This window comes from Streptococcus sp. S5 (assembly GCF_034134805.1).
Taxonomy (GTDB): Bacteria; Bacillota; Bacilli; order Lactobacillales; family Streptococcaceae; genus Streptococcus; species Streptococcus lingualis.
In genome coordinates this window covers 56,173-286,858 of sequence record NZ_CP139419.1, presented here as the reverse complement: position 1 = coordinate 286,858, position 230,686 = coordinate 56,173, and the positions used below count along the sequence as shown (strand labels likewise).

General features: G+C 41.8%; 198 protein-coding genes, 24 tRNA genes and 3 rRNA genes (2 of these 225 running past the window's edge). 124 read left to right on the top strand and 101 right to left on the bottom strand.

Annotation, left to right across the window (positions count from 1 at the left end; all coding sequences use genetic code 11):
- The 5 genes from SM123_RS01455 to SM123_RS01435 form a co-directional block, all read right to left on the bottom strand.
- On the bottom strand, positions 1-2,051 hold the 5' portion of the coding sequence (locus SM123_RS01455; RefSeq protein WP_049485777.1) for an ATP-dependent Clp protease ATP-binding subunit. The gene continues 379 nt to the left of window position 1, outside the view; 2,051 of the gene's 2,430 nt are visible here — the first part of the coding sequence; its start codon is at positions 2,049-2,051; its stop codon lies off the left edge, out of view.
- Entirely contained in the window at positions 2,052-2,516 is a 465-nt protein-coding gene (locus SM123_RS01450) for a CtsR family transcriptional regulator (RefSeq protein WP_003002068.1), read from the bottom strand.
- 374 nt (positions 2,517-2,890) lie between these two features.
- A complete protein-coding gene (locus SM123_RS01445) occupies positions 2,891-6,601 on the bottom strand; it encodes an alpha-L-fucosidase (RefSeq protein ID WP_320909659.1) in 3,711 nt (1,236 codons plus the stop codon).
- 103 nt (positions 6,602-6,704) lie between these two features.
- Positions 6,705-13,535 (bottom strand): Ig-like domain-containing protein, encoded by a 6,831-nt coding sequence (locus SM123_RS01440; RefSeq protein ID WP_320909658.1) that lies wholly within the window; start codon positions 13,533-13,535, stop codon positions 6,705-6,707.
- 215 nt (positions 13,536-13,750) lie between these two features.
- A complete protein-coding gene (locus SM123_RS01435) occupies positions 13,751-14,272 on the bottom strand; it encodes a Dps family protein (protein WP_003001978.1) in 522 nt (173 codons plus the stop codon).
- Positions 14,273-14,427: 155 nt separating this feature from the next.
- Between SM123_RS01435 and SM123_RS01430 the strand changes: the two genes are divergently transcribed.
- The gene (locus SM123_RS01430; RefSeq protein WP_003002130.1) at positions 14,428-14,898 is read left to right on the top strand and encodes a COG2426 family protein; all 471 of its coding nucleotides are present in this window, start codon (positions 14,428-14,430) and stop codon (positions 14,896-14,898) included.
- A gap of 508 nt (positions 14,899-15,406) precedes the next feature.
- On the opposite strand, the gene tsf is transcribed toward SM123_RS01430, so the two are convergent.
- Together tsf and rpsB are read right to left on the bottom strand one after the other, a co-directional pair.
- Complete coding sequence (tsf, locus tag SM123_RS01425; RefSeq protein ID WP_320909657.1) at positions 15,407-16,447, bottom strand: translation elongation factor Ts; 1,041 nt, start codon at positions 16,445-16,447, stop codon at positions 15,407-15,409.
- Positions 16,448-16,529: 82 nt separating this feature from the next.
- On the bottom strand, positions 16,530-17,312 hold the full coding sequence (rpsB, locus tag SM123_RS01420; protein ID WP_003002189.1) for a 30S ribosomal protein S2: 783 nt from the start codon (positions 17,310-17,312) through the stop codon (positions 16,530-16,532).
- Between the two features lie 253 nt (positions 17,313-17,565).
- Between rpsB and SM123_RS01415 the strand changes: the two genes are divergently transcribed.
- Positions 17,566-17,636: transfer RNA gene (locus SM123_RS01415), tRNA-Cys, on the top strand.
- Between the two features lie 144 nt (positions 17,637-17,780).
- The gene (locus tag SM123_RS01410; protein ID WP_049474190.1) at positions 17,781-18,539 is read left to right on the top strand and encodes a hypothetical protein; all 759 of its coding nucleotides are present in this window, start codon (positions 17,781-17,783) and stop codon (positions 18,537-18,539) included.
- Positions 18,540-18,589: 50 nt separating this feature from the next.
- Here the strand turns inward: SM123_RS01410 and nusG are convergent, their stop codons facing one another.
- The 3 genes from nusG to rpmG all read right to left on the bottom strand — a co-directional run bounded on the left by nusG (position 18,590) and on the right by rpmG (position 19,803).
- Entirely contained in the window at positions 18,590-19,126 is a 537-nt protein-coding gene (nusG, locus tag SM123_RS01405) for a transcription termination/antitermination protein NusG (protein ID WP_003002077.1), read from the bottom strand.
- Positions 19,127-19,464: 338 nt separating this feature from the next.
- Positions 19,465-19,641: a preprotein translocase subunit SecE gene (gene secE, locus SM123_RS01400; RefSeq protein ID WP_003002261.1), complete on the bottom strand. Its 177-nt coding sequence runs from the start codon at positions 19,639-19,641 to the stop codon at positions 19,465-19,467.
- 9 nt (positions 19,642-19,650) lie between these two features.
- The gene (gene rpmG, locus SM123_RS01395; protein WP_003009043.1) at positions 19,651-19,803 is read right to left on the bottom strand and encodes a 50S ribosomal protein L33; all 153 of its coding nucleotides are present in this window, start codon (positions 19,801-19,803) and stop codon (positions 19,651-19,653) included.
- Between the two features lie 144 nt (positions 19,804-19,947).
- Between rpmG and ypfJ the strand changes: the two genes are divergently transcribed.
- Positions 19,948-20,862, top strand: coding sequence for a KPN_02809 family neutral zinc metallopeptidase (ypfJ, locus tag SM123_RS01390; RefSeq protein WP_320909656.1), 915 nt, complete (start codon positions 19,948-19,950; stop codon positions 20,860-20,862).
- A gap of 329 nt (positions 20,863-21,191) precedes the next feature.
- On the opposite strand, the gene pbp2a is transcribed toward ypfJ, so the two are convergent.
- Entirely contained in the window at positions 21,192-23,426 is a 2,235-nt protein-coding gene (pbp2a, locus tag SM123_RS01385; protein WP_320909655.1) for a penicillin-binding protein PBP2A, read from the bottom strand.
- 103 nt (positions 23,427-23,529) lie between these two features.
- On the opposite strand from pbp2a, the gene SM123_RS01380 reads away from it, so the two are divergent.
- Positions 23,530-24,393: an RluA family pseudouridine synthase gene (locus SM123_RS01380; protein ID WP_320909654.1), complete on the top strand. Its 864-nt coding sequence runs from the start codon at positions 23,530-23,532 to the stop codon at positions 24,391-24,393.
- Between the two features lie 195 nt (positions 24,394-24,588).
- Here SM123_RS01380 and SM123_RS01375 read toward each other — a convergent pair whose 3' ends face one another.
- The 32 genes from SM123_RS01375 to SM123_RS01220 form a co-directional block, all read right to left on the bottom strand.
- On the bottom strand, positions 24,589-27,363 hold the full coding sequence (locus tag SM123_RS01375) for a GBS Bsp-like repeat-containing protein (RefSeq protein WP_320909653.1): 2,775 nt from the start codon (positions 27,361-27,363) through the stop codon (positions 24,589-24,591).
- Positions 27,364-27,504: 141 nt separating this feature from the next.
- A complete protein-coding gene (locus SM123_RS01370) occupies positions 27,505-30,975 on the bottom strand; it encodes a GBS Bsp-like repeat-containing protein (RefSeq protein WP_320909652.1) in 3,471 nt (1,156 codons plus the stop codon).
- A 142-nt stretch (positions 30,976-31,117) separates the two neighbouring features.
- Positions 31,118-32,170, bottom strand: a complete 1,053-nt coding sequence (locus SM123_RS01365) for a glycosyltransferase (RefSeq protein WP_320909651.1) — start codon at positions 32,168-32,170, stop codon at positions 31,118-31,120.
- Between the two features lie 15 nt (positions 32,171-32,185).
- Entirely contained in the window at positions 32,186-33,283 is a 1,098-nt protein-coding gene (glf, locus tag SM123_RS01360; RefSeq protein WP_117744805.1) for a UDP-galactopyranose mutase, read from the bottom strand.
- Positions 33,284-33,294: 11 nt separating this feature from the next.
- Positions 33,295-34,707, bottom strand: a complete 1,413-nt coding sequence (locus SM123_RS01355; RefSeq protein WP_320909650.1) for a flippase — start codon at positions 34,705-34,707, stop codon at positions 33,295-33,297.
- Positions 34,704-35,852 carry a polysaccharide polymerase gene (locus tag SM123_RS01350; protein WP_320909649.1) on the bottom strand — a complete coding sequence of 383 codons (1,149 nt, stop codon included), beginning with the start codon at positions 35,850-35,852 and terminating at the stop codon, positions 34,704-34,706. Before SM123_RS01350 ends, SM123_RS01355 begins: the two co-directional genes overlap by 4 nt.
- Position 35,853: 1 nt before the next feature.
- The gene (locus SM123_RS01345) at positions 35,854-36,846 is read right to left on the bottom strand and encodes a glycosyltransferase family 2 protein (RefSeq protein WP_320909648.1); all 993 of its coding nucleotides are present in this window, start codon (positions 36,844-36,846) and stop codon (positions 35,854-35,856) included.
- Positions 36,847-36,855: 9 nt separating this feature from the next.
- The gene (locus tag SM123_RS01340; protein ID WP_320909647.1) at positions 36,856-37,836 is read right to left on the bottom strand and encodes a glycosyltransferase; all 981 of its coding nucleotides are present in this window, start codon (positions 37,834-37,836) and stop codon (positions 36,856-36,858) included.
- A 19-nt stretch (positions 37,837-37,855) separates the two neighbouring features.
- Positions 37,856-38,494, bottom strand: a complete 639-nt coding sequence (locus SM123_RS01335; protein WP_320909646.1) for a DUF1919 domain-containing protein — start codon at positions 38,492-38,494, stop codon at positions 37,856-37,858.
- A 21-nt stretch (positions 38,495-38,515) separates the two neighbouring features.
- Complete coding sequence (locus SM123_RS01330; protein ID WP_320909645.1) at positions 38,516-39,517, bottom strand: Stealth CR1 domain-containing protein; 1,002 nt, start codon at positions 39,515-39,517, stop codon at positions 38,516-38,518.
- Positions 39,518-39,535: 18 nt separating this feature from the next.
- The gene (locus tag SM123_RS01325; RefSeq protein WP_320909644.1) at positions 39,536-40,681 is read right to left on the bottom strand and encodes a glycosyltransferase family 4 protein; all 1,146 of its coding nucleotides are present in this window, start codon (positions 40,679-40,681) and stop codon (positions 39,536-39,538) included.
- A gap of 2 nt (positions 40,682-40,683) precedes the next feature.
- Positions 40,684-41,856: a beta 1-4 rhamnosyltransferase Cps2T gene (gene cps2T / locus SM123_RS01320; RefSeq protein ID WP_320909643.1), complete on the bottom strand. Its 1,173-nt coding sequence runs from the start codon at positions 41,854-41,856 to the stop codon at positions 40,684-40,686.
- Positions 41,857-41,893: 37 nt separating this feature from the next.
- The gene (locus SM123_RS01315; RefSeq protein WP_320909642.1) at positions 41,894-43,270 is read right to left on the bottom strand and encodes a sugar transferase; all 1,377 of its coding nucleotides are present in this window, start codon (positions 43,268-43,270) and stop codon (positions 41,894-41,896) included.
- A 19-nt stretch (positions 43,271-43,289) separates the two neighbouring features.
- Positions 43,290-43,982 (bottom strand): tyrosine-protein kinase, encoded by a 693-nt coding sequence (locus SM123_RS01310; RefSeq protein WP_021154082.1) that lies wholly within the window; start codon positions 43,980-43,982, stop codon positions 43,290-43,292.
- A gap of 12 nt (positions 43,983-43,994) precedes the next feature.
- On the bottom strand, positions 43,995-44,690 hold the full coding sequence (locus SM123_RS01305; protein ID WP_320909641.1) for a Wzz/FepE/Etk N-terminal domain-containing protein: 696 nt from the start codon (positions 44,688-44,690) through the stop codon (positions 43,995-43,997).
- Between the two features lie 44 nt (positions 44,691-44,734).
- Complete coding sequence (gene cps4B, locus SM123_RS01300) at positions 44,735-45,466, bottom strand: capsular polysaccharide biosynthesis protein Cps4B (protein WP_320909640.1); 732 nt, start codon at positions 45,464-45,466, stop codon at positions 44,735-44,737.
- Positions 45,463-46,932: an LCP family glycopolymer transferase CpsA gene (gene cpsA, locus SM123_RS01295; RefSeq protein ID WP_320909639.1), complete on the bottom strand. Its 1,470-nt coding sequence runs from the start codon at positions 46,930-46,932 to the stop codon at positions 45,463-45,465. The genes cps4B and cpsA overlap by 4 nt, the downstream gene beginning before the upstream one ends.
- A gap of 187 nt (positions 46,933-47,119) precedes the next feature.
- Positions 47,120-47,725, bottom strand: coding sequence for an anaerobic ribonucleoside-triphosphate reductase activating protein (gene nrdG, locus SM123_RS01290; RefSeq protein WP_045760018.1), 606 nt, complete (start codon positions 47,723-47,725; stop codon positions 47,120-47,122).
- Between the two features lie 4 nt (positions 47,726-47,729).
- Complete coding sequence (locus tag SM123_RS01285) at positions 47,730-48,230, bottom strand: GNAT family N-acetyltransferase (RefSeq protein ID WP_045760019.1); 501 nt, start codon at positions 48,228-48,230, stop codon at positions 47,730-47,732.
- Between the two features lie 37 nt (positions 48,231-48,267).
- On the bottom strand, positions 48,268-48,408 hold the full coding sequence (locus SM123_RS01280; RefSeq protein ID WP_148130199.1) for a hypothetical protein: 141 nt from the start codon (positions 48,406-48,408) through the stop codon (positions 48,268-48,270).
- A gap of 11 nt (positions 48,409-48,419) precedes the next feature.
- Positions 48,420-50,630, bottom strand: coding sequence for an anaerobic ribonucleoside-triphosphate reductase (gene nrdD, locus SM123_RS01275; protein ID WP_320909988.1), 2,211 nt, complete (start codon positions 50,628-50,630; stop codon positions 48,420-48,422).
- A gap of 122 nt (positions 50,631-50,752) precedes the next feature.
- On the bottom strand, positions 50,753-52,591 hold the full coding sequence (locus SM123_RS01270) for a glycosyltransferase family protein (protein WP_320909638.1): 1,839 nt from the start codon (positions 52,589-52,591) through the stop codon (positions 50,753-50,755).
- A gap of 171 nt (positions 52,592-52,762) precedes the next feature.
- Entirely contained in the window at positions 52,763-54,298 is a 1,536-nt protein-coding gene (cls, locus tag SM123_RS01265) for a cardiolipin synthase (RefSeq protein WP_320909637.1), read from the bottom strand.
- Positions 54,299-54,574: 276 nt separating this feature from the next.
- Positions 54,575-54,985 (bottom strand): SP_0198 family lipoprotein, encoded by a 411-nt coding sequence (locus SM123_RS01260; RefSeq protein WP_320909636.1) that lies wholly within the window; start codon positions 54,983-54,985, stop codon positions 54,575-54,577.
- A 76-nt stretch (positions 54,986-55,061) separates the two neighbouring features.
- Positions 55,062-56,294: a bifunctional folylpolyglutamate synthase/dihydrofolate synthase gene (locus SM123_RS01255; RefSeq protein ID WP_320909635.1), complete on the bottom strand. Its 1,233-nt coding sequence runs from the start codon at positions 56,292-56,294 to the stop codon at positions 55,062-55,064.
- A 258-nt stretch (positions 56,295-56,552) separates the two neighbouring features.
- Positions 56,553-56,858 (bottom strand): DUF1292 domain-containing protein, encoded by a 306-nt coding sequence (locus SM123_RS01250; RefSeq protein WP_003001941.1) that lies wholly within the window; start codon positions 56,856-56,858, stop codon positions 56,553-56,555.
- A gap of 22 nt (positions 56,859-56,880) precedes the next feature.
- Positions 56,881-57,300, bottom strand: coding sequence for a Holliday junction resolvase RuvX (ruvX, locus tag SM123_RS01245; RefSeq protein ID WP_023919889.1), 420 nt, complete (start codon positions 57,298-57,300; stop codon positions 56,881-56,883).
- The gene (locus tag SM123_RS01240) at positions 57,300-57,566 is read right to left on the bottom strand and encodes an IreB family regulatory phosphoprotein (protein ID WP_003002070.1); all 267 of its coding nucleotides are present in this window, start codon (positions 57,564-57,566) and stop codon (positions 57,300-57,302) included. The genes ruvX and SM123_RS01240 overlap by 1 nt, the downstream gene beginning before the upstream one ends.
- 124 nt (positions 57,567-57,690) lie before the next feature.
- Complete coding sequence (locus SM123_RS01235; protein ID WP_201087716.1) at positions 57,691-58,287, bottom strand: SP0191 family lipoprotein; 597 nt, start codon at positions 58,285-58,287, stop codon at positions 57,691-57,693.
- 136 nt (positions 58,288-58,423) lie between these two features.
- Complete coding sequence (spx, locus tag SM123_RS01230) at positions 58,424-58,822, bottom strand: transcriptional regulator Spx (RefSeq protein ID WP_003009108.1); 399 nt, start codon at positions 58,820-58,822, stop codon at positions 58,424-58,426.
- 87 nt (positions 58,823-58,909) lie between these two features.
- Positions 58,910-60,055: a recombinase RecA gene (gene recA / locus SM123_RS01225; protein ID WP_003002082.1), complete on the bottom strand. Its 1,146-nt coding sequence runs from the start codon at positions 60,053-60,055 to the stop codon at positions 58,910-58,912.
- A 120-nt stretch (positions 60,056-60,175) separates the two neighbouring features.
- Entirely contained in the window at positions 60,176-61,444 is a 1,269-nt protein-coding gene (locus SM123_RS01220) for a competence/damage-inducible protein A (RefSeq protein ID WP_320909634.1), read from the bottom strand.
- 375 nt (positions 61,445-61,819) lie between these two features.
- Here SM123_RS01220 and SM123_RS01215 point away from each other — a divergent pair, with 375 nt between their 5' ends.
- On the top strand, positions 61,820-62,851 hold the full coding sequence (locus tag SM123_RS01215) for a S66 family peptidase (RefSeq protein WP_320909633.1): 1,032 nt from the start codon (positions 61,820-61,822) through the stop codon (positions 62,849-62,851).
- Positions 62,852-62,913: 62 nt separating this feature from the next.
- On the opposite strand, the gene SM123_RS01210 is transcribed toward SM123_RS01215, so the two are convergent.
- From SM123_RS01210 to mutL, 3 genes are read right to left on the bottom strand one after another with little or no spacing between them, the layout of a single operon-like run.
- Positions 62,914-63,477: a DNA-3-methyladenine glycosylase I gene (locus tag SM123_RS01210; RefSeq protein ID WP_070594639.1), complete on the bottom strand. Its 564-nt coding sequence runs from the start codon at positions 63,475-63,477 to the stop codon at positions 62,914-62,916.
- Between the two features lie 9 nt (positions 63,478-63,486).
- Entirely contained in the window at positions 63,487-64,080 is a 594-nt protein-coding gene (gene ruvA, locus SM123_RS01205) for a Holliday junction branch migration protein RuvA (protein ID WP_070661626.1), read from the bottom strand.
- Positions 64,081-64,100: 20 nt separating this feature from the next.
- On the bottom strand, positions 64,101-66,044 hold the full coding sequence (mutL, locus tag SM123_RS01200) for a DNA mismatch repair endonuclease MutL (RefSeq protein WP_070594641.1): 1,944 nt from the start codon (positions 66,042-66,044) through the stop codon (positions 64,101-64,103).
- A 248-nt stretch (positions 66,045-66,292) separates the two neighbouring features.
- On the opposite strand from mutL, the gene SM123_RS01195 reads away from it, so the two are divergent.
- Positions 66,293-66,733: a LytTR family DNA-binding domain-containing protein gene (locus SM123_RS01195; protein ID WP_070594642.1), complete on the top strand. Its 441-nt coding sequence runs from the start codon at positions 66,293-66,295 to the stop codon at positions 66,731-66,733.
- Positions 66,727-67,182, top strand: a complete 456-nt coding sequence (locus SM123_RS01190; RefSeq protein ID WP_024054970.1) for a DUF3021 domain-containing protein — start codon at positions 66,727-66,729, stop codon at positions 67,180-67,182. Before SM123_RS01195 ends, SM123_RS01190 begins: the two co-directional genes overlap by 7 nt.
- A gap of 304 nt (positions 67,183-67,486) precedes the next feature.
- Here SM123_RS01190 and mutS read toward each other — a convergent pair whose 3' ends face one another.
- Positions 67,487-70,036 (bottom strand): DNA mismatch repair protein MutS, encoded by a 2,550-nt coding sequence (gene mutS, locus SM123_RS01185; RefSeq protein ID WP_070594643.1) that lies wholly within the window; start codon positions 70,034-70,036, stop codon positions 67,487-67,489.
- 109 nt (positions 70,037-70,145) lie between these two features.
- On the bottom strand, positions 70,146-70,586 hold the full coding sequence (gene argR, locus SM123_RS01180; protein ID WP_023919910.1) for an arginine repressor: 441 nt from the start codon (positions 70,584-70,586) through the stop codon (positions 70,146-70,148).
- A 104-nt stretch (positions 70,587-70,690) separates the two neighbouring features.
- On the opposite strand from argR, the gene argS reads away from it, so the two are divergent.
- Both argS and SM123_RS01170 read left to right on the top strand, forming a co-directional pair.
- A complete protein-coding gene (argS, locus tag SM123_RS01175; protein ID WP_049515225.1) occupies positions 70,691-72,379 on the top strand; it encodes an arginine--tRNA ligase in 1,689 nt (562 codons plus the stop codon).
- Between the two features lie 153 nt (positions 72,380-72,532).
- Positions 72,533-72,778, top strand: a complete 246-nt coding sequence (locus SM123_RS01170; protein WP_023919916.1) for a hypothetical protein — start codon at positions 72,533-72,535, stop codon at positions 72,776-72,778.
- Between the two features lie 240 nt (positions 72,779-73,018).
- Here the strand turns inward: SM123_RS01170 and nrdI are convergent, their stop codons facing one another.
- The 5 genes from nrdI to malQ form a co-directional block, all read right to left on the bottom strand.
- Positions 73,019-73,474 (bottom strand): class Ib ribonucleoside-diphosphate reductase assembly flavoprotein NrdI, encoded by a 456-nt coding sequence (gene nrdI, locus SM123_RS01165; RefSeq protein ID WP_155125189.1) that lies wholly within the window; start codon positions 73,472-73,474, stop codon positions 73,019-73,021.
- A gap of 61 nt (positions 73,475-73,535) precedes the next feature.
- Positions 73,536-74,051, bottom strand: coding sequence for an ABC transporter permease (locus SM123_RS01160; protein ID WP_070587705.1), 516 nt, complete (start codon positions 74,049-74,051; stop codon positions 73,536-73,538).
- A gap of 426 nt (positions 74,052-74,477) precedes the next feature.
- On the bottom strand, positions 74,478-77,306 hold the full coding sequence (locus SM123_RS01155; RefSeq protein WP_320909632.1) for a GbpC/Spa domain-containing protein: 2,829 nt from the start codon (positions 77,304-77,306) through the stop codon (positions 74,478-74,480).
- 485 nt (positions 77,307-77,791) lie between these two features.
- Entirely contained in the window at positions 77,792-80,050 is a 2,259-nt protein-coding gene (gene glgP / locus SM123_RS01150; RefSeq protein ID WP_320909631.1) for a glycogen/starch/alpha-glucan family phosphorylase, read from the bottom strand.
- Between the two features lie 43 nt (positions 80,051-80,093).
- Positions 80,094-81,623 carry a 4-alpha-glucanotransferase gene (gene malQ / locus SM123_RS01145; RefSeq protein ID WP_320909630.1) on the bottom strand — a complete coding sequence of 510 codons (1,530 nt, stop codon included), beginning with the start codon at positions 81,621-81,623 and terminating at the stop codon, positions 80,094-80,096.
- A gap of 447 nt (positions 81,624-82,070) precedes the next feature.
- Between malQ and SM123_RS01140 the strand changes: the two genes are divergently transcribed.
- The 6 genes from SM123_RS01140 (at position 82,071) to pulA (ending at position 89,634) form a co-directional block, all read left to right on the top strand.
- Positions 82,071-83,327, top strand: coding sequence for an extracellular solute-binding protein (locus tag SM123_RS01140; protein ID WP_320909629.1), 1,257 nt, complete (start codon positions 82,071-82,073; stop codon positions 83,325-83,327).
- A gap of 132 nt (positions 83,328-83,459) precedes the next feature.
- On the top strand, positions 83,460-84,755 hold the full coding sequence (locus tag SM123_RS01135) for a sugar ABC transporter permease (protein WP_320909628.1): 1,296 nt from the start codon (positions 83,460-83,462) through the stop codon (positions 84,753-84,755).
- 1 nt (position 84,756) lies between these two features.
- Positions 84,757-85,599, top strand: a complete 843-nt coding sequence (locus SM123_RS01130) for a sugar ABC transporter permease (protein WP_041818389.1) — start codon at positions 84,757-84,759, stop codon at positions 85,597-85,599.
- Between the two features lie 143 nt (positions 85,600-85,742).
- The gene (locus SM123_RS01125) at positions 85,743-86,555 is read left to right on the top strand and encodes a DUF1189 family protein (RefSeq protein WP_049518381.1); all 813 of its coding nucleotides are present in this window, start codon (positions 85,743-85,745) and stop codon (positions 86,553-86,555) included.
- Positions 86,556-86,566: 11 nt separating this feature from the next.
- Entirely contained in the window at positions 86,567-87,550 is a 984-nt protein-coding gene (locus SM123_RS01120) for a LacI family DNA-binding transcriptional regulator (protein ID WP_070661671.1), read from the top strand.
- A gap of 8 nt (positions 87,551-87,558) precedes the next feature.
- Entirely contained in the window at positions 87,559-89,634 is a 2,076-nt protein-coding gene (gene pulA / locus SM123_RS01115) for a type I pullulanase (RefSeq protein ID WP_320909627.1), read from the top strand.
- Between the two features lie 181 nt (positions 89,635-89,815).
- Here pulA and SM123_RS01110 read toward each other — a convergent pair whose 3' ends face one another.
- The 11 genes from SM123_RS01110 to SM123_RS01060 form a co-directional block, all read right to left on the bottom strand.
- A complete protein-coding gene (locus SM123_RS01110) occupies positions 89,816-90,763 on the bottom strand; it encodes a YitT family protein (protein WP_407073127.1) in 948 nt (315 codons plus the stop codon).
- A 68-nt stretch (positions 90,764-90,831) separates the two neighbouring features.
- Positions 90,832-92,586, bottom strand: coding sequence for an aspartate--tRNA ligase (gene aspS / locus SM123_RS01105; protein ID WP_003009154.1), 1,755 nt, complete (start codon positions 92,584-92,586; stop codon positions 90,832-90,834).
- Between the two features lie 97 nt (positions 92,587-92,683).
- Positions 92,684-92,908, bottom strand: coding sequence for a hypothetical protein (locus SM123_RS01100; RefSeq protein ID WP_021154124.1), 225 nt, complete (start codon positions 92,906-92,908; stop codon positions 92,684-92,686).
- Positions 92,909-93,159: 251 nt separating this feature from the next.
- Positions 93,160-94,428, bottom strand: coding sequence for a D-alanyl-lipoteichoic acid biosynthesis protein DltD (gene dltD / locus SM123_RS01095; protein ID WP_049506233.1), 1,269 nt, complete (start codon positions 94,426-94,428; stop codon positions 93,160-93,162).
- Entirely contained in the window at positions 94,421-94,660 is a 240-nt protein-coding gene (dltC, locus tag SM123_RS01090) for a D-alanine--poly(phosphoribitol) ligase subunit DltC (RefSeq protein ID WP_003002265.1), read from the bottom strand. Before dltC ends, dltD begins: the two co-directional genes overlap by 8 nt.
- A 15-nt stretch (positions 94,661-94,675) precedes the next feature.
- Positions 94,676-95,929, bottom strand: coding sequence for a D-alanyl-lipoteichoic acid biosynthesis protein DltB (dltB, locus tag SM123_RS01085; RefSeq protein ID WP_049492700.1), 1,254 nt, complete (start codon positions 95,927-95,929; stop codon positions 94,676-94,678).
- Entirely contained in the window at positions 95,926-97,476 is a 1,551-nt protein-coding gene (gene dltA / locus SM123_RS01080; protein ID WP_021154127.1) for a D-alanine--poly(phosphoribitol) ligase subunit DltA, read from the bottom strand. The genes dltB and dltA overlap by 4 nt, the downstream gene beginning before the upstream one ends.
- 18 nt (positions 97,477-97,494) lie before the next feature.
- A complete protein-coding gene (locus tag SM123_RS01075) occupies positions 97,495-97,623 on the bottom strand; it encodes a teichoic acid D-Ala incorporation-associated protein DltX (RefSeq protein ID WP_003002102.1) in 129 nt (42 codons plus the stop codon).
- A gap of 171 nt (positions 97,624-97,794) precedes the next feature.
- Positions 97,795-99,054: a S41 family peptidase gene (locus tag SM123_RS01070; protein WP_320909626.1), complete on the bottom strand. Its 1,260-nt coding sequence runs from the start codon at positions 99,052-99,054 to the stop codon at positions 97,795-97,797.
- A gap of 92 nt (positions 99,055-99,146) precedes the next feature.
- The gene (locus SM123_RS01065; RefSeq protein ID WP_070587679.1) at positions 99,147-99,830 is read right to left on the bottom strand and encodes a DUF4956 domain-containing protein; all 684 of its coding nucleotides are present in this window, start codon (positions 99,828-99,830) and stop codon (positions 99,147-99,149) included.
- Positions 99,823-100,602: a polyphosphate polymerase domain-containing protein gene (locus SM123_RS01060; protein WP_320909625.1), complete on the bottom strand. Its 780-nt coding sequence runs from the start codon at positions 100,600-100,602 to the stop codon at positions 99,823-99,825. Before SM123_RS01060 ends, SM123_RS01065 begins: the two co-directional genes overlap by 8 nt.
- Positions 100,603-100,816: 214 nt before the next feature.
- On the opposite strand from SM123_RS01060, the gene SM123_RS01055 reads away from it, so the two are divergent.
- Entirely contained in the window at positions 100,817-102,046 is a 1,230-nt protein-coding gene (locus tag SM123_RS01055; RefSeq protein WP_320909624.1) for a carbohydrate-binding domain-containing protein, read from the top strand.
- Between the two features lie 92 nt (positions 102,047-102,138).
- A complete protein-coding gene (locus SM123_RS01050) occupies positions 102,139-102,822 on the top strand; it encodes a DUF4947 domain-containing protein (protein ID WP_320909623.1) in 684 nt (227 codons plus the stop codon).
- 87 nt (positions 102,823-102,909) lie between these two features.
- Here the strand turns inward: SM123_RS01050 and SM123_RS01045 are convergent, their stop codons facing one another.
- Positions 102,910-105,705 (bottom strand): YhgE/Pip domain-containing protein, encoded by a 2,796-nt coding sequence (locus SM123_RS01045; RefSeq protein ID WP_320909622.1) that lies wholly within the window; start codon positions 105,703-105,705, stop codon positions 102,910-102,912.
- Between the two features lie 134 nt (positions 105,706-105,839).
- Between SM123_RS01045 and SM123_RS01040 the strand changes: the two genes are divergently transcribed.
- Positions 105,840-106,373, top strand: a complete 534-nt coding sequence (locus SM123_RS01040; protein ID WP_003001962.1) for a TetR/AcrR family transcriptional regulator — start codon at positions 105,840-105,842, stop codon at positions 106,371-106,373.
- 151 nt (positions 106,374-106,524) lie between these two features.
- Here SM123_RS01040 and rpsD read toward each other — a convergent pair whose 3' ends face one another.
- The 13 genes from rpsD to apf all read right to left on the bottom strand — a co-directional run bounded on the left by rpsD (position 106,525) and on the right by apf (position 119,204).
- Positions 106,525-107,136, bottom strand: a complete 612-nt coding sequence (rpsD, locus tag SM123_RS01035; RefSeq protein WP_003002210.1) for a 30S ribosomal protein S4 — start codon at positions 107,134-107,136, stop codon at positions 106,525-106,527.
- 205 nt (positions 107,137-107,341) lie between these two features.
- On the bottom strand, positions 107,342-108,073 hold the full coding sequence (locus SM123_RS01030) for an ABC transporter ATP-binding protein (RefSeq protein WP_320909621.1): 732 nt from the start codon (positions 108,071-108,073) through the stop codon (positions 107,342-107,344).
- Positions 108,066-109,061: an ABC transporter substrate-binding protein gene (locus SM123_RS01025; RefSeq protein ID WP_320909620.1), complete on the bottom strand. Its 996-nt coding sequence runs from the start codon at positions 109,059-109,061 to the stop codon at positions 108,066-108,068. Before SM123_RS01025 ends, SM123_RS01030 begins: the two co-directional genes overlap by 8 nt.
- A gap of 57 nt (positions 109,062-109,118) precedes the next feature.
- Positions 109,119-109,877 carry an ABC transporter permease gene (locus SM123_RS01020; RefSeq protein ID WP_320909619.1) on the bottom strand — a complete coding sequence of 253 codons (759 nt, stop codon included), beginning with the start codon at positions 109,875-109,877 and terminating at the stop codon, positions 109,119-109,121.
- 209 nt (positions 109,878-110,086) lie between these two features.
- Positions 110,087-110,359: a Veg family protein gene (locus SM123_RS01015; RefSeq protein ID WP_003009183.1), complete on the bottom strand. Its 273-nt coding sequence runs from the start codon at positions 110,357-110,359 to the stop codon at positions 110,087-110,089.
- Between the two features lies 1 nt (position 110,360).
- A complete protein-coding gene (gene dnaB, locus SM123_RS01010) occupies positions 110,361-111,719 on the bottom strand; it encodes a replicative DNA helicase (protein WP_320909618.1) in 1,359 nt (452 codons plus the stop codon).
- A gap of 25 nt (positions 111,720-111,744) precedes the next feature.
- The gene (gene rplI / locus SM123_RS01005) at positions 111,745-112,197 is read right to left on the bottom strand and encodes a 50S ribosomal protein L9 (RefSeq protein WP_003002156.1); all 453 of its coding nucleotides are present in this window, start codon (positions 112,195-112,197) and stop codon (positions 111,745-111,747) included.
- Positions 112,194-114,170: a GGDEF domain-containing protein gene (locus tag SM123_RS01000; protein WP_455431233.1), complete on the bottom strand. Its 1,977-nt coding sequence runs from the start codon at positions 114,168-114,170 to the stop codon at positions 112,194-112,196. The genes rplI and SM123_RS01000 overlap by 4 nt, the downstream gene beginning before the upstream one ends.
- A 198-nt stretch (positions 114,171-114,368) precedes the next feature.
- Positions 114,369-116,279 (bottom strand): tRNA uridine-5-carboxymethylaminomethyl(34) synthesis enzyme MnmG, encoded by a 1,911-nt coding sequence (gene mnmG, locus SM123_RS00995; protein WP_003009189.1) that lies wholly within the window; start codon positions 116,277-116,279, stop codon positions 114,369-114,371.
- 10 nt (positions 116,280-116,289) lie between these two features.
- Entirely contained in the window at positions 116,290-116,745 is a 456-nt protein-coding gene (locus SM123_RS00990) for an NUDIX hydrolase (RefSeq protein WP_049492729.1), read from the bottom strand.
- A gap of 146 nt (positions 116,746-116,891) precedes the next feature.
- Positions 116,892-117,314, bottom strand: coding sequence for an SseB family protein (locus SM123_RS00985; protein WP_049471774.1), 423 nt, complete (start codon positions 117,312-117,314; stop codon positions 116,892-116,894).
- A gap of 21 nt (positions 117,315-117,335) precedes the next feature.
- Positions 117,336-118,457, bottom strand: a complete 1,122-nt coding sequence (gene mnmA / locus SM123_RS00980) for a tRNA 2-thiouridine(34) synthase MnmA (RefSeq protein WP_049492732.1) — start codon at positions 118,455-118,457, stop codon at positions 117,336-117,338.
- Between the two features lie 204 nt (positions 118,458-118,661).
- Positions 118,662-119,204, bottom strand: a complete 543-nt coding sequence (apf, locus tag SM123_RS00975) for an aggregation-promoting factor (RefSeq protein WP_320909616.1) — start codon at positions 119,202-119,204, stop codon at positions 118,662-118,664.
- Positions 119,205-119,432: 228 nt separating this feature from the next.
- Between apf and sdaAB the strand changes: the two genes are divergently transcribed.
- Genes sdaAB through SM123_RS00960 form a run of 3 tightly spaced genes read left to right on the top strand, consistent with a single transcriptional unit; the run spans position 119,433 to position 121,617 of the window.
- Positions 119,433-120,104 carry an L-serine ammonia-lyase, iron-sulfur-dependent subunit beta gene (gene sdaAB / locus SM123_RS00970; protein WP_023919982.1) on the top strand — a complete coding sequence of 224 codons (672 nt, stop codon included), beginning with the start codon at positions 119,433-119,435 and terminating at the stop codon, positions 120,102-120,104.
- A 9-nt stretch (positions 120,105-120,113) separates the two neighbouring features.
- Positions 120,114-120,986: an L-serine ammonia-lyase, iron-sulfur-dependent, subunit alpha gene (sdaAA, locus tag SM123_RS00965; RefSeq protein ID WP_003002222.1), complete on the top strand. Its 873-nt coding sequence runs from the start codon at positions 120,114-120,116 to the stop codon at positions 120,984-120,986.
- A 1-nt stretch (position 120,987) separates the two neighbouring features.
- Positions 120,988-121,617 carry an HAD hydrolase-like protein gene (locus SM123_RS00960; RefSeq protein WP_320909615.1) on the top strand — a complete coding sequence of 210 codons (630 nt, stop codon included), beginning with the start codon at positions 120,988-120,990 and terminating at the stop codon, positions 121,615-121,617.
- A gap of 25 nt (positions 121,618-121,642) precedes the next feature.
- Here SM123_RS00960 and SM123_RS00955 read toward each other — a convergent pair whose 3' ends face one another.
- The 8 genes from SM123_RS00955 to yfmF all read right to left on the bottom strand — a co-directional run bounded on the left by SM123_RS00955 (position 121,643) and on the right by yfmF (position 128,428).
- Complete coding sequence (locus SM123_RS00955; RefSeq protein WP_320909614.1) at positions 121,643-122,293, bottom strand: LysM peptidoglycan-binding domain-containing protein; 651 nt, start codon at positions 122,291-122,293, stop codon at positions 121,643-121,645.
- Positions 122,294-122,450: 157 nt separating this feature from the next.
- Positions 122,451-123,248 (bottom strand): energy-coupling factor transporter transmembrane component T family protein, encoded by a 798-nt coding sequence (locus SM123_RS00950; protein WP_320909613.1) that lies wholly within the window; start codon positions 123,246-123,248, stop codon positions 122,451-122,453.
- Positions 123,241-124,083 (bottom strand): energy-coupling factor transporter ATPase, encoded by an 843-nt coding sequence (locus SM123_RS00945; protein WP_049495781.1) that lies wholly within the window; start codon positions 124,081-124,083, stop codon positions 123,241-123,243. The genes SM123_RS00950 and SM123_RS00945 overlap by 8 nt, the downstream gene beginning before the upstream one ends.
- Complete coding sequence (locus SM123_RS00940; RefSeq protein ID WP_118396216.1) at positions 124,068-124,892, bottom strand: energy-coupling factor ABC transporter ATP-binding protein; 825 nt, start codon at positions 124,890-124,892, stop codon at positions 124,068-124,070. The genes SM123_RS00945 and SM123_RS00940 overlap by 16 nt, the downstream gene beginning before the upstream one ends.
- On the bottom strand, positions 124,893-125,432 hold the full coding sequence (gene pgsA / locus SM123_RS00935; protein WP_003009208.1) for a CDP-diacylglycerol--glycerol-3-phosphate 3-phosphatidyltransferase: 540 nt from the start codon (positions 125,430-125,432) through the stop codon (positions 124,893-124,895). It lies immediately after the preceding gene.
- A gap of 31 nt (positions 125,433-125,463) precedes the next feature.
- A complete protein-coding gene (locus tag SM123_RS00930; protein WP_118396214.1) occupies positions 125,464-125,871 on the bottom strand; it encodes a helix-turn-helix domain-containing protein in 408 nt (135 codons plus the stop codon).
- A gap of 26 nt (positions 125,872-125,897) precedes the next feature.
- Positions 125,898-127,172, bottom strand: coding sequence for an EF-P 5-aminopentanol modification-associated protein YfmH (gene yfmH / locus SM123_RS00925; protein ID WP_320909612.1), 1,275 nt, complete (start codon positions 127,170-127,172; stop codon positions 125,898-125,900).
- An 8-nt stretch (positions 127,173-127,180) separates the two neighbouring features.
- Positions 127,181-128,428: an EF-P 5-aminopentanol modification-associated protein YfmF gene (gene yfmF / locus SM123_RS00920; protein ID WP_118396210.1), complete on the bottom strand. Its 1,248-nt coding sequence runs from the start codon at positions 128,426-128,428 to the stop codon at positions 127,181-127,183.
- Between the two features lie 155 nt (positions 128,429-128,583).
- On the opposite strand from yfmF, the gene yaaA reads away from it, so the two are divergent.
- Together yaaA and recF are read left to right on the top strand one after the other, a co-directional pair.
- Complete coding sequence (gene yaaA, locus SM123_RS00915; protein ID WP_024054765.1) at positions 128,584-128,946, top strand: S4 domain-containing protein YaaA; 363 nt, start codon at positions 128,584-128,586, stop codon at positions 128,944-128,946.
- Entirely contained in the window at positions 128,946-130,040 is a 1,095-nt protein-coding gene (gene recF, locus SM123_RS00910) for a DNA replication/repair protein RecF (RefSeq protein WP_118396208.1), read from the top strand. The genes yaaA and recF overlap by 1 nt, the downstream gene beginning before the upstream one ends.
- A gap of 45 nt (positions 130,041-130,085) precedes the next feature.
- On the opposite strand, the gene guaB is transcribed toward recF, so the two are convergent.
- Positions 130,086-131,567 carry an IMP dehydrogenase gene (gene guaB / locus SM123_RS00905; RefSeq protein WP_003009220.1) on the bottom strand — a complete coding sequence of 494 codons (1,482 nt, stop codon included), beginning with the start codon at positions 131,565-131,567 and terminating at the stop codon, positions 130,086-130,088.
- Between the two features lie 143 nt (positions 131,568-131,710).
- The gene (trpS, locus tag SM123_RS00900) at positions 131,711-132,739 is read right to left on the bottom strand and encodes a tryptophan--tRNA ligase (RefSeq protein ID WP_320909611.1); all 1,029 of its coding nucleotides are present in this window, start codon (positions 132,737-132,739) and stop codon (positions 131,711-131,713) included.
- A 205-nt stretch (positions 132,740-132,944) separates the two neighbouring features.
- Between trpS and SM123_RS00895 the strand changes: the two genes are divergently transcribed.
- Complete coding sequence (locus SM123_RS00895; protein ID WP_320909610.1) at positions 132,945-134,570, top strand: ATP-binding cassette domain-containing protein; 1,626 nt, start codon at positions 132,945-132,947, stop codon at positions 134,568-134,570.
- A 49-nt stretch (positions 134,571-134,619) separates the two neighbouring features.
- Positions 134,620-137,187, top strand: a complete 2,568-nt coding sequence (locus SM123_RS00890) for a YfhO family protein (RefSeq protein ID WP_320909609.1) — start codon at positions 134,620-134,622, stop codon at positions 137,185-137,187.
- Positions 137,188-137,286: 99 nt separating this feature from the next.
- Here SM123_RS00890 and SM123_RS00885 read toward each other — a convergent pair.
- The 6 genes from SM123_RS00885 to rlmH form a co-directional block, all read right to left on the bottom strand.
- Positions 137,287-137,360: transfer RNA gene (locus SM123_RS00885), tRNA-Asn, on the bottom strand.
- An 8-nt stretch (positions 137,361-137,368) separates the two neighbouring features.
- Positions 137,369-137,440: transfer RNA gene (locus SM123_RS00880), tRNA-Glu, on the bottom strand.
- A gap of 50 nt (positions 137,441-137,490) precedes the next feature.
- Complete coding sequence (locus SM123_RS00875) at positions 137,491-138,249, bottom strand: response regulator transcription factor (RefSeq protein ID WP_003009229.1); 759 nt, start codon at positions 138,247-138,249, stop codon at positions 137,491-137,493.
- Positions 138,246-139,586, bottom strand: a complete 1,341-nt coding sequence (locus SM123_RS00870; RefSeq protein ID WP_214259682.1) for a sensor histidine kinase — start codon at positions 139,584-139,586, stop codon at positions 138,246-138,248. Before SM123_RS00870 ends, SM123_RS00875 begins: the two co-directional genes overlap by 4 nt.
- Positions 139,587-139,926: 340 nt before the next feature.
- Positions 139,927-140,000, bottom strand: a tRNA-Arg gene (locus SM123_RS00865).
- A gap of 42 nt (positions 140,001-140,042) precedes the next feature.
- Positions 140,043-140,522 carry a 23S rRNA (pseudouridine(1915)-N(3))-methyltransferase RlmH gene (gene rlmH / locus SM123_RS00860; RefSeq protein WP_003009233.1) on the bottom strand — a complete coding sequence of 160 codons (480 nt, stop codon included), beginning with the start codon at positions 140,520-140,522 and terminating at the stop codon, positions 140,043-140,045.
- 204 nt (positions 140,523-140,726) lie between these two features.
- Here rlmH and SM123_RS00855 point away from each other — a divergent pair, with 204 nt between their 5' ends.
- The 5 genes from SM123_RS00855 to SM123_RS00835 all read left to right on the top strand — a co-directional run bounded on the left by SM123_RS00855 (position 140,727) and on the right by SM123_RS00835 (position 145,867).
- Positions 140,727-141,908 carry a serine protease HtrA gene (locus SM123_RS00855; protein WP_320909608.1) on the top strand — a complete coding sequence of 394 codons (1,182 nt, stop codon included), beginning with the start codon at positions 140,727-140,729 and terminating at the stop codon, positions 141,906-141,908.
- A 71-nt stretch (positions 141,909-141,979) separates the two neighbouring features.
- Positions 141,980-142,741: a ParB/RepB/Spo0J family partition protein gene (locus SM123_RS00850; RefSeq protein WP_049495811.1), complete on the top strand. Its 762-nt coding sequence runs from the start codon at positions 141,980-141,982 to the stop codon at positions 142,739-142,741.
- A 267-nt stretch (positions 142,742-143,008) separates the two neighbouring features.
- Entirely contained in the window at positions 143,009-144,367 is a 1,359-nt protein-coding gene (gene dnaA, locus SM123_RS00845; protein WP_070449645.1) for a chromosomal replication initiator protein DnaA, read from the top strand.
- 159 nt (positions 144,368-144,526) lie between these two features.
- Positions 144,527-145,663 (top strand): DNA polymerase III subunit beta, encoded by a 1,137-nt coding sequence (dnaN, locus tag SM123_RS00840; protein ID WP_070449649.1) that lies wholly within the window; start codon positions 144,527-144,529, stop codon positions 145,661-145,663.
- Positions 145,664-145,675: 12 nt separating this feature from the next.
- Entirely contained in the window at positions 145,676-145,867 is a 192-nt protein-coding gene (locus SM123_RS00835; protein ID WP_003002008.1) for a DUF951 domain-containing protein, read from the top strand.
- A gap of 35 nt (positions 145,868-145,902) precedes the next feature.
- Here the strand turns inward: SM123_RS00835 and SM123_RS00830 are convergent, their stop codons facing one another.
- Entirely contained in the window at positions 145,903-146,400 is a 498-nt protein-coding gene (locus SM123_RS00830; protein WP_320909607.1) for a DUF1307 domain-containing protein, read from the bottom strand.
- A gap of 178 nt (positions 146,401-146,578) precedes the next feature.
- On the opposite strand from SM123_RS00830, the gene ychF reads away from it, so the two are divergent.
- The 52 genes from ychF (at position 146,579) to purH (ending at position 184,598) form a co-directional block, all read left to right on the top strand.
- The gene (ychF, locus tag SM123_RS00825) at positions 146,579-147,694 is read left to right on the top strand and encodes a redox-regulated ATPase YchF (RefSeq protein ID WP_003010773.1); all 1,116 of its coding nucleotides are present in this window, start codon (positions 146,579-146,581) and stop codon (positions 147,692-147,694) included.
- Between the two features lie 68 nt (positions 147,695-147,762).
- The gene (gene pth, locus SM123_RS00820; protein WP_003009246.1) at positions 147,763-148,332 is read left to right on the top strand and encodes an aminoacyl-tRNA hydrolase; all 570 of its coding nucleotides are present in this window, start codon (positions 147,763-147,765) and stop codon (positions 148,330-148,332) included.
- A 4-nt stretch (positions 148,333-148,336) separates the two neighbouring features.
- The gene (gene mfd, locus SM123_RS00815) at positions 148,337-151,831 is read left to right on the top strand and encodes a transcription-repair coupling factor (protein WP_320909606.1); all 3,495 of its coding nucleotides are present in this window, start codon (positions 148,337-148,339) and stop codon (positions 151,829-151,831) included.
- A 68-nt stretch (positions 151,832-151,899) separates the two neighbouring features.
- Positions 151,900-152,166 carry an RNA-binding S4 domain-containing protein gene (locus tag SM123_RS00810; protein ID WP_003002258.1) on the top strand — a complete coding sequence of 89 codons (267 nt, stop codon included), beginning with the start codon at positions 151,900-151,902 and terminating at the stop codon, positions 152,164-152,166.
- Positions 152,159-152,527 carry an FtsB family cell division protein gene (locus tag SM123_RS00805; protein ID WP_003009251.1) on the top strand — a complete coding sequence of 123 codons (369 nt, stop codon included), beginning with the start codon at positions 152,159-152,161 and terminating at the stop codon, positions 152,525-152,527. Before SM123_RS00810 ends, SM123_RS00805 begins: the two co-directional genes overlap by 8 nt.
- Before the next feature lie 3 nt (positions 152,528-152,530).
- Positions 152,531-152,659 carry an SP_0009 family protein gene (locus SM123_RS00800; RefSeq protein WP_003009253.1) on the top strand — a complete coding sequence of 43 codons (129 nt, stop codon included), beginning with the start codon at positions 152,531-152,533 and terminating at the stop codon, positions 152,657-152,659.
- Entirely contained in the window at positions 152,631-153,917 is a 1,287-nt protein-coding gene (locus SM123_RS00795) for a serine hydrolase (RefSeq protein WP_037608183.1), read from the top strand. Before SM123_RS00800 ends, SM123_RS00795 begins: the two co-directional genes overlap by 29 nt.
- Complete coding sequence (tilS, locus tag SM123_RS00790; RefSeq protein ID WP_320909604.1) at positions 153,917-155,191, top strand: tRNA lysidine(34) synthetase TilS; 1,275 nt, start codon at positions 153,917-153,919, stop codon at positions 155,189-155,191. The genes SM123_RS00795 and tilS overlap by 1 nt, the downstream gene beginning before the upstream one ends.
- A 4-nt stretch (positions 155,192-155,195) precedes the next feature.
- Positions 155,196-155,738 (top strand): hypoxanthine phosphoribosyltransferase, encoded by a 543-nt coding sequence (gene hpt / locus SM123_RS00785; RefSeq protein WP_003018402.1) that lies wholly within the window; start codon positions 155,196-155,198, stop codon positions 155,736-155,738.
- A 10-nt stretch (positions 155,739-155,748) separates the two neighbouring features.
- A complete protein-coding gene (gene ftsH, locus SM123_RS00780; protein ID WP_320909603.1) occupies positions 155,749-157,722 on the top strand; it encodes an ATP-dependent zinc metalloprotease FtsH in 1,974 nt (657 codons plus the stop codon).
- Between the two features lie 92 nt (positions 157,723-157,814).
- Positions 157,815-157,886: transfer RNA gene (locus SM123_RS00775), tRNA-Glu, on the top strand.
- A gap of 154 nt (positions 157,887-158,040) precedes the next feature.
- Positions 158,041-158,520, top strand: a complete 480-nt coding sequence (locus SM123_RS00770) for a sigma-70 family RNA polymerase sigma factor (protein WP_003009261.1) — start codon at positions 158,041-158,043, stop codon at positions 158,518-158,520.
- A gap of 243 nt (positions 158,521-158,763) precedes the next feature.
- Positions 158,764-160,311: ribosomal RNA gene (locus tag SM123_RS00765) — 16S ribosomal RNA — on the top strand.
- Positions 160,312-160,364: 53 nt separating this feature from the next.
- A tRNA-Ala gene (locus SM123_RS00760) sits at positions 160,365-160,437 on the top strand.
- Positions 160,438-160,560: 123 nt separating this feature from the next.
- Positions 160,561-163,462: ribosomal RNA gene (locus tag SM123_RS00755) — 23S ribosomal RNA — on the top strand.
- Between the two features lie 79 nt (positions 163,463-163,541).
- Positions 163,542-163,657 (top strand): 5S ribosomal RNA (gene rrf / locus SM123_RS00750).
- The 16S, 23S and 5S rRNA genes sit together here with 19 tRNA genes alongside, the layout of an rRNA operon.
- Before the next feature lie 34 nt (positions 163,658-163,691).
- Positions 163,692-163,764: transfer RNA gene (locus SM123_RS00745), tRNA-Val, on the top strand.
- A 2-nt stretch (positions 163,765-163,766) separates the two neighbouring features.
- Positions 163,767-163,839, top strand: a tRNA-Asp gene (locus SM123_RS00740).
- 24 nt (positions 163,840-163,863) lie between these two features.
- Positions 163,864-163,936: transfer RNA gene (locus SM123_RS00735), tRNA-Lys, on the top strand.
- A 6-nt stretch (positions 163,937-163,942) separates the two neighbouring features.
- Positions 163,943-164,024 (top strand) — tRNA-Leu (locus SM123_RS00730).
- Between the two features lie 17 nt (positions 164,025-164,041).
- A tRNA-Thr gene (locus SM123_RS00725) sits at positions 164,042-164,114 on the top strand.
- A 23-nt stretch (positions 164,115-164,137) separates the two neighbouring features.
- Positions 164,138-164,209: transfer RNA gene (locus SM123_RS00720), tRNA-Gly, on the top strand.
- 7 nt (positions 164,210-164,216) lie between these two features.
- Positions 164,217-164,302, top strand: a tRNA-Leu gene (locus SM123_RS00715).
- A 19-nt stretch (positions 164,303-164,321) separates the two neighbouring features.
- Positions 164,322-164,395, top strand: a tRNA-Arg gene (locus SM123_RS00710).
- Between the two features lie 36 nt (positions 164,396-164,431).
- Positions 164,432-164,505 (top strand) — tRNA-Arg (locus SM123_RS00705).
- 19 nt (positions 164,506-164,524) lie between these two features.
- Positions 164,525-164,598, top strand: a tRNA-Pro gene (locus SM123_RS00700).
- A gap of 6 nt (positions 164,599-164,604) precedes the next feature.
- Positions 164,605-164,678: transfer RNA gene (locus tag SM123_RS00695), tRNA-Met, on the top strand.
- Between the two features lie 16 nt (positions 164,679-164,694).
- Positions 164,695-164,768: transfer RNA gene (locus SM123_RS00690), tRNA-Ile, on the top strand.
- Between the two features lie 10 nt (positions 164,769-164,778).
- Positions 164,779-164,868, top strand: a tRNA-Ser gene (locus SM123_RS00685).
- A gap of 9 nt (positions 164,869-164,877) precedes the next feature.
- Positions 164,878-164,951: transfer RNA gene (locus tag SM123_RS00680), tRNA-Met, on the top strand.
- A gap of 3 nt (positions 164,952-164,954) precedes the next feature.
- Positions 164,955-165,027: transfer RNA gene (locus SM123_RS00675), tRNA-Phe, on the top strand.
- Between the two features lie 16 nt (positions 165,028-165,043).
- A tRNA-Gly gene (locus SM123_RS00670) sits at positions 165,044-165,114 on the top strand.
- 33 nt (positions 165,115-165,147) lie between these two features.
- Positions 165,148-165,221, top strand: a tRNA-Ile gene (locus SM123_RS00665).
- A 4-nt stretch (positions 165,222-165,225) separates the two neighbouring features.
- A tRNA-Ser gene (locus SM123_RS00660) sits at positions 165,226-165,313 on the top strand.
- A gap of 62 nt (positions 165,314-165,375) precedes the next feature.
- Positions 165,376-166,194 carry a rod shape-determining protein MreC gene (gene mreC / locus SM123_RS00655; RefSeq protein WP_320909602.1) on the top strand — a complete coding sequence of 273 codons (819 nt, stop codon included), beginning with the start codon at positions 165,376-165,378 and terminating at the stop codon, positions 166,192-166,194.
- 1 nt (position 166,195) lies between these two features.
- Entirely contained in the window at positions 166,196-166,696 is a 501-nt protein-coding gene (mreD, locus tag SM123_RS00650) for a rod shape-determining protein MreD (protein ID WP_320909601.1), read from the top strand.
- 93 nt (positions 166,697-166,789) lie between these two features.
- A complete protein-coding gene (pcsB, locus tag SM123_RS00645) occupies positions 166,790-168,043 on the top strand; it encodes a peptidoglycan hydrolase PcsB (RefSeq protein ID WP_320909600.1) in 1,254 nt (417 codons plus the stop codon).
- A gap of 180 nt (positions 168,044-168,223) precedes the next feature.
- Positions 168,224-169,198, top strand: a complete 975-nt coding sequence (locus SM123_RS00640) for a ribose-phosphate diphosphokinase (RefSeq protein WP_024054582.1) — start codon at positions 168,224-168,226, stop codon at positions 169,196-169,198.
- A 49-nt stretch (positions 169,199-169,247) separates the two neighbouring features.
- On the top strand, positions 169,248-169,388 hold the full coding sequence (locus SM123_RS00635) for a hypothetical protein (RefSeq protein ID WP_173018797.1): 141 nt from the start codon (positions 169,248-169,250) through the stop codon (positions 169,386-169,388).
- A 222-nt stretch (positions 169,389-169,610) separates the two neighbouring features.
- Positions 169,611-170,231 (top strand): amylase-binding adhesin AbpA, encoded by a 621-nt coding sequence (gene abpA / locus SM123_RS00630; protein ID WP_070594694.1) that lies wholly within the window; start codon positions 169,611-169,613, stop codon positions 170,229-170,231.
- 88 nt (positions 170,232-170,319) lie between these two features.
- Positions 170,320-171,168 (top strand): class B sortase, LPKTxAVK-specific, encoded by an 849-nt coding sequence (gene srtB / locus SM123_RS00625; RefSeq protein WP_320909599.1) that lies wholly within the window; start codon positions 170,320-170,322, stop codon positions 171,166-171,168.
- A 154-nt stretch (positions 171,169-171,322) separates the two neighbouring features.
- The gene (locus SM123_RS00620) at positions 171,323-172,504 is read left to right on the top strand and encodes a pyridoxal phosphate-dependent aminotransferase (protein WP_320909598.1); all 1,182 of its coding nucleotides are present in this window, start codon (positions 171,323-171,325) and stop codon (positions 172,502-172,504) included.
- Positions 172,488-173,267, top strand: a complete 780-nt coding sequence (recO, locus tag SM123_RS00615; protein WP_049486261.1) for a DNA repair protein RecO — start codon at positions 172,488-172,490, stop codon at positions 173,265-173,267. Before SM123_RS00620 ends, recO begins: the two co-directional genes overlap by 17 nt.
- The gene (gene plsX, locus SM123_RS00610; protein WP_320909597.1) at positions 173,264-174,259 is read left to right on the top strand and encodes a phosphate acyltransferase PlsX; all 996 of its coding nucleotides are present in this window, start codon (positions 173,264-173,266) and stop codon (positions 174,257-174,259) included. Before recO ends, plsX begins: the two co-directional genes overlap by 4 nt.
- Before the next feature lie 3 nt (positions 174,260-174,262).
- Positions 174,263-174,511: an acyl carrier protein gene (locus tag SM123_RS00605; RefSeq protein ID WP_021154192.1), complete on the top strand. Its 249-nt coding sequence runs from the start codon at positions 174,263-174,265 to the stop codon at positions 174,509-174,511.
- Positions 174,512-174,661: 150 nt separating this feature from the next.
- Positions 174,662-175,369, top strand: coding sequence for a phosphoribosylaminoimidazolesuccinocarboxamide synthase (purC, locus tag SM123_RS00600; RefSeq protein ID WP_195424205.1), 708 nt, complete (start codon positions 174,662-174,664; stop codon positions 175,367-175,369).
- Positions 175,370-175,577: 208 nt separating this feature from the next.
- Positions 175,578-179,303 carry a phosphoribosylformylglycinamidine synthase gene (locus tag SM123_RS00595; protein WP_320909596.1) on the top strand — a complete coding sequence of 1,242 codons (3,726 nt, stop codon included), beginning with the start codon at positions 175,578-175,580 and terminating at the stop codon, positions 179,301-179,303.
- A gap of 12 nt (positions 179,304-179,315) precedes the next feature.
- Positions 179,316-180,755 (top strand): amidophosphoribosyltransferase, encoded by a 1,440-nt coding sequence (gene purF, locus SM123_RS00590; RefSeq protein WP_320909595.1) that lies wholly within the window; start codon positions 179,316-179,318, stop codon positions 180,753-180,755.
- A gap of 30 nt (positions 180,756-180,785) precedes the next feature.
- Positions 180,786-181,808, top strand: a complete 1,023-nt coding sequence (purM, locus tag SM123_RS00585; RefSeq protein ID WP_031574112.1) for a phosphoribosylformylglycinamidine cyclo-ligase — start codon at positions 180,786-180,788, stop codon at positions 181,806-181,808.
- Between the two features lie 184 nt (positions 181,809-181,992).
- Positions 181,993-182,541 carry a phosphoribosylglycinamide formyltransferase gene (purN, locus tag SM123_RS00580; RefSeq protein ID WP_320909594.1) on the top strand — a complete coding sequence of 183 codons (549 nt, stop codon included), beginning with the start codon at positions 181,993-181,995 and terminating at the stop codon, positions 182,539-182,541.
- A gap of 43 nt (positions 182,542-182,584) precedes the next feature.
- Complete coding sequence (locus SM123_RS00575) at positions 182,585-183,049, top strand: GNAT family N-acetyltransferase (protein ID WP_320909593.1); 465 nt, start codon at positions 182,585-182,587, stop codon at positions 183,047-183,049.
- Position 183,050: 1 nt separating this feature from the next.
- Positions 183,051-184,598: a bifunctional phosphoribosylaminoimidazolecarboxamide formyltransferase/IMP cyclohydrolase gene (purH, locus tag SM123_RS00570; RefSeq protein ID WP_049490653.1), complete on the top strand. Its 1,548-nt coding sequence runs from the start codon at positions 183,051-183,053 to the stop codon at positions 184,596-184,598.
- 197 nt (positions 184,599-184,795) lie between these two features.
- On the opposite strand, the gene SM123_RS00565 is transcribed toward purH, so the two are convergent.
- A complete protein-coding gene (locus tag SM123_RS00565) occupies positions 184,796-185,815 on the bottom strand; it encodes a GBS Bsp-like repeat-containing protein (RefSeq protein WP_320909592.1) in 1,020 nt (339 codons plus the stop codon).
- 182 nt (positions 185,816-185,997) lie between these two features.
- On the opposite strand from SM123_RS00565, the gene purD reads away from it, so the two are divergent.
- From purD to purB, 6 genes are all read left to right on the top strand, one after another.
- On the top strand, positions 185,998-187,260 hold the full coding sequence (purD, locus tag SM123_RS00560) for a phosphoribosylamine--glycine ligase (protein WP_320909591.1): 1,263 nt from the start codon (positions 185,998-186,000) through the stop codon (positions 187,258-187,260).
- 189 nt (positions 187,261-187,449) lie between these two features.
- Positions 187,450-187,938, top strand: coding sequence for a 5-(carboxyamino)imidazole ribonucleotide mutase (purE, locus tag SM123_RS00555; protein WP_070675976.1), 489 nt, complete (start codon positions 187,450-187,452; stop codon positions 187,936-187,938).
- On the top strand, positions 187,925-189,016 hold the full coding sequence (purK, locus tag SM123_RS00550; protein ID WP_320909590.1) for a 5-(carboxyamino)imidazole ribonucleotide synthase: 1,092 nt from the start codon (positions 187,925-187,927) through the stop codon (positions 189,014-189,016). The genes purE and purK overlap by 14 nt, the downstream gene beginning before the upstream one ends.
- Entirely contained in the window at positions 189,017-189,967 is a 951-nt protein-coding gene (locus SM123_RS00545) for a ketopantoate reductase family protein (RefSeq protein ID WP_045760092.1), read from the top strand.
- 8 nt (positions 189,968-189,975) lie between these two features.
- A complete protein-coding gene (locus tag SM123_RS00540) occupies positions 189,976-190,203 on the top strand; it encodes a phosphoribosylaminoimidazole carboxylase (protein WP_195623702.1) in 228 nt (75 codons plus the stop codon).
- A gap of 54 nt (positions 190,204-190,257) precedes the next feature.
- Positions 190,258-191,556 (top strand): adenylosuccinate lyase, encoded by a 1,299-nt coding sequence (purB, locus tag SM123_RS00535; protein ID WP_320909589.1) that lies wholly within the window; start codon positions 190,258-190,260, stop codon positions 191,554-191,556.
- Between the two features lie 334 nt (positions 191,557-191,890).
- Here the strand turns inward: purB and SM123_RS00530 are convergent, their stop codons facing one another.
- Positions 191,891-192,607, bottom strand: coding sequence for a GntR family transcriptional regulator (locus SM123_RS00530; protein ID WP_070594681.1), 717 nt, complete (start codon positions 192,605-192,607; stop codon positions 191,891-191,893).
- Positions 192,608-192,739: 132 nt separating this feature from the next.
- On the opposite strand from SM123_RS00530, the gene SM123_RS00525 reads away from it, so the two are divergent.
- The 7 genes from SM123_RS00525 (at position 192,740) to SM123_RS00495 (ending at position 199,536) form a co-directional block, all read left to right on the top strand.
- Entirely contained in the window at positions 192,740-194,527 is a 1,788-nt protein-coding gene (locus tag SM123_RS00525; protein WP_049483972.1) for a glycoside hydrolase family 35 protein, read from the top strand.
- Complete coding sequence (locus tag SM123_RS00520) at positions 194,524-195,000, top strand: PTS sugar transporter subunit IIB (RefSeq protein WP_003009322.1); 477 nt, start codon at positions 194,524-194,526, stop codon at positions 194,998-195,000. The genes SM123_RS00525 and SM123_RS00520 overlap by 4 nt, the downstream gene beginning before the upstream one ends.
- 26 nt (positions 195,001-195,026) lie before the next feature.
- Positions 195,027-195,941: a PTS mannose/fructose/sorbose/N-acetylgalactosamine transporter subunit IIC gene (locus SM123_RS00515; RefSeq protein WP_201088033.1), complete on the top strand. Its 915-nt coding sequence runs from the start codon at positions 195,027-195,029 to the stop codon at positions 195,939-195,941.
- Positions 195,928-196,746 carry a PTS system mannose/fructose/sorbose family transporter subunit IID gene (locus tag SM123_RS00510; protein WP_023920055.1) on the top strand — a complete coding sequence of 273 codons (819 nt, stop codon included), beginning with the start codon at positions 195,928-195,930 and terminating at the stop codon, positions 196,744-196,746. Before SM123_RS00515 ends, SM123_RS00510 begins: the two co-directional genes overlap by 14 nt.
- Positions 196,747-196,757: 11 nt before the next feature.
- Positions 196,758-197,162 (top strand): PTS sugar transporter subunit IIA, encoded by a 405-nt coding sequence (locus SM123_RS00505; protein ID WP_150905004.1) that lies wholly within the window; start codon positions 196,758-196,760, stop codon positions 197,160-197,162.
- Positions 197,163-197,245: 83 nt separating this feature from the next.
- A complete protein-coding gene (locus SM123_RS00500) occupies positions 197,246-198,415 on the top strand; it encodes an SIS domain-containing protein (RefSeq protein WP_320909588.1) in 1,170 nt (389 codons plus the stop codon).
- Positions 198,416-198,495: 80 nt separating this feature from the next.
- Positions 198,496-199,536 (top strand): aldose epimerase family protein, encoded by a 1,041-nt coding sequence (locus SM123_RS00495; protein ID WP_320909587.1) that lies wholly within the window; start codon positions 198,496-198,498, stop codon positions 199,534-199,536.
- A gap of 479 nt (positions 199,537-200,015) precedes the next feature.
- Here the strand turns inward: SM123_RS00495 and SM123_RS00490 are convergent, their stop codons facing one another.
- The 3 genes from SM123_RS00490 to SM123_RS00480 all read right to left on the bottom strand — a co-directional run bounded on the left by SM123_RS00490 (position 200,016) and on the right by SM123_RS00480 (position 203,178).
- Complete coding sequence (locus SM123_RS00490; protein ID WP_320909586.1) at positions 200,016-201,323, bottom strand: hypothetical protein; 1,308 nt, start codon at positions 201,321-201,323, stop codon at positions 200,016-200,018.
- Positions 201,324-201,714: 391 nt separating this feature from the next.
- Complete coding sequence (locus tag SM123_RS00485; RefSeq protein WP_320909585.1) at positions 201,715-202,440, bottom strand: hypothetical protein; 726 nt, start codon at positions 202,438-202,440, stop codon at positions 201,715-201,717.
- A 15-nt stretch (positions 202,441-202,455) separates the two neighbouring features.
- The gene (locus SM123_RS00480; RefSeq protein WP_251458491.1) at positions 202,456-203,178 is read right to left on the bottom strand and encodes a hypothetical protein; all 723 of its coding nucleotides are present in this window, start codon (positions 203,176-203,178) and stop codon (positions 202,456-202,458) included.
- A 227-nt stretch (positions 203,179-203,405) separates the two neighbouring features.
- Here SM123_RS00480 and ruvB point away from each other — a divergent pair, with 227 nt between their 5' ends.
- From ruvB to SM123_RS00385, 19 genes are all read left to right on the top strand, one after another.
- Positions 203,406-204,404, top strand: coding sequence for a Holliday junction branch migration DNA helicase RuvB (gene ruvB, locus SM123_RS00475; protein ID WP_045760104.1), 999 nt, complete (start codon positions 203,406-203,408; stop codon positions 204,402-204,404).
- A 6-nt stretch (positions 204,405-204,410) separates the two neighbouring features.
- Positions 204,411-204,977: a nucleotidyltransferase family protein gene (locus SM123_RS00470; protein WP_118398176.1), complete on the top strand. Its 567-nt coding sequence runs from the start codon at positions 204,411-204,413 to the stop codon at positions 204,975-204,977.
- Positions 204,978-205,150: 173 nt separating this feature from the next.
- Positions 205,151-205,576 carry a low molecular weight protein-tyrosine-phosphatase gene (locus tag SM123_RS00465; protein ID WP_320909584.1) on the top strand — a complete coding sequence of 142 codons (426 nt, stop codon included), beginning with the start codon at positions 205,151-205,153 and terminating at the stop codon, positions 205,574-205,576.
- 28 nt (positions 205,577-205,604) lie between these two features.
- On the top strand, positions 205,605-206,009 hold the full coding sequence (locus tag SM123_RS00460) for an MORN repeat-containing protein (RefSeq protein ID WP_070586627.1): 405 nt from the start codon (positions 205,605-205,607) through the stop codon (positions 206,007-206,009).
- The gene (locus tag SM123_RS00455) at positions 205,999-207,801 is read left to right on the top strand and encodes an acyltransferase family protein (protein WP_320909583.1); all 1,803 of its coding nucleotides are present in this window, start codon (positions 205,999-206,001) and stop codon (positions 207,799-207,801) included. The genes SM123_RS00460 and SM123_RS00455 overlap by 11 nt, the downstream gene beginning before the upstream one ends.
- 401 nt (positions 207,802-208,202) lie before the next feature.
- Entirely contained in the window at positions 208,203-210,854 is a 2,652-nt protein-coding gene (gene adhE, locus SM123_RS00450; RefSeq protein ID WP_320909582.1) for a bifunctional acetaldehyde-CoA/alcohol dehydrogenase, read from the top strand.
- A 251-nt stretch (positions 210,855-211,105) separates the two neighbouring features.
- On the top strand, positions 211,106-211,663 hold the full coding sequence (locus SM123_RS00445; RefSeq protein ID WP_320909581.1) for a hypothetical protein: 558 nt from the start codon (positions 211,106-211,108) through the stop codon (positions 211,661-211,663).
- A 13-nt stretch (positions 211,664-211,676) separates the two neighbouring features.
- Positions 211,677-211,982 carry a hypothetical protein gene (locus SM123_RS00440; RefSeq protein WP_201037270.1) on the top strand — a complete coding sequence of 102 codons (306 nt, stop codon included), beginning with the start codon at positions 211,677-211,679 and terminating at the stop codon, positions 211,980-211,982.
- Positions 211,982-212,305: a hypothetical protein gene (locus SM123_RS00435; RefSeq protein ID WP_003009394.1), complete on the top strand. Its 324-nt coding sequence runs from the start codon at positions 211,982-211,984 to the stop codon at positions 212,303-212,305. The genes SM123_RS00440 and SM123_RS00435 overlap by 1 nt, the downstream gene beginning before the upstream one ends.
- A gap of 161 nt (positions 212,306-212,466) precedes the next feature.
- The gene (locus SM123_RS00430; RefSeq protein ID WP_003015314.1) at positions 212,467-213,519 is read left to right on the top strand and encodes a zinc-dependent alcohol dehydrogenase family protein; all 1,053 of its coding nucleotides are present in this window, start codon (positions 212,467-212,469) and stop codon (positions 213,517-213,519) included.
- 158 nt (positions 213,520-213,677) lie between these two features.
- Positions 213,678-214,064 carry an ABC transporter permease gene (locus SM123_RS00425; RefSeq protein WP_070675936.1) on the top strand — a complete coding sequence of 129 codons (387 nt, stop codon included), beginning with the start codon at positions 213,678-213,680 and terminating at the stop codon, positions 214,062-214,064.
- 170 nt (positions 214,065-214,234) lie between these two features.
- Complete coding sequence (locus tag SM123_RS00420) at positions 214,235-214,933, top strand: N-acetylmannosamine-6-phosphate 2-epimerase (RefSeq protein ID WP_195529475.1); 699 nt, start codon at positions 214,235-214,237, stop codon at positions 214,931-214,933.
- A gap of 161 nt (positions 214,934-215,094) precedes the next feature.
- On the top strand, positions 215,095-215,547 hold the full coding sequence (locus SM123_RS00415) for a NanQ anomerase/TabA/YiaL family protein (RefSeq protein ID WP_045760113.1): 453 nt from the start codon (positions 215,095-215,097) through the stop codon (positions 215,545-215,547).
- A gap of 113 nt (positions 215,548-215,660) precedes the next feature.
- Positions 215,661-217,010 (top strand): ABC transporter substrate-binding protein, encoded by a 1,350-nt coding sequence (locus SM123_RS00410; RefSeq protein ID WP_023920080.1) that lies wholly within the window; start codon positions 215,661-215,663, stop codon positions 217,008-217,010.
- Between the two features lie 53 nt (positions 217,011-217,063).
- On the top strand, positions 217,064-217,948 hold the full coding sequence (locus SM123_RS00405) for a carbohydrate ABC transporter permease (protein WP_023920083.1): 885 nt from the start codon (positions 217,064-217,066) through the stop codon (positions 217,946-217,948).
- On the top strand, positions 217,948-218,781 hold the full coding sequence (locus SM123_RS00400) for a carbohydrate ABC transporter permease (protein ID WP_201089639.1): 834 nt from the start codon (positions 217,948-217,950) through the stop codon (positions 218,779-218,781). Before SM123_RS00405 ends, SM123_RS00400 begins: the two co-directional genes overlap by 1 nt.
- Before the next feature lie 25 nt (positions 218,782-218,806).
- A complete protein-coding gene (locus SM123_RS00395) occupies positions 218,807-219,913 on the top strand; it encodes a Gfo/Idh/MocA family protein (protein WP_320909580.1) in 1,107 nt (368 codons plus the stop codon).
- Between the two features lie 31 nt (positions 219,914-219,944).
- Positions 219,945-220,862, top strand: a complete 918-nt coding sequence (locus SM123_RS00390) for a dihydrodipicolinate synthase family protein (protein WP_320909579.1) — start codon at positions 219,945-219,947, stop codon at positions 220,860-220,862.
- 15 nt (positions 220,863-220,877) lie between these two features.
- On the top strand, positions 220,878-221,765 hold the full coding sequence (locus SM123_RS00385) for an ROK family protein (RefSeq protein ID WP_070586618.1): 888 nt from the start codon (positions 220,878-220,880) through the stop codon (positions 221,763-221,765).
- Between the two features lie 97 nt (positions 221,766-221,862).
- Here SM123_RS00385 and SM123_RS00380 read toward each other — a convergent pair whose 3' ends face one another.
- Positions 221,863-222,702, bottom strand: a complete 840-nt coding sequence (locus tag SM123_RS00380; RefSeq protein WP_031572764.1) for a MurR/RpiR family transcriptional regulator — start codon at positions 222,700-222,702, stop codon at positions 221,863-221,865.
- A gap of 293 nt (positions 222,703-222,995) precedes the next feature.
- Between SM123_RS00380 and SM123_RS00375 the strand changes: the two genes are divergently transcribed.
- The 9 genes from SM123_RS00375 to SM123_RS00335 all read left to right on the top strand — a co-directional run.
- Positions 222,996-223,319, top strand: coding sequence for a hypothetical protein (locus tag SM123_RS00375; protein ID WP_031572761.1), 324 nt, complete (start codon positions 222,996-222,998; stop codon positions 223,317-223,319).
- On the top strand, positions 223,309-225,270 hold the full coding sequence (locus SM123_RS00370) for a V-type ATP synthase subunit I (protein ID WP_320909578.1): 1,962 nt from the start codon (positions 223,309-223,311) through the stop codon (positions 225,268-225,270). The genes SM123_RS00375 and SM123_RS00370 overlap by 11 nt, the downstream gene beginning before the upstream one ends.
- A gap of 31 nt (positions 225,271-225,301) precedes the next feature.
- Entirely contained in the window at positions 225,302-225,781 is a 480-nt protein-coding gene (locus tag SM123_RS00365) for a V-type ATP synthase subunit K (RefSeq protein ID WP_003009435.1), read from the top strand.
- Between the two features lie 70 nt (positions 225,782-225,851).
- A complete protein-coding gene (locus SM123_RS00360) occupies positions 225,852-226,442 on the top strand; it encodes a hypothetical protein (RefSeq protein WP_320909577.1) in 591 nt (196 codons plus the stop codon).
- A 9-nt stretch (positions 226,443-226,451) separates the two neighbouring features.
- Positions 226,452-227,471, top strand: coding sequence for a V-type ATPase subunit (locus tag SM123_RS00355; protein ID WP_320909576.1), 1,020 nt, complete (start codon positions 226,452-226,454; stop codon positions 227,469-227,471).
- Positions 227,452-227,772: a V-type ATP synthase subunit F gene (locus SM123_RS00350; protein ID WP_003009443.1), complete on the top strand. Its 321-nt coding sequence runs from the start codon at positions 227,452-227,454 to the stop codon at positions 227,770-227,772. The genes SM123_RS00355 and SM123_RS00350 overlap by 20 nt, the downstream gene beginning before the upstream one ends.
- Positions 227,769-228,473, top strand: a complete 705-nt coding sequence (locus SM123_RS00345; RefSeq protein ID WP_320909575.1) for a GNAT family N-acetyltransferase — start codon at positions 227,769-227,771, stop codon at positions 228,471-228,473. Before SM123_RS00350 ends, SM123_RS00345 begins: the two co-directional genes overlap by 4 nt.
- A gap of 33 nt (positions 228,474-228,506) precedes the next feature.
- Complete coding sequence (locus tag SM123_RS00340; RefSeq protein ID WP_041826169.1) at positions 228,507-230,297, top strand: V-type ATP synthase subunit A; 1,791 nt, start codon at positions 228,507-228,509, stop codon at positions 230,295-230,297.
- Positions 230,284-230,686, top strand: the 5' end (the start) of a protein-coding gene (locus SM123_RS00335) for a V-type ATP synthase subunit B (RefSeq protein WP_003002370.1). The gene runs 983 nt beyond the window's last position; only the first 403 of its 1,386 coding nucleotides appear in the window; its start codon is at positions 230,284-230,286; its stop codon lies beyond the right edge, outside the window. The genes SM123_RS00340 and SM123_RS00335 overlap by 14 nt, the downstream gene beginning before the upstream one ends.

Sequence of the window (230,686 nt, the reverse complement as noted above, 5' to 3'; positions counted from 1 at the left end):
TCAAAGCGGATATCTTTGGCACCAAAGCCAACTGTCTTATCATCCCGAAGGGCTGTTGCTCCCAGGTTTGAGGTCATGATGATAATGGTATTGGAGAAGTCAATCTTCCGGCCTTTACTATCGGTTAAGACTCCGTCATCCAAGACTTGCAAAAGGACATTGAAAATATCTGGATGGGCTTTTTCCACCTCATCAAATAAGAGGACCGAATACGGTTTGTTGCGGACTTTCTCGGTCAACTCGCCTCCTTCTTCGTAGCCCACATAGCCTGGAGGGGCACCGTTGAGGCGGCTCGCTGCGAATTTTTCCATATACTCACTCATATCAAAACGGATGAGGGCCGATTCATCATCAAACAGAACTTCCGCCAAAGCTTTGGCTAGCTCTGTTTTTCCGACACCGGTAGGTCCTAAGAACATGAAAGAACCGATCGGACGCTTGTTGCTACGGATCCCCGATTGATTGCGTCGAATAGCCCGACTGATACTCGAAACGGCTTGGTCTTGACCAATCACGCGCTTATGCAATTCTGCTTCTAAGTTTAGGTACTTCTTGGCATCGGTTTGGGTCAGTTTTTGAGTTGGAATACCGGATAATTGGCTCAAGGTCACCAAGACATCTTGGTCAGTGACTTCTTTTTTGTAGACAATGGGAGCGGCCTCTACTTCTAAGAGCTGGGCTGCTTTCTTCCACTTGCCATCCATCAAGGCCCGATCCAAGGCGGTCAACTCTTCTTTTACGTGACCGTTGGAATCGCGGTTTTGTACGGTAGCTGCCGCTTCATCCAAGAGATCAATGGCTGAATCTGGCAATTGACGACTAGTCAAATAGCGGTGGGCATATTTGACAGCTGTTTCGATCGCTTCATCGGTAATGGTCACATGATGGTGGTCCTGATAAGTCTCTTTCAAGCCTTGGAGAATTTGGATGCTATCTGCAACACTTGGCTCTTCAATGGTGACTTTCGCAAAACGCCGAGAGAGGGCTGCATCTTTTTCGATATGCTTTTGGTACTCATCTTGGGTCGTTGCCCCAACTGTACGCAAGGTTCCCCGTGCCAGGGCTGGTTTTAGAATATTGGCTGCGTCTAAGGTCGAATCAATACCGGATCCTGACCCCATAATAGTATGCAGTTCATCGATAAAGAGAATCACGTGACCGTCTTCTTCGATGTCCTGGATGATATTGTTCATCCGTTCTTCGAAGTCCCCACGGAAGCGCGTCCCAGCAACGACATTCATGAGATCCAATTCCAGAACACGCATCTGCGCGATTTCAGCTGGTACATTGCCACTAGCGACACGCTGGGCCAGACCTAAGGCAAGGGCTGTTTTTCCGACCCCTGCTTCTCCCACCAATACAGGATTGTTCTTCGTCTTGCGGCTGAGGATTTGGATCATGCGTGAAATCTCTGCATCCCGACCAATCACAGGCTCAAGCTGGCCTGCACGCGCCATTTCTGTCAAATCACGGGTATAATCTTCAAGACCTCCACTGGTGCTTGGGGGCATGCCCATCATATTTCCCATGGTTTGGCGGTTAGGGTTTTGGGCGCGATAGAGACTCCGAATGGCTTTGATATCATTCTTGTCCCAGCCTGCCTTGTCCTCAAGATTCTTTCGAAGAGAGGCAATAGGAACTCCCTTGTCTTGCTCTGTAAAGGCAAAGCCGGCAAACTCCATGACTTGGCTCGCTAAGGTCCCACGGTCTGCTAGAAGAGAGAGGAGCACATGCTCTGTTCCCAAGGTCTTGGCATGAAGGACCTGGGCAATCTCTCTTGCGTGCTTCATAATGGCTTCCATCCGATAAGAAAATGGGAAGATTTCATACCGATTGTCGCTTTGAAAAGCTTGGCCTGTAATATGCTCCGCCGCATCCTGAAACTCATCGATCTGCATAGGATAATCGTTCAGTACAGAACCTGCCACGCTATAGGGATTATTGGCCATAGCCGTCAGGAGATGCCAAGTATCTAAGGTATGCCCCTGATAGTGGCCTGCTAGTATTTGGGCCGCTTCTATACTTTCTAACAGTGCTGTTGAATAGTTCATCTAGTCGGTATTTCCTTTTCTATCTACTTGTTGAATGATTTTTTTCAGCATCGTTGCTCGTAGGATGAGAGCATCTCGACCTAGGACCTCATCGGAGGTCGTCGCAAGCAAGAGCTGAGCCTCACGTTTTGTCAATAATTTTTCTTCATAGAGCATCTGGAGGATATCATTGAAGACCTGCTGGCTGATGGTCTCTCCAATATTGGCTGCCAAGTCTTGGAGCATCTGATGGTGATCTGAAAACTGGACCTTGCCAATGCGGATATAGCCCCCACCACCGCGCTTGCTCTCTACAATATAGCCTCGGCTCTCGGTAAAGCGGGTCTTAATGACATAGTTAATCTGACTGGGTACGACCTGAAAGACATCGGCTAACTCACTTCTTTTGAGCTCTGCCATGCCAGCTTGAGCCAGCAAGGCCTTGATATAAGCTTCAATGCTATCAGATGTGTTCTTATTTGCCATGATGCTCCTTTCTGGCTTGTTTTTTTCTAGATGGATGCTCTGCTCTTTGGCCCATAAAAAATGGCCTTGGAGTGTTCCTTCTCATCATTGACCTTATTTGACTATTATACAATTTTTACGGCTGTAAATAAAGCAAAGACTCTATGGAAATAGGAATCTCTTAAGGAAAGGAGAAAAACAAAAGAGAGTGGGACAGAAATCGGTAATTCGTTAGAATTCGATTTCGTCGTCCCACCTCCGCACAGTTGAGTAGGGCTGTAAAAGCTGATGAAATCAGCGTAGTAGAGCCCACTCAACCACTGCGTCTTGCTCGACAATCCAAAAATAATTGAGAGGCTAGGACTTTTGTCCCAGCCTCTTATGCGAATAAGGAGCTACTCTTTGCGACGAGCAAATTTCGCGCCTCCGCCCAAGAATCCTAGACCAAGAAGGCCTAACCAAGCAAACAATCCACTTTCTTTTGTACCGGTTTGAGGAAGTTTTCCTTCCGATTGTAGAGAAGGACTTTTAACCACTTCTTTTTCCGGATGGTCTGAAGTCGAAACAGAAACTGCTTCTGGAGTTTTCGGTTGCAAGAGAACATGTCTTCCTTTTTCTTTTTTGTCTTCAGCTTGAGAAAGAGTTGCAACTTCTGGTTGCACCTTACTTGGAGTGACAGGAGTGGTTGGAGTCGGCATATCAGCTATCAACGGACTTTCTTCCGCTTCCTTCGTCCCGACTTCTGTGATCTGGTCCTGGGCCTCCACTTCGACAAAGGCATCGACTTCTGTCCGAATTTCTTTGCCTTCTTCTTGTCGAACCTCGATCAATTTCAATCGGCGTCCGACCTTCCCTGCTTGAAGGATCCGGCTTTCGCCCTTGGCCAAGTCCTTGTTCTCACGTGTTTGACTCTCAAATGGAATCTCCTCCGCTTCGATGAGAAGTTCTGGTTTTTCAAGAATCAAATCCCGAACACCTTCGTCTGGGCGTGTCTGCGTCAGCGGTTCATAATTGCGAGCATCTTCTAAGATGGTTTCAAGGGCTTCGACTTGATTGGCTGCAGCAACCAAATCTGGGCGCTCTTGATCCAACAACTGAGTCAAGTCCGTCAATTGTCCTTGAACCGTCGGTTTGAGGTCTGCTTTCAAGCGCTCGAGAGAAGTAGCCTTGATCTTTTCTACTCCTTCTCTGATGATCTGTTGCAACTCTTCTTGACTGAGCAACTGACTATCTTTCCCTGAGAGGACAAATCGGTCTACCTGGATAGCTCTGGACGACTGAGGATCATTGAGGGCTGGATCCAGATGCAGGCGTAGCTGATGGTAGCCTTTTGCTAGACCTTGCAGATTGACCAAACTCTGGTCGAGCTTGCGTTGGTCTCCGTAGCCACTGAAATAATGATCGCCTTCGATCTCATAATCATGGCCCCGACCTTCTTCGAAGGCCATTTCTTTTCCATCCAGGGTGACGCTGTAGAGCCCATGACTTGGATCAACCACTCCTCGAACCTCCACACCTGTGCCCTTAAAGGTAATGGTCACTTCAATGTGTTTCTTGCCTTCCTCATCGGTCACTTGGTTAAAGCTAGACCAAGATTCTGTGCCATTTGAGAAGTTTGGATTGTCTGTCTCGTGCTGCCAACCCTCACTGTAATGCAGTTTTGGATCTTGGTCATCTACTTCTTTGCGATTTTCTGGAAGCAGGTCCTCGTTCATCACTTGGACTGTCAGTTCTGGAATAAAGCCGACCAGACTTCCTTGATCCGGATGCAACAATTTGACCTTAAAGTCATAGACATCGGTTGCTTTTCCTGCAAAATCAAGAGTTGGAACTTGGACTGTTTTTTCCGTCTCTCCATCCGCGAACTCAAGGGTGACATTGGTATCTTTGTAGACCTTACCATGAACCCCTGTTCCTGGTTCTGTGATCAATTTGAGACTGGCACTTCCTTTAGAGCCACCTTTTCTCTTGACGACGACTTGCGCTGGGTCGCCTTTCTTAACAGCTAGGGTTGGCTGAGCAAACTCAAAGAGACCCTTTTCTTGGTTATTGAGAGCATAAATCCCTTCCGTTGCGATCGCATCTCCCTTGCTATTGACCAAGGTCAAGGTGTGGGATCCTGCTGCCAAGTCCGGTGTTTCATAGACCTTTTGGCTGCGTTTGCGGCTTGGGCTTTGGGTATTGACGGTCGCTAGTTTTTGGCCATCGACATAGACATCCATTTCCCCATGACCAGGGTCGACAGTTGCGACCACATAGGCCTTGGTGCCTTCAAACTGATAGGTCACTGAAGCTCCTTTTTCTTTGGTCCACATAGAGGTGCCTCGGACGCCTTCTCCCTCTTCATTCCATTGGCTATTGGCCCGGTCAGCTGTCCGGTCAGAATGATAAGTCAAACCAAGCGGATAGCCATCGGTTTCTTCGATGCTAGCTGGGGTCTTATAGACAGAGACACCGTTCAAGATTGGAGTGGCTTGGGCATCGGTGATGGACACCCGGATATAGCGACTATCAACTGGTTGCCCTTTGATCAAACGGCGGTATCCTACGGTTGAACCAGCTCCAAAAGGAACCCATTGACCATTTACTGCCACATCGATGGTAAAGCCAGAAATCCGTTGGCCTTTCTCGATGGTTTCCTTGAGCTCGACCACATCAAAGTGTTGCTCTTTTCCAAGATCGAGAACAAAAGATCCGGTCTTGGCATCATCTGCAGGTGCCCAACTGGTCTTTTCATCGCCATCTGTCAAATGGCTGGCCTTGTAGAGCGGATTGCGTCGTGTCGAGTCAGCTTCTACCAAAGCTCCTGCCGCATAGTTCACACTGTAGAGTTGGTCCAAGGTCTGACGGAATTCTTTCAAACGGGCCACATCGGCATCCGCAAATTTTCCGTCTTGGTTGGGTGGAATATTGAGCAAGAGCGGGGTGCCACGGCCGACCGATTTGAAGTATATGTCCATCAATTCGCGCAAGGACTTAGGTTCTTGATTGTCATGGTAGAACCAGCCGGAGCGAATAGAGACATCGGCTTCTCCCACTGAGTATTGCTTCCCTTCCGGATCCCCGTGATTGAGGTAGCTATTCGATGGATTGTTGCGGATCTTATCTGGATTAACCTTTTGCCAAACCGGATCTCCGGCAATCCCCTTTTCATTTCCAATCCAACGAACATTGGTCGGCTCAGCTGAGAAGATGGCAATATCCCCATGGGCCTTGCGAATGGCTTCAAACCACTTGTCGAAGGTATAGGTGACTTTTTGAGCCCCATCGCCACGCGCTCCATCCATCCAGACTTCTACAAACTTGCCCTTGTTCCCATATTTTGGATCTTCAAGGATTTCCTTAAGTTGGTTGAGATAGTATTCATTGTATTGGTCCTCTGTATCCACATGGTAGAGCGGACTGTGAGCATCCCAAGGTGAGAGGTAGACCCCCATGTCCATGTCATACTTGCTGGCAGAAGCAGAAACCTCGGCTAGGACATCACCTTTTCCATCCTTCCAACCACTTTTAGCAATGGTATGGTCGGTGTATTTAGAAGGGTACAAGAGGAAGCCATCGTGGTGCTTGACGACCATGATCGTCCGCTTAAAGCCTGCATCCTTCAGGGTTTTGATCCACTGATCGGTATCCAGATGCTCTGGATAGAAATAATAAGGGTCTTCTTCCCCATCTCCCCACTCACGATCGTAGTAAGTATTCATCCCAAAGTGGATGAAAGCCGCTAGTTCTTCGCGGTGGTATTGCATCTGAGCCTTACTTGGAAGCGGTCCGTAATCTTCAATCTCAGTCTCCTCATCTAGAGAAGTGGCTGGTTGAGTGGCTTCTGTCCCTTGGCTGGCTGTGCGATTTTCTTTCTCGCTAGTAGCTACTGAGGCATGCTCTGATTCTTCTTGGTGCTCGTTCACAGTTTTCTCCTCCTTTCCTTGGTGATCGACATCGCTCGTTTCAACCCGTTCTTCGCGAGTTTCACTCCTCTCAGCTTGTTCCTCTGCGTAACTAGTAGTCACTCCTAAAAAACAAGTCGCTACGACTACCGAGCAGACGCCTACTGAGAGTTTACGAATGCCAAATCGATTTCTCTGATCAACTAATCTTTTTCCCATATTCTATTCCTTTATGTCACCAGGTAAAGAGGGTGGGGTTTCCCCATCCTCCTTCTTTTACCTGTGAACTTTTCACCGTATAGTTACTGGCTTATCCAGCTTTTTACTTGGCCTTATTGGCTCTTTTTTTCTGATCGTCCAGCACAGCACTGGCAAGGCCTGCCGCTAGGATTCCAGCAACGAGGCTTGCGACGCTTTCGTCTGATCCTGTATTTGGTAATTTTCCTTCGGAAACCGGAGCAGCTGAAACTGCTGGTGTTTGAGCCGTTTTTTCGACTTCCTTCTCTACTGCATTTGTCCCTTCCTGACGTACCGCTTTGACCTCAAGCGATGCTTGAGAAGTTGCGGTAGCTACTGGTCCTTCTGAGCCATGAGGATGTTCTGGGTTTGGAAGCGGTTGTGGTTCTGGTTGCGGCTCTGGTTGTGGTTCTGGCTGCGGTTGCGGCTGTGGCTCTGGTTGTGGAGTATCTGGAAGTACTTCTTTCGTGCCCACCTCCGTGATCTCTGCCACTGGATCTAGCTCTACAAAGGCATCTAGTTCCTTCCGGCTTTCCACACCATTTTCTTGAGAGACTTCCACCAAGCGCAATTTGCGGCCTTTTTGACCTTCTTGAACCACACGTTTCTCACCTTTTGGAAGATCCGCATTTGGACGTTCTATGCGTTCAAAGTCCATCTCTTCTGGCTCAATCACCAACTCTGGTTTGGTATGAACCAGATTCTTAACCCCTTCTTCAGGAATGGCTGAGCCTGTAGGTGCTTTTGCGGAGAGAGAAAGTTGATATACTTTTTCGAGCTTGCCATCTTCTGAGACAACCTTGACAAGAACCGGAGCATTGGCACTTTTAGCATCCACGACCGTAACGGCTGTTCCATTCTTGCCTTTTGCTGAAACGATTGGACGTTCTCCCTCATACTCTAGATGATAATCTGTCACATCTGGTTGAAAACCTTCTAGGTCTTTGCCATTGACTTGGATGGTGACATCAGTTATTGCCTGAGCCTCTTCTGTTGGAGCATAGGCGCTCAATTCAACGATTCCAATTCCTTTTAGATTTTCATCACGGACCATTCTTAAACGGATGGCTTTGGTTCTGGTTTCATTGAAGCTGAGGTTAGAGATATAACCAGGCTCAAAGGCATAATCCAAGCTATACGGAATTTCTTCCCAGTTAGAGGCCTGGTTAAATGGATGATCTGGAAGATTCTTCAGATTGCCATAATCATCCGGAACCTCAAAGTCTGAACCAATGTAGCGTTCAAGAACCGTTTTCGTTGGCAGACCTGTTTCCTGATCTGCAAAGAAGTCGACCGCTACTTTATTAACCAATCGCTCTGTTACCTGACCATTTTTCTTGAAGATGAGACCAGCAAACACTTCTGTTTGATCCGGTTCTCTCTTCCAGTTTGTCCAGCGATAGTATTCGTTGTAGCCACCATCGTTGATGTAATCGATATAGTCGATTTGATTTGGATCGAGATCATTGGTTTCACTAGCAAATGCCCTGGTATCTTCTGCATTGTAGTCACGGTTCACAGAGAGGTTTTCTCCTGTCTTTTCTGACACCCGGACGGTCAGCTGAGCAGTCAGATCATAGCCAATGACTTTTCCTTCCAGCGTGAAGCTGCCTTCGTGAGAAAGTGCATCAGCTGGGATAGCCTGCCAGTCCACCGTCAGTTCCTTGCGTTCATAGCCTGTATCCCCTTGGAAGTAAACGCCTACGGTAGATGGTAGAACTAGATCTTGACCGACTTTCACAAAACGGCTGCCTGCTTCTACTGCTACTGGAGTAGCTTGTTTCAGTTTTTCTGCATCGCTTGTGAGATGGAGGCGGTATTCTTGTAAGATGGTACCATCTTCCGCTTGATGGATGACACGGATTGGCTCCCCTTCATGGACACTTGGCACAACCGTTGCAAGACCGTGATGGCTGGCTGTCGCTTCCACTTGTGGATAAGCCCGATCACGCGCATCGATGTAGTAATCGGTCACACTTGGGTTGACACTTGGCAAGACATCGCCATTGACGCGAATGGTCAACTGGCTCTTTTCTTCTGCCGCAACCTTATTGGCAAAGATCTGAATCTCTGAAATAGAGCTTCCACGCTTGCCTTCTGGCGTCTTCATACGGATCCGAACAGCATAGGTGTCGACTTTATCAAAACTGAAATGATTCATCTTACCAGCTGCTACCGGTTCTTCAACGGTTAGGTTGCTGACTTCTTTCCAGTTAGCTGGATTGTTAAATGGATGGTCTGTTTCGTCTTTAACACGATTTGGATTGCTTGGAACTGTTGGGATTTGTTCCCCTGTATAGTACTCAATCACATATTCACTTGGAGCCCCAACACCATGGTCTTCATGGAAACCAACATGGAGGTTGTCCACTGCTCGCTTGGTCAAGATACCAGAATCCCCAAACAAGATCCCAACAGAATCTTCCGCATTGTTACGACCCCAGTTGGTCCAACGGTTAGCCGGAGCATCGGTAAAGGAGATGACTTTATCATTGACCTTAGCAACTGGATCTGCATCGTTAGAGTCACTTGCAAAAGCGAGTGGCAAGACAGATCCTGTCCATTGCTCTGCTACATTGGCCCCCTTGACTGTGTTTGCGGAAACACGAATATGAAGACGGGTTGGAAGATCCGTTCCTTCTACACGACCAGCTAGGACAACTTCTCCTTCTTTGGCCAAGAGTTGCGGATCGACCGCATCCCAGGCCACCTTAGCTGTATAGGTCTTACCATTAGAGTGATAGGTCCGCACGCTTTCTGGAAGGGCTGGTTTTTCACCAACTGGCGTTGTCGTGCTGACTTCTTCTACAGCGATAATGCCTTCAACGGTGACTTGAGCTTGGGCTTCTTTTTCCACACCCTCTACATGACCTGTGACTGTAAAGCTATGGTAATCCTTGACTTGATCTGCGGTCACAGCATCCCAGGTCACGCGTTTTTCTTTAGGGAATCCCTTGTCATACTCGACCAAGACGGTCTCTGGAAGAGCTGGCAAAACGTTTCGATCCGTACTAATCCGTACAGGACGCACCTTCACAACTGTCTTTTCTTCTGGATTTGGCGTGATGGTAAAGGTGACTTCTCCCGTTTGTCCTTGGTAGTTGGCTTCTAAATGAACCAATCCTGCTTCTCGCAATTCCAAACCTTTATTGGTTGCGACGGCTTTTCCTTGGCTACCAGCTCTTGTTTTCACATCGATTTGATCTGCTTTGAGACTTGCCTGGCTACCATCTTGGTAATGGGCAATGACTTCAAGTGGTACCGTTTGGTCTTCCTTGAGTTCCTGTCCTTCTGGCAGACGCAATTCTAAACGCTGGATCTGTGGACTTTCTTCTTGGAATTGGACCACATAGGTCTGTACAGCTCCTGTATCCTTAGCAGTCACAAAGATTTGAGCCTTCAAACCATTTTCGCGATTAGCTTGTAGGACCGTCACTTGAGCATTTTCTGCACTTGCTGTGACTTGACCAGGCTCTTGCCCATAAGCCAGCGGACGGAAAATAGTATGGTTGCCACTACCAAATTTTGGAAGAGCTACTCCATCTAGCTGAACCGTTGGTTTCTTAGCCTTGCCTACATCTCCTCCTGCAACCACTAGTGTCGCTTGGACCGTTTCCCCATTGCCTAGGAGTCCTGTCGCCTTCAAGCGTGCTCCTGGTGTGGACAACTGATCTTCTTGACCAGCTTCCAAGGTCCATTGATCGACCTCATAGTGAGCAGTGGTCCCATCGGTAAAGACTAATTGCACAGCCTTATCCACTGTCGTTAGATCTGCTCCCTGTGGGATTTGTTTGATGACTGGAAGGACTTGTTCCACGCCGATCACATCGACCAGAGCTTCGACCGTGCGTCCTTGAACATGACCTGTCACACGGACTTGTCCAGCACGGCTATAGTCTGCCGCATCCCATTCAACGGCTTCTTCTTGGGCCTTGCCATCACTATAGACCACATTGACCTTACTTGGCAAGGTTGGCTCTTCTCCTAGATAAGCACTTTGTCGAACAGGTTCCACACCTAATACAGTACGTTCTGCTTGGTCCTTCTTACCTGTAAAGAGGCTGACTTGGTCTGATTGCAAGCGGTCTGAGTCTGCATACAGTGTAAAGGCACCCGCCTGCTCAGTTGATTTGACAATCACAACTCCTTTACCGTTGAAGGCTTTGCGTTGCCATGTGCCATCTTCCTGCGCTTTGTAGCGTTCACGGCTGGCTTGTTCCCCATTATCGACACCGACAATTTGGCCTTGTCCATGCAAATGGAAATGCACCAAATTATTGGCAGTTGGGACTACACGACCTGCTTCATCGACGATTTCATAGGTAATATAGGTCAAATCCTTACCGTCCGCTGCAATCGCGTGTTCTTCTTTCAACAAACGGACACCCGCAGGCTTGCCGGCTGTTTCGACTTGATCTTTCGCAATCACTTCACCCACTTCGTTGCGCGCAATAGCTTCCACTTTACCTGGTACATAAGGGACCAACCACTCTAGATAGAGTTCATCCGGATTTGCCCCTTCTTGGTAGGTCCGGCCATCAGCTGTGGTCTTCTTGGTAAAAGTCTTCACTCCTTGTGATTCCCCATTGACAATCAATTCCACACTGTGGGCATTGGAGAAGGTCCGAACAGGAATCCGTCCTTCTTCATCCATGACACGATTGGCTAACTCTGGATTGTCCCAGTTCCAATGTGGTAAGAGATGCACCATCGGATGTTTCTCAGCCGATACCCATTGACTTTGGTAAAGGTAAAAATCATTCTTTGGAAGGCCAGCAGTATCGACAATACCGAAATAAGAACTTTTCACAGGTGTGTCATTTTGGTTGTGCCATGGGGTTGGCTCACCGATATAGTCGGTACCGGTCCAGATAAATTGCCCTGCATAACCGGCATGATCACGGTCAAAGGTCCAAGAGGCGGTTGCTGTCCGACCCCAACCAACCCGGTCATTGCCGTAGTCTGATTGTTCATAGTGGCGGTCTTCTTGGTTGCTACCGACCCATTCTCTTTCAGGATGGTAGTAAGAGCCCCGTGTCCGCGTTGCAGAAGAGGTTTCCGAACCATAAATGAGCCAGTTTGGATGTTTCGCCCGTAAGCTTTCATAGTTGGCTTCTGAATAGTTAAATCCAACCGCATCGAGCTCTGCTGCTACCTTTTCATGGCCTCCTGATCCATCACCAAAGCGGAATTTATCAGCTCCCATAGTGACATAGCGGGTTGCATCCACGTCCTTGATGGTCTTGACCAACCGACGAACAGTTGCGACAGATTTGTCTGAACCATCTGCTTCACCGACTTCATTACCGATTGACCACATGACAATGGCTGGATTGTTCTTGCCCCGCTCTACCATGGTCCGTAGATCGTAATCGGACCAAGTATCGCCTTTCCGAGCTTCTGGGTGAGTGGCATCTTTTTCAAAGAAACGACCATAATCGTATTGTTTCTTACCACCATACCAGGTATCAAAGGCTTCTTCTTGGACCATCAAACCCAACTCAGCAGCAATTTTTAAGGTTTGTTCACTCGCTGGGTTGTGGGTCGTCCGAATCGCATTGACTCCCATGTCCTTCATCTGTTTGAGACGACGGTATTCAGCCTTGTAATTTTCCTCAGCTCCAAGAGCCCCGTGGTCATGGTGAAGAGATACCCCGTGGAATTTTGTCGCCACCCCATTGAGGAAGAAGCCACCTTCTGGCGTCCAGTTGAGATAGCGATAACCAAAGCGTTCCTTTTGAACATCTACTAACTGCGAATCCCGATAAACCCGCGTATACAAGGTATAGAGAGCTGGATGATCCGTTTTCACATCCCAGAGGGTTGGTTTTTCAACATGGAGGGTTTGAGATAGGTTGATCGCTTGACCTGCTAGAACAGCTTGTGCTTCACTGCGCGTTTTTTCGCTCACCACTTGGCCATTTTGATCGACAATTTCATATTCCGCATAAATACTATGAGCTTGATCATCTTGGTTGACAATGCGGCTCTTCACCACTGTATCCACTGCCCCATTTTGCTGTTTTTCCAACTGAGGGGTCGTAATCGTAGTCCCATACTGCGCTAAATGAACCTTGTCCGTTACACTCAGCTTAACATCCCGGTAAATCCCACTACCAGAATACCAACGGCTACTTGGTTGTTGATTGACCACATGAACGGCGATGGTATTCTCGCTTCCATCCGCATTCAAATAAGGAGTAATATCATAAGAAAAGGCATTGTAGCCATTTGGATAATGACCGACGAATTGTCCGTTTACATAGACTTTTGAATCCATATAAACCCCGCCAAATTCCAAGCGGACCTTCTTATCCAGGTCCTTGTCTTCCAAACGGAAGGTCTTGCGATACCAAGCATCCCCACCGTTTAATTGTCCCCCCTCATTTTGAGCCGGAGAATTGTGATCGAAATCAAAGAAAATAGACCAGTCATGAGGAAGATCTAATTTTTTCCAATCCTTGACATCCACTTGACGCCCTTCTGCACCAGGAGCTGCATTTAATTTAAAATACCAATCTTTATTAAAATCACGTTCTCGATCTTGCACAATATCCTCCGCTACACGATTTTGATCTGGAGCAGCTGTTTCTTCCGTTCCTGTAGCACGCTCAGATGAAGCTGAAACGGGCTGGCCTTCGCCTTGAGGCGCCGGCTTTTCCTCAGCTCTGGTAGGGGTGATGACAGCTGGAGCTTCTGAAACCCTTGCACCAGCTCCAGGAACTTCCGCTTCTGAGTTTTCCGTCACAACACTTGGTGTCTCCATCGAAGTCGGTTCACTTTCGAGGGCTGGCTTTTCTTCCGCATGGACCCTTGAAAGACCCAAGGCAGAAATCCCAATCACAACAGAACAAGCTCCAACTGAGAGCTTACGAATACTAAAAACAGGACGCTTTTCAAAAAAAGACTTTCCCATAAAAACCCCCTCTTAGGATTAACAATTAAATTTGTAAGCGCTTTCTTATACCTGCGAACGCTTACAGAAAATCACATATTAACTATACCAAAAAAATAGGAGGAATAGGCCTCGATTTCGCTCCAACTATAGTTAGATTAAGAATTCCTTTAATTAGTGGAAATCTCCTACAAACCAAAAAAATAGAAGCCCACGGCTTCTATTTTTTTATGATCTTATAATCCTGGTTCTTGACCAAGTTCAGCAGCCACCATCCAAATGTTCTTTTCAAGTTCTGCTTTAGCCCCAACAAAGATATCGTTGGTTACATCGTCGCCTTCAGCATCGGTAACATCCAAAGCTTTTTGGTAAAGGCCATCAAGGTAATGGAAGATTTCAAGAACACGTGTCAAGCTTTCTTCTACATTTTTTGTAAATGTTCCACGGCGTTCTTCAATATTGCTGTGTTCCAAAAATTCAGTCATGCTAGAATATGGCGCACCACCAAGAGTGATCAAGCGTTCGCTCACTTCATCCAAGGTTGCATCCAAGCTGTCCATGTATTCGTCCATTTTTGGATGCCAAACCATAAAGCCACGTCCACGCATATACCAGTGTACTTGGTGAAGGGCAATGTGAGCGACGTAGAGATCTGCTACGACTTGGTTCAAGAGAGCTTTTGTTTCTGGAAGAGTTTCTTTATTAGAAGGTGCAAAAGTTGCTACATCAGTAGCTGCTTCATGTTTCATAGTTGTCATATCGTTTCTCCTTTTTTATAATGGTTCTAATTAACTATGTCTTTATTATATGCTTCCTCATTCAGAAAGTCAAGATAAAAGATTTAAAAATATCATAGTTGTCAATTGAGAAAAGATACGATAGAATGAAGAAGACTAATCGAAAGGCTTGACCAATGAAATATATCTTTACCTTCCTGATCTCCATGGTGCCCCTTGTTGAATTGCGCGGGGCCATCCCTTTTGCCATTGCAAATGGTATTCCCTTATGGACAGCACTCCTGATCGGAGTGATCGGAAATCTTCTCCCTGTCCCTCTGATCTTCTTTTTCGCCCGCCATATCCTCACCTGGGGGGCAAAAAAACCGATCATCGGAGGCTTTTTTAGCTGGTGTCTCAATAAAGGGCATAGAGGCGGACAGAAATTAGAAAAAGCCGCAGGAGACAAGGGAATCTTCTGGGCCTTATTGCTCTTTGTGGGAATCCCTCTTCCGGGAACTGGTGCCTGGACCGGTGCCCTTGCAGCCTCTATCCTTGACTGGGACTTCAAACGCAGTAGCCTCGCAGTCATGCTCGGAGTGATCCTAGCCGGCCTCATCATGGGAACCCTGTCCCTGCTTCTAGGAATCGATACCTTCGCACATTAAGCAAAAGACTGAAGCAACGGCTTCAGTTTTTATTTACAAAAAAGAGGTTTCCGTTCTTCAAAGAGTATAGACAAACTGTTTTTTACAAATCTAATAAATTCTATAAAACAAAAAAATTTATTTATTAGAATTACTCAGTCATCTACTAAAACTTTCCGCCGTGAGAAAAGTGCTAGAAACAATCATGTTTCTAGCACTCGGGAGTTTTGGAAGTAAAACAGTTCGGGGAACTGTTTTAGCATGAGCTTAAAATTTGAAAAGCGAATGGGTCCAAAACTAATTGAACACGGGCGGCGGATTGTGTCAAAAAGATAAGTTTTCCTAGAATCTAAAGATTCTTCGTTAAACTTCCTATTTTGACTTTATCCGCAGACGCCCTTTGTATCTTAATTAGTCATGGAACTTCTTCGAAGTTCGCTGACGTCCGTACTCACCTAAGGAAAGTTATTTAGATGAATTTATCTTACAAAAAAAGAGGTTCCCTTCGAAACCTCTTATTTTTTTATTCTTAGTTGTTAAGAGCTGCTGCCATTGTAGCTGCAACTTCTGCTTCAAAGTCATTTGAAGCTTTTTCAATACCTTCACCAACTTCAAAACGAACGAATTCGATAACTGAAGCATTTACTGATTCAAGGTAAGCTTCAACTGTCTTGCTGTCATCCATGATGTAGACTTGTGCAAGAAGAGTGTAGGCTTGGTCAACTTTTGTGTTGTCCAAGAAGAAGCGATCCATTTTACCTGGGATGATTTTATACCAGATTTTTTCTGGTTTACCTTCAGCTGCCAATTCAGCTTTGATATCTTCTTCAGCTTGAGCAACCACTTCGTCAGTCAATTGTGCTTTTGAACCGAATTTCAAGTGTGGAAGAGCTGGTTTACCAACCATTGCACGGCTTTCGTTATCTTGGTCGATGACGTGGTTCAATTGTGCCAATTCATCTTTCACGAATTGTTCATCCAATTCTTTGTATGAAAGAACAGTTGGTTTCATTGCAGCGATGTGCATTGAGATTTGTTTAGCAAGTGCTTCGTCTCCACCTTCGATCACAGAGATAACACCGATACGTCCACCGTTGTGTTGGTAAGCACCGAAGTGTTGTGCATCTGTTTTTTCAAGCAAAGCAAAACGACGGAATGAAATTTTTTCACCGATTGTAGCTGTTGCAGATACGTATGCAGCTTCAAGAGTTTCACCTGAAGGCATTGTCAAAGCAAGAGCTTCTTCGTTGTTAGCTGGTTTACCTTCAGCGATCACTTTCGCTGTTGCGTTTACCAATTCAACGAATTGAGCGTTTTTCGCAACGAAGTCAGTTTCAGCGTTTACTTCAACTACTGCTGCAACGTTACTATTGACATAAACACCAGTCAAACCTTCAGCGGCAACACGGTCAGCTTTCTTAGCTGCTTTAGCCATACCTTTTTCGCGAAGCAATTCGATCGCTTTTTCGATATCACCTTCAACTTCAACCAATGCCTTTTTAGCGTCCATGACACCGGCACCAGATTTTTCACGCAATTCTTTTACAAGCTTAGCTGTAATTTCTGCCATTTTTGTTCTCCTATATTTTTTAATAAAATAAGAGGGTCGGGCTGAGCCCTGCCCTCTTAGGTTCGTTACTTATTGAATGAAATTAAGCGTTGTCGCCTTCTACAACTTCAACGATTTCTTCGATTGAATCAGCTTGACCTTCAGTAGCTGCCAATTCAGCTTCTACTGTAGCAACACTGTCTTCACCTTGACGTCCTTCGATAACAGCGTCAGCCATTTTCGCAGTGATCAATTTAACAGCACGGATAGCGTCATCGTTCGCTGGGATGATAACATCGATATCATCTGGGTCAGTGTTTGTGTCGACCATCGCTACAACTGGGATACCCAATTTCTTAGCTTCTTTAACAGCGATTTGTTCTTTATGTGGATCCACAACGTACATTACGTCTGGGATACGAGGCATGTCTTCGATACCGCCCAAGAATTTTTCAAGACGAGCGCGTTGTTTGTTCAACAATGCAACTTCTTTCTTAGGAAGAACTTCAAAAGTTCCATCTTCTTCCATGCGTTTGATTTCTTTCAAACGAGCGATACGTTTTTGGATTGTTCCCCAGTTAGTAAGAGTTCCACCCAACCAACGGTGGTTGATGAAGTATTGACCTGCACGAACAGCTTCTTCTGCAACAGCATCAGCAGCTTGTTTCTTAGTACCTACGAACAAGATAACTGCATCGTTTGCAGCTGCATCACGCATGAAGTCGTATGCTTGGTCTGCATATTTTACAGTTTGTTGCAAGTCGATCACGTGGATTCCGTTACGTTCTGTGAAGATGTACTTAGCCATCTTAGGGTTCCAGCGACGAGTTTGGTGACCGAAGTGTACACCAGCCTCAAGAAGTTGTTTCATTGAAATTACTGCCATGAGTAGTTTCTCCTTTTTTGTTTTTTTCTCCTCTCTCAGACGTCAACTTGCAGCACGACCACAAGGGCAACGGTGCCACAATGGATCCGAGATGAGTATTTGCTGTCTTAGACAACTCTATAAGTATAGCAGAAATCCCTAGAATTCGCAAGCTATTTGAGAGATTTTTTCAGCATTCCCCATCTGCAATGATTTGAAGCAAAAAGTTTTTCTTGACCTATCTTTATTTTTAGGTTACAATATTATATGTTATGGCGGTATAGCCAAGTGGTAAGGCACGGCTCTGCAAAAGCTTGATCGTCGGTTCAAATCCGTCTACCGCCTTGATAATAAAATTTTTTATCATCTTTTATCTTTTAAAAATTCCCCTAGCAATAGGGGGTTTTTTTGTTGCCATTTGCTCCATTCCTTGATTATTGATATAATAAAACCTCGCCTGATTGGCGAAGCACATTAGAAAGGGTATTTATGAAAAACATTCGTTTCTTTACGATCGGCCTTCTTTCACTAGTGACACTAGCAGCTTGCTCACCTGCCAATTCTGCGCAACCAGCAAAAACAGCTTCTAGCTCTAGAAAACCGATCAAACAATCTTCTACCAAAACATCATCTCGTAAATCGTCGAGCACTTCTTCAGACAGCAGTAGCTCAGATGATTTTTCAGATCGCTTCAGTTTGGATCCAGATGATGGCGCATCTCTCCAATATGTGCCAGGAGCTGCATCCATTCCTGAGATTGAAAAACTAAAGAACCTCCACCCTACCACCGGTTTTGTATTAAGAACCGAAGATGGACAAGAGGTTGGTGGGCCAAAAGAAAGAAGCAGTTACGATGACGTAGTTGCAGCCTTTGGTCAACCCGTAAGTAGTACAGACAGTGCGAATCCTGGCGATGGGGTCAATGTTTGGGCAACAGACAATGGCGATATCATGGCTGTCTTCCACAACAATGTATTAACAGATATCACCTTCCGTTTAAAAGGGGGCGATGCCAACCACCAGTCTACTAGCAGCATTTCCAAATCCGATACACCAAAAACAGCCCTCAAACGTCTTGGAAAACCCTATACCATTATGCGTTCCGAACGTTGGACCAGCTATGTCTATAAAGATAGTAACGGGGACGAATCTAACTTCTCTACACAGGGAGACAAGATCGTTGATGTCACGTCTGCTGCAGAAACCAAGCAGTTAAAAAAGATCACTGGCCTGGATAAAAATCAATAACGATCCATACAAAGAACCCTCCAAGTTTTTCTTGGAGGGTTCTATTTTTCTTACAATTCAGCAATTTGGTTCAAATTCACTTCTGCAACCGTATCGTTACCGAACATAGAAATGACCATTTTCACCTTGTTGTTATCAATTTCAGTGATCTTACCAGTATAGTCTGTGAAGGCACCGTCGATGATACGAACCGTATCGCCCACCTTGACATCCAAATCAAACTCTTGAACGGTTTGACCCATAGAGAGCAAGATGCTGCGGATTTCTTCTTCCAACAATGGAGTTGGTTTTGAACGGTTCCCGTGTGATCCGACGAAACCAGTAACGTTCGGTGTATTCCGAACGACAAACCAAGCTTCATCTGTCATGACCATTTCAACCAAGACATAACCTGGGAAGCGGTTTTCTTCGATTTCTTTGGTTTTACCGTTTTTCTCAACTTGTACGGTTTGAGTTGGAATCTCTACGCGCAAGATGTTTTCTAACATATTGTAAGTTTGCGCACGTTGCAAAAGATTCTCTTTTACCTTGTTTTCATATCCTGAGTAGGTTTGTAGTACAAACCAGCCTTTATCAAAACTGTCCATTTGGGCATCCTTTCTTTCTGTTTAGCCTGCTCGAGCTTTTGTGAACATACTAAAAAAAGCCTCTTGGCTTTCCTTTTCCTAGCTTCATTATACCACATTTTGCAGGAATGCAAAGAGGTTTGCTGATTTATTTTTAAGAAAAGGCAATAAAAAATGGGAGTGGGAAAGAACTCCGACTGGTTAAAAAGAGTTCGTTTTCCCACCCCCGCACAGTTGATTAGGCCATCTTTGAAGCTTAAAAAGCGAACAAAGATGCCAATCAACCACTGCGTCTTGCAGTTAATCCTATCAAAAATCAAAGGCTGGACAGTTGTTGCCCAGCCTTATGGCTTCTTTTCTTAAAAGAAATTGATCATGTGCAATAGGCCACGTGCAATGACTTTGTCGAACAAATAAATCAATGCCACAAAGAAAGCGGTGTACTCAATCACTGAGATAAAGTTTTTCCATCTTTCCTTGCGATTTGGCCAAGTTGTATCTTTTAGTAAGACGAAAATATCTTTAATGAATTTCACAACTCTCTCCTATCGTGTTTCTTTATGGATGGTATACTTGCTGCAATGCTTGCAGAATTTATTGACTTCTAGACGTGTTGGTTTTGGCGTCCCACTCAACTTAATGGAGTAATTGCGTGACCCACAAACCGTACACGCTAGACTTGCTTTTTTTAATGCCATAACGCCTCCGTTCACCCCATTATAGCAAGTTTTCCACATTTTGACAAGAACAGAAAATCTCCTGTCAAGAAAAAAGCAAATCTAAAGCGTTATCACTCTGGTTTTTTCCTCATTTTTGGTAAAATAAAACAAAAGGAGACGAATATGAAAAGTGATAACCTAAAAGAAAGTAGAAATATCGAAGACCGTCGAGGGCAAAGCTACTCTCAGTCTTCAGGCAACAGTAACCTTGGCGGGGGCATTTTACAAATCTTGCTATCTCCTGGAAGCTTCAAGAGTAAGATCATCCTCATCCTTCTTCTGGTTCTTCTAGGAGGTGGTGGCGCTAGTCTTGGTGGACTCTTTGGAAATGGGACTTCTTCTCAACCTTACCAATCCACCCAAATCACGCGCACCAACAAGACCCATGTCGATGATGCAGATGCTGAGTTCGTCAGCAAGGTCCTTGGTACAACAGAAGATCATTGGCACAAGGTCTTTCAAGCTGAAGGACGCACTTACCATGAGCCCAAACTAGTCTTCTATACCGGACGGACACAGACAGGCTGTGGGGTTGGGCAAGCATCGGCTGGTCCCTTCTACTGTCCGACCGACAAAAAGATTTATTTGGATATGAGCTTCTACAAGGAATTGACAACCAAATACAAGGCTAGCGGGGACTTCGCCATGGCCTACGTGATCGCCCACGAAGTCGGCCACCACGTACAAAATGAGCTGGGAATCCTTGGCAAATACCATCGAATGCAACAAGGTCTTTCTGAAAAGGAACGAAATGCCATCAGTGTCCGCATCGAGCTACAAGCCGATTACCTAGCAGGTGTCTGGGCCCGCTCCATTCAAGACCGAAACCTTCTAGATATCGGCGATATCGAAGAAGCCATGAATGCAGCCCATGCAGTAGGTGATGATACTCTCCAGGAGCAAGCCTACGGCTACTCGGTACCAGATAGCTTTACCCATGGGACTTCGGAACAACGCATGCGCTGGTTCAAACGAGGCTACCAGTACGGAGATCTCCAACACGGCGATACCTTTAGCTTGTCAGATAGCGAACTCTAAACAAAGGTCTATTCAGAAATCCTTCTGAATGGATCTTTTTAGAATATAGACAAATTGCATTTTACATAAAACAATCTAAGTAACGTTGAAAAATTAAAATAATTAATACTATTAGGATCATTTCAACAGAAACTTTCCGCCGTGAGAAAAGTGCCAGAAACACTGTTGTTTCTAGCACTCGGGAGTTTTGAGACCTCAGGCTCAAAACTAAGTCATGGAACTTCTTCGAAGTTCGCTGACGTCCGTACTCACTTAAGGAAAGTTTCTAAGAAGACTTTGTCTTCAATCTGCAAAAAACGATTCAGAAATTCTTCTGAATCGTTTTTTGATTAGAAACCAAGCCAGCCTTTGAAGGTATCCCAAGCGTTTTTCGCTTTTCCTGGGATATCGGCCTCGTCGATTGCTTTCTTCGCATTATCGACCATATTCGACGCTTTTTCTTTGACATCCTCAAAGAAACCTTTGTCTTCTTTGCTATCTGTTTCTGTCGTTTCTTCTCCGACTGGTGCAATACCGTTTTCAGCATAAGAGTTCTTCACCGAGTCAAACTGGGTACCGTCTGTATAAGGCAGAACACTGTTGGCAACATTGCGGAAGATCTCGGATGCCGTTCCAGCACTACTGTCCGTCAGGTAGTGATTTTCATCGGTCGTTGGGAAACCAAGCCACTGACTGATGACCACATCTGGCGTGTAGCCGATCACCCATTGGTCTCCAGAGAGGTCCTTGTTAAAGCTGGTCTCTGTCGTACCGGTTTTCCCTGCCATGGTATAGCCATAAGGCGCAGCGTTAACCCCTGTACCATTACTAAAGGTACCAAGCATCATATTGGTCATCTTATCTGTCGTTGAACCACTGAGCACTCGGGTTGATTTCTGGCTGTGGCTCTTGACCACTTGGCCGCTTGCATTTTCAATCTTGGTAATGAGGTGGGCATCATTCATGACACCACCATTGGCAAAGGTTCCATAGGCTTGGGCCATCTGCATCGGATTGGTTGTCACACCAGCTCCCAAGGCAACGGCAAGCGACTTGTCCACCTTGTCCATGTTGAGCCCGAATTTTTTCCCGTACTCAAAGACCGTATCAAGACCCAAATCATTAGCGGTCGCTACGGCTGGAAGGTTAAGGGACTCTGCCAGGGCCTGGTACATCGGTACCGTTGGGCTCGACTGGATTCCCGCGTAGTTATTGACCTCATAGCTTCCATATTGGGTGGTACTATTGTCCAATTCCTTATTGGTCGACCAACCTTCAGCAACAGCTGGGCTATAGACAACCAAAGGTTTGATGGTTGATCCTGGACTTCGAGCAGCCTGGGTAGCGTAGTTGTAGGTACGGAATCCTGGATTTTGATCACTGCCGACACGCCCTACGAGAGCCCGAACCCCTCCGGTCTTAGGATCGAGGGCGACACTACCAGATTCCGCGCGCGTGCCGTCTTCTGCTACTGGGAAGAGGGCCGTATTGTCATAGATCACCTGCATGCTTGCTTGGTAATTTTGATCCAGCTCGGTGTAGATCCGGTAGCCATTTTTGACAATGTCTTCTTCGGTCAGGCCGTATTCATTGACCGCTTCATTGATCACCGCATCAAAATAGGATGGGTAGCGGTAATCCTCCGACTTGCCTTCATAGGCATCGACCAGCTGGCCATGGATATCGACAGCAGCCGACTGATCAGCCGTTTTCTGGTCAATATAGCCAGCCGCCACCATATTTTGGAGGACCGTATTGCGGCGATTGGTCGCATTCTCTACTGAATAGAGCGGGTTATAGATTTCAGGTCCCTTGAGCATACCAGCGAGTACCGCAGACTGATCCAGGCTTAATTGACTGGCTGAAACCCCAAAATACTTCTTGGAAGCATCCTCAATACCCCAAACCCCATTTCCAAAATAGGCATTGTTGAGGTACATGGTGAGGATCTCTTTTTTACTGTATTTCTTATTGATTTCAAGTGCTAGGAAGAATTCCTTGGCCTTGCGCTCTACCGTCTGGTCCTGAGACAGGTAAGCATTCTTGGCTAGCTGCTGGGTGATGGTCGACCCACCACCTGAGCGACCCAGGGTCAAAATCGCTAAAAAGAAGCGACCATAGTTGATCCCGCTATTCTTGTAAAAGCTCCGGTCCTCTGTAGCGACCACGGCATTTTGCAGATTCTCACTAATGGCATCGAGTTCGACATAGGTTCCTTTTTGCCCGGTCAAACTTCCCGCCTGGTCCCCATTCTTATCATAGATAATGGTCGTCGCCTTCAGTGCATTCTGCAAATCTTTGACGTTGGTCGTCTTTGCGAGGTAGAAGAGATAGCCCCCTGTCAAGAGGCTAAAGCCTAGCCCAATGATCAGGAGAATCTTGGTCAAATGGAAGCGGCGCCAAAAACGACGGAAAAGATGCTGAGAGAGAAGCTTGCTTCTGTGCTTGCCTGAGCGACTATAGGTCGGCTCTACTGTCTCTTCCGGTAGTTCCGTGTCTGGCACTTCTTCTGCCACCGCTTTGGGCGGATGATCCTTTCTAAAAAAAGTGATCAGGTTTTCAAATAATTCTTTTATTCTATTCATACCTGTTATTGTAACACCTTATCCTTGTCCTAGCAAGAAAAGATAGCTCATCCCCTTCTCTCATTTAGTTTTCTTTAAGCTTAGATTTTGCTACAATAGGGTCATGAATTATCAATTTACCATTCCACAATCCTTTCCCCAGATGACTGTGAAAGAGTTGCTTGAGGACTACTTCCTCATTCCCCGTAAGATCCGGCATTTTTTACGGGTCAAAAAACACGTCTTGGTGAATGGAGAGACCATCAACTGGCAGAGCCCCGTTCAAAAAGGGGACCAGATCCATCTGATCTTTGACGCAGACGATTACCCTGAAAAAGAGCTCCTAGAAGGAGACCCCAGTCTGGTCGAAGAACTCTATCAGGATGAGCATGTCATCATCGTCAATAAGCCCGAAGGCATGAAAACCCACGCCAATGAGCCGACAGAAATTGCTCTTCTCAACCATGTTTCCAGCTATGTTGGATCCACCTGTTACGTCGTGCACCGGTTAGATAAGGAAACCAGTGGGGCCATTTTATTTGCCAAGAATCCTTTTATCCTCCCCATTCTCAACCGCATTTTGGAAGATAAAAAAATTCAACGCGAGTACTGGGCCTTGATGCAAGGTAGCTTAAGGCAAAAAACGATCGTCTACAAGGATAAAATCGGACGTGATCGCCATGATCGGCGCAAGCGCTTGGTCGATCCACGCAAGGGTCAGTACGCAGAAACCCAGGTAACGCAACTGAAAAAAATCGGGCGAAACAGCCTGGTCAAATGCCAGCTCAAGACGGGGCGCACCCATCAGATCCGGGTGCATCTCTCCCATCATGGGCACCCGATTGTCGGAGACCCTCTCTATAACCCTGCACGCGGAGAGCGACTCATGCTCCATGCTCACCGCTTGACCTTCACCAATCCATTAACCCTTGAAACCATCCAAGTCGAGGCCCCTTCCAAGAGTTTCGAAGAAGGGTTGAGAGACTAAAAAAAGAAGCCACAAAAAGAGGCTGGACAAAAACTGTTCAGCCTTTTTATATTTGATAGAAATAACTGTATGACGCAGTGGTTGATTGGCATCTTTGTTCGCTTTTTAAGCTCCAAAGATGACCTAATCAACTGTGCGGGGGTGGGAAGACGAACTCTTTTTAACTAGTCAGAGTTCTTTCCCACTCCCTTTTTATTATTGATAGCGTGGGGTGGCAAATCCACGGATATTGCCATGTCCGATTCGATAGGTATTGCGACGGACTTGGTTGTTGGAGTTTCCTTCAATGGTATGAATGATCCCATTTGAGACGCTCTCGACAATTCCGATGTGATCCGCAAAGCCATTGTTTTGTTGGGTATTTTGATCCCAGTTAAAGGTGATGATGTCCCCTGCTTTTGGTGTAGTGGTACCATCTTCATTCCAGATGCCCAAGCGTTTGAAAATCTGGATGTGACGTTCGACTCCACATTCACGGCCAATCAAACCGCTCAAACCTTCCCGCTGGAAGACTGTTGTGACAAAGATATCACACCAGTCATCGGTCGTCTTCACTGCATAACCAACCGGAAGTGGTTTAACACTGTTATAATCATTGACCAATTGATGGTGAGCTGCAGTGCCGCCACGAACGCCCACTAGACTAGCTGCAGCCCGTAAGACACGGTCCCGTTGTCCATTCGTTACACGAGGACTAAAAGCAGTTTGATCTACAGTCGCACGGGGATGAAGGGCTGTTTGACCAAGGTTAAAGCCTTCAACGCCACCATCGACATAATCCACATAGACGTGAGTGGTATAGTTGCCTGATTGGTACTGGTGATTTGCTGCAGAAACCTGCACTTCTGTATGCATACCAGAAGGCGCTGTTGAATACCAGTAGAGATTTTCTTGATGAGCTTGAGACCAGGCTGCGACACGGATGTTCTTAATCCGACGTCCCTGAGGCGCTTGATCCACCGTTACCGTATAAGTTCCAGCACCAGAATTGACATTCTTGATCCCTGTTTGTGTCTTAGTCTTTGCATTACGGAATTCAACTTCTGTAGTCGTTGTTCCAACACCCACACGAGAACCATCATTTTGGATATAATAAAGGTGAATATGGTACTTACCAGTAGAGTTTTTGTGGTCGCTCGCTTTGACTGAGACCTTGTAGTCTCCATTTGATTGGCGAGTTGCTTCATACCAGCGGATGTCGTCTTGGCCGTCCTTATCCGACCAAGTAGGGACTTGCACAGTTCGCACACCTTTAGGATTGTAGACATCCCTGATAATGATATCAAAGGTACCTGTATCCTTGTTATTGTTTTGAATTAGGATCGTACCAGAACGACGGGCTTGACGCACTTCTGTCGTGGTTTCTGTGATGTAGTTTCGTTGGTTATTTTGATCTACATAGTAGACATGGACATTGTATTTACCATCTTCATTTTTATGGTCTGAGGCTTTGATGGTTACACGGTAGCTTCCGTCACTTTGACGAACTGCTTTGTGCCATACTAGATCATCTTGCCAGTTCTTGTCTGACCAGGTTGGAATCAAGACTTCTTTCAAGCCATTTGGTGCAACAACATTACGAATAACTGCATCAAACGTACCTGTTACAGTATTGTTGTTCTCAATTGTAACAGTACCACTTGGTTTGACTTGTTGAACTTCTGTAATTGTCTCTGTAATGTAGTTTTTCTTATTATTTTGATCTACGTAGTAAATGTGGACATTAAATTTACCTGTGTCATTCTTATGATCAGATGCTTTGATGGTTGCACGGTAGCTTCCATCACTTTGACGTTCAGCCTTATGCCAAACTAAATCGTCCTGACCGTTTTTGTTAGACCAAGTAGGGACTAGGACCTCTTTCAAGCCATATGGTGCGACTACATTGCGAATAACAGCATCAAACGTACCTTTTTCAGTATTGTTATTCTCAATCGTTACTGTGCCACTTGGTTTGACCTGATGAACCTCAACTACTTTTTCAGTCAGATAAAAACGATTATTTGAATCATCTACAATGTAGGCGTCAGCACGATAATTCCCAGTAGAATTCTTATGATCACTCGCTTTAATAGTCACACGATAAGAACCATCCGCTTGACGTGTTGCCTTGTGCCATACTAGGTCATCCTGTCCATTTTCAAGACTCCATGATGGAACTAATACTTCTTTTAGACCAGTTGGGGCAACAATATTGCTTACAACAGCATCAAAGGTACCTGCTACTGGGTTATTGTTTTCAATCTTCAGAACACCACTTGGTCGAACGTAATCAACCGAAACTACTTGTTCCGCGATATAGTGCCGTTCCCCAGAGTTGTCAACGATGTAGGCATCAGCGCGATAGTTTCCTTTATTGCCTTTATGTTCACTTGCCTTAATGGTTACACGATAGCTCCCATCCGTTTGTTTCGTCGCCTTATGCCAAATAAGGTCGTCTTGACCCTTTTCTAAACTCCACGATGGAACTAAAACTTCCTTAACACCACCTGGAGATGTGATATTACTAACAACTGCATCAAATGCACCTGTAGTTTGATCATTATTTTCAATTGTTAGCGTGCCACTTGGCTTCTCTACTTTCTCAACCGGCAAACTATTATCTTCTGATTCTACCACTCGTGCGCGTGCGCCATATGGTGCGCGACTAGCTACCACAGCTGGTGCTGGTTGCTCTGATACAACCTTGTCGCTAGTGCCCTTGTCAGAAGACTGGTTATTGCTAAGAGTCGGTGTGGCAGGTGCCGCCTCTGTTGCAACGGTATTCTCTGTCTGAATACCTTTCTCAACTCCCACTCCTTCGTTCACAGTATTCTGCGCTTCTGATGAAGTTGTTGTTTTTGAAATGACAGAGGAAGTATTTTCTGATGTTTGATCGGACGCATGTTGCTCATCGGCTTTGACTTGTTGTGTCGAAAAAGCCAACAAAACGGCTGTCCCAGCATAAAAAATAAGATCTTTCTTTTTCATGTATCTTCCCTTACAATTTTTTATACGGATTGTACCCACATAGTAGTATTATAACACAAACCGCCGGATCAAGAAACAATATCATGAGAAGAATCCTATTTTTAAAGAAAAAAAGAAGGCCAGATTGGCCTTCTGTTTAGCTTATGCAAAAATTGAGAAGAAAGGTGCTCCAAGCTTGTTATCCATCGGGTCCTTACTCTTAATAGAGTGAAGATAATTGATAGAGTACCAGCCGTTGTTGCCACTATTATATGGATCGCGAACATAGGTTCTTCCATTGTCATAACCATGCAAGACCAATTCATGAGTATAAGGATCACTAGTAAATTGGCTATTGCCTACCGCAGCAAGTACATGCTTGCCAGCCATGAGAGCTTCTGCAATGCCTCCAGCTCCATTAATCAATTGGCTCTTCAAGCCCCAATTACGAGTGGCAGCTACAATCCCATCAGAATCTGTTCCTGCTTCACCTTTGTTGAATGAATCAGTATTGTTGTAGAGATAATCAGCTACTGTTGTTGGCAAAATAGTTCTGCCAAGGATATCTGTGAAGGTCATGGCAAGAGAGGTTGGCACACAACCTGACTGATCGACATTGCTCACACCGTAATATTTCCCAGCCCAACGAGGATCCCGTTGAGAATAATAGGTTGTTTGTGGGTTCACCTTTTGATTTCGTGGAGACAAGGCTGTTTGACCAAGGTTAAAGCCTTCAACACCACCATCTTTGTAGTCCACATAGATGTGTGTAGTATAGTTACCCACTTCATTACCGTGATTATTGGCAGAGACTGTGATCTCTGTGTGCATACCTGTCGGCGTTGCGGAATACCAGTAAAGATTTTCTTGATGAGCTTTGGACCAGGCAGCAACACGGATGTTCTTAATCTGACGACCTTGAGGAGCTTGATCCACAGCTACTGTATAAGTCCCGTTCGTTGCATTGACATTCTTGATAGCAGCTTGCGTCTTGGTCGTCGCATTTCGGAACTCCACGTCTGTAGTCGTGGTACCAATACCAATCCGAGAACCATCATTTTGAATGTAGTAAAGGTGAACATGGTACTTACCAGTAGAGTTCTTGTGATCGCTCGCTTTGACGGATACCTTGTAGTCCCCGTTCGCTTGGCGAGCCGCTTCATACCAGCGGAGATCATCCTGTCCTTCCTTATCAGACCAAGTTGGGACTTGAACAGCTCGTACCCCTTTAGGGCTGTATACATCCTTGATGATGACATCAAAGGTACCTGTATCTTTGTTGTTATTGACAACCGAAATGATTCCAGTTGGTTTATCATGTTTAACGGTTACAATCGTTTCAGTAACATAATGACGGTTATTATCATTATCAACGACATAAAGGTCTGCACGATAATTCCCTAGTGAATTTTTATGATCACTTGCTTTAATAGTTACTCGATAACTACCATCAGATTGACGATTTGCCTTATGCCATACAAGATCATCCTGCCCATTTTCTAGACTCCATGATGGAACTAGGATTTCCTTTACACCATTTGGGGCCACCACATTACGAATAACTGCATCAAAACTACCAGTTGAAATATTATTGCTTTCGATCGTTAATGAAGCAGTTGGGCGTGATTGACGAACTTCAACCACTTTTTCAGTCAGATAAAAACGATTATTTGAATCATCTACGATGTAAGCATCAGCTCGGTAATTCCCAGTAGAATTCTTATGATCACTCGCTTTAATAGTCACACGATAAGAACCATCTGCTTGACGCGTTGCCTTGTGCCAAATGAGGTCATCTTGGCCACCAACCAAACTCCATGATGGAACTAAAACCTCTTTTAGACCATTTGGGGCAACAATGTTGCTAACAACAGCATCAAAGGTACCTGCTGTAGTATTGTTGTTTTCAATCGTAAGGACACCACTTGGTCGAGCATAATCAACCGAAACTACTCGTTCTGCGATATAGTGGGGTTTACCAGAGTTGTCAACAATATAAGCATCAGCTCGGTAGTTTCCTTTATTTCCTTTATGCTCACTTGCCTTAATGGTTACACGATAACTGCCATCAATCTGCTTAGTTGCCTTGTGCCAGATAAGATCGTCTTGACCATTTTCTAGACTCCAAGATGGGACTAAAACCTCTTTAACACCTAGTGGTGCTGAGATATTAGTGATAACGGCGTCAAAAGTTCCTGACTTAGCATTATTATTCTCAATCGTTAACGTGCCACTTGGTTTTAAAACCTCTGGTCGTTTTCCGATGTAAACATTTGTCGTTGTTCCACCCACACCCGTCATTTGTCCATTGTTCTGAACATAGTAAAGATGGACATTGTAAAGACCGGTTGAGTTTTTATGATCGGACGCTTTTACATTAACAGTATAGGTTCCGTTTGCTTGACGGTTGGCTGTATACCAAACAAGGTCATCTTGACCACCTGTTTCTGACCAGATCGGTACAGAAACGGTTCGAACTCCATTTGGCGCCTTAACATTTGAGATGACAACGTCAAAGCGGCCCGTCATAGTATCGTTATTGACAATGTCAATCTTCCCACTTAAGCTGCCTTCTGTTGGATCCGCTGCAGGTTTTGCGTTCGCGGTGAAGCGACCGGTATAGTCCACACTGTGGTCAAAGAGGTGTTTTCCTGGAAGCAATTCCGCTTGAGAAGTAAACTGCCACGCGCTAGCTTTCCCATTGTAACGCAAGCTTTTCGCATCGTTTACAGACAGTTTTGGAGAAGGATATTGGGCAATCCAGAAATTCTGAAGACCAAATTGAGCGGTGTTGACAGGACCTTTCTTGCGGAGGTTGTTTTCATCCAACCAGCTGGCACTGGTGTAGAACATCAAGTTGGTGTAGCCATTTTTACGCATTTCGTCAGCCCAAGCTTGGGTGTTGCGGTTAATGTTTGGCTGCATCTTGGCATCCTCAAAGTCATTGACCATGAGGGTGTTCTTTGGAAGATTCAAGCGTTGCGCCGCTGCGATATAGAACCGTGCTTCTGCACGCGCTGCTTCTTCAGAAGTATAGCGAGAGAAGTGGTAGGTCGATACTTGTAGACCAGCTGCTTGCGCATTGCGAATTTGATTTTCCGCATTCGGGTTCTTGTACCAAGTATCTTCTGTCAATTTGACAACGACACCGCCCACACCCTTATTGGCTAAGGTGCGGTAGTCGCCAATACTAATATCTCCGTTGTGGCTACTCACATCAACGAATGATTTTGGCTGAACCGCCACATCCGTCGAGCGACCAGCAGGAGCGTGAGCACCTGTGTTAAAGAAGGTCGTCCTTCCTGTATCAGATGGAAGAGGGGTTTCTTCTGTCTTCTCAGTAGGTGCTACTTCTGTAGCTTTCTCTACAGATGGGGTTCCACTTTCTGAAGCCACAACCTTGCTCGCAGGTGCCACAGCTGGTTCAGTCACATTTGCTGGTGCAGCATAATTACTTGAGACAGGCGCTACAGTCTTATCAGCAACCGTTACTTCTGGCACTTTTTCAGCTTGGACTTGGTTGCCTTCAGAAGTAGCTTCTTTTGAAACCACCTCATCTGCGCTGACTCCTTGAGCAGATACAGCCATCAAGACTGCTGCTCCCGCATAGAAAATAAGATCTTTCTTTTTCATATAAACTTCCCTTTATACAAATTTTATACTTTAATCATTTTACCATACGGTTTCAGCGATGAAAAGTTTTATAAGGCAAATTTTTAAAATTAGTGATATTTTTGAAAAACTAAAAAAGAAGTCTGTCTGACTTCTTTTGATCTTATGATAAATGCTTTAAGGCCGTCTTTAAGTAATGACCATCTCGGATTTCCTGACCAACACGCTTGGCATTGTCCACCAAGTCTTGGTAATCGGCATCTGAAAGATTGTCGATTGTCTCCTTCAAGTCATGAAGCGAGTCTACTGCAATCCCACAGCTCTTCTCAAGTACAAAGTGAGACAAGGCTGACTGTTTCCAAACCACAAGCGGGAAGCCTGAGGCCAAGTATAGTGACGCCTTGTGAGAGTTGTTATAGCGAAGGTACTCGCCAAAGACGCCACTACAGGTCTCAGCACTATCCCCATCCCAGACCAGTCCAAAACCACCCTCAAGGGCTGCAGGAAGCTCATCCGGTAAGAAGGAACCAAAGTAGTTCTCATTCTCAAGAGCTCTGCTTTCGTCGAAGCCGACACCATAAAGGTTATATGCAGGTTCTGCAGGAAGTGAGTAAAGATAACCAGCTTTTTCCTGGGCCAAATTACCTGCCACAATGATCGGCTGATCTTTTGTTTGGCCACTCTTTTCTTGAAAATCTGGAATCAAATAGTCAAAAATACCAAGGCTGACAATCTTATCTTCTGCAACCCCTTTATCCACCAAGACAGATTTCATAACTGGGTTGTGGGCGATGATCCCATCAGCTGCAGCAAGAAGACCTGATTCTTGAATCTTCATACGAATTCTATGTTTCAAAGGAACAGCTTGACCATTCATGAAACGAAGAGCATCTAAGTCATGGATAATGAAATAGATCTTCACTCCTCTTTTTCCTGCTTTTTTTACAAGAGAGGTAGTGAAAAAACTATGGTGTAGCATTGGAAATTGAATCAAGAGCTCATCACCTTCATTCAACTGCTTTAGGGAACGACTGAAGGCTTTCGCCTTATGTAATTGAGCTTTTGCTGTACTCATCTCATACCAATTGTCTACTGAAAGGATAAGAGCTTTAAATCCTTGACTTTTTACAATAGATTCAACATCATTACGAGCCTTATTTCCTGCATTTTTAGCGTTATTGTCATGAAGAAATTCTTCTTTTAAGTAGTATTTCATAGATTATGGTTTCTTTCAATCAAACTCATTTGCTACGACTTCTAGAGCACGCTCAATAACCACGTGCATGTCGTAGTATTTATAGTCTGCTAGGCGTCCACAGAAAATGACCTTGTCATTTTTTGCTGCTTCTTCTTGGTACTTGGCAAACATAGCATTGTTCTTTTCATCATTGATTGGGTAGTAGGGTTCATCCCCACGTTTCCAGTCAGCAGGGTATTCACGTGTGATGACTGTCTTAGGTTGTGTACCATACTCGAAGTGCTTATGCTCGATGATCCGAGTATAAGGAATCTCACGCTCTGTATAGTTGACGACCGCATTCCCTTGATGGTTTTCCTCATCCAAGACTTCGTGTTCGAAGCGCAAGCTACGATATTCCAATTCCCCATGTTTGTAGTCAAAGTACTGGTCAATCATTCCTGTAAAGACAACTTTATCCGCTGAAGCTTCAAGTTCTTCACGATTGGCAAAGAAGTCAACGCCAAGTTCTACTTCCACATCACCCAGCATGTTTTCAATGATGACATTGTAACCACCGATTGGAATCCCTTGGTAACGGTCATTAAAGTAGTTATTATCAAAGGTCAAACGAACTGGTAGACGTTTGATGATAAAGGGTGGAAGGTCTGTGGCAGAACGTCCCCATTGTTTTTCAGTGTAGCCCTTAATCAACTTTTCGTAGATATCTGGACCGATCAATTTGATAGCTTGTTCTTCCAGGTTTTTCGGTTCAACATCTTTCATGTCAGCTGTTTGCTCGGCAATCTTGTCCTTGACTTCTTGAGGAGTCTTGGTTCCCCACATAGCGTAGAAGGTATTCATGTTAAAGGGAAGATTGTACAGACTGCCCTTGTAGTTAGCTACTGGTGAGTTGATATAGTTATTGAATTCAGCGAACTGGTTGACATAGTCCCACACTTTTTTGTTGGACGTATGGAAAATGTGGGCACCGTACTTATGGACGTTGATACCTTCAACCTCTTCGCAGTAGATATTTCCACCGATGTGATCTCGCTTGTCAATCACTTTTACTTTTTTGCCACGTTTTGTAGCTTCATGTGCGAAAATGGCTCCAGACAAACCAGCACCAACAATTAGATAATCGTACATAGTAGACTCCATTATTTCTTAAATATTTGTTTTAATTCTTTCACATCTACCACTCTCAGAGATAGGATAGCGATCAGATAAATGATCCCACCAAGCACCGCATACACGAGTACGTTCAGGGTAGGGGTGAAATGTAGGAATGGTTTTACAAGTAGCAAGAGGCCATACATCAGAGCAGATGCAAACATAATTTTTGTCATAGACCCGATAATTGGAACTTCCTTGAGGTAATGACGGGTATAGTACAGTTGAATCAGCCATACCAAGGATTCTGTTAAGACGGATACAATGGCTGCACCAATAAAACCAAAATGAGGTAAGAAGAGCACATTCAACCCGACACTGACGATAGCAGGAATCGTAGTTGACAGCATAAATTCTTTGTTCTTATCATGTGGAATGAGAATTTGAATCCCCATGATATTGGTCCATCCGATAAAGAACATGCGGAAGATCATGATAGCGATGGCATAGCGAGCATCTTGGAAATCCTTCCCTAAGAAGAATCGAACAAAGTCATCGTTGACGATCAGCATACCCGCGATGATTGGGAAGATGACCAAATTATAGATCAAAAAGGACATTTGGTGCATCTTATTAACCGCCTTGTGATCTCCTGAAGCCAAGAGACTCGCCACGCGCGGAAGCATGACACTTCCTAAAGACGTCACAAGGGTCAGCAAAATATTAACCAATTTCAAGGCCTGGTCATAAATCCCTACATCCTTTGTAGAGGCGAGAGCACCCAGCATAGTTCGATCCAAGGTGACATAGAGGGAAATGGCAATCTGCGGTAAAAAGAGCAGAATGACCGGTTTTAAATGCACCCGTGCATAAGCCAAATCAAAATGGGCTTTCCCAATGAACTCACGAGCAGGTAGCCACATACTGAGCTGACCTAAGAGCTCAAAGATGGTGAGCAAGAATACATAGAGATACAGATCATTGGCAGATTTGACAAACAAGAAGATGGAGATGACTCCAACCAATTTGACCGTGATATTTCGAACGGTAATCTTACGAAAATCCTCTAATCCCTGAAAGAGCCAGGAGATATCGAGTCCCTTTGAAACCAAACTGAGCCCTAAGATATAGGCCACAGGGTTTTGCATGGAAGGAAGCGCCAAGCACAGCAAGACATAGAGCAGGATGGACACAAAGGTCGCTCCCAATTGGAGGGTATAAATCCCCCAGAAATTCTTTTGGATGTCTTTGCGGTGTCCTGAAATCTCCTTGGTTCCGTAGTTAGCCACTCCCAAGGTCGCCAAAAGAATAAAATAGGTGACGATAGAGTTGAAATAACCATAGCTTCCTAAGTCATTCGAGCTAAAGACCCGCGTCACATAAGGGGTTGTGATAATCGGCAAGATAATCACCAGCAACTGGTAGGAGAGATTATAGGCGTAATTTTTAAGAACTTTCATTTTTTACTCCTATTTTTACGCTCAACCCCTATTGTAGCTGACGCAAATAAAATATAGAAAAAAATGTTATATGACGGTCTAATCCAAAATGCTTCAATCATACAATTCCATGTGATCAAAGAAAGTAAAGTTAGAATAAGATAATTTCCCTGTCGATAGATAACCCAAGATCTAACAAAATATAGAATTACAAGAAGAACCACTGCTACACTGCCATAATAAAACAGCATTTGAATATATGAGGAATCAACATAGTTATAACTTAAAACTGATTCAGTTTTACCACCATAACCAATAAAATTTGCTTCTGGATTACCAAATAAACGTACAGCATAAGTCTTTAAAGCATCATTGCCTAATTTCAAACGCATACTTACCAAATTATTCATAGCAACATAGAATGAACTAGACCACGTGAAATTCTTTGTTAAGTAATACATAATTCCAGATGATGCTAAAATTGAAGCTGGGAATATACTAAAAATCATACGATGTTTATTTTTAGCAAAGTAGAAAAAAGCAAATATCACAACCGAAATAACGATTGACATTGCATTTAAACGAGCATCACAAAATTTAATAATAAAAGCAGCAAGACCTAACCCTAAAACCGAACGGGTAAACAAGAAACGATTTCTGTTTAAATAAGACAGAGCAACATATAAATAAAAACAATGCGACGCGAAATCCGTTGGATAAATAAAACCAAAGGAATTTCTTGTAACCATACCTGTATTTCTCATTTGTACAAATTGTAAGTTAGGAATGATATGAATTAAAGATAAAAATACTGTTCCTAATAAAAAGGGAATAACTACCGCACAATAAACCTTTAATATAAAATCCATATCCATATCATACAAAAAGACTATCAGAACCATATAGGCAAGGAAACTATAATTCTTCATTTGTAAAGCTACTAAAAAGCCAACAATTAGAAGTACAGGTGCAAAAATCAGGTAGTTGATAGAGAATTTCTTAATGTATCTAAAGCGGATTAGCAAACATAGAGAAACTAGTACAGACATAGAACTTGGTATAGTTGGTATCAATCTACCTAACATAGTTGTACCTAACATATCTACAGCTATAATAAATGATAATACAAAACCAACTAACAATTTTTCTGCTTCAATACGAAACATTTTAACTCCTTTTAACCAATGCTTGAACCATTTTAAGAAACAGAACAGTAGAATACCTTTTTTGTTTTAGTAAATAATTTATGAACGGTTTCAAATCATTTTCTTCTGTATGAATAAATGATTTAATGTCTTTATTTTCACAAATATCTTTTACATATTCCACCTTTGAACTGAATTGAGTATTTTGTTTGGATATATTATAAATATTACTCATTAAGATTCGTGCCTTAATTGTTTGATCAAGATCAAAACTATCCAAATACCAGTCCGAAAGTAGACTATCAACCATCTTCAATTCTTGAAGCTGGTATTGAATACGCTTGGGGTTATAGCTCGACATAGCGGAACCTTTCCTACCAATGACATAAACATAGTAGGAATCTTGAGAAAGAAAAATCCTGTTTACATTACGATAAACATTAAGATTGAAGCGGACATCTTCACCTAACTCATACTGCTCAAAAGAAAGGTTATTTTCGAGAAGAAATTCTCTGCGATATATCTTATTCCAAACTGTGTAAAGCATATCCGATAAGAATAGTTCTTTAAATATCTTGATAAAACCATCCTTGTCGTAATTTCCTTTAAATGGAAGTGACTTTTCAGTACGGCTCTTCTCAGTTAAATCTTCCTCAAAAGAATTGTAATAACAAAAAACAACCAAATCTAAATCTGACACTAGCTTATCAGCAAAATCAGCAAAGAGATTACCAACAAGATAATCATCACTATCAACGAAGTAGATAAACTCTCCCCTGGCTTTGGACAAGCCAAAATTTCGTGCCGAACCAACACCATGGTTTTCAATATGATAGACCGAGATATTTGAGTACTCGCTAGCGTAAGTATCGCAAATAATGCCACTACTATCAGTAGATCCATTGTCTATCACTATAATTTCCAAGTCATCATAATTTTGAGAAATAATACTTTTCAAACAACGGTCAATGTATTTCTCAACGTTATAAACAGGAATAATAACAGAGTATTTCAAACTAGACTCCTACTTTTTCAATAAATGTTGTACTCTGAATGCACCTTGCAATAAACCCAACTTATACAAAATATATTTTGTTCGATGATTCAACTTAGACAACTCCGTAAACGTGAGTTTATTTTTCTTTAACTCGTTCTTTACGTCTTTCGTTAATTCAGGATACGACTTATACAAATTTGATTTATATAGACTAGCTAAACTATGCGTCATACCATCGACAAAAAACATCTTAGCAATTGCTAATTCACTAGAATCAAGTTTCGAACGAACATCATCCGAATAATATATCTCTTTAAAAAAGCTAATCATATTTTCTAATTTTTGCTCATTCCAAGATTTGGTAATTGCATCAGGATTATCAATTAGATAGTGATAGTATTTTTGATTTGTCGCATAGACCTTTTCAGCTAAAAGAAATAGCTTATAGTTAGTCCCAAGATCTTCATAATACTTACCAATTGGAAACTGAATATTATCCCTCGTGAATAATGATTTTTTATATATCTTATCATTGGCAAAACCAGTTATAAAGCCATAAGAAAACATTTCTAGAAGAGCTTCTTTTCCAGTTAATCGTTTAGACTGTTTGGAATCGGATTTTATAATATCATCTTCACTCCTTACAAATTCACGATTGAAGGAAATAATATCATACTGATCTGATTCAATAACTTCAGCTAAATCACTAAAGGTATTCGGTTCAATCCAATCATCTGAATCTGGGAAATAAAGATAATCTCCCTCAGCATTAGAAATACCTGTGTTACGAGCCACAGAGAGCCCACCATTCTCCTTATGAATAACTGAGATAAAGTCATACGTTTTAGCATAGTCATCACAAATTTTAGGAGAATTATCGGTACTTCCATCATCTACAAGTAAGATATCATAGTTCTTCCACTCTTGAACAAGGATACTATCAATACAACGTTTTAAATATTTTTCGACATTATAAACTGGAATGACGACAGTTAAAAGTGGTTTCATAAATTATTTACCCAATTAATTATGTTAAGTCTTCTCCACCCTTATTCAACCAAGTTACAGCATTGAAATAGCGGTGGTAAGTTTTTAAATCGATTCCAACATGTCCTTGCTTTTCAGCTGATTTAAAGTGGACCAATGAAGGTAGGTCACTATAATTCTTTGAAGAGAAAATCACCTTACTCTTGTATGGAAGCTCTTCAAACTCTTTCATCAACTCATAAGTGCAGGCATCATTATCATTGAACTTGAAATACAAATTATCCCAATGCATTCTCTTCAAACGGCGATTCCATTTTTGAGTAGCTTCTTCTTCATCTGCATAATGCAAAAAATGAAGTTCAATATCATCAAGAAGTGCAAGTGGATAGGAATTATCAAAGTCTTTGATATATTTCGATTCCTTAACAAATTTCAAGGGGATGTTTCCACTCAAATAGTGTTTTAAATTCTTGAGCATCTTGATATAATCAGGCGAAAAGACAAACATCCCTACAAATGGTGTTTGATAAGGCAAGCCCAACTCCTGATAAACTTTCCCAGCCCAACAATTATCACAAATGATAGTGAAATTTTTATTCTTAAGTCTTCGTCTAGGAATAAAATTAATAATTGGATAAACGATAGGTTTTATTCTATCTTTTAGTGATTTTCTTTCCATAATCTCCTAAATACCTGTGTTTTATAATTCAAAAGTACTCTTTTCAGGTAGAAACTCATCAAATGTAGCAATGAATTCTTTCATTACTTTATCTTCATCCTGAATATTAAAGCCATCATTAATACACATAATTTTATAATTCTTCGAAACTAAAAACTTCCAGAAATCTGAATTTGCATCATCCAAAGAAAATAGTCCACCAATTTTTGAATCACCAATAGCATATTGTCCACTAGCAATTTGCCAATATTTAAAAAGCCAAATATTTGTATCTGCTGGATTCCTAAAACGACTAGCTGATGTTTTTTCTAGGATTTCCTTCTCTTTCTCCCATAAAAGATCAAATGTTGATTTTAAAAGAGGATATGGAAGATGACTTTCCCAAAAGCCACAAATAAATTTACTATTTTTATAAAGTAAAGATTTTATTACTTGCTTTAAGCCCTGTTTTGGAGAAAAGAACTTCCCATTTTTCAAGATTTCTACTTTGCTGAAATAACTTGTTATTATCTCCATATTATTAATTTGAAAGTTTCCTGTACCAAATCGTTCAGGAATAATAGGAGATAAGGCAGTATTATACTTAGGTAGCCCTTCCTCAGAGAAAAAATCACTTGGTGAAACTGGTGCCGTTAAATACATATCGTCGTTAAAACAAACAAAATGTTCAGATAAATTTGGTATTTTATGAATGTTACATTCAATGGCATTAGATGAAAACACTGGTAGATAGTCATTGTTGATAATTTCTTTATGATCAATAACGTCTAATTTACTATGATCTACATCTAACCAATCTGGTATCTGATTATCAGTTACTAAATAAACCTTATTCACCCATGGTGCAAACTTCTCAACACCTCTAAACCAATACTTAAACGTCCCCCATTCACGGTACGCTTTATCGGAGTTCATATTATTTTCAGATGTTGTAAAAGTAGAGTCATATTTGCTCTTTTTAGCTCTCCAATCAGGATCACTTCCATCAACCCAGGTTACAACAAAATCTATCGGAAAATTCATATCACTTCCTCTTTATTTTTACTTCTTATACAACTCCGAAAAATTCCGAATATAACTTTGTAATGAGAAGAATTCTTTTTGACGTTGGACAGAGGCCTCACCAAATTGCGCTCTCTTCTCGGTATTGTTAGCCAATTCTTGAATAGCCTGTGACAATTCTACAGGTTGATTTGGAGTGGCGAGAAGGCCATTTTCACCTTCCTTCACCATTTCACAGACACCGCCATGGCGGTAACCCACTACAGGTTTGCCACAAGCCATGGCTTCTAGGACGACTGTTGGTAATGGATCTGGATTGGTACTTGGTAAGACAAAAATATCAAACATATTATAGAGTTCTGTCGTCTTGCTATAATAGTCAATTCGCTTGATTTGGCTAGCTGCTGGTGAGTCTGAAATAGCTTTTTCCAGCTCATCGACACGCCACTCTTCTCCCTCAAATGCACTACCTGCTAAAAAGGCTACTGCTTTTGAATTGACCTGTAAGATTGGCGTCACAGCTTCTAGGAAGTCCCCTTGCCCTTTCCAGGCATTCACTCGACCAACCATACCGATAACCAAGGCATCCTGTGCGATCCCAAATTGGTCACGGACAGAGCTAGCATCGATTTCATGATAGACGGCATTGTCAACACCATTATAAATAACTTGAATCTGGTCATCTTTGACATAGCGAGACTGTTTGACATGATTAGCAACGGCATTTGAAACTGTCACAATCTTATCCGCATAGCGCCCCATCAAAAAGTTGATGAAATCTGAAATGGCTTTTGGTTTGACGATAATTTCGTGCACATGCCAAATCAAAGGAAGTTTTAACTTCCGCTTGAGGTAAATTCCTTCAAGAACCGCTGTGGTGTTGTTGTGAACAAGGGTAATCCCATTTTCTTTAGCATAGTTAGCAATTTGCTTTGAATAACGATTATAGGAGCCAAAATACTCAAGAATTCCCTTAGGATTAAAATATTTACGGCGCAAGATTGGGTAATCAATGACTTTAACTTTAGCACCAACCTCTTCCAATGCACTGACTAAGACACCATCATTGGGTAAGATGACATGTGCTTCAAAAGCATCTTGATCCAATCCTTTAATAAGCTCCAACAACACCTTGTCAGCACCATACATTTCGGCACCAGCGTGAAGATATAAAATTTTCTGCATTTCTATCCTTTAAATACTTTCTCGTAGTCTGTGACAATCTTCTCCCAAGTAAAGGCTTCAGAGATACGTTTACTTGATTTTTGATTGAGGTCTTCGATTGCTTGTACATCCAATTGCTCAGCCTGATCAATGACCTGTGCCAATTGATCTTTCTTCCAATAGAGCGCCCCATCTTCACCGACTTCACGGTTAAAGCCAACATCCAACAAGAGGTTGAGTTTAGTAGACTCGAGTGCCTCAAGAAGGGATGGATTGGTTCCACCTACCTCATGACCATGGAAATAAGCAAAAGCATTCTCACGGATGTATTTGAGCAATTCTTGATCATAGACAGTCCCCACAAACTTCACTCGAGGATCCTGATCAAATCCAGTATCTTTACGCAACTGTTCATAGAACTTGTTTTGTTCCACATTGGTAATCAGAACAAAATCTTTTTGGGAGTTTGACTGCATAAATCCACGAATCATGGCCTCATAGTTGTTTTCAGGTACAAAACGTCCCACGACAAGATAGTAGTTTCCTTCTGAGACTTGCTTGTCTGCAAACCAAGTCCCTACTTTCTCGTCTTCTTTACTCAGGATAGACTTGCTTGTATCGGTTCCATAAGCAATATAGATCGTCTGTGGCTGATACTTAGCATAGTCCTTCTGAATATAAGCTTCGATATTCTTGCTATCACAGATTAACAGATCAGCATGTTTCACCATGAGTTGCTCAGAAAACTTCCAATACTTGCGAACTGGAAGGCTCCACTTGGCACGAAGCCACTCATGACCATCTGGATTAACCATCAGAGTTCCTCCGATAGCCTTGATTTTCTTTTTAATACCTGAAATAAAGGGACCAATCCGGCAAGCCAAGACATAGAAGATCGGTGCCTGGTCCTTGTTTTCCTTTGCGATCTCAATCGCCTTATTAAGTGCCGCAATATCATAAGCAATGGCACGCGCAGGACCGATATTGGGGACATCAATGTTGTAACAGATTGCTCCATTATGCTCGAAAGTATCTGCAGTAATTCCTGATTTGGCTGAATTCTCCCGCATACAAGCTACATAATACTGGATATTTTTGTCTTGTTGGAATTCGGTTAACTTCTCAACAAAGGTCTCAAAACCACCATATTTTGCCGGAATACCTTTGGAACCAACGATATAAATTGATTGTGTCATTTTTCTCCTAACATGGAAAGGACGAAGCAGGGCATTCCTACTTCGCTCCTTCTTTTCTAAGTACAACCTTCACGGTCTTGAGCAAGATCTGAATGTCTCTCCAGATCGTCCAACCATCCATGTACGCAACATCCAGTTTGACTACTTCATCAAAGTCTGTAATCTCACTGCGTCCGCTCACTTGCCAAAGTCCTGTAATACCAGGTTTGAAGCTGAGGCGGCGTTTTTGAGCTGGCGTATAGTCTTGGTATTCGTCAACCGTTGGAGGACGAGTCCCGACCAGACTCATATCACCGATCAGAACATTGTAAAATTGTGGCAATTCATCCAGACTGGTCTTCCGGATAAAGCGACCGATTGGGGTCACCCGCGGATCATTTTCCATCTTGAACATGCCACCTGTCATGGTATTTTGTGCCATGAGATCTTTCTTAATCTCTTCGGCATCCACACGCATGGAGCGGAATTTATAGAAGTTGAAATACCGTCCGTTCTTTCCAACCCGTTTTTGTACAAAGAAGGCAGGTCCGCCATCCTTACGAATCAGAGGGACTAAGACGATACTCACTAGGCCACAAATCAAGAGACCAAAGAGGGCTCCTGCAATGTCCAAGAGACGCTTAGCAAACACATGACTCGGCTTGTAGAAGTTGGTTGAGAAAGTAACGACACTTAGTCCTCCGACTTCTCGAACCCGTTTATTACCTAAGGAAGCGAAGTTAAAGGCATTGAGATTGACAGTTACATCGATCCCCATACTCTCAAACTCCGAGACGAAGTCACTAATATTGTAGTCCTCACTTGGCAGATTGATAAACACTTCATCCACCACTTCCTTGGTCACAAAATTCATCATTTGCTCTGGCTGCACCACCCGTACACCTGAATGAGCAAAATCAGTATCGTCCATGACAGTGACACCGATTAGTTCTCCATGATAAAGGCTGGGCGAATGCAGAATATCAAATACTTTTTCCATCCGACTAGTCGCTGTAATCAGGAAAATCTTTCGCGAACTTTTCCGCCGTGGTGAAACAGACTTCCGGTATCTCTTGAGCAAGAGATCCATGACATAGACAGAAAACGTATTCAAAAGAAAGAAGTAGATCATCCCCCTACGAGAGATGGAAAAGACCCCATCGAGCATAAAAGAGGTAAAGGTGATCCCAACAGCGAAAAACACATTGTATTTCAAGACCTGAAAGAGCTCATCCAGGTAACCCCTGCTATAAAAACGATAGGCAATATTGCTAATGTAAAAGGATACAAAATGTAAGAGATAGAGAATGGCGATCGTCTGTGACGTGTATTCTGCATCCTTGAAAAGACTCACAATGTAAGCCGAAAATAGGACAGCTAAACTTTGAAAGAGAACAATATTTAGTTTTTCCAGTTCGATTCTTTCTTCTCCCATTTTCCCTCAATCCTATTCTTTACTTTTTCCCGTACTCTCCGTAAGATCCATATCCACCGTATGAACCATACTCAGCAGCTTTAATGTTAAATTTATTAAGCACCACTCCCAAGAAAGGTGTGCCTGTTTGTTCTAATTGGTCCTTGGCCTTTTGGACAGCCTTGCGTCCATTGGCACCAGATTCTGTGATCAAGACAGTTCCATCACAGCGTTGGGCGATAATGGCCGCATCGATCACGACCCCGATTGGAGGCGTATCGACAATGATGTAGTCAAAATGCTCACGCAAGGCATCCATCATGACAGTGAAGTTCTTGCTTTGCAAGAGACCTGTTGGGTTTGGCGCGACCTGTCCAGACTCGATGATATCCAAGTTTGGAAAATCAGTCGCATACAAGATTTGGTCCAATTGGCTACGACCAGATAAGAAGTCAGTCAAGCCTTGGATCTTATCCCGACTACGGAAAATCCCTGTCATGACAGAGTTCCGGATATCACAGTCGACCAAGAGGGTCTTGTAACCCGCACGCGCAAAGGCAACGGCCAAGTTGGTTGAAGTGGTTGATTTCCCTTCATTTTCTTGAACAGATGAGATAGCGATGACTTTTAAGTCCACCCCACTCAATTGGATATTCGTCGCAAGGGCATTGAAGTATTCTTCTGCCTTCCGAATTTCTTGTAATTTATTTTTTGAAATTTCTAACGTATTCATGCGATCCCCAGTCTACAGTTTCTTCATATCTGGCACAATACCAAGTAAGGTTAAGCCCATCAACTCTTCGATATCTTCTGGTCTCTTGACACGATCGTCCAAGACTTCTACTACGACCATGAGAACCACCATGAGGCCTGCTCCAGCAATGAAGCCAAGAAGGACATTGCGTCGGATATTTGGTGAAGAAGGTGATTGAGGCACTTCTGCTTCATCCAAGGTCGTAACATCTGACACCTTGGTCACAGCAATGATCTTTTCAGCTGCTACATTCCGAAGGCCATTGGCAATACGAGCTGCCTCTTTTGGATTTCCGTCCTTAGCCGTAATCGAAAGGATACGAGTATCTGTTGGAACGGATACACTGATCTTTTTCGACAACTCAGCAGGTGTCATATCGAGTTTCAATTCTTCGATGGCTTGGCTCAAGACATTTTGAGAAAGAATGATTTCACGGTAGTCTTTCACCAAGTAAGAACCCGCCTGCAAATCAGAGTTTGTCAAGGCATTGTTGTCTTGGTTTTGACGACTGACCACGTAGATCCGGCTAGTACTTTGGTATTCTTTCTTGGCTAAAAAGGCACTGTAGCCAAATGCTGCAATGGCAAAGACAAGAGCGACCAAAACGATCGAAAACTTGCGTTTCCATAGGGTCTTCAGCATAGCGAAAACATCAATTTCCACTGCTTGATTTTCTTGATTGTTCATTTCCTAATTACTCCTTCATGTGGATCTCTCCACCTGTTTTCTGGTTAGATTAATTCATCCGCTAACAAGAGTTCTTGATTGCTGACAAAGAGAGCTTGTGCTCGTTGTTCTCCGTATTCTTCCTTGATCAAGCGATAGGCTTCTGCCATATAAGGCGGTCGTTTATCCACATTGTGCATATCACTGGCAACAAAGTGCACTAAGTCTTTTTCTAAGAAGTACCGAGCTCGTTTTTTGAGTTGTTTTTGTTCATCCCCAAAGAGGCGAGGCTTGAGAACACTGGAACTATTGATCTGCATGTAGCAGCCCATGTCAATCATCTCTTGCACGCGCTCCTCATTTTTCTCCAAGCACTTGTAGCGCTCAATGTGAGCCACTACTGGTGTGATGCCTAGATGAAGCAAACGGTCCAAGGCCGTATGAATCTCCTTGTAAGGCGTTCCCATGCTGAATTCAATCAGCGCAAAGCGCGTATCTGCCAAACGTGGAATGATCTTTTCTTCCAGTTTTTTCAAGACATCATTAGTAAAGTAGATCTCTGCCCCGTAATGAATCGTCAAATCTGGCGCGACCTCTGCCGCAATTTTTTTCACTTCTTGAAAATTTTCATAAATCTTTTCTTCGGGAGTTTCAAACATCCCCTTGCGACGATGAGAAGTAGAGATAATGGTCCGCACCCCTTGGCGATAGCTTTCTTCCAATAAGGCACGCGTATCTTCTCTTGTCTTTGGTCCATCATCCACATCAAAGACGATGTGCGAGTGGATATCAATCATTTTTCTTTTCCTTCCATTACTTTTTGAATGGTTTCCTTAGCCTTGGTCAAGCTGGCTTGATCCAACTCCATGACATAGAGGTTGTAACCAGGCATAGCATAAGACGGCAAGTCATTTCGTCCTTGACCGGTAATCGCTTGAGATGTCACCTCATAAGAACCACCCGTTTCTAACTGGGTATTGATCAAGTTCATCATAGTCGGCAACTGCATATTGGTTTGGACAGAATCTTGGAGGTTTCCGATAATCTCATTGTAGTTGCTTAAGACCTTGGTAGAGGTCAATTTTTTGATAATGGCCGCAATGACTTTTTCTTGGTTTTTCCCACGGTCATTGTCGCCACCTTGAAGAGAGTAGCGTTCTCGGACAAAACCGAGGGCTTGCTCTGAATTCAAATGAACCTTCCCAACTGGGAAATGGAACTTACCATGAAGGCTCGTAAATTCTTGGTCATTTTCCACATCGATTCCCCCTAGAAGGTCAATCAACTTGAGGAAGGAGGTGAAATTGAGACGAACGTAGTAGTTGAGCTTGATATCATAGAGATTCTCAAGGGTATGGATCGAAGCATCCACTCCGTAGATCCCCGCGTGGGTCAACTTATCGTTCTGGTTGTTACCACCATCTGCAATCGGTACATAGGCATCCCGTGGTGTCGTTGTCAATAGGACTTGCTTGGTCTTCCGATTGACAGTCATGATGATATTGACATCTGATCGAGAAACCGAGGTTACCGGACCATAGGTATCGATTCCGCTGACATAGATGTTAAAGACATCCGCATCCGCAGACACCTTGCTCGTCGCTGCCACTTCTTTTCGAATCTTGTAGGAATAGATTTTCTTCAACTTCTTCGCATAGTCCGCATCTTCTGCTGCAATGGTATCCTCAAAGGTACTGTTGAGGACCATAGCAGAAGCATTCCCTTCTTGCAGGCTCTTATAAGCATCTAGATAAGTCGGGGCATCCACTACAGAAATTTCCTGACCCTTGGTCTTTTTGATGTTGTCCAAGAGGGCAGTGAGATTGGCTTCGTTATTATTGCCCTTTGGTGCCACCACTTCCTTGATTTCTTTGATATCTTTGATGTCACTGTCTTTCTTGACATAGACAGCCATCTCAAACTCTGTATAGTTAGAGTGGCCGTTGACATTACTGGTCAGATTCAAAAGCTGTTGACTAGCAAACAAAACTCCTGAACTAGTCAATAAGCCGACAAGAAGCAGGACCAAAGTTGTCTTTTTGGCCTGATTTTTGATCACAAACCAAGCTGATAAGAGCAAGAGAAGAGCTAGTAGTGCAATCACGAGAACATTGACATAGCGAAAAGCCAAGATGTTATTGGCCAACATAGTATAGGTCGCCCAACTTGCAGTCATAAGCAAAAAAATAAGCAATACGGAATTAATGATTCGCAATTGCCCCCACTTATGTTCTGAACGACGACTCCGTCTCCTTTGTGACATAAATACCTCCAATTAGTCCTAATCATGTTTATTGTAACATATTTTTAGCAAAAAATGCATTAATTATCACTTTTTTGTCCATTATGGACATTTGGAAAGTAAGCGTTTTCAAAAACAAGCAAAATCCCTTGTATACTTATGCAGAGAATCCAAAAAAACCGGGTGAAACACCCGGTTTTTGAAGATCCTACAAAAGATCATCCCGCTTGACTTGCTCAAAACTTTCCTTGCCATCATTGAGCTTGTCCCAGATGACAACCTTTCCTTCTTTCAATGATTTTTGAACATCAATAATCCGCTGGTTGGAAGAACCACGAAATTGCAACATGAGGTTGCGCTTGCTTTTATCATACCGTCCATCGACCAGGATATCAATCAGCGACAATAGCTCCAGTTTATCAGGCGTTTCTAGCATCATTTCTTCCCAAGTGTAGCCCGTCCATGACCAGATATCTTTTTCCGGCAATTCTTTCCGAATACGTTTTACAAGGGGTAAAAGAATACCTGTATTAAGAAATGGCTCTCCTCCTAGCAAGGTTAAGCCTTGGACATAGGGTTGGGCCAGATCTTCCATGATCTGCTCTTCTAACTCTTGGGTATAGGGAATGCCTGCATTGAAAGACCAGGTCGCTACATTGTAACAACCCTCACAGTGAAACATGCACCCGGCCACATAAAGGGAATTGCGCACCCCTTCGCCATCGACAAAGTTAAAAGCCTTGTAATCAATGATGCGCCCTTGACTCAGTTCCTCACTCTTCCATTCGCCTGGTTTTGGTGTATTCCATGTCATCCTTCTACTCCACCTCTATCCAATACCGCTCCGTTCCATTTCGAACATCTTCAAATTGACCGCCATTGGCTAAGATAACCGCTCGGCTGGCCGGATTGTCCGTGCTACAAGTCACCAGAGCACGATGGATGTTCTTTTCTTTAGCTACTTGCAGACCTTGACGGAGAGCCTCCTTGGCATAACCCTTGCCTCTTTCAGAAGGGCGGATGGAATAACCGATATGACCAGCATAATTCAGCAATCCCTCATTTAGTCTCAGCCGTAGATTCAAAAAACCTAAAGCATGACCTGATTCATCAAACAATACGAACTGAATTGATGGAACGCGATTTTCAGGCAAATTTATTCCCATTTCTTTATTAAGGTTAGTTTCTAGCCACTCCTCATAATCAAAGTTCTCAGCATCCCAAAAGCCGCCGTCGTGCGCTGATCGGGTCTCTTCGAACTCTGCCATCATGTTTAAAATAGTTTCTTTATCTGCTAAAGTCGGTCTGCGTAATTCCATCATTCCCTCCCCATAAGAGAAAAGCGAGAGCGAACTCTCACTTTTTCTTATTCTTATTTAAAAATTGTTCTCTCAGGCTGGCTACTTGGTCTTTTTTATTGATTCCACCCTTTGAATGCTTCTCGTGGAATCGTTGAACCTGAGCCTTACCCTTATCATCTAATTGGTATTTTCCCATAATATCCTTTTCTAATCTGTCACTTGGTGCCCAGCTGATTTGATAGTAGATCCATTCATGTGTTTGACCCGCGCAGCGATTTCCTTATGACGGCCATTGACCATGGGACGAGCTTGCGGGTTTCCTAGATAACCACAGGTCCGTTTGACCACATCAACCGTTTTCGGATCGCTATTGCCACAGTTTGGACAAGCAAATCCGCGCTCAGTCGGCGTGAAATCTCCTTCAAAATCACACTTGTAACAACGGTCAATCGGCGTATTGGTTCCGAGATAACCGACCCGATCATAGGCATAATCCCAAACCGCCTCAAGGGCTTTTGGATTTTGTTGGAGCACAGGGTATTCACAATAGTGGATAAAGCCACCAGAAGCTCCAGCTTCAGGATAAACTTTTTCAAAATCCAACTTCTCAAATGGCGTTGGGTTCTTACGAACATCGTAGTGGAAACTATTGGTGTAGTATTCCTTGTCTGTGATATCCCGAACCTTACCAAATTTCTCCGTATCTAGGCGACAGAAGCGGTCTGTCAAGCTTTCTGACGGAGTCGAATAGATAGAGAAGTGGTAATCATACTGGTCAGACCATTCTTCCACGCGCGCTTTCATATCCTTGATGATATCGATCGTGAATTGTTTGGCTTCTGGATTGTGTTCCCAATTTGGACCATAAAAGACGGTTGCGACTTCATAGAGTCCGATATAGCCAAGAGAAACGGTTGCTCTGCGATGACGGAAGAGCTGATCTACCTGGTCATATTTGCCCAAGCGTTTCCCGAAAGCCCCATATTGGTAGAGAATCGGCGCATTGGCTGGTGTTGCTTCTTTGGTGCGTTCCACCCGGTAAACCAAGGCATCTTCAGCGATGTTCATCCGTTCATTAAAGATTTGCCAGAACTTCTCCTTGTCTCCTCCCGATTCCAAGGCAATCCGAGGTAAATTGACTGTCACAACCCCTAGATTCATCCGGCCAGAATTAACTTCCACACCATTTTCATCCTTCCAACCTTGAAGGAAAGAACGACATCCCATCGGCACCTTGAAAGAGCCTGTCAACTCGACAATCTTGTCATAAGACAAAACGTCTGGATACATACGCTTCGTTGCACATTCCAAGGCCAATTGCTTGATATCATAGTTAGGGGTTCCAGGTTCTAGGTTGAGCCCCCGCTTGAGGGTAAAGATCAGTTTTGGAAAGATCGCTGTCCGATGTTCCGATCCAAGTCCCTTGATTCTAATTTCCAAAATCGCCTTTTGGATTTCCCGCTCGAAGCGATTGGTTCCAAGACCAAAACCAAGCGAAGTAAAGGGAGTTTGTCCGTTCGAGGTAAAGAGGGTATTGATCTCATATTCCAGCGATTGCATGGCATCATAGATATCTTTTTGAGTCTTGCTCCAAGCATAGTCCTCTTGCTTTTCAGGAAGCACCCACTCTTTGGCATCTGCCAAGTGTTTTTGGTAGTTCTTTTCTGCATAAGGGGCCAGGACCTCATCGATCCGGTCAGCTGAACAGCCCCCGTACTGACTAGAAGCTACATTGGCAATAATCTGCGAGATTTGTGCCGTTGCAGTTTGGATGGATTTAGGACTTTCTACTTCTGCATTCCCAATCTTAAAGCCATTTCTGAGCATGCCCTCAAAATCGATCAAACAGCAGTTAGTCATCGGTGTATAAGGACTATAGTCCAAATCATGGTAGTGAATATCCCCTTTTTGATGGGCATTGGCTACGTGTTTGGGCAACATTTTGAGACCAATAGACTTACCAACAATCCCTGCCGTCAAGTCCCGTTGCGTATTAAAGACATCGCTGTCCTTATTGGCATTTTCATTGACAACCGCTTGGTCCTTGTTGAGGAGTTTTCCAATCGTAAAGTTGATATCTGTCGCTTTTGAGCGCTCAAAATCCCGCTGAGTCCGATAAGTAATGTAGCTCTCAGCAATCGCATATTCATTGGCTTGAAGCAATTCATGTTCGACAACATTTTGGATCTCATAGATCTTCACGCCATTTGGAAAACGTTCCAAGATCTCTGCGATCACACGATCGACAATAGCTTCTAGTTTGGCTTCCATCACTGGAGTGAGAGAAGTCACTTCTTCTGTCGCCTTCAACAAGGCTTTATAAATTTTTTCAACATCGAATTGAACACGGCGGCCATCTCGTTTTTCAACAAAAATATCCGGGGCCATTCTCAGTTTTTCTTCTCTCAAGGTGATCATACCAAACATGCCTCTCTTCATTTATTTACATACAAGTTGTATTATACCACTCCAAAAATAAAAATCAATATCTTGTGGTGAAAATTCTAAAAAACTTTCTAAAACACAAGATATTGATTTTATTAAGAGCGTTGATAGAGTTTGAAATGACGGTATTTCTTCTCAACGAGACGATAATTTTCTTTGAGCAAGTCTTTCATTTTAGAGGTCAACTCCACCTGATTGTTGACCACAATATACTTAGGTTCAGACCGATCGATTTGTTGGATCACATTGGTCCGATTTTCATTAATCCCTAGATAAGAAGTTGGGGTCAATAAGGCAGAAGCTGCCAAACGATCGCTTTCTTGATAGAGAGTAGCTGTCGCATCCCAAGCATAGATGGTATCTTTCGACTTGGTGTGATTTTTAATGTAGCTGGCAATAGCACTCCGTTCACTCGATTGACCAGACTGAAGCACGACATCTTGAACCACTGGATTCGCCAAGAGATAGACGAGGGCTACTAGCGGTAAGAAAACTTGGCTCGTAAAGTAAGCGGCCCAAACTTCCTTGTTTTTCTTCTTCCGACCACGACGTTCGATCCCGTCGTTTTCTTCCCCATCTCGTGAGAACCAGATCGCAAACAAAGGAAGAACAAATGGCAACATCGGTAACAATTGGTAAGCTCCCTGTTCAGGAAGACCAATAGACACGATGAGGACTACCAGGCTACCTGCCCATCCCATAAAGCGGAAGATCCGGCGAGCACTGCTATTTTGCTTCGTAAAGGACATCAAGAAGGCAGAGACCAGACCAAAGGCGAGCGCCAACAGTCCGTAATAAATGACGTTACTGAAGGTCTGTCCATTGGTGAAATTCAAGGCATTAAAGACATAGGTCACTTGGTTAATGGCATAACCAAAAGTCTGATTCAAAACGGTGATATAGCCAATTGGATAAAAGACGAGTGAAAAACCAAGGAGAGCTGCCAACAGTTGATAAAAACCACGCGCCCATCTCTTCTGCTTGATATTAAAGGCTGTTAAACCAAGGAAGGCCAATAAATAAAACAGGGCACTGGTCATCGGATCAATCAAGAAAGCCACGGCCGCAATCGCACCGTAAAGGATAAAGCCTTCGTCCTTACGATGCCCAATCAGATAAGCCAAAATGAAATTCATGCTGGCAAATAGGATTGGAAGGCTAAAGAAGGTCACATAAGTCCCTCCAAAACCAAGGCCTAACACCAAGAAATAAAAGAGTAACTGGACATTCTTGGCTGTATCTTTATCAGACACCAACAGGCGCACAACACGATAGAGATAAGTACCCGCAAAGAAGAGGGCAATCGCTTGGAGGATCATCAAGATCCAATGTCCACCCGCTAAACTTCCCAACCAGTTGATCGCATAATAGAGGAGACCATTGGTTCCGTAAAAATCACCAAACGGCACTTGACCCTTGGTCATTGCCCAGCCAGCATACAAGTTTTGAGATTGTTGATTGGTTGCAAAACGGGTTAAAAATGGCACCCCGACATGCAGCAAACTAATTAAGAGACTCAACACAAAAGGAATCGCTAGGGGCACTGGACGCTTGGATTGACGACGGATCGGCTCAACTGCCACATCCGCTTCTAGCTCTTCCGTATCCTCTTCTACCTTAGATGCTTCCGCTTTTGTCGCTTCAACTCCCGCCTTACGTGAACGACGACTCATCCGACTGAGCGGTTGCTCCGCTTCTTGTTCCAATTCTTGTGTAGGTTCTGCTACTGCTTCTGGCTTGGCATCACTAATTTCCTCTGATGCCTCCATTGCAACCGGCTCCTCCAAGACTTCTGTCTGCTGGCTATGAGTCGGCTCTTCTTCACGAAAGACTGATTTATCTAGCACTTCGCGAATTTCACGTGTATCCTGAAAACTGTCTCCCACATGAAGCCCTAACTTTTTCGAAGTCATTTCTTGCTCTTTTTCGCTCATTCTTTTTCCTTTTCTTCCATGTTCCTCTGCTCTTTCCTTTTAGAAAAAAGCCCATTATCTTCTCTAGTATACCAAATTCTGCCGACCATGTCAGCCTCTTGCCACATAGTCCTATGGAAAAAGAGTCAGATCTCTCAGCTTCTGACTCTTTCTTCTGTATGCTCACACCTATTACAACATCGGTGCGAACAATTGCATAATTTCCTTGATTAAGCTTTGGTGCCATGTAAAGCGGAAGGTATCTTCAGTGATTTCTTGGGATACTTCAAAGATGTTGTCAAAATCCGCCCGAATCTCTTTCAGAGCAGGCGTCCGATACATCCAAACCGCATTTTCATAGTGATGGACCAGACTGCGGTAGTCAAAGTTAATCGATCCCACAACCGCCATTTCATCATCTGCTAGGACTTGCTTGCTGTGGACAAAACCAGGTGTGTACTCATAGATCTTCACTCCTGCATCCATCAAATCTAAATAAGCCCCACGCGTAACGATTTGGATCAATTTTTTATCTGGAATATGCGGAGTCACGATGCGAACATCCACCCCACGAAGGGCCGCATTGCGGATATCCTCTGTCAAATCATAATCGATGATCAAGTAAGGAGTCGTGATATAGACGTAATCCGTCGCCAGGTTGATCATATTTTGATAGACCGTCTTTCCGACCTGCGACTTGTAAATTGGCTTTGGTCCACTCCCATAGGGAATGTAGAGCCCTTCGCCTTCGACAGCCTTGTTTTCAATATGGTAGCGGTCAAAATCCTCGATTTCCCCACGGTTGATGTACCAGTTCATGAGGAAGAGTCGCGTTAAGGCCTTAACAGCCCGTCCATCCAAGCGGATGGCACTGTCCTTCCAGTGACCAAACCGCTCAATGTGGTTGATGTACTCGTCTGCCAGATTGACCCCACCCGTATAGCCGATCTGCCCATCAATGACCAGAATCTTTCGGTGGTCTCGGTTGTTATATGCCACTGTTAGACGGGGGATCACCTTGTTAAACTTATGGGCATCAATCCCCATCTTTCGCAATCGTTTGGTATAGTTCCCAGCCAAGGTTGCCATACAGCCGATATCGTCATAAAGGAGTTTGACTTCAACCCCCTCTTTCACTTTCTGCTCTAGAATCTCTAGGATACTATTCCACATCAAGCCCTCTTCAATAATGTAAAACTCGATGAAGATAAATTTTTTCGCCGCTCTCAGATCCTCTAGTAGTTGCTCATACATAGACTCCCCTAGAGGGTAAAAGGTCGATGCTGTCCCATTGTAGAGATCCGCATTGTGGTCCATGGATAAAATCGACTTGACCAAGCCATAAACCGCTTTGCTTTCTTGCTTGAGCTCCTTACGCAACTGATGACTATTGTCCTCTCGAAACTTCATGGACTCCATATTTTTCAGCTGGATCATTTCCTTTTTGGACAAACGCCGCTCTCCAAACATGAGGTATAAAAGCGATCCAAAGACAGGAATGACGGCAATCAAGAGCCAGGTCACCTTATTTTCAGGCGGGGTATTTCGATTAACAATAGCTAAGATTGTCGACACATATAAGAGCCCAATGACTGCAACAGATAGCCAATGAGGGAACCATCTATTAAGCCAGAAGAAGGCCGCAAAGGATGCCCAAAGTTCAAAGCCCATAAACAAAATACTAAATCCATATTTGGTCATTAATAGACGTAATTTTCGAAAGGTCACAGCATCCTCCTTTTTTCTTTCTACTAGTATACCAATTCTTTTTACCCGATGCAACGACCAACCAAACCCCTTCTAGACAAACAAAAAGAGAGTGGGACAGAAGTCCTAGCCTCTCAATTATTTTTGGATTGTCGAGCAAGACGCAGTGGTTGAGTGGGCTCTACTACGCTGATTTCATCAGCTTTTACAGCCCTACTCAACTGTGCGGAGGTGGGACGACGAAATCGAATTCTAACGAATTACCGATTTCTGTCCCACTCTCTCTTGTTTCGTCCCTTATTGCTTGGTCAAAACGATAATCCCTTGATCATCCTCTGCTTGCTCTAGGTCTTCTAGCGACAACTGATCTCCTTCGATCCGATAGCGATAAGGCTCATCCCCGATACGCATGGATTGATTGACCGGATCAATGCTGACCTCTTTGGTCTCTTCTTCTCCATCAGCATCTTGTACCGTAAACGTGCCTTTTCGCCCCGTCACAACTAAGAGAATCGTATTTTCCTCGTCCTGTCCTCGATAGCTTCCATCTATGGACACCCCTTGCTCTGACTTTTCACTGGTCGAAGCCACTGTCTCAGATGAATGTGAGCTAGCGCTACTTGAGGCTTTTGGCGCTTTTTCTTGCTGGCTACAAGCAGTCAGGAAAAGGGCTGCTGCCAAGGTCATTATAGACATGATTTTTTTCATTAAGATCGGCTCCTTTCGCCATAACCGTATACTATCTACCACCAGTATACGCCAAGAAAGTCTTTAGGTCAATTGTTTACCCCTCTAATAAAAATGCCCTTACTTCCGCAATAAAATACAAGGATCCTGTGACAAATAAGACTTCATCTGGGGAACTCTGATCCATAAATTCTTTGATATAGGCCTTGTAGTCCGCTACATAGGGCAGGTCTTGTCGGTCGCCTTGTGCCACCACTTCACCGTAATGAAAGGTCGTCAAAATCAATTCAGCTTCCGGCAATCCCGCTTGAAGCGTTTGGAGCATCCCGCTATAATCTTTTCGCTTGAGGGCCCCAAATAAAATCTTCACGCGCTTTCCTGCTAAGCTATTGGCAAACTCGATCAAGCGCGACATAGCATGAGGATTATGAGCGCCATCCAGATACACCTGGTCACCAAACAACTCTAGACGTCCCGGCCACCGCGTTTCTTGCAAGGCGTGCTTGACCTGCTCCATATCCACTTCTTGATCTAGGCCCTCCATATAGAGGAAAAAGGCCTCCAGAGCTACTGCAGCATTTTCCCGTTGGTAATCACCCTTCAAGCTTAGAGACGGCAAGACAAGTTCCACGCTTTCATTCCAAAAGCGATCCTGCTCTATGCCAAAATCTTTCTGGAAGGCGTGGAGACCCACAGCCAATTGCTCCGCTTTTTCTTGACAAACAGCTATAGCATCATCCGATAAGGGACCCACCACAGCTTTCTTGCCCTTCTTAAAGATTCCTGCCTTTTGCTGGGCGATTTCCGCAATCGTCCCTCCCAGTGTTTCCTGGTGATCCAGGCCAACCGAAGTGATCACTGCGATCTCTCCCGTCACTACATTAGTGGTATCTAGAAGCCCACCGATACCAACTTCCAATAAGACCATGTCCACAGCTTGTTCCTTAAAATACAAGAGGGCCATGAGGCAGATAATCTCAAAATAAGAGAGTTGGTCTTGGGTTTGAAGTAAGGTCTGCTCCATTTGTTGGACTTCTTGGCCAATCCGAGTAAAATCTTCATCTGAAATCGGCCGATCCCCAATACAAATCCGGTCATGGATACTGATCATATGAGGAGAAGTAAAGGTCCCAACTTTCTTTCCGTGAGCCATCAATAATTGACGCAGAAAGGCGATTGTGGATCCCTTCCCATTGGTTCCTGTCACATGAAGGATCGGATATGCCTTATCCGGCCTCCCTAAAAGGCTCACTGCCTGCTCCATACGATCCAGTCCCGATCGAAAATTCAGACCGATCCGACTATTCATCCATTGCTCAATCTTATTCACATCTTCCTCCTAAAAGAAAAAAGCGACAAAACCTCTTCTGACGTTTGCGCTCCTTTCTTTTGTAGTTATTTCTTTCGCATTTTTACAGCAAGTCCATCGGACTTACTGCTTTTTCATATTTCTTAAAGCAGGGCTAAAAACATCCACCGGATGTTTCAACTCTTTCTAGTTTCTAGGAGTTGAGGTGATACAGTCTCCCAGACTTACCAGCTCTCTCGTATTTCAAGGAGCTGGGCTAAAAACGTCCCCCGGACGTTTTTACTCCTCCATAAAGCTGTTGAAGACTTCTTCGATCATATCCCATTCTGCATCTGAGTCTTCTGGGATTGGTTGAAGGTCGCCTTCTGTTCCGTCTTCGTTTTCTGTAAATGAATAAGCTTGGATTTCAACTTCGCCGTTTTCATCTTCTTCTGCATTTGCAGGGATCAAAAGGACATAGTTCTTTCCAAACTCTTCTTTGCCATCGATGGTCAAAAGAATTTCAAACAAGGTTTCATTTCCTTGTTCATCCACCAATGTGATTAATTCACGTTCTTCATGGTCGTGGTTATGATCATGTGCCATACTATTCTTCCTCGTTTTCTTTCTAAAAATTGCGATCTAAATAATTTTGTAAAATAAGCTGCGCTGCTAACTTATCAATAACTTTTTTACGTTTGCTACGGCTAATATCTGCTTGCTCAATCAACATCCGCTCTGCAGCAACTGTTGTCAACCGTTCATCTTGGTAGTCGACTGGCAACCCAAACTTTTCAGCAATCATTGCGCCATAAGCCTGACTGGCTTCCACACGCGGTCCGCTTGTGTTGTTCATGTTTTTCGGCAAGCCCACAACAAAACGGTCTACCTTGTATTGAGCCACTAATTCGGCCAAGCGCTCCAAACCGAATTCTTTTTTGTCTTCATCGATTTGGATGATTTCAAGACCCTGAGCTGTAAAACCGAGAGGATCACTCACAGCAACCCCGACGGTCTTTGAGCCAACATCCAATCCCATAATTCTCATTAGAGGTCTATTCCTTGCCCTTTCAAATAATAACGTACCAATTCTTCCACGATCTCATCTCGTTCATATTTACGAATTTGGTTCCGTGCATTATTATAACGAGGTACATAGGCAGGATCACCACTGAGTACGTATCCTACGATTTGATTAATTGGATTGTAGCCTTTTTCATCCAGTGACAAGTAAACATCTTTCAAGGTCTCGCTAATTTCCTTACGATTTGAATCATCAAGATTAAAACGTACTGTTTCATCTGTAAATCCCACAAGAACACCCTCTTTCCTTAGAATATTACTATTATACCATAATTAAGAGTTTTCCACAACGGCCAAGCCCTTGATTTTACGGCTTTTTCAAGCATTTTTGAGCTATTTTAGCTAAACTGTTTTTTTATTTTTGCTCACTCGCTCCAGCATTGATGAGGTTGTCCGCAAATTGACTCGGTGTCAGCTTCAACAACTCCGGTAAGTGATTGTTTTTGAAGTAAGTCATGCCTTCGGCTTTCTTCACATCCATCGCTTCAAAGTCATAGGTGATGGTTACCTTGTATTCATTCTCATTTTCCAAGGTCAAATTAGCTGTGAAACCTGGCACTGTCAAAGCTTCCTTGAAGGCATCGTCCTTGTTAAAGGATTCTCTCAATTGCTTTTGTGCTTCCTCGACTCCAACCTGTTGGATCCCTTTTTTCAACTCCTCATCGGTTGCCGTCACATTGATGGTCTCCAACTTTTTAAAGGTATTCCCCACATAGGTGACGATTTGCGTCTGTTGTGTCCCCTTGTCATCTTTTGGAAAGACAAAGGTTCTAGTGATGACTTTATTTTCTTCAGCTTTTTGCAGGATACTCTTATTATCCTTTTGCAGTTGCTCTGCTTTTGCTTGGATTGCCTTTTGTTCACTTGAATTTGGCGTTTTCGCTTGTTTTTTTTGACCGCATCCAGTCAAACACAAGGCAAGTGCACCCAATAAGAAGATTTTCCTTTTCATTTTCCATTCCTTACTAGTTATTGTTTTCTAAAATATTGTATCATAGATTTCGTAAAATGGCGCAGTAAACTGCTTTTCATTCCGATTTTTAAAAAGAAAAAAATCAGAAACAAATTGTTTCTGATTTTCAATCGCTTTAAAGAGCTGCACGCATCCGCGCTTCTGCATTTTCTACATTTCGAACTGATCGTGGCAAGAAGGCACGAATATCGTCTTCTTTGTAGCCTACTTGGAGACGTTTGTCATCTACCAAGATCGGACTTTTAAGAATACGAGGTGTTTCCATGATGATGTCAATGACTTCATTGACACTCAAGTCTTCGATGTCCACTCCTAGATTTTTAGCGTATCGATTTTTTGAAGAGACAATACTTGCCACTCCATTTTCAGTCTTTGTAAGGATATCCAACAATTCTTCTTTGGTGATCCCTTCCTTACCGAGGTTTTGTTCTTTATAAGTTAGCTGATGAGCGTTGAGCCAAGTCTTTGCTTTTTTACAGCTGGTGCAACTTGACACTGTATAAATTTTAATCATGCATGCACTCCTTTCGCTACACGATAATACTATCGTATTAAATTATAACACAAAAACCATCAGTCTAGCGACCTATTTTGAAAAAAATTAATCTTCAATTTCAATCGCATCATCTAAATCTAGAGTTACTTCTTCTACGACAGGAGCTGCTTCTTCAGTTTTATCAAGGGTTTTCACTGCTTCGTCTTCTTCGATCAAACCAAAATGAACCCGAACCTTGTGGTCGATTTCGTCAAAAATTTCTGGGTGGTCAGCCAAGAATTTCTTAGCATTTTCAGATCCTTGACCAATTTTTTCGCCATTATAGGAGTACCACGCACCCGCTTTTTGGATGATATCCAAATCTGTTGCAATCTTCACCAATTCACCTGTACGTGAAATTCCTTCCCCGTACATGATTTCGACCATGGCTTCTTTGAACGGTGGAGCTACCTTGTTCTTCACAACCTTGATCTTGGTTTCCTTACCAACGTTGGTATCTTTTTGGTCCCCAGTCCCCTTGATTTGAGTATTTCCACGAACATCTAGACGGACAGAAGCGTAGAATTTCAGGGCACGACCACCAGGTGTGGTTTCAGGGTTCCCAAACATGACCCCAACTTTTTCACGCAATTGGTTGATAAAGATGGCAATGGTCTTGGTCTTATTGATCGAAGCTCCGAGTTTACGCATCGCTTGGCTCATCATCCGCGCTTGCAAACCAACGTGGCTATCCCCGATATCTCCATCGATTTCCGCACGTGGTACCAAGGCCGCAACAGAGTCGACAACCACCAAATCAACCGCACCAGAGTCGATCAATTTACCAGCAATTTCAAGTCCTTGTTCCCCTGAGTCTGGTTGAGACAAGAGAAGTTCGTCGATATTGACCCCAAGAGCTGCTGCATAAGATGGATCCAAGGCATGCTCGGCATCGATAAAGGCAGCAATGCCCCCTTCTTTCTGTGCTTGGGCTACTGCATGGAGGGCAACGGTTGTTTTACCAGATGATTCTGGACCATAGATTTCGATGATCCGACCTTTTGGATAACCACCAGCACCCAAGGCAATATCAAGCGCCAAGGAACCAGAGCTCATGACTTGAACTTTTTGCTCTGCACGTTCGCCTAAACGCATGATTGATCCCTTACCAAAATCCTTTTCGATCAACTTCAGGGCATCATTGAGCGCTTTTTCACGCTCATCTCCAAATTTCTTAGAGATGTCATCTAATTTTTTCTGTTTTTTCGCCATTCTTTTCTCCTATGTTTTTGCTATACAGGAAATGCATGCAACTCACCGACGCTTTCCGTCATTTGAAAGGCACATTTCCTATCCATTTTTAGAATTATTCTTCATTTGGCACAAGCTTCATTATACCAAATTTTCACCATTTAATACAGCCAAGCGTACCAAATTAAAGGCATGAAGGACTGCAATTTCGCGGACATCCGCCCGGCTACGTCCGGCGATATTGACTTGGACACTATCTACTCCATTTGGAGTCGCAAGTCCGATAAAGACAGTCCCTGCTGGATGCCCTTCTAGACTATCTGGCCCCGCAACTCCGGTCAGGCTAACACCATAATCGGATCCTGTTAACTTACGGGCCTGTGAAGCCATGGCTTGAGCTGTAAAATGAGACACCACTCCATGTTGCTCTAACTCTTGAGCTGGAATAGACAACATCTTGCTTTTTTCTTCCAGACTATAGGTGACAAAACCACCTGCGAAGATGCTGGACGCACCTGAAAAATCTGCCAAAGTCGCTTGGAAAAGGCCAGCTGTCAGGCTTTCTGCAGCTGTAATGGTCTTACCAGTCCGTTTCAAGAGATCAAAGGCCACCTTGGCCATCGAATTATCATCCCCATAACCGTAAAACAGTTCATGCAAGGGTTGATGATCCAGCGTATGACGGGATAAGATTTCCTTTTCTAAGACATCGAGCTTCGCATCCGCTGAGGCTTGATCCTTCGCCTTTGTAGATAGACGCAAGGTTACTTCTCCTGTCTTGGCATAAGGGGCAACTGTCGGATCACTCTGCTCTTCAATGATATCTGCTAGGATCGTAACCAGCTGGCTTTCCCCAATTCCAAAGAAGCGCAAGACTCTTGAAAAGAGCTGTTCCCCTGTTGTCAAATGAGGCACCAATTGTTCATTGACCATGGGTTTTAACTCACTTGGTGGACCAGGTAGAACGACATAGGTCACACCGTCGACTTCAATCAAACCTCCAACCGCGAGACCTGTACGGTTTTGAAGGGGGATTGAACCGGCAATCAATTGTGCTTGCCGCTCATTATTGGGCGTCCGGACATAATCAGGGCGACTGGCAAAGAAGGTGTCGAGTTTGGCAAGCGCTGTTGGATCAAAAACCAGTTCTTTCCCTAAAAACTTAGCAAGGGTTTGCTTGGTCAAATCATCCTCTGTTGGCCCAAGTCCACCACATAAAATCACCAAATCACTGCGTTTTGAAGCTGTCTCAATGGTCGAGAAGAGACGACCTTCATTGTCTCCTACCGCCACATGATAATAGACATCAATCCCTAAACTAGCCAATTTTTCAGACAAGAATTGAGCATTGGTGTTCACAATTTGTCCTGTTAGAATTTCTGTTCCAACTGCAATAATTTCCGCCTTCATGGTGCCTCCTACTTATACTATTCGTAATTTTCATTTCATTTTAACACAATTTCCTAAATTATTTAAAAATCAAATTGAAGATAAAGTCCATTTTGGACAACTTTCTTCAATCTTTTATTTTAGAGTATAAAGTAAAGGCTCTTAGAAATACCATTACATCAGCATGCCTAAGACTTTTAACTATGTGGCGATCAACTTCTAAAAGGGCTATTTTCTATTGTTGATAGAGCTTATCTATGTTCTGAAGAAACCATATCGAGTGGTTGCTTTTTTACTACTTTCTTGATCTAAATGTCTTCTTGTGGCTCTAATTCTTGTTGTTTCCCCTCATCTTTTGTGATACAATAGCATCAATTTTTTCTAGGAGGTTAATATATGGCTTCTACTATTGGTATTATAAGTTTATCTAGTGGGACTATGGGTGAAGACTTTGTCAAGCACGAAGTGGACTTGGGGGTCCAACGACTCAAGGACCTAGGACTCAGTCCTATCTTTTTACCTCATTCACTAAAAGGCTTAGACTTTATCAAAGAACATCCCGAAGCTCGTGCGGAGGATTTGATTCAGGCATTTTCTGATGATAGTATCGACATGATCCTATGTGCCATCGGTGGAAACGATACCTATCGCTTGCTACCTTATCTTTTTGAAAATGACCAACTACAAAAGGTCATCAAACAAAAGATTTTTCTTGGCTTCTCGGATACGACTATGAACCATCTCATGTTGCATAAACTAGGAATCAAGACTTTTTACGGGCAATCCTTTTTAGCAGACATTTGTGAGTTAGACAAAGAAATGTTGCCATATAGCCGCCACTACTTTAAAGAATTGATTGAGACTGGAAAAATCTCAGAAATTCGCCCTAGTAACGTTTGGTACGAGGAACGGACTGATTTTAGTCCCAAGTCTCTGGGAACACCTCGTGTCAGCCATGCAAATACAGGTTTTGACTTGTTACAAGGAACTGCCCAGTTCGAGGGAAAAATCCTCGGTGGTTGCCTCGAATCCCTCTACGATATCTTTGACAACTCTCGATATGTAGACAGTACAGAACTCTGCCAAAAGTACAGACTCTTCCCTGACTTATCCGACTGGGAAGGAAAAATCCTCTTGCTAGAAACCAGCCAAGAAAAGCCCAATCCTGAAGACTTCAAAAAGATGTTGAGGACTTTAAAGGAAACTGGTATATTCGAGGTCATCAGTGGACTCTTGGTCGGAAAACCTATGGATGAAACTTTCTATGACGACTATAAAGAAGCACTTTTGGATATCATCGATAGCAATATCCCGATTGTCTATAATCTGAATGTCGGCCATGCAACTCCAAGAGCAATTGTCCCCTTTGGAGTCCACGCGTATGTAGATGCAACGGAGCAAGTCATCCACTTCGACTATAACAAATAAAGCTGGGAAGAATTTCTCAGCTTTTTTTCTATATTCTCAGATACTCTAGTTACCTATACTCACTAATCACCGTTTTTCCATTCACAATCATTCTCATGGTCATCAACCAGGCCTGCTGCTTGTAGGAAGGATAAAACTGCGACTGGTCCGGTGAACTTAAAACCACGTTTTTTAAGGTCCTTGGCTAGCTTCTCAGAAAGAGCTGTCTTCGCTGGAATCTGCCGGTAAGCTGGAACATCATTGACGATGGTTTTCCCATCTACAAAAGACCAAAGATAAGCATCAAACGATCCAAATTCCTCCTGGACTTGTAGAAAGGCTTGAGCATTGGCCCGTGTCGCAAAAATCTTTGCACGATTGCGGATGATGGCTGGATTGTCTAACAAAGTTTCCAGTTCAGAGTCGGTCATCTCTGCGACGCGTTGAAGGTGGTAACCATGAAAAGATTCTCGGAAAGCCTGCCGTTTATTGAGCACCGTTTCCCAAGATAGACCGGCCTGATAAGTCTCCATACAGAGCAACTCAAAAAGCGCTTGGTCCTCATGTAGGGGCTGTCCCCATTCTTCATCGTGGTAGGCTACATAGAGCGGGTTATTCATTTTAACCCAGCCACAACGTTTTGGCATAGACTTCTCCTATTTCACCAACATCTTAAGGGCAGACTTGATATAGTTTTCAGCAGTATCAGAAGTTCCTTCAAAGAATTTCTTGATTTTCTTGAGTTCCGTTGCCTTGTAGCCCAATGCCAACATGGCTTCCATGGCTTCTTCAAGGGCTTGGTTTTCTTCTACAACTTTGGCTTTGGACTGAGCCGGTGCATCTTCTAGATCAAGATTGATCTTACCTTCTAGGTCCAAAACCATCTGTTGGGCTGTTTTCTTGCCGATCTTCGGAAACTTGGTCAAGTAAGTGATGTTCTTGCTTTCGATGGCTTGGACAAGGCCTGCATTGTCATCTGCAGCAATGATAGCCAGAGCTGAGACAGGTCCAATCCCAGAGACTGAGATCAAGTTTAAAAAGAGCTGTTTCTCTTCTTCGGTCGCAAAGCCATAGAGAAGGTGAGCGTCTTCCCGAACCACTTGGTGCAGATAGACGTGCACCTCTTGATTCATTTTACCAGAGTAGGCATAGGGATTGGCCACATGCAAGAGATAGCCGATCCCAGCTGTCTCCACCACGATGTATTTGGCGGTGATTTTTGTTAAAATTCCTTTAATGTATTCGTACATAATCTTCCTTTATTGTTTACTTAATATTTGCCCAATTCCCGTAAACTGGTGTGATTTTCCTGAATGCGTCGGAACATCTTTTCCATATCTGACTTGGTAAAGTTAACCAAAACCGGACGGCCATGAGGGCAGTTATAAGGGTTGTCACATTGGGACAGTTGGTAGATCAGATCGCGTGCGGAGTAATCATCCAGCGTGTGGTTGGCCTTGATGGAGCGTTTGCAGGACATCATGATGGCCAACTCAGCCCGGTATTTCTTGATGGACACTTCCTTGGTCAAAAGGAGCATATCACACATTTCATAGATGCCCGACTCGATCTCTTCTTCCTTCATCCAGATCGGATGCTCCCGTAAGATCAACTGGTTAGCTCCGTATTCTTCTAAGTAGACGCCCACTTCTTCTAAGAGGTGCTTGCGCTGTTGCAGGCGGATCAGATCGTCTGTAGGGAACTCAAAGATATAAGGCACCAGCAGTTGTTGCTGACTGCCGTCTACGTCCCCGATGCTCTCCCGGTATTCTTCGTATTTGACCCGCTCTTGGGCCGCGTGCTGGTCAATGATATATAGGCCCCCATTTCCTTGGGCAAAGAGATAGGTTCCATGCATCTGACCAAAATATTCCAATTCTGGGAAGGTCGAATGTTCTTCCCCATCCAACTTATCATAGGCCTTGTCTAGACTAGCCAGATCCAACTCTGGGTGATCCAGTTCATCATAAACCACAGTCTTTCTTTCCGCAAACTTGATCGCGCTTGTTGGTTTTTCTACGGTGTTTTCTTGGCTTGTAGAATCAGCAGTTAGCTCATCTGCTAGAGGCCGTTGAGGATCTGCCACTTCTGGTCGAAGTTTGAAATCTCGACTTTCTCGGTCATAATAGAGGCGGTTTTCTTTTAAAGGCAGGGTCGTCTGTACTGCCTTTTCTGTTCGACGAATAGTCGACTTGGCTAGATTTTCTAGAGCATCCGGAATCAGGTTCTGCTCTTTCAAAGCGTTCGCAATAGCCTGGGAGATCAAGGCCATTAGTTCTCGTTCTTTGGAGATGCGAACCTCTTGCTTAGTGGGGTGAACATTGACATCCGCTAAGTAAGGGTCGATCTGGATATTAATGATCGCGAGCGGGAAGCGGCCAACCATGAGTTTACTGCCGTAGCCGTCTAAAATAGCTCGATTGAGCAAGAAATTCTTGATGTAACGGCCGTTGATAAAGAGACTGATGTAATTGCGATTTGCACGAGTCAATTCAGGCAAAGACACAAAGCCCGTCACTTCAAAATCTAGGTCGCGATTTTCAATAGCCACCATCTTCTTGGCAGACGCCAGGCCATAGACACCCGCAATCGCTTGCCGGAGATTGCCCGTCCCCGCTGTTTTGGTCATTTCTTTTCCATCATTGATCAAGGTAAAGGCAATCTCAGGATGGGCCAAGCTCAAGCGGTTTAGAATATCCACGATATGGGATAGCTCTGCCTGCTGGCTCTTTAAATACTTGAGACGAGCAGGTGTATTAAAAAAGAGATCTTCCACTGTGATCTTGGTCCCGACAGGGCTTGTCGCTAGCTCTACTTCCTCAATTTCGCCACCCTTTGCAACCAATTTGGTCCCGTGGGCAGCTCCTTCTTGCGCCGTCAGAAGGGTTAGAATACTGACAGAAGCAATGGAAGGCATGGCCTCACCACGAAAACCAAGTGTTCGAATACGAAAAAGATCCACTTGACTCTTGATCTTACTGGTCGCATGTCGACGGAGGGCCAAAGCGACCTCATCATGCGCAATTCCTTCCCCATTGTCTGTAATCCGAATCGACTTCAATCCTGCTTCTTCGATTTCAACAACGATCTGGCTAGCCCCAGCATCGATCGAGTTTTCAACCAACTCCTTGACCACGCTAGCAGGTCGTTCAATCACTTCACCTGCCGCAATCTGATTGGCTAGGACTTCTGGCAATTCAATAATCTGTGACATGTCTGCTCCTTTACCTATTTTTTCACCGATACATGTAGCTCTATTATACCACAGATCTACAAGACTCCCTTTCTTAAAAAATAGAGGCTGTCCCCATCTTCTTCCTTAAAAACCGCATAGGCAAAGAAAACGACCACATAGACAAATCCCCTTGTCTTCCCTTTGGAAAAAGTGTTTAATAGTAGTGTAAAGAAGGAGCCGGGCTAGCAGGCCAACCGACTTTACCCAAAGGAGGGAGAAAATATCTTATGAAAGTTGAAGTACACATTGATTCCCACTTCCAAGAAGAAACGGTGATGATCACAGCACCTGCACTATCTGCGCGTGTAGAGAAAATCCGTGACTTTGTGGAAGAATTGGATCAAAAAGGGCGCTTACGTGCCAAAAAGGATGGGGAAGCTTACCTGATCGAAAGCCAACTATTCCAACGTTTTTACATTGAAAATCGGCAAGTAATTGGCGAGACCATGACAGATCAATTTATTCTGACTGGACCACTCTATCAGCTATCTGAAGACTTGCCGACCTGCTTTCTCAAAATTTCCCAATCTGAAATTATCAACACAAAAGAAATCGATCACCTGCACTTTACCAGTGGAGGATCGGTGCAAATCTATCTTAAAAACGGGAGTCTGACCTACTCCTCCCGTCGTTACTTGAAAGCCATTAAGGAGAAATTATCATGCTAAAACAATCTTTTTCTGACGCCCTGAAAGGCATTCTCATCGGGCTCATCCTATCCATTTTCTTTTCCTATCTCTTCTCACCTGAGTTGTACCTTCCCTTAAGTCCCAACTCTGCAGTCGGTCGCTGGATGTTCTTGCATCATGTTCACGGCTCACTGGTCATGCTCTATTGTGCCCTCGTTTGGGGTGCGATTGGGGTCCTCTTTAGCTTCGGAAGTCTCCTCTTTCAAAAAGACTGGAGCCTCTTACGGGCTACTCTGAGCCATTACCTACTCATGTTGCTTGGCTTTATTCCTCTAGCTACCTTAGCCGGCTGGTTTCCAGCACGACTCGGATTTTACCTCTCACTCGTTGTCGAATTCACCCTCGTTTACGTGATCATCTGGTTGGTCTCCCATCATTTTTATAAAAAACAAGTTCAAGAAATCAATCAAAGCATTGCTAACCACTAAGCAAAAAGATCCTCAGTGCTACGAGGATCTGAAAGTAGAGATAAACTGTTCCTTTATACAAATCTAATAAATTCTATAAAAAATATACTCGTTATAGTTGTTCAATCATCTACTGAAACTTTCCGCTGTGAGAAAAGTGCCTGAAACACAATTGTTTCAGGCACTCGGAATTATTGAGACCTTAGGCTCAATAATTAGTCTTGGAACTTCGAAGAAGTTCGCTGACGTCCGTACTCACTTAAGGAAAGTTTCTAAGATGACTTTGTCTTCAATAAAAGATCCTCGCTGTCACGAGGATCTTCTTTTATAATTTCTTTTTCAATTCGGCGACTGCCATCATGACTTCCATGGGAGTCATATTGTAGAGATCCAGATTCTTCAATTCTGTGATCACTGTATTTTCTGTTTCTTCCTCAAAGAGGGACATTTGTTCAGCAACCTGCGAAGACACTTCCTTTTTAGGAGTTGCATCCGCAAGCGGTACTTGCTGGGCTTGTCCTTCGAGCTTGGTCAAAATCGCATCCGCCCGCTTCAATAATTCTTCTGGCAAACCAGCGATCTTGGCCACGTGAATCCCATAAGATTTATCAGCTGGTCCGGGTTCAATCTTGTGCAAGAAGGTAACCTGACCATCTCGCTCCAAGGTCGCAACATGAACATTTTCCAAACGGGACAAGGTCTCTGAGAGTGCCGTCAACTCATGGTAGTGGGTTGCAAACAAGGTTTTGGCACCGGTTCGATCGTGAATGTATTCGATGATGGACTGGGCGAGGGCCATCCCATCATAGGTCGCCGTTCCCCGTCCCAACTCATCAAATAAAATCAAGGACTGAGGCGTTGCCTTGCGAATGGCATGATTGGCCTCCATCATTTCCACCATAAAGGTAGACTGACCCGATACCAGGTCATCAGCAGCTCCGATCCGGGTATAAATCGCATCAAAGATTGGCAATTCAGCCCTTTGCGCTGGAACATAAGAGCCAATTTGGGCAAGAATCACAATGATCGCCAATTGGCGCATATAGGTAGACTTCCCGCTCATATTTGGCCCCGTAATCAGCTGAATATCCCGTTCTTCATCCATAAAGATGCTATTAGGAATATAGGACTGGGCTCCCATCACTTTCTCAACAACCGGATGACGACCTTTGTCGATCGCGATTCGTCGTTCTTCATGAAAGAAGGGACGATTCAACTGTTGCGACTCAGCGACACTGGCTAAACTTTGTAAAACATCAACCGTCGCAATCGCCTGAGCTAACTGTTGCAGACGTTGGATATACTTGCCAACTTCTTCCCGAATCCGCATAAAAATCGTATATTCCAGATTAGCAGACTTCTCACGCGCCTCTAGCATATCTCCTTCGATGCGTGCCAATTCCTCCGTACCAAAGCGTTCTGAATTTTTCAAGGTCGCCTTGCGGAAAAAGTGAGCAGGAACGTGACTCAATTGAGAATTGGTGACATGGAAATAATAGCCATCCTTCTTGTTGTAATCGATTTTTAGACCTGTAATGCCACTGGCTTCGCGCTCTTTGGCCTCAATCTCAGCAATCCAACCAGTACCATCCCGAAGAACGACACGATACTGATCCAATTGCTCGTCAAACCCAGTTCGGATGATATTTCCCTCCGTAATAACAGCAGACGCTTCCGGAGCAATAGCTGAGGTAATCAAGCGGTGCAATTCAGGAAGTTCATCCAAGCGTGCAATTAAGACATCTAAGACTGGATCACCAATCCCCAGTAGAATCGACTTGATCGTCGGCACATGCCCCAGAGTATCTCCTAGCTGCAAGAGATCCTTAGGATTGATCTTGCCAAAGGAAACACGACTCGCTAAGCGTTCAATGTCATAGACCCCTTTGAGACTGTCGGTCAAATCGCTCCGTTCAAAGAAATGATCCATAAAGACCTGAATGATGTCCTGGCGCTCTCGAATCCGTTTCAAATCGACTAAGGGTTTCTGAATCCAGGACCGCAACAAACGACCGCCCATGGCCGTCTTGGTTTCATCCAAATACCAATACAAGCTACCATGTTTCTTCCCAGTCCGCGCATTCTCTGTCAAATCAAGACTAGCCTTGGTCGCAAAGTCCATCTGCAAGAAATCGCAAATCTCATAATGATGGGCTTTTTTGAGGTGGCTCAATTCCCGCATTTGTGTCTGGTAGACATACTGGAGAAGTTTTCCAGCCGTTTTCTTTTCTAGCTCACTCAACTGATCCCCTAAGAGTTGAACATCGTCGAGCGCCGTCTCTACATGTGACAGCAAGAGATTCATCTGGCTAACAAACACACGCTCTTCCTGTTCTGGCAACTCATAACCCAGGACCACCTCACGCGCACGTAAATTGCGGATTTCTCCACAAACCATGCTAAAGTCATTGAGGGTCGTCACCTGAAACTCCCCTGTCACCAGATCCATATAGGCTAGCCCATACTCATTTCCTGAACGATCCAAAGCAACCAGGAAGTTGTTCTCACTATCTGGCTTGGTCGAATCCACCACTGTACCCGGCGTAATCACCTGTACGACTTCACGCTTAACGACCCCCTTGGCTTCTTTAGGGTCTTCCATTTGTTCTGCAATCGCGACCTTAAATCCCTGTTCAATGAGAACATCAATATACTGCTGAGCCGAGTGGTAGGGAACACCCGCCATGGGGATCGGATTCTCTGCATTTTTATTCCGTGAGGTTAAGGAAATCTCTAAAATTTGAGCTGCATTCACTGCATCTTCATAAAATAATTCGTAAAAATCTCCCATTCGAAACAGCAAAAAGGCATCCGGATAGTCTTTTTTGATATCTAGATACTGCTGCATTCCAGGGGATATTTTCTCTACTGCCATACTTCTTTATTCCTTACTGTTGCATCATTTTCTGACACAAGCTCCATAGATGAAAACAGGAGTAGATAGCTCACTATCTTCCTCCTTTTGACATCTTAACAGGGCTTGATTACTGCATCATCCCTAAAATTTCATTTTGAATTTCAATGGCTGCCTCTTGGTCTCGACAAACAATCAAGAGGGTATTGGCCCCTGCTACTGTTCCCAAAATACGCTCATCTGACATTTCATCTACACCATTGGCCAAGAGAGCTGCTTCTCCTAGCTCTGTCCGCAAAACCAAAGTGAATTCTGCTCGTGAGACAGACTTGGCGTGGCTGGACAACATAATATAAATCTCTGCCACCTCAGGCTCATTTGGCAAAATATAATACAACTGGTCTTTTCGTTTCACCTTGACTAGACCCAGATCGCGCAAATCTCGTGACAGAGTTGTTTGCGTTACAGCAATTCCTTTTGCTTCTAATCGATCCTGAATCTCTTTTTGAGTCGACAATTTTTCATTTCGAATCATTTGTTGAATCAAAAGGTGACGTTCTGTCTTTTTCATTGGACCTCCACTTTTGAATAAATATACTTTAAATTATACCAAAAAAATTGAAAATTCGCTCAGAATTGTGTTAAAATAATAGTTAAAAGGACTAAGGAGCTAATATGAACAATAAAGAACTCATTGCTAGTGAATTGGCCAAAGTGATTGACTCTCTTGACCAAGATGCTATTTTAAACTTGCTTGAACAACCAAAATCATCTGATCTTGGTGACATTGCTTTTCCAGCCTTCTCACTTGCAAAAGTGGAACGCAAGGCTCCTCAAGCAATCGCTGCAGATATTGCTGAAAAGATCGACCAAAGCGCCTTCGAAAAAGTCGTTGCAACTGGACCTTACGTGAACTTCTTCTTAGACAAATCTAAGATCTCTGATCAAGTAATCAAATCCGTCATCGAAGCAGGTGCAGACTATGGTCAACAAGACGAAGGTCATGGCCAAAACATTACCATCGACCTTTCAAGTCCAAATATCGCAAAACCATTCTCAGTTGGTCACTTGCGCTCAACCGTTATCGGGGATGCTCTTTCAAACATCTTCCGCAAAATGGGCTACAACACGATTAAAATCAACCACTTGGGTGACTGGGGTAAACAGTTCGGTCTCTTGATGGTGGCTTACAAAAAATGGGGTAGCAAGGAAGCTGTCGAAGCCAACCCAATCGATGAATTGCTAAAACTTTACGTTCGGATCAACGCTGAAATCGAAAACGATCCTGAGCTTGATGATGAAGGACGTCTCTGGTTCAAGAAATTGGAAGATGGAGATCCAGAAGCGACTGAGTTGTGGCAATGGTTCCGTGACGAAAGCTTGGTAGAATTCAACCGTATCTACAAACTCCTCGGTGTTGAATTTGACAGCTTAAACGGAGAAGCTTTCTACAATGACAAGATGGATGAAGCTGTCCAAATTCTTGAAGAAAAAGGCTTGTTGAAAGAGTCTAAGGGTGCTAGCATCGTTGAGCTCGATGATGTCAACCTTCCACCAGCTATGATTAAGAAATCAGACGGTGCCACTCTTTACATCACGCGTGATATCGCAACCGCTATCTACCGTGCACGGACTTACAACTTTGTGAAAAACATCTATGCTGTAGGTCAAGAACAATCTAACCACTTCCGTCAGTTGAAAGCTGTTTTGAAGAAAATGGGATTTGACTGGAGCGACGATATGGTTCACGTTGACTTTGGTTTGGTGACAAAAAACCGCCAAAAATTGTCAACTCGTAAAGGAAATATCATCCTTCTCGAACCAACTCTTCAAGAAGCCATCTCTCGTGCCAAAGCGCAGATCGAAGAAAAGAACCCTGAATTGGAAAACAAGGAAGAAGTGGCACATGCAGTCGGTGTTGGTGCGGTTAAATTCTACGACTTGAAGACAGACCGCCGCAATGGGTATGACTTCGACCTCGAAGCCATGGTATCCTTTGAAGGAGAAACTGGACCTTACGTTCAATACGCTTACGCTCGTATCCAATCCATCCTTCGCAAAGCCAACTTCACACCATCTACAGATGCGACATACAGCTTGAGCGATCCTGAAAGCTGGGAAATCATCAAGCTTCTCCAAGACTTCTCTCGTGTGGTGAAACGTGCTGCTGAAAACTATGATCCATCCTTGATCGCAAAATATGCTATCAACTTGGCTCAAGCCTTCAACAAATACTATGCACACACTCGTATCTTGGATGAAAGCCCAGAACGCGAAAGCCGTCTTGCTCTTAGCTACTCAACTGCAGTAGTCTTAAAAGAAGCCCTTCGCTTACTTGGTGTCGATGCCCCTGAGAAAATGTAATTTCTTATCTAATGATTGATAAGTAGAACATCTCATATGGGAGTGAGAGGAGAAACTAAATGCGATTCAATTTAGTTCTTTCTCACTCCTTTTCTCATGCCTAATGCCCTTCATTCTCTACATTTTCAAATCCTTTATATACAGGAGAAATCTATGAATCAAACCGTTTACATCTTAATCCTCATCAGTTTAGTGGTCCTCTTTTTATTCAACAAGTACGAAAGAGAAAAACTACAACGGCTCTTACAAGAGCAACTCTTGAAAGATCAAGCTTTCAAAGATAGCATCAAGGAAAAAATCCAAGAGACCGACAATATCAACGATGTCATCCATGCCATCAACAAAGACTATCGATTGGGACTCCTACTTGCTAAAGAAATCACAGAAAAATTAAAATAAGCCATAGAAGAGGAGTCATATAAAATGTGACTCCTCTTCTATTCAGTCGCAACAAATAAGAGGCTGGGACAAAAGTCCTAGCCTCTCAATTATTTTTGGATTGTCGAGCAAGACGCAGTGGTTGAGTGGGCTCTACTACGCTGATTTCATCAGCTTTTACAGCCCTACTCAACTGTGCGGAGGTGGGACGACGAAATCGAATTCTAACGAATTACCGATTTCTGTCCCACTCTCTTTATTTTAAAGATGATACAAATCTTCTACAATGGCGGCTACTTTTTTAATATCTCCCAACATCCCCCGCATTTCAAAATCGGCTAACATAGGGAAACCAAAGCGTTGGCTGTATTGCTTAGCGGTTAAACAATATTGATTGTTAAAATTCCGATTGCCTGATCCAACCACTCCTAAGCACTTGCTGGCGTTGCCTCCGTAAGCAATAAAATCTGCGACATCTGTCGTCAAAATTTCCACATCGCCATTGTCAACACCATTTCCACCCTCCAAATAGGTTGGCAAAAAAGTAATAAAAGGATTGGTCATTTCAAAGAAGGGCTGGCCCTCTTTGACCAGGTCTTTCACATGCACTTTCTCGATTTCAAGTCCGGGATGGGCTTCCAGCAAATAGTCACTTAAGCGGCGGACAAAACTCTCTGTATTCCCACTCAGACTAATATAAACAAAGGATACTTTCATCTTTTTTCTCCAATCAAGAAGCTCTCTTATCCTCTAAGAGAGCTCCATTCAAACTTATCTATTATGCCGTAGCTTGAGCTTTTCTCAAACGCAAGGTTTTATACAAAACAATCCCAAGGAAGAGAAGAGATAAAGCAGTCAAGAGTAACAAAGCAATGGACGAAGATGCCAGATATCGTTGGCGAAGGGACGGGGTTGAAAAACTAGCTAATAGTGGACGCCCTGCAAAATAATTATAGCAAGAGAAGGCTTGACTTAATAAAATCTGCCCCATGTAAGTATAATGGGCTGTTAACAGATCCTGCTTCATAAAGAGGAAATAGAAAGTTGCCAGTAAGGCAATCAGAATCAGGGAAACAAATAAAAAGGTTAGTGGAGACTGATTGAGTTGGGCTGATTTCTCATAATATGTCACGTAGTCAGCCTTGTCTTGAGCCGTTGTTAAACCAAGTTGTTTCGCAAAATCATCTGTCAGCTCAAAACTCTTTGAAGCTCCAAAGGTTGAGACAGCTGAAGTCAGGGTTCCAACCGTAGAGAAAAATAACAGGATGTAAAGATAGATAGGTTTCTTTTTCATACAAACTCCTTTTCATTTCTTACACCCTATTATATCGCGATACAGATAGAAAGGCAAGCGCCTCAAAACCGTGGAAGCACTTGCCTGATCACTGATACGTTCAAATGAAATTCATTTGGAAAAGTAATGTGTGCAAAAGATGAAAAGCCATCGCAACTGTATCATTGGAATGATTAGAGATATAACGGAGTCCTATAAACTTTCATTCGAACACCACCAGTATACCTCATTCTCTTCTTCTTGTGTCATCCATTTCTATTCTGCTTCATTTCGACACGATTTGGTCTATAAAAGCCATTTCCTCTCCTCATCCAAAAACTATTCTGTTCTATTTCTCAACTATTTGGTCATCACTCCATCAAAAAAGCCAGAAGAACTTGCCTTCTGACTTTCTTTATTTAGATGAATGAACGACAGAAATAAGAATTAATCTTCTTTTTTCTTGCGTGCAAGACCCAATCCAAGCAATCCAGCCATCGCACCTGCAAGAACAGCTGCAGTTGAGCTTTCTGTACCTGTATTTGGAAGCGTAGGTGTTTGTGGTTGCGCAGGTTGTACAGGCTGTTCCGGAACTTCAGGAGTTGGTTCGGTTGGAACCTCTGGAGTTGGTGGAACGATTGGTGTAGGTGGAACAATTGGTGTAGGTGGGTTGTATGGAGTTGGTGGAGTTGGAGGAACTGGTGTTGGTGGGGTTGGAATATCTGTTTCCGTTACCACTTTGTTCTTATGCCATTTCACCTCAGCTTCCGGTTTCACCGGATTCGTATTTGGAACGACTTCAGGAGTCGGTGGGGTTGGCGCTTTTGGTGGAGTTGGCGCTTTTGGTTCCTTCACATCAACTGTGATCACAGTGTAGTTAGGTTCTTTTGGAGCCGTTGGACCTTTAGGTTCTTCTGGTTTGCTTGGTTCTGCAGGTAGATTTTCCACTGTAATCGTTGGTGGAGTTGGAGCCTTTGGTTCTGTTGGTTTTGTTGGCTCTTTCGGTTCTTCTCCTGGCTCTTTAGGAAGACCTACATTTGAGTTGATGGCAAACCAGTAAACCGTTGGTTGACCAGCCGCATTGGCACCATTAGCCGTAAAGACTAAGTGTCCATCTGACATCTTCAAGCCTGCTCCACCATAATAGAGGTATGGAGAAGATGGATTATCCCAACCTTCAAGAGTTGTTGAAGATTCACCGTTAAAGACAGAGCCATGTTCAATATATTGGTTATCTTTAAAGGAAGTCACTTCTTTAGTAGCAGCATCATAAGAAACACTTGAGTTTGGAATTGGAATAAATTTATTATTTCCAACATTTACAGACTCTTGGTGTTCCACGTTTTCAAATTTCTTCTTAGGCGTGAACGTAATTTGACCTGTAGTTGCATCTACTTTGTATGATCCGATAACATCATCCTTACCTTCAAAGGTAAATTCTTCTGTACCAATAGAATGAACACTTCCTGAACCCGAAGCATTTACAGTTAACGCATCCGTTACTTCTTCCTTCTCAGGTGTCGTACCAGGAACCCATTTACCTGTGTCATCTTTAACATAACCATATTTCTGAGTCACAATTTTGAGAGGGTTGTCTGCTGAAATGGAAACAGTTGCAGTACCAAAGTCTGCTTTTCCTGTTTTAACCTTCACTTCATTGTTTTCAATGCTCATGGATGAACCATCTGCATATGGATCCCAAGTTCCACGAACAGTGTTGCCATTTTTATCTTTGGCTTCTACTGTAAGGGCACGAGGTTTGTCTCCACTATCGACATAGGAAGCACCTGTCCAGTGGTTGAGCGAGTTCAAAGCGACAATGGCATTGCGTTGAGTCAAATCAAATTTATTGCCATCACCATCATAGAATTCAACATCGACAGCAACCTTAACAGGTTTGTCTTGGTCTGTTGAAGCACCCACTGTCATGGTTACCGTTGGATCTGCGTTGACTGCTGCAATCCCTTTGCCATCATTTGATGGAAGACTTAAAATCTCATAACGGTAAATCACACGTTTGATTGGATGCATATCCGTATTTTCACGCATGCTGGACTGATTCAAGTTATCATAAGTAACGACAAATTTATCGCCTTCTTTCACTTGAATGTACTCAGTTTCATTATTGGCCCAAGGACTAGTTGCTACAATATCTGAAGCTTCCAATTTATTAGAATCATATTGATGGACATTGCTTGTATTTAAACGAGCTTGAGCATCACGAGTAAGATAAGTGCTGATGCCGTCAATGGTGTGAGTTGCACCACCTTCACGTTGGAAGGTCAAATCTTGAACAGTTGAAACATTTTTAAGGTCAGCATACGCATTGTCTGTCATATATTTGTCGTATGCTTGTTTCGCGTCCGTATATTGTTTTTTGGCAACTTCGTATTCAGCTAATTTCTTTTGATAAGCAATATAATCATTTTCGTACTGTACTTTTTCTACATTGTATTTTGCAAGATCAGCTTCGTATTGAGCCTTAGCAGCATCTTCTTCTGCCTTCTTCGCTACCAATTGATCATAAGCTGCTTTATCTTTATCGTATTGCGCTTTCTTAGTTTGGTATTCTTGTAAATCTTTATCGTATTGCGCTTTCGCTGTATTGTAAACAGCCATTTCTGCTTCATACTTAGCTTTTGCTTCTGCATTGGCCTTATCTGCTGCTGCTTTTTCTGCTACTTTAGCATCGTAGGCTGCCTTTTTAGCATTGTACTCTTCTAAAGCTTTATCATAAGCTGCTTGTTGGGTTTTGTAGTCTTCTACTTGTTTCTTGTAAGCCGCTTCTGCTTCTGCATTTCTCTTTTCAATCAATGTGATTTCTTGAGATTTTGCTTCATACTCCGCTTTTGCCTTTTTGTAGTTATCAACTACTGTGTTGATTTCAGCTGTTTGAGCTTTATTATCTGCTTCTGCTGCTGCGATAGATGGTTGGACTTTTTCAGCTTCTTCTGTAACGGTCACACCTTCTGTAGCCGCATCAGCTTTTGCTTTTTCAAGTTCTGGTGATTCTACATAAGTCGTCGTAACTGTTTTATTTCCTTCTGTCACAGTTGTAGATGTCAACTTAGAACTTGTTGAAACAGCTGCATCGCTTGTTGCTGTATCCGTAGTAGTCGCTTCAGTTGCAGGTGCTGTTGCCTCATCCGCTTTCACTTCTGCTCCGTAGGTATTAACAGTAGCCAATCCAGCGATGGCCAATGAAACAACACCGACTGATAACTTACGAATTGAAAATTTTTCCTGCTTCGAAACATGTTCACGATAGCTTTTCATTTTCAAAACTCTCCTTTTTTGTTTAAAAAAATCTCACTGTAGAGGCAAAAATATGCTACTTCCAGTTAACTTCATTGTATCACAATCAACCATTTTTATATATTTGTCAATTTAATTTTTTATTTTACTTTAAATATATAACAACTTGAATCCCCAAACTTTCCTTGCCTTCCCCATCTTTAGTTGAAAATATATGCAAACGCCTGTGAAAAAATCCTTTATTTTCAAGGGTTTTTAAGACACTTTCTCTTTTTATAAATTTCACCGAAAGGCTTTTTAAAGGGAAGTATTTTTTTATACCAATAAATTAGATTTGAAGACTGAAATAAAAATTATGTAATTTTTTCCCTTTAGGGGTTGCAAAATTCAAAAAAACAACACTTTTTGCAGAGTGTCCATTCCCTAAACTAGCTCCATTTCTTCTCCCAAATGAGAAGTAATGAAAAAGACCAAGGTCTTATGGACCTTGGTCTAACAACTAATGATTAGTTTAAGTGCCAGATATCTTCATTGTACTGAGCGATCGTACGGTCAGATGAGAAGAATCCTGCTTTAGCAATGTTTACGATAACTTGATCCAACCATGCATCACGGTCTTCGTAATCAGCCAACATGCGTTCTTTGGTTACAATGTAGTCTTCCAAGTCAAGAAGAGTCATGAACCAGTCTTTGTTGATCAATTCCTTGTGAAGACGAGTCAAGCGTTCCTTGTTACCAACTGCAAGAACGGCATCGCTGATAATGAAGTCTACCAATGGTTTGATAGCTTCACGTTCATAGAAGTCCGCTGATTTGTATGCTGATTTCTCATATAGATCGATTACAGTTTCTGAATCTTCACCGAAGATGTAGATGTTGTCACGTCCAACCAATTCAGCGATTTCCACGTTTGCTCCATCCATAGTACCAAGTGTTAACGCACCATTCAACATGAATTTCATGTTACCAGTACCTGAAGCTTCCTTAGAAGCAAGGGAGATTTGCTCAGAAATATCGCTAGCTGGAATCAAGTAGCTTGCAGCAGTCACGTTGTAGTTTTCTACCATAACGACTTGCAAGTGTGGAGCTACTGCTGGATCGTTTGCAATCACTTCAGACAAGCAAAGGATCAAGTGGATAATATCTTGTGCAATGGTGTAGGCAGGAGCTGCTTTACCACCAAAGAGAACAGTGATTGGGCGAGCAGGGATATTTCCAGCTTTGATGTCCAAGTATTTGTGGATCACATACAAAGCGTTCATTTGTTGACGTTTGTATTCGTGGAGACGTTTGATTTGGGTATCAAAGATAGAGTTAGGATTGATTTCCACACCTTGATGGTCTTTCAAGAAACGAGCCAATTTCCGTTTGTTGTGAGACTTGATGTTTTCCAATTTTGCTTTGACTGCATCTTTATCTTCATAAGAAAGAAGGTCTTCCAATTTAGATGCGTCATGGTGCCAGTCACGTCCGAGGATATCATCCAAGTAGTGTGACAAGGTTGGGTTGGCATGCATGAGCCAACGACGGAATGTGATACCGTTTGTTTTGTTGTTGAATTTTTCAGGGTAAATGTCGTAGAAAGCTTTCAACTCAGAATTCTTCAAGATTTCTGTGTGAAGTGCTGCTACCCCGTTTACGCTAAATCCATAGTGGATATCCATGTGTGCCATGTGTACGCGATCATTCTCATCGATGATTTGAACAGCTGGATCTTTGTATTCAGCGCGAACACGGCGGTCCAATTCTTCAATGATTGGAACCAAGTGAGGAACCACTTCTTGCAAAAATTCAAGTGGCCATTTTTCAAGGGCTTCTGCAAGGATTGTGTGGTTAGTGTAAGCCGTCATGCTACGAACGATAGAGATAGCTTCATCCATTCCAATACCACGTTCTGTCAAAAGACGGATCAATTCAGGAATGACCATTGATGGGTGAGTATCGTTGATTTGTACAACCGCATAGTCAGCAAGGTCATGCAAGTTGCTTCCTTTTTCGATGGCTTCGTCGATGATCAATTGAGCACCATTTGATACCATGAAGTATTGTTGGAAGATACGGAGCAATTCCCCTTGACGGTTACTATCATCTGGGTACAAGAAGAGGGTCAAGTTGCGAGCGATATCTGTCTTGTCAAAGTTAATACCATCTTCAATAATAGATGAATCAACTGAATCTAAGTCGAACAAGCGCAAACGGTTCTTGGTATCGATCTTGTAACCAGGTACGTCGATATCATAAAGGGTAGAAGTCAATGTGAAGTGTGCGAATGGAACTTGGTAGCTACGGCTTGAACGAACGAGCCAGCTTTGGTCAGTCAACCATGCGTTTGGAATCGTTTCTTGTTGGTTGTTTTTAAGGACTTGTTGGAACAAACCAAAGTGGTAGTTCAAACCAACCCCATCCCCTGTCAAACCAAGGCTTGAGATAGAGTCGATAAAGCAGGCTGCCAAACGTCCCAAACCACCGTTACCAAGTGATGGTTCCAATTCCACTTCTTCGACTTCGATCAAGTCTTTACCAGCATCTGACAATTCTTTTTTGACATCGTCGTAAAGACCCAAGTTGATCAAGTTGTTAGACAAGAGTTTACCGATCAAGAACTCAGCTGAGATGTAGTAAACTTTTTTCTTACCAGTATTTAATTTCTTTTGGGCACTTGCTTGCTTGGTGTAATTAAGCAAAGCAAGGTACAATTCTTCATTTGAACATTCTGCAATTGTTTTTTGGTGATGATCAATCACATATTTTTGTAATGATTCCATGTTTTAAAGTCTCCTTTGTTTCAACAATTTTAATAGGGAAAGATTATTTTTCTGCTTTCTTAACTTCTTTTTTCAAGTCTTTGTTTTCACGACGATAGATCGTTGTGAAATCAAGCAATTCTTGCTCAACAGCTGGAGTCAATTGATCCGCTGTCATCCGCCATGACCAGTTACCACCAAGAGTTGATGGGAAGTTCATCCGAGCTGAGCCATCTAACTCAAGCAAGTCTTGCATCGTAGCAATCGCCATGAAGCTGACAGAAGCAAAGACTGTGCGAAGCATAGCATGTGGGACAGATTCGTACTCTTTCCGGTTGGTATAACGAGCAAGGTACTCACGAGTTGGATCGTCGATTTCATTGCGGTACCATCCAAGAACTGTGTTGTTATCATGTGTTCCAGTGTACATCACAGAGTTGTTTGGTGCCAAGTGAGGGCTATCGATACTTTCATCGTCAGGATTGAAGGCGAATTGAAGAATCTTCATTCCTGGGAAGCCAGTACGTTCGCGAAGCTCAATGACTTCATCCGTCATAAAGCCAAGGTCCTCAGCGATGATGTTCAAATCACTGAGCTCTTCCTTCACGGCTGCAAAGAGTTTGTAGCCAGGACCTTTGACCCATTTACCTGGTGCTGCAGTTTCAGAACCAGCAGGGATTTCCCAGTATGATTCGAAACCACGGAAGTGGTCGATCCGAACGATGTCATAGATCTTGAAGCTTTCACGCAAGCGTTCAATCCACCATTGGTAGCCATCTTTGTCCATTGCTTCCCAGTCATAGATTGGGTTCCCCCAAAGTTGACCAGTTGCTGAGAACTCATCTGGCGGGCATCCTGCAATGCAAGTTGCTTTTCCGTTTTCATCTGTTTTGAAGAGATGAGGATTAGCCCACATGTCGCTTGAATCTTCTGCTACATAGATTGGCATATCTCCCACAATTTCAATGTGGTGGTCGTTAGCATAAGCTTTCAAGGCCAACCATTGTTGGAAGAAGAAGAATTGAGTCACACGATGGTAAGTCAATTTATCAGCCAATTCTTCACGGTATTTAGCCAAAGCTTTTGGCTCACGCGCACGAATAGCTGCATCTGGCCACTCTGTCCAAGCTTTCAAATCAAAGTGTTCTTTAATAGCCATGTATTCTGCGAAGAGCTCCAACCAAGAAGCATTGGCTTCACAAAATTCTTGGAATTCTTTTTGATCACTTGATTTTAAGAAATTCGCAACTGCTTTTTCAAGCAAGGGACGACGTTGTTCGAAAACCTTTGCATAATCCACTTGAGTAGGATCTTGACCAAAGTCCACTCCTTTAAGGTCTGCTTCTGTCAACAAACCTTGTTCGATCAAAAGATCGAAATCAATAAAATGAGTGTTCCCAGCAAAAGCTGAGAAAGATTGGTATGGAGAATCTCCATAACTGGTTGTACCAAGCGGCAAGATTTGCCAGTAACGTTGCTTGGTCCGAACGAGGAAATCAACAAAATCATATGCTGATTGTCCGAATGATCCGATTCCGTATTGTCCAGGAAGGGAAGAAATGTGCATCAAAACACCACTTTGACGTTTTTTCATGGGTTACCACCTCTTTTTATTTCTTTGAAGCCTGCGATTCGGTGCACGGTATGGGTATCGTTGCAGAGTCGTATCCAGCTCTCAAGCGGCTCTACTCTTTGTTAAAATCGAACAGGCGCAACTCAGTTTACGCAATTTTTGCGAAAACGTTTGCGTACCATGTCATTATAAACTTTTTCCATATTTTCTGCAAGGGGTTTCTTAAAAACTTTTTAACTTTTTTCAGAATGTCCTCACCCCCCTAGTGTATTCTTTCCTTTGCCTAATGTCAACAAATTTAATGTATTTTATAGAAGAAAGTTCGGAATTAAAATATTTTTAAAAAATTTTCTCAAAATCACTTGCAAACGTTTTCGCCTTGTGATATACTTAAGTCGTTTTAGGAAAACGTTTGTCTAAAACGGTTTCTAATTATTATCTTTTTTTATTCTTTAGGAGGAATAAATCATGAAACGTACAATTTTACGTAGTGCTGCTGTACTTGGTACAGTTGGTTTTGCCGGCTTCTTACTTGCTGCTTGTAGCAATAGCTCTTCAGGTTCTTCTGAGGCAAGTAAAGAAATCAACGTCTATGTAGACAAAGGCTACAAATCTTATGTTGAAGAAGCTGCAAAAGCTTTTGAAAAAGAAAATGGCGTAAAAGTTAAAATCAAAACTGGTGATGCCCTTGGTGGATTGGATAACCTTTCTCTTGATAACCAATCTAAAAAAGCTCCAGACGTTATGATGGCACCATACGACCGTGTAGGTGGTCTTGGTAACGATGGTCAATTGGCTGAAGTGACATTGAACAAAGATAGCCACACAGACAAAACAACTGAAGCTCTTGTCACAAACGGTGGTAAGGTTTACGGTGCACCTGCTGTCATCGAAACTTTGGTTCTCTACTATAATAAAGATCTTGTAAGCGAAGCTCCAAAAACATTTGGTGACCTTGACAATCTTGCAAAAGATAGCAAATACGACTTTGCTAGCGAACCTGGTAAAACAACTGCCTTCTTAGCTGACTGGACAAACTTCTACTATGCTTACGGTTTGCTTTCAGGTAATGGTGGTTATGTATTTGGTAAAGATGGTACAGATCCTAAAGATATTGGATTGAACAACCAAGGTTCTATCGACGGTATCGAATATGCGAAAACTTGGTATGCTAAATGGCCAAAAGGTTTGCAAGATACTAAAGGTGCTGCTAACTTCATCCAAACACAATTCCAAGAAGGTAAAACAGCTGCTATCATCGATGGTCCTTGGAAAGCTGCTTCATTGAAAGAAGCTAAAGTAAACTATGGTGTCGCAACTATTCCAACTCTTCCAAACGGAAAACAATATTCTGCCTTTGGTGGTGGTAAAGCTTGGGTTATCCCTGCAGGTGCGAAAAACCTTGATGGCGCTCAAAAATTCATTGACTTCTTGACAAGCACTGACCAACAAAAAGCTTTGTTTGACAAGACAAATGAAGTTCCTGCCAACACCGAAGCTCGTAAATATGCGGTTGGTAAAAACGATGAATTGACAACTGCCGTTGTTGAACAGTTCAAGAACGCTCAACCAATGCCAAACATCTCTGAAATGAGTGCTGTTTGGGATCCAGCTGCTACTATGCTTTTCGATGCTGTAAGTGGTAAAAAATCTGCAAAAGCTGCTGCTGACGATGCAGTGAAATTGATTAAAGAAACCATCGAACAAAAATTCGGTAGCAAATAAGACAGTTTTTAGGTTTGAGTAAGAGGTTGGCGACAAGGTCCCAACCTCTTATGTTCCATTATCAACCTTCTACTTGATAACTGTCAAACTTGTCTTCTTGCTCTCTGGCAAGGACATTATAAGGAGATTTGAATGACTACAGAACAAAACCCTAAAAAGGCTATGTGGCTCTCTTTGATCCCGGGTCTTGGGCAAATTTATAACAAACAAAAAGCTAAAGGCTATATTTTTCTTGCAGTGACTGCTCTCTTTCTCGTTTACTTCATTGGAATTGGAGCTGGAGAATTATCGAAGTTAGTCACACTTGGAACCGTTCGTGGACAAGATAATTCCCTCTTTATCTTGATTCGTGGGGCCTTCCACTTGATCATCACTGTTGTTTACTTCCTATTTTATGCCTTAAATATTAAGGATGCTGGAACAGTTGCTAAACGCATCAACAACGGGATTGCCGTTCCAAAAACCTTTAAAGATATGGTTCACGCGATTTATGAAAATGGATTCCCTTATCTTTTGATTATCCCTTCTTATATCGCTATGACCTTTGCGATTATCTTCCCAGTTTTGGTTACTTTGATGATCGCTTTTACCAACTATGACTTCAAACATACCGCACCAACAACCTTGTTGGATTGGATCGGGTTCCAAAACTTCACTAACATGTGGACCTTGAGTACCTTCCGTTCAGCCTTTACATCTGTTCTTGGTTGGACCTTGATTTGGGCTCTCGCAGCATCAACTCTTCAAATCGTGCTCGGTATTTTGACAGCCATTGTGGCAAACCAACCATTCGTAAAAGGAAAACGAATCTTTGGGGTTATCTTTCTGCTTCCTTGGGCTGTTCCAGCCTTCATCACTATCCTTACATTCTCAAATATGTTTAACGATAGTGTCGGCGCCATCAACGCCCAAGTTATCCCATTGTTTGCTAAGATCTTCCCATTCTTAGATGGTGTCTTGGTTCCTTGGAAGACCGATCCTACCTGGACAAAAATCGCTTTGATTATGATGCAAGGTTGGCTCGGTTTCCCTTATATCTATGTCTTGACTTTGGGGATTCTTCAATCGATTCCAAACGATCTTTACGAAGCTGCTTATATTGACGGTGCCAACGGTTGGCAAAAATTCCGCAACATTACTTTCCCAATGATCCTTGCGGTTGCAGCACCAACCTTGATTAGTCAATACACCTTCAACTTCAACAACTTCTCCATCATTTACTTGTTTAACGATGGGGGACCTGGTTCTGTCGGAGGAAATGCTGGATCTACAGATATCTTGATTTCTTGGATCTATAAGTTGACAACTAATACCTCTCCTCAATATTCAATGGCCGCAGCGGTAACCTTGATTATCTCTGTGATCGTGATCTCAATCTCAATGATTGCCTTCAAGAAACTACATGCATTTGATATGGAGGATGTATAAAATGAAAAATTCAGTTCAATTTAAACGCCGCCTCAATCATTTCTTGACTTACCTGTACATGGTGGTTCTTTCAATCATCATTATCTACCCGCTGTTGATTACGATCTTATCGGCCTTTAAGTCAGGGAACGTCAGTGCCTTTACACTTGATTTTAGTGGCAATCTTAGTTTTGATAACTTCTCAAAACTCTTCTCTGAAACTCCTTATGGCACTTGGTATATGAATACCTTGATCATCGCGATTATTACGATGGTGGTACAAACCAGCATCGTTACCTTCGCAGGTTATGCCTATAGTCGTTACAACTTCTTAGCGCGTAAGCAAAGTTTGGTCTTCTTCTTGATCATCCAAATGGTCCCAACTATGGCAGCCCTCACAGCCTTCTTCGTTATGGCTTTGATGCTGAATGCCTTGAACCAACCTTGGTTCTTGATCTTCCTTTATGTTGGTGGTGGTATTCCAATGAATGCTTGGTTGATGAAGGGTTACTTCGATACCGTTCCAATCTCACTTGATGAGTCTGCTAAATTGGATGGTGCAGGACACTTCCGCCGCTTCTGGCAAATTGTCCTTCCACTTGTTCGCCCAATGATCGCCGTTCAAGCACTCTGGGCTTTCATGGGACCTTTCGGAGACTATATCTTGTCTAAATTCTTGCTTCGTGATGAAGTAAACTATACGGTAGCCGTTGGTCTTCAAACCTTTATCAGTGACCAAAAAGATCAAAAGATCGCCTTCTTTGCAGCCGGTGCCATTTTGATCGCGGTTCCAATCTGTATTCTATTCTTCTTCCTACAAAAGAACTTTGTTTCAGGCTTGACAGCTGGTGGGGATAAAGGATAAAATAGAACCTTATTTCAAACACATTTTATTTTTAAGTTAAGGGTAGTATGGTGGATTCTTTACTACCCTTCGTTAAGAATAAAATCAATCAAAGAGATTCCTCTTTGCATCTCTGATTCTCTTATGTTTAGAAAGGTCATCTCATGCCCTACCCTTTTAATTATTTCGCAAGTATCTTCAATTTCCGCTCTTCTTTTGCAAACCGCAAAAAGCTGAGTTGGTTCCAAATGATTTTTACTTCTTTCTTTCTGATTTCTGTCACACTATTACCAGTGGCTCTTCAAAATGCTCAACTCAAAACCTATCCCTTAACAACCTTTGTCAGCGATGTGTTTGATCCTTTATCAAATGACGTCATGAAAGATATCCAAGAACACGTTGTGATCAAAGACCAAGAGCTCACCTATACAGGAAACAACCCTGTACACAAGACTTCAAAAGGACAGGTTGTCTTGGGCCAAGAAGCAAAGGCGAGTGAGGGCAAGGAGTTAACCCTCCATTTTGATCGAAAACAGTTGATCATCTCAAAAGAAAATAAAGAACTCGCTACGGTCTCATACCAGGCTATCAATCAAGAGAGCCTTCGGGATAAAAAAAGCTTCACTCAAGCTATCTCTAGCGATTGGTTCCGTGAAAATCGACTCCCTGTCAGTCTCTTTCTCGTGATTTTCTCTGGCTTCTTATCGACAGTCAATTATTTGATTCTCATTGTAGGGGCATCTTTCTTCCTCTACTTGACGCGAAAATCTCGACTCTTTTCACTACAAACTTTCAAGGAATGTTTCAATTGTATTCTGAATTGCTTGGGACTCCCTATTTTACTAAGTGTCCTCATCAGTTTACTATTCCATCAAGTATTTACTACGACGATCATGATCCAAAATGTCTTATTTGTACTCTATCTTGCTATGGTATTTTATAAGACCCACTTCCGTGATCCAGACTATCACCGCTAGGAGGTTTTCTCATGCGTGTTACCATCAAAGATGTGGCAAAACTCGCTGGCGTCGCGCCTTCAACTGTCACGCGCGTCATCCAAAATAAATCCACGATTAGTGATGAAACAAAAAAACGAGTCCGTGAGGCCATGGTCGAGTTGGATTACCATCCCAACCTTAATGCTCGCAGTCTTGTCAGCCAATCTAGTCAAGTCATTGCTTTAGTTCTTCCAATCGATAGTGACGTCTTCTACCAGAATCCTTTCTTCCCAACTGTTTTAAGAGGGATCACCCAGATCGCCTCAGACAATGATTATGCTATCCAAATCTGTACGGGGCAAAATGAAGAACGGCGGCTCGACAACCTCAAGCAACTCATCTACGGAAACCGTGTAGATGGTTTGATTTTCCTATATTCTAGCCCGAATGATCCCCTCGTTGACTTTGCGATCAAAGACAAGTTCCCCTTCCTCATCCTCGGAAAGGCAGCTTCTCCTTTTGTTTCGCTAGTGGATAATGATAATATCAAGGCTGCATTTGATGCGACAGAATATTTCATTCAACAAAACTACCGGAAAATTGCTTTTATTGGAGGAAACAAAGAGCTGTCTGTGTCTCAAGACCGCTATGAAGGTTATAAAGAAGCTCTCCAAAAAGCAGGGATTCCTCTCGATGAAAAACTGGTTCATTTTTCATTTGGTTTTATGTTAGAAGACAATTCTTATCAATTGATGGAGAGTCTTCCTCTAACAGAACTAGATGCTATCATGACAACCGATATTCTCGTTGCTGAAGGGGTGCGCCAATACCTATTAGAACACCAGCTGACAATCCCGATTATTTCCTTTGATTCGATTAAGCCACGACTCGATATTGAAGCCTATATTGACATCAATGCAGTGGAACTCGGACGTGAGTCTGTTCGGACAATTCTACAAATTATCAAGGATCACAAAGAAGGAAAAACCGTTTGCTACCGTCAATTGATTGACCATACCATTACGAAACTCTAGGAGTCTTTATGTCTACATTTACTGCTTATTTAGATGACCAAGACCTGATTCGTATCCAAAAAGGAGAGGAGCATATCCTTCCTTTTTATTTGGAAACAAACCACGGTCGTCTTGCCTTAATCCCTGTCAAAACGTCAAGTGGAGCGACTGATACAGGAGACTATTTCTTAAGCCCTGTTCCGCTTGAACTGGGAGAAGAGTACACCATCTACGATGCTGCTGGAAATTCTTCTATTCTCCACTATCGTCAAATTGTTCGCAAACCCATTTTTGATCAAACCTTCACCTATAGTGGAGAGGATCTAGGAAGTTTCTACACACCAAGTCAGACACAATTTAAATTCTGGGCACCGATTTCGCAAGATGTGACCCTCCATATCGAAGATCAGGTCTATCCGATGAATCGTACAGAAAACGGTGTCTGGGAACTCGTGCTCAAAGGGGATTGGGAAGGAGCTGCCTACCACTATGAGTTCCGTGTCAATGGCCTAGAACGTCGGATCCACGATCCCTATGCTCTATCCTCTTTAGCAAACTCTGGAGATAGCTTAGTCGTCGACCGCAAGAAAATCACACGTCCTATCAGTCGTGCCACTCGTCAATTAGATCCGACAGAAGCAATCATCTACGAGATGAGCGTTCGGGACTTCTCTGCCCAAAAAGAGGCTGGCTTTAAACACCCTGGTAAGTTTAAAGGCTTGACAGAGTCGCCCCAACTCAATGGCCAGGTCCTTGGATTTGATTACCTTCAAAAACTGGGCATTACCCATGTACAGTTACTTCCTGTCTATGATTTCGGTAGTGTCGATGAAGAGGATCAATGGAAAGCCTACAACTGGGGTTATGATCCTGTCCAATACAATGTTCCAGAAGGAAGCTATGCGAGTGATCCTAACGATCCTTATGCGCGAATCCTGGAGCTCCAAGACACTATTGACACCTATCACCGGGCTAATCTGAGTGTCATCATGGATGTAGTCTACAATCACGTCTACCAGGCAGATGAGTACGCTTTTGAACAGATCGTTCCTGGTTATTTCTACCGTTATAATGCAGAGGGAGAGCGGACCAATGGAACCTTCTGTGGAAATGACGTGGCAAGTGAACGTTCCATGGTGAAACACTATATCAAGCAATCTCTCAAACAATGGGTTTCCCTCTACGGCTTTGATGGTTTTCGCTTTGATTTGATGGGAATCCTAGACATTCCAACCATGACAGAGATTGCAGAGGAGCTCCGTGAAATCTATCCTAACGTCTATCTCTATGGGGAAGGGTGGAAGATGGATACCGGCCTCTCTGAAGACCAGCTCGCTCACCAGTACAACTCAAAACGATTACCAGATTTTGGCTTTTTCAGTGATAATTTCCGGGATACGGTCAAGAGAACACTCTTAGCCGGTCACCGTTGTGAGAGTCAACATTCTGCGAATGATTTTGCGAACATTCTAACGGCGAATGTCGGGAAGCTAGGGCCTGCTCATTTCACCCAACCTCAACAAGCCATTCAGTACGTCGAATGCCACGATAATGCAACTGTTTTTGATTATTTCCAACTTGAAAAAGAAGAGATTCGTCTAGAGGAGCGAAAAGCTCTCTCACGCCTCGCTCTTCATTTGGTATTATTATCCCAAGGTGTACCTTTTATCCATGCTGGTCAAGAACGTTACCGCACAAAAGGGCTCGAAGAAAACACCTATAACTTGCCAGATAGTCTCAACCAATTGGACTGGACATCCCTTTCAAAATGCCAAGAAGAACTTGCTTTTCTTAAAGAATTGATTGCTTACCGGAAATCGCAACCTCTCCTTCGTTTGAAAAAAGGACAAGAGATTCGAGATTACTGTGACGTCAAATGGTTGTCTGATTATCATTTGATCTACACGATTGAAAAAAATCGTGAAAAAATAACGATTCTCGTTAATATCGGTGATCAGGACATGACCTATCAACATCCGAGCGATAGTCAACTGCTATTTGCCTATCCTCATGCAAATCTCCAAACACCTATTCCTAAAGGAAAGGAACTTTCTATTTCCGCCCATAGTTGGCTCCTTCTCCACGAAACGAAATCAGCAAAATAAGAGGCTGGGACAAAAGTCCTAGCCTCTCAATTATTTTTGGATTATCAAGCAAGACGCAGTGGTTGAGTGGGCTCTACTACGCTGATTTCATCAGCTTTTACAGCCCTACTCAACTGTGCGGAGGTGGAACGACGAAATCGAATTCGAACGAATTACCGATTTCTGTCCCACTCTCTTATTTTTATTCTTCTGTTTCCACAAAGCGTCCGATGATATGAACATTTTCTGAAATGGTGATAAAAGCCTGAGGATCAGCTTTTTTCATAATATATTTGAATTCATTAAACTCTGCACGCGTAATAACTGTCAGCAGAACCGCTTTTTCCTGATGGTTATAGGTTCCTTCTGCATTGTGGATAATGGTTGCTCCACGATGCAATTTTTTATGGATCTTTTCAATAATGGCATCCGGCTGACTCGTTACAATCATGGCCTGCATCCGTTTTTGCTTGGTAAAGACAGCATCCGTTACTCGACTCGATACGAAGATGGTAATCATAGAGTAAAGAGCATACTTCCAACCAAAGGTCAAACCTGCAATCAACATAATGGTCCCATTGACCAAAAAGGAGATGCTGCCAACATTCTTTCCTGTCCGTTTTCGAATCGTCAAACTGACAATATCCGTTCCTCCACTGGAAATGTTGTTCCGAAGAGCAAAACCAATCCCTGTTCCCATGACAACCCCACCAAATAGGGCATTCATGATCGGATCGTTGGTCAACGTAATCACTGGCACGAACTGAATAAAGAGGGAACTCATCGAAACCGTAATAAAGGTAAAGATGGTAAATTTATGGCCAATTTGATACCAAGCCACAATCATCAAAGGGATATTGATGGCATAAAAGGTCAAGGAAACTGGAATCGTAAAGCCAATAAAGCGTTGGCTCAGAACAGACAAAATCTGAGCTAGACCTGTTGCACCGCTGGAGTATACATGTCCTGGTTGAAAGAAGAAGTTGACGGCAATCGCTGATAGAAAACCATACAGCAAGGAAGCTGACACTTTTTCATCGTATTTCTCACGGGAGATGCTCTTCAGCACGCGCAATAATTTAATGTTATAAGCTAGTCGCCGCACATGATAGCGAAATAGCTTATGAAAGCGAATTTTTTCATTTTCAATCCATCGATTAGAAGAAAAGGAAAATCTTAGAGCAACTGATTCCTAGACTCTCCCTTTTCTCTCTTGTCCTATTCTTGCTCTGCTACTTCTACTTGAAGATTTAACTCATCCAATTGCTTTTCAGAAACGACAGAAGGAGCTTGTGTCATTGGATCTGTCGCCTTGTTATTCTTAGGAAAGGCAATGACTTCCCGAATATTATCTTCACCTGCAAGAAGCATCACGAAGCGGTCCAAACCAATCGCCAATCCTCCATGTGGTGGGAAACCATAATCCATTGCTTCCAACAAGAAACCAAATTGTTCATTGGCAGCTTCTTTTGTAAATCCAAGTGCCTTAAACATCCGTTCTTGCAAGTCTTTATGATTAATCCGTAGGCTTCCTCCACCTAATTCATAGCCATTTAAGACGATATCATAGGCAATCGCTCGAACTTTTGAAAGATCGCCTTCCAATTCATGCTCTGTTTCAGCTTGTGGGAGTGTAAATGGATGGTGAGCAGACATATAACGGCCTTCTTCTTCAGACCACTCAAACATTGGCCAATCCACTACCCAAAGGAAGTTGTATTGATTGTTGTCAATCAAGTCAAGCTCTTTCGCAAGACGAACACGCAAAGCACCAAGCGTTGCATTGGCTACTTCAAGAGTATCTGCTACAAAGAGAACTAGATCTTTGTCTTCTAACTGTAAAGCAGCTGTCAAGTCACTTGTCAAGTCTGTCAAGAACTTCGCAACAGGACCGTTCAAAGTACCCTCAGCATATTTCACCCAAGCAAGACCTTTTGCACCGTATTGCTTCGCAACTTCTGTCAATTTATCGATGTCTTTACGAGAGTAATGATCCGCTGCACCTTTGACAACAATCGCCTTAACTGCTGGAGCTTCTGAGAAGACTTTGAAGTCTACACCCTTGACAAGTTCTGTCAAGTCTTGGAGCAACATTTCAAAACGTGTATCTGGTTTATCTGAACCGTACAAGGCCATAGCATCATCATAATTCATCCGTGGGAATGGGAGTGTTACTTCAATTCCCTTGGTTTCTTTCATGACACGTGCAATTAAGCCTTCTGTGATATCCTGGATTTCTTGATCACTCAAGAAAGAAGTTTCCAAGTCGACCTGTGTAAACTCAGGTTGACGGTCTCCCCGTAAATCCTCATCACGGAAACACTTCACGATTTGATAATAGCGATCAAATCCAGCATTCATCAACAATTGTTTTGTAATTTGAGGACTTTGAGGAAGGGCATAGAAATGACCCTTATTGACACGGGAAGGAACCAAATAGTCACGCGCTCCTTCTGGAGTTGACTTAGAAAGAAAGGGTGTTTCCACATCAATAAATTCTAATTCATCCAAGTAATTGCGGATTGAATGGGTTACTTTTGCACGGAGTTTGAGATTTTCCAACATCTCAGGACGACGAAGGTCTAAGTAGCGGTAACGAAGACGGGTATCATCATTGGCTTCAATTCCGTCCTTGATTTCAAATGGTGTTGTTTTGGCAGTATTGAGAACCGTAATAGCTTCTACCTTGAGTTCTACTGCTCCTGTTGGCAAGTTGGGATTAGCTTGTTCACGAGCTTCCACAAGACCTGTCACTTCTACAACATATTCACTACGGATACTTTCAGCTGTAGCCATCACTTCTGCACTAACTGTTTCTGGATTGATCACCAATTGCATGATTCCTTCGCGGTCGCGTAGATCGATAAAGATCAAACCACCCAAGTCACGACGACGGCTAACCCATCCTTTCAAGGTAATACGAGTTCCAATGTGTTCTTCACGAACACGTCCAGCATACATTGAACGTTTCATTTCTAATTAATCTCCAAACTAATATTCTTCCTTCTATTTTACCATAAAGACCAGCAGAAAGTGGCCTTTAGCTCAACTTTTTCAGTCTCCAACTTCTTTAGTTATCGTGGCTCTCTTCTTTCTTTTTGGGATCATCGTAGAGAGTGGGTGCTAGCACCTTCATTAAAGTCGCCGTCCCAAATCGCAAGACAGCTGCTGCTAGTCCAAAAATAGGGGATAGGTAGCGGAAAAAGAAATCTCCCCTAAGTACATAGGTCATGCCACCCACAATAAAAAAGATCACAATTCCCTGAACGATTGCGTAAAACCAAATTTTTTTCACACTATTCTCCTTTTCACAAACCAGCTGACTTATCCACTGTTTTTTATCACTTATCCACAAAAATGTGGATAACTTTCACCTATTGCCCCCTCAAAAGAGGAAGCGTCATCAGCACCAGGACTTGTTTTCATCCATTTACAAGTAAGTTTCCCACAGCCTGTGGATAACTCTCTTGCTTATTTGTGACTTTCTCGTCACTTTCCTCACAAATCAAGGAGCCAGGATTTGATCCTGCCCCCTTTGATCAAGCATTATTTAAATTCGTCTGGTGTCCCTTTATATTGGGCCCAGTCTTTACTGAAGAAGCGATCATTTAGATGGTAAGTTGGTGCTTTTTCAGCCTTTGTGACAAAGGGATTGACCGCTTTATCAAAGGCTAGCCAACCATTCCATCCCATATGAATCGTATCTTCCATAAAGTAAGGCTGATCACCATCTTTAGAAAAGTCTGCAATATTGGTGAATCCTTGACTTTCCAATTGGTAACGAATCTTTTGAACAGCCTGTTCATACTTTTCTTGGCTCAAGCCTGTGTATTTCATCCATTTGGCATTAACTGGAGGAATGACAAAGATAACATTGGTCCGAGATTTAGCAAACTGGTCTAGAACCAACTGCAAGTCATTGTACTCAGGAGATTGAACATAGGATTCGTTTTTTTGGAAACCTTTTAGTTTCTTCAACTTCATTTTTAAACGAGTATTGTAAAAATGATTGCTGATTCCAAGGTCGTTGTTATTGGTTTTGACTTTTGCTTCAGCCGTTGCAATTTCTTCCAATTTCTCATATGAGAATTGATCTGGTAAATCTTGTAGACGTTTTTTGACCTTCTTATCGTAATTCCCGTTTGTACGCGTTGCAAGATTACTAAACAAAGCATCTTCGCGTTGAACAAGGTGGGAAACAAACTGGTTCAAAGACTGATCAAATCCGGAAATTTTCTTTCCTTGAGAAATTTTTGTTACAACACTTTGAAAGGCGACGTTTGGATACTGTTGTAATAGACGCTTTGCAGCATACTGGGATGCAGCATCCTGTTGGTGATTGGCAATAAAGCTATTCAACTGATCGCTATTAAAGAATTGTTGAAAAGCAGAGGAATCGTACCCCTTTTTGGTAAACCATTGCGGAGAAACTACATAAACAGCTGTATTGTCCTTGAGTTCTGGCAAAATCTGTTGCATCCCAAAATACTGGTTCAAAGAAGCCGCACCACGTTCTCCTAAAAAGTAGGGTCTATAATTGCGGTCATATTTCTCAGCCAAAACTGCTGGATGCACCACATCAAAGCGCAACCATTCACTGGAGCCGAAATAAGGGACAAAGCGATGCTGTGGATCAGAAAGTGCTTCTTGTTTCTTTGTACGACTCTTGAATCCTTCTGCATTCAGACTAACCGCAGCTTTTTTCTCTTCGGTATAGTTGTGCTTATGATTGATTGGATAAAAGAATAATAAAGCTGTTACCATGAGGAGCGCGCAAAATACGGGCCCTAAAATCAGCCACAAACGCTTAAGCATTCTGAAGCTCCGTTACACCTTCTACGATCTTGTTAGCAGTATTCCAATCATCGCGTCCAAATTCAGATACAGGAACACGGATGCCAAAGCGATTTTCCAATTCCACAATCAATTCGACTGTTCCCATACTATCAAGGACACCCGCATCAAAGAGATCCTCATCCATCATGTCTGAGACATCTTCCATAAACAATTCGTCAATAATTTCAATTACTTGTGATTTTACATCCATTTTTCTATTCTCCTTTTATTTCAATTTTGGAAACCATTGTTGATCCAAGAATCCTGAGAAAATCAGGAAGGACAGCATCACTGTGTTAAAGGTGATAAAGATCCCCAAAGCTTTGGTCCAACGATTGTCCGGTATAGGATCCAATCCTTTTGCTTTTCTTTCTTTATTGATGGTCTTTTTCTTACGAATCCAAGCATCATTGATAACCAGTCCAAGCCCATGGAAGAGCCCATAAGCGATGTAGTACCAGGTCACCCCGTGCCAGAAGCCCATGACCAACATATTGATAATATAGGCAACATTTGAGGTGGTAATTCGGCTCTTGAATACTTTATTGCGCATCAATACCATCACGAGACGCATAAAGACAAAATCACGGAACCAGAAAGACAAACTCATATGCCAACGATTCCAGAATTCCTTTAAGTCACGTGATTTAAAGGGACGATCAAAGTTGATTGGACTTTTAATTCCCATCAAATTTGAAGCTGCTAAAGCAAACATCGAATAGCCCGCAAAGTCAAAGAAGAGGTCAAAGCCATAAACATACATGACTCCCAGCGTTCCGATATTGAAGAATCCACCTTGAGACAAGGCATAGGTCTGCACATGTCCTAACAATAAGTGACCAAAAATATGAGCTAGGATAAATTTATAAAGGAAGCCATACATGATATACTTAACAGCTTGCTCCAACATATCCAATAATTCTTCACGCTCAGGAATAGCGTTATAATCCTCATTAAAACGCTTGAAACGATCAATCGGCCCACTTGAGAAGGTCGGCATAAAGAGCATAAAGCGTAAGAATTCCCAGAGTGTGAATTCTTTCAAGACACCATCTCGCATTTCGATGATCATTCCGACAGCCCGGAAGGTTAAATACGAAATCCCTAAAAATCCAAACAAGGATTGGTGCCCATTCTTGATTGCTGGCTCTACCTTCACAAAGATCAGAGGCAAGACAGACAAGAAGGAATGAAGATAGAAAATCCACTTATTGTCCGCTTTCTGACGATAAATCTTGTAGGAATACACAATCAAAATTTGCCAGACTACGTAAAAGAGCAGGGCATAAATTTGCTTGAGATTCGAACCTGTCAGCATCAAAATGATAAAGATCAGACTCACCAGTCCTTCATAGACCGGAAATCTCTTTTTGAAAAAGAGGCCCACAAAGATCGGCAAAAAAGCTAGAATGAGGTAGATAAAATAGATCGGTGTTCCATAGTGTTCTAAATGAGGGAGCTGTTTCAAAAACTCGATCATCGGTTGTTAACCTCGCTAATCAACCCTTTGATGTCGATTTTCCCGTTTGGTGTTAATGGCAGGCTGTCACGATAGAGGAATTTTGAAGGCATCATATAAGACATCATGATGTTTTCTAAATCTTCCTTAATGGCTTTCGTGATATCAATTTCGCGCTCAAATTGTTCTTTGACGCCCTCTTTTAAGATGACATAGGCCAAGAGATTTTGAACTTTGTGATCTTTATTATAACGCGGTACCGCAACTGCTGAGTCAATATACTTCGATTTGTTCAAGTTTTGAGAGACATCCTCTAGCTCGATACGATAACCGTTAAACTTGATTTGGAAGTCCATCCGTCCACCGTAGAGAAGGAGGCCTTCATCCGTCATGGTTCCGACATCTCCCGTATGGTAGGCTGGAAGACCTTCAAATTCGAAGAAGGCTTCTGCTGTTTTCTCTGGATTATTCATATAACCTTTTGAAACAGCTGGGCCAGATACGATGATCTCCCCTTGCTCACCATTTGGCAATTTGTTTCCTGCCTCATCAATGATGAAGGTTGGAGAATCTTCTTTGGTGTAACCAATTGGCAGACGTTTCAAAGTAGCTAACATCTCATCTGTTACGGCTACAGCCGAAAGAGCTACAGTTGCTTCTGTTGGCCCGTAAGCATTGATGATACGCGCATTTGGGAAACGCTCGCGCAATTTTTGAGCGGTTTTAACTGTCAACTCTTCCCCATCAAAGTAGAAATGGGTGATCCCTGGCATCTTTTCAGCATTGAAATCTTCAGACAACATGGCCATATCTGCAAAAGATGGTGTCGAAGTCCAGATAGCAATCGGAAGAGAAAAGATGGTCGCAAAGAGTTGTTTGAAGTCTTGAGTAATGGCTGATGGAAGAGCAAAAAGCGTTCCTCCAAGAGCCAAGGTCGGTGCCCAGTACATGACAGACAAGTCAAAGGAATAGGGCGGTTGCGCCAACATTTGCGGACGCTCTGGCGTTGCAAATTCCTTGTCCGTAATCATCCAGTTGGTAAAGCTGAGCAAGTTATCGTGCGAAATTTGCACCCCTTTTGGCTTCCCAGTTGTCCCTGAGGTAAAGATGATGTAGTAGTTATCATCCCCTTTGACCGGATGTTTCAAGTCATAGGCATGCTGAGCCGCATAAGCTTCACGCACTTGCTCCAAGGACATGATTGGAGCAGCTGGGTTTTCCAATGGAAATTCATTGATGGCAATAATCAAGCTTGGCTCTGCTACTTCAACAATGGCAGACACGCGCTCCAAGGCAGAGTGGCTATCAATTGGGATATAGGCATGGCCAGATTTTGTCAAGGCCACAAAGGTTGCTAACATTTCATATTCTTGACCACCAAAGACCACTACAGGTGACTTTTCAGGAAGTCCCATTTGGTCGATGTGGGCAGCCAAGCTATCTGAATCAGCCTTCAATTGGCCATAGGTATGCTCCTCACCAAGGACATTGTAGACAGGATAGTCTGGTTGTAGTTGCGCATAACGTTCAATTGTCTCGATCATATCAGTAATTGGTTGGTTTGACACGGCTAGGAGTCTCCTTTTCTAAAATTCGTTGTAGATAAAGCCACCCTGACCTTGACCAAGGTAACTAAAGAAATAAAGTAGGGCTAGGAAAATGGCGAAATACAAGACCGTCTGCCCGATAAATTTATAAAGTGTTTTATGTTTCATAAGTTTCACTCTTCATTTTGATTGTTACTCACTATTTTACCATTTTTTATACCAAGTAAGCAATTTTAAACATAGTGAGAATGTCGTAGAAAACGTTATCATTTCAGACATTTATCCCTTCTAACCAAAGGATTTTTTTCTTTAATCAGTTTTTCTGATTGAAATCCTGTTTTATTTAACATTCCCCTGACGAATCAACTCCAGACACTTGTCCAGATCCACATCTCTCTCGAAATGGCTAGGTGTCCAAGGAATCTCTATATCGGGTAGAACACCCTGATCCGTCATCCCTTTCCCTTTATCCACGCTTAAACAGCGAGAGGTGGGAAACATTAAACAAAAATTGCCATAATCAACCGTACAACAATTAGAGTAGTCTAGAATCCCGAGAGTTGGTCGACCCACCACCGTTACCTTCTTAAACTGCCTCATCATCTGAACAAAGTTATCCCCAGAAGAAGCGCAGTAGATATCTGATAAAATAAAGATCTGTTCAGGATAGTGGCCTCCTCTAACCTCTGGAAAGAATTCCTCGCTTTCTTCCTTATATGCTACATAGCCTTTTCCCCGATGGCGGAGCAAGTCCTCTTTCATATCTTCAAGCAGCTTAACTGTTTCAGGACTAATTTCTTCCTGTTGCATCCAGTCCTCAAAGTCTTTCAAGCGCAGATCAACATTACGTTCCGTGTAGAGAATTTCCATACCATCATCGTCCCAGTCAAGCGAATCATAGCCCTGATCCTTCTCTAAGCCTAGATGTAATAGAGGGAAATATAAAGAGTCTGTCCCTCCGCCGTTCTGTCGGACATCAATGATAAGAAACTTGACTTCCGTCATCATCGGTAAACACTCTTGATATACCCGACTAATGGCTCCTTCATCCATAAAATTATCCAGACGAAGATAAAGAATCTCATCGTCTAATCTTTTCCAAAAAATCTGATCTTGGATCGGTTCTCGACTAGGGACTACTTCAATGGTCTTTTCTATCCCTTCTCGAAGCAGGGTGACACTCGTTGACTGAGAGACCAAATCTGCCCATTCTCGGTAGTGTCTTTCAGGGGTCTTGCTGATAAAATAGTCTTTATGAAGAGAAGCTATCTGATCCAAGTCACTTCCATCCAGAGCTAGGATCTGATCTCCTACTTGAAGACCAGTCTCTTCATTAGCTTCCTCAACATACAATTTCTGTCCATTTATTCTCAAAAGGAACCCTTTTTGACTGGCCTTTTTATCTCGAAAGGAAACATGCCCGATCACCCCAAAACTAGCTAGGTAAGTCTTAACTTGATAGAGAAAGGCATCATCTGTCATATCATCTGTAATGTTTTCTCGAAAAGGCTCTGGATCGCATCCTTTTCGATCCTTGATGGTAGATGAATCATGGGTCATAATAGAGACGACATCTTCAAAAATAGCAGTCTTTTTCATAAGGGATTCCTTCCATTTTTTAGAAACAGTATACCACTTTTTCTTAAAAAGTTCTTAAAATCCTAAAAAACTATCCTAAAGTAGGATAGCCGTTATAGATTCTTTCTTTTCTTCGCTTTCTTTGTCAGAGCGACATCACAATTTTCAATCTTGCTAATCAATAGATTGGCAAGAGCAAAATCATCGATGTTCGATTTCATATTTACCTCGTAGTTCAAGGTCAGTTGTTCTCCAGCTTGGGCCGTTGTGACAGAAATAAAGTCAATTTCTGAACAACTTTGGTCCAACAACTGACTGATTTGTTCTGCAACAGAATCTTGTTCTGAGACGGTAATAGTCAAATGGCGGCGCCGTTGATGGTCTGCCTTACTCTGTTTGTTCTCTAATACCAGCCATACCCCTAGTAAAGAAAGGGTTGATAATATGGCCAATAAAAGATAGCCTGAACCTGCCGCTAGTCCTATAATCATAGCTAAGAAAATGGCAATCAACTCTCTCGAACCACTCGTAGCCGAACGAAAACGGATCAAACTAAAGGTCCCTGCCACTGCAATCGAGGTTCCCAAACTTCCATTGACCAAAAAGATCACTAAGGTCATCATACAAGGAAGCAAGGTCAAACTAATGACAAACTCTCGAGTGTAAAGTGTTCGGTATTTATAGGTCCAAGATAGGGCCAACCCTAGAAAGAGGCTGACCAAAAGGGCCAGCAGTAAGCGCAAGGGATCCACCGCTGCTGTGGCATTATTAAAAATAGAATCAAATAGATTAGACATAGGCAGCACCTACCGTTTCTTGAACTGGTCTTGGGGCATAATCCAAGCCTTGTGATTTATGATAAGCACAGCTATATTTTGAAAATTTCTGTTTGACCAGTCCGTACTTATCTAAAATATCCTTTAGCCATTTAGGTTCTTGCCCAGGAGCCTTAATTTCCATGATCACGAAGTCATCCTCTAGTAGAGGTTCTCCTTTCTTCCCATCAAAAAGGCTAACAGCCTGATCTCGAAAAACTAGGTTTTGATCGATTGTCACGCGAATCTTCTGATAAGGATAACCCTGAATGGATTTCTTTTCTTTGAGAGATAAGCGATCGTAATAAATGAACATCCGTGGTTCCAATCGATGACCATAACGTTTGCGCAATCTCTGAATCTCTTGCACTAAGTCTGGATCTTGTATCTGATGATCTACTTTCCCATCTGTCATCAAGTTGATAATGGCTTGCGAAGTGGCGACTAGACGGAATTTATGGCCAATTCCTTCTTCATCTTTTGACTTCACCTCTAGAAATACTGGACTGTCTGCTTGAGGTGTTTCTATATAAGTCCGCATTCGAATTTTTTCACGGCGGTGTTGTTTTGCAAGAGCATCTTGAATGACATCAAAATTTTCCGTGTCAAAATAAATGTTTGAAATGGTTGAGGTTGGGTAATCATCTTCTACGACGTATTCTTTTAAGTCTTTGATCAAGTCCTTCACGTCATCTTTTGCGACGATATATTTTGTTTCGATTCGTTTAAAACTTGTCTCAATTGTTTTTTTCATGTTTCTTCTCCTTTAAGAGGGATCTATTGTTTCTAACCTTCAGTAAGTATGAATACGACTTACGTGCTTTCTAGTTTAATGGGACTTTCTTAACTGGTCATTAAGCCAAATTTAAAGAAAACTAAAGTTAAGGTTCCTTTCAGAAAAACTTTAGGAAACTTTCAGCTAGCAACTTTAGACTAGGAGCATATCAATTGAACGAGAGGAAAAGCTCATGAAATCAAACAAATGGAAATTTTTATTAACGGGGGCCGCAACCCTCACCTTACTGACAGCTTGCACCCAGGCGTCATCACAATCAGCTACAAAAAGCAATACTGCACAAACAACCGCTACTTCTACTTCAAAAAATAAAACAAACAATTCCAACTATTTTACAGATAAGGACAAGGACACCTCTTATGATGAAAGCAAAGCCTCTACTGTAAAACTATCTGCTTCGTCTGCAAGTGTATCAGGTGACGGCGTAGCTGTATCTGGATCAACTGTGACCATCTCAAAGGCTGGAACCTATGTCATCTCTGGTGAATCCGATGGGGTTCAAATCAAGGTTGAAGCGGGTGACTCAGACGATGTTCACATCGTCTTGAAAGGCGTTACCATGACCAACACCAACGCGCCAGTTTCTGCTACGAAAGCAGGGCATGTCTACCTCACTCTAGCAGACGGCACGACCAATACCTTGTCTGATTCAAGTTCAAACAATGATGAAGATGCCGATGCGGTCATCTTCTCTAAAGGCGACCTCACCATCAATGGTTCAGGTACGCTCAACATTGACGCCAAGATGAACAACGGTATCAAGGCCAATGACACTCTCCATATCACAGGTGGAACCTATAAGATCACGGCTGTAGGAGATGCCTTCAACGTCAATGACGAACTCAATATCACTGGTACGACCATAACCATCGATGCAGATGAAGATGCCGTCAAGGTGGATAATGATGAAGATACTTCGGTCGGAACCATGTATCTTTCAGACAACAAAATGACCATCACTGCAGGAGACGACGGAATCCATGCTTCTGGAGATCTGATCATCGATAGCGGAACCTATGAGGTAACAGAGTCTGTCGAAGGTCTCGAAGGAAAATCGATCACCATCAACGGTGGTGATATCACCATCTACGCAACCGATGATGGTGTCAATGCAGCCAATGCTAATGCTAACCAAGATGAAATTTTCTTCACCATGAATGGTGGAACCCTCAACGTTGAAGTTGGCCAAGGCGATACTGATCCAATTGATTCGAATGGAAATATCACTGTTACCGGAGGAACCATTAAATTAACGGGACAATCTGGATTCGACTTTGATGGTACTGCTACCTACACTGGCGGAGACATCTATATCAACGGTGAAAAACAAACGGAAATTGTCAACTCCATGCCTGGAGGCGGTGGGGCTCCAGGCGGTGGCGGACCTCGCGGCGGTCATTAATAATAACAAATAAAGGCAGGATTTCTTCCTGACCTTTTTTTGTTACCCTTTTTATGATAGAATAGAAAATCAATCAGCTTATCGAAAGGAACATGATGAAAAAACAAACACTCCCTCTTTTCTTCACACTCTTGCTGTCTCTTCTTTTTCTATCAGCCTGTGTGCCGGATCTTAAGATCAACTTTAAAAAAGAACCAACAACTACCAGCTCAAAAAAGAAAACCTTTAAAAAAAGTAGCTCGAGTCGTTCTAGCCACCCGATTCGTTCAACTAGTTCAAATAGCTCAAGCAACTCCTCTAGCTCTCCTTCAACCACTACACAGCCCTCTTCGGACATCGTCACGACCGAAGGACTCCCTAGAAATGCTCAAGAAGCACCCAAAGATAAAATTTATGCGACAGGGAACTTAAAAGTAGCCTACTCTAGAAATGACGATAAAATTTTTGCACAGACGCCGGATTATGAAGGATATACCACCGCTCTTGTCCAAACAATTCTTGGAAATCCAGAGAAACAAATAACAGACCCTGCTTATATTGCCGAATCTTTTGAAAATACCGAATTAGAAAATATTAAAGGGCTCTACCACGAGGGGAAAATCACAGAGGAACAAGCTCATGCCTTTTTGATGGGAGCTGTTGATCTCAAACAAGCGTCTAAATTCGGAGTAAACTACACCATTTACACCTATAAAAACAACACCATTCAACTGGTCTTTGAAAATGACCAACTTCTCTATATTACACCAAATCCTGATGTTGTCTTCTTTAAATAATAAACATTCTCGCTTAAACAAGCGAGAATTTTTGTTTCACATGAAACAAAAAAACTCCCAACACATTCTGTTGGGAGTTCTTGAAGATTAGTCCTCTTCATATTTTTTTGGATTATAGAACCACATTCCGAGGCCTGCAAAAAGAACAATAGTCATCAGAAGGAAGGCCACTTGATTTCCAATTTCTCCTGTCATCGAAATCGTTTGACGAAGACCAGAAACGGTATAGCTCATTGGCAAGAATGGATGAATGGCTTGGAAAAATCCATTTGTCAAAGCAAGAGGATAGGTTCCTGCACTAGAAGCCAATTGCAAGAGCAAGAGGATCAAGGAAAGGAAAGCACCGATCTTTCTTTGCCATGTTGTCAAAGCAGTCACGATAGACATGAAGGCCACACTACCAATCACACAAAGGAAGAGAGTAGACATCTCATGATTAGCTGATAAACCAATCAAGTGAACGGCACCATAGACCAAGACTCCTGCAATCACCGCAATCGTTCCGTTGACCTCAAAGCGAGATTTAAACCATGCCCAGCGACTTTCAGGATGACGACCGGATGGCAATTTTGCAAAGATCATATTGGTTGACAAGGCACAAACAAAGAGTGCTACAGAGATCATATAAGGAGCCATTCCGACACCATTCACCGGGACATTGTCACGGTCTGTTTTAGACAAAGTGACAGGATCTGCTAAGGTTTTAGCGTTTTCTTTTTCAGTTGTAGCCACATTCAATTGTCCCTTAGCATCGTTTAATCCTTGACTCAAGGTTTGGCTTCCTGTTGCTAATTCACCTAAACCATTTGTCAATGTTTGGCCACCTGCTGCTAATTTGCTGGACCCATCTGAGATTTGATTTGCACCGTCGGCTAGTTTATCAGCTCCGGTCACCAGTTGACCTGATTTTTCTGTCAACTGATTGACACCAGTGACAAGTTTATTGACACCACCTGCCAACTCTGGAGTCTTGCTGTTCAATTGTCCTACACCGTCAGCTAATTTTCCAGCACCAGCAACCAATTCACCCGACTTACCTGTTAATTGGGTCGCTCCTGAAGCCAGTTGATTCATACCTGATGTCAAGGCAGGCATCTTCCCATTTAACTCACCTAGACCAGAAGCCAATTGATTGCTTCCTGCAAGTAATTCTGATGATTTACTATCTAGTTGATCAACACCTGCTGCTAACTGACTAGCCCCATTTGTTAAAGTACTGCTATTCGTCTGAAGTTGGGTTGCTCCATTAGCGATTTTATCGACACCAGCTGTATAAGCTCCGATCCCTTGATTGATGGTTTGACTAGCTGGCAACAATTGTCCACTAACTGCGGATTGAATCTTAGACAAGCCACTTGACAAGTCTGTCAAGGTAGAAGAAGCTGTCGGTAAAACTTGATTGGCTGCCGTTTGCAGTTGTGTCAAGCTATTTCCTGTATTCAAACTACCTTGGATCGTTTGAATCGTAGTCAAGATTCCTTGAGCCGCCGTTTCACTCGAGCTTGGGCTCGATGAGATCGCTGCATTGATTTCCGCTTGTTGGTCAGCTGTCATTGCTTGATAGGCTGCTGTCCCTTGCACACTTGCAAGGGCATTTGCACGATCCGCTTGGGCTGAAGCAAGGATTGATTGAGCTGAATTCGCAATACTCGTCAATCCAGACGACAGTTGACTGGTATCTACTGTAGCATTTTGAATCGCTGCATTTAATTGGTTTAAACCTGCTGCCAATTGATCAATCTGAGCGGATTGACTTGTAGAAGCTTGTAGCTGGCTTGATAATGTTTGAATACCTGATTCTAATTGTGAAACCCCATTTCGAAGGGTAGCAGATTGACTACTTAATTGACCCGCTCCCTCTGATAAAGTAGCGACTCCATTTGTATAGGTTGCTAAACCATTTGAAAAGTTTGACAGGCCTGAATTCAATTGACGCACACCATTGGTATAATTCCCAAGACCATCATTGAGGGTCCCCATACCGCTGGTTAACTGACCAACTCCTGAGGCCAACTGAGGGGTTTGACTCGCCATTTGATTGAGACCATTTCCTAATCGATCCACTCCGGTAGCGTAAGCCATCAAGCCTGTATTAAAAGTACCAAACCCATTATTTAATTGATTGACGCCAGATACCAAGTTTGGAAGTTGACCAGCCATTTGATTGAGACCATTTCCTAATTGACCAACACCATCTGTATAGGCTGCTAGACCCGTACGAAGAGTAGTCGCACCATCTGAAAATGCTAAGCTTGAACGAGCCAATGTATTCAAATTAGTAGACAGTGTTTGACCACCATCTTCCAATTTACTTGCACCATCTGCTAATTTAGCACTTCCATCTGCCGCTGTCCCCATACCAGTTTTAAGCGATCCCATTTTGGAAAATAAAGCTGTTGTATACGTATTGGTCACTTTTTCGGCCACTGACTGCTTCATCTTTGTCATCGCAGTGTCGCTCATTTTCCCTGCGATAAAACTATGACCACTGGATGTTTGGTAATCAATGGTCATCTGTTCCGGATGATTGGTTAAGATGGAGCTAGCTTTCTTTGAAAGATCCTCAGGCAGGGTTACAATCATATAATAATCGCCATTTTTAAGACCATCTTTCGCAGCTTTCTCATCTACAAAATGAAAATCAAGTGAGTCATTGTCCTTCAAATTGGACACCATGTCTTTTCCTATTTCCATCTTTTGTCCATTATATGTAGCAGATTGATCCTTATTGACAACCGCTACAGGAAGATCCGAAACTTGGCCATATGGATCCCACATGGAAGATAGAAAAATAATATTATAAAGAGCTGGAATCAAAGCAACTCCAATCATGACAATGATAAATGTTGGCTTTTTAAGAATAGCCTTCCATTCTTTCATCATATTTTTTGTCTCCTTTTTATACACATTGTCTAAATTTCTGATATAATAGATTATACAGTTTCTAGAAATTTTCACAAGTAGGAAATCTTTATTTTTAGACACTGTGTATAATTTTGTGCAAAAAGGATTAACAGATGACTGAGAGCAATAAACGATTAAAAACAAAACGAAATATCGAGGAGGCGATGGTTCGACTACTAGAAAAGGAATCATTCGACCAAATCACAACGGTTGAGTTAGCACAAGAATCCGGCATTAGTCGCTCTAGCTTTTATACCCACTATCGAGACAAGTACGATATGATCGAGCGCTACCAACAAGCACTCTTTCACAAGCTTGAATATATCTTTGACAAACACCAAGACGACAAGCGCCAAGCGATTACAGAAGTGTTCGAATTCCTAACCAAGGAGCCACTCTTTGCAGTTCTTCTGACAGAGAATGGAACCAAAGAGATCCAAACCTTCTTACGACATAAATTACAGATTCTTCTGGTTGATAGTTTGCAAGAGCGCTATAGTCATAAATCATTAACAGATATTGAAAGAGTCTACAGTTCTGTCTATCTGACCAATGCCTTCTTCGGAGTCTGTCAGATGTGGGTTTCGCGCGGAAAAAAAGAAAGTCCTCAACAAATGGCTGAATTTTTAATGAAAATGTTACGGTAACAGTCTCTCCTGATCGATCTAGATCAGGAGTTTTTTTATTAGCAGGTTTAGGTTTTAAGAAAACAAAAAGGGGAGCAAAGCCAGAAATCAACCCTTTAAGACAAAATAAAAAGCCCACTGTAGTAGGCTTTCTGCAAAGTATATCTTAAAATTAAAGCATTTTGTTGTAGAATTCAACGACAAGTGCTTCGTTGATTTCTGGGTTGATTTCATCGCGTTCTGGAAGGCGAGTCAATGAACCTTCAAGTTTGTCAGCATCGAATGATACGAATGCTGGACGTCCAACTGTAGCTTCAACAGCTTCAAGGATAGCTGGAACCTTAGCTGATTTTTCGCGAACTGAGATCACTTGACCTGGAGTTACGCGGTATGAAGGGATATCAACGCGTTTTCCGTCAACAAGGATGTGACCGTGGTTAACGAATTGACGAGCTTGACGACGAGTAGTCGCAAGTCCAAGACGGTAAACAACGTTATCCAAACGACGTTCTAAAAGAAGCATGAAGTTGAAACCGACAGTTCCTTCTTTAACTTTAGTAGCTTGTACGAACAAGTTACGGAATTGTTTTTCACCAAGTCCGTAAGAGAAACGAAGTTTTTGTTTTTCAGCTAATTGCAAACCGTATTCTGACAATTTTGAACGGTTGTTTGGTCCGTGTTGACCTGGTACGTAGTTACGACGTGCCAATTCTTTACCTGTACCTGTAAGTGACAAGCCAAGACGGCGAGATTGTTTCCAAGATGGTCCAGTATAACGTGACATTTAAAATGTCCTCCTATAAAAATAATTTTTGTAGGAAATAACGTTTTAGACAAACCTGATTCGTTCAGAAAGCCTTCGCCCAAACAGCAAAGGTTACTTTTCTAGCTGACTTCCTGTTGACGAGCTTCATTTTGTCCTGCTGTCATTTCGCACAAATTCTATTTTATCACGGAATAGAAACTTTGTAAAGTCCTTCAAAACAATTTCAATGAAATTCAGACAATAATTCTATGATTCGTTTTTTATATTGCAATTGTTGCCAGTCCCTATCCGTTGCTGGATCCCATATTAAAGGAAGATCTGCAATAATTTCACCGGGATTATGATTCAAGATATAGACCCGATCACTCAATGTCAAAGCTTCTTCGATACTATGAGTGATCACCAGAGTGGTGAGGCCAAGACGTTCCTTACTTTCTAGATACCAGTGATAAAGATCCTGCCTTGTCAATTCATCTAAGGCACTAAAAGCTTCATCTAATAGGAAGACAGAATGACCCAGAAGATAGGTTCTCAATAGCGCCACCCGTTGCCGCATTCCCCCACTCAGCGCATTGGGATAAAGGTTGGCGATACTTCCCAATTTAAATTCATCTAACAATTTTAGAGCTGTAGATGTTGCCTCTTCCTTAGGAATCTTTTTTAATTGAAGGGGAAGAATAATATTTCCCAATACTGTCTTATGTTCTAACAAAAGATCCTTTTGTAGCATATAGCTGACTTTTCCAAAGGAGATCGGGGCATCATCTACTTCTATGGTACCCTTTTGTAAGGGAAGGATCCCAGCAATTAAATTAAACAAGGTTGATTTCCCTACCCCACTCGGACCCAAAATAGAGACAATTTCTCCTTTTTGCACCTCTAGTGATACATTGTTTAAAACTGCTTTATCTCCAAAAGAGAAATTTACATCTTTTACGGTTAAAATATCAGTCACCTACCAATTCATTTGTGAAACCTTTGTCTTCTAAGTCATTTGAAACCAATCCTTGCTCTTTTGCCCAAGCATAAAAAGCATTCCAACGCTTGGAGTCAAACTGCCCCCATTTATCCTTGTCTGAAGCATATTGACTGGAAAGATATTTTTGAGAAGCTAGTACAAAATCACGCTGGTTAGCCAAAGCAGGGGCCTGTTTAATCAAGATATCTGCTGCTTCTTCTGGATGCTCTATAGCATATTGGTAGCCTTTTTTCACCGCTTGAATGAATTTTTTTGCTTCCTCTTTATGAGATTTCAAATAGTCATTGTTAGCAATAATTACAGGTGAATAGTAGTCAAATGCAGGAACAAAATCTTTCATATAGAAGAAATTGGTTTTCATTCCCTTTTGCTCAGCCAAAATTCCATCCCAACCGTGATAAATCCAAGCAGCATCAAAGACCTTATTTTCAATCGGAGTAATGGAATTTGAATCACTATTTGGAACCAATTTTACTTGATTAAAATCAGCCCCCTCTTTTTTCATCATCGATTTGATCATTTCCAACTCAATCGGATCATTCCAGGTACCATACTTCTTACCAACCAAATCTTTTGAACTTGTGATCGCTGCATCTTTTCTTGAAATAATCCCTGACGTATTGTGTTCGACGATAGCTGCAACAGCGGTAATCCCCGCACCTTTATCCAATTTCTTGGCCATAGAATCTTGGAAATAAATACCAAATGGAGCTTTCCCATTAATAATCAAATCAGAACTACTGTCTTCCGGCGGAAGTTTTATATCTACATCCAGTCCTGCATCTTTAAAATACCCTTTTTCCTTTGCTACATAGAGACCCGTATGATTGGTATTCGGGGTCCAATCTAGAATAAAATCAATCTTTTTCAAACCACTTGACGATTGCTTGACAGAATTTTGACAAGCACTCAAGAAAACAAATCCCAATATTATTGAGAAAAATAAACCTATTGACTTTTTCATTAGCTATACCTCTTTTACATTTTTGTCAATTTAATTTTTACACCATTTACAAGTTTGTCAATCCTTTTTCCATTTTAGAATGGTTCGTTCTAATTGGTCAACGAGAAACATACCGAGTAAACTAATAGCAGAAATCAATACAATGATCGCAAACATCGTATCATACTGAAATAACTTCTTCGATTGGATCATATAGACCCCCAATCCATCAAAACCTCCTAACCATTCTGAAACTACCGTACTGATAAAAGCATAGGAAACGCTCACACGTAAACCTGCAAAAAAATAAGGAAGCGCTGCAGGAATTCTATAATGAGCTAAGGTCTGAAAGCGATTGGCTTGCATAATCTGAAACAATCTCAGAATATCTTGATCGCAATGCCGAAAACCATCTAACAGACTGACTACGATGGGAAATACCACCGTAATAATGATCAAAACCAGTTTTGGAAGCATACCATAACCAAACCAAAGAACCAGGATAGGGGCCAAGGCAATCGTCGGAATGGTTTGAATAACAACCATAAAAGGATAGACCAGATCATTCACCCATTGAAAACTATCCATGAGAATCGCAAATCCAGCAGCAAGAAGAACCCCTATAACAAGTCCAATCAAGGCCACTTGAAGGGTAGACAAACTGTGATGAATCAGGAGAGCTCGATCTCGTACAAAGGCATTCCCAATTTCAAGTGGCGTTGGTAATACAAATTTGGGGAGGATATTTAAAAATCCTGCTAACTGCCATAAGACAAGAAGACTGCTAAAACCTGCAAATCCTATCAATTGTTTTGAATATCTTTTTACAAGAGACATCGTAACCTCCTTTCTCACAAATAAAAACGCCTCCAAAATAGGAGACGGATTGCACAAGGTCACTCATAACGAAAAATACATTTCATTTGTTTCCTACGCTGGCATTACCCAGATCAGGTGCGGTCGAAGCTTACACTTCCTCTCAGACTGTACACAGACTCCCATATGTATTTATTATAATAACTGATTTAGATGATAAAAGCAAGAAATTAATCCAAATAACGAATTAAATTCTTCTCTGTTAAAATATCTGAATAGGTGTAAGACTCCACGTATGTATTGGCTGGTTCACCTGGTAAGCTGTTGTCGTTCGTATACTCGATAATAAATAAAGAAGGATAGACCTCAATCAAGCGTCCAAATTTATTTTTTTGACGTTTCCGTCCATTTTCAAGCGTCATTTCAACCACTTGTCCTTCATGAGCCTTGATCTCTTCTTTAATTTTTTTCATTTTTGCAACATCTGTAAATGCATCACTCATCTTATTGATCCTCTCTCTTTGAAATACTTGAGAATTTATTGTATTCCTTTTGGAATATTAATTCGACTGTCCCACGCGCACCTGAACGGTTTTTCTCGATAATCACTTCAACCGTATTATTAGGCATTCCATCTTCTTCCTCTTCACCAGCTCGATCATAATAATCATCACGGTACAAGAAAGCAACAATATCCGCATCCTGCTCAATCGATCCAGATTCACGAATATCAGAAAGAACAGGACGTTTGTCTTGGCGCTGTTCCACACCACGTGATAGCTGACTCAAAGCAATAACGGGAACTTTTAGTTCCTTAGCCAAAATCTTTAACTGACGAGAAATTTCTGAAACTTCCTGTTGACGGTTTTCTCTTCCAGTCCCTGTAATCAGCTGCAGGTAGTCAATCAGAATAAGACCGAGATTGCCTGTTTCCTGCGCTAATTTTCTTGCTCTCGAACGAATCTCAGTGATCCGAATTCCTGGAGTATCATCGATGTAAATACTCGCATTGGCCAAATTCCCTTGAGCAATGGCATATTTTCGCCACTCTTCATCCGTCAATTGACCTGTACGAATCGAATGGGATTCAATCAAGCCTTCAGCTGCTAACATCCGGTCAACCAAACTTTCAGCACCCATTTCTAATGAGAAAATAGCCACTGTCTTATCCAACTTTGTCCCGATATTTTGAGCAATATTTAGAGCAAAGGCTGTTTTCCCTACTGCAGGACGAGCCGCTAAAATAATCAACTCTTCCTCATGTAGCCCTGTCGTCATATGGTCCAAATCGCGATAGCCTGTCGCAATACCCGTAATATCAGAGGTTTGAAGAGAGCGGGCTTCCAAGCTACCAAAATTTATATTCAAGATGTCTCGAATATTTTTAAATCCACTACGATTTGCGTTTTCACTAACATCAATCAGAGCTTTTTCAGCACCCGCAATGATTTCATCTGAAGGACTTGCACCATCATAAGCTTGATTAATACTTTCCGTTAATCGAGAGATCAATCGACGTAAAACAGCTTTTTCGGCAACAATCTTCGCGTAATACTCTGCGTTAGCTGAAGTTGGTACCGAATTAATGACTTCTACCAAATAGGAGAGACCGCCAATATTTTGGAGATCCCCCTGACTATCTAAAATATTTCGAACAGTCGTCGCATCAATCGCATCCCCGCGGTTAGCTAGATCGATCATGGCTTTAAAAATCAAACGGTGCGAGTACTTAAAGAAATCGCCAGGCTCGATATATTCACGAACAAAGACCAATTTCCCCTCATCAATAAAAATGGCTCCCAACACTGATTGCTCCGCTTGGATATCCTGAGGTTGTGTTCGTAATTCCTCTATCTCAGCCATAAAAAAACCTTTCTATCGATCGTGTTTACCCTTCGTTTACACGAATATTAATCACACCTGTAACATCTTGATAAATTTTTACAGGGACGTCAATCAATCCTGTTGAACGAATTGGAGAGGAAACTTGGATATGACGTTTATCAATTTTAATGCCAAATTGTTTCTCAAGCTCTTCTGCAATCTTTTTATTGGTAATAGAGCCGAAGGTACGACCATCTGGTCCAATTTTTTCAGTGAATTGAACAACAGTTGCTTCTTCTTCCAATTTTGCTTTAATCTTTTGCGCTTCCGCTAACAATTCAGCATGCGCTTTTTCTTCTGACTTTTGCTTTCCACGAAGCTCACCGATTGCTTGGGCATTGGCTTCTTTCGCAAGATTTTTCTTGATCAAAAAGTTTTGTGCATAACCAGTAGGCACTTCTTTAATTTCGCCTTTTTTACCTTTACCTTTTACATCCGCTAAGAAAATAACTTTCATTCTACATTCTCCTTTTCAATAGTTACTTCGTTTTCAATAGTCTCAATCAGTTGTTGACGAATACTCATCAAATCTTGACCCTCAATTTGAGAGGCTGCCGAATTGAAATGACCTCCTCCGCCAAGCTGTTCCATGATACGCTGTACATTGACTTTGCTTCGACTTCGTGCAGAAATCGAGACAGTCCCACTTTGATTGCAAGCAATGACAAAGGTTGCTTCCACCTCAGACATGGCTAGCATACTATCAGCAGCCTTACTAATAGTTACTGAATCATAGGCTTTAGTCGTATTAGCACAAGCTACGATGATATGTGGCAAAATCTTTTCACCAGTCAAGATCAGTTCGTTCACTTCGCGGTACTCGTCAAACTGAATCGCAGAGATCTCCTGGATAGCTACACTATCACTACCTCTTGAGCGAAGGTAACTCGCCACATCAAAGGTCCGACTTGTAACACGTGTGGAGAAGTTCTTAGTATCCAGCATGATTCCAGCCATCAAGACACTAGCTTGAATCTTCGTCAATCGATTTTTCTTCGACTTCTGGAACTGAATCAGTTCACTAACCAATTCGCTCGCACTACTTGCTCCACTTTCAATATAGGTGATCAGAACATTTTCAGGGAAATCATCATCCCGACGGTGATGGTCAATGACAATAATCTGTTGAAATTCCTGATAAAACTCTTTAGAAAGGGTCAAGGCTGTCTTAGAATGGTCCACCATAATTAACAAAGAGCGATCCGTCACCATTTGCATGGCTTCCTCTAGGGGAAGGATTTTCGTTACCTGCTCTTCTTCTAGTTTCGCAATTGCTCTTGAAATATCACTAGCCATTGCATGCGGGTCATAGACCACATAAGAGGAAGCTAAAATATTGCTAGAGAAAAACTGCATTCCCACAGACGCTCCTAAAGCATCCATATCCAAGTTTCTATGTCCAACAATGAAGACTTGATCAACGGATTTAATCTTATCCGAAATAGCTGTCATCATAGCGCGTGTGCGAGTCCGAGTCCGCTTCACAGCCGAAGCTGTTCCCCCACCAAAGAAAATAGGGTTTTTCTGTTCATCATTTTCCTTGACAACCGCTTGATCCCCACCACGAACTTCTGCAAGGTTTAGGTTCAAGAGAGCCCCTTTACCAATCTCATCATGCTTCCCATCACCGTACGAGAATCCCATACTTAAGGTAATAGGTAGCTCACGATTTTTAGCTTCTTCACGGAATTGATCGATGACAGAAAATTTTGATTCCATCAACTGTTCTAAGACCGTGTAGTCTGTAAACAAATAGAAACGATCCATCCCCACACGTCTGTAAAACATATGGTAATGAGCTGTAAACTCTTCTACAAAGTTGGCAATAAAACTATTGATATTGCTAATATCAGAGTCTGAAATGACATCTTCTAGATCATCATAGTTATCAACAGAAATAATACCGATAACGGGACGAGTTGTCACCAATCCCACAGTTGCTTCATACTCACTTGAAACATCAAAAAAGTAAACAACACTAGACGTCTGATCAAAGTAAACGGAATATTTCTTATCGGCTACAGTGACATAATGACCTTTATCCTCAAACAGAGTATTGAGTAACTTTTTCAATGATTCAACATCAAAGTCCCCATCATCTGTTGAAAAAATCAATTCAGCATAAGGGTTGAACCACTCTACTTCATTTGACTCTTCATTAATTTTGATAACACCAACAGGCATTTTATCAAGGAGGGATGCTAATCCGCTTTCTGCCTGATGGTTAACATATTGTATTTGTTCTAATTCATCTAACTCTGAAATTTGTAACTGGTATTCAAATAAAGCAATCAATCCAGCTAAGACTAAAAAAATTGCAATGAGAGTTACATAGCCTTTGCCAAAGATTCTTAAAAAAATTGCTAAAATTGCAAATGAAATAAAACCAATTAACACATAATGGATGAACGATAAACGAAATTTTTTCATCATAAACCTCTTCTCGGAATTATACCATAAATAGAGGTAAAAAGCGAGGTTTCTCTCTATATTACAGAGAAGAAAGACCACTAAAAGGCTCTTCCTCCGCTTCACTACTTTGTAAACAAGGTTTACAACTGTGTAAATAGTAACAACAGATTTCAATCCATAAAATTGAGGCTGAAACATCATCTCAGCCCCATTTTATTAGTGGTTTGCTTTGTTTTTGGAGATACTCCGAGATTTACCTTCTAAGTAAACCATTAAAATAGAGATATCCGCTGGATTGACACCTGAGATACGACTTGCTTGACCAATCGTTTCTGGATTAATTAATTTAAATTTTTGACGCGCTTCGGTTGCAATAGAGTCAATATCATCCCAGTCAATATTCGCAGGAATTCGTTTTTCTTCCATACGCTTCATTTTTTCGACTTGGTCCATTGCTTTTGAGATATAGCCTTCGTATTTAATTTCAGTTTCAATCAATTCAATGATTTTATCATCCAGTTCTTCAGCTGCAGGACCGATAAATTCTACCACATCTTGGTAAGAGACTTCTGGTCTTCGCAAGAATTCTTTAGCAGTGACAGCATCTGTCAATGGTTTAAAGCCCATTGCAGCAACCTTCTCATTGGTTTCCTTTACAGGCTTTAACTTAATGCTATCCAAACGCTTCATCTCGTTTTCAAACTGATACTTCTTGGTTTCGAAACGTTGCCAACGTTCATCATCTACCAATCCAATTGCTCGTCCCATTTCTGTCAAGCGCATATCGGCATTATCATGACGCAAAATCAGACGGTATTCTGCACGGCTTGTTAACAAACGATACGGTTCGATCGTTCCCTTTGTTACCAAGTCATCGATCATGACCCCAATATAACCATCACTGCGTTTCAAAATGAGTTCTGGTTTTCCTTGGATTTTTAGAGCCGCATTGATCCCTGCAATAATCCCTTGACCAGCAGCCTCCTCATAGCCAGACGTTCCATTGGTTTGGCCAGCTGTAAAGAGACCTGAAATTTTCTTAGTTTCCAAAGTTGCGCGCAATTGATGAGGCAAAACCATATCATACTCAATCGCATAACCCGTTCGCATCATTTCTGCCTTCTCAAGTCCCTTAATAGAATGGACGAGATCCCGCTGAACATCCTCTGGTAAACTTGTTGACAGCCCTTGAACATAGACTTCTTCTGTGTTTCGTCCCTCAGGTTCTAAGAATAGTTGATGACGCTCTTTGTCAGCAAAACGGACAATTTTATCCTCAATGGACGGACAATAGCGAGGACCTACTCCCTTTACAACCCCTGTAAACATAGGTGCCCGGTGTAAATTATTCTGGATAATTTCATGACTATGCCCATTCGTGTAAGTCAACCAACAAGGAACCTGATCCTTTACATAATCTTCATCACGCGATGTATAAGAAAAATGATTTGGAGCTTCATCTCCAGGTTGAATTTCCGTTTCGTCATAGTTAATTGACGATGCCTTTACACGAGGTGGCGTCCCTGTTTTGAAACGTCCAATTTCTAATCCTAGCTGTTTGAGATTGTCGGCCAAATTGATAGAAGCTAGACTATGATTAGGTCCTGATGAATACTTGAGATCTCCAATGATAATTTCTCCGCGTAAAGCTGTCCCAGTAGTGACAATAACAGCCTTTGCCCCATACTCTTGGTGAGTCGCAGTCCTTACACCAACAACCTTACCATTCTCCACCAAAATCTCATCAATCATAGTTTGGCGAAGAGTTAAATTTTCTTGGTTTTCAACCGTTTTCCGCATTTCTTTTGAGTAAAGTTCTTTGTCTGCTTGAGCCCGAAGTGCACGAACCGCAGGACCTTTACCAGTATTGAGCATTTTCATTTGGATGTAGGTCTTGTCGATATTCTTCGCCATTTCTCCACCGAGGGCATCGACTTCACGCACGACAATTCCCTTAGCAGAACCACCAATAGAGGGATTACAAGGCATAAAAGCCAGCATTTCAATGTTAATAGTCGCAAGTAAGACCTTACAACCCATACGGCTAGCAGCTAGAGAGGCTTCTACTCCCGCATGCCCCGCACCGATTACAATGATATCGTATTCTTCTATAAAGTTATAATTCATTCTATTTCTCCTATTTCTCAAGATGGATGTGTCGTAATTTTCCGTCCCAGTCTGGTAGGGCTGATTTTAAAAAAGCCGGTTTCAGGTCAACAGTATGTAAATCATCTAAAGCAATCCAACGGCAAGGTAATTGCTTTGTATCTTCCTGCATGACCAAAGGTGCATCTTCCAGCAAGTCCACAAAATAATGAAATTCAATGTTATGGTAGTGGATTCCAGCTTGTTCAAAGTGATTTTCAACCACGAAAGCTAGTGGACCTGCTTTAGATGTAACACCAAGTTCCTCTTTGACTTCCCGAACTACAGCATCTTCTGTAGTTTCATTGACTTGAATAGCACCTCCGATTGTATAACAGCCGTCCTCATCTTCTATGACGAACAAGCGATTATCTTTTACAATCAAAGCAGTCGCTCTCACACCAAAAACAGTAGAACCTATTTTCGTCCGAAAATCCTGTTGCCTCATTTTACTTCCTTTCGAAATCACACAAAAATAGTCAAAACTCTGAGAAGTGCAGGACAAAAAAGCCTGCAACATCCATGAGCTTTGACCATCATTTCTATTGCTTTTATTATTGTAGCAAATTGAGAAAATTTGTCAATTTAAATATACTAAGACTGACGGATTGCTTCAAAAACTCCTTTGTCAATCTCAACTGGATCAGAGAATGCATCTAGAACAATCCCTCTCACTGGAAACTTTCCTATCCTTTCTGCAGTAAATAAACAGTCCGTAAAAGGTATTTGCAGCCAAGAAAAACGATCGTAATAATCTTTAGGAATATCCTGTTCCGTCAAGAAACAAGGATAAAAGTAGTCGTCTCCCTTTCGTAGAATATCCGGTTTTAGACGAACACCTTCTTGTTCATCACTCCCATCCATTAAAGAAGCATTAAAGGGAACCCAAACTTTAGATTGCTTCAATTCCTTGAACAAAGCTTCAATTGACTCCGTCGTTTTTTCCCTCAAATACTGTTTCTTATAATCAGAGATAGTCTTTGTATTCTCTATTTTTTTCTTAAAGAACTGAAACACTTTCGTTCCTCCTAGAAAATTCTAAATATACTGACAAACTTTTCCATCCCGATAAGCATTGTCAATCAAGCCACCGCCTAGGCACTCTTCACCGTCGTAAAAAACAACAGCTTGTCCTGGTGTAATGGCTCGTTGAGGTTCTGCGAAAATCACTTCTGCCTTGTCACCTTTAACGTGTACAGTCACCTTGGAGTCAGGCTGACGATAGCGGAACTTAGCTGTACACTCTAATGTAAACTCTTCTGGCATATTTCGTGTAAAGTGAACTTGACTAGCCTGTAAACTTGTTGACATCAATGCTTCATGGTAGAAGCCTTGACCGACATAAAGAATATTTTGACTGAGGTCTTTCCCAACTACAAACCATGGGGCATTGTCTCCACCTTGTTGGCCACCAATTCCAAGCCCACCCCGTTGACCGATTGTGTAATACATCAAACCTGCATGTTCACCCATATCTCGTCCATCGATGGTCATCATTCGACCTGGTTGGGCAGGAAGATAGTTCCCTAGAAATTCTTTGAAATTCTTTTCTCCGATAAAGCAAATCCCAGTTGAGTCTTTCTTTTTAGCTGTTGCTAATCCAGCTTCTTCAGCTAGACGACGAACCTCTGGCTTTTCCAAATGTCCCAATGGGAACATGGTTTTTTGAAGTTGTTCTTGTGACAGCTGGCTTAAGAAATAAGTTTGGTCCTTCCCGTTGTCAACGCCGCGTAACATATGAACAATGCCATCTTCATCACGCGCCACACGCGCATAGTGCCCTGTCGCTACATAATTTGCACCGAGTGTCATAGCATAATCTAAAAAGGCCTTAAATTTGATTTCCTTATTACACATGACATCCGGATTTGGTGTTCGACCAGCTCGGTATTCGGCAAGGAAATATTCAAAGACACGATCCCAGTATTCTTTCTCAAAGTTGACAGAATAGTAAGGAATGCCAATTTGGTCTGCAACCGCTGCTACATCTTTGTAATCTTCTGTAGCTGTACAGACGCCATTTTCGTCTGTGTCGTCCCAGTTTTTCATGAAGATGCCGATGACATCGTAACCTTGTTGCTTTAATAATAAAGCTGTTACAGATGAATCCACTCCACCACTCATACCAACAACAACACGTGTTTTCGAGTTATCACTCATAGATTTCTCCCATCTTTTCGTTTCTCACGATTGAAGGTCGTGGTTTGCTTCAACGATTGAAGGTCGTTTTGAGCAGTTACCATTTTAACACGCTTTATAGTAGAAAACAAGCATCTTACTATTCTTTTTGTTGATCAGGATCGATGGGTTTACAAGTCTGTAAATTAAAAAAGAGTCCTATTCAAGAACTCTTTTCATACAAATTTAATACCAGCCATTTGCCAACCAGAAATTTTTAGCTGCAGACCACGATCCATAACGGTTGACAACATATTGATTGGCCACTTTTTCTTGGTTTGCAGGTGATAAATCACCATTCAAATAAGTGATAGTCAATTGGTAACGGCCATAATATTGGCCATTTTGTGCTGTATAGCTACCACTTGACTCTTTCTGAGCAATCCATTCCTTAGCAGCCGCGTCTTCCGCACTCAAGCCATCTGAAGCAGAGACAGTAGTTGTTGCTTGTGTAGTATCCGTTTTACTAGCAGGAGCTTGCTCCGTAGTTTTCTGCGTTGTATTTGCATCTTCAATCTCAAGAACTTGACCAACTGAGATGAGATTCACGTTACTAATCTTATTTTTCTTAGCAATCGCATCAACCGTTGTGTTCCTCTCTTTAGCAATAGCAGATAAAGTATCACCTGATTTTACAGTATAAGAATCTGCATTCGCTACAATTGGAAGGAAAAGTCCTGCAAGTAAACTAAGTCCAATAATTTGTTTCATCATTTGTTTTTTATTCATTATTATGTACTCCTTTATTGGTATACCTCTATACTACACAAGAAATATTTCATATTTATTGAAATAATGTGTCAAATATTTCAGTCAGATGTTAGAAATACTAAAATTCCAGGATAATATAAATGCTTTAAGCCCCCTTTAAGATTTCTCAGATATTTCGGGAAAAATAGAAGAAATCATCAGCCATATCTGATATAATGAAGTAAAGTGATCACAAAGGAGCAGAGCATGAACTCTTTAAAATTCCAATCAGTTTTTGATATTATTGGACCTGTGATGATCGGCCCATCCAGTAGTCACACTGCAGGTGCTGTTCGAATTGGTAAAATTGTTTCTTCTATCTTTGGAGAGGAGCCAAAAGAAGTTGAGTTCCAATTATTTAATTCCTTCGCCAAAACCTATCGTGGTCATGGAACAGATTTAGCCTTAGTAGCGGGCATCTTAGGAATGGACACAGATGATCCTAGAATCCCAGATAGTCTAAAAATTGCACATGAACGAGGCATTCGGATTGTTTGGTCTATTCAAAAAGAAAGCAATGCTCCTCACCCAAACACAACGACTATTACTGTTAAAAATGATCATAAAACGATTTCTGTCACTGGAATCTCAATTGGTGGTGGGAACATACAGGTTACTGAGTTAAATGGCTTTGCTATCTCGCTAAATATGAATACTCCAACCATTATCATTGTTCACCAGGACGTCCCTGGAATGATCGCCCATGTGACAGAAGCTCTTTCTCGCTATGATATTAACATTGCACAAATGAATGTAACACGGGAAAAAGCTGGAGAAAAAGCGATTATGATTATAGAAGTTGACTCAAGGAGTTGTGAAGCAGCTATCGACGATATCCGTAAAATTCCTCATCTTCATAATGTCAACTTTTTCAAATAAGGAGTTCATATGTTTTATTCAATTGTAGACCTCGTAGAACAAGCAAGCACGCAATACGAAGGAAACGTCGCAGAGTTAATGATTGCAACTGAATTTGAACTAACTGGTCGTGAACGAGAAGAAGTCCTACGATTAATGACCCGTAATTTAGAAGTGATGATTGATTCTGTAAAGTTAGGGTTAAATGAAAACCACTCTCGTAGTGGGTTAACCGGTGGGGATGCCGCAAAATTAGATCGCTATATCAAATCAGGAAAAACGTTATCTGACTTGACCGTCCTAACCGCAGCGAAGAATGCTATTGCCGTCAACGAACACAATGCTAAGATGGGACTGGTCTGCGCAACACCCACTGCAGGATCTGCTGGCTGCCTTCCCGCAGTTCTCACTGCAGCAACCCAAAAATTAGGGTTAAACCGTCAGCAACAATTAGATTTTCTACTGACAGCTGGAGCTTTTGGTTTAGTCATCGCCAATAATGCTTCTATTTCAGGTGCAGAAGGTGGTTGTCAAGCAGAAGTTGGTTCTGCTTCAGCTATGAGTGCGGCAGCATTGACACTAGCTGCTGGGGGAACTCCTTATCAAGCAAGTCAGGCAGTCTGTTTTGTCATCAAAAACATGCTTGGTCTCATTTGTGATCCAGTAGCAGGACTCGTGGAAGTTCCATGTGTCAAACGAAACGCAATGGGAGCCAGCTATGCCTTCATTGCTGCTGATATGGCCTTAGCAGGTATTGAATCAAAAATACCTGTTGATGAAGTGATTGACGCCATGTACCAAGTTGGATCTAGTCTTCCGACTGCCTTTAGAGAAACAGCTGAAGGAGGATTGGCAGCAACACCAACCGGACGTAGATTACAAAAAGAGATATTTGGAGAATAGCATGCAAGCCTTATTTTTTGACTTAGACGGAACATTAGTTGACAGTTCCAAGGGAATTACAGAGAGTTTTCAACATACATTCGATACTTTGAAGGTTCCTCAACCCGATCTCAAAACCATCCGTAGTTTTATGGGACCACCTTTGATTTCTAGTTTTGAAGCTACCCTTCCTGAAACTTTGGTAGATCAAGCAGTGACTATCTATCGCCAGTATTATCATGAAAAAGGGCAATACAAATCAACTCTATTTCCTCAAATAGTAGAAGCTTTGAAAGCTTTACAAGACGAAAACATTCCTCTTTATGTAACTACTTCAAAACATGAACCAGTTGCTTTACAGATGTGTCAAGATTTAGGTATTGCTAAATACTTTAAAGGAATTTATGGATCAAATTCAGATCGTATCCACAAAGCTGATGTCATTCGATACGCCTTGTCAATCAATCACCTTCCAAAAGAGGAGACAGTGATTATTGGAGACACAAAATTTGACCTCATTGGAGGTCAAACAGTTGGCATAAAAACCATGGCAATCACTTGGGGATTTGGAGATCTTGATGAGCTACTTCTTTACTCACCAGATTTTATTTGTCACTCTCCACTTGACATTCTTGAGACATTAAAAAAATAGGTTTACAAATTTGTAAACCTATTTTTTAATAACCCCAAGCTGACAAACCTTGTGAGCTATATGCATTGTATGCAGCCTGGATTTGATCATCAACTGTTGCAGTTGAACCCCAACCTGGCATTGTTTGGAACAAACCACTGGCACCAGAAGCATTTGCTGCATTTACTTGACCATTTGATTCACGGGCAATGATTGCTTCCCAAGTAGAAGCAGGTACGCCAGTCATTTCAGCCATACGAGCAGCAGCATAAGATCCTTGTTCTCCAGCAGTATTCCCATTTGATAGAACAATTCCACCATTTGTTGATTGTGCAGAAGTCACTGCAGCATTTGCTGCATAAGTTGTTTGTTTTTGAGCAGCTTGTGCTGTTGCAGTTGCTGTAGGTGCACTTTCAGCAGGTTTTGCTTGCTCTTGTGGAGCAACTTTATCAATCATAGATTTTGAACGCTCACCTAACTCAATAATTTGTCCTGCATAGATCAAATCTTCATTGGTCAAATTGTTAGATGCAATAATATTTTCTACTGAAGTGTTATTTTCTAGTGCAATTTTTGATAGAGTATCTCCAGACTTCACTTCGTAAGTTTCAGCATTCACTGTAGCAATACCAGAAATGAAAAGTGACGCTGCTGAAAGTAGGGAAGTGACTGTCCATTGGAACTTTTTACTGTTCATGAATTCTATTCTCCTTTCGAACATAATTCTATCATACACACAAAATGTTACAGTTTATTGTAGAATATATTACAAATGTTACAAGAATATGTGAATTTAATGTAAAAAGCGCTTTGTATAGCGCTTTTTCCTTATTTTTGAACCAATACAACTAGCTCTATCCATTTTTAAGATAAAAAACTATCAACATGAGGCACAGAATAACGAGCAATGCCAGAGTATCTTTTACTCCCCACTGCAAAGTCCGATAGCGTGTTCGTCCCTCACCACCTTTGTACCCTCTCGCTTCCATCGCAATTGCTAATGCATCTGCACGTTTAAAACTTGAGGCAAACAAAGGAATGAGGATCGGAATAAAGGAACGGATCCTTTTTAATAGATTTCCTTCACCAAAATCAACACCACGCGCCCTTTGCGCATTCATGATTCGATTCGTATCATCTACTAAGGTTGGAACAAAGCGCAAACTCATAGATAGCATTAACCCAATCTCATGAGCCGGAACCTTAATAATTTTTAGTGGTGTAAGGAGCTTTTCAATAGCATCTGCTAAACTCAATGGTGTCGTCGTCACTGTTAAAATCGTCGAATAAAAAATGATTAAAATAAATCTACAAAATATGATGGCAGCTTGCATCAATCCTTGGTCGGTTAATTTAAAAAACCACCATTGATACAAAATAGTTCCTTGAGAGGTCGCAAATAATTGAAAAATAGTTGTAAAAGCAATGATAAAAATCATTGATTTTAAGCCTTTAATATAAAAACTAACCGAAATCCTCGTTAGATACATTAATACAAAAATAAAAGCAAAGAGAAGAACATTTGTCTGGATATTATTTGCCCAAAACAGAAGAAATATGAATAAAAACATTGAGAGCAACTTCCCACGAGGATCTAGTTGGTGGATAATGGAGTTTCCAGGAATATACCTTCCCAAAATCATATTATTCATGAAGTAACAGCTCCTTTAGTTCCTCAATTTTGATTGGTAGTCTGTCCAGGGAAAGTCCTCTTCGTTTCAATTGAAGAGCAAAATTCGTAATTTGTGGGACTCCTAATTGAAGTTTTTGTAAATACTCAACCTGTTGAAATACTTCCCTGGGGGATCCGTTTAGGACAAGTTTTCCCGCTTCTAAAGCAAATACGGTATCAGCAAAATTTGCTACATCATCCATCGTATGAGTTACCAGAACTAGGGTCATCCCATTTTTATGTAATGTCTCAAACAGTGCCATCAATTCCTTTCTTCCAGCAGGATCTAGCCCTGCTGTCGGCTCGTCCAATACTAAAATCTCTGGTTCGATAGCTAAAATACCCGCGATCGCAACTCGCCTCATTTGTCCACCAGATAGTTCAAATGGACTTTTATCATAGATAGACTCTTCTAAACCAACGATCGCTAATTTTTCTTTGGCTATTTCCTCCGCTTTGTCCTTAGGTACCCCAAAATTCTGTGGTCCAAAGGCTACATCAGCTAGAACGGTTTCCGCAAATAGCTGACTTTCTGGAAATTGAAAAACCAAACCGACTTTTTTTCTCAGGTACTTCATTTCTTTTGGCTCAGAATGATTATCTAAAACAAAATCTTCAAATTGAATCGTTCCTGTAGTCGGACGCAGTAAACCATTTAGTAATTGCAACAAAGTAGACTTGCCACTACCAGTATGCCCGATGATGGCTGTATAAGATCCATTTTTTATTTCCAAACTAATATCAGAAAGCGCCTGCCCTTCAAAAGGACTTCCCTCTTGATAAGTATAATAGACATTCTTTAAAGAGATTCCCATAGTTGGTCTAATAACTCACTTTCTGTTAGATAGTCCTGCTTTAGCGGAAAATGCGAGCTGAGAGATTCTTGGACCTGCTTACTAAAAGGCTTATCTAATCCAATCTCATTCAGATCATTTCTTGAAAACAATTCCCGCGGCGTCATAGAAGACTCTAGTTTTCCTTTTTGAAACACGAGTGTTCGATCACTTAAGGCAATTTCGGTTAAATCATGGGTAATGGAGATAATTGTTAATTGAAACTTTTTCTGAAGTTTTCTCATTACTGCCATTAGGTCCTCTCTACCTTCTGGATCCAACATACTAGTTGCTTCATCAAGGATAATAATAGTTGGTCTCAAGGCGATAATACCTGCTATGGCCACTCGTTGCTTTTGACCACCTGACAAACGAGATGGTTCGCGATCTTTAAACTCCAGCATACCGACTTGCTCAATAGCCTTCTCCACACGTTGAAGCATTTCTTCCCGTGGAATTCCTTGATTTTCTAAACCAAAGGCAACATCATCTTCTACTGTCGCACCAACAAATTGGTTGTCAGGGTTCTGAAATACAATCCCAATTTTACTACGGATTTCCCATATGGTTTCACGAGTCAGTTGTTTTCCATCAACGTAAATCTCACCAGACTCAGCTTCCAAAAGACCATCAATCAGGCGTACAACTGTAGATTTCCCACTACCATTGTGTCCAACAATCGAAAGCCACTCTCCTTGTTTCACGTGAAACGAAACCGTGTCAATTTGATACTCTTCTACTGTTTTATCGTATCGAAAGGATACATTTTTTAGCTCAATCATCTGTTTCATTTATTTAAATGTGTCTTTAAAGAGATAACTACTTCCCTTAAAGTAGTCGTAACCAGAATAAATTGTGAAAATCAATGCAATATAAAGCAACACTTGCCCTGGAAGTGTCCAATGGCAAAGCAAAAAGATAATGGCAAACATTTGGCTAAAGGTTTTAATTTTTCCTGGCATGGCTGCAGCAAGAACTGTACCACCTGTCTCAACAAGGAGAAGACGCAAACCAGTAACAGCTAACTCACGACAAATGATAACGGCTGCAATCCAAGCAGGAACCATTTTTAATTCAATCATCATAATAAAGGCTGACATGACCAATAATTTATCTGCCATTGGATCGGCAAATTTACCAAAATTACTCACTACATTCCATTTTCGTGCAAGAAAGCCATCTAAATAATCTGTAATACTAGCAATTGCAAAAATAACTGCCGCTACAATATGTCCTAGATAAGAGTGACTTAAACTTAAAATAGCAATAAAAATAGGAATCATCACAACCCGAATTAATGTCAATGCATTAGGAATATTTTCTTTTTTCATACTTCCTCCAAAAAATAAACTATCTTTACATCTATTTTACAGATGCTGTAAACTCATAAAAATATACGATATAAATCACAAAGCCAAGAATGGCAAAACTAACTAGTAGATAATACAGGATTGGTAACCAGCTCGCTTTCTGTCTTAATTTTCTTGAATGAAGCTCTTCGTCATCTACAAGTATTTCTTCATCAAATAACAATTCTTTTCCTTCACGAAAAGCTGTCAATAAGATGGACTCATCTAATCCCAAAGCCCATGCTAACTTTTTAAGATAGATCTGAGCGTAAAAGGGACTCGGTAATAGATCAAACTCATCGTTTTCCAACGCTTCTATATAAGGAATTTCAATGGCTGTTTTATTTGACACATCCTGTAAACTTAAGTGTAAATTTACTCTTGACAGTTTTAACACTTGACCAATCGTTCTCTTCTTCATGTTTTCCCTTCTTAATACATTGTGTACTACTTTTGAAAAATCATATAGTCAACCATCTCAGCTTGGTCGACGAATTGACGACCTAATTTGATGATATCTTGTAAACTAATACCTTGTAAAATCTTTGGAAGATCATAAGAAGTGCTACCGTCTGAAAAATATTCAAACTGAGTGGCACTATACTCAAGCGAATTTAAACCTTGTAAGAAATCACCAAACATTTCGCTTTTAATCGTATCCAAATGTTCCTGATTGACATCTGGATCCTTTTCAAATTGTTTGATCGCTGACCTAAATTGATGAGATAAGGAGACCGGTTCTTGAGTATCCATTGTCAAAATAACGAAATGAAATAATTCCTCAACCTCGACTTCAAGTGTCAATGAGTTGTCAATCTTCCCGGCTTCATATAAACTTTGAAACCGTTGCGAGGTCCAACCAAACATCATCGAAAATAGTAATTTCAACATCAATTTATATCGAAATTTTTCCTCTTCCCTAATGATATCATTTCCTCGAATTCCAATTGCCAACTTAGGAGTAGCAACTTCCATTCTACAAGATTGATTCAATCTTACTTCATTTTTTTCTACAGGAAAACGTTCTAACTCCACAGATGGATGAAGAGGAACTCGATCATATTTCTTTACTACTTGCAATACTTCATCAACATCAAAGTTTCCGATCACTAATAAGTGCATTTGAGAGGGATGATAGAATAGGTCAAAGTTTTCACGGAGATTGTCTATTGTAATGTTAGAAATAGAATCCCTCGTCCCAGCAATATCGTCTGCTAAAGGTGTTCCAGGATATAAATTTTCTAACGCACCAAAAAATAATCGATAGTCTGGGCTATCTTGGTACATTCCAATTTCTTGTTGAATGATTTCTCTTTCCTTAGATACAGATTTTTCTGTAAAGGAAGCCTTTGAAACCATCTCCAATAACAATTGAATATTTTCAGTGACTTTTGAAGTTGTTGAGAAAAGATAACTTGTCTTTGTAAAGCTTGTAAAGGCATTGCTTTCCGATCCTAAATGAACGAATTTTTTTAAATAATCTTGACCATTTTCATCTTCAAATACTTTGTGTTCTAAGAAATGAGCAATTCCTGCAGGATATTGCCTTTCATCACCATTCACTATAATTCGTGTATCCACTGAGCCAAACTTAGTTGTGATTATTCCATAGGTTTCATAATAATCTTCTTTGGGAATTAAATGAATAGTCAACCCATTTGACAAGCGTGTAAAGTAAACTTGCTCACCAACTGATTCATAATATTTTTCTTTAATTTTCAATCTTTACACTACTTTCCTTCCATAAAATAAACAGACTGTAAATTAATTGTTTTTGCCACTTCAATAATTTCTTCTCTACTAACCTTATCGATGGACTCTAACCACTCTTCTAAAGAAAGGACTTTCTTTCCTAGGATCGTTTTCAGATATTCCCTTTCAATCAAGGTATTTTGCCGATCCTGTGCTAATAAGGTCGTATTCACCAACATTTCTTTTGTCAATTGAAGCTCTGACTCTGTAAACTTGCCTCGTTTTAAATCATTCAACTGTCTCATAATCAAGGTCATTACTTTGGTACGAGATTCCTTATCAATGCCTGCAAAAACTCTCATGAAGCCTGTAAAAATATCAAAATGGCTTGAGATAGTATAAGCAAGGCCTTCTTTCTCACGAATTATTTGAAAAAGTCTCGAATGCGAGAAAGCTCCCAGCATCCCATTTAATACAACTAGAGGGATATGGAGAGATTCTCCATACTGGGTAGAAAAATGATAACCTAATTCTAAAATAGATTGTTGGTTTTGTTTTTGCTCTAACTTTTCTCTTACAACATTTGTAAAAGGTTGTTGATAGGTGACAGACAAATTGTTATCACGTGGCTTGAATTCAAACTGGTTCACTCGATCCACAATAGCGACCTCATTAAAATCGCCTATGAAAAAGAAGTCAATGTTATCTAATTGGAGCATCTGATGAAACTGTCCAAGAGAACTTTGAGCTGTTTCTTGTCTCACTAAATCAACTTTCCCCAATCTTGACATCCCGATTGTTTCGTCTTCAAAAAATAGTTGATTCAATTGCCCATGTGCATAATAATAAGGCTCTTCAATTTCTGACTCCAAATCGGAAATCGTATTTTTCTTTTCAACGTCAAATGTATCACTGTCAAAGTGATCTTCTACTACCAAAGGTGAAAAGAAGATAGTTTCTATAATGTCCAAAACCTCATCAGTAAGAACATTTTTCTTACTCAAAAAGTCATCGCGCACAAAGGAAATATTCAAATCAACATAATGAACACGCCCCCTCTTAGAGACTGAGGTTGACAATTCTACCCCGTATAGACTCGCTAATTTTTCACGGAATAATTGTGAAGTTGGATATTTTTGATTTGCAGTTTCCATCATACAGGCTACTAAAACACGCGCAGCCACGGTATTTTCATCTAATGGCGATGAAAAACGGACCTTAATTTTATTGGTTTTAAATTTTTTTGATTGAAGAAAGTGAAGATTCACGCCCTTTACTAATTCCATTTTCATCCTCGTTCTACTCAATAGTAACTTTCATTATAACACGAAATCACACTAAAATCCTAATTCAAACTGTGAAAAAGCTCCTCAAATCACTCAACATTCTCTACCCTAGAAAAACTAAAAATATGGTATAATAACACGCAAAGAGGTGAACTATGAATTACAAATTATTTGATGACTTTATTACATTACAAGCAATCTTAAAAGAACTCGGTATTATACAGAGTGGTGGTGCAATCAAAGCCTTTCTTCAAGAAAAAGAAGTCTTTGTTAATGGTGAATTAGAACAACGGAGAGGCCGTAAACTTCGTGTCAATGATCAAATTGACATTCCTGAACTGAGCATGACTATCACCATTCTTGAACCTTCTCAAGAAGAAATAGAAGAGCATCTTAAAGAGAAGGAAGAAAAGGAACGTGTTGCTAAACTTGTCAAGCAACTCAATCAACAACAAAAGAAACAACCGACAAAGACTAACAAAAAAGAAAAAGCAATTCGCTTTCCTGGTATCTCCTAATGTGGTTAAAACACTTATCCATTCAACATTTTCGTAATTATCAAGAACTTGAAGTCGAGTTTCATCCTGGATTAAATATTTTCCTAGGTCAAAATGCTCAAGGAAAGACCAATATTCTCGAATCAATTTATTTTCTAGCTTTAACCAGAAGTCATCGAACACGAAATGATAGAGATCTCATCTATTTTGAATCCACAGATTTCAAAGTTTCTGGTCAATTACAAAGAGAAACTGGTCCCCTTCCATTAGAAATTTCCTTGACTCCAAAAGGTCGGATAACTAAGGTAAATCATTTGAAACAAGCCAAATTATCGAACTATATTGGCCATATGAATGTTGTCCTTTTCGCACCCGAAGATTTGCAACTGATCAAAGGATCACCTGCAGGGCGTCGAAAGTTTATTGACATTGAATTAGGTCAGATGAAACCTCTCTACTTATCTGACTTATCTCAATACAACCATGTACTGAAACAAAGAAATAGTTATCTAAAAAATTCGGAAAAAATTGATGCTACATTTTTGGATGTCTTAGATTCACAACTAGCTAGTTTTGGAAGTCGCGTCATCCATCATCGGCTTGAGTTTATTAAAAAATTAGAAGCTAAAGCAAAAGAAAAACATACTCGACTTTCTGACAACAAAGAAAACCTATCAATTCAATATCAGTCAACTGTTTTTTCTGAAGAAGGAAATGATATAGAAGAGCAGTTTCTCTCTATGTTGGAAAAAAACCGTCAGAAGGATATTTTTAGGAAAACAACAAGTATTGGGCCTCACAGGGATGATTTGGCATTTTTCATCAATAATATGAATGCTACCTTTGGTAGTCAAGGCCAGCATCGAAGTGTTGTTCTCTCTCTAAAATTAGCAGAAATTGAATTAATGGAAGAAATCACAAGAGAAAAGCCGATTTTACTACTTGACGATGTCATGAGCGAACTTGACAATTATCGTCAACTTCAACTACTTGAAACCATCTCTAATAATATTCAAACATTTATTACAACGACCACTCTCGATCATTTAAAAGAACTACCTGAAGAGTTGAAAATTTTCACTGTTCAAGCCGGTCATATCAAAACAGCATCTTGACAATACTGTCAAGATGCTGTTATTTTTGTTTACAAATGTGTAAATTTATTGTGCCGAGTAGTTAGGAGCCTCGTTTGTAATTTGCACATCATGAGGATGGCTTTCTTTCAATCCTGCACCACTCATTTCAACAAATTGTGCATGATCATGTAAATCTTGAATGGTTGCTGCACCAACATACCCCATACCTGAACGAATACCACCGATCATTTGGAATACCATATCTGCTACAGAACCTTTATAAGCAACACGTCCCTCAATTCCTTCAGGAACCAATTTATTGGCTTCATTGACAGATCCTTGGAAGTAACGGTCGCTAGAACCTTTCTTCATTGCTGCAATAGATCCCATACCACGGTATGTTTTAAACTTACGACCTTGGAAGATTTCTGTTTCACCTGGTGCTTCATCTGTACCTGCAAGCATTGAACCAAGCATTACTGCATTTCCACCAGCTGCGAGTGCTTTGACAATATCTCCTGAATACTTGATACCACCATCAGCAATGATCGTTTTTCCATATTCACGAGCTACAGCGGCTGCGTCATAAATAGCAGTCACTTGAGGAACACCAACCCCTGCAACAACACGAGTTGTACAGATTGATCCTGGACCAATTCCGACCTTAACTACGTCTACCCCTGCATCAAATAATGCACGAGCACCTTCAGCAGTTGCAATATTTCCTGCAATCAAGGTACGATCTGGGAAGTGAGCACGAATTTCTGCAATCTTACGAAGAACACCCGCAGAATGTCCATGAGCAGTATCAATGACAATTGCGTCTGCACCAGCTTCAAAAAGAGCTTCTGCACGTTCAAAAGTATCTGAAGTAACCCCTACGGCACCAGCCACAAGCAAACGACCAAATTCATCCTTAGCCGCATTTGGAAACTCAATAACTTTTTCAATATCTTTGATTGTAATCAAGCCAGAAAGACGACCATTTTCATCTACCAATGGTAATTTTTCAATACGGTGCTCTTGTAGAATGCGTTCAGCTGTTTCCAAATCAGTTCCAACTGGTGCGGTCACCAAATTTTCACTCGTCATATGATTTGAAATGGGTTGATTGTAATCAGAAATAAAACGCAAATCCCGGTTTGTAAGGATACCAACTAATTTACGATTTTCAAGTGTTTCAACAACAGGAACACCACTGATTCGGTATCGTCCCATCAACTCATCTGCTTCTGCAATTGTATGAGACGGAGTCAAATAGAACGGATCAATGATAACTCCATTTTCAGAGCGTTTTACTTTGCGTACTTCATCTGCCTGTTGCTCAATTGACATGTTTTTATGGATAACACCAAGTCCACCAGCACGTGCCATAGCAATTGCCATTTGACTTTCAGTCACTGTGTCCATGGCAGCAGTAATGATTGGGATATTCAAGCGTAAATTACTTGCTAATTGTGTACTTAAATCTGCATCATTAGGCAATACGTGACTTTCTGCTGGAATCAAAAGCACGTCATCGAATGTAAACCCTTTTTTTAAAAACTTTGTGTCCCAATTAGACATTAGCTGGATCCTCTTTTCTTTTTATTTGAGCAAGGCTCGAATTTTTATTGTTAATATCATACCATTCTATCGTAATTTGTCAATCATTTATTGGTAAATTATCAATGAACAGTAAAGAAATGTTCGCTATTAATGAAGTCGTTTTATTTTTTAAAATAGGTAATTCCCATCGCAGATTTTACTTCATCCAGTGTTTGAGCTGCTACATTTCGAGCGCGCTCACTTCCTTTTTCAAGAATAGAGTAGACCTCACCCATATCCTTTGCAAACTCAAGTCGTCTTTCACGAATCGGTCTTAACTCACGATCTAAAATTTCTAAAAGATATCGTTTGGTCTTTACATCACCAAGTCCACCACGTTGATAATGTTCTTTCATTTCTGCAATTTCAGCTGCATCTTCTGGACGGCCAAATACATCCAGGTAATGAAACACCATATTGCCTTCGATTTTTCCTGGATCCTCTACTTTAATATGATCAGGATCAGTATACATACTCATCACTTTTTTCTTTAAAGTATCTGCATCATCAGCTAGGTAAATGCCATTATTCAACGATTTAGACATTTTAGCATTTCCGTCTAAACCAGGTAAGCGCCCTGCTGCTTCATTTTCAGGATAAATCCCTTCCGGTTCCACCAAAGTATCTGTGTTGTAAGCATGATTAAAGGAGCGCACAATCTCACGGGTTTGCTCAATCATTGGCTTTTGATCATTTCCTACTGGAACAAAATTCGCTTTAAATGCTGTGATATCGGCTGCTTGTGAAATAGGGTATACCAAAAATCCTGTTGGAATACTCTCACCAAAACCTTTTTGAGAAATCTCGGTTTTTACAGTTGGGTTTCTTTCAAGTCGCGCCAAAGATACAAGATTCATGTAATACATGGTCAATTCCGCTAATTCAGGAATCTGACTTTGAATGAAAATCGTAACTTTTTCAGGATCTAGTCCAGCTGCCAGATAATCCAAAGCAACATTACCAATAGATTCTACAATCGTTTTTGGATTTTTTGCATGGTCTGTCAAAGCTTGCTGGTCTGCTAGGAAAACAAACATATTATACTCGTCTTTATTTTGCAACAAGACGCGATTTTTTAAAGAACCAACATAGTGGCCAATATGGAGTTTTCCTGTTGGTCTATCTCCTGTCAGAATGATGGGTTTTGTCATACTCTTCTCCTTAATCGTTATCCCTATCATTATAGCACTTTCTAGTTGAAAATGTTAGTCTACCCTCTATGTTTATAAGGAATTAACACTTTACTAAACTGTCAACTTAGTTTACATCGTTGTAAAAACTAATTGACAGTAAAAAAGTTGAATTTTCCCCTATTTTCTAGTAAAATGAAGACATTATAGAAAGAGGAGAATATCATTGCTTACAGTATCAGACGTCTCACTACGTTTTAGTGATCGAAAATTGTTTGACGATGTCAATATCAACTTTACAGAGGGAAATACATACGGTCTCATTGGTGCCAACGGTGCTGGAAAATCAACCTTTTTAAAAATTCTAGCTGGAGACATTGAACCAACAACTGGTCATATTTCACTTGGTCCTGATGAACGTTTGTCCGTTTTGCGTCAAAATCACTTTGACTACGAAGACGAGCGGGTCATCGATGTTGTCATTATGGGAAATGAAAAGCTCTACAACATTATGAAAGAGAAAGATGCTATCTACATGAAAGAAGATTTCTCTGATGAAGATGGTGTCCGTGCAGCTGAACTTGAAGGTGAATTTGCCGAACTTGGTGGATGGGAAGCAGAAAGTGAAGCATCTCAATTGCTTCAAAATCTAAATATTTCAGAAGACCTTCATTATCAAACTATGAGCGAGTTAGCCAATGGGGATAAAGTGAAAGTTCTCTTAGCTAAAGCCCTTTTTGGTAAACCAGATGTCCTTCTTTTGGACGAGCCGACCAATGGATTGGATATTCAATCCATTACCTGGTTAGAAGATTTTCTGATTGATTTTGAAAATACGGTTATCGTTGTATCCCACGACCGCCACTTTTTGAACAAAGTCTGCACCCATATGGCGGATCTCGACTTTGGAAAAATTAAACTTTACGTCGGAAACTATGATTTCTGGAAAGAATCTTCTGAACTTGCAGCAAAATTACAAGCAGATAGAAATGCAAAAGCTGAAGAAAAAATTAAACAATTACAAGAGTTTGTCGCACGTTTCTCAGCCAACGCTTCAAAATCAAAACAAGCAACTTCGCGTAAAAAAATGCTTGACAAGATTGAACTTGAAGAAATTGTTCCATCTAGTCGGAAGTACCCATTTATCAATTTTAAGGCAGAACGAGAAATTGGTAACGATCTCTTGACAGTTGAAAATCTTTCTGTCAAGATTGATGGAGAAACCATCCTTGACAATATCAGCTTTATCTTACGTCCTGGTGACAAAACCGCCCTTATCGGACAGAATGATATTCAAACAACCGCTTTGATCCGTGCCTTGATGGATGATATTGAATATGAAGGAACTGTCAAGTGGGGAGTTACAACTAGTCGGTCTTATCTACCAAAAGACAACAGTCGTGATTTTGCAGGTGGTGAAAGTATTCTCGATTGGCTTCGTCAATTTGCAAGTAAAGAAGAAGATGACAATACTTTCCTTCGTGGTTTCTTAGGACGTATGCTCTTTTCGGGTGACGAAGTTAACAAGTCTGTCAACGTCTTGTCAGGGGGAGAAAAAGTTCGTGTCATGTTGTCTAAATTGATGCTCCTCAAGTCAAATGTTCTTGTACTAGATGATCCAACCAATCACTTAGATTTGGAGTCTATCTCAAGTTTGAATGATGGATTGAAGAATTTTAAAGAATCGATTATCTTTGCTAGCCATGACCACGAATTCATTCAAACACTCGCCAACCATATTATCGTTCTTTCAAAAAGCGGCGTGATCGATCGTATTGATGAAACCTATGATGAGTTTCTTGAAAATGAAGAAGTTCAAGCAAAAGTGAAAGAACTTTGGAGTCAATCATAAAAATAAAGAGCCCTGAAATAATGATTTCAGGCTCTTTCAGTAGAAATATATGAAAAAAACAAAGCTAAAAACATCCCTTTTTATAGTATCTTCTTTCCTGATTCCAGCTATCATGATGTTCTTTATTTACCTCTCGCAAGGAATCTACTGGAACAGTGATACATCCCCCTTATTAGGAGATGGTTATCATCAGTATGTCATTTTTGATACCACACTTCGAAATATTTTACATGGGACAGATAGCCTATTTTACAGTTTTCAAAGTGGATTAGGCATTAATTTCTATGCACTCAGTAGCTATTATCTAGGAAGTTTCTTTTCTCCTCTTGTCTTCTTCTTTAATGCACAATCCATGCCGAATGCTGTTTACCTCATCACTCTTCTTAAATTTGGAGCTATTGGGTTAAGCACTTATATTAGTTTACATGGAATGTTTTCTAAAATTCCTAGATCCCTGGTTCTTACCCTTTCAACCTCATTTGCTCTTATGAGCTTTGCTATCAGCCAAATTGAAATCAAAACTTGGCTAGATGTTTTTATCCTAGCACCATTAATTCTTTATGGATTCAAAAAACTCATTTACAATGAGGGAGAGATTCTCTACTTTATAAGCTTAACCAGCTTGTTTATCCAAAATTATTATTTTGGGTTTATGATGTCTATTTTTCTCATTTTATGGTACTTGACACAACTGTCATGGGACATCAAAGGAATTGGAAAACACTTCTTTCGTTTTGTGATTGTATCTCTTTTATCAGTTATAACAAGCCTTGTGATGTTATATCCAACCTTCTTAGATTTACGCACTCATGGAGAAAGTTTTTCAAAGATTGACAGTATCTTTACAGAAAAAAGTTGGTATCTTGACATATTTGCAAAAAATTTCATTGGAAGTTTTGACACTACTAAATATGGATCAATTCCAATGATCTACGTGGGATTATTTCCACTTCTTTTAGCGATTACCTTTTTCTTTGTAAAGTCGATCAAGTTTCACGTGAAACTTTCTTACTTTATACTCTTGACCATTCTTATTTTGAGTTTTCGTTTTCAATTATTAGATCTCCTTTGGCAAGGTATGCACGCGCCAAATATGTTTCTTCATCGATACTCTTGGATCTTTTCTTTGACGATTATTCTGATGGCAGGAGAAGTACTAAATCGAATAGAGGAGATCACTTGGATTCGTTTTAGTCTTGCTAATTTCCTCCTTATTCTAGGATTTGGAGCAACTGTCCTTTACAGCAGTCACTATAAATTTTTAGATGCTGTCAATTTTATTGTTACTTTTGAATTTTTAATTGCTTTCTATTTGGTCTGTTTAGGATTTATCCTAAAAAAGATACCGCCTAGACTTTTCTATCTTTCGATCCTTTTTTTCTCCATTTTTGAATTATCGGTAAATAGTTATTATCAAATGGAAGGAATTGCGAATGAATGGGTCTTTGCTTCTCGATCATCCTACGAACGCGACTTAAAAGCCATCCAATCCTTAGTAAGAGAGAAGACAGACTCAAATTATCGGACTGAGATTCTACATCCACAAACGGGCAATGATAGCATGAAGTATGGTTATAATGGAATTTCTCAATTTTCATCTGTACGAAATACGGATGCTAGCTCGACATTGGACAAACTAGGATTTAAATCTGAAGGAACTAACCTCAATCTTCGATACCAAAACAATTCTATTTTAATGGATAGTCTATTTGGTGTTCGCTATAATTTAAGCCAACAACCTGTTCAAAAATTTGGATTTAAAGAGATTGCAACCAAAAATGGAGTCTCACTTTCAGAAAACGAATATGCCTTACCAATCGCCTTTCTGTCAGCAAAACCTTATAAAAATACTTCCTTTACGAATTTGACACTGGATAATCAGACACGATTCATCCATCAAATCACGGATGAAAAATATAAATTTTATAAGAAATTAAATATTCTCTCGCCTACTTCACAAAATACTACATCTTCGTTGCAAACTGCAAAAATTGAAGAAGATAGTCATCTTTCCTACGCAAGTATTCAATATGAAGTAACGGTTCCTACCCATAGCCAACTATATGTCAATGTTCCAAATTTACAATTTTCAAACGATGATCGGAAAGATATTGAAATCAGCTACAATGGACAGACCCAACGCTATACCATTGATAATGCCTTTCCATTCTTTTCAATTGGCCATTTTGACACAGAAGAAACAGTTACTATTCGTATGAGTTTTCCAGAAAATTCGACAGTCTCCTTTGATACACCAGAATTTTTTGCTCTGGATCTTGACCAATACACACAAGCTATCGCTAGTATTCGTCAGCAAGAAGTTGCTATTCACAAAAAGAAAAACAAATTGGTAGCAGCCTATAACGCAAATAGAGACACTACCCTTATTTTTACACTCCCTTATGATAAAGGCTGGTCAGCTAAACAAAATGGAAAGCCTATCCAAATTCATCGCATCCAGAAAGGATTGATGGGAGTTCGTGTTTCAAAAGGATCCGGAACAGTCACCTTAACATTTGTTCCCCAAGGCTTCATTGAAGGACTCATTGCCTTTTTCGTTGGAATCATTCTCTTCTTCCTCTACGAATGGAGACAAATAAAAAGACGAAAAAGTTAAGGAATCTAACCATCGTTCACTTATAAATAAAAGGCTAGGATAGTCATTATCCTAGCCTTTTTCAAAACAAAAAAAACACCCAAATGGGTGCTATACTAGCTCCGCCAGTAGGACTCGAACCTACGACATCATGATTAACAGTCATGCGCTACTACCAACTGAGCTATGGCGGAATGAGATATAGTCCGTACGGGATTCGAACCCGTGTTACCGCCGTGAAAAGGCGGTGTCTTAACCCCTTGACCAACGGACCATATATTCATTAACAGAACATATCCCATTATATCAAAATTTAACTAATTGTCAAGCACTAAATTCTAAATTTTGCTCTTCAATTAATTTTTTGGCACGTTTGATATTGCTTCTTGAGATTGGACAAGAATACCCTTCTTTCAACAGCAGCTGTTTCTTTTTCTTATCCATTCCAATGATCATACTTCTATTCACGATAAAAGATTGATGGGGACTGAAATATCTCTCCTCCACATCTTTCTCCAAGACATCTGATAAACTTCCCGCAATTTCTTTTTGAAAATTTTTCCCAACTAAGTTTAATTTATAAGCCGAACCAACAGTTTCAATATAAAGAATATCCTTAAATGGAATTTTTATCTTTTTATCCTTAAAGTCATACTCAAAATAATCTGTCAAATCATCATTTCCAATTTGAATAGTTGTTAGGTACTCAATACACTCCTTGATTTTTAATCTAAATAAATCTTCATTCAAATTTTTATCAATAAAATCTAAGGCAGATACTTTATAACGATAGGTAATCGAAGCGAATTCTGATTTTGTAGTAATAAAAACAATAATGGCATAAGGATTTGCTTCTCGTATTTTTTGAGCAATTTCCAGCCCACAATACTCATTGTCTTGGATATGAATATCTAGAAAATATAATTGGTGGATATCCGAATGCTGGATATAATTTTCAAATTCCGAAATTTTACCGGTAGAAATCACTTCAAGTTTAATTTCTAATTCCTTAGCAATTTCTGCAATATGTTTTTCTACCCGTATCTGTTGAGAGAGCTCATCTTCTAATAAAAAAATCTTCATTCTTGTTCGTATCCTCCAATCTTCAAAACTTGTAAAAAACGATTTCCTTGCAATTCCGTTTCTAAAAACATCGTTCCATAATTTGCTAAGATTTTTCTCACATTATTTAATCCTAGTCCTCTATTTTCTCCTTTTGTCGAATAGCCTTCTTCATATATTTTTCTAATATCAAAAGTGATTTCATTTGTTGTATTATGAATCACTAAGTAAACAATTTTTGAAATAGAGAAAATAGCAATATGAACTTTCTTTTCTTCTGCTTCTTTTGAAGCTTCCAAAGCGTTTGTCACTAGAATCCCAACGATTCTCACGATATCTAATAAATCAACTGGTAGTTGCTCGATTGGTTCACTCGTTTCAAAGGTCATTTCTACCCCAGCATCTCTTGCATCCAACCAGCCTCGAATCAAAATACTTCGTAAAGCAGAATCTTTGATATTGACCAAGTTGAATCCTGATAATGCTTCTGTATTGATCTCTTTATAACCTTTTTCCAATACTTCTCTATGGATTCTCTGTATTTCTGGAATATTTTCTTCCTCAATAGCTAATGACATAGAAATAACTAAATTTCCCAAATCGTGACGAAATCCCCTAACAATAGAATAGAGACTTTGAATTTCAGCCATATACCGACTCATTTGTTGCTCAGAAAATTCTTTATACTCCAGTTCTAAATTTTTACGATACTGATCTCGCTCGATTTTCATATGGAATAAGCTGACTACAAAAGAGAAAAAACAAATCGTTGCCAACATACTCCCAAAATTTTTAAATTGCGCTTGTTCACTAATCCATAAAGCAAAATTAATCACTACAAATATAGCAAAATAGACACAGATGAGTCTCTTTAAATATTTTTCAAATTCTTGCTCATAAAAAGGAGTGAAATCAAATTCAAATAGGTCAATTAACTTCAAAATGATTCCTAAAGAAAGCAAACGAATACACATATTGTAGACAATCGAGTAAGCTGCTACTAAAGCATCTCCCAACACTGAAGAGACAATTATCGTCAGAAAAGTTGCTGTTCCTTCAACCGCTAAATAAGTAAAAAAAGAATAAAAAATGGCGCACAAGCGATTCGTCCGATTGGCATAATGATAATAAGGATATAAATAAATCGGCCATAAGAGCATATTTAAATCAGAGAGTCGAATATTTGAAAATAAAGTCACATCTAAAAATACTAAGAGACTTTCAAAAAGAAGAACAAAGGTGCTCAGCAGAAAGATAAATGCAAATTGATGTTCCTGATAGATTTTTTCGTCCACTAATGCAAACGTCAGAACAATGATCCCTCCCAAGAGAAAAGACAAGATTAATGACTGAATCACACAAACTCTCCCACTTTGTTTTTTCTATTTTATTATACTCTAGTATTATTATAAAAAAATAAAATTTTATATACAAAAAATTATAATATAAAATAGCCTAAAATTAAAGGGAATAGGTAAAATTGTAATGTTTTTGTTACATGAATGAAAACTATTTTACACAATTTATATAATCTACACTTTGCACTATATAGGGATTGTTAGTTCTTTTTTTAAATATTCCTAATAAATCATTTCATTACTATTTGTCTATAGTGAAGTATACAAAAATTAATAGATAATGAAAATTTATACATTTTTATATAAAAGAAAAGATGCAGCAAAAGCTGCATCTCTCATTTGATCCCAGCAGGATTCGAACCTGCGACCGTTCGCTTAGAAGGCGAATGCTCTATCCAGCTGAGCTATGAGACCGAACTTACTTCATTTTAGCAGAAAAAGGAAGGAGCGTCAAGGTTATTTATGGTAAGGACTCCCCTGTTGAATCATGAAAGCACGATAGATTTGTTCCACCAACACTAATTTCATCAACTGATGAGGAAGAGTTAATTGACCAAAGCTCATTAATAGATTTCCTCTTTTTTTCACTTCAGGAGACAGACCAAGACTGCCTCCAATAACAAAAGTAAGGTTTGAATAACCAGATGTCATAATCTGGTCAATCGTTTGACTAAATTTCTCTGAAGGAAATTGTTTTCCTTCGATGGCTAATACAATCACATATTCCTTATCTGAAATCTTAGAGAGAATTCGTTCCCCCTCTTTTTCAAGGATTTGTTGATTTTCGAGTTGACTGGCACGATCTGGAGTTTTTTCATCAACTAACTCAACCTGTTCTACTTTTGCAAATCGACCAAGCCTTTTAATATACTCCGCGATCCCATCTTTTAAGTATTTTTCTTTTAATTTTCCAACGGTTATCAATTTAATTTTCATTCCCCTATTGTAGCATAATTCTTCATTTCCACAAATAATCCACAGCTATAGAAAGGAAATCTATTCTATAAAGTCCTTTTTAAAGCCATTTCTCAACTAAATTCTACAAGTTATCCACAATTTGTGGATAACTTTAGTTATTTAAGATATAATTAAGAAAGTTTTTCTATACTCTAGACAATTTGATATCCTTAGGAGGAAAATATGAAATCTTCATCTAATTTACTGAAAAAACTTGGAAACATAGCCCTCATTTTTGTTGTAGGTTTTCTAGGTGGTATTCTTGGAACCTTTTTAACCTTACAAACCTCTCATTCTTCTACTTCAAATACTGAAAGTAAGCAAGTCCACTCAACCACTGTTAAAACAGCTTATAAAAATACAACCTCAACTAGTGAGGCCGTAGACAAGGTGAAAAATGCTGTAGTTTCTGTGATTACTTATTCTGATTCTTCGAATCAAGGGTTATTTGAAAAAGAAGAAAACTCTGACTCACAAATTTCTAGTGAAGGTTCTGGGGTCATTTATAAAAAAGAAGGAAAATATGCCTACCTTGTTACCAACACCCATGTCATCAATGGTGCTAAAAAAGTAGACATTCTTTTAGCAGATGGGAATAAAGTCCCTGGAGAAGTAGTTGGATCAGATGTCTATTCTGATATTGCAGTCGTTCGCATTAGTGCGGATAAAGCAAAGGCAGTAGCTGAATTCGGAGATTCAAACCAATTAACAGTCGGTGAGACTGCAATTGCAATTGGTAGCCCTCTTGGAACAGATTATGCTAATTCTGTTACCCAAGGGATTATTTCCAGCCAAGGCCGCAATGTGAAATTGAAAGCCGATAATGGACAAAATATCTCTACACGCGCCCTACAAACAGACGCAGCCATCAACCCAGGAAACTCTGGAGGTCCATTAATCAATATTCAAGGACAAGTCATCGGGATTACCTCAAGTAAAATTTCAAATAATGGACAAACTTCAGTAGAAGGAATGGGATTTGCTATTCCTGCAAATGATGTTGTCAATATTATCAAACAGCTAGAAGAAAAAGGAAAAGTAGTTCGACCAGCTCTTGGAATCCAAATGATGGATTTATCCAACCTTTCAACTTCTGATTTAAGCCAATTAAAACTTCCTGAAAAAATCTCTGGAGGAGTACTGGTTCGTTCAACACTTGAAAATATGCCTGCTTCAGATAAATTGCAACGCTATGATGTCATCACAAAGATCGATGATACAGATATCGAGTCAACTGCAGATTTACAATCCGCCCTCTATTCTCACCAAATCAATGATACAATCAAGGTCACATTCTATCGTGATGGAAAACAACAAACAACTTCTATCAAGTTGACAAAATCAACTGAGGATCTGAGCGATTAACTTTCACTTTCTTGACATACTTGTAAACACACCTTTACGAATTTGTAAAGGTGTGTTATTCTATTCATAAGATGGAAAAATTAGAAAAAATAGCGGTAAAGGACATTCGAACCAATCCTTTCCAACCAAGAAAAGTATTTGATCAAGAAAAATTAGAAGAACTGGCTCAGTCAATCAAAGAAAATGGCTTAATTCAACCCATTATTGTCAGAAAATCTCCAATAATTGGTTTTGAATTGCTTGCAGGTGAAAGACGGTTTAGAGCTTCAAAAATTGCTGGATTAGAGCTTGTTCCTGCGATTATTAAAGAGTTAACGGATCAAGAAATGATGCGACAAGCCATTATTGAAAATCTTCAACGAGAAGATCTCAATCCAATTGAAGAAGCCATCTCCTACCAGAAGCTCGTTGATCATGGCTATAAGCACGACCAAATCGCTCAATTTATGGGGAAATCTAGACCCTATATCAGCAATATGCTTCGCTTGTTACATCTAGCTCCCTCTGTTCAAGAAGCAGTCATTCAAAATGATATTTCTTCGGCTCATGCGCGTGTTCTTGTTCCTCTTGATGAAGAAGAGCAGCGCTTTTGGTTGGAGCGAATCAAACAGGATCATTTAAATGTTCGAACATTAGAAAGCAAGATCAGTTCAAAAAGAAAACAGAAAAATAAAAAAGCAAAAGAGAGCTTCCTACTGGAAGAGGAACAGCGATTGAAAAAAATATTAGGAACAGATGTGACGATACACTCCTCTTCTCAAAATAAAGGAACTATCCAAATTTCTTTTTCCAGTCTTGATGAATACCAACGAATTATCAACAGCCTTAAATAAGGCTGTTATTTTTATTTTTTGTATTGACAAGCTTTTCCACCATAAAAATCTTTTGTAAATAGCAGAAAAATAAGGATATTCTCTAGTTATCCCCACTTTGTGGATAACTTTTAAAAACAATGTGAATTTAAATCCACAACTTGTGGAAAAGTTTAAAACTATAATTTAATTTCATGAAATTTAGCCTGTGGAAAACTATTTTTGTTTGTGGTAGAATAGGAGTACGTATGATTTGATACAATTCAAGAAAAGGAGGGAAGTCTGATAGTGTCACAAGAAGAGCAATTTTGGTCTCGTTTTTTAGAATTAGCCCAATTACAACTAAAAGATAGTGCCTATGATTTTTTTGTCGCCGATTCAAAATTAGTCAAAATCGATGGAGAAACGGCTACCATTTATCTTGATGGAAATTATAAAGAATTATTTTGGGAAACAAATCTAAAAAATGCTTTGATCACAGCCAGCTTTGAAGTCTACAATACAGATTTGAAGTTCCATTTCGTTTTTGAAGATACCGAAGAAATTCCTAGTAGTCATAGCAGTGAGAGTAGGAGATTATCTTCAGCTAGCTTAACAACCGAACCGTTGCCTAAAATTGATACAGGTCTGAAATCAAAGTACACCTTTGATAATTTTGTGCAAGGGGATGGAAATATTTGGGCGAAAGCAGCAGCGCTTGCAGTTTCTGAAAATCTTGCAACAACTTACAACCCTCTCTTTATCTATGGTGGACCAGGGCTTGGAAAGACTCACCTATTGAACGCAATTGGAAATCAAATCCTAGAAAATATTCCAAACGCACGGGTTAAGTATGTCCCAGCAGAAACCTTTATTAATGAATTTTTAGAACACCTTCGATTAGGAGAAATGAAGACGTTCAAGAATACCTATCGAAGTCTTGATCTCTTACTGATCGATGATATCCAGTCACTTGGTGGGAAGAAAGTCACGACTCAAGAGGAATTCTTTAATACCTTTAATGCCCTCCATAGCGACAACAAACAGATTGTTCTAACAAGCGATCGAAGTCCGGATCATTTAGACAGTCTTGAAGAGCGGCTGGTTACTCGTTTCAAATGGGGACTAACGCAAAATATAACACCACCTGATTTTGAAACTCGGATTGCCATCTTACGGAATAAAATTGAAGATCTAGACTATATTTTTCCTAATGACACACTAGAATATCTAGCTGGTCAGTTTGATTCAAATGTCCGAGACTTAGAAGGTGCCTTAAATGATATTTCTTTAATGGCGAAGGTGAAGAAACTAAAAGAAATTACGATCGATGTTGCAGCTGAAGCTATTCGAGCTCGTAAAAATGATAATAGCAAGACGCTTGTCATCCCCATTGAAAAAATTCAGGAAGCAGTTGGAGCCTTTTATGGAGTCAGTGTAAAAGAAATCAAAGGTTCTCGAAGAGTTCAGAATATTGTCCTAGCACGACAAGTGGCCATGTATCTTTCAAGAGAGATGACGGACAACTCACTTCCTCGAATCGGAAAAGAATTCGGTGGAAAAGACCACACGACTGTCATTCATGCTTATGAAAAAATTAAGAGTATGGTCGACACAGATGATAATCTACGACTCGAAATTCAAAGTATCAAGAAAAAGTTAAATTAATCTGTGGATAACTTCCTCTAAACTTCTAGGGGTTATGCACAATTTTTAAACAAGTAACTTTTTAAGTCATAGATAGGATTCTGAGAGTTTTCCACAACTTCCACACAATCTACTATTACTATTATCTTACTAATCATAAAATAAATAAAAGGAATGACCATGATAAATTTTTCTATTAACAAAACTTTATTTTTACAAGCACTAAATACTACCAAAAGAGCGATCAGTTCAAAAAATGCTATTCCAATCCTTTCCACGATTAAAATTGATGTCACTCCAGAAGGAGTTGCCTTATCAGGATCGAATGGCCAAATTTCAATCGAAAACTTTATTTCTATCAAAGACGAAAATGCTGGTTTACTAGTGACCTCCCCAGGTTCTATTTTATTGGAAGCAACTTTCTTTATTAATGTGGTTTCAAGTTTACCAGATGTTACTTTAGATTTTAAAGAGATTGAACAAAAACAGGTTCTTTTAATAAGTGGAAAATCAGAAATTACACTTAAAGGAAAAGATGCGGATCAATATCCACGTATTCAAGAAATTGCTGCAAGTAATCCATTAGTTTTGGAAACAAAATTATTAAAACAATTAATTAATGAAACAGCATTTGCAGCAAGTGTACAAGAAAGTCGGCCAATTTTGACAGGTGTTCACTTTGTTTTATCGGATAATAAAGAGCTAAAAACAGTAGCAACAGACTCTCACCGTATGAGTCAAAAAGTGATTACACTGGAGAAAAATGGAGACAACTTTGATGTTGTCATCCCAAGTCGCTCTCTTCGTGAATTCACCTCTGTTTTTTCTGATGATATTGAAACAGTTGAGGTTTTCTTTGCTAACAATCAAATTCTCTTTAGAAGTGAACACATTAGTTTCTATACCCGTTTGCTAGAAGGAAATTATCCTGATACAGACCGTCTCATTCCAACAGAATTCAATACAGAGGCAACCTTCAATGTGGCCAACCTTCGATTTGCAATGGAGCGTGCTCGTCTTCTTTCAAATGCGACTCAAAACGGAACGGTTAAATTAGAGTTCAAAAATGGAGTGGTTTCTTCCCACGTTCATTCACCAGAAGTTGGGCGAGTAAATGAAGAGATCGATACGAGCGCCGTTTCAGGAGAGGATTTGTCTATTAGCTTTAATCCAACTTATTTGATTGAAGCGCTCAAAGCTATTGACAGTGAACAAGTTGTTATTCGTTTTATTTCTTCTGTTAGACCGTTTACATTGGTTCCAGAAGGAAATGAACAAGGGTTCATTCAATTGATTACGCCAGTTCGCACAAATTAACAAAGGTGAATCATGTATACGTTAGGTGATTTTGTAGAAATGAAAAAGCCTCACGCTTGTGTGATTAAAGAAACAGGCAAGAAGGCAAATCGTTGGGAAATTACGCGACTTGGTGCAGACATAAAAATCAAGTGTAGCAATTGTGATCATGTGGTCATGATGAGTCGCCATGATTTTGAACAGAAAATGAAGAAAGTACTATAAAAGGTTCAGTCACTTATGTGACCGAACCTTTTCGATTATTTTAATTCTTCAAATTTTCCATTTTTAACTTCTTTGAAACCACCCTGTTTCATCATATCAAAAGTTGATTTGAAGCTGATATAGTCGACTTTTTTATCTTTTTGTGTCGTTACCAATTTCTTTTCAATTAGCTGATCTAAGTCTGCCTTTTCATAATTTAGTGTTGTTTTTTCAACCAAATAATCATCTTTATATTCAGCAGAATGTGTGAATCCTTTGACATCTTTGTATTCTTCATCATATTTATCGATCATTTCCTTTAATTGATCTTTCGTAACTCCCGCCTCTTTGTAATAAATAGTAGTGGTGGTTTGGTTACTGATCGCTTTATCACCTTTATGTTCTAGTGTAATACGAACATCTGTTTTCTTTTCTTGGTTGATTGCCTGAAGATAGGATTTTTGAACAGATTGTTGTCCACAAGCTCCAAGAAGAAAGAGCGTAAAGATAGCGATTAAAGAAAGAAAAATAGATTTCCATGTTTGTTTTTTCATCTGAAAAACTCCTTTGTTCATTGTTAAATAGAGTATACCATATTTATCTTTTTAGAACGTTACAGTTTGATGAAAAAATCTAGTTTCAAAGGTCATGAAATATTTTATTTTTCATTACTTGTCTTTTGAATTATGTTATAATAAAAGAGATTGAAATTTGAACGGAGAAAAAAGAAAAATGGCATTAACAGCAGGTATCGTTGGCTTACCAAATGTTGGCAAATCAACCCTATTTAACGCAATTACAAAAGCAGGAGCAGAGGCCGCAAACTATCCCTTTGCAACCATTGATCCAAACGTCGGGATGGTAGAAGTTCCAGATGAACGCCTCCAAAAATTGACGGAAATGATTACTCCTAAGAAGACAGTTCCGACTACTTTTGAATTTACAGATATTGCTGGGATTGTGAAAGGAGCTTCTAAAGGGGAAGGACTTGGTAATAAATTCTTGGCCAATATCCGTGAAGTAGATGCCATTGTCCATGTAGTGCGTGCTTTTGATGATGAAAATGTCATGCGGGAGCAAGGTCGTGAAGATGCCTTTGTTGATCCACTGGCAGATATTGATACCATCAATTTAGAATTAATTTTAGCCGACTTAGAGTCTGTCAATAAACGCTATGCGCGTGTAGAAAAAATCGCTCGTACACAAAAAGATAAGGATTCTGTTGCGGAATTTAATGTTCTACAAAAAATCAAACCAGTTCTTGAAGATGGTAAATCAGCTCGGACCATTGAATTCACTGAGGAAGAACAAAAAGTGGTGAAGGGACTTTTCCTTTTGACTACCAAACCAGTTCTTTATGTAGCCAATGTGGATGAAGATGTTGTTGCAGATCCAGATTCTATCGAGTATGTGAAGCAAATTCGTGACTTTGCGGCAACAGAGAATGCGGAAGTCGTGGTGATTTCTGCGCGTGCTGAGGAAGAAATTTCTGAGCTAGATGATGCAGATAAACAAGAATTTTTAGAGGCGATTGGCCTAACAGAGTCTGGAGTTGATAAACTCACGCGTGCAGCTTACCACTTGTTGGGACTTGGCACTTATTTCACAGCTGGTGAAAAAGAAGTGCGTGCTTGGACCTTCAAACGTGGCATGAAAGCTCCTCAAGCTGCTGGAATCATCCACTCTGATTTTGAAAAAGGATTTATTCGTGCCGTGACCATGTCCTATGATGATTTAGTTAAATACGGTTCTGAAAAGGCTGTAAAAGAAGCAGGACGCTTGCGCGAAGAAGGAAAAGAATATGTTGTCCAAGACGGGGACATCATGGAATTCCGTTTTAATGTATAAGAGAGTTAAAAAAATGTAAAGGTTGGAAAAAATATTTCCAACCCTTTTAGTGTTTTGAAAGGAAAGAGATGACGAAATTAATTGTTGGATTGGGAAATCCAGGTGATAAGTATTTTGAAACGAAACACAATGTAGGCTTTATGTTAGTTGATCAAATGGCAAAGTCTTTAAATCTTACTTTCTCCCATGATAAGATTTTTCAAGCTGATATTGCCTCAACATTTTTAAATGGCGAAAAGGTCTATTTTGTAAAGCCGACCACTTTCATGAATGAGAGTGGAAAAGCAGTCCATGCCCTTCTGACTTATTATGGTCTGGATATTGAAGATCTTTTGGTTATTTACGATGATTTAGATATGGAAGTTGGCAAGATTCGTCTTCGAGCTAAAGGATCAGCTGGAGGTCATAACGGAATCAAATCGATTATTAATCATATTGGAACTCAGACTTTTTATCGAATTAAGATTGGAATTGGAAGACCTAAGCAGGGCATGTCAGTTGTTCATCATGTCTTAGGAAAATTTGATAAAGACGATTACATCACTATTCTACAAACAATTGATCGAGTAGAAGAAGCGGTTAACGATTACTTGGTAGAAGAAAATTTTGAAAGAAGCATGCAGAAATACAACGGGTAAGTAGATGAATGTAATTGATTTAGTGAGTCAAAACTCCAACTTTCTATCCTGGCAACAAGGTTTGCAAAAAAATAATAGGGAATTGATCTTAGGATTGTCTGCGACCACAAAGGCTATTGTAATGGCTTCAGCCTTTGATTCTATTGAAAAAGCAGTCCTCATTACTTCCAGTTATAACGAAGCAGAACGATTGGCTAGTGATTTTATTGCTTTACTTGGAGAAGAGAAAGTCCATACATTTTTGGGAGATGATAACCCTTTAGCAGAATTTGTTTTTGCTTCACAAGAAAGGCAATTTTCACGATTAGAGGCTTTGAACTTTTTATGTCAAGAGGATCGTCAAGGCATCCTTGTGACCAATGTGAGTGGTATAAAACTACTATTACCTTCTCCTAAAGTTTTTGCATCTAGCATTTTTCAATTGAAGGTCGGTCAAGAAATAGACTTAACTACTCTGAGTGAAACATTACAGAAGATTGGCTACCAAAAGGTGAGCCAAGTTTTGCAACAGGGAGAGTTTAGTCTACGAGGAGATATTTTAGATATCTTTGAGATCGACCAACTCCAACCCTATCGGATTGAATTTTTCGGAGATGAGATTGATGGAATCCGAATCTTTGACCCAGAAAGTCAGCGTTCTGTTGAAAATGTTGAAGAAGTTCAACTGAAGGCAGTGAGTGATCTATTGTTGCAAGAGGAAGATTTTATACGTGGTCAGCAGCAAATAGAACAATTGCAAGAACAGAGTGCAAATGAAGAATTTAAATCTTATCTAGCAGAAATTCTGGGAGATATTTCTCAAAGGAAACTCCATCCGGATCTTAGAAAATTTATTAGTTTCTTTTACGAGAAGCAATATACCCTATTCGATTATCTCCCTAAACATACTCCAGTCTTTCTGGATGATTATCAAAAAATAGCAGATCAAATAGCGAGATTTGAACTAGATACAGCTAATCTCTTGACGGAAGATTTACATAAAAATAGAGCTTCTTCTCGCCAAGTGTATTTTGCAGACACCAGTACAACATTACGAAAATATACGCCTGCAACTTATTTTTCAAACTTTCAAAAAGGATTGGGAAATCTGAAGTTTGATCATTTGTATCAATTCAATCAATATCCCATGCAGGAGTTTTTTGGACAATTTGATTTACTAAAAGAGGAAATTGAACGGTATCGAAAATCAAACTATACTGTTATTGTCCAAGCAACTTCTCATCACAATCTTCAACAGCTCCATAAAAATTTAGAAGAGTATGGGATTCGATTAGATTATATTGATGGGGATACGATCATTCCTCAAGCTAGTCAATTAGTCGTTGGAGGATTAGCTCACGGTTTTCAATTTGTTGATGAAAAAATTGTCTACATTACAGAATCAGAGATTTATCAGAAAAAGATCAAACGAAAGATTCGCAGGCAAAATATTTCCAATGCAGAACGCTTAAAAAATTATAATGAACTGGAAAAAGGGGACTATGTTGTTCACCAAGTTCATGGTATTGGTCAATATTTGGGAATTGAAACGATTGAAATTTCGGGTGTCCATCGTGATTATGTTTCAATTCAATATCAAAATGGAGATCGCATCTCGATTCCTGTCGATCAGATTCAGATGTTGTCCAAATACGTTGCAAGTGATGGAAAAACGCCAAAAATTAACAAGTTAAATGATGGGCGTTTCCAAAAAACGAAGCAAAAGGTTCAGACCCAGGTGGAGGACATTGCGGATGATTTGATAAAACTTTATGCGGAGCGTAGTCAATTAGAAGGCTTTGCCTATTCCAAAGATGATGAAAACCAAGAGGCTTTTGAACAAGATTTTCCATATATTGAAACAGATGATCAATTACGTTCCATTGAAGAAATTAAAAAAGATATGGAATCGAATCGTCCGATGGATCGATTGCTGGTTGGAGACGTCGGTTTTGGGAAAACAGAGGTCGCTATGCGAGCAGCCTTTAAGGCAGTAAATGATCATAAACAAGTAGCAGTGCTGGTTCCTACCACTGTTCTTGCCCAACAACATTATGCCAATTTTAAGGAGCGTTTTGAATCTTTTGCAGTAGAGGTTGCTGTTTTAAGTCGTTTCCAGAGTAAGGCAGAGCAGAAAGAAACGCTTGAAAAGTTGAAAAAAGGACGAGTGGATATTATTATTGGAACTCACCGGCTCTTGTCCAAAGATGTTGTTTTTTCAGACTTAGGCTTAATCTTGATTGATGAAGAACAACGTTTTGGAGTGAAGCACAAAGAAACCTTGAAAGAATTGAAAAAAAAGGTGGATGTGCTTACCTTGACAGCTACCCCTATACCTCGAACTCTTCATATGTCTATGCTAGGAATTCGAGATTTGTCTGTCATCGAAACACCTCCGACCAATCGGTATCCTGTGCAAACTTTTGTATTAGAGACCAATCCAACCATTATTCGAGATGCTGTGTTGCGGGAGATGGATCGTGGAGGTCAAGTGTACTATCTTTACAACAAGGTAGATACAATTGAACAAAAGGTGTCTGAATTAAAAGAGTTGATTCCAGAGGCTTCGATTGGCTTTGTTCATGGTCAGATGAGTGAAGTTCGCTTAGAAAATACCCTGTTGGATTTCATTAATGGCGAATACGATGTCTTAGTGACGACAACCATTATTGAGACAGGTGTGGATATTCCAAATGCCAATACACTCTTTATTGAAAATGCGGATCATATGGGGCTTTCAACGCTTTATCAACTAAGAGGTCGTGTGGGACGAAGCAATCGAATTGCTTATGCTTATTTGATGTATCGTCCAGACAAATCTCTTACAGAAGTGTCTGAAAAACGTTTAGAAGCTATTAAAGGTTTTACTGAGTTGGGTTCTGGATTTAAAATTGCTATGCGAGATTTATCAATCCGTGGAGCAGGGAATATCCTTGGAGCTTCTCAATCTGGTTTTATCGATTCAGTTGGTTTTGAAATGTATTCTCAATTGTTAGAAGAAGCTATTGCTAAGAAACAAGGCCAAGAGCATCGTAGGCAAAAGAGCAATGCAGAGTTGAACCTTCAAATAGATGCGTATTTACCTAATGAATATATTTCAGATCAACGTCAAAAAATTGAAATTTACAAACAAATTCGTGAAATGAATTCTGCGACAGACTATGAGTACTTGCAAGATGAATTGATCGATCGTTTTGGAGAATACCCAGATGTTGTGGCCTACCTACTAGAAATTGGTTTAGTGAAAGCTTACTTGGATCAAGTATTTGTCCGTCTTGTTGAGAGAAAACAACAAAAAGTGACAGTGAAATTTGAACCTATTGCCAAACAACTGTTTTTAACACAGAATTATTTCAAAGCTCTGTCCATGACACAGTTGAAGGCACAGATTGCAGAAGAAAAAGGATTGATTGAGGTGATCTTCGATATTCGAAACAAGAAAGATTTTGAAATTTTAGAAGCTCTGAAGCAATTTGGTCAAACCTTATTGGAAATTAAACAGGAAAAAGAAGAGGACTAGCAGTTCTTAGCTCATTTTTCGCATTTTATGTATAAAAAATGATACAATACTATGTTAGAGGTGACAGTATGAGATTAGATAAATATTTAAAAGTTTCTCGCATTATTAAGCGTCGTCCTGTTGCAAAGGAAGTTGCAGATAAAGGGCGAATCAAAGTCAATGGAGTATTAGCCAAAAGTTCAACGGATTTGAAAGTGAATGATCAAATTGAAGTTCGTTTTGGAAATAAAGTATTGACGGTTAAAGTCTTGGAAATGTTGGATAGTACAAAAAAAGAAGATGCATCCAAAATGTATGAAATAATTAGTGAAACAAGGATAGAAGAAGATGCCTAAAAATATCGTTCAAATGAATAATAAATATATCAAAGACGAAAGTCAGCGAAAACGTTTTTTAGAAGAAGAAAGAAAAAAACGCAATCGTTTTCTGGGACTCGTCTTGATATTGGTCATGTTACTATTTATTCTTCCAACTTATAATTTAGCTCAGAGCTATCAATCGCTACAAGATAAAAAAGAACAATACAAACAGTTGGAAAAAGAGTATAAAGAAACAAGTGAACAAAAAGAATACCAACAAGACATCGCTAAAAAATTAAAAGACGATGATTATGCAACAAAATATGCACGCGCTAAGTATTCTTTTTCAAAAGATGGTGAATATGTTTATACCATCCCAGATTTACTCCCCCAATAACCGATGGAAAATATCTTACAAACAGTTAAACAATTTCTTGAATTTTCGGATGAAAAATTAGAGGAATTAAAAAAGAAAAACCAAATGATTAAACTTCAAAAGGATGAAAAGGAAAGGAATACAGGTGTCTAAACGATTTCTGCTCCTATTGTTAGTTCCAATTTTATTTATTGGGTCTCAAGCAGCGAGTGTCGAGCAGTCTGAGTCTTCTCAGACAATGGCTCATCCATCAGAACTTTATTTTTCTTCAATTCCGGCGAACCCGAATGTCTATCGCAAAATTTCTGTTTTTTCTGATCCTCAGTTGAAAAAAGCAAAAGGAGAAATTCTTCCCAACACACCGTTTACAATCGAACAACTCTTTGTAAATGATGAAGGGAAAGCTGTATTTAAAATAGCAGATAAAGGATATGTATTAGCAGATTCTTCTGTCATTTTTTCTGATGTTGTACAAGAAACACAAGAAAAAAAACAAGACATGTGGCTAAAACCTGGTTTTAAAGTGTATGACCGACCCTTAATAAATGGTGCAAAAGAAAAAAATACACCTCTTTCTCCTTATACAAAAGTGACAGTCTTACGTACAGCTAAGACTTTACGAGATGAGTTTGTGGAGATTGAAGGTCAGGGCTGGGTGAACAAATCATTCGTTACTGAAAAAGATAATCGAATGGAAAAAGTTCAGGACTTGTTAAATAGTAAATACAATTCTCCTTCATATGGAATCTATGTAAAACAATTAGAGACTGGAAATACTGCTGGAATCAATCCGCAAAAAGAAATGTATTCTGCCAGTGTAACGAAATTACCATACTTGTACTACGTCCAAGAACAGCTCAATAAAAAAGCCATTTCTCCAACTACAACCTACAAATATATTCCAGAAGTCAATGATTTCAAAGGTGGCTATGAACCAGAAGGAAGTGGTAGCCTTTCAAAAACACCCGATGGAAAAGAATACAGTGTTCAAGAGTTGGTAGATAAGATTGCAAAAGAATCAGATAATGTTGGACATAATATCTTGAATTATTATGTCACTCATCAATCAGATCAAGACTTCCAAAAAACTTTGGATAAAATTGCAAAGAAACATTGGGATGTTGAAAAAAGAGAAGCATCCGCTGAAATGGCTGGCAATGTCATGGAGGCTGTCTATCAACAAAATGGCCCTATTATTGATGCACTCTCCTCTACAAAATATGACGATCAACGGATTGCGCGTGACCTTCCAGTAAAAGTTGCTCATAAAATTGGAGATGCCTATGATTTTAGACATGATGTTGCGATTGTATATACAAATTCACCCTATGTAATAGCCATTTTTACAGATCATTCGAATTATGATACGATTTCCAACATTTCAAAAGATATCTATGAGGTATTGAAATAATGGAAAAGCGATTTTTAGAGTTTTGTGAAAAACAAGATCTATTTACTCCCCATCGCCGTGTTTTGGTTGCCTTATCTGGTGGATTGGATTCAATGAATCTGTATGAACTTTTATATAAGAATAAAGAACGATTGAAAATCCATCTGGTACTCGCTCATGTCAATCATGGACAAAGACCAGAATCAGATTTAGAAGAAAGTGAACTTCGAACGCTAGCTGATAGGCGAGATACACGTATCTATGTGGCTCACTATTTGGGTGATTTTACAGAAGCAAAAGCTCGTACCTTTCGTTATGATTTTTTTAAACAGATTATGGAAAAAGAGGATTGCACCGCTTTAGTAACAGGTCATCATGCAAACGATCAGGCTGAAACAACTTTCATGCGCTTGGTACGAGGAACAAAATTACGCTATTTAAGTGGCATTCCTGTACGCCAACCATTTGGCAAGGGTGAGTTAATTCGTCCTTTGTTAACTTTTACCAAAGATGAGTTGATGGAAATCCCTCACTTTGAAGACAGTAGCAATGACTCACAGGACTATTTTCGAAATCGTGTACGCCATCAATACCTTCCTGAATTTGAAAAAGAAAATCCTCAAATGCAAGTAAGTCTTCGTTATTTAGCAGAGGAAGTGACTCATTGGCACCAAGCACTGAAAGAATTGACTAGCGAGTTAACCATTCAAGATTTAGCTTCTTTTAGAACGTATTCTCATTCTATACAATCATTCTTATTAGAAGAGTATCTGGCACAATTTCCAGATTTGCAACTTGGTAGGGTACAGTTTCAAGAATTATTAAATTTACTGCGAAAAAAAAGAAATTGCGTCCATTATTTAAAGTCGAATTATGAACTACATCAAGAATATGATTTCTTTGAAATACAAAAAATCAGTCAAAAGTCGGATGACCAATCCCTCCCATTTTTGTTAGAATTTGGGAATATCTTTGAAATTGCAAATTATAAACTATCTTTTGGACAACCATTAGTAGGGGAAAATGTAGAAATTCTTTCTGTTTCACGCGAAACTCCCATCTTAATTAGAAGGAGAAAGGAAGGAGATCAGCTACTTGTTAATGGCCACCATCAAAAATTAAGACGGTGGTTTATCAACCATAAAATTCCAATTTCTCTTCGGCAAAAGGCTCTCATTATAGAACAAAATCATAATATTCTTTCTGTAGTGGGATTGGTAACGAGTGATTTGAGTAAGCTCTCAAAAAGTGGTATAATGAAAGATAGTCTTTATATTCAAAAAATAGATAGGTAAAAACATGTTAGAAAAAGATATAAAAAAAGTATTGGTTTCACATGATGAAATTGTAGAAGCAGCAAAGAAATTGGGTGAAACCCTAACAAAAGAGTACCAAGGAAAAAATCCAATTTTTGTTGGAATTTTGAAAGGCTCTGTTCCATTTATGGCAGAGTTGATCAACCACGTGGATACACATATTGAATTGGATTTTATGCTGGTTTCAAGTTATCATGGTGGTACAGCAAGCTCAGGTATCATTAATATTATCAAGGATATCGACCAAGATATTACTGGTAGAGATATTTTATTTGTAGAAGATATTATCGATACAGGTAAAACCCTCAAGAGTCTAAAAGAACTCTTTGAAGAACGAAATGCAGCATCTGTGAAGATTGCTACCTTACTGGATAAACCTGAAGGACGTTTGGTTGAGATTGAAGCAGATTATACCTGCTTTACGATTCCAAATGAGTTTGTTGTAGGATATGGTTTAGACTATGATGAAAATTATCGTAACCTACCCTATGTTGGTGTATTAAAAGAGGAAGTGTACTCAAAATAGAGGAGACTAGATGAATAACAGAAAAAATAACGGTTTTGTTCGAAATCCATTTCTGTATTTGTTGATTATTGTAGCGGCTGTGACAGGATTCCAGTACTTTTTTGCGGGTAATGGGGTTGGTCAAAGTCAGCAAATCAACTACACAGAATTGGTCAAAGAAATTAAAAATGACAATGTAAAAACGATCAGTTACCAACCAAATGGTAGTGTGATTGAAATTGCAGGGACCTATAATAAAGCTAAAGAATCAAAAGATGATACAGGAATTCAATTTTTTACCCCAAGTGTTCAAAAAGTATCTCGCTTTACTAGTGTCATCCTTCCATCTGATATCACCGTCAATGAATTACAAAAATTAGCAGCTGACCACAAAGCAGAAATCACCATCAAGCGTGAGAGCTCAAGTGGCATGTGGATAACCATTCTGACTTCAATTGTTCCATTTGTTATCGTCATGTTCTTCTTCTTCTCAATGATGAACCAAGGCGGTGGCGGAGGTGCCAGAGGTGCAATGAACTTTGGTCGTAATAAAGCCCGCGCTGCTAATAAAGAAGATATTAAAGTTCGTTTTTCAGATGTAGCAGGAGCTGAAGAAGAAAAACAAGAACTTGTTGAAGTTGTTGAATTTTTAAAAGATCCAAAACGCTTTACTAAATTGGGTGCAAGAATCCCAGCAGGTGTGCTTCTTGAGGGCCCTCCCGGAACTGGTAAAACCCTTTTAGCAAAAGCAGTAGCTGGTGAAGCTGGAGTACCATTCTTTAGTATCTCTGGTTCTGACTTCGTCGAAATGTTTGTCGGAGTCGGTGCTAGCCGGGTTCGTTCACTTTTTGAAGATGCTAAAAAAGCAGCACCAGCCATTATCTTTATCGATGAAATTGATGCTGTTGGGCGCCAACGTGGTGTAGGTCTTGGTGGTGGAAATGATGAACGTGAACAAACCCTCAACCAGCTCTTGATTGAGATGGATGGTTTTGAAGGTAACGAAGGAATCATTGTTATCGCAGCAACTAACCGTTCGGATGTCCTTGACCCTGCCCTTCTTCGTCCGGGCCGTTTTGACCGTAAAGTTTTGGTCGGGCGACCAGATGTGAAAGGTCGTGAAGCGATTCTTCGTGTTCATGCTAAGAACAAACCACTCGCTCCAGATGTGGACTTGAAATTGGTTGCTCAACAAACACCAGGATTTGTCGGAGCTGATCTCGAAAATGTTTTGAACGAAGCAGCCTTGGTTGCAGCTCGTCGAAATAAAAAAGTAATTGATGCTGCTGACATTGATGAAGCAGAAGATCGTGTTATTGCAGGTCCATCTAAGAAAGATCGGACGATTTCACAAAAAGAACGTGAAATGGTTGCTTATCACGAAGCTGGTCATACAATCGTTGGTCTGGTCTTATCAAATGCTCGTGTAGTTCATAAAGTTACGATTGTTCCACGTGGTCGTGCAGGCGGTTACATGATTGCCCTTCCTAAAGAAGATCAAATGTTACTTTCTAAAGAAGATATGAAAGAACAATTAGCTGGGCTCATGGGAGGACGTGTTGCCGAAGAAATTATTTTCAATTCGCAAACAACGGGTGCTTCAAATGACTTTGAACAAGCTACCCAAATGGCGCGTGCAATGGTAACAGAATATGGTATGAGTGAAAAACTTGGACCGGTCCAATATGAAGGAAATCATGCGATGTTTGGTGTTCAAAGCCCACAAAAAATGATTTCAGAACAAACAGCTTACGAAATTGATGAAGAAGTTCGTGGTTTGTTGAATGAAGCCCGTAATAAAGCGGCAGAAATTATTCAAGGAAATAGAGAAACGCATAAACTAATTGCGGAAGCTCTATTAAAATATGAAACCTTGGATAGTGTTCAAATTAAATCATTATATGAAACAGGAAAAATGCCTGAAAATTCAGAGCATGAATTAGAAGAAGAAGCAAAACCTCTATCATATGATGAAATTAAGTCAAAATTAGAAGAAAATAACTAATTCAAAAGAAGGAAAATATTTCCTTCTTTTTTTATTAAAAAAAGTGTTGACAGAGTAAAAATATTCTGTATAATAGAATATGTTGTAAAAATGGTCCGTTGGTCAAGGGGTTAAGACACCGCCTTTTCACGGCGGTAACACGGGTTCGAATCCCGTACGGACTATCGATAAACTGTCACCAAGTGGCAGTTTTTTTGTGTATTTGGACAAAATAGCTAAAAATAATAACCAAATAGTTAAAAAAACGTGCAGAATAGAAAAAAAGTCCAATGGGCTTCTTTATTTTTATAAAATACAGATAAAAGTAAAGGAGAGCTTATGGAATTTAATAAAATGTATCAAAAAGTAAAATATATCGTAAGAAAATGTGAAAAAGAATATTATATTCAATTATGGGAAAAGGATGATTGGGAACAAGAAGGACAGCTAACACTCTTTGAACTTTATCAAAAAAATCCTGAAATTGAAACAAATGAAGAATTACTTTATACATATTTCAAAACAAAATTTAGAAATCATATTAAAGATAAAATAAGACAACAGGAAAGTGATAAAAGAAAAATTAATAGACTTCCATATATTGAAATTGGAGAAATTAGTCACAGAATTTCATCAAGAAAAATATATTTAGATGAGCTGGTTGTTCTGAGAGATGCATTAAAACGTTTTAAAGAAAAATTAACCGTAAAAGAAAAAGAACAATATGAAGCATTACTAGCAAACAGAAGATGTCTAGGAAAAACAAAAATGAAAAAGAAATTAGAGAACTATTTAAAGGACTTTAAAAATTCAATTTAAAAACTGAAAGTTGACAGTGAATAAATGAACTTTCAAAAAAATAAAATTTTTTGGAAAAAAGTATTGACAGTAAGGGTAGGTCATGATATACTAATATAGTTGTCGCGCGAGAGCGACAAAGACCTTTGAAAACTGAACAAGACGAACCAATGTGCAGGGCGCTATAACTAAGGTTATAGTAACTGAACAATAAAAAAACAATAAATCTGTCAGTGACAGAATGAGTTTAAGACAAACAATTATTTTAATGAGAGTTTGATCCTGGCTCAGGATGAACGCTGGCGGCGTGCCTAATACATGCAAGTAGAACGCTGAAGCTTGGTGCTTGCACCGAGCGGATGAGTTGCGAACGGGTGAGTAACGCGTAGGTAACCTGCCTCTTAGCGGGGGATAACTATTGGAAACGATAGCTAATACCGCATAAAAGTCGATATCGCATGATATTGATTTGAAAGGTGCAATTGCATCACTAAGAGATGGACCTGCGTTGTATTAGCTAGTTGGTGAGGTAACGGCTCACCAAGGCGACGATACATAGCCGACCTGAGAGGGTGATCGGCCACACTGGGACTGAGACACGGCCCAGACTCCTACGGGAGGCAGCAGTAGGGAATCTTCGGCAATGGGGGCAACCCTGACCGAGCAACGCCGCGTGAGTGAAGAAGGTTTTCGGATCGTAAAGCTCTGTTGTAAGAGAAGAACGAGTGTGAGAGTGGAAAGTTCACACTGTGACGGTAACTTACCAGAAAGGGACGGCTAACTACGTGCCAGCAGCCGCGGTAATACGTAGGTCCCGAGCGTTATCCGGATTTATTGGGCGTAAAGCGAGCGCAGGCGGTTAGATAAGTCTGAAGTTAAAGGCTGTGGCTTAACCATAGTACGCTTTGGAAACTGTTTAACTTGAGTGCAGAAGGGGAGAGTGGAATTCCATGTGTAGCGGTGAAATGCGTAGATATATGGAGGAACACCGGTGGCGAAAGCGGCTCTCTGGTCTGTAACTGACGCTGAGGCTCGAAAGCGTGGGGAGCAAACAGGATTAGATACCCTGGTAGTCCACGCCGTAAACGATGAGTGCTAGGTGTTGGGTCCTTTCCGGGACTCAGTGCCGCAGCTAACGCATTAAGCACTCCGCCTGGGGAGTACGACCGCAAGGTTGAAACTCAAAGGAATTGACGGGGGCCCGCACAAGCGGTGGAGCATGTGGTTTAATTCGAAGCAACGCGAAGAACCTTACCAGGTCTTGACATCCCTCTGACCGCTCTAGAGATAGAGTTTTCCTTCGGGACAGAGGTGACAGGTGGTGCATGGTTGTCGTCAGCTCGTGTCGTGAGATGTTGGGTTAAGTCCCGCAACGAGCGCAACCCCTATTGTTAGTTGCCATCATTCAGTTGGGCACTCTAGCGAGACTGCCGGTAATAAACCGGAGGAAGGTGGGGATGACGTCAAATCATCATGCCCCTTATGACCTGGGCTACACACGTGCTACAATGGCTGGTACAACGAGTCGCGAGTCGGTGACGGCAAGCTAATCTCTTAAAGCCAGTCTCAGTTCGGATTGTAGGCTGCAACTCGCCTACATGAAGTCGGAATCGCTAGTAATCGCGGATCAGCACGCCGCGGTGAATACGTTCCCGGGCCTTGTACACACCGCCCGTCACACCACGAGAGTTTGTAACACCCGAAGTCGGTGAGGTAACCATTTGGAGCCAGCCGCCTAAGGTGGGATAGATGATTGGGGTGAAGTCGTAACAAGGTAGCCGTATCGGAAGGTGCGGCTGGATCACCTCCTTTCTAAGGAAATGGAAACCTGTACGTTGGTCTTGTTTAGTTTTGAGAGGTCTTGTGGGGCCTTAGCTCAGCTGGGAGAGCGCCTGCTTTGCACGCAGGAGGTCAGCGGTTCGATCCCGCTAGGCTCCATTAACACTGTAAGGGTGTTAAGATTGAACATTGAAAATTGAATATCTATATCAAATAGTAACAAGAAAATAAACCGAAACGCTGTAAATATTTAAAGAGTTTAGGTCGCAAGACCAAAAATAAGGTTAAGTTAATAAGGGCGCACGGTGGATGCCTTGGCACTAGAAGCCGAAGAAGGACGTGACAAACGACGAAATGCTTTGGGGAGCTGTAAGTAAGCGACGATCCAGAGATGTCCGAATGGGGGAACCCACTAGCTGATGGCTAGTACTCCTATCTGTTAAGGATAGGTAGAGGAAGACGCAGTGAACTGAAACATCTAAGTAGCTGCAGGAAGAGAAAGCAAAAGCGATTGCCTGAGTAGCGGCGAGCGAAACGGCAGGAGGGCAAACCGAAGAGTTTACTCTTCGGGGTTGTAGGACTGCAATGTGGACTTAAAGATTATAGAAGAATGACATGGGAAGGTCAGCCAAAGAGAGTAAGAGCCTCGTATTTGAAATAGTCTTTATACCTAGCAGTATCCTGAGTACGGCGGGACACGAGAAATCCCGTCGGAATCTGGGAGGACCATCTCCCAACCCTAAATACTCTCTAGTGACCGATAGTGAACCAGTACCGTGAGGGAAAGGTGAAAAGCACCCCGGGAGGGGAGTGAAATAGAACCTGAAACCGTGTGCCTACAACAAGTTCGAGCCCGTTAATGGGTGAGAGCGTGCCTTTTGTAGAATGAACCGGCGAGTTACGATATGATGCGAGGTTAAGTTGAAGAGACGGAGCCGTAGGGAAACCGAGTCTGAATAGGGCGTCTTAGTATTATGTCGTAGACCCGAAACCATGTGACCTACCCATGAGCAGGTTGAAGGTGAGGTAAAACTCACTGGAGGACCGAACCAGGGCACGTTGAAAAGTGCTTGGATGACTTGTGGGTAGCGGAGAAATTCCAAACGAACTTGGAGATAGCTGGTTCTCTCCGAAATAGCTTTAGGGCTAGCGTCGACATTAAGATTCTTGGAGGTAGAGCACTGTTTGGGTGAGGGGTCCATCCCGGATTACCAATCTCAGATAAACTCCGAATGCCAATGAATTATGGTCGGCAGTCAGACTGCGAGTGCTAAGATCCGTAGTCGAAAGGGAAACAGCCCAGACCACCAGCTAAGGTCCCAAAATAATTGTTAAGTGGAAAAGGATGTGGGGTTGCACAGACAACTAGGATGTTAGCTTAGAAGCAGCTATTCATTCAAAGAGTGCGTAATAGCTCACTAGTCGAGTGACCCTGCGCCGAAAATGTACCGGGGCTAAAACAATTTACCGAAGCTGTGGATACCTTTATAGGTATGGTAGGAGAGCGTTCTATGTGTGGAGAAGGTGTACCGTGAGGAGCGCTGGAACGCATAGAAGTGAGAATGCCGGTATGAGTAGCGAAAGACAGGTGAGAATCCTGTCCACCGTAAGACTAAGGTTTCCAGGGGAAGGCTCGTCCGCCCTGGGTTAGTCGGGACCTAAGGAGAGACCGAAAGGTGTATCCGATGGACAACAGGTTGATATTCCTGTACTAGAGTATGTAGTGAAGGAGGGACGCAGTAGGCTAACTAAAGCGTGCGACTGGAAGTGCACGTCTAAGCAGTGAGGTGTGAATTGAGTTAAATGCTTAATTCTATAACATTGAGCTGTGATGGGGAGCGAAGTTTAGTAGCGAAGTTAGTGACGTCACACTGCCAAGAAAAGCTTCTAGCGTTAATCATACTCTACCCGTACCGCAAACCGACACAGGTAGTCGAGGCGAGTAGCCTCAGGTGAGCGAGAGAACTCTCGTTAAGGAACTCGGCAAAATGACCCCGTAACTTCGGGAGAAGGGGTGCTGGCTTAAAGTCAGCCGCAGTGAATAGGCCCAAGCAACTGTTTATCAAAAACACAGCTCTCTGCTAAATCGTAAGATGATGTATAGGGGGTGACGCCTGCCCGGTGCTGGAAGGTTAAGAGGAGTGCTTAGCGGTAACGCGAAGGTATGAATTGAAGCCCCAGTAAACGGCGGCCGTAACTATAACGGTCCTAAGGTAGCGAAATTCCTTGTCGGGTAAGTTCCGACCCGCACGAAAGGCGTAATGATTTGGGCACTGTCTCAACGAGAGACTCGGTGAAATTTTAGTACCTGTGAAGATGCAGGTTACCCGCGACAGGACGGAAAGACCCCATGGAGCTTTACTGCAGTTTGATATTGAGTGTCTGTGCCACATGTACAGGATAGGTAGGAGCCATTGAGATCGGGACGCCAGTTTCGATGGAGGCGTTGTTGGGATACTACCCTTGTGTTATGGCCACTCTAACCCGGTAGGTTCATCATCTACGGAGACAGTGTCTGACGGGCAGTTTGACTGGGGCGGTCGCCTCCTAAAAGGTAACGGAGGCGCCCAAAGGTTCCCTCAGAATGGTTGGAAATCATTCGCAGAGTGTAAAGGTATAAGGGAGCTTGACTGCGAGAGCTACAACTCGAGCAGGGACGAAAGTCGGGCTTAGTGATCCGGTGGTTCCGTATGGAAGGGCCATCGCTCAACGGATAAAAGCTACCCTGGGGATAACAGGCTTATCTCCCCCAAGAGTTCACATCGACGGGGAGGTTTGGCACCTCGATGTCGGCTCGTCGCATCCTGGGGCTGTAGTCGGTCCCAAGGGTTGGGCTGTTCGCCCATTAAAGCGGCACGCGAGCTGGGTTCAGAACGTCGTGAGACAGTTCGGTCCCTATCCGTCGCGGGCGTAGGAAATTTGAGAGGATCTGCTCCTAGTACGAGAGGACCAGAGTGGACTTACCGCTGGTGTACCAGTTGTCTCGCCAGAGGCATCGCTGGGTAGCTATGTAGGGAAGGGATAAACGCTGAAAGCATCTAAGTGTGAAACCCACCTCAAGATGAGATTTCCCATGATTTTATATCAGTAAGAGCCCTGAGAGAAGATCAGGTAGATAGGTTAGGAGTGGAAGTTGTGTGAGCAATGGAGCGGACTAATACTAATAGCTCGAGGACTTATCCAAAGAGTCAGAAGATATTGACAACGAAAGGTTAACTTGTTAGAATATAGATGTTCAATTTTGAATGTTTAATCATTCAGAGTTAAGTGACGATAGCCTAGGAGATACACCTGTACCCATGCCGAACACAGCAGTTAAGCCCTAGAACGCCGGAAGTAGTTGGGGGTTGCCCCCTGTGAGATAAGGTAGTCGCTTAGCAAGAGATTGAGCCTAGTAGATACTAGGCTCATTTGGGAGTTTAGCTCAGCTGGGAGAGCATCTGCCTTACAAGCAGAGGGTCAGCGGTTCGATCCCGTTAACTCCCATAGGTCCCGTAGTGTAGCGGTTATCACGTCGCCCTGTCACGGCGAAGATCGCGGGTTCGATTCCCGTCGGGACCGTTAAAATAATGAAAATTATTTTAAGACTCGTTAGCTCAGTTGGTAGAGCAATTGACTTTTAATCAATGGGTCACTGGTTCGAGCCCAGTACGGGTCATATTTTGCGGGTTTGGCGGAATTGGCAGACGCACCAGATTTAGGATCTGGCGCTTTACGGCGTGGGGGTTCAAGTCCCTTAACCCGCATAAGAGAATAATAATGAGCCGGCTTAGCTCAGTTGGTAGAGCATCTGATTTGTAATCAGAGGGTCGCGTGTTCAAGTCATGTAGCCGGCATTTTTTTATATAAAGAAAGTAATGCGAACGTAGTTCAGTGGTAGAACACCACCTTGCCAAGGTGGGGGTCGCGGGTTCGAATCCCGTCGTTCGCTTGAGGAGGCCGGGGTGGCGGAACTGGCAGACGCACAGGACTTAAAATCCTGCGATTGGTAACGATCGTACCGGTTCGATTCCGGTCCTCGGCATAGACAAAGGTTGAAAGAAGCACCCTTAGCTCAACTGGATAGAGTACCTGACTACGAATCAGGCGGTTAGAGGTTCGACTCCTCTAGGGTGCATGGTCGCAAGGCTATGTAATAATTGAATAGGAATGAGCACCCTTAGCTCAACTGGATAGAGTACCTGACTACGAATCAGGCGGTTAGAGGTTCGACTCCTCTAGGGTGCATAAAGCGGTAGCTTTAGATCGGGAAGTAGCTCAGCTTGGTAGAGTACTTGGTTTGGGACCAAGGTGTCGCAGGTTCGAATCCTGTCTTCCCGATATTATGGCGGTGTAGCTCAGCTGGCTAGAGCGTCCGGTTCATACCCGGGAGGTCGGGGGTTCGATCCCCTTCGCCGCTATATTGTTGATCTTGTTGGACCTTTAGCTCAGCTGGTTAGAGCTCTCGGCTCATAACCGAGTGGTCGTAGGTTCAAGTCCTACAAGGTCCATTATTATCTTGGAGGATTACCCAAGTCCGGCTGAAGGGAACGGTCTTGAAAACCGTCAGGCGTGTAAAAGCGTGCGTGGGTTCGAATCCCACATCCTCCTTAATATTAACGCGGGATGGAGCAGCTCGGTAGCTCGTCGGGCTCATAACCCGAAGGTCGTAGGTTCAAATCCTGCTCCCGCAATTTGGCTCGGTAGCTCAGTTGGTAGAGCAATGGATTGAAGCTCCATGTGTCGGCGGTTCGATTCCGTCTCGCGCCATTTCTTTTAATAATAAGCGGGTGTAGTTTAGTGGTAAAACTACAGCCTTCCAAGCTGTTGTCGCGAGTTCGATTCTCGTCACCCGCTTTGAACATAGGTTCATTACCAAGTTTTTAACTTGGGCGCGTAGCTCAGGTGGTTAGAGCGCACGCCTGATAAGCGTGAGGTCGGTGGTTCGAGTCCACTCGTGCCCATTTTGGAGAATTACTCAAGAGGCTGAAGAGGACGGTTTGCTAAATCGTTAGGTCGGGTAACTGGCGCGGGGGTTCGAATCCCCCATTCTCCGTATAATTTCGAAGTTTGAGATGTCATCTCAAACTATTTTTTATATTTTTGAAGGTTTTGTCTATGTTCTTGAATCGATTCTTTAAAATTTTTAGTTTTGTGTTTGTTTTAACTGTTTCAGGAATTTTATTTCTTTTTCCATCTGTTAGAACTTCGATTGTTTTAAAATTTTCTGATATATTAGCTATTGTTGATAAGGCAGTATCGGTACCATTTGTTGTTGTGGAATCTAAGGCAAAGGATTTAAAGAATTTATCTGAATTAAATGATGAAAACCGTTCGTTAAAATCACGTCTTTATCAAAAGGATATTGACCAGTCAAAACTTAACCGTTTGGAATCAGAAAATAGAGAATTAAAGGATTTGATGTCAATCAAGAATTCTGTATCGGGTTCTAAACAAGTCGTTAGTGAGATTATTGACCGTAATTATGGTTCGTGGGATCAGGAATTTGTTATTGATAAAGGTAGTTCAGATGGAATTTCTGATTCTATGTTTGTTCTTTCGTCTGGTGGCGTCATTGGTGTGGTAGAAAGTATAGAGAAAAATTCTAGCAAAGTGAAATTATTAGTTGAAGATACTATTTCTTCACAACACCTGACGTTTAAAATTGAGAGTCAAGGTCAATCTATTTTTGCTTTATTAAATGGTTATGAAGAGAAGACAGGTGAGTTTCGGTTGTTGCAAATTGGAGATCCAATTGAAATTAAAAAAGGAACACTCGTTTCAACAAGTGGCTTAGGAAAATACAAGAGTAGTGACTTACCTCTTGGGACTGTGACTTCTACTCAAAAGGTATCTGATCAGTTAGGGCAAGAAATTCGTGTGAAACCAAAGGCTAATTTAGATGTCAATCGTTATGTACTATTGATTGGAGAGTAGTGTGAAAGTCATACGTAAGTACCATTTTTTCCCTTTATTCTTGTTAATATCTTTATTTGTTGATGGGCAAATCTCTTTTCTTATTTCTCGTTTCAGTCCAAGCTCCTTTGAACCTACTTCATTTTTATTTCTATATGGTTTTATGTTACTGAGTCTCTATTTCTCGGAGATAGCTAGTATTTGGTTGGGAATCCTCTTTGGTTTTTGTTTTGATGTGTATTTTTTACGCACTATAGGAATTGCCTTCCTAGTCTTCCCTTTCTTACAGGTGATTTTTTATCGGTGTAATCAGATTATTTTGGTCAATCGATTGACTCGTTTTTTTACATTTTTATTAACGATTCTAATATTTCAGGTTTCAACCAATCTTCTTCTGGTTATTTTTGTTGGTATAAAATTCAAATGGATTACTCTCATTATCCATCAAATTGCGCCTAGTTTAATTTTGAATATGCTTCTAATGATCGTATTACAGCCTTTACTTGAAAAGATTTATTTATAAACTCGAAATAAAAATGTAACAATAGCGTAATATAAATTTTCAAAAAATTTGTTATACTAGTTAGTGTCTTATTAGAAAGGGAAAATTTATCTAATGAAGAAAAAATTATTTGCCACAATCTTATTGAGTACAGTTGCTTTATCACAAGGTGCTGTTGTAGCAGGTGTATCAGCTGACTCAACAGATGATAAGATTGCTGCTCAAGATAACAAAATCAATAGTATTAATCAACAACAACAAAGTGCACAAGCTCAGGTAGATCAAATCCAAGGTCAAGTATCTGAAATTAAACAACAACAAGAAAATCTTCAAGCTGAAAATGACCGTTTGAATGAAGAATCTGAACGATTGTCAGCTGAGATCGATGAGTTGTCAAAAAATATTGTTGCTCGTCAAGAATCACTTGCAAATCAAGCACGTAGTGCTCAAACAACTGGAACTGCAACAAGCTATATTAATGCGATTGTTAGCTCTGGATCTTTGACAGAAGCTATCTCACGTATTTCTGCTATGAATGAAATTGCAGATGCTAACAACAAAATGTTGCAAGAGCAAAAACGTGATAAAGAAGATATTGCACAAAAACAAAAAGAAAACAACGACGCTATCAATACTGTTATTGCAAATAAACAGCAATTAGAAGATGATGCGCAAGCTTTGTCAACTAAAGAAGCTGAGTTGAAAGTGGCACAATTGAATTTGGCAGCTGAAAAATCATCTGCTGAAAACGAAAAGAACGCTTTGTTGCAACAAAAAGCTGAAGCTGAAAAAGCGGCAGCGGCAGCGGCAGCAGCCGAAGCAGCTTACCGTGCAAAACAAAAGGAACAACAAGCAGCTGTGAAAGCTTCTGCAAATACTACCCTTCAAGCACAAGTTCAGGCAGCAGCTCAAACACCTGCTGCAACACCAGCGGCAGCAGCTCAAACACCTACAGCAGCAGCTCAACCTGCTGTTCAAACTCAAGCAGCAGCATCAGCAGCACCAGTAGCAACTGTTTCTCGTCCAACTTATAGTACATCTGCATCATCTTATCCAGTTGGTGAATGTACATGGGGTGCGAAGACATTGGCTCCATGGGCTGGCGATTACTGGGGCAACGGTGGTCAATGGGCTGCAAGTGCAGCGGCTGCTGGATTCCGCACAGGATCTCAACCACAAGTTGGTGCTATTGCATGTTGGAATGATGGTGGATATGGACACGTAGCAGTCGTTACAGCTGTTCAATCTACAACAAGTATCCAAGTTTCTGAATCTAACTATAACGGTATCCGTAGTATTGGAAATTACCGTGGTTGGTTCAACCCAACAACAGCTCAAGGTACTGTAACTTATATCTATCCAAACTAAGAATTACCATGAAGCAGGACAGTTGTTCTGCTTCTTTTTTTGAAATAGTGTCGGTAGAGCCGGATTTTGTATTTTCCATAAATTAATATTTGAATATTTGCTTAAAAAGCGATAAAATGTTTACAGGAGAAATTTGTGCTGACTGTACAATATGGTTTTTAGATTTTACTGGAGGAAATCATGTCATTTTCTGATTTAATGCTCTTTGCTTTGTCGTCAAATCAAGAATTGGCTCAACGTGTGTCTCGCGAAATGGGACTACCGCTTGGAAAGTCAACGGTTCGTCAATTTTCTGATGGAGAAATTCAGGTTAATATTGAAGAATCAATCCGTGGGAAAGATGTTTATATTTTGCAATCCACTAGCTCACCGGTTAATGATAATCTTATGGAAATTTTGATTATGGTAGATGCCTTGAAACGAGCTAGTGCGCAATCGATTAATGTGGTGATGCCGTATTACGGCTATGCTCGTCAAGACCGGAAAGCTCGGGCTCGTGAACCAATCACTTCTAAGTTGGTAGCTAATATGCTTGAGGTTGCTGGAGTTGATCGTCTCTTGACAATTGATTTGCACGCTGCTCAAATTCAAGGCTTCTTTGATATTCCTGTTGACCACTTGATGGGTGCGCCTTTGATCGCAGACTATTTCGAACGTCGCGGGATGATTGGAAAAGACTATGTTGTTGTCAGTCCAGACCATGGTGGTGTGACTCGTGCTCGGAAATTGGCTGAATTTTTGAAGACTCCGATTGCGATTATTGATAAACGCCGGAGTGTCGATAAGATGAATACGAGTGAAGTGATGAATATCATTGGGAGTGTTGAAGGTAAAACTTGTATTTTGATTGATGATATGATTGATACAGCTGGTACAATCTGTCATGCGGCGGATGCCCTTGCTGAAGCAGGAGCTGTAGAGGTTTATGCAAGCTGTACGCACCCTGTTTTATCAGGTCCAGCGATGGGCAACATTCAAAAATCAGCGATTAAAAAATTGGTGGTATTGGATACGATTTATCTACCGGAAGATCGATTGATTGATAAGATTGAGCAAATTTCGATTGCCAAACTCCTTGCTGAAGCAATTGTGCGTATTCATGAAAATCGTCCTCTTTCCCCTCTATTTGAAATCGGAAATGCCAAAAAATGTTAACAATAAGGAGGCTGGGTAACTGGCCTCTTTTATTTAGGAGGATATACAAATGGAAATCAGAAAATGGTTGGAAAATCTAAAAAAAGAAAAGAAACGGAAAAAACTGGTTCAAGCAGCTAAAGAACTAGAAGCAAAGGCTGATCCTAGTTTGCCCAAGAAACGATTGCCAAAAAATGGGGTGGTGAAATAGGATAGAAAAGATTTCTATTTTTTAAATACATTTTTATATATGAATAGAGTATTTTTCCAAGATGGTTTTAAATTCGTAGTTCTATATCTCAAATGGATCAAAAGATTAAACTTTTTTTAAAAAATAATGGAAAAAGTCTTGACATAGGCAGAATATCCTAGTATACTAGTCATAGTTACGAAGTAACGAATAATTTTTGAAAAGAAAAAAGGAGATAAAACAATGAAAAAAGTTTTATTATCATCAGTAGCAGCTCTTGCAGTATTTGCTGCAGCAGCACCAGTTCTTGCCGAAGGTGGAGTCAACGGTGGAGCTAACAATCCTAGAGGACCTCAAGATACTGACGTCGCTTCAAAATACTATGATCAATCTGAATTTGTAAGTGCTCGTACAGTTGAAGAATACCTTAACGGTCACATGGACGAAATCAAAGCTGAAGCAGCGGCTGATCCAGCAGTAGTAGCAGCTAAAGCTGAATTTGATGCTGTTGAAGGTGGTTCACACCTTTACGGAGAAAAGAAAGCAGCTTATGAAGCAGCATTCAATACTGCATTCTTGAACGTACGTAACAAATATGTACAACAATTCCAAACTGTTCAAAACACAGCTAAGAAAAAAGAAGGCCGTTACTATATCTTGAATGAAACTCCAGAACAAGCTAACGCTCGTTACTTGAAAGAACATGGAATTAATCCAGAACAAGCTAACGCAGACGCAGCTAAAGCAGACGCAGCTAAAGCTGACGCAGCTAAAGCAGAAGAAGCAGCTAAAAAAGCAGAAGCTGGTAAAGCTGGTTCAAAACAAGCTGGTAAAGCTCTTCCAAAAACAAGCGCAGTTAAATAATTTGATTATTAATTAGCTCGTAAAATATCACTGGACCTTCGGGTTCAGTGTTATTTTTTAGAAAAAATCATCAAGAGGAGATCAATCAATGAAAAGAGCTGGGGAAAAAAGTTCAAATAAATTGGGTGTTGTAATTGCTGCTCTTGTTGCAGTTGTTGTTCTTGTTGCTGGATTTATTTTCTTTAATCCATTTGGAGGAACTAAGTCATCTGGCACGGCTAAAAAAACAACTGGAACAAGCTCAACCAAGCAAGAAACTAAATATGAACCAAGCCAAGAAGAAAAAGATTACTTGAAAAATCGTTTTGCTCAGTTAACAGCTGTTAACCCTGAGGCAATTGCTTATGTCTATGCACCGGGTACTGAGTTGGATGAACCTGTTGTACAAACCACTGACAATGAAACTTATTTGAATAAGACGTTTGATGGTGGAAATGAACCATACATGGGGACAGTCTTCATGGATATGGACAACAAGAAAGACTTCAGTGATCGTTTGACTTGGTTGTTTGGTCATGCTCGTGGTAGTAAGGTCGGCGATCATCGCATGTTTAATGATGTCAACTACTATGACAAACAAGAGTATTTGGACCAACATCCGTATGTTGTGATTGAGACACCAGAGCGGAAATATTATTATGAAGTAATGGGATTGGTCATTGTCCCAGAGGACACCGCTTTCTACCGTACAAGCTTTACTGATGACAATGATTTTACGACACAATTGAAGAATATCTATGAGTCAGCTCGTACGAAGAATCCTAATATCAAGATCAAAGCATCTGATAAATACTTAGTATTGTCAACTTGTCGTGAAGAGGATGAAACCATTCGTTCTAACCTCTACCTTCGTCAAATTCCTGATTCAGAAATGAAGGATTTTGTGGCAAAACATGCAGATCAATTGAAATACGTGGCAACACGTGGTCAACAATAATGACTTGAAAGACTTAGCATTGCTAAGTCTTTTTTGCATGGAAGGATTGTTGAAATGTCCATTGGTGGTAAGCAAAAGGTGGGGATCTGGCTTGTTCTTTTGCGATGGGGTCCTATTTATAGTATAATGAATATAAGTGTTTTGGAGGTGTTCTATGGATTTAACGACACGTTTTAATAAAAATCTGAATCGGATTGAAGTATCTTTGATTCGTCAGTTCGATCAATCAATTTCTTCCATTCCTGGTGTCTTGCGTTTGACTTTGGGGGAACCAGATTTTACAACTCCTGAACATGTAAAAGAAGCAGGAAAGGCTGCCATTGATGCGAACTTTAGCCATTACACTGGGATGAGTGGTTTGTTGGCTTTGCGTGAGGCTGCGAGTCAGTTTGTGGCTGACAAGTATGGTATTCACTACCGTCCTGAGGATGAGATATTGGTGACGATCGGTGCGACTGAAGCCCTATCTGCCACCTTGACAGCGATCTTGGAACCTGGGGATGTAGTGCTACTCCCAGCGCCAGCTTATCCTGGTTATGAACCGATTGTGAATTTGGTTGGGGCGGAAATTGTCGAAATTGATACGACAGCAGATCGTTTTGTCTTGACTCCTGAAAAGTTGGAAAAGGCGATTCTAGAGCAGGGTGAAAAATTGAAGGCTGTTATTCTCAATTATCCAGCTAATCCAACGGGTGTCACTTATTCGCGCGAACAGATGGCAGAATTGGCTGCTGTCCTAAAAAAATATGAAGTCTTTGTGATTTGTGATGAAGTTTATTCAGAGCTAACTTATACTGGAAAAGCGCATGTCTCTATGGCATCCTTCATTCCTGAGCAGACCATTGTCATTAATGGTTTGTCTAAGTCTCATGCCATGACAGGCTGGCGACTTGGCTTTATCTTTGCTCCGGCTGTATTGACGGCCCAACTTATCAAGAGTCATCAGTATTTGGTAACGGCTGCTGGAACGATGAACCAGTATGCTGCGATCGAAGCTTTGACGGAAGGTCGAGATGATGCGGAACCGATGAAGAAGGAATATGTGAAGCGTCGGGATTATATTATCGAACAGATGTCCGCGCTTGGGTTTGAGATGATTAAGCCAGATGGTGCCTTTTATATTTTTGCTAAAATCCCAGCTGGTTATAATCAAGACTCCTTTGCTTTCTTGCAGGATTTTGCGCGTGAAAAAGCAGTTGCTTTTATTCCTGGTGCTGCTTTTGGTCAATATGGTGAAGGCTATGTGCGTTTGTCGTATGCAGCCAGCATGGAGGTTATCAAGGAAGCAATGAAACGCTTGAAGGAGTATATGGAAGAACATGCTGGAGTCAATTGAGACCCGGGGAATTGTCCTGTATAATCGGGAGTTTCGTGAAGATGACAAGCTGGTCAAAATTTTCACGGAGAAGTCAGGGAAGCGGATGTTTTTTGTGAAACATGCGGGAAAATCACGGTTGAATCCCATGTTGCAACCTTTGGTAACGGCAGATATGTTGTTGAAAATCAATGATGATGGGTTGAGTTATATTGATGATTTTCAAGATGTGCAGGTTTATAAAAAAATCAATGCAGATCTTTTTGCCCTTTCTTATGCGACCTATGTTCTGGCGCTTGCAGATGCAAGTATTCAGGATAATCAGGTGGATCCAGCCCTGTTTGCTTTTTTGGAAAAGACCTTGTCTTTGATGGAAGAGGGACTGGATTATGAGGTTTTGACCAATATTTTTGAGATTCAGATTCTATCACGATTTGGAGTTATCTTGAATCTGCATGAATGCTGTTTCTGTCATCGGGTTGGACTTCCTTTTGATTACTCTTTTCGCTATAGTGGGGTCCTTTGTCCGGATCATTATGATCAGGATGAGAGACGCGCTCACTGGCATCCGAATGTTCTCTATTTATTGGATCAGTTTCAAGCAGTACGATTCAATGAGTTAGAGACGATTTCTCTACAAGCAGAGATGAAAGCAGCTCTGCGTCAGGCAATTGATCAGTTGTATGAGGAGTATGTAGGGATCCATTTAAAAGCTAAAAAGTTTATCGATTCCTTAAGTGATTGGGGAGCGATTATGAAAGATTCATCTGGAGGTGAAACATGAAAAAAATTGCAGTAGATGCAATGGGGGGCGATAATGCACCTCAAGCCTTGGTAGAAGGTGTGAATCAAGCTATTCGTGATTTTGATGATATTGAGATTGTCTTGTATGGTGATGAGGCAAAAATCAAAAACTATTTAACAGCAACAGAGCGTGTATCGATTGTTCATACGGAAGAAAAAATCGATTCAGATGATGAGCCGACGCGTGCTATTCGTCGGAAGAAGCAAGCTTCTATGGTCTTGGCTGCCAAGGATGTGAAGGCTGGTGAGGTGGATGCCATGCTTTCTGCAGGAAATACAGGTGCTTTGTTGGCAGCAGGCTTCTTTATCGTTGGCCGTATCAAAGGGGTGGAACGCCCTGGATTGATGTCCACACTTCCGACGGTTGATGGTCGCGGGTATGACATGTTGGACTTAGGTGCTAATGCGGAAAATACACCAGAGCACTTGCATCAGTATGCTGTAATGGGGTCTTACTATGCGGAAAACGTTCGTGGGATTCAAAAACCACGTGTGGGTCTATTGAACAATGGGACAGAAGCTAGTAAGGGAGATCCTTTGCGCAAGGAAACTTACCAATTGTTATCTGAGGATGCGTCGATTCATTTTGTTGGAAATGTGGAAGCGCGTGATTTGATGGATGGTGTTGCAGATGTTGTTGTGGCGGATGGTTTCACGGGAAACGCTGTCTTGAAAACGATGGAAGGAACGGCTTTTGGGATCTTGAAGCAATTGAAACAAGCAATTGCCACAGGAAACTGGAAGGCGAAATTTGGAGCTTTTCTGCTCAAGGACCGTTTGAAATCATTGAAGCAAACCTTGGATTTCTCAGATGTTGGAGGAGCGGTCTTGTTTGGTCTTCAAGCACCTGTTGTTAAAACGCATGGTTCGAGTGATGCCAAAGCTGTCTATAGCACGATTCGTCAGATTCGGACCATGTTAGAGACAGATGTTGTTGGAAAATCAGTGAAGGAATTATCGAAGGAAGGGTAATGTATGAGTAAACAAAACGAAATTTTAGTTACAATTGAGGAATTTCTCAAAGATCGCAAGGGTCCAGACTTTCAAGTATCTTTGGAATCTGACTTACGTAAGGATTTACAGGCGGATTCTGTTGAATTGATGGAATTTATTATCAATCTTGAGGATGAATACCAAATTGAGATTCCGGACAAGGCTATTGATGAATTTAACACAGTAGGGGATGTTGTCGACTATATCGAAAAACGAACTGCTGGTCACTAATGAAAAAGGGATCGTTCAGAGATTATTCTGGATGATCTTTTTTTCTGTCCTTTTTATTCGGATTCTGCTTATATTGTACGGAATTTTATTGAAAATACACTTTGTATGTGATAGAATGAAGGTGATAAAATACGAAAGGCGAACAAAGTCATGACCAATCAACTGATTTATACTGGAAAAGCTAAGGATATCTATACTACTGAGGACGAACATGTGATTAAGTCGGTCTATAAGGACCAAGCCACTATGCTAAATGGGGCTCGTAAGGAGACTATTAAAGGAAAAGGTGTGCTAAATAATCAGATTTCGTCTCTTATTTTTGAAAAATTGAATGCTGCGGGTGTTGCGACTCACTTTATAAAACGTATTTCTGACACAGAACAACTCAACAAGAAAGTAAAAATTATTCCTTTGGAGGTGGTTCTTCGTAATGTGACTGCTGGTTCTTTCTCTAAACGTTTTGGCGTTGAAGAAGGTTTGGACTTGAAGACTCCAATCGTTGAATTTTACTACAAGAACGATGATTTGGATGACCCATTCATCAATGATGAGCATGTGAAGTTTTTGGATATTGCCAATGATGAGCAAATTGCCTATATCAAGGAAGAAACACGTCGTATCAATGAATTGCTGAAAGATTGGTTTGCACAAATTGGTCTTCGCTTGATTGACTTCAAATTGGAATTTGGTTTTGATAAGGATGGCAAGATTATCTTGGCGGATGAATTCTCTCCAGATAACTGCCGCCTTTGGGATGCTGAAGGGCACCATATGGACAAGGATGTTTTCCGTAGAGATTTGGGCAGTTTAACGGATGTATATCAGGTTGTGTTGGAGAAATTACAGGGCTTGAAATAAGTTGTTTGAAAGGGAAAACCTTCGTCTTTCAAGTAAAAGGACTCAGGCTGAAAAGGTCTACTAGACCTTTTCACTCCGTCGTGATCTTGGTAGCTTGACAGATGTTTATGAAGTTGTATTGGAAAAATTGCAAGGTTTGAAGTGATCTTTTTGAAATAGAAAACCTTCGTCTTCGATAACATGTTTGAATAGAAATAAAGGAAATAAAATGGATAAACGTATTTTCGTTGAGAAAAAAGCTGATTTTCGTGTGAAATCGGACTCTTTAGTAAAAGAATTACAGCATAATCTTCAGTTGAAAACTTTGAAGGATCTTCGGATTGTTCAGGTCTACGATGTCTTTGGTTTGGCAGAGGACTTGTTTGCGCGTGCAGAAAAACACATCTTCTCTGAGCAAGTGACCGATACTATTTTGGATGAAGCTGCGGTTCAGGCTGATCTTGAGAAGCATGCTTTCTTTGCGATCGAAAGTTTGCCTGGTCAATTTGACCAACGTGCGGCATCTTCACAAGAAGCTTTGCTGTTGCTTGGTAGTTCAAATGACGTAACAGTGAATACAGCGCAATTGTACTTGGTTAACAAGGATATCGATGCGAATGAGTTGGAAGCTGTTAAAAACTACCTCTTGAACCCAGTGGATTCTCGTTTCAAAGATATCACTGTTGGCATTGCGAAACAGGATTTCTCTGAGTCTGACAAGACCATTCCAAGCTTGGATTTCTTTGAAACTTATACGGCAGAAGATTTTGTACAGTATAAGGCAGAGCAAGGATTGGCCATGGAAGTGGATGACCTTCTCTTCATTCAAGATTACTTCAAGTCTATTGGACGTGTGCCAACTGAGACTGAGCTTAAGGTTTTGGATACTTACTGGTCTGACCACTGCCGTCATACAACTTTCGAGACTGAGTTGAAGAATATCGACTTCTCAGCTTCTAAATTTGAAAAACAATTGCAAGCGACTTATGACAAGTATATTGCCATGCGTGATGAGTTGGGACGTACAGAAAAACCTCAAACCTTGATGGATATGGCGACTATTTTTGGCCGTTATGAGCGTGCTAATGGTCGTTTGGAGGACATGGAAGTGTCTGATGAAATCAATGCCTGCTCAGTTGAAATTGAAGTAGATGTCAATGGTGTCAAAGAACCATGGCTTCTTATGTTCAAGAATGAAACGCACAACCACCCAACGGAGATCGAACCATTTGGTGGAGCGGCTACTTGTATCGGTGGTGCCATTCGTGACCCATTGTCAGGTCGTTCATACGTTTACCAAGCCATGCGTATCTCAGGTGCTGGTGATATCACGGCTCCAATTTCAGAAACTCGCGCTGGTAAATTGCCACAACAAGTGATTTCTAAAACAGCGGCTCACGGTTATTCTTCATATGGTAACCAAATTGGTCTTGCCACAACCTATGTTCGTGAATACTTCCACCCAGGTTTCGTTGCTAAGCGTATGGAGCTAGGTGCAGTTGTCGGTGCGGCTCCTAAGGAAAATGTGGTTCGTGAGAAACCTGAAGCTGGAGATGTCGTGATCCTTCTCGGTGGGAAGACTGGGCGTGACGGTGTCGGTGGTGCGACAGGCTCTTCTAAAGTTCAAACGGTTGAATCTGTTGAAACAGCTGGTGCTGAGGTTCAAAAAGGGAATGCCATCGAAGAACGTAAGATTCAACGTCTTTTCCGTAATGGGGAAGTGACCCGTCTAATCAAGAAATCAAATGACTTTGGTGCTGGTGGTGTCTGTGTGGCTATCGGTGAATTGGCAGATGGTCTTGAAATTGATCTAGACAAAGTGCCATTGAAATACCAAGGCTTGAACGGTACAGAAATTGCTATCTCTGAATCTCAAGAACGTATGGCCGTAGTGGTTCGTCCAGAAGATGTAGATGCCTTCGTTGCTGAATGTAACAAAGAAAATATTGATGCTGTTGTCGTTGCAACAGTAACAGAAAAACCAAATCTTGTCATGCACTGGAATGGTGAAACAATCGTTGATTTGGAACGTCGTTTCCTTGATACAAACGGTGTGCGTGTAGTCGTAGATGCTAAGGTGGTTGACAAGGATGTCAAGCTGCCAGAAGAACGTCAAACATCTGCTGAAACCCTTGAAGCTGATACTCTTGAAGTCTTGGCTGATCTTAACCATGCCAGTCAAAAAGGGTTGCAAACCATCTTTGATAGCTCAGTTGGTCGTTCAACAGTTAATCACCCACTTGGTGGTCGCTACCAAATCACACCAACGGAAGCTTCTGTACAGAAATTGCCAGTCCAACATGGCGTGACAACAACTGCATCTGTTATGGCGCAAGGATTCAACCCTTATGTAGCAGAATGGTCTCCATATCATGGTGCTGCCTATGCGGTCATCGAAGCCACAGCTCGTTTGGTTGCTGCTGGTGCAAACTGGTCTAAGGCTCGTTTCTCTTATCAGGAATACTTCGAGCGTATGGATAAACAAGCAGAGCGTTTTGGTCAACCAGTCTCAGCTCTTCTTGGATCCATTGAAGCTCAGATTCAACTTGGTTTGCCATCTATCGGTGGGAAAGACTCTATGTCTGGTACCTTTGAAGAATTGACAGTACCACCAACCTTGGTTGCTTTTGGTGTCACAACTGCGGATAGCCGTAAGGTTCTTTCTCCAGAATTTAAAGCTGCTGGTGAAAATATTTACTACATTCCTGGTCAAGCTTTGGCACAAGAAATTGACTTCGATCTTATCAAGTCTAACTTTGCTCAATTTGAAGCCATCCAAGCTAACCACAAAGTGACAGCTGCATCAGCTGTTAAATATGGTGGTGAGGTTGAAGCTCTTGCCCTTGCAACATTTGGGAACCATATCGGAGCAAACGTCGAATTAGCTGACCTTGACACTAGCTTGACAGCTCAATTGGGTGGATTCGTCTTCACATCGCCTGAAGAAATTGCAGGTGTTGCCAAGATTGGACAAACAGTAGCTGACTTTACACTTACTGTCAATGGTGTAACGCTTGATGGACACAAACTTGACAGTGCCTTCCAAGGTAAATTGGAAGAAGTTTACCCAACGGAATTTGCACAAGCAACTGAGTTGGAAGAAGTACCGGCTGTAACAACAAATGCTGTGATTAAAGCTAAAGAAACAGTTGACACACCAGTAGTTTACATCCCGGTATTCCCAGGTACCAACTCAGAATATGACTCCGCTAAGGCCTTCGAAAAAGAAGGAGCAAAAGTTAACCTGGTACCATTTGTCACACTGAATGAAGAGGCGATTGTCAAGTCTGTTGACACCATGGTTGACAATATCGAAAAAGCTAATATTATCTTCTTTGCAGGTGGCTTCTCAGCAGCGGATGAACCAGATGGATCAGCTAAATTCATCGTAAACATCTTGCTCAATGAAAAAGTACGTGCAGCTATCGATCACTTCATCGAACGTGGTGGTTTGATTATTGGTATCTGTAACGGATTCCAAGCCCTTGTCAAATCAGGTCTTCTTCCATATGGTAACTTTGAAGATGCAAGTAGCACCAGTCCAACCCTCTTCTACAACGATGCCAACCAACACGTGGCTAAGATGGTAGAAACACGGATTGCCAACACCAACTCACCATGGCTTGCCGGAGTAGAAGTTGGTGACATCCATGCCATTCCAGTATCACACGGTGAAGGGAAATTTGTCGTGACAGCTGAGGAATTCGCAGAGCTTCGTGACAATGGTCAAATCTTTACCCAATATGTTGACTTCGAAGGTAAACCAAGCATGGATTCTAAATATAATCCTAACGGATCTGTAAATGCTATCGAAGGTATCACAAGTAAGAACGGTCAAATTATTGGTAAGATGGGTCACTCAGAACGTTTCGAAGATGGTCTCTTCCAAAATATTCCAGGAAATAAAGACCAACATCTCTTTGCATCAGCGGTTAAATACTTTACTGGAAAATAAAAGGTATACAAAATGACATACGAAGTTAAATCTCTTAATGAAGAATGTGGTATTTTTGGGATCTGGGGACACCCAGATGCTGCAAAACTGACTTATTTCGGATTACACAGTCTTCAACACCGTGGTCAAGAAGGGGCAGGGATCCTTTCGAATGATGCGGGTCAATTAAAACGGTATCGTGACACGGGGCTTCTCTCAGAAGTATTTCGAAATCCTGCTAACTTGGATAAGTTAACAGGAACGGGAGCGATTGGCCATGTTCGCTATGCGACAGCTGGGGAAGCTTCGGTGGATAACATCCAACCCTTCCTCTTTCGCTTTCATGATACCCAGTTTGGACTGGCCCACAACGGGAATTTGACCAATGCCAAGTCCCTTAAACGGGAGTTGGAAAATAACGGAGCGATCTTTAGCTCAACTTCTGATTCAGAAATCTTGGCCCACTTGATTCGTCGGAGCCACAACCCTTCTTTCATGGGTAAGGTGAAAGAAGCCCTGAATACGGTGAAAGGTGGATTTGCTTACCTTCTCATGCTGGAAGATAAGCTGATTGCGGCCTTGGATCCAAATGGTTTCCGTCCTCTTTCGATTGGGAAAATGGCCAATGGCGCTATCGTAGTTTCCTCTGAAACCTGTGCCTTTGAAGTGGTTGGTGCTGAGTGGATCCGCGATGTGAATCCAGGTGAAGTCGTGATCATCGATGATAACGGCATCACTTACGATAACTATACAACGGACACCCAATTGGCTGTTTGTTCGATGGAGTATATCTACTTTGCCCGCCCGGACTCCAATATTCAAGGGGTCAATGTCCATACAGCTCGTAAACGTATGGGGGCTCAATTGGCACGTGAATTTAAACATGAAGCAGATATTGTGATCGGTGTACCTAACTCTTCACTTAGTGCAGCTATGGGATTTGCGGAAGAATCCGGCCTACCAAATGAAATGGGCTTGATTAAAAACCAATACACCCAACGGACCTTTATTCAACCGACACAAGAATTACGGGAGCAAGGGGTTCGGATGAAGCTCTCTGCCGTATCCGGTGTCGTGAAAGGCAAACGGGTTGTCATGATCGATGATTCTATCGTACGTGGGACAACATCACGTCGAATTGTGAAGTTATTGAAAGAAGCAGGAGCTACAGAGGTCCACGTAGCAATCGGTAGCCCAGCCCTTGCTTATCCATGTTTCTACGGGATCGATATTCAAACACGTAAGGAATTGATTGCTGCCAATCACACAGTAGAGGAAACACGCGATATCATTGGTGCAGATAGCTTGACGTATTTGTCAATCGATGGCTTGATTGATTCTATTGGAATTGATACAGATGCTCCAAATGGCGGTCTTTGTGTGGCTTACTTTGATGGAAAATATCCAACGCCTTTGTATGACTACGAAGAACGCTATGTGGAAAGTTTGAAAGAACATACTTCTTTCTATTAAGAGCAGTGCAAAAGAAAAGGAATGAAACAAATGACAAATAAAAATGCGTATGCGCAGTCTGGTGTGGATGTTGAAGCAGGTTATGAAGTTGTTGAACGGATCAAAAAACACGTGGCTCGTACGGAACGCGCAGGTGTTATGGGAGCTCTCGGTGGCTTCGGTGGCATGTTTGACCTTTCAAAAACAGGTGTCAAAGAGCCCGTTTTGATCTCAGGTACAGATGGTGTCGGTACTAAACTCATGCTTGCTATTAAGTACGACAAACACGATACGATCGGTCAAGACTGTGTGGCTATGTGTGTTAACGATATCATCGCTGCAGGTGCGGAGCCCCTTTACTTCCTTGACTATATCGCAACTGGTAAAAATGAACCTGCTAAATTAGAGCAAGTCGTTGCTGGTGTTGCAGAAGGTTGTGTGCAGGCTGGTGCAGCCCTTATCGGTGGAGAAACGGCTGAAATGCCTGGTATGTATGGTGAAGATGACTATGATTTGGCTGGGTTTGCTGTCGGTGTTGCAGAAAAATCTCAAATCATTGACGGTTCAAAAGTAGCTGAAGGGGATGTGATTCTTGGACTTGCTTCAAGCGGTATCCACTCAAATGGTTACTCACTTGTTCGTCGTGTCTTTGCGGATTACACAGGTGAAGAAGTTCTCCCAGAATTGGAAGGGAAGAAACTTAAAGACGTTCTTTTGGAGCCAACTCGTATCTACGTCAAAGCAGCATTGCCACTCATCAAAGAAGAATTGGTCAACGGAATTGCCCACATCACAGGTGGTGGTTTCATCGAAAATGTACCACGTATGTTCTCAGATGACTTGGCTGCTGAAATTGACGAAAGCAAAGTGCCAGTTCTTCCAATTTTCAAAGCCCTTGAAAAATATGGCCAAATCAAACATGAAGAAATGTTTGAAATCTTCAACATGGGGATTGGTCTCATGCTTGCAGTGAAACCAGAAAATGTGGAACGTGTCAAAGAACTTCTTGACGAACCTGTTTATGAAATCGGTCGTATTGTGAAGAAAGATGGCGCAAGTGTGGTGATTAAATAATGGTGCTATCACCATTTTATACGGAGAAATTGTAGAAAGGAATGTTTAGTTAGCAAGCCTAACTGAACACGGGACTCATTTTCTAGGAAAAAAGAGAAATCATTCTGTGGGTAAGCACCCAGCAATGATTTCCTATTTTTCTACGAAACTGTTCGGCTAGCCGAAACGTCCCTTTGTATCAAATATGAAAATCGCTGTTTTTGCCTCTGGCAATGGCTCAAACTTTCAGGTGATTGCAGAACAATTTCCAGTAGAATTTGTTTTTTCAGATCATCGTGATGCCTATGTCTTAGAACGGGCCAAAAATCTTGGTGTGGTGAGTCATGCCTATGAACTCAAGGAATTTGACAATAAAGCAGCTTATGAAGAAGCTATCGTCAAACTCTTGGATGAACACCAGATTGACTTGGTTTGTTTGGCGGGTTATATGAAAATCGTTGGCCCAACCTTGCTAGCAGCTTATGAAGGCCGTATCATCAATATTCACCCGGCTTATCTCCCTGAATTTCCAGGTGCTCATGGCATTGAGGATGCTTGGAATGCAGGTGTTGCTGAGAGCGGTGTGACTATTCACTGGGTGGATTCTGGTGTGGATACTGGTAAGGTTATCAAACAAGTCCGCGTGCCGCGCCTTGAAGGGGATACCCTTGATACTTTCGAAACTCGCATCCATGAAACAGAGTACAAACTCTATCCAGAAGTCTTGGAACGTTTGGGAGTGGAGAGAAGGTAAGAAGGAAATCAAGTTTTGATTGTGTAATCTTGGTAGGAGAAAAATGATTAATCTGAAGTTAGTAGATGAGAGCAGTTTTCAGGCAGTGCTGGATTTGAAAATATCTGAAGCTGATGAACGAGCACGTTTTGTAGCTCCCAATGTGCTTTCTTTAGCTGACGCATGGCTCTACCGAGAGAATGGGGATGTGTTTCCAATGGCAATCTATTGGAATGAGCTAGTAGTTGGTTTTCTACTGTTGGAAATAGATAAGGATGAGGCAGAATACTTTATCTGGCGGATAATGATTGGCCAGCAGTACCAAGGAAAAGGTTATGGACGAAAAGCCTTGGAAGCTCTGATCAAAGAGGCTCAGATGGATAGAGCTTGCAATCATATTATCGCAGATTATGTAGTTGGAAATGAAAAAATGAAGTACCTGCTGACTAGTTTGGGTTTTCAGGAAACAGGATTTATAGAAGAAAATAACGAAGTCGCTATGCGGTTGGATCTAAAGAAAGAGGAATAGAATGACTAAACGCGCACTAATTAGTGTTTCAGACAAAGCGGGTATTGTTGAATTTGCCCAAGAACTCAAAAAACTCGGTTGGGACATCATCTCAACAGGTGGGACTAAAATTGCCCTTGACAATGCTGGGGTAGATACCATTGCCATCGACGATGTGACTGGTTTCCCAGAAATGATGGACGGTCGTGTGAAGACTCTTCATCCAAATATCCACGGTGGTCTGCTCGCTCGTCGTGACCTCGATAGTCACCTAGAGGCTGCTAAGGACAATAATATCGAGTTGATCGACCTTGTTGTGGTCAACCTTTACCCATTCAAGGAAACGATTCTCAAACCAGACGTAACTTACGCTGACGCGGTTGAAAACATCGATATCGGTGGACCATCCATGCTTCGTTCAGCAGCGAAAAACCACGCTAGCGTAACGGTTGTGGTAGACCCTGCTGACTATGCTGTGGTGCTTGACGAATTGGCAGCAAACGGCGAAACAAGTTACGAAACTCGCCAACGTTTGGCAGCGAAAGTCTTCCGTCATACAGCAGCCTATGATGCTTTGATCGCAGAATATTTCACTGCTCAAGTGGGTGAAGAAAAACCTGAAAAACTCACTTTGACTTATGATCTTAAGCAACCAATGCGTTACGGGGAAAATCCTCAACAAGATGCAGACTTCTACCAAAAAGCTTTGCCAACGGATTACTCCATCGCTTCCGCTAAACAGCTGAACGGGAAAGAATTATCCTTCAACAATATCCGTGACGCTGATGCCGCTATCCGGATCATCCGTGATTTCAAAGACCGTCCAACTGTTGTGGCCCTCAAACACATGAACCCATGTGGGATCGGTCAAGCTGACGACATCGAAACTGCTTGGGACTATGCTTATGAGTCTGATCCAGTATCGATCTTCGGTGGAATCGTGGTTCTCAACCGTGAGGTAGATGCTGCGACAGCTAAGAAGATGCATGGCGTTTTCCTCGAAATCATCATCGCGCCAAGCTATACAGATGAAGCGCTTGAAATCTTGACAACCAAGAAGAAAAACTTGCGTATCCTTGAGTTGCCATTTGACGCTCAAGATGCTAGCGAAGTGGAAGCAGAATACACTGGTGTTGTTGGTGGTCTCCTCGTTCAAAACCAAGACGTGGTGAAAGAAAGCCCAGCTGACTGGCAAGTGGTGACGAAACGCCAACCAACTGAGACAGAAGCGACAGCTCTTGAGTTTGCTTGGAAAGCTATCAAGTATGTGAAATCAAATGGTATCATCGTGACCAACGACCACATGACACTTGGTGTTGGCCCAGGTCAAACCAATCGTGTGGCTTCAGTCCGTATCGCTATTGATCAAGCTAAAGACCGTCTTGACGGCGCTGTTCTTGCTTCAGATGCCTTCTTCCCATTTGCGGATAACGTGGAAGAAATCGCCAAAGCAGGGATTAAAGCGATCATCCAACCAGGCGGATCAGTCCGTGACCAAGAGTCTATTGAAGCGGCTGATAAACATGGTTTGACAATGATCTTCACAGGAGTCAGACATTTTAGACATTAATCAAAAAAGGCTGGGCAAAAAATGTCCAGCCTTTGATGTTTGATAGGAATAACTGCAAGACGCAGTGGTTGATTGGTATCTTTTTTCGCTTTTTAAGCTCCAAAGATAACCTAATCAACTGTGCGGGGGTGGGAAGACGAACTCCTTTTAAATAGTCTGAGTTCTTTCCCACTCCCTTTCTGCTGATTATGAAGACCTTAATCTGGGTAGATGTAGGTGACGGTTCCCCAGATGGGGTTGGTTGGATCGAACCAACCCCGGAAGTTGTCGATATAGCGATGGCCGTTGTAGTTAGCCTCTTGGATCTGAATTTTTTGGTCATGTTCGACGTCCGTAACCAAGGCGACATGGCCATATCCCCCATTGTCCCAACAGGCGATGGCACCGACCTCTGGAGTGTCTCCTGTCCGGAATCCCGCAGCGCGTGCACTAGCTGCCCACATGCCACCGTTTCCCCACCAGTTATGGGCCCAAGGGGCTAATTCTTTGGCTCCCCAGGTGCACTCACCAATGGGGTAGGTATTTCCCGGGTGTGTCGCAAGTGGAGTGAGCTTTGGCTTTGCCTTTTCCACTTGAAAGCTAGTGGGGAATAGCCCTTTTAGTTGTCCCTGGCTTTTCTGATAGACATGTAGGTGAAATAACCCGCTTCCCTTGTGTTTTTGAGCCTGAAAGCGCAGTTGGAAATGTCCAGGTGCAATCTTCTTTGAAGGATACCAGACCAGATCATCCTGCCCGTTTTCTTCTGACCAGATGGGGAATACAATCTCGTCAACGTCTTCGAACAACTTTAGGTCTACCACAAATTCTTGTGAAGAGTTGGGTGTGATCGTGATTTTGGGCTGGGAGGAGGCGAGGTCTTTTTGCTGGACACTGGTCGTGAGAGGGTAAAGACCGGTTAACTGTTCATTTGCCTCCACCCCATAGACATGGACATGATAAAGTCCAGCTTGATCAGAATGATTGGTCAATGGCACTTGTAGGTCAAATCCCTTGTCACTGCGTTCTACAGGATACCAAATCAGGTCATCTTGGCCATTTTGGTCAGACCAGATGGGAACTTGGATCTTATGATACTTATCCGGGACATTTCCAAGATGAATCATCAGCTGCCCTTTTTCGGCATAGATAGCATTGGTCGCTTGATCTGCATGAGCAAAAGAGGTTTGCATCCCCCATGTCGCACAAGTCAGTACGATAATTTTTTTGATCGTTTGCATAATACTCCTTTTCGTCAATTAGTAGGTCTCACCTATACTATTCGGAAAAAAATGAGAAATAGGAGAAAATAGCAAAAAATGTTTGGATTCTACTGAAAATAGGAGACTTTTGCTGAAATCATTAGAATAAAACGAACGATTATGATATAATTTAATAAAATAATTCGCAAAAGAGGTTCAAGATGAAACTTTTGGTTGTTGGTTCTGGCGGTCGTGAGCATGCGATTGCTAAGAAATTGTTGGAGTCTACAAACGTTGAGCAGGTTTTTGTGGCTCCTGGTAATGATGGGATGCGATTAGACGGTCTTGATTTGATCAATATCGGAATTTCCGAACATTCTAAGCTGATTGACTTCGCAAAAGCGAACGATATTGCTTGGACCTTTATCGGTCCAGATGATGCCCTTGCAGCTGGTATCGTGGATGATTTCAATGCAGCTGGTCTCAAGGCTTTTGGTCCGACCAAGGTTGCGGCTGAGCTGGAGTGGTCTAAGGATTTTGCTAAGGAAATCATGGTCAAATACGACGTTCCGACAGCAGCCTATGGAACCTTTTCAGATTTCGAGGAAGCCAAGGCTTACATCGAGGAAAAAGGCGCTCCAATCGTGGTCAAGGCAGACGGCTTGGCCCTTGGGAAAGGTGTCGTCGTTGCGGAGACAGTTGAGCAAGCCGTTGAAGCCGCTCAGGAGATGCTTTTGGACAATAAATTCGGTGATTCAGGTGCGCGTGTGGTCATCGAGGAATTCCTTGACGGGGAAGAGTTCTCTCTCTTTGCCTTTGTCAATGGGGACAAGTTCTACATTATGCCAACAGCTCAGGACCACAAACGTGCCTACGATGGTGACAAGGGTCCTAACACTGGTGGGATGGGTGCCTATGCGCCAGTTCCTCACTTGCCACAGAGCGTGGTTGACACAGCGGTTGACACCATTGTCAAGCCAGTTCTTGAAGGCATGATCAAAGAAGGGCGTCCGTACCTAGGTGTCCTTTACGCGGGGCTTATCTTGACAGCTGATGGACCGAAAGTCATCGAGTTCAACGCTCGTTTTGGAGATCCTGAAACGCAAATCATCTTGCCTCGTTTGACATCTGACTTTGCACAAAACATCACTGATATTTTGGATGGCAAAGAGCCAGCCATCACGTGGACGAACAAGGGTGTGACACTAGGCGTGGTTGTGGCCTCAAACGGCTACCCACTCGCTTATGAGAAGGGTGTCAAACTTCCAGCCAAGACAGATGGTGACATCATCACTTACTATGCTGGTGCCAAATTCGCTGAAAACGGGCAAGACCTTCTCTCAAACGGAGGACGTGTCTACATGCTCGTCACAACAGCAGATACCGTCAAAGACGGCCAAAACATTATCTACAACGAACTCAACAAACAAAACACAGAAGGCCTCTTCTATCGAAATGATATCGGTAGCAAGGCGATAAAGTAGAAGTACAAGAATAGCGCGACGAAGTCGCTAAACCCGATAATGGTCGCCGTGGTGAAAAGACCGGAACAGCATCTGTTCTGGTCGGGGGAAACTTTGAGACCTTAGACTCAAAGTTTAGGAATGAAACCGAAGGTTTGCTTCCGTCCCCACCACCTAAGACCATTATCAAAAAAAGAAAAAGGATTAAAAATGAAACCAGTAATTTCCATCATCATGGGCTCAAAATCTGACTGGGCAACCATGCAAAAAGCTGCTGAAGTCCTCGATAACTTCGGTGTCGCTTATGAAAAGAAAGTTGTTTCCGCCCATCGGACGCCCAACCTCATGTTCAAACACGCCGAAGAAGCACGTAGCCGTGGCATCAAGGTCATCATCGCGGGTGCGGGTGGCGCAGCTCACTTGCCAGGGATGGTCGCAGCTAAAACGACCCTTCCGGTTATCGGCGTACCCGTCAAATCACGTGCCCTTAGCGGTGTAGATTCACTTTATTCCATCGTTCAGATGCCAGGTGGAGTGCCTGTCGCAACTATGGCGATCGGTGAAGCAGGTGCGACTAACGCGGCCCTCTTTGCCCTCCGCCTTCTTTCGGTAGAGGACCAGGCTATTGCGACAGCGTTAGCGGATTTCGCAGAAGAACAAGGAAAAATCGCAGAGGAGTCTACAAATGAGCTCAACTAAAACCATTGGGATCATCGGTGGTGGTCAACTCGGTCAGATGATGGCGATCTCAGCTATCTACATGGGACACAAGGTTATTGCCTTGGATCCAGCAGCTGATTGCCCAGCCTCTCGTGTGGCGGAAATCATCATAGCTCCTTACGACGACGTGGATGCCCTTCGTCAGTTGGCAGATCGCTGTGATGTTCTCACTTATGAATTTGAAAATGTGGATGCTGATGGTTTGGATGCTGTTATCAAAGAAGGACAGCTTCCACAAGGGACAGACCTGCTTCGTATCTCCCAAAACCGGATTTTTGAGAAGGACTTTCTTTCCAACAAGGCCCAAGTCACTGTAGCACCATATAAGATCGTGACCTCAAGCCAAGATTTGGCAGATATCGATCTGTCGAAAAACTATGTCCTCAAGACGGCGACCGGTGGTTACGATGGCCATGGTCAGAAGGTCATTCGCTCAGAAGCAGACTTGGAAGAAGCCTATGCGTTAGCTAATTCAGCAGACTGCGTTTTAGAAGAATTTGTCAACTTTGACCTTGAAATTTCTGTCATTGTGTCAGGTAACGGCAAGGACGTGACAGTCTTCCCCGTTCAGGAAAATATCCACCGTAACAACATTCTTTCAAAAACCATTGTGCCTGCTCGCATTTCTGACAGTCTAGCTGAAAAAGCTAAAGCCATGGCAGTGCGAATCGCTGAACAACTCAACTTGTCTGGAACGCTTTGCGTAGAAATGTTTGCGACAGCAGATGACATCATTGTCAACGAAATTGCGCCACGTCCACACAATTCAGGGCATTATTCGATTGAAGCCTGCGACTTCTCCCAGTTTGACACGCACATCTTGGGCGTTCTCAGAGCACCACTCCCAGCAATCCACCTTCATGCGCCTGCTGTCATGCTCAATGTACTTGGCCAACACGTCGAGGCTGCTGAAACATATGTGACAGAAAATCCAAGCGCTCACCTCCACTTATATGGTAAACTAGAAGCAAAGCACAACCGAAAAATGGGACATGTGACTTTGTTTAGTGATATGCCTGATAAGGTTGAGGAATTCGGGAAAGGGATTGATTTTTAAGTGAAAATAGCGATTCTAGGACTTGGAGTCATCGGGACCACTTATGCCTACGCCTTCCAAAAAGCAGGCCATCAAGTGGAACACGTACTGAGAGATAGTAAGAAAAGCACTGCTCCGAAGGAGTTGTCGGTTGATCTACTAGATGGTCGCTATCATTCCAAAGGTGAAAATAAACACGACACCTATGAGGTTCATGTGGCAGAAGCTGATTCAGAATATGATTTTATTTTTCTGAGTGTGCGACATGGGTTTGTCAAAGAAGCTGTGGAGACCTTGCGAAAAAATAATATCAAAGGTACCCTTGTTTTCTTCTGCAATTTCTGGGATACTCGAAAAGAGGTCCAAGAGTGGGCAGGGGATTACGACTATATTCTGGCCTTTCCGACAGCTGGAGGTCACATGCAGGAGGACCATTTGGATGGTGTCTTGTTTGACCATTTAATGCTAGAAGGTGAGCAAAAAGCACACATTTCTAACTATGCTGATCTGACGACTTTGCTGACTTCTGCAGATTTGAAGTGGGAAGTGCCTCATGATATGGTCGAGTGGATTTGGATTCACATGGCGATTAACGCAGGTGTTACTTCGACAGCTGCGCGTTCGGGAAATCTGGAAAATCCAGAAGAATTGGCTTTAAACTTAATGAATAGTTCTTCAGAATTGTCATTGGCTATCAAGGCCATTCGAGAGGCTTTGAAAGTCGTAGAAGCGCGTGGCGTGAATTTGAAGCTTTATAAGGCAGAACTCTTACCCTACAAAATTCCAGCTTGGATAGCTGGCAAAGCCATGAAAGTCATGTTTGCGAAAAATGAGCTAACCCGAAAAATCATGACCTTGCACAATGACAAACAAGACATCTTCTATTGTTGTCAAAGTGTCTATCAGACTGGTCAAGAGTTAGGTGTGAAGATGCCTATTCTGGAAGCAAATATGAAGGGCATTTCGATTTAGGAGGTTTTATGATTCAACTTATCGTCAACGCATTTGTTGAAAAAGAAAAGACGGGAGCAGTCGTCGAAGTCTTGTATGCTAGTAGCGATCACAAAAAAGTGAAAGCTAAGTATGAAGAGCTGACTGCTCAATATCCTGAAAACTATTTAGCTATCTATGATGTCCCACTGGATACGGATTTGAATACACTCGATCACTATCCATCTGTGTGGATCGGGAAAGAAGAATTTGAATAAAGTGATGGCCGCTTGCTAACTGATGTAAAACATCAAAAGAAAGGAAAATTAAATATGATTGATAGATATAGCCGCCCTGAGATGGCGAACATTTGGACTGAAGAAAATAAATACCGTGCTTGGCTTGAGGTGGAAATCTTGGCTGACGAAGCATGGGCTGAATTGGGAGAAATTCCTAAGGAAGATGTGGCTTTGATTCGTGAAAAAGCGGACTTTGACATCGACCGTATTTTGGAAATCGAGCAGCAAACTCGTCACGATGTGGTGGCCTTCACACGTGCGGTTTCTGAAACGCTTGGTGAAGAGCGTAAGTGGGTTCACTATGGGTTGACTTCTACTGACGTGGTAGATACGGCCTATGGTTACCTCTACAAACAAGCCAACGATATCATCCGCAAGGATCTTGAAAACTTCCTCAACATCATCGCTGACAAAGCGAAAGAGCACAAGTTCACCATCATGATGGGTCGTACCCACGGTGTGCACGCTGAGCCGACAACATTTGGTCTTAAATTAGCAACATGGTACAGCGAAATGAAGCGCAATATCGAGCGTTTCGAGCATGCGGCTGCTGGTGTGGAAGCTGGTAAGATTTCTGGTGCGGTTGGGAACTTTGCCAACATCCCACCATTCGTAGAGCAATATGTCTGCGACAAGCTTGGTATCCGTGCTCAAGAAATCTCTACACAGGTGCTTCCTCGTGACCTTCACGCTGAGTACTTTGCAGTTCTTGCTAGTATCGCGACTTCTATCGAGCGTATGGCGACTGAAATTCGTGGTTTGCAAAAATCAGAACAACGCGAAGTGGAAGAGTTCTTTGCTAAAGGTCAAAAAGGGTCTTCAGCAATGCCTCACAAACGCAATCCTATCGGTTCTGAAAACATGACAGGTCTTGCGCGTGTTATCCGTGGTCACATGGTAACAGCTTATGAAAACGTAGCCCTTTGGCACGAACGTGATATCTCTCACTCGTCAGCTGAGCGTATCATCACGCCAGATACGACCATCTTGATTGACTATATGCTCAACCGTTTTGGCAACATCGTCAAGAACTTGACGGTCTTCCCAGAAAACATGATCCGCAACATGAACTCTACGTTTGGTCTTATCTTTAGCCAACGTGCCATGTTGACCTTGATTGAAAAAGGTATGACGCGTGAGCAAGCTTATGACCTTGTTCAACCGAAGACGGCCCAATCATGGGATAATCAAGTAGACTTCAAACCACTTCTTGAAGCAGATCCAGAGGTAACATCACGTTTGACTCAAGAAGAAATCGATGAAATCTTCAACCCAACTTACTACACCAAACGAGTGGATGAAATCTTCGAACGCATCGGTTTGGGTGACTAATCGCAACGAAAAAGGGAATTTGAAAAATAGACGAAAGAGGCTGGGCAAAAACTGTCCAGCCTTTGATGTTTGATAAGACTAACTGCAAGACGCAGTGGTTGATTGGTATCTTTGTTCGCTTATGAAGCTCCAAAGATGACCTAATCAACTGTGCGGGGGTGGGGAAGACGAACTCTTTTTAACTAGTCGGAGTTCTTTCCCACTCCCTTTTTAAACTTTTTATAGCTAAACTATCACTAATTATATATATTTTTAAAGAGGTCTTTAGAAATCGTTTTCAACATGCTATACTGGAGCTATAAAAAAGACCGAGATGTCTCAGTCTTTTTGGTTCTTAGTGATCGCGGTCACAGGAGATGAACTTGATCTTGTAGTAGTCACCGCGTTTATAGGTTTCCGTGTATTCAAGGATTTGGCCAGTCGCTTCTAGCTTGGTCGTCTTCACTTGTTTGACCGTTGGGAAATTTTCGTCGATCTTCAATACTTTAGCAACCTTGCTTGGTGTAGGAAAGACGATTTCGTTGACTTCTTCGAAGTGCTCATCATTCATATGAATGTGATAGTCTTCTTTGAAGCGATCATAGATAGAGCTGTAGTATTCCAAATTTGGATAGTTTGGATTGATGTATTGTTCAGGAATATAGGTTTGGTGGAAGATATAGGTATCATCCCCTGTCTGGCGAGTCCGTTCGATCTTATAGTAGAACTGCGTTGGGTTGAGGCCTAGTTTGTCTAGGATGCTCAAGGTATTTCCACGTTTAATAGAGAGAACTTTGACTTTGGCCTTTTGGATTGGGAAGGTTTCAACATCTGAAAATTCTACCAGTTTGTGTTTTCGAGCACGAGAAACAAAGGTTCCTTTTCCTTGCTGACGGACAATGTAGCCATCGGCGGCGAGGTCGTTCAAAGCACGGACAACGGTGATAGAGCTGACATCATAAATTTTGATGAGTTCAGCTTCCGTATAAAATTTATCTCCATTTTCAAATTTTCCTGAGATAATTTGCTGCTTCAAATCATCTTTGATGTGTTGGTACTTTGGAATTGCCATAGTGCTACCTCTCTTTAGATTTCTCTTATTTAACCCTATTTTAACATATTTTTTATAAAAGTGTTGACATTTTTCAAATAATTTATTATATTAATAAATGAAAAGGGTTACATATAAGAAAGGGGGGCGTTTATGGGAGTTTTTGAGATTCGCGATGCTTTCTATTTAAAAGGTCAACCCTTTAAGATTTTATCCGGAGCAATCCATTATTTCCGTATTGACCCAGCAGACTGGTATCATTCCTTGTATAATCTAAAAGCTTTGGGTTTTAACACGGTTGAGACCTATGTTCCTTGGAATGCGCATGAACCCCGCAAAGGGCAGTTTGACTTTAGTGGCCGATTGGATCTAGAGCGTTTCATTCAAACAGCCCAGTCCCTAGGACTTTACATGATTGTAAGGCCGTCGCCCTTTATCTGTGCAGAGTGGGAATTTGGTGGATTGCCAGCTTGGCTCTTAGAAGAAGACCTGCGAATCCGCTCATCAGACCCAGCCTTTATCGAAGCGGTGGATCGTTATTATGATCGCTTGCTTGGGTTGTTGACACCCTACCAAGTGGATCGGGGTGGTCCAATCCTTATGATGCAGGTGGAAAATGAGTACGGCTCTTATGGAGAAGATAAGGATTATCTTCGTGCCATTCGGGATTTGATGAAGGGAAAAGGCGTGACCTGTCCTCTCTTTACATCAGATGGTCCATGGCGAGCAACGCTAAGAGCAGGAACCTTGATCGAAGAAGACCTCTTCGTGACAGGAAACTTCGGTTCCAAAGCAGCCTATAACTTTGGTCAGATGAAAGAATTCTTTGACGAATACGGCAAGAAATGGCCCTTGATGTGTATGGAATTCTGGGATGGCTGGTTTACCCGCTGGAAGGAACCCGTGATTCAAAGGGACCCAGAGGAGTTGGCAGAAGCTGTCCATGAGGTCTTGGAGCTTGGTTCCATCAACCTCTATATGTTTCATGGCGGAACCAATTTCGGCTTCATGAATGGTTGCTCAGCTCGGGGAACGCTAGACTTGCCACAGGTGACGTCCTATGACTATGGGGCTTTGCTCAATGAGCAGGGCAATCCGACGGAGAAGTATTATGCTATTCAAAAAATGATGGCGACCTATTATCCGGAATACCCACAGCAAGAACCACTCATCAAAGAGTGTTTGCCAGAACAAACCTTGCAATTGGCAGCCAAGACTAGTCTTTTTGGGAATCTGGATAATTTGGCTCAAGTCGAGACCAGCCTTTATCCTGAAAAGATGGAAGAGTTGGGGCAAACCACAGGTTATCTACTATATGAGACAGACCTTGAGTTGGATGCGGAAGAAGAAAAATTGCGCATCATTGATGGTCGGGATCGGGTACAAATTTACCTGGATGATCAACATGTAGCAACACAATACCAAACAGAGATCGGTGAAGATCTTTTTATCAAAGGAAAAAAGAAAGCGGTTACGAATTTAAAAATCTTGCTTGAGAATATGGGCCGTGTCAACTATGGTCACAAGCTCTTAGCTGATAGCCAGCACAAGGGCATTCGCACAGGTGTCTGTGTGGATTTGCACTTCCACCTTCATTGGAAGCAGTACCCACTGGATTTACAAGATCTCAGTCAGCTCGATTTTTCAAAGGAATGGCAGGCAGGTGCTCCAGCCTTTTACCGATATGATTTTCAGCTGGACCACAACCTTGACACTTATCTGGATATGACAGGATTTGGGAAAGGGGTCGTCTTTGTCAACGGCCATAACCTTGGTCGCTTCTGGGAGGTCGGACCGACCACTTCACTTTATGTGCCTCATGGTTTCCTCAAAGAAGGAGCCAATAGCCTGATCGTCTTTGAGACAGAAGGGCGTTACCAAGAGACACTTCAACTTGTTCAACAACCTACATTCAAAGAAGTAAAGGGGGAAAACTTATGACTATTGTAGGATGCCGTATCGATGGACGTTTGATCCACGGGCAGGTAGCCAATCTTTGGACTACCAAACTAAATGTTTCACGTATCATGGTGATCGATGATGAAGTCGCTCAAAATGATATTGAAAAAAGTGGCTTGAAACTAGCGACACCACCTGGTGTTAAGCTCAGTATCTTGCCAGTCGCAAAGGCTGCGGAAAATATCTTGGCTGGAAAATATGATAGCCAACGACTCTTTATCGTAGCTCGCAAACCTGATCGTTTCCTTCGTTTGATCGAAGCAGGCGTTCAGCTTGAAACGCTGAATGTCGGCAATATGTCTCAATCCGATGAGACACGCGCGATTACCCGCTCGATCAATGTGGTGGACGCGGACGTGGAAGACTTCAACAAGATCCACGAAAAAGGTGTGAAGATTACGTCTCAGATGGTGCCAAACGACACTGCAGAAGACTTTATGAAGTTATTAAAGTAAAAGAAAATTTTTAGGAGGAAATTGTCATGATACAATGGTGGCAAATTTTACTACTTACTTTGTACTCAGCTTATCAAATCTGTGATGAGTTGACGATTGTTTCATCAGCAGGCTCACCAGTCTTTGCTGGTTTCATTACAGGACTTGTCATGGGAGATTTAAAGACAGGTCTCTTTATCGGAGCTTCTCTCCAATTGACAGTGCTCGGTGTTGGTACTTTCGGTGGAGCTTCTCGTATTGACGCAACATCTGGTGCCGTTCTTGCGACTGCCTTTTCAGTAGCAAAAGGGATTGATCCAGAGATTGCTATTGCTACAATCGCTGTGCCGGTAGCAACTTTGTTGACCTACTTTGATATTCTTGGTCGTATGACTACAACTTACTTCGCTCACCGTGTAGATGCTGCGATCGAACGTTACGACTATAAAGGAATTGAACGCAACTACCTTCTTGGTGCTGTTCCTTGGGCTCTTTCTCGTGCCCTTCCAGTCTTCTTGGCTCTTGCCTTTGGTGGTACTTTCGTAGAAACTGTTGTTACAGGTCTTGCTAATGTACAATGGTTGGCAAACGGTCTGAAACTCGCAGGTCAAATGCTTCCAGGTCTTGGATTTGCGATCTTGCTTCGTTACCTTCCTGTTCGTCGTAACCTTCACTACTTAGCACTTGGCTTTGGCTTAACAGCAATGTTGACAGTGCTTTATAGCAATGTTCAAAGCCTTGGTGCTGCAGTGTCTAGCATTGTTGGTTCTGATGTGTTCGCTAAACTTCCAAAAGAACAAGCTATTACTTTTGTTAACAACTTCAAGAGTGTATCTATGATTGGTATTGCCATTATCGGTATCTTCCTTGCAGTGCAACACTTCAAAAACAGCCAACGTACAGTCGTAGCTGCTCCAGCAAGCAATGTAGAAAGCGGGGAAATTGAAGATGACGAATTCTAATTACAAACTAACAAAAGAAGATTTTAAACAAATCAACAAACGTAGCCTCTTCACCTTCCAATTGGGTTGGAACTACGAACGGATGCAGGCTTCTGGTTACCTTTATATGCTTTTACCTCAGTTGCGTAAAATGTATGGTGATGGCACTCCAGAATTGAAAGAAATGATGAAATTGCATACGCAATTCTTCAATACTTCACCATTCTTCCACACCATTATCACTGGTTTTGACCTTGCTTTGGAAGAAAAAGATGGTGTCAAATCAAAAGATGCGGTGAACGGGATCAAGACAGGTCTCATGGGACCATTCGCTCCTCTTGGGGACTCAATCTTTGGATCATTGGTACCAGCTATTATGGGTTCAATCGCAGCAACTTTGGCTATTGCAGGAAACCCAGCCGGTATCTTCTTGTGGATCGCTGTGGCAGTTGCTTATGACATTTTCCGTTGGAAACAGTTGGAATTTGCCTATAAAGAAGGGGTTAACCTCATCAACAACATGCAAAGTACCTTGACAGCTTTGATCGACGCAGCTGCCGTTCTGGGTATCTTCATGGTTGGTGCCTTGATTGCCAGCATGATTGGTGTTGAAGTTTCTTGGACTCCACACATTGGGGACAAAGCGATTGAAATTCAAGATATGCTCAATTTGATCTTCCCACGTTTGGTACCAGCTATCATCACAGGTGTAATCTACTGGTTGCTTGGACGTAAGGGTATGAACTCTACAAAAGCTATCTTGCTCATCATCCTTGCAGCAATCGCATTCTCAGCATTTGGCCACTTCTTCTTTGGAATGGCATAATGGAGTAAGGTATGGCAAAACAGTTAGTATTGGTCAGCCATGGTCGCTTTTGTGAAGAGCTTAAAGCGAGCACAGAGATGATTATGGGACCACAAGAATCCATCCATACGGTTGCACTCTTACCAGAAGAAGGACCAGAAGACTTTACTGCTAAATTTGAAGCAACCGTCCAAGGTCTAGAAGACTATATTGTATTTGCAGATCTCTTGGGAGGAACTCCTTGCAACACTGTGAGCCGCTTGATCCTTGAAGGACGTGCGATTGACTTATACGCAGGGATGAATCTTCCGATGGTCATCGAATTCATCAATAGTAGCCTGACTGGTAATGAAGGGGACTACCCTGAACGTGCAAAAGAAAGTATTGTCAAGGTCAATGACCTCTTGTCAAACCTTGATGATGATGAAGATGAGTAGGTTGGTATGGGAGTCTGGGAGAATCATCTCAGGCTCCTTTCCCATTTATCAACGTTAGATTGTAGAAAGGAACAACAGGTTCTATGTTAGACTATACAAAAGAAGACTTGCAGGAGCTAGGAGCAGAGATCACCACTCGTGAGATCTACCAACAACCAAGTGTTTGGAAAGAAACGGCTCGCTTGTACCAAGAAAGAAAAGCGGAAATAAAAACTTTCTTAGAAAAAATTGGGCAAGAGCATGACTATATCAAGGTCATCTTGACAGGGGCAGGGACCTCAGCCTATGTGGGGGATACCTTGGTTCCATATTTGCAGGAAGTGCACGATGAACGCCACTGGAATTTCCAATCCATTGCGACGACGGATATCGTAGCTCATCCTCAAACCTATTTGAAAAAAGAGGTTCCGACGGTTTTAGTATCTTTTGCCCGGAGTGGCAATTCGCCAGAAAGTGTCGCAACCGTGCAGTTGGCTCAAGACTTGGTTGATGAGCTCTATCAGATCACCATTACCTGTGCCGAAGAAGGGAAACTGGCCCAGCAAGCCCACGGAGATGAGCGCAATCTCTTGCTTCTCCAACCAAAAGAAACCAACGATGCTGGCTTTGCGATGACCTCTAGCTTTACCTCCATGCTTTTGACAGCTCTCTTGGTCTTTGATCCAAGCGAGGAAGAGATCAAGGAAAACCGAGTAGCAGAGCTGGTTGATCTGTCTGAGCAAATCTTGGAGAAGGACCGTGAGGTCAAGGAAGTGGTCGATCTAGACTTCGAGCGCGTCATCTATCTGGGGGCAGGACCTTTCTTTGGTCTAGCCCATGAAGCCCAACTCAAGATTTTGGAATTAACAGCAGGCAAAATCGCAACCATGTATGAGAGTCCTGTCGGATTCCGTCACGGTCCGAAATCCCTCATCAATGACCAGACCCTCGTCTTGGTCTTTGGATCTATTGATCCTTACACTCGTCAGTATGATCTGGACTTGGTTCGAGAAGTAGCTGGAGATCAGATTGCCCGTCAGGTCGTCCTCTTGACTGACCAAGCTGCAGGGATCGAGCATGTACGGGAAGTGTTAGTAGACGCTTCTGCAGACTCACTAGATATCTACCGTGCCTTCCCTTATATTATCTACGGTCAATTGATTTCTCTCTTGACCTCACTCAAGGTGCAAAATCGCCCAGACACACCTTCACCGACTGGTACTGTCAATCGGGTTGTGCAAGGGGTGATCATTCATCCATTTCATAAAGAATAGCCACTAATTTTCTATAAAAAGTGGAGTGTTTCTTCTTGTGAAACTGATACAATGGAGAAAAACAGTGAGAGGAGAAGGTTTTGAAACAGTATCAAGAAAGCGTGTTTGGAGAATGGCAGAATCAAGAGGTTCGGGCTTATCGCCTCGAAAATGACAAGGGCTACCAATTATCTGTTATGACCTATGGGGCGACGATTTTAGAATATGTGACACCTGATAAAGAAGATCAGTTTACGAACATTATTCTAGGCTTTGATCGCTTTGAGGACTATGTGGGCAATAGCCCTAAATATGGGGCTAGTATTGGCCCGGTAGCAGGCCGGATTGCAGGGGCAAGTTTTGAACTCAATGGAGAGACCTATCATTTGGAAGCTAATAACGGTGCTAACTGCAACCACAGTGGACCAACGGGCTGGGACAGTGCCTTGTTTAGCGTTGAGTCGGTAACGGATCAGGAAATCACTCTGTATACAGAGCGTGCAGATGGTACCGGCGGTTTCCCTGGAAATCTCAAAATCTGGGTAACCTATGGTTTGACGGAAGATGGTGAACTTGAGATTGCCTATCGGGTAGAAACGGATCAAGATACCTTGGTCAACCCGACCAACCACAGCTATTTCAACCTATCTGGGAACTTCACCCAGCCGATCAATGACCATGTCTTTCAGATCAACCATCAAGGGCTTTACCCTATCCATCCAGACGGTGTTCCTCTTCAGACCGTGGATAGAGAAAGTCCGGTTGTTCAGCATCTCTACCAAGCCATGCTCTTGGAGGATCTTTTTAAGGACTCTGATCCGCAAATCCGCCTGGTAGAAGGATTAGACCATACATTCGCTCTTCCAGAAGGGCATGAAAATGCTGGTTTTCTTTACCATCAGCCATCTGGACGTTTTTTGACCTTCAAGTCAGAAGCCCCAGCCTTGGTGGTATATTCAGCCAATTTCGTAGACAAAACAGTTCATCTGCAAGGGCAACCAATGGTTCAGCACAATGGCTTGGCTCTAGAATTCCAAACAGTGCCAGATGCCATTCACAGTGACCAAGCTGAAAAGGTCATCTTGAGAGCAGGTCAAGTCTTCACCAGCAAGACTAGCTACCATGCCATCGCTAAGAAATAAGAAGGAAAGGGGAGTGGCCAAACAAGGATGTGAAATCCTTGCTTGAGACCTCCTCTTTTTCTCAAAAAAAATTTTTTAGAAAAACTATAAGGAAATTTTAAGCTTCCTATCGTATACTAATACCATCATCAAAGACCTCCTAACTTTGAATGATAAAACTCCTAAAACTTTTTCATAATAATCTCCCTATAAGAGCCACCAAAGCCGGTGGCTTTTCTATATCTCTTAATGAGGTGAACTCAGAGAGTTCAACCGAATTTAGAGATATTGATGCAGTTTGAGCGGAGCGAGAACTACGATCCTTCTTTCTTAGCGAACGTTAGTGAGCTTAGGTACATTGATGCAGTTTGAGCGGAGCGAAAACTACGTTCCTTCCTAACCGAACCAAAGGTACCGAAGTATTTTAATAGGGCGTAAGCTCTTTATTTTTTTGCACAGAAAAAAGCTCCTTGAGAAATTCTCAAGGAGCAGTGGAATGACTACTTGCTCGTTGCATCAGACACTTTTTTGAATTTTGCTGAAATAATCGTATTTAGATTATTATGTCCATCGCGTTGCTCAATCGTCAACGTTAAAATATCTCCATCAATAGAGTATTTATACGTAGTTTCTTTAGCGACAGGTCCAATGGACATGGTTGCAAGTTGCACAATATTGATAGCTTCTGGGAAGATAATCGTTTGGTTTGCTGTATCTAATTTACCGTTCTTCAATACAGAATGAATTTTAGCATTACCTCTATCAAATTCATAAGTTGTATTGGGCAAGTCTTTAGCGCCATCCTGTAGATTGACTGATAATTTATTAAATTGATTTTTAATATATTCTTCTTTCGTTTGAGTCACTTTAGATGCATCTTTTTGTTTTAAGTAATCGTAGAACCTTCCAAAACCATCTGCTAGAGATACAGTATAGTCGAATTCAACAGATGTACCTGTAATGTTCAACGTTGGTTTTAAATCTTTCCATGCCTCAGGATAGATAAGCTTGATAGCCGAATCATCATTGTCAAAATCTTTAAAGGCTAAGCTACGTTCAAGAGCTGGTCGGAAGTCGATGGCTTGCCATTTTCCTTCAATTGGAACAGGGTCTTTTTGAGTAGTGCTTCCTTTACGTTTGAAGTGTAGTTCATAGTGAACTGGAAGATTATTTTTCTTCGCTTTTCCATCAATCGTGACATAAAGCATGTCGTCTTTTAATTTGTAGTGATATGTGTTTGGCGAAACGCGATTTTCACCGAATGAGAAGAAGAATGAGTTTGCTACTGAAAGTCCTTCATCAAAGGTCATTGTTTTGGCACCTTGATCAATAGAACCCGTTGCTTCGTAGCTAAACACGCCAGTATCTTTATTCATGCTGACTTTGTATTTCTTAAAGTCGCCTGCAAATCCTTCATGAGAGTCATACATGATTTTTTTGAATTCTTCTTCAGTCTTGCCTCTAGCTTCTGTTGTGACAGTGGAGAAAGCTTTAATAAAGTTATCAATGTTATAGTCGTATTTAATGGTTGCCGTATTGTTTTCAATCTTCATGTCCATTTTGAAGTCTTTAACAGATTCAAGCAAGTGTGCAAAGTGGATTCCATGGAGGGTATAGGCACCGATGGATTCCGTTAAAGCATCGAGAGTATCGACTAATTCCCATTCGCCATCAATCGTTTCGACTTTTGCTGTTTCTGTTTTAGCAGCATTTTTAGAGCCACTTTGTTTTTGAGAACAAGAAGCTAGTAGGAAGACTGAGAGCAGAGCAACGAATGCTAAAAATAATTTTTTATAACGTCTAATCATCGCTAGACCTCCTTAAAATAGATGATTGTATTACGCTTATATTATACGTGCAACACAATTGTTTTGCAAGGGCTTTCAAACGAATCGCAATTTTGTTTTGTAACTTGACCGATTATTCAACATAAGAAACGGGAAAATTGTATGTAGCAGAGTCCCCAATAGATGAGATTCTCAAGGCTTCCTAAATTATTTTTTTGCACACAAAAGAGGCTGGGACAAAAGTCCTAGCCTCTCAATTATTTTTGGATTGTCGAGCAAGACGCAGTGGTTGAGTGGGCTCTACTACGCTGATTTCATCAGCTTTTACAGCCCTACTCAACTGTGCGGAGGTGGGACGACGAAATCGAATTCTAACGAATTACCGATTTCTGTCCCACTCTCAGTGAGCTATTTAATTAGTTTTAGGATCTGAAACTTTCTTGAATTTCATTGGATAAACGAGATGTGCTCCTGTTTCTTCGAATGTTTTTTCAGCGTAAATTGTAAGGATGTCACCATTCAATTCGTAGTGATAAGTAATTGGTACGTCTGTAGAATTTATATAAAGTGGTAGAACTCCAAAGATGTTTGGAACTTCAGGGAATACGATCGTTTTTGCATTCTCTTTTAAAACCCCATCATTTAACGTTGCAGTTAACACTTTTGTATCGTTATCAAACGTTCCAGTTTGATGTTTAAAACTTCCAAATTTCTTTTCTCTTACGCCTAGAAGGATGGCAGTTGCTTCTTCTTTTGTAGGATATTCATCTTTATTCTGTTCAGCATAAAAATCAATATACTTATTCATATCAGCGCTATAAGAATAAGTTACATCTGTTCCTGTAATTTTTAGAGTCGGAACGATATCTTGGAAGGCTTCAGTAACCTTTAATCGACTATTAGCATCACCATAATAAATTAAGAAAGTACGTTCCACTGTATCTCTAAAATCTACAGCTTTCCAGTCCCCTTCGAGTGAGACTGGGGTCGGTGCTACTGTGGTAGTTTCTGCAACTGCTGTAGTCTCAGCGGTTGTTTGTTGTTTCTGTTGCTGTTGTTTCTGTTGCCCACATCCTGATACCAATAGAAGAGCAAGAAGGGAAAACATCCATAGGGAACTTTTTTTCATATTGTTCATGATTGATCACTCCTTCTAATGATTGTCTTCTACGTAATTGAAACGAAGACGTATTACTCTAAAATGACTTTGTTCATCTTTACCTTCAGCATAAAGTGTTAGTTGGTTACCTTCAACGGTGTAAGTATAAGTAATTGGTACAAGTGAATTATACGTGGTTCCCATAACAATTCTACTTAAAAATGTAGGTGTTTCAGGGAACGTAATAGTATGTTTCTGTGTATCGATTTCTCCAGTTAGAGAGTAATCATAGGCATAATTAGGTTCGTCAAGAGTAATCTTTGTATGTTTCAAATTTGGAATATAATTCTTAAATTCAGCAGTTTTATTTTTTAAATACGATTCATAATTCGCTTTGTTCTCTCCTGTTGCAAATGCTTGATCCTCATACAGTTTTCTGTAATCAAAATGGTACTTCAATTCAACGGTTTTATCTTTAATGGTCATCGTCATCTTAACCTTATCGAAGTCATCAAGCATTAGTACAGCGGCAAGTTTTTTGATATTAGAAGCTAGGAATACTTTTTGAATGGTCATTTGTTGGTCAGTCCATTTCCAAGTTCCTTGTTGATCCTTTGTAAGATCTTGTGGTGCTTTTATTGTTTGAGGAGATTTATCTGTTTGAGAAGACTTATTTGTTTTAGAAGACTGCGATGGAGAAGACTGACATCCCGCAATAAGGAGCACTGCAAAGAATGCCAAGAAACCGAAAAGGATCTTCTTTGTTTTAGTAAACATAAATTTACCTCCTAAACGTTGTTGCTTTAATTTTATCATTAAAGGAAATAATTATAAAGTGAAATGGTGAGCGATAGATGAAGAAGGGACTGTATAATAAAAAGAAAGGTTGGCGATGAGGGCAACTGTTCAACTTATTCTAACGAACGCTAGTGAGAACCAGGATCTTTAAAAAACACATTCTATTTATGGTACCGAAGGTATCATTTTTTGCTATAATAGACTGTATGAGTAGAATTTTAGACAATGAAATCATGGGCGATGAAGAGGCCGTTGAACGGACGTTGCGCCCGCAATATTTACATGAATATATCGGTCAAGATAAGGTCAAGGACCAGCTGAAAATCTTTATCGAGGCAGCTAAGCTTCGGGATGAAGCGCTGGATCATGTCCTTCTTTTTGGCCCTCCGGGACTGGGGAAAACCACCATGGCCTTTGTCATTGCCAATGAACTGGGTGTCAATCTCAAGCAGACTTCTGGTCCTGTCATTGAAAAGGCTGGTGACTTGGTAGCTATCCTCAATGATCTAGAGCCGGGCGATGTCCTCTTTATCGATGAAATCCACCGTCTGCCTATGTCAGTCGAAGAAGTGCTTTACAGCGCCATGGAAGATTTTTACATCGATATCATGATTGGTGCTGGCGAGACCAGCCGGAGTGTTCATCTGGACCTTCCTCCTTTCACTTTGATTGGGGCCACGACTCGAGCTGGTATGCTGTCCAATCCCTTGCGCGCTCGCTTTGGGATTACCGGACACATGGAATACTATGAGCAAGATGATTTGACAGAGATTGTCGAGCGGACCGCCGAAATCTTTGAGATGGAGATTACCCACGAAGCTGCCGAAGAGCTTTCTCTTCGTAGTCGGGGGACCCCTCGGATTGCCAACCGTTTGCTGAAGCGGGTGCGCGATTTTGCTCAGATTATGGGCGACGGCTTGATTGACGACACCATTACAGACAAGGCCCTCTCTATGCTGGATGTGGACCATGAAGGACTGGACTATGTCGATCAAAAGATCCTGCGCACCATGATTGAGATGTACGGCGGTGGCCCGGTCGGGCTTGGGACTCTATCGGTCAATATTGCCGAAGAGCGCGAGACCGTAGAAGATATGTATGAGCCTTACTTGATTCAAAAAGGCTTTATCATGCGGACCCGGACAGGGCGCGTGGCGACTCGCAAGGCTTATGAACACCTGGGTTATCCCTACAATGGAGACTAGAAGAAGATGCTGACGGAAGAAGCAATAGTAGAACAAATCCAAGCGGATCCGGAGATGATGACTGTTTTGGCTATCATTCGGGATCTCAACTTGGCAGATGCCTGGTTAGCGGCGGGCGCGGTGCGCAATTTCATCTGGAACCAGCTCTCTGGAAAACCAGGGTTTGACGCGACAACCGATATGGATCTGGTCTTTTATGACCCTGCGATCAGTTATGAGGAGACTCTGCAGATCGAGCAGGAATTAAAGAAGACCTATCCCCAGTACGCTTGGGAAGTGAAAAATCAAGTCTACATGCACCAGCATAGCCCGGGGACAGCTCCATATCGCAGTGCCTGTGATGCGGTTTCCAAATACCCCGAGCAGTGTACGGCACTTGCAGTTCGCCTAAGGAAAGATGGTCAGCTAGAGCTCTTTCTCCCTTATGGGACAAAGGATATCGAAGACTTCATCGTTCAGCCGACTCCACATTTTTTAGCCAGCCCAGAGCGTTTAGCGGTTTATACAGAGCGGATGAAAAAGAAGGATTGGCAGAGTAAATGGCCTCCATTAGAGGTTCGTTTTCCAAAATAGAAAAACAGATCAGATTTGAAAAAGGAATCTGATTTTTCTTTAAAATGATGGAGCCACTTTGTCATCTTTCTGTCACATTTTTGTTATAATAGTAATAGTATGCTGGTTTTCCATAGTGGAAAGCCAAGAGCTCAGCTAGGTTGGGCAGTCCGAACAAGGAGTTAGGTGGAATCATGAAAAAAATCGTCTTTGTCTGCTTAGGAAATATTTGTCGGAGCCCCATGGCGGAGTTTGTCATGAAGGACTTGACGGATCAGTATGAGATTGAAAGTCGGGCCACCTCTAGCTGGGAACACGGCAATCCCATCCATCGGGGAACCCAGAAAATCTTTCAACAACACCAGGTCCCGTATAATCCGGCTAAGACTTCCTTACAGATCAAGGAAGAGGATTTTTACAACTTTGATTTGATCCTAGGGATGGACGAAAACAATGTAGCAGATCTGAAGCGAATGGCTCCTGCAGGAACAGAATACAAGATTCATCTTTTTGCTGCTGAAAGTGTGCCAGATCCGTGGTATACCGGTGATTTTGAGGAGACCTATTCCAGAGTCCTGAGTGGCTGTAAGGCTTGGTTAGATCAGTTAGCAACTTTTTAAGAGTTTGATATGTGAGAGAATACAGAATATGAAAGAATTTTATGAGACCTATAAGGTCTATCTGACGCGAAAAAATTTAGAAATAGCAGCATTAGTCGTGATTATTCTATCTGCTTTGCTGGTTTTCCTTTCAGCCATTCCAGGTCAGGGCGTCTTGACCTTGGACAAGGGGGCGATCCGTTACGACGGAAGTTTGGTCCGTGGCAAGATGAATGGCAAGGGAACCGTCACCTTTAAAAATGGGGATACCTATACAGGTAACCTCGTCAACGGCTCTTTTAGTGGCTATGGTAAGTTTAAGTCCAAGGATGGCTGGACCTATGAAGGGCAGTTTGTTAATGGCCAGCCGGAGGGCAAAGGCACCTTAACCACAGAAGCCAACGTCGTATACAAAGGAACATTCAAGCAGGGGATTTATCAAAATGCGCATTAAATGGTTTTCACTAGTCCGTGTTACAGGACTCTTATTGGTATTGCTTTACCATTTCTTCCAAAAAGCCTTTCCTGGAGGCTTTATTGGGGTAGATATTTTCTTCACCTTCTCAGGATTTTTGATTACAGCGCTCTTGATCGATGAATTTGCGCGCAAGCAAGGAATCGACTACCTGGCATTCTTGAAACGGCGCTTTTACCGGATCGTACCACCCCTTGTCTTTATGGTCTTGGTCGTGATGCCCTTTACCTTTATGGTCCAACGGGACTACGTGGCTGGTATTGGGACTCAGATTGCGGCGGTCTTCGGTTTTGTGACCAATTTCTTTGAGATGGCAACGGGTGGTAGTTACGAAAGTAACTTCATTCCACATCTCTTCCTTCATACCTGGAGTTTGGCTCTAGAAGTGCATTACTATGTGCTCTGGGCACTTTTGGCATGGTTCTTGGCTAAGCGGGCTAAGACAGTTGGGAAATACCGAGGCATGCTCTTCCTGGCGTCCAGCGGACTCTTTCTCTTCACCTTCTTGTCTATGTTCATCCGCGCCTTTCTGACAGCTAATTTCTCCACTATCTATTTTTCTAGCTTCACTCACATCTTCCCCTTCTTTGCGGGATCATGTCTAGCAACGGTAACAGGGATTGCTAATGTCAGCCCGAACTTTACAAAGTTGGTGCAGTCTTGGAGCATGAAAAAGACCTTATCGGTCTTGGGTGGAAGCTTTGCCTTCTTGTTTGTGCTCAGTCTTTTCTTGCCATTTGATAGCTTGTGGACCTATCTGTTTGGCTTTTTAGCAGCGACAATCGCAGCTTGTGCCATGATTCTGTCGGCCCGCATTCTCCATGAAAAGACGCCAGATAAAAAAGAACCAGCCATTCTCAATTTCTTGGCAGATACTAGTTATGGTGTCTATCTTTTCCACTGGCCTTTCTTTATCATCTTCTCTCAACATTTGGGAAATATGATGGCAGCCCTTGTGACGACGATCGTTTCCTTGATTCTAACGGCTCTGTCCTTCTATATTTTGGAGCCAACTATTGCAGGCAAGGAACCTCGTGTCTTCGGCATGAAGATGGATCTCAGTTTTTTGACCAAGCCGATCTTTTACCTCATGATTCCTCTGGCTCTCTTGATGATTGGAATCTCCGCCTTTGCACCAACCGTTGGAGCTTTTGATGAGAGTTTGGTGGTGAGTGGGCTCAATCAAGCAGATAGCAAAATGCAGGTTACGCGGACGCAGGTGGACAATGCGACTGCAACAGACTATAACGTCTCAAATGGTGTGACCATGATCGGTGACTCCGTTAACTTGCGGGCGCAGGATTACCTGATTAAAGCGATCCCTGGCATCCAGATCGATGCGGTGGTGAGCCGTCAGCTGGAAAATGGAATGAAGGTCTTTGAGACCGATATCTCCAATAAAGTTCTCCTAAAAAATGTGGTCATTGCCCTAGGAACCAATACCGTGAGCAACTACAAAGAGTTGCTGGATCAGTATGTTGAAAAACTTCCAAAAGGCCGTCGCTTGATCCTTGTGACACCATATGATGGTCGCTATGCCAACGATCAGTCCAGCGAATCGGTTCAAACTCGTCTTTATGAGTTAGAACTAGCCAAGAAATACGATTTCATCACCATTGCGGACTGGTATCAAGTAGCCGTGGAAAATCCAAACATTTGGGTTGGAACAGACTCTGTCCACTTCAATATGGAAACCAATGGTGGGGAACTCTATGCCCAAACGGTTAAGGAAGCCCTTGATAAAGCAGAAAAAGGTCCAGTTAAGAAGTAGAGAGACTTCTTTGAAATTACAATAAAACAAATGCTAACAAAAGAGAACAAAAAGCAACTTTTTACTTGTAAAAGGTTGCTTTTTTTAGTAAGATTAAGAAAACGCTTACAAAAATTGATTGAAAACTTCACTTTGTGAAGAAAAAATTTTTTAATTATTTTTTCACAATTTTGCTAAAGAATTGCTTTTACAGCAATTAAATTGATAAAACTTTCACAAATTTCAAAAAAATCTTTGTGAAAGTTGCTTGGAAGTGTTTACAAAAATCTCAAAATAGAGTACAATTATATTGTGAAATAATTAACAAACCGAAATTCCTTACACTATTCTTGAAAATTTCCGAAAACATGAAAAAGTTCTAGAAAAGGATAAGGGTTTCAAACATTGGAGGAAAGCATCAAATGGCTGATAAAAAAACTCTCTCACCTGAAGAAAAGAAACTCGCTGCTGAAAAACACGTAGACGAGTTGGTGCAAAAAGCGCTGGTGGCGCTTGAAGAAATGCGCAAATTGAATCAGGAACAAGTGGACTATATTGTGGCGAAAGCATCTGTAGCGGCTCTTGACGCACACGGTGAGCTCGCTCTTCATGCATATGAAGAAACTGGTCGTGGGGTCTTTGAAGACAAGGCGACGAAGAACTTGTTCGCTTGTGAGCACGTTGTAAACAACATGCGTCACACCAAGACAGTTGGTGTCATTTCAGAAGATGACGTCACTGGTTTAACTCTTATTGCTGAGCCAGTCGGAGTTGTTTGCGGGATCACTCCTACAACAAACCCAACTTCAACAGCAATCTTTAAAGCTTTGATTTCCTTGAAGACACGGAACCCTATCGTCTTTGCCTTCCACCCATCTGCTCAAGAATCATCTGCTCATGCGGCACAAATCGTACGCGATGCAGCAATTAAAGCAGGAGCTCCTGAAAACTGTGTGCAATGGATTACGCAACCATCTATGGAAGCAACCAGCGCCCTTATGAACCATGATGGAGTTGCAACGATCCTTGCGACCGGTGGTAACGCCATGGTGAAAGCGGCCTACTCATGTGGGAAACCAGCTCTTGGGGTAGGTGCCGGAAACGTTCCAGCTTATGTTGAAAAATCAGCCAATATCCGCCAAGCAGCCCACGATATCGTTATGTCTAAGTCATTTGACAACGGAATGGTCTGTGCATCTGAACAAGCGGTCATCATCGATAAAGAAATCTACGATGAGTTTGTTGAAGAATTCAAATCTTACCACACTTACTTTGTTAACAAAAAAGAAAAAGCCCTTCTTGAAGAGTTCTGCTTCGGCGTAAAAGCCAATAGCAAGAACTGTGCAGGTGCGAAATTGAATGCGGACATCGTTGGGAAACCAGCAGCATGGATCGCTGAACAAGCTGGCTTCTCTGTACCAGAAGGAACCAATATCCTTGCGGCAGAATGTAAAGAAGTTGGCGAAAAAGAACCGTTGACTCGTGAAAAATTGTCACCAGTCATCGCTGTCTTGAAATCTGAAAGCCGTGAAGACGGAATTAACAAAGCACGCCAAATGGTTGAATTCAACGGTCTTGGTCACTCAGCTGCCATCCATACAGCAGACGAAGAATTGACCAAAGAATTTGGTAAAGCAGTTAAAGCCATTCGTGTGATCTGCAACTCTCCTTCGACTTTCGGTGGTATCGGGGATGTTTACAATGCCTTCTTGCCATCATTGACACTTGGATGTGGTTCTTACGGACGCAACTCTGTTGGGGACAACGTTAGTGCCATCAACCTCTTGAATATCAAAAAAGTCGGACGCCGGAGAAATAACATGCAATGGATGAAACTTCCTTCAAAAACATACTTTGAACGTGATTCAATTGAATACCTACAAAAATGTCGTGACGTTGAACGTGTCATGATCGTTACAGACCACGCTATGGTAGAGCTTGGTTTCCTTGATCGTATCATCGAACAGCTTGACCTTCGTCGCAACAAGGTGGTTTACCAAATCTTTGCAGACGTAGAACCAGATCCAGATATCACAACTGTTGAACGTGGTACAGAGATCATGCGTGCCTTCAAACCAGATACGATCATTGCTCTCGGTGGTGGATCACCAATGGATGCGGCCAAAGTAATGTGGCTCTTCTACGAACAACCAGAAGTGGACTTCCGTGACTTGGTACAAAAATTCATGGATATCCGTAAACGTGCCTTCAAGTTCCCATTGCTTGGTAAGAAGACTAAATTTATTGCGATCCCAACAACATCTGGTACAGGATCTGAAGTAACTCCATTTGCCATTATCTCTGATAAAGCCAACAATCGTAAATACCCAATCGCAGACTACTCATTGACTCCAACAGTTGCCATCGTAGACCCTGCCTTGGTATTGACAGTTCCAGGATCTGTTGCAGCAGACACTGGTATGGACGTCTTGACGCACGCGACAGAAGCTTACGTATCACAAATGGCTAGCGATTTCACAGATGGTCTTGCTCTTCAAGCTATTAAACTTGTCTTTGAAAACTTGGAAAGCTCAGTCAAGAATGCGGACTTCCATTCACGCGAAAAGATGCACAATGCGTCAACCATCGCAGGTATGGCCTTCGCCAATGCCTTCCTCGGTATTTCTCACTCAATGGCCCACAAGATCGGTGCGCAATTCCACACCATCCACGGACGGACCAATGCCATCTTGCTTCCATACGTTATCCGCTACAACGGTACACGCCCAGCCAAGACAGCTACATGGCCTAAGTACAACTACTACCGTGCAGATGAAAAATACCAAGATATCGCTCGTATGCTAGGACTTCCATGCTCTACTCCAGAAGAAGCCGTTGAAGCTTACGCAAAAGCTGTATACGAACTCGGTGAACGCTGTGGTATCGAAATGAACTTCAAAGCACAAGGCATCGATGAAAAAGAATGGAAGAAACATTCTCGTGAATTGGCCTTCCTTGCTTATGAAGATCAATGTTCACCAGCTAACCCACGTCTTCCAATGGTAGACCATATGCAAGAAATCATCGAAGATGCTTACTATGGTTACAAGGAACGTCCAGGACGTCGTAAATAAGACGCCAAGGAACAACTGATGTTTATCAGCTACCCCCACTCGAAAGAGCGGGGGATTTTTGCTATTTGGGTCCAAAACTCGTTTTTTCATAAAAAATTAGACTTTTTTTCAGAAATTGTGTTATTTTTATAGCATTCCGAGCTATTTTATGTTACCCTATAGTGTGTGAATCTGCCTGTAGCTGAAGGGTTATGATCCTTTTTCAGTTATAGGAAACGAAAAAATAAATCCAAGAAAGGAGGCCATCTCAAATGGAGTTAGAAGGTGACGTGCAAGGAAGACAAGATCAGGCACAGAAAATTATTGAAATGCCCCAACGAGATCGGGAAACTTCCACTTCAGAAAATCAGCCATCATCTGCTTCAGTGGTCTCCATGTATGGGCAGGAAAGGCCAAGCATTTCTAGCCTCCATCAGCAACTGGCAGGCGCGTCTGGAACCCAGACCATCCAATTGCGAGAGGAATTGGTGCTGGCGGTAGCGCAGAATGCTTCAGCGCAAGCAACTGTCTTTGAGGCAGAAGTTAAGGATAAGCTGGAAGAGGCCAAGGAGACGGTTTCTCATAAGGTCGCTGAGGTGTCACAAATGGCCCACAGCATGGCCCAATTTTTAACAGATGCAGAAGTGGAGCAACTATTAGGAGAGTTCTCCATGGATACTTGTTGGGACCAAGCAGTAGAGGCGGAAAACCTCGCCCAAGCAAAGGCCTACTCCACTCGCTTGTCAGATTTGGCAGGTCAGCTGGAGGCTGCATCAGCTCAATTGGTGGACTTGGACAAGGGACAAGCGACGGCCTTTGATTTTTCATAAGTAGGAGAAAAAGATGTTAGAGATCCTGGGAGAGGACAGAGAACGAATTGAGGAGCTCCATCGAGAGATTAAAAAGGAGCAAGAGCGGATTGCGATCAGAAGTTTGATTGCAACGCAAAAAGCCTTGATGATGTTGGAAGCGATGAGTTTGCAGGTAAGCTTGGGCGGTCAATCCGAAAAGATGCGCTCTTTTGCTACAACGACCCTAGTTAGTGATTTGAAAGATGGATTTACAGGAGGAGCAGCGGACGCGGTAGAAACAGCACTGAAATCAGTGAAGAAGCCGATTTTATTGAGTCCGATTAAAGGAGGTATGTGATGTACCATTCAGGAAATAGTGAATTAGAACAACTAGAAGATCGACATTACCGCTTCAATCAAAAACTGAGCGAGTTGGAGTGGGATTATGCGGATATGCGTATGGATGTCCGCCAACATACAGAAAATTTAGTAGACTGGCTAAGTGCCCTGCATTTTCAAGCCCCAAGTGCGGAGGCTCAAAGTGGCTTAGAGCGTTTATTTGCCTTGCAAGAAGAGTTTGAGGCAGAGCTCAAGCGCTATGAAGAGCGTTTAGAAGAAGAGCGTGAGCGCGAGCAGCAAGAGTACTACAAGCAGCGTCAACAATTAGAACAAGGTGATTGAAACATTCCTCTGGTAGAGATAAGAGGAATGTTTTTGTTTGCCCAAAAAACTTTTAAAAATGTGCTCATAAATTCTTGCAAGCGCTTACTTAATATGTTATAATATTCACAAAGAAACGAAAATAAAATGGTTTTATCAAACCAACAAAAAAGGAGTCGCTTATGAAAGCTGCAACTTATGTATCTGCAGGCAATCTGCAACTGCTGGATCAACCAAAACCAGTGATCAAAAATCCAACGGATGCCATTGTGCGTGTCTTGAAGACAACCATCTGTGGGACAGACCTTCACATCCTAGGAGGAGATGTGCCAGCTTGTAAAGAAGGCACGATTTTAGGCCACGAAGGAATCGGGATCGTCGAAGAAGTCGGCGATGCAGTGAATAACTTCAAGGTAGGCGACAAGGTCATCATCTCTTGTGTCACAGCTTGTAATACCTGCTACTACTGTAAACGTAGTTTGCCTTCTCACTGTGAAGATGGTGGTTGGATTTTGGGTCACTTGATCAACGGAACCCAAGCAGAGTATGTCCACATTCCACATGCGGATGGTAGTCTTTATCATGCGCCTGAAACTGTGGATGACGAAGCCTTGGTCATGCTCTCAGATATTCTCCCAACCTCTTATGAAATCGGGGTCCTCCCATCTCATGTAAAACCTGGGGACAATGTCTGTATCGTTGGAGCTGGTCCGATCGGTCTTGCAGCTCTCTTGACTGTGCAGTTCTTCTCACCAGCTACGATTATCATGGTGGACTTGTCTGAATCTCGTCTTGAAGCGGCTAAGAAATTTGGAGCAACTCACACCATCTGCTCCAGCGATATCGCTGAAATCAAGGCCTTTATCAATGAAGTGACCGAAGGTCGTGGTGTCGATATCTCCATGGAATGTGTGGGCTATCCTGCGACCTTTGATGTCTGCCAAAACGTCATCTCTGTCGGTGGACACATCGCTAATGTCGGTGTCCACGGAAAACCGGTTAGCTTCAATTTGGATGATTTGTGGATCAAGAACATTACCCTCAACACCGGTCTTGTCAATGCCAATACTACTGAAATGTTACTCAATGTCTTGAAATCAGGCAAGATCGATGCGACTAAGCTCATCACCCACCACTTCAAACTCTCAGAAGTTGAAAAAGCCTATGATGTCTTTAAACATGCGGGTGAAAACCATGCTCTCAAGGTGATTATCGAAAATGATATCAGTGAATGAAGTGGCAACTAATATTTGTTCATAGTTTTTTTAGACGGACCAGAGATATTCTGGTCCTATTTTCAACCCCCAAAAGCCAATGATTCCTTGCAAAATAAATTTGTTGTCTTATAATAGAAGTACAGAAAACGATTACATAAAGAGAAAGGTGTGATCTTATGAAACGGTTTTGTTATCATCGTGAATTCTGGATGGACTTCCATTTCTGGATCTTGGTCTTGCTTTTAGCGACTGTAGCTTTAACGATGCAGGCTCCGCTTTCGGTAGTTAGCCTAGCTTATCTTGCTTTTGTTGGGATTTTGATCCTTCTTCAGGTCTTTCAACCGTCTGTATCGACACGGCAGTATCCAGAAGGTAGCTACCATTTCAATTGGACCTTTTATCGCGATACCCGACTGTATATCAATCTCTTTTTACTAGCAGGTCTCTTGGCAGGCCCAATGGCTTCATCGGATATGGTCTATTGGATCTTGCTTGGAGCCGTCGTTGGCTCTATTGGCTTTGTATTTGTCGTAAAGGAAAAAGCGACCCAAAAGATGGCCTAAGGAATCACCATGTCCTAGATCTCTGAAACTAGTTTCAGAGATCTTTTTATTTTGCCCTAAAATGTGAAACTATAATCCAATTGCACGATTAATATTGTAAGCGCTTTAAAAATAGATTATAATCAATTTACAAGTACTCGAGTTGCCTTATTATCAAAGGAGAAGGAGTTATGTCAAAGATTACAAAAGATGAACTGATTGAACAAATCAAAGATGGCATCATTGTTTCTTGTCAAGCCCTCCCTCATGAACCGCTCTATACAGAAGCAGGAGGAGTTATTCCTCTCTTAGTCAAAGCGGCGGAGCAGGGTGGAGCTGTCGGAATCCGAGCCAATAGTGTCCGGGATATCAAGGAAATCAAGGAAGTGACCAAGTTACCGATCATTGGGATTATCAAACGCGATTACCCACCTGAAGAACCCTTTATCACAGCTACTATGAAAGAAGTCGATGAGTTGGCAGCTTTGGATATCGCGGTCATTGCGCTTGATTGTACCAAACGTCCGCGTCATGATGGGCTTTCGATGAGTGACTTTATCCATCAAGTCAAAGAGAAATATCCAGACCAACTCTTGATGGCTGATATTTCGACTCTGGAAGAAGGATTGACAGCTGTCGAAGCGGGAGTGGACTTTGTCGGAACAACCCTTTCGGGCTATACAGACTACAGTCCAAAGGTTGATGGTCCAGATTTTGAACTGATCCATAGTCTCTGCCAAGCAGGAGTAGATGTCATCGCAGAAGGCAAGATCCACTATCCGGATCAGGCCAAGAAAATCCATGATCTCGGGGTTCGCGGTATCGTCGTAGGTGGCGCCATTACCCGACCAAAAGAGATTACAGAGCGCTTCGTCGCAGCCTTAAAATGAGAAAACAAAACAGTAGATTGAAGGAGGAGGAGACCGAATAGAGAGTAGTCGAATTCATTTAATGAGAATGTTTCAGTGAAGGATAACGATGAAGATTTCAAGAAGGAAGTCATATTTGCTTAACTTTCTGCAACATAAATCTAGTGTAAAAGGAGAAATAGATGATATTTGATGATTTAATAAACATAAAATTGTACAAAGGGATTCATCCTAATCTGGATCAAGCGATTGATTTTCTCTATGAACACCGGAAAGATTCTTTTGAGCTAGGGAGATATGATATCGACGGTGACAAGGTCTTTCTCGTTGTCCAAGAAAACACCCTTAACAAAGATGAAAATGATCGCTTTGAACATCATCGCCGTTATGCCGACCTTCATTTATTAGTTGAAGGACATGAATTTTCTAGCTACGGTTCCCGTATCCTAGATGAAGCTATTCCATTTGATGAAGCAAGTGATATTGGCTTTGTTCATTGTGAGAAATTCTATCCACTTCATTTGGGCTATCATAATTTTGCAGTCTTCTTCCCTGGTGAACCTCACCAACCAAATGGCTATTCAGGTCAGGAAGAAATAGTCAGAAAGTATCTATTCAAAATTGCGATTGATTAGATATGTCAAATAGAAAATGGAGGAGATAAGCGATATAGTTAGTTTTTTCGGAGAAGTTAAGGCTTCAAAGCACTGATTACATATTTTGTATTAAAAATAGAAAGAGGAAAACAATGAAAAATAGTAAGAAAATTCTTTTCGCTTTGGTTCTCGCGTTATTCGCATTGTTTGTCACTGCATGTTCATCTTCAAAAAATGATGCAGAAGGAAGTAATAAAACTGGAGAATTATCTGGTGAAATTGTAATGTGGCACTCATTTACTCAGGGGCCTCGGTTAGAAAGTATTCAAAAATCAGCTGATGAGTTCATGAAGAAGCATCCAAAAGTTAAAATCAAGATTGAGACATTTTCATGGAATGACTTCTATACAAAATGGACGACTGGATTAGCAAATGGCAATGTTCCAGATATTAGTACAGCTTTGCCAAACCAAGTTATGGAAATGGTAAATTCAGATGCTTTAGTTCCGTTGAATGATACCGTTAAGAAAATCGGAGAAGATAAATTTAATAAAACAGCATTAGATGAAGCGAAGGTTGATGGCAATTTTTATTCTGTTCCTTTGTATTCACATGCTCAAGTCATGTGGGTTCGCACTGATTTATTGAAACAATATAATATTGAAGTTCCAAAAACATGGGACCAGTTGTATGAAGCTTCAAAAAAATTAAAAGAAAATGGAGTTTATGGATTGTCTGTTCCTTTTGGGACAAATGACCTGATGGGTACACGCTTCTTAAATTTCTACGTACGAAGCGGTGGCGGAAGTCTGTTGACAAAAGATTTGAAAGCTAACTTGACAAGCAAGCTGGCCCAAGATGGAATTAAATATTGGGTGAAGATGTATAAGGAATTTTCTCCTAAAGATTCATTGAACTTTAATGTCTTGCAGCAAGCTACTTTGTTCTATCAAGGAAAGACAGCTTTTGACTTTAACTCAGGATTCCATGTTGGTGGTATTCAAGCAAATAGCCCTCAATTGATTGATGCAATTGACGCCTATCCGATTCCAAAAGTAAAAGAATCAGATAAAGATTATGGTATTGAAACTTCTAATATTCCATTGGTAGTTTGGAAGAATTCCAAACATCCAGAAGTAGCGAAAGCATTCTTAGAATCTTTGTATGAAAAGAAAGATTATATTAGCTTCTTAGATTCAACTCCTGTTGGAATGTTGCCTGCCATCAAAGGAATTAGTGATGATCCAGCCTATAAAGATAATGACGTTCGCAAGAAATTCCAACATGCAGAAGAAGTTATTACAAAAGCAGCAGAAAAAGGTACAGCTATTGGATATGAAAATGGTCCAAGTGTTCAAGCTGGAATGTTAACAAACCAACATATCATTGAACAAATGTTCCAAGATATTATTACAAATGGTAAAGATCCAATGGAGGCTGCTAAGGATGCAGAAAAACAATTGAACGATTTATTCGAAACTGTAGCAGTTGATGTTAAATAATAATAGCAGAGGCTACAATAATGTAGCCTCTGTTTTTAGAGAGGAAAAAGCATATGGTCAAAAATAGAAATTTGACTCGATGGGTGTTTGTGTTACCTGCTATTATCATTGTTGGACTATTATTTGTTTACCCATTTTTCTCCAGCATTTATTTTAGCTTTACAAACAAACATTTGATCATGCCGCGGTATAAATTTGTAGGATTAGCAAACTATAAAGCAGTTTTATCGGACCCTAATTTCTACAATGCCTTCTTCAACTCCCTTAAATGGACAGTCTTTTCTCTTGTGGGACAAGTGCTTGTTGGTTTTGTATTAGCACTTGCATTGCATAGAGTTAGACGTTTTAAGAAGTTATATAGGACATTGTTGATTGTTCCTTGGGCGTTCCCAACTATTGTCATTGCCTTTTCTTGGCAATGGATCTTAAATGGAGTATATGGTTATCTACCTAACTTGATTGTGAAATTAGGACTGATGAATCACGTCCCTGGATTTTTGACAGAAAGTACGTGGGCTTTCATCTGTTTAGTGTTTATTAATATTTGGTTTGGTGCCCCTATGATCATGGTCAATGTTCTATCTGCCTTACAAACGGTTCCGGAAGAACAGTTTGAAGCCGCTAGGATAGACGGAGCTTCCAGTTGGCAAGTTTTTCGATTTGTAATTTTACCTCATATTAAAGTAGTCGTAGGATTACTTGTTGTACTGAGAACAGTATGGATCTTTAATAACTTTGATATTATTTATCTGATTACTGGTGGTGGCCCTTCAAACGCAACAACAACATTGCCAATATTTGCATATAATCTCGGTTGGGGAACAAAACTTCTTGGGCGTGCCTCAGCGGTAACAGTCTTGCTATTTATTTTCTTATTGGCAGTATGTTTCATTTACTTTGGAGTTATCAGTAAATGGGAGAAGGAGGGTAGAAAATGATGAAGAGAAGAACAAATGTACTCCTTGATATTGGATCCCATGTTATTTTAGTTATTTCAACTATTATTGCAATTTTTCCTTTAGTTTGGATCCTCCTATCTTCTGTAAAAGGCAAAGGTGAATTAACCCAATTTCCAACAAGATTTTGGCCTAAACAGTTTACTCTAGATTATTTTACGCATGTCATTAATGATCTACATTTTATAAATAATATAAAAAATAGCCTGTTAATCGCATTAACGACAACAGTTATCGCTATTATCATTTCTGCAATGGCTGCTTATGGTATTGTTCGATTCTTTCCAAAATTAGGGGCGATCATGTCCCGGTTGCTAGTCATTACCTATATCTTCCCTCCGATCTTGTTGGCAATTCCTTATTCTATTGCCATTGCAAAAGTTGGATTAACCAATAGTTTAATTGGTTTAATGATTGTTTATCTTTCGTTTAGTGTCCCTTATGCAGTGTGGTTGTTAGTAGGATTCTTCCAAACAGTTCCGATTGGAATCGAGGAAGCAGCAAAAATAGATGGTGCGAATAAATTTGTTACCTTCTATAAAGTGGTGTTACCAATTGTTGCACCAGGGATTGTTGCCACAGCCATCTATACCTTTATCAATGCATGGAATGAATTCCTTTATGCATTGATCTTGATCAACGATACAAGTAAGATGACGGTTGCGGTGGCTTTGCGTTCATTAAATGGTTCGGAAATACTGGATTGGGGAGATATGATGGCGGCATCCGTAATTGTGGTATTGCCTTCAATCATCTTCTTCTCAATTATCCAAAATAAAATCGCAAGTGGTCTTTCTGAAGGATCCGTAAAATAGTAAAAATAGAAACAGGAGAAAAACAATGGTTGTAAATTATGGTGTTGTCGGAACAGGATACTTTGGTGCTGAATTGGCAAGATATATGAAAGAAAATGAAGGTGCAGTAATTACAGTTGTGTATGATCCAGAAAATGCAGAAGCTGTAGCAGAAGAATTAGGAGCACGAGTGGCTTCGTCACTAGATGAATTGGTTCAAAGTGACGATGTGGATTGTGTGATCGTGGCTTCTCCTAATAATTTGCATAAAGAACCCGTGATTAAAGCTGCTCAGAATGGAAAAAATGTATTTTGTGAAAAACCGATTGCTTTATCATATGAAGATTGTAAAGAGATGGTAGAAACATGTAAAGAAAATGGTGTGATTTTCATGGCTGGTCATATTATGAATTTCTTTAATGGTGTCCATCATGCTAAAGAATTGATCAACCAAGGAGTTATTGGAGATGTTTTGTACTGTCATACAGCTAGAAATGGCTGGGAAGAACAACAACCATCCATTTCATGGAAAAAAATTCGTGAAAAATCAGGAGGACATCTTTACCACCATATTCATGAGTTGGATTGCGTTCAATTTTTAATGGGAGGTATTCCTGAAACAGTTACGATGACAGGCGGAAATGTTGCTCACCAAGGGGAAAACTTTGGCGATGAAGATGATATGATTTTTGTCAATATGGAATTCCCTGGTAAGCGATTTGCTTTGCTTGAATGGGGCTCTGCCTATCGTTGGGGGGAACACTATGTTCTGATTCAGGGAACGAAAGGTGCTATAAAATTAGATTTATTTAATTGTAAAGGTACTCTGAAAGTAGACGGAAAAGAAACTTATTTCTTAATCCATGAATCTCAGGAAGAGGATGATGACCGTACAAGAATTTATCATAGCACTGAGATGGATGGTGCCATTGCTTATGGTAAACCAGGGAAACGAACTCCATTATGGCTATCTTCTGTTATTGATAAAGAAATGAAATATCTTCATGACATAATGAATGGTGCTCCTGTATCAAAAGAATTTGAAAAACTATTAACCGGAGAAGCGGCGTTGGAAGCAATTGCATCTGCTGATGCTTGTACTCGTTCCATTAATGAGGATCGAAAAGTTAAATTATCAGAGATCATGAGTTAATAACATTACTGATACGACAAAAGGAGAAAATATGTCAGATTTAAAAAAATATGAAGGAGTCATCCCTGCTTTTTATGCCTGCTATGATGACCAAGGGGAAATTAGCCCGGAGCGGGTGCGTGCTCTCGTAGAATATTTTATCGCGAAAGGTGTGCAGGGCTTGTATGTCAACGGATCCTCTGGCGAATGTATCTACCAGAGCGTGGCCGATCGCAAGCTAGTCTTGGAAGAAGTGATGGCAGTAGCTAAAGGAAAATTGACCATCATCGCTCACGTAGCCTGCAACAACACCAAGGATAGCGTGGAATTGGCACGACATGCGGAAGAACTAGGAGTGGATGCCATTGCGGCCATTCCGCCGATCTATTTCCGCTTGCCAGAATACGGTGTGGCCCACTACTGGAATGAAATCAGTGCAGCTGCACCCCATACAGACTTTGTCATCTACAATATCCCGCAATTGGCTGGGATAGCTTTGACACCGAGTCTTTACAAGGAAATGTTGAAAAATCCACGGGTGATTGGGGTGAAAAATTCTTCGATGCCTGTTCAGGACATTCAAACCTTTGCTTCTTTAGGAGGCAACGACCACATTGTCTTTAACGGCCCAGATGAACAATTCTTAGGTGGCCGTCTCATGGGAGCGCATGCTGGAATCGGTGGCACCTATGGTGCGATGCCAGAACTCTTCTTGAAGCTCAATCAGCTGATTGCTGAGAAAGACTTGGAGACTGCGCGTGCCCTACAGTTTGCCATCAATGACATTATCGGAGTCTTGACGTCTGCTCATGGCAATATGTATGCAGTCATCAAAGCGGTTTTGCGCATCAATGAAGGTTTGGACTTGGGATCTGTTCGCTCCCCTTTGACGCCAGTAGTAGAAGCGGATCAAGAAGTGATTCAACGTGCTGCTCAACTCATTCAGGACACAAAAGCCAGATTCCTTTGATCAAAGGAGGTCTAGATGAATCCATATGTTGTAATTGATATCGGAGGGACCAGTATCAAGTATGGTCTAGCCGATGCAAAAGGGCAACTCCTAGAGACCCATGAAATGCCAACGGAGGCCCAAAAAGGAGGACCTCACATTCTTAACACAACAAAGGAAATCGTAGCCCGTTATTTGAAGAAGCATCCCTTGGCAGGGGTTGCGATTTCTTCGGCCGGAATGGTCGATCCTGATAAGGGAGAAATCTTTTATGCTGGCCCACAAATTCCCAACTATGCAGGCACCCAATTCAAAAAGGAAATCGAAGAGACCTTTCAGATCCCTTGCGAGATTGAAAATGATGTCAACTGTGCTGGTCTCGCAGAGGTCACTACAGGCCATGCAAAAGGATCGAACAATGCTGTTTGCCTGACAATTGGGACGGGGATCGGCGGTTGCCTCTTGCTGGATGGTCAGGTCTTTCATGGTTTTAGCAATTCAGCCTGTGAGGTTGGCTATCTTCATTTGCCAGACGGTGCCTTTCAGGATCTAGCTTCAACGACGGCTTTGGTCGAGTACGTGGCAGAACATCATGGTGATCCTGTGGAACAGTGGAATGGTCGCCGGATCTTCAAGCAGGCAACGGAGGGAGATAAAATCTGTATGGCTGGAATTGATCGGATGGTGGCCTATCTCGGAAAAGGACTGGCCAATATCGCCTATGTGGTCAATCCAGAGGTCATCGTTCTTGGAGGGGGGATTATGGCTCAGGAAGCCATCCTCAAGCCAAAAATCTATCAAGCCCTGTGTGCCGAACTGGTTCCTAGCCTAGCAGATAAGATCCGTTTGGAATTTGCCCACCATCAAAACGCCGCAGGTATGTTGGGGGCTTACTATCACTTTAGACAAAAACATGAAACATAAAACAAGTCGCGTTGGCGACTTGTTTTTGATTCATCAAAAAAAACATGAAAGATGAAGAAAGCCTGATCTTTCATGCTTTTTAAATAGGGAGACCATATTAAGATTTTCGAGAACGTTGATTAGAAAGTTTTTTGTTTTCCCAGTAGCTATTAAAGACAATTTCCTTTTGTTCTCGACTTTTATTAAGGAAATGAGCATAGATCAAATCGACCACAATGAGGAGTGGTAAAATGGCGGAGATTCGATCGATATAGGTACTACTAGGAAGAGGTGCGGCCGGTAACACTTCTGTGAATCCTTGGTGGATGGCAGCCGGGTTAGCGGTCACAAGAACCGTTTTAGCCCCTTTTTCTTTGGCGTCCAGGAGACTATCTGTAATGGAGTTGGTGCCTCCTGACAATGAGAAACCGATGACTAAACAAGAGGAATCGAGAATACTGGTCGTCCAGGCAAAGCCGTCTTGATCAGTCAGGGCTTCACAAACGACGCCTAGTCGCATAAAGCGCAATTTCATTTCTCGAGCAACTAAACCGGAACTACCGATCCCGAAGAAATAGACTCGGTCTAGTTGATCGATTAGTTCAGCTACCCGATCTAATTGGGAATCTTTTACCAGACTTTCAGTGACGTTACTGATATGGTGGTAGCGTTGCAAGACGCTCAGCGTCAGCTCGTCATGCTCTTGCACCTGTTTTTGATTTTTGGTTTCTTCGTTAAAGTGATAGACAAATTCCCGATAGCCGGAAAAACCACATTTTTGAGAGAAACGCGTCAAAGCTGCCTTTGAGACATGGAGTAACTCAGTTACACGAGAAGAGGACAGGGAGTGCTGTCGTGCTTCGGATGATAAAAAATATTGGGCAATGTCGCGTTCCATATCTGTTAACTCAGCTTCATGGCTGGCGATAATAGCGCGTAAATCTTGATCTTGTTTCACAGCAATCCTCCTTTCTCACGAGATGAAATAACAGGATGCTCCTATAATATATTACACATTATAACATGGGTAACCGCTTTATTCAAGTAAAAGAAATCAAGAAATACTGAAACTAGGAACAGGATATGCGAAAAGAAGAGAACGCTACCAATCTTGGCAGTAGGGGCTTACTGGTTGTCCAAAATTTTCTGAAAATTCCCGGTTGGGCCTGAACAAACAATATGAATTGTGGTATAATTTAAGATAATTGTACTGTTGTTGGAAGAACAATAGTTGAATAAGGAGGTGTGACGATGTCGAATGCAACACTCGAGATGATGCAAGAGATCGAACAGGCTGCTCAAGGAGTGATCGCTACTTATGAAGATCAGGTCGAGCAAGTCCGTACGGATTCGCGCGATCGCCTTGCAACAGTGGCACAGCATTACGATGAGGAAACCAAGCAATTGGTTACAGAGGCAGAAAAAAACGCCCAAGAAAAACTCGTCCGTTTAACGAAAGATCTGGAAGAAACGGTTGTGCGCAATGATGCCAAAGTACAGCAAGCGATGACCGATAAGCGAGCTGGGTTAGTTGAAGCCATTGTAGAAAAGGTGGTAGCAAGCTATGGCCGTTAGTCAGATGAAAAAACTGTCCCTTATCTTGTCCAAAGATGACTTGGACAGTCTCCTACTAGCGCTACAGTCTGAGGCGAAAATCCAGATTTATGACCTCAGTGAGCAGGAAGAGTGGCAGGCTGCCTTTGAGGCAAATACCTTGTCTCAACCCTTGACAGAGGAAAATCGTCAAGTCTTGGTAGAGCTGCAAAAACGTCAAGAACAAGTTGAAAAAATGATTCAGACTCTGGAGCCCTACATACCTGAGAAAAAGGCCCTGCAAGCTCTGAAGGAAGAACCCTTAAGCTTGTCTTTTGATGACTTGCAGGCTCACGGGATGATTCGAGACGAGGAACTTCTATTGACCAAGTTGAAACGCCAATTGCGCGTGTTAGACAAGGCTCGCCAGAAGATTGCAGATGCAAAGGGAGAGATCGAACGCTTAGAAAAATGGCGACCGTTAGAGGTGACACCAACAGCCCTTGCTACCTTTCACTATGTGCATGGTTTGATTGGGACCATCCCTAATAGCGATACAGACGCTGTTCGTTCTTCTTTAAAAGCTCATCCTGAGCTGGAGTTAGAAGAAGTCTTTACGTCTGAAACCGAACACGGTTATGTCATCTTGTATCGCTCGGGAGATCGTGTAGCTGTTCAGGAGCTTCTGGAAGACCATGGGTTCAAAGAATTAGACTATGAAGAAGAGCAGGTCCCGGCCGCCTACTTGGATCGCCTAGAAGGGGAAATCAAAGAGCAAGAAGCTGTAGTTGCAGCAACCCTAGCCGAGTTGCAAAACTCCCAGAAGGAGCTGGACCAGCTCAAGTACCAGATGGATTACTTGCTGAGTTCGGGAGCTCGTGAGGAAGCCAAGTCGCTTCTTGCCAGCACGCAAAGCTTGGTAGCCCTAGAGGGTTGGATTGAAACCTCCCAAGTGGCCTCATTGCGAGACTTCTTGCAAGAAGGTTTTGGTTCTCGGGTCTTACTAGAGACACGCGATGTGACGGAAAAAGATTGGGATGACGTTCCGATCCAGTTGCGAAATAATGCCTTGGTAGAGCCTTTTGAATTAGTCACAGAGATGTACGCCCTACCTAAGTATTACGAGAAAGATCCGACACCGATCGTTTCTCTCTTCTACTTTGTTTTCTTTGGCATGATGGTCGCAGATATCGGTTATGGACTGTTGCTAACGGTAGCGACAGGCTTTGCCCTTAAAGCCTTTAAGCTCAAGCCTGGGACAGCGAAGAATCTTCGTTTCTTCAGTCTCCTCGGGATTTCAGTTGCCCTTTGGGGTGTGATCTATGGCTCTTTCTTTGGATTTGAGATGCCTTTTGCCCTGATCAGTACGACCAGCAACGCTATGACCATCCTGATCCTCTCAGTGGTTTTTGGTTTTGTCACTGTCTTAGTGGGCCTCTTCCTAGGAGGAATGAAAAATGTTCGCCTCAAAGACTACACGGAAGCCTATAATGCTGGCTTTGCTTGGGTCTTGATCCTACTTGGTTTAATGCTTCTAGCAGTAGGCAATATCTTGCCAGGGATGAGCCTTCTAGTTCCGATCGGCAAGTGGCTGGCTATTTTGAATGCCATTGGGATCTTGATTGTTTCCATTGTCAGTGCCAAGAAGCTATCCGGTTTAGCGTCTGGTCTCTTTAACCTCTACAATGTTAGTGGCTATGTTGGAGACTTGGTCAGCTTCACCCGTTTGATGGCCTTGGGCTTGTCTGGAGCCAGTATCGGTTCGGCCTTTAACCTCATTGTCAATCTCTTCCCACCGCTTGGACGGTTTACGGTAGGGCTTGTACTCTTTATCGTCCTACATGCCATTAACATGTTCCTGTCCTTCTTGTCGGGATATGTGCATGGAGCCCGTTTGATCTTTGTGGAGTTCTTCGGTAAGTTCTACGAAGGAGGAGGAAAGCCATTTCGACCTCTTAAACCTTCGGAACGCTATATTAAAACAAAAAAATAAGTATTATCTTTTAAAAAATAGGAGTATATTCATGGAATCTTTAGCATCATATTTTTCAGCCCATGGGGGCGCCTTCTTTGCAGCATTTGGTGTCGCGATCGCAGTCGCACTTAGTGGGATGGGATCTGCCCTTGGGGTTGGTAAAACGGGTCAAGCAGCAGCAGCGCTCTTGAAAGAACAACCCGAAAAATTTGCCCAAGCCCTGATTTTGCAATTGTTGCCAGGTACACAAGGTTTGTACGGTTTTGTTATCGGGATCTTGATCTGGTTGCAAATTAAGCCAGATATGCCACTTGAAACAGGGGTTGCTTACTTCTTTACAGCTCTTCCAGTTGCGATCGTTGGTTATTTCTCAGCAAAACACCAAGGAAATGTTGCGACAGCAGGGATGCAAATCTTGGCAAAACGTCCTGAGGACATGATGAAAGGGGTTATCCTTGCGGCCATGGTTGAAACCTATGCCATCTTGGCCTTCGTTGTGTCCTTCCTATTGACCCTACGCGTCGGCTAAGAGCTAGCTTTGATGAATTCGCCTCGCGAGGCGAAAAACACAAGACGCATGCAATAGGAGAAAAAACGATATGGATGAACAAACCCAATTAAAGGATTCGATCTTGGCCCAAGCCCACGAAAAAGGGCGTAAACTCTTAGAAGAGGCCAAGGAAACCATCCTAAAAGAAGAGACTGCGCAAGAAGAGCGTTTGATCCAGGATAAACTCAATCAACGCTCCGAGCAGCTCAAGCGGATTCAACGTCAATTGCAACGTGAAACCCAACAAATCGAAAATAAAAAACGCCAATCAACCCTTGTCACCAAACAACGAGTCTTAAAAGATCTCTTTGCAGATGCTTACGAAGCGATGGTGGCTTGGCCCCTTGACAAGGAAATGCAGTTTGTAGATGCAGTCTTAGATCGCTATCAGGGACAAGTTGTGACTCTGACCTTTGGGGCGGTGAGTGCTAGCAAATTTGATTCAGCAGCTCTCGAGAGATTGAAGCAGGCTCATCAGAATGTGACAGTTGCGGATGCGACGATTCCAGCTCAAGCAGGCTTTGTCTTGTCGGTTGGGAGGATTGATGACAACTATCTCTACCGTGATTTGGTGGATTCCATTTGGGAGCAAGAAAGCTACCAGATGGCAGCCAGCATTTTCACCGATGAAGAGAACTAGGAGGTTGCGATGAGCGAACGGACCTATTCTCAAGTTAATACAGGAATCAGCGTACGTGAGGCCAGTTTTGTCAGTCCCAGTCAGTTCGAGCAGTTGCTTGCAAGTCCCTCCAGTGAGAGCCGAGAAGGCTTGCTACAAGGGACACCTTATGCTTTAGACAGCCACGAGATCAAGGATTTAGCAGCCCTTGAAGAGCGCCTGATGACAGCCTTGTTGGCAGAATACCAATGGGCTTTTGAGGTAAGCCCTCAGTCAGACTTGGTTAGCCTATTTACCTTGAAGTACACCTATCACAATCTCAAGGTTTATCTGAAACACAAGGCGACAGAGCGCAAGTTGGGGCACTTATTGATCCCTATCGGTCCTTATTCTCTCGATGTGCTTGAGCATTTGGTGGCGACCTTTTCTGCGGAGCATTGCCCAGCCTTTATGGCGGAAGAAGTGGCTGCAACCTGGCAAGAATTCCAAGACTATCAGGACTTGCGGGTTCTCGAAATTGGGATGGACTTAGCTTATTTTAAACACCTGAGATACTTAGGGGACAGCCTAGATCATCCGATTCTGAAGCAGTTGGTGGACGTGACCATTGACTTTTACAATGCGATTACGGTCAAGCGGGCCTTGGATCAGCAAAAACCGCATAGTTTTATGCACCAATTGCTCTCAGATGAAGGGAGCCTCAGTGCCCATCAGGTGATCGACCTGCTAGAATCCGGTCAGTGGTTGACCTGGTTTTATCAAGTCAATCCGCTGGACTACGATCTCGCCTTAGAGACTTATGAAGAAAAGATGCGCACCGGTCAACTAAAGACCGTAGAGTTGGAGTATTTAGAGAGTTTGGTGAAATTCAGTCTTCTAGACGCTGGCCGTTTTGAAGTCGATGGACCACTCCCTCTTGTTCGTTATCTTCACGGAAAAGAGTTAGAGGTGACCAACCTTCGTTTGGTCCTCTCTGGTTTGGACAATGGTTTTCCGCTAGCAGAAATCAAAGAAAGGATGAGACCGATTTATGGACAAACAGACCTATAAGATCGCCGTTGTGGGCAATCGGGACGCCATCCTTCCTTTTCGCCTGATTGGCTTTCAAACCTATCCGGTCACAGAGCCGCAAGAAGCGATCAATACCTTGCGAAAACTCAGTCGGGAAAACTTCGGGATTATCTACCTGACAGAGGATATTGCTCAGGCCATTCCAGATACAGTGGCTTTTTACGACCAGCAACTGACACCGGCTCTGATCCTTATCCCGACCCATAGAGGGACTACAGGACTGGGCCAACAGCGGATTCGTGATAATGTCGAAAAAGCAGTAGGACAGGATATTTTATGAGAACAAATGAATTTGGCCAAGCGATTGGCGATGCACTGCCGGAGTTTACACCGGGGCTTCTGCCAGCTATTGAGCGGATCGAAGGTCGCTATACCGTGATCGAGCGCCTCTCAAAAGAAAAACATGGAGCAGATCTTTATCAGGTCTACGGGCCGGACTCTCCAGCAGCGATGTGGACCTTTCTGTTCAAAGGCCCTGCCCGCAATGAGGAGGAGTGGGACCGCTTATTAGATGATCTTATGACAGCCCAAGGTCGCTTTTACTATGCGATTGTAGACAAAGATTCAGGCAAGGCTTTGGGGACTTTCTCTCTCATGCGGATCGATCAAGCTAATCGGGTGATCGAAGTCGGAGCAGTGACCTACTCACCAGCGCTCCAAAAAACACGCATGGCTACGGAAGCCCAGTATCTGTTAGCGCGCTACGTGTTTGAAGATTTAGGCTACCGCCGCTATGAGTGGAAATGCGATGCTTTAAACCAAGCTTCTCGCAAAGCAGCTGAGCGCTTAGGGTTCACCTATGAAGGCTGTTTCCGTCAGGCTATTGTTTATAAAGGTCGTACCCGTGATACAGACTGGTTGTCTATCATTGACCAAGAATGGCCAGCTATCAAACAGCGCTTCGAAGCCTGGTTGGATCCAAGTAATTTCGATGCCAATGGCCAACAAAAGCAATCTCTAAGAGAGATAGTACAAAAGTAAAACAAAGAAACAAAGGATTCCCAGGAGGAATACATGACTCAAGGAAAAATTATCAAAGTTTCCGGTCCCTTGGTGGTCGCATCAGGGATGCAGGAGGCCAATATTCAAGACATTTGCCGGGTCGGCGATCTTGGTTTGATTGGCGAAATTATTGAGATGCGGCGGGATGAAGCCTCTATCCAAGTATATGAAGAAACATCTGGAGTCGGTCCAGGAGAACCAGTGGTAACAACCGGAGCTCCCCTTTCTGTTGAATTGGGACCAGGCTTGATCTCTCAGATGTTTGACGGGATCCAACGCCCCTTGGAACGCTTCCAAGAAGTGACTGCCAGTGACTTTTTGGTTCGTGGGGTGCAAGTTCCGAATCTAGATCGGGACACCAAATGGGCCTTCGAACCAAGCGTGACTGAAGGGACAGAAGTGGTTGCAGGAGACATCGTCGGTACCGTTCAAGAAACCAATATGGTGGAGCACCGCATCATGGTGCCCTTTGGTGTCAGTGGACGTGTGACCAAGATCGCAGCAGGTTCTTACACAGTAGAAGAGCCGGTTTATGAGATCGAGCAGGCAGATGGTAGCCTCTTTACTGGTACTTTGATGCAAAAATGGCCGGTTCGTCGAGGCCGTCCCTTTGCACAAAAACTGATTCCAGTAGAGCCTTTGGTCACCGGTCAACGGGTCATCGATACCTTCTTCCCAGTGACTAAGGGTGGAGCTGCAGCTGTTCCGGGTCCTTTCGGAGCTGGGAAAACAGTTGTGCAACACCAGGTAGCCAAGTTTGCAAATGTAGACATCGTAATTTACGTTGGTTGTGGGGAACGTGGGAATGAAATGACGGACGTTCTGAATGAGTTCCCAGAATTGATCGATCCAACGACCGGTCAATCCATCATGCAACGGACCGTTCTGATCGCCAACACTTCGAACATGCCAGTAGCTGCGCGGGAAGCTTCCATCTACACAGGGATTACCATTGCCGAATATTTCCGTGATATGGGCTATTCCGTTGCCATCATGGCGGACTCTACTTCTCGTTGGGCAGAAGCTCTCCGTGAAATGTCTGGTCGTCTAGAAGAAATGCCAGGGGATGAAGGCTACCCAGCCTATCTTGGTAGCCGGATCGCCGAATACTACGAGCGTGCAGGTCGGGTCAAGACACTTGGAACCACTGCGCGCGAAGGTTCGATTACGGCTATCGGTGCTGTTTCTCCTCCGGGTGGAGACATTTCAGAGCCGGTCACGCAAAATACCTTGCGGATTGTCAAGGTCTTCTGGGGATTAGATGCTCAGTTGGCGCAACGTCGTCACTTCCCAGCCATCAACTGGTTGAGTTCTTATTCCCTTTACCAAGATGAAGTCGGTCGCTATATCGATCTACATGAACAAATCAGTTGGTCTGAAAAAGTGACCCGCGCTATGAATTTGCTTCAAAAGGAAAGTGAATTGCAAGAAATCGTCCGCTTGGTTGGTCTAGATTCCTTGTCTGAAAAAGACCGCTTGACCATGAATGCGGCCAAGATGATCCGTGAAGACTACCTACAACAAAATGCCTTTGATGAGGTCGATACCTATACCTCTTTCAGCAAGCAGGTGGCCTTGTTGACCAACATTTTGACCTTTGACCAAGAAAGTCAAAAAGCACTAGAATTAGGAGCTTACTTCACAGAAATCATGGAAGGAACCGTGGCTCTTCGAGACCGCATTGCCCGTAGCAAGTTCATCCATGAGGATCAGTTGGCAACCATTCAAGCCCTGAAAGAAGAAATCGTAGAAACCCTACACCAAATCGTCGCAAAAGGAGGAGTAGACAATGAGCGTGATTAAAGAATACCGTACTGTCAGCGAAGTTGTCGGCCCCTTGATGATTGTCGATCAGGTCGAAGGGGTTCACTACAATGAACTAGTAGAAATCAAGCTTCATGATGGAACGACCCGTCAGGGACAAGTCCTCGAAGTCCAAGAAGACAAGGCCATGGTCCAGCTCTTTGAAGGATCTAGCGGGATCAATTTGGAAAAAGCCAAAGTCCGCTTTACCGGACGTCCCCTAGAACTTCCTGTGTCTGAAGACATGGTCGGACGCATCTTTAACGGGATGGGCAAACCCATCGATGGTGGTCCAGAGATTATCCCAGAGAAGTACTTGGACATTGATGGACAAGCTATCAACCCTGTTTCGCGGGACTATCCGGATGAATTTATCCAGACAGGAATCT

Bases quoted from the DNA above. Each gene is read 5' to 3' on its own strand.
- SM123_RS01450 (WP_003002068.1), bottom strand. From the start codon at position 2,516: ATGGCAAATAAGAACACATCTGATAGCATTGAAGCTTATATCAAGGCC.
- SM123_RS01445 (WP_320909659.1), bottom strand. From the start codon at position 6,601: ATGGGAAAAAGATTAGTTGATCAGAGAAATCGATTTGGCATTCGTAAA.
- SM123_RS01440 (WP_320909658.1), bottom strand. From the start codon at position 13,535: ATGGGAAAGTCTTTTTTTGAAAAGCGTCCTGTTTTTAGTATTCGTAAG.
- SM123_RS01435 (WP_003001978.1), bottom strand. From the start codon at position 14,272: ATGACAACTATGAAACATGAAGCAGCTACTGATGTAGCAACTTTTGCA.
- SM123_RS01430 (WP_003002130.1), top strand. From the start codon at position 14,428: ATGAAATATATCTTTACCTTCCTGATCTCCATGGTGCCCCTTGTTGAA.
- tsf (WP_320909657.1), bottom strand. From the start codon at position 16,447: ATGGCAGAAATTACAGCTAAGCTTGTAAAAGAATTGCGTGAAAAATCT.
- rpsB (WP_003002189.1), bottom strand. From the start codon at position 17,312: ATGGCAGTAATTTCAATGAAACAACTTCTTGAGGCTGGTGTACACTTC.
- SM123_RS01410 (WP_049474190.1), top strand. From the start codon at position 17,781: ATGAAAAACATTCGTTTCTTTACGATCGGCCTTCTTTCACTAGTGACA.
- nusG (WP_003002077.1), bottom strand. From the start codon at position 19,126: ATGGACAGTTTTGATAAAGGCTGGTTTGTACTACAAACCTACTCAGGA.
- rpmG (WP_003009043.1), bottom strand. From the start codon at position 19,803: ATGGCATTAAAAAAAGCAAGTCTAGCGTGTACGGTTTGTGGGTCACGC.
- ypfJ (WP_320909656.1), top strand. From the start codon at position 19,948: ATGAAAAGTGATAACCTAAAAGAAAGTAGAAATATCGAAGACCGTCGA.
- pbp2a (WP_320909655.1), bottom strand. From the start codon at position 23,426: ATGAATAGAATAAAAGAATTATTTGAAAACCTGATCACTTTTTTTAGA.
- SM123_RS01380 (WP_320909654.1), top strand. From the start codon at position 23,530: ATGAATTATCAATTTACCATTCCACAATCCTTTCCCCAGATGACTGTG.
- SM123_RS01375 (WP_320909653.1), bottom strand. From the start codon at position 27,363: ATGAAAAAGAAAGATCTTATTTTTTATGCTGGGACAGCCGTTTTGTTG.
- SM123_RS01370 (WP_320909652.1), bottom strand. From the start codon at position 30,975: ATGAAAAAGAAAGATCTTATTTTCTATGCGGGAGCAGCAGTCTTGATG.
- SM123_RS01365 (WP_320909651.1), bottom strand. From the start codon at position 32,170: ATGAAATACTACTTAAAAGAAGAATTTCTTCATGACAATAACGCTAAA.
- glf (WP_117744805.1), bottom strand. From the start codon at position 33,283: ATGTACGATTATCTAATTGTTGGTGCTGGTTTGTCTGGAGCCATTTTC.
- SM123_RS01355 (WP_320909650.1), bottom strand. From the start codon at position 34,707: ATGAAAGTTCTTAAAAATTACGCCTATAATCTCTCCTACCAGTTGCTG.
- SM123_RS01350 (WP_320909649.1), bottom strand. From the start codon at position 35,852: ATGTTTCGTATTGAAGCAGAAAAATTGTTAGTTGGTTTTGTATTATCA.
- SM123_RS01340 (WP_320909647.1), bottom strand. From the start codon at position 37,836: ATGAAACCACTTTTAACTGTCGTCATTCCAGTTTATAATGTCGAAAAA.
- SM123_RS01335 (WP_320909646.1), bottom strand. From the start codon at position 38,494: ATGGAAAGAAAATCACTAAAAGATAGAATAAAACCTATCGTTTATCCA.
- SM123_RS01330 (WP_320909645.1), bottom strand. From the start codon at position 39,517: ATGAATTTTCCGATAGATTTTGTTGTAACCTGGGTTGATGGAAGTGAT.
- SM123_RS01325 (WP_320909644.1), bottom strand. From the start codon at position 40,681: ATGCAGAAAATTTTATATCTTCACGCTGGTGCCGAAATGTATGGTGCT.
- cps2T (WP_320909643.1), bottom strand. From the start codon at position 41,856: ATGACACAATCAATTTATATCGTTGGTTCCAAAGGTATTCCGGCAAAA.
- SM123_RS01315 (WP_320909642.1), bottom strand. From the start codon at position 43,270: ATGGGAGAAGAAAGAATCGAACTGGAAAAACTAAATATTGTTCTCTTT.
- SM123_RS01310 (WP_021154082.1), bottom strand. From the start codon at position 43,982: ATGAATACGTTAGAAATTTCAAAAAATAAATTACAAGAAATTCGGAAG.
- SM123_RS01305 (WP_320909641.1), bottom strand. From the start codon at position 44,690: ATGAACAATCAAGAAAATCAAGCAGTGGAAATTGATGTTTTCGCTATG.
- cps4B (WP_320909640.1), bottom strand. From the start codon at position 45,466: ATGATTGATATCCACTCGCACATCGTCTTTGATGTGGATGATGGACCA.
- cpsA (WP_320909639.1), bottom strand. From the start codon at position 46,932: ATGTCACAAAGGAGACGGAGTCGTCGTTCAGAACATAAGTGGGGGCAA.
- nrdG (WP_045760018.1), bottom strand. From the start codon at position 47,725: ATGACATGGAATACACCAAAACCAGGCGAATGGAAGAGTGAGGAACTG.
- SM123_RS01285 (WP_045760019.1), bottom strand. From the start codon at position 48,230: ATGGAATTACGCAGACCGACTTTAGCAGATAAAGAAACTATTTTAAAC.
- SM123_RS01280 (WP_148130199.1), bottom strand. From the start codon at position 48,408: ATGGGAAAATACCAATTAGATGATAAGGGTAAGGCTCAGGTTCAACGA.
- nrdD (WP_320909988.1), bottom strand. From the start codon at position 50,630: ATGATCACCTTGAGAGAAGAAAAACTGAGAATGGCCCCGGATATTTTT.
- SM123_RS01270 (WP_320909638.1), bottom strand. From the start codon at position 52,591: ATGAGCGAAAAAGAGCAAGAAATGACTTCGAAAAAGTTAGGGCTTCAT.
- SM123_RS01260 (WP_320909636.1), bottom strand. From the start codon at position 54,985: ATGAAAAAAATCATGTCTATAATGACCTTGGCAGCAGCCCTTTTCCTG.
- SM123_RS01250 (WP_003001941.1), bottom strand. From the start codon at position 56,858: ATGGCACATGATCATAACCACGACCATGAAGAACGTGAATTAATCACA.
- ruvX (WP_023919889.1), bottom strand. From the start codon at position 57,300: ATGAGAATTATGGGATTGGATGTTGGCTCAAAGACCGTCGGGGTTGCT.
- SM123_RS01235 (WP_201087716.1), bottom strand. From the start codon at position 58,287: ATGAAAAGGAAAATCTTCTTATTGGGTGCACTTGCCTTGTGTTTGACT.
- spx (WP_003009108.1), bottom strand. From the start codon at position 58,822: ATGATTAAAATTTATACAGTGTCAAGTTGCACCAGCTGTAAAAAAGCA.
- recA (WP_003002082.1), bottom strand. From the start codon at position 60,055: ATGGCGAAAAAACAGAAAAAATTAGATGACATCTCTAAGAAATTTGGA.
- SM123_RS01220 (WP_320909634.1), bottom strand. From the start codon at position 61,444: ATGAAGGCGGAAATTATTGCAGTTGGAACAGAAATTCTAACAGGACAA.
- SM123_RS01215 (WP_320909633.1), top strand. From the start codon at position 61,820: ATGGCTTCTACTATTGGTATTATAAGTTTATCTAGTGGGACTATGGGT.
- SM123_RS01210 (WP_070594639.1), bottom strand. From the start codon at position 63,477: ATGCCAAAACGTTGTGGCTGGGTTAAAATGAATAACCCGCTCTATGTA.
- ruvA (WP_070661626.1), bottom strand. From the start codon at position 64,080: ATGTACGAATACATTAAAGGAATTTTAACAAAAATCACCGCCAAATAC.
- mutL (WP_070594641.1), bottom strand. From the start codon at position 66,044: ATGTCACAGATTATTGAATTGCCAGAAGTCCTAGCCAATCAGATTGCG.
- SM123_RS01195 (WP_070594642.1), top strand. From the start codon at position 66,293: ATGAAAGTTGAAGTACACATTGATTCCCACTTCCAAGAAGAAACGGTG.
- SM123_RS01190 (WP_024054970.1), top strand. From the start codon at position 66,727: ATGCTAAAACAATCTTTTTCTGACGCCCTGAAAGGCATTCTCATCGGG.
- mutS (WP_070594643.1), bottom strand. From the start codon at position 70,036: ATGGCAGTAGAGAAAATATCCCCTGGAATGCAGCAGTATCTAGATATC.
- argR (WP_023919910.1), bottom strand. From the start codon at position 70,586: ATGAAAAAGACAGAACGTCACCTTTTGATTCAACAAATGATTCGAAAT.
- argS (WP_049515225.1), top strand. From the start codon at position 70,691: ATGAACAATAAAGAACTCATTGCTAGTGAATTGGCCAAAGTGATTGAC.
- SM123_RS01170 (WP_023919916.1), top strand. From the start codon at position 72,533: ATGAATCAAACCGTTTACATCTTAATCCTCATCAGTTTAGTGGTCCTC.
- nrdI (WP_155125189.1), bottom strand. From the start codon at position 73,474: ATGAAAGTATCCTTTGTTTATATTAGTCTGAGTGGGAATACAGAGAGT.
- SM123_RS01160 (WP_070587705.1), bottom strand. From the start codon at position 74,051: ATGAAAAAGAAACCTATCTATCTTTACATCCTGTTATTTTTCTCTACG.
- SM123_RS01155 (WP_320909632.1), bottom strand. From the start codon at position 77,306: ATGAAAAGCTATCGTGAACATGTTTCGAAGCAGGAAAAATTTTCAATT.
- glgP (WP_320909631.1), bottom strand. From the start codon at position 80,050: ATGGAATCATTACAAAAATATGTGATTGATCATCACCAAAAAACAATT.
- malQ (WP_320909630.1), bottom strand. From the start codon at position 81,623: ATGAAAAAACGTCAAAGTGGTGTTTTGATGCACATTTCTTCCCTTCCT.
- SM123_RS01140 (WP_320909629.1), top strand. From the start codon at position 82,071: ATGAAACGTACAATTTTACGTAGTGCTGCTGTACTTGGTACAGTTGGT.
- SM123_RS01135 (WP_320909628.1), top strand. From the start codon at position 83,460: ATGACTACAGAACAAAACCCTAAAAAGGCTATGTGGCTCTCTTTGATC.
- SM123_RS01130 (WP_041818389.1), top strand. From the start codon at position 84,757: ATGAAAAATTCAGTTCAATTTAAACGCCGCCTCAATCATTTCTTGACT.
- SM123_RS01125 (WP_049518381.1), top strand. From the start codon at position 85,743: ATGCCCTACCCTTTTAATTATTTCGCAAGTATCTTCAATTTCCGCTCT.
- SM123_RS01120 (WP_070661671.1), top strand. From the start codon at position 86,567: ATGCGTGTTACCATCAAAGATGTGGCAAAACTCGCTGGCGTCGCGCCT.
- pulA (WP_320909627.1), top strand. From the start codon at position 87,559: ATGTCTACATTTACTGCTTATTTAGATGACCAAGACCTGATTCGTATC.
- aspS (WP_003009154.1), bottom strand. From the start codon at position 92,586: ATGAAACGTTCAATGTATGCTGGACGTGTTCGTGAAGAACACATTGGA.
- dltD (WP_049506233.1), bottom strand. From the start codon at position 94,428: ATGCTTAAGCGTTTGTGGCTGATTTTAGGGCCCGTATTTTGCGCGCTC.
- dltC (WP_003002265.1), bottom strand. From the start codon at position 94,660: ATGGATGTAAAATCACAAGTAATTGAAATTATTGACGAATTGTTTATG.
- dltB (WP_049492700.1), bottom strand. From the start codon at position 95,929: ATGATCGAGTTTTTGAAACAGCTCCCTCATTTAGAACACTATGGAACA.
- SM123_RS01075 (WP_003002102.1), bottom strand. From the start codon at position 97,623: ATGAAACATAAAACACTTTATAAATTTATCGGGCAGACGGTCTTGTAT.
- SM123_RS01070 (WP_320909626.1), bottom strand. From the start codon at position 99,054: ATGAAAAAGACTGCTATTTTTGAAGATGTCGTCTCTATTATGACCCAT.
- SM123_RS01065 (WP_070587679.1), bottom strand. From the start codon at position 99,830: ATGTCTAATCTATTTGATTCTATTTTTAATAATGCCACAGCAGCGGTG.
- SM123_RS01060 (WP_320909625.1), bottom strand. From the start codon at position 100,602: ATGAAAAAAACAATTGAGACAAGTTTTAAACGAATCGAAACAAAATAT.
- SM123_RS01055 (WP_320909624.1), top strand. From the start codon at position 100,817: ATGAAATCAAACAAATGGAAATTTTTATTAACGGGGGCCGCAACCCTC.
- SM123_RS01050 (WP_320909623.1), top strand. From the start codon at position 102,139: ATGATGAAAAAACAAACACTCCCTCTTTTCTTCACACTCTTGCTGTCT.
- SM123_RS01045 (WP_320909622.1), bottom strand. From the start codon at position 105,705: ATGATGAAAGAATGGAAGGCTATTCTTAAAAAGCCAACATTTATCATT.
- SM123_RS01040 (WP_003001962.1), top strand. From the start codon at position 105,840: ATGACTGAGAGCAATAAACGATTAAAAACAAAACGAAATATCGAGGAG.
- rpsD (WP_003002210.1), bottom strand. From the start codon at position 107,136: ATGTCACGTTATACTGGACCATCTTGGAAACAATCTCGCCGTCTTGGC.
- SM123_RS01025 (WP_320909620.1), bottom strand. From the start codon at position 109,061: ATGAAAAAGTCAATAGGTTTATTTTTCTCAATAATATTGGGATTTGTT.
- SM123_RS01020 (WP_320909619.1), bottom strand. From the start codon at position 109,877: ATGTCTCTTGTAAAAAGATATTCAAAACAATTGATAGGATTTGCAGGT.
- SM123_RS01015 (WP_003009183.1), bottom strand. From the start codon at position 110,359: ATGAGTGATGCATTTACAGATGTTGCAAAAATGAAAAAAATTAAAGAA.
- dnaB (WP_320909618.1), bottom strand. From the start codon at position 111,719: ATGGCTGAGATAGAGGAATTACGAACACAACCTCAGGATATCCAAGCG.
- rplI (WP_003002156.1), bottom strand. From the start codon at position 112,197: ATGAAAGTTATTTTCTTAGCGGATGTAAAAGGTAAAGGTAAAAAAGGC.
- SM123_RS01000 (WP_455431233.1), bottom strand. From the start codon at position 114,170: ATGAAAAAATTTCGTTTATCGTTCATCCATTATGTGTTAATTGGTTTT.
- mnmG (WP_003009189.1), bottom strand. From the start codon at position 116,279: ATGAATTATAACTTTATAGAAGAATACGATATCATTGTAATCGGTGCG.
- SM123_RS00990 (WP_049492729.1), bottom strand. From the start codon at position 116,745: ATGAGGCAACAGGATTTTCGGACGAAAATAGGTTCTACTGTTTTTGGT.
- mnmA (WP_049492732.1), bottom strand. From the start codon at position 118,457: ATGAGTGATAACTCGAAAACACGTGTTGTTGTTGGTATGAGTGGTGGA.
- apf (WP_320909616.1), bottom strand. From the start codon at position 119,204: ATGAATAAAAAACAAATGATGAAACAAATTATTGGACTTAGTTTACTT.
- sdaAB (WP_023919982.1), top strand. From the start codon at position 119,433: ATGAACTCTTTAAAATTCCAATCAGTTTTTGATATTATTGGACCTGTG.
- sdaAA (WP_003002222.1), top strand. From the start codon at position 120,114: ATGTTTTATTCAATTGTAGACCTCGTAGAACAAGCAAGCACGCAATAC.
- SM123_RS00960 (WP_320909615.1), top strand. From the start codon at position 120,988: ATGCAAGCCTTATTTTTTGACTTAGACGGAACATTAGTTGACAGTTCC.
- SM123_RS00955 (WP_320909614.1), bottom strand. From the start codon at position 122,293: ATGAACAGTAAAAAGTTCCAATGGACAGTCACTTCCCTACTTTCAGCA.
- SM123_RS00950 (WP_320909613.1), bottom strand. From the start codon at position 123,248: ATGAATAATATGATTTTGGGAAGGTATATTCCTGGAAACTCCATTATC.
- SM123_RS00945 (WP_049495781.1), bottom strand. From the start codon at position 124,083: ATGGGAATCTCTTTAAAGAATGTCTATTATACTTATCAAGAGGGAAGT.
- SM123_RS00940 (WP_118396216.1), bottom strand. From the start codon at position 124,892: ATGAAACAGATGATTGAGCTAAAAAATGTATCCTTTCGATACGATAAA.
- pgsA (WP_003009208.1), bottom strand. From the start codon at position 125,432: ATGAAAAAAGAAAATATTCCTAATGCATTGACATTAATTCGGGTTGTG.
- SM123_RS00930 (WP_118396214.1), bottom strand. From the start codon at position 125,871: ATGAAGAAGAGAACGATTGGTCAAGTGTTAAAACTGTCAAGAGTAAAT.
- yfmF (WP_118396210.1), bottom strand. From the start codon at position 128,428: ATGGAATTAGTAAAGGGCGTGAATCTTCACTTTCTTCAATCAAAAAAA.
- yaaA (WP_024054765.1), top strand. From the start codon at position 128,584: ATGAATTACAAATTATTTGATGACTTTATTACATTACAAGCAATCTTA.
- recF (WP_118396208.1), top strand. From the start codon at position 128,946: ATGTGGTTAAAACACTTATCCATTCAACATTTTCGTAATTATCAAGAA.
- guaB (WP_003009220.1), bottom strand. From the start codon at position 131,567: ATGTCTAATTGGGACACAAAGTTTTTAAAAAAAGGGTTTACATTCGAT.
- trpS (WP_320909611.1), bottom strand. From the start codon at position 132,739: ATGACAAAACCCATCATTCTGACAGGAGATAGACCAACAGGAAAACTC.
- SM123_RS00890 (WP_320909609.1), top strand. From the start codon at position 134,620: ATGAAAAAAACAAAGCTAAAAACATCCCTTTTTATAGTATCTTCTTTC.
- SM123_RS00875 (WP_003009229.1), bottom strand. From the start codon at position 138,249: ATGAAGATTTTTTTATTAGAAGATGAGCTCTCTCAACAGATACGGGTA.
- rlmH (WP_003009233.1), bottom strand. From the start codon at position 140,522: ATGAAAATTAAATTGATAACCGTTGGAAAATTAAAAGAAAAATACTTA.
- SM123_RS00855 (WP_320909608.1), top strand. From the start codon at position 140,727: ATGAAATCTTCATCTAATTTACTGAAAAAACTTGGAAACATAGCCCTC.
- SM123_RS00850 (WP_049495811.1), top strand. From the start codon at position 141,980: ATGGAAAAATTAGAAAAAATAGCGGTAAAGGACATTCGAACCAATCCT.
- dnaN (WP_070449649.1), top strand. From the start codon at position 144,527: ATGATAAATTTTTCTATTAACAAAACTTTATTTTTACAAGCACTAAAT.
- SM123_RS00835 (WP_003002008.1), top strand. From the start codon at position 145,676: ATGTATACGTTAGGTGATTTTGTAGAAATGAAAAAGCCTCACGCTTGT.
- SM123_RS00830 (WP_320909607.1), bottom strand. From the start codon at position 146,400: ATGAAAAAACAAACATGGAAATCTATTTTTCTTTCTTTAATCGCTATC.
- ychF (WP_003010773.1), top strand. From the start codon at position 146,579: ATGGCATTAACAGCAGGTATCGTTGGCTTACCAAATGTTGGCAAATCA.
- pth (WP_003009246.1), top strand. From the start codon at position 147,763: ATGACGAAATTAATTGTTGGATTGGGAAATCCAGGTGATAAGTATTTT.
- mfd (WP_320909606.1), top strand. From the start codon at position 148,337: ATGAATGTAATTGATTTAGTGAGTCAAAACTCCAACTTTCTATCCTGG.
- SM123_RS00810 (WP_003002258.1), top strand. From the start codon at position 151,900: ATGAGATTAGATAAATATTTAAAAGTTTCTCGCATTATTAAGCGTCGT.
- SM123_RS00805 (WP_003009251.1), top strand. From the start codon at position 152,159: ATGCCTAAAAATATCGTTCAAATGAATAATAAATATATCAAAGACGAA.
- SM123_RS00800 (WP_003009253.1), top strand. From the start codon at position 152,531: ATGGAAAATATCTTACAAACAGTTAAACAATTTCTTGAATTTTCGGAT.
- SM123_RS00795 (WP_037608183.1), top strand. From the start codon at position 152,631: ATGAAAAGGAAAGGAATACAGGTGTCTAAACGATTTCTGCTCCTATTG.
- tilS (WP_320909604.1), top strand. From the start codon at position 153,917: ATGGAAAAGCGATTTTTAGAGTTTTGTGAAAAACAAGATCTATTTACT.
- hpt (WP_003018402.1), top strand. From the start codon at position 155,196: ATGTTAGAAAAAGATATAAAAAAAGTATTGGTTTCACATGATGAAATT.
- ftsH (WP_320909603.1), top strand. From the start codon at position 155,749: ATGAATAACAGAAAAAATAACGGTTTTGTTCGAAATCCATTTCTGTAT.
- SM123_RS00770 (WP_003009261.1), top strand. From the start codon at position 158,041: ATGGAATTTAATAAAATGTATCAAAAAGTAAAATATATCGTAAGAAAA.
- mreC (WP_320909602.1), top strand. From the start codon at position 165,376: ATGTTCTTGAATCGATTCTTTAAAATTTTTAGTTTTGTGTTTGTTTTA.
- pcsB (WP_320909600.1), top strand. From the start codon at position 166,790: ATGAAGAAAAAATTATTTGCCACAATCTTATTGAGTACAGTTGCTTTA.
- SM123_RS00640 (WP_024054582.1), top strand. From the start codon at position 168,224: ATGTCATTTTCTGATTTAATGCTCTTTGCTTTGTCGTCAAATCAAGAA.
- SM123_RS00635 (WP_173018797.1), top strand. From the start codon at position 169,248: ATGGAAATCAGAAAATGGTTGGAAAATCTAAAAAAAGAAAAGAAACGG.
- abpA (WP_070594694.1), top strand. From the start codon at position 169,611: ATGAAAAAAGTTTTATTATCATCAGTAGCAGCTCTTGCAGTATTTGCT.
- srtB (WP_320909599.1), top strand. From the start codon at position 170,320: ATGAAAAGAGCTGGGGAAAAAAGTTCAAATAAATTGGGTGTTGTAATT.
- SM123_RS00620 (WP_320909598.1), top strand. From the start codon at position 171,323: ATGGATTTAACGACACGTTTTAATAAAAATCTGAATCGGATTGAAGTA.
- recO (WP_049486261.1), top strand. From the start codon at position 172,488: ATGCTGGAGTCAATTGAGACCCGGGGAATTGTCCTGTATAATCGGGAG.
- plsX (WP_320909597.1), top strand. From the start codon at position 173,264: ATGAAAAAAATTGCAGTAGATGCAATGGGGGGCGATAATGCACCTCAA.
- SM123_RS00605 (WP_021154192.1), top strand. From the start codon at position 174,263: ATGAGTAAACAAAACGAAATTTTAGTTACAATTGAGGAATTTCTCAAA.
- purC (WP_195424205.1), top strand. From the start codon at position 174,662: ATGACCAATCAACTGATTTATACTGGAAAAGCTAAGGATATCTATACT.
- SM123_RS00595 (WP_320909596.1), top strand. From the start codon at position 175,578: ATGGATAAACGTATTTTCGTTGAGAAAAAAGCTGATTTTCGTGTGAAA.
- purF (WP_320909595.1), top strand. From the start codon at position 179,316: ATGACATACGAAGTTAAATCTCTTAATGAAGAATGTGGTATTTTTGGG.
- purM (WP_031574112.1), top strand. From the start codon at position 180,786: ATGACAAATAAAAATGCGTATGCGCAGTCTGGTGTGGATGTTGAAGCA.
- purN (WP_320909594.1), top strand. From the start codon at position 181,993: ATGAAAATCGCTGTTTTTGCCTCTGGCAATGGCTCAAACTTTCAGGTG.
- SM123_RS00575 (WP_320909593.1), top strand. From the start codon at position 182,585: ATGATTAATCTGAAGTTAGTAGATGAGAGCAGTTTTCAGGCAGTGCTG.
- purH (WP_049490653.1), top strand. From the start codon at position 183,051: ATGACTAAACGCGCACTAATTAGTGTTTCAGACAAAGCGGGTATTGTT.
- SM123_RS00565 (WP_320909592.1), bottom strand. From the start codon at position 185,815: ATGCAAACGATCAAAAAAATTATCGTACTGACTTGTGCGACATGGGGG.
- purD (WP_320909591.1), top strand. From the start codon at position 185,998: ATGAAACTTTTGGTTGTTGGTTCTGGCGGTCGTGAGCATGCGATTGCT.
- purE (WP_070675976.1), top strand. From the start codon at position 187,450: ATGAAACCAGTAATTTCCATCATCATGGGCTCAAAATCTGACTGGGCA.
- purK (WP_320909590.1), top strand. From the start codon at position 187,925: ATGAGCTCAACTAAAACCATTGGGATCATCGGTGGTGGTCAACTCGGT.
- SM123_RS00540 (WP_195623702.1), top strand. From the start codon at position 189,976: ATGATTCAACTTATCGTCAACGCATTTGTTGAAAAAGAAAAGACGGGA.
- purB (WP_320909589.1), top strand. From the start codon at position 190,258: ATGATTGATAGATATAGCCGCCCTGAGATGGCGAACATTTGGACTGAA.
- SM123_RS00530 (WP_070594681.1), bottom strand. From the start codon at position 192,607: ATGGCAATTCCAAAGTACCAACACATCAAAGATGATTTGAAGCAGCAA.
- SM123_RS00525 (WP_049483972.1), top strand. From the start codon at position 192,740: ATGGGAGTTTTTGAGATTCGCGATGCTTTCTATTTAAAAGGTCAACCC.
- SM123_RS00520 (WP_003009322.1), top strand. From the start codon at position 194,524: ATGACTATTGTAGGATGCCGTATCGATGGACGTTTGATCCACGGGCAG.
- SM123_RS00515 (WP_201088033.1), top strand. From the start codon at position 195,027: ATGATACAATGGTGGCAAATTTTACTACTTACTTTGTACTCAGCTTAT.
- SM123_RS00510 (WP_023920055.1), top strand. From the start codon at position 195,928: ATGACGAATTCTAATTACAAACTAACAAAAGAAGATTTTAAACAAATC.
- SM123_RS00505 (WP_150905004.1), top strand. From the start codon at position 196,758: ATGGCAAAACAGTTAGTATTGGTCAGCCATGGTCGCTTTTGTGAAGAG.
- SM123_RS00500 (WP_320909588.1), top strand. From the start codon at position 197,246: ATGTTAGACTATACAAAAGAAGACTTGCAGGAGCTAGGAGCAGAGATC.
- SM123_RS00490 (WP_320909586.1), bottom strand. From the start codon at position 201,323: ATGATTAGACGTTATAAAAAATTATTTTTAGCATTCGTTGCTCTGCTC.
- SM123_RS00485 (WP_320909585.1), bottom strand. From the start codon at position 202,440: ATGAACAATATGAAAAAAAGTTCCCTATGGATGTTTTCCCTTCTTGCT.
- SM123_RS00480 (WP_251458491.1), bottom strand. From the start codon at position 203,178: ATGTTTACTAAAACAAAGAAGATCCTTTTCGGTTTCTTGGCATTCTTT.
- ruvB (WP_045760104.1), top strand. From the start codon at position 203,406: ATGAGTAGAATTTTAGACAATGAAATCATGGGCGATGAAGAGGCCGTT.
- SM123_RS00470 (WP_118398176.1), top strand. From the start codon at position 204,411: ATGCTGACGGAAGAAGCAATAGTAGAACAAATCCAAGCGGATCCGGAG.
- SM123_RS00465 (WP_320909584.1), top strand. From the start codon at position 205,151: ATGAAAAAAATCGTCTTTGTCTGCTTAGGAAATATTTGTCGGAGCCCC.
- SM123_RS00460 (WP_070586627.1), top strand. From the start codon at position 205,605: ATGAAAGAATTTTATGAGACCTATAAGGTCTATCTGACGCGAAAAAAT.
- SM123_RS00455 (WP_320909583.1), top strand. From the start codon at position 205,999: ATGCGCATTAAATGGTTTTCACTAGTCCGTGTTACAGGACTCTTATTG.
- adhE (WP_320909582.1), top strand. From the start codon at position 208,203: ATGGCTGATAAAAAAACTCTCTCACCTGAAGAAAAGAAACTCGCTGCT.
- SM123_RS00445 (WP_320909581.1), top strand. From the start codon at position 211,106: ATGGAGTTAGAAGGTGACGTGCAAGGAAGACAAGATCAGGCACAGAAA.
- SM123_RS00440 (WP_201037270.1), top strand. From the start codon at position 211,677: ATGTTAGAGATCCTGGGAGAGGACAGAGAACGAATTGAGGAGCTCCAT.
- SM123_RS00435 (WP_003009394.1), top strand. From the start codon at position 211,982: ATGTACCATTCAGGAAATAGTGAATTAGAACAACTAGAAGATCGACAT.
- SM123_RS00430 (WP_003015314.1), top strand. From the start codon at position 212,467: ATGAAAGCTGCAACTTATGTATCTGCAGGCAATCTGCAACTGCTGGAT.
- SM123_RS00425 (WP_070675936.1), top strand. From the start codon at position 213,678: ATGAAACGGTTTTGTTATCATCGTGAATTCTGGATGGACTTCCATTTC.
- SM123_RS00420 (WP_195529475.1), top strand. From the start codon at position 214,235: ATGTCAAAGATTACAAAAGATGAACTGATTGAACAAATCAAAGATGGC.
- SM123_RS00415 (WP_045760113.1), top strand. From the start codon at position 215,095: ATGATATTTGATGATTTAATAAACATAAAATTGTACAAAGGGATTCAT.
- SM123_RS00410 (WP_023920080.1), top strand. From the start codon at position 215,661: ATGAAAAATAGTAAGAAAATTCTTTTCGCTTTGGTTCTCGCGTTATTC.
- SM123_RS00405 (WP_023920083.1), top strand. From the start codon at position 217,064: ATGGTCAAAAATAGAAATTTGACTCGATGGGTGTTTGTGTTACCTGCT.
- SM123_RS00400 (WP_201089639.1), top strand. From the start codon at position 217,948: ATGAAGAGAAGAACAAATGTACTCCTTGATATTGGATCCCATGTTATT.
- SM123_RS00395 (WP_320909580.1), top strand. From the start codon at position 218,807: ATGGTTGTAAATTATGGTGTTGTCGGAACAGGATACTTTGGTGCTGAA.
- SM123_RS00390 (WP_320909579.1), top strand. From the start codon at position 219,945: ATGTCAGATTTAAAAAAATATGAAGGAGTCATCCCTGCTTTTTATGCC.
- SM123_RS00385 (WP_070586618.1), top strand. From the start codon at position 220,878: ATGAATCCATATGTTGTAATTGATATCGGAGGGACCAGTATCAAGTAT.
- SM123_RS00375 (WP_031572761.1), top strand. From the start codon at position 222,996: ATGTCGAATGCAACACTCGAGATGATGCAAGAGATCGAACAGGCTGCT.
- SM123_RS00370 (WP_320909578.1), top strand. From the start codon at position 223,309: ATGGCCGTTAGTCAGATGAAAAAACTGTCCCTTATCTTGTCCAAAGAT.
- SM123_RS00365 (WP_003009435.1), top strand. From the start codon at position 225,302: ATGGAATCTTTAGCATCATATTTTTCAGCCCATGGGGGCGCCTTCTTT.
- SM123_RS00360 (WP_320909577.1), top strand. From the start codon at position 225,852: ATGGATGAACAAACCCAATTAAAGGATTCGATCTTGGCCCAAGCCCAC.
- SM123_RS00355 (WP_320909576.1), top strand. From the start codon at position 226,452: ATGAGCGAACGGACCTATTCTCAAGTTAATACAGGAATCAGCGTACGT.
- SM123_RS00350 (WP_003009443.1), top strand. From the start codon at position 227,452: ATGGACAAACAGACCTATAAGATCGCCGTTGTGGGCAATCGGGACGCC.
- SM123_RS00345 (WP_320909575.1), top strand. From the start codon at position 227,769: ATGAGAACAAATGAATTTGGCCAAGCGATTGGCGATGCACTGCCGGAG.
- SM123_RS00340 (WP_041826169.1), top strand. From the start codon at position 228,507: ATGACTCAAGGAAAAATTATCAAAGTTTCCGGTCCCTTGGTGGTCGCA.